The sequence below is a fragment of the Yoonia sp. GPGPB17 genome, assembly GCF_037892195.1.
Taxonomy (GTDB): domain Bacteria; phylum Pseudomonadota; class Alphaproteobacteria; order Rhodobacterales; family Rhodobacteraceae; genus Yoonia.
In genome coordinates this window covers 3,024,890-3,254,294 of the sequence record NZ_JATACI010000002.1, presented here as the reverse complement: position 1 = coordinate 3,254,294, position 229,405 = coordinate 3,024,890, and the positions used below count along the sequence as shown (strand labels likewise).

General features: G+C 56.8%; 204 protein-coding genes, 4 tRNA genes, 3 rRNA genes, 28 pseudogenes and 2 riboswitches (2 of these 241 cut by a window edge). Of the genes and pseudogenes, 104 read left to right on the top strand and 135 right to left on the bottom strand.

The genetic code is table 11. The features are described from left to right. The 5 genes from QTO30_RS17115 to rpe all read right to left on the bottom strand — a co-directional run. A protein-coding gene (locus tag QTO30_RS17115; protein ID WP_340425268.1) for an ATP-binding protein crosses the window boundary here: on the bottom strand, positions 1–884 show its 5' portion. It extends 43 nt beyond the left edge of the window; only the first 884 of its 927 coding nucleotides appear in the window; its start codon is at positions 882–884; its stop codon lies off the left edge, out of view. Then, complete coding sequence (locus QTO30_RS17110; protein WP_340425267.1) at positions 869–1,549, bottom strand: response regulator transcription factor; 681 nt, start codon at positions 1,547–1,549, stop codon at positions 869–871. Before QTO30_RS17110 ends, QTO30_RS17115 begins: the two co-directional genes overlap by 16 nt. After that, positions 1,546–2,313 carry a DUF4153 domain-containing protein gene (locus QTO30_RS17105; RefSeq protein WP_340425961.1) on the bottom strand — a complete coding sequence of 256 codons (768 nt, stop codon included), beginning with the start codon at positions 2,311–2,313 and terminating at the stop codon, positions 1,546–1,548. Before QTO30_RS17105 ends, QTO30_RS17110 begins: the two co-directional genes overlap by 4 nt. A gap of 8 nt (positions 2,314–2,321) precedes the next feature. Beyond that, positions 2,322–2,981: a hypothetical protein gene (locus tag QTO30_RS17100; protein ID WP_340425266.1), complete on the bottom strand. Its 660-nt coding sequence runs from the start codon at positions 2,979–2,981 to the stop codon at positions 2,322–2,324. An 89-nt stretch (positions 2,982–3,070) separates the two neighbouring features. Continuing rightward, positions 3,071–3,754: a ribulose-phosphate 3-epimerase gene (gene rpe / locus QTO30_RS17095; protein ID WP_340425265.1), complete on the bottom strand. Its 684-nt coding sequence runs from the start codon at positions 3,752–3,754 to the stop codon at positions 3,071–3,073. A gap of 214 nt (positions 3,755–3,968) precedes the next feature. On the opposite strand from rpe, the gene QTO30_RS17090 reads away from it, so the two are divergent. From QTO30_RS17090 to QTO30_RS17075, 4 genes and pseudogenes are all read left to right on the top strand, one after another. Further along, complete coding sequence (locus QTO30_RS17090) at positions 3,969–4,550, top strand: cupin domain-containing protein (RefSeq protein ID WP_340425264.1); 582 nt, start codon at positions 3,969–3,971, stop codon at positions 4,548–4,550. Positions 4,551–4,573: 23 nt separating this feature from the next. Continuing rightward, a complete protein-coding gene (locus QTO30_RS17085; protein ID WP_340425263.1) occupies positions 4,574–4,801 on the top strand; it encodes a helix-turn-helix transcriptional regulator in 228 nt (75 codons plus the stop codon). 75 nt (positions 4,802–4,876) lie between these two features. Further along, positions 4,877–5,873: pseudogene (gene deoC, locus QTO30_RS17080) on the top strand (deoxyribose-phosphate aldolase). A 3-nt stretch (positions 5,874–5,876) separates the two neighbouring features. Then, positions 5,877–8,195, top strand: coding sequence for an aldehyde dehydrogenase family protein (locus tag QTO30_RS17075; RefSeq protein WP_340425262.1), 2,319 nt, complete (start codon positions 5,877–5,879; stop codon positions 8,193–8,195). 15 nt (positions 8,196–8,210) lie between these two features. Here the strand turns inward: QTO30_RS17075 and QTO30_RS17070 are convergent, their stop codons facing one another. From QTO30_RS17070 to def (QTO30_RS17015), 12 genes are all read right to left on the bottom strand, one after another. Then, entirely contained in the window at positions 8,211–8,909 is a 699-nt protein-coding gene (locus tag QTO30_RS17070; protein WP_340425261.1) for a DUF1523 family protein, read from the bottom strand. 12 nt (positions 8,910–8,921) lie between these two features. Then, positions 8,922–9,197: a hypothetical protein gene (locus tag QTO30_RS17065; protein ID WP_340425260.1), complete on the bottom strand. Its 276-nt coding sequence runs from the start codon at positions 9,195–9,197 to the stop codon at positions 8,922–8,924. Then, on the bottom strand, positions 9,197–10,549 hold the full coding sequence (locus QTO30_RS17060) for a DUF6638 family protein (protein WP_340425259.1): 1,353 nt from the start codon (positions 10,547–10,549) through the stop codon (positions 9,197–9,199). The genes QTO30_RS17065 and QTO30_RS17060 overlap by 1 nt, the downstream gene beginning before the upstream one ends. A 1-nt stretch (position 10,550) precedes the next feature. Then, a complete protein-coding gene (locus tag QTO30_RS17055) occupies positions 10,551–10,853 on the bottom strand; it encodes a hypothetical protein (RefSeq protein WP_340425258.1) in 303 nt (100 codons plus the stop codon). 40 nt (positions 10,854–10,893) lie between these two features. Beyond that, complete coding sequence (locus QTO30_RS17050) at positions 10,894–12,840, bottom strand: AAA family ATPase (protein ID WP_340425257.1); 1,947 nt, start codon at positions 12,838–12,840, stop codon at positions 10,894–10,896. Positions 12,841–12,961: 121 nt separating this feature from the next. Next, complete coding sequence (locus QTO30_RS17045) at positions 12,962–14,083, bottom strand: hypothetical protein (RefSeq protein WP_340425256.1); 1,122 nt, start codon at positions 14,081–14,083, stop codon at positions 12,962–12,964. A 328-nt stretch (positions 14,084–14,411) separates the two neighbouring features. After that, positions 14,412–15,491 (bottom strand): hypothetical protein, encoded by a 1,080-nt coding sequence (locus tag QTO30_RS17040; RefSeq protein WP_340425255.1) that lies wholly within the window; start codon positions 15,489–15,491, stop codon positions 14,412–14,414. Between the two features lie 129 nt (positions 15,492–15,620). Continuing rightward, entirely contained in the window at positions 15,621–16,415 is a 795-nt protein-coding gene (locus QTO30_RS17035) for a L,D-transpeptidase (protein WP_340425254.1), read from the bottom strand. Between the two features lie 123 nt (positions 16,416–16,538). After that, positions 16,539–17,438, bottom strand: coding sequence for a methionyl-tRNA formyltransferase (gene fmt, locus QTO30_RS17030; RefSeq protein ID WP_340425253.1), 900 nt, complete (start codon positions 17,436–17,438; stop codon positions 16,539–16,541). A gap of 50 nt (positions 17,439–17,488) precedes the next feature. After that, positions 17,489–17,989 carry a peptide deformylase gene (gene def, locus QTO30_RS17025; protein ID WP_340425252.1) on the bottom strand — a complete coding sequence of 167 codons (501 nt, stop codon included), beginning with the start codon at positions 17,987–17,989 and terminating at the stop codon, positions 17,489–17,491. Continuing rightward, on the bottom strand, positions 17,986–18,447 hold the full coding sequence (gene def, locus QTO30_RS17020) for a peptide deformylase (protein WP_340425251.1): 462 nt from the start codon (positions 18,445–18,447) through the stop codon (positions 17,986–17,988). Before def (QTO30_RS17020) ends, def (QTO30_RS17025) begins: the two co-directional genes overlap by 4 nt. Positions 18,448–18,450: 3 nt before the next feature. Then, positions 18,451–18,972 carry a peptide deformylase gene (gene def / locus QTO30_RS17015; protein ID WP_340425250.1) on the bottom strand — a complete coding sequence of 174 codons (522 nt, stop codon included), beginning with the start codon at positions 18,970–18,972 and terminating at the stop codon, positions 18,451–18,453. 115 nt (positions 18,973–19,087) lie between these two features. Between def (QTO30_RS17015) and QTO30_RS17010 the strand changes: the two genes are divergently transcribed. The 3 genes from QTO30_RS17010 to QTO30_RS17000 are packed head-to-tail and all read left to right on the top strand — an operon-like array spanning position 19,088 to position 20,924. Then, entirely contained in the window at positions 19,088–19,495 is a 408-nt protein-coding gene (locus QTO30_RS17010) for a hypothetical protein (RefSeq protein WP_340425249.1), read from the top strand. Then, positions 19,492–19,698, top strand: coding sequence for a helix-turn-helix transcriptional regulator (locus QTO30_RS17005; protein WP_340425248.1), 207 nt, complete (start codon positions 19,492–19,494; stop codon positions 19,696–19,698). Before QTO30_RS17010 ends, QTO30_RS17005 begins: the two co-directional genes overlap by 4 nt. 56 nt (positions 19,699–19,754) lie before the next feature. Further along, on the top strand, positions 19,755–20,924 hold the full coding sequence (locus tag QTO30_RS17000) for a MalY/PatB family protein (RefSeq protein ID WP_340425247.1): 1,170 nt from the start codon (positions 19,755–19,757) through the stop codon (positions 20,922–20,924). Between the two features lie 11 nt (positions 20,925–20,935). Here QTO30_RS17000 and QTO30_RS16995 read toward each other — a convergent pair whose 3' ends face one another. The 8 genes and pseudogenes from QTO30_RS16995 to QTO30_RS16960 form a co-directional block, all read right to left on the bottom strand. Further along, positions 20,936–21,283, bottom strand: coding sequence for a hypothetical protein (locus QTO30_RS16995; RefSeq protein ID WP_340425246.1), 348 nt, complete (start codon positions 21,281–21,283; stop codon positions 20,936–20,938). Between the two features lie 89 nt (positions 21,284–21,372). Then, positions 21,373–22,140, bottom strand: a pseudogene (cobM, locus tag QTO30_RS16990) (precorrin-4 C(11)-methyltransferase). Between the two features lie 91 nt (positions 22,141–22,231). Beyond that, positions 22,232–24,040, bottom strand: a complete 1,809-nt coding sequence (cobJ, locus tag QTO30_RS16985; protein ID WP_340425245.1) for a precorrin-3B C(17)-methyltransferase — start codon at positions 24,038–24,040, stop codon at positions 22,232–22,234. Further along, complete coding sequence (cobI, locus tag QTO30_RS16980) at positions 24,031–24,732, bottom strand: precorrin-2 C(20)-methyltransferase (protein ID WP_340425244.1); 702 nt, start codon at positions 24,730–24,732, stop codon at positions 24,031–24,033. The genes cobJ and cobI overlap by 10 nt, the downstream gene beginning before the upstream one ends. Beyond that, a complete protein-coding gene (gene cbiE / locus QTO30_RS16975) occupies positions 24,729–25,931 on the bottom strand; it encodes a precorrin-6y C5,15-methyltransferase (decarboxylating) subunit CbiE (protein ID WP_340425243.1) in 1,203 nt (400 codons plus the stop codon). Before cbiE ends, cobI begins: the two co-directional genes overlap by 4 nt. Further along, a complete protein-coding gene (locus tag QTO30_RS16970; RefSeq protein WP_340425960.1) occupies positions 25,924–26,559 on the bottom strand; it encodes a precorrin-8X methylmutase in 636 nt (211 codons plus the stop codon). Before QTO30_RS16970 ends, cbiE begins: the two co-directional genes overlap by 8 nt. Before the next feature lie 65 nt (positions 26,560–26,624). Next, entirely contained in the window at positions 26,625–27,836 is a 1,212-nt protein-coding gene (locus tag QTO30_RS16965) for a sirohydrochlorin chelatase (RefSeq protein WP_340425241.1), read from the bottom strand. Then, positions 27,833–28,048 (bottom strand): DUF6732 family protein, encoded by a 216-nt coding sequence (locus tag QTO30_RS16960; RefSeq protein WP_340425240.1) that lies wholly within the window; start codon positions 28,046–28,048, stop codon positions 27,833–27,835. Before QTO30_RS16960 ends, QTO30_RS16965 begins: the two co-directional genes overlap by 4 nt. A gap of 314 nt (positions 28,049–28,362) precedes the next feature. On the opposite strand from QTO30_RS16960, the gene QTO30_RS16955 reads away from it, so the two are divergent. Beyond that, positions 28,363–29,340, top strand: coding sequence for a glutathione S-transferase family protein (locus QTO30_RS16955; RefSeq protein ID WP_340425239.1), 978 nt, complete (start codon positions 28,363–28,365; stop codon positions 29,338–29,340). On the opposite strand, the gene QTO30_RS16950 is transcribed toward QTO30_RS16955, so the two are convergent. After that, the gene (locus QTO30_RS16950; RefSeq protein WP_340425238.1) at positions 29,294–29,692 is read right to left on the bottom strand and encodes a response regulator; all 399 of its coding nucleotides are present in this window, start codon (positions 29,690–29,692) and stop codon (positions 29,294–29,296) included. The two genes, QTO30_RS16955 and QTO30_RS16950, sit on opposite strands and share 47 nt — an antisense overlap. 199 nt (positions 29,693–29,891) lie before the next feature. Here QTO30_RS16950 and QTO30_RS16945 point away from each other — a divergent pair, with 199 nt between their 5' ends. The 4 genes and pseudogenes from QTO30_RS16945 (at position 29,892) to QTO30_RS16930 (ending at position 33,361) form a co-directional block, all read left to right on the top strand. Continuing rightward, complete coding sequence (locus QTO30_RS16945; RefSeq protein ID WP_340425236.1) at positions 29,892–30,266, top strand: DUF1636 domain-containing protein; 375 nt, start codon at positions 29,892–29,894, stop codon at positions 30,264–30,266. Beyond that, on the top strand, positions 30,263–31,198 hold the full coding sequence (locus QTO30_RS16940) for a threonine-phosphate decarboxylase (protein ID WP_340425235.1): 936 nt from the start codon (positions 30,263–30,265) through the stop codon (positions 31,196–31,198). Before QTO30_RS16945 ends, QTO30_RS16940 begins: the two co-directional genes overlap by 4 nt. Further along, positions 31,195–32,103, top strand: a complete 909-nt coding sequence (gene cbiB / locus QTO30_RS16935) for an adenosylcobinamide-phosphate synthase CbiB (RefSeq protein WP_340425234.1) — start codon at positions 31,195–31,197, stop codon at positions 32,101–32,103. The genes QTO30_RS16940 and cbiB overlap by 4 nt, the downstream gene beginning before the upstream one ends. 90 nt (positions 32,104–32,193) lie before the next feature. Then, a pseudogene (locus tag QTO30_RS16930) lies at positions 32,194–33,361 on the top strand (lytic murein transglycosylase). Between the two features lie 28 nt (positions 33,362–33,389). Here QTO30_RS16930 and smc read toward each other — a convergent pair. Then, on the bottom strand, positions 33,390–36,845 hold the full coding sequence (gene smc, locus QTO30_RS16925) for a chromosome segregation protein SMC (RefSeq protein ID WP_340425233.1): 3,456 nt from the start codon (positions 36,843–36,845) through the stop codon (positions 33,390–33,392). A gap of 222 nt (positions 36,846–37,067) precedes the next feature. Beyond that, positions 37,068–37,287: riboswitch (cobalamin riboswitch) on the top strand. 35 nt (positions 37,288–37,322) lie between these two features. Here smc and QTO30_RS16920 point away from each other — a divergent pair. The 11 genes from QTO30_RS16920 to QTO30_RS16870 all read left to right on the top strand — a co-directional run bounded on the left by QTO30_RS16920 (position 37,323) and on the right by QTO30_RS16870 (position 47,555). Continuing rightward, positions 37,323–37,997 (top strand): energy-coupling factor ABC transporter permease, encoded by a 675-nt coding sequence (locus QTO30_RS16920; RefSeq protein WP_340425232.1) that lies wholly within the window; start codon positions 37,323–37,325, stop codon positions 37,995–37,997. Between the two features lie 153 nt (positions 37,998–38,150). After that, positions 38,151–39,212, top strand: coding sequence for a cobalamin biosynthesis protein CobW (gene cobW / locus QTO30_RS16915; RefSeq protein ID WP_340425231.1), 1,062 nt, complete (start codon positions 38,151–38,153; stop codon positions 39,210–39,212). Next, on the top strand, positions 39,209–39,661 hold the full coding sequence (locus QTO30_RS16910; RefSeq protein ID WP_340425229.1) for a GNAT family N-acetyltransferase: 453 nt from the start codon (positions 39,209–39,211) through the stop codon (positions 39,659–39,661). Before cobW ends, QTO30_RS16910 begins: the two co-directional genes overlap by 4 nt. Further along, a complete protein-coding gene (cobN, locus tag QTO30_RS16905) occupies positions 39,661–43,386 on the top strand; it encodes a cobaltochelatase subunit CobN (protein ID WP_340425228.1) in 3,726 nt (1,241 codons plus the stop codon). Before QTO30_RS16910 ends, cobN begins: the two co-directional genes overlap by 1 nt. 84 nt (positions 43,387–43,470) lie before the next feature. Continuing rightward, complete coding sequence (locus QTO30_RS16900; protein ID WP_340425227.1) at positions 43,471–44,685, top strand: TsoY family (seleno)protein; 1,215 nt, start codon at positions 43,471–43,473, stop codon at positions 44,683–44,685. A 110-nt stretch (positions 44,686–44,795) separates the two neighbouring features. After that, the gene (cobO, locus tag QTO30_RS16895) at positions 44,796–45,404 is read left to right on the top strand and encodes a cob(I)yrinic acid a,c-diamide adenosyltransferase (RefSeq protein ID WP_340425226.1); all 609 of its coding nucleotides are present in this window, start codon (positions 44,796–44,798) and stop codon (positions 45,402–45,404) included. Positions 45,405–45,508: 104 nt separating this feature from the next. Next, complete coding sequence (locus QTO30_RS16890) at positions 45,509–46,180, top strand: YrbL family protein (protein WP_340425224.1); 672 nt, start codon at positions 45,509–45,511, stop codon at positions 46,178–46,180. Between the two features lie 48 nt (positions 46,181–46,228). Continuing rightward, positions 46,229–46,573 carry a Lin0512 family protein gene (locus QTO30_RS16885; RefSeq protein ID WP_340425223.1) on the top strand — a complete coding sequence of 115 codons (345 nt, stop codon included), beginning with the start codon at positions 46,229–46,231 and terminating at the stop codon, positions 46,571–46,573. Next, positions 46,573–46,932, top strand: a complete 360-nt coding sequence (locus QTO30_RS16880; RefSeq protein WP_340425222.1) for a Lin0512 family protein — start codon at positions 46,573–46,575, stop codon at positions 46,930–46,932. Before QTO30_RS16885 ends, QTO30_RS16880 begins: the two co-directional genes overlap by 1 nt. Next, positions 46,933–47,289, top strand: coding sequence for a nitroreductase family protein (locus tag QTO30_RS16875; RefSeq protein ID WP_340425221.1), 357 nt, complete (start codon positions 46,933–46,935; stop codon positions 47,287–47,289). It begins immediately after the preceding gene. Continuing rightward, a complete protein-coding gene (locus QTO30_RS16870; RefSeq protein WP_340425959.1) occupies positions 47,223–47,555 on the top strand; it encodes a nitroreductase family protein in 333 nt (110 codons plus the stop codon). Before QTO30_RS16875 ends, QTO30_RS16870 begins: the two co-directional genes overlap by 67 nt. Here the strand turns inward: QTO30_RS16870 and QTO30_RS16865 are convergent. After that, on the bottom strand, positions 47,524–47,868 hold the full coding sequence (locus QTO30_RS16865) for an NUDIX hydrolase (RefSeq protein WP_340425220.1): 345 nt from the start codon (positions 47,866–47,868) through the stop codon (positions 47,524–47,526). The two genes, QTO30_RS16870 and QTO30_RS16865, sit on opposite strands and share 32 nt — an antisense overlap. A 117-nt stretch (positions 47,869–47,985) precedes the next feature. After that, positions 47,986–49,623 carry a thiamine pyrophosphate-binding protein gene (locus QTO30_RS16860; protein ID WP_340425219.1) on the bottom strand — a complete coding sequence of 546 codons (1,638 nt, stop codon included), beginning with the start codon at positions 49,621–49,623 and terminating at the stop codon, positions 47,986–47,988. 103 nt (positions 49,624–49,726) lie between these two features. On the opposite strand from QTO30_RS16860, the pseudogene QTO30_RS16855 reads away from it, so the two are divergent. The 3 genes and pseudogenes from QTO30_RS16855 (at position 49,727) to QTO30_RS16845 (ending at position 51,309) form a co-directional block, all read left to right on the top strand. Beyond that, positions 49,727–50,256 (top strand): annotated as a pseudogene (locus tag QTO30_RS16855) (NADPH-dependent FMN reductase). A 100-nt stretch (positions 50,257–50,356) separates the two neighbouring features. Continuing rightward, a complete protein-coding gene (locus tag QTO30_RS16850; protein WP_340425218.1) occupies positions 50,357–50,749 on the top strand; it encodes a hypothetical protein in 393 nt (130 codons plus the stop codon). After that, complete coding sequence (locus tag QTO30_RS16845) at positions 50,746–51,309, top strand: hypothetical protein (RefSeq protein WP_340425217.1); 564 nt, start codon at positions 50,746–50,748, stop codon at positions 51,307–51,309. Before QTO30_RS16850 ends, QTO30_RS16845 begins: the two co-directional genes overlap by 4 nt. Positions 51,310–51,413: 104 nt before the next feature. On the opposite strand, the gene QTO30_RS16840 is transcribed toward QTO30_RS16845, so the two are convergent. Beyond that, positions 51,414–52,988 carry a gamma-glutamyltransferase family protein gene (locus tag QTO30_RS16840; protein ID WP_340425216.1) on the bottom strand — a complete coding sequence of 525 codons (1,575 nt, stop codon included), beginning with the start codon at positions 52,986–52,988 and terminating at the stop codon, positions 51,414–51,416. Between the two features lie 127 nt (positions 52,989–53,115). Between QTO30_RS16840 and QTO30_RS16835 the strand changes: the two genes are divergently transcribed. The 10 genes from QTO30_RS16835 to QTO30_RS16790 all read left to right on the top strand — a co-directional run bounded on the left by QTO30_RS16835 (position 53,116) and on the right by QTO30_RS16790 (position 64,136). Next, positions 53,116–54,270 carry a thiolase family protein gene (locus QTO30_RS16835; protein WP_340425215.1) on the top strand — a complete coding sequence of 385 codons (1,155 nt, stop codon included), beginning with the start codon at positions 53,116–53,118 and terminating at the stop codon, positions 54,268–54,270. 12 nt (positions 54,271–54,282) lie between these two features. Beyond that, positions 54,283–55,338: an alcohol dehydrogenase family protein gene (locus QTO30_RS16830; RefSeq protein ID WP_340425214.1), complete on the top strand. Its 1,056-nt coding sequence runs from the start codon at positions 54,283–54,285 to the stop codon at positions 55,336–55,338. Positions 55,339–55,342: 4 nt separating this feature from the next. Next, positions 55,343–55,819, top strand: coding sequence for a GAF domain-containing protein (locus tag QTO30_RS16825; protein WP_340425213.1), 477 nt, complete (start codon positions 55,343–55,345; stop codon positions 55,817–55,819). A 79-nt stretch (positions 55,820–55,898) separates the two neighbouring features. After that, positions 55,899–56,465, top strand: a complete 567-nt coding sequence (locus tag QTO30_RS16820; protein ID WP_340425212.1) for a helix-turn-helix domain-containing protein — start codon at positions 55,899–55,901, stop codon at positions 56,463–56,465. Positions 56,466–56,474: 9 nt separating this feature from the next. Next, positions 56,475–56,855, top strand: a complete 381-nt coding sequence (locus tag QTO30_RS16815) for a GFA family protein (RefSeq protein WP_340425211.1) — start codon at positions 56,475–56,477, stop codon at positions 56,853–56,855. Positions 56,856–56,869: 14 nt separating this feature from the next. After that, complete coding sequence (locus QTO30_RS16810) at positions 56,870–59,323, top strand: GcvT family protein (RefSeq protein ID WP_340425210.1); 2,454 nt, start codon at positions 56,870–56,872, stop codon at positions 59,321–59,323. Then, entirely contained in the window at positions 59,323–59,778 is a 456-nt protein-coding gene (locus QTO30_RS16805; RefSeq protein ID WP_340425209.1) for a pyridoxamine 5'-phosphate oxidase family protein, read from the top strand. Before QTO30_RS16810 ends, QTO30_RS16805 begins: the two co-directional genes overlap by 1 nt. Continuing rightward, entirely contained in the window at positions 59,775–60,656 is an 882-nt protein-coding gene (locus QTO30_RS16800; protein WP_340425208.1) for a homocysteine S-methyltransferase family protein, read from the top strand. The genes QTO30_RS16805 and QTO30_RS16800 overlap by 4 nt, the downstream gene beginning before the upstream one ends. Continuing rightward, the gene (locus QTO30_RS16795) at positions 60,653–61,597 is read left to right on the top strand and encodes a GlxA family transcriptional regulator (RefSeq protein ID WP_340425207.1); all 945 of its coding nucleotides are present in this window, start codon (positions 60,653–60,655) and stop codon (positions 61,595–61,597) included. Before QTO30_RS16800 ends, QTO30_RS16795 begins: the two co-directional genes overlap by 4 nt. Positions 61,598–61,691: 94 nt before the next feature. Further along, on the top strand, positions 61,692–64,136 hold the full coding sequence (locus tag QTO30_RS16790; protein ID WP_340425206.1) for a GcvT family protein: 2,445 nt from the start codon (positions 61,692–61,694) through the stop codon (positions 64,134–64,136). A 223-nt stretch (positions 64,137–64,359) separates the two neighbouring features. Here QTO30_RS16790 and QTO30_RS16785 read toward each other — a convergent pair whose 3' ends face one another. The 11 genes and pseudogenes from QTO30_RS16785 to msrP form a co-directional block, all read right to left on the bottom strand. Continuing rightward, positions 64,360–64,917 carry a hypothetical protein gene (locus tag QTO30_RS16785; protein WP_340425205.1) on the bottom strand — a complete coding sequence of 186 codons (558 nt, stop codon included), beginning with the start codon at positions 64,915–64,917 and terminating at the stop codon, positions 64,360–64,362. Between the two features lie 127 nt (positions 64,918–65,044). Then, a complete protein-coding gene (locus QTO30_RS16780) occupies positions 65,045–66,244 on the bottom strand; it encodes an IS256 family transposase (protein ID WP_340425204.1) in 1,200 nt (399 codons plus the stop codon). Positions 66,245–66,317: 73 nt separating this feature from the next. Next, a complete protein-coding gene (locus QTO30_RS16775) occupies positions 66,318–67,136 on the bottom strand; it encodes a KAP family P-loop NTPase fold protein (RefSeq protein WP_340425203.1) in 819 nt (272 codons plus the stop codon). A 385-nt stretch (positions 67,137–67,521) separates the two neighbouring features. Then, positions 67,522–67,598, bottom strand: a tRNA-Met gene (locus QTO30_RS16770). A gap of 611 nt (positions 67,599–68,209) precedes the next feature. Next, positions 68,210–68,324 (bottom strand): 5S ribosomal RNA (gene rrf, locus QTO30_RS16765). A gap of 121 nt (positions 68,325–68,445) precedes the next feature. Next, positions 68,446–71,274, bottom strand: a 23S ribosomal RNA gene (locus tag QTO30_RS16760). Positions 71,275–71,602: 328 nt separating this feature from the next. Continuing rightward, a tRNA-Ile gene (locus QTO30_RS16755) sits at positions 71,603–71,679 on the bottom strand. 3 nt (positions 71,680–71,682) lie between these two features. After that, positions 71,683–71,758: transfer RNA gene (locus QTO30_RS16750), tRNA-Ala, on the bottom strand. A gap of 165 nt (positions 71,759–71,923) precedes the next feature. Then, positions 71,924–73,385, bottom strand: a 16S ribosomal RNA gene (locus QTO30_RS16745). The 16S, 23S and 5S rRNA genes sit together here with 2 tRNA genes alongside, the layout of an rRNA operon. A 789-nt stretch (positions 73,386–74,174) precedes the next feature. Continuing rightward, a complete protein-coding gene (gene msrQ / locus QTO30_RS16740) occupies positions 74,175–74,792 on the bottom strand; it encodes a protein-methionine-sulfoxide reductase heme-binding subunit MsrQ (protein ID WP_340425202.1) in 618 nt (205 codons plus the stop codon). Position 74,793: 1 nt separating this feature from the next. Further along, positions 74,794–75,692: pseudogene (gene msrP, locus QTO30_RS16735) on the bottom strand (protein-methionine-sulfoxide reductase catalytic subunit MsrP). 281 nt (positions 75,693–75,973) lie between these two features. Here msrP and QTO30_RS16730 point away from each other — a divergent pair. Beyond that, positions 75,974–76,447 (top strand): fasciclin domain-containing protein, encoded by a 474-nt coding sequence (locus QTO30_RS16730; protein WP_340425201.1) that lies wholly within the window; start codon positions 75,974–75,976, stop codon positions 76,445–76,447. A gap of 109 nt (positions 76,448–76,556) precedes the next feature. Here the strand turns inward: QTO30_RS16730 and QTO30_RS16725 are convergent, their stop codons facing one another. The 3 genes from QTO30_RS16725 to QTO30_RS16715 all read right to left on the bottom strand — a co-directional run bounded on the left by QTO30_RS16725 (position 76,557) and on the right by QTO30_RS16715 (position 80,523). Further along, positions 76,557–77,045 (bottom strand): GNAT family N-acetyltransferase, encoded by a 489-nt coding sequence (locus QTO30_RS16725; RefSeq protein ID WP_340425200.1) that lies wholly within the window; start codon positions 77,043–77,045, stop codon positions 76,557–76,559. A gap of 108 nt (positions 77,046–77,153) precedes the next feature. Further along, positions 77,154–79,769, bottom strand: coding sequence for an ATP-dependent chaperone ClpB (clpB, locus tag QTO30_RS16720; RefSeq protein ID WP_340425199.1), 2,616 nt, complete (start codon positions 79,767–79,769; stop codon positions 77,154–77,156). 301 nt (positions 79,770–80,070) lie between these two features. After that, a complete protein-coding gene (locus tag QTO30_RS16715) occupies positions 80,071–80,523 on the bottom strand; it encodes a hypothetical protein (RefSeq protein ID WP_340425198.1) in 453 nt (150 codons plus the stop codon). Between the two features lie 77 nt (positions 80,524–80,600). On the opposite strand from QTO30_RS16715, the gene pyrF reads away from it, so the two are divergent. Beyond that, positions 80,601–81,317, top strand: a complete 717-nt coding sequence (gene pyrF / locus QTO30_RS16710; protein ID WP_340425197.1) for an orotidine-5'-phosphate decarboxylase — start codon at positions 80,601–80,603, stop codon at positions 81,315–81,317. 33 nt (positions 81,318–81,350) lie between these two features. Here the strand turns inward: pyrF and QTO30_RS16705 are convergent, their stop codons facing one another. From QTO30_RS16705 to QTO30_RS16690, 4 genes and pseudogenes are all read right to left on the bottom strand, one after another. Further along, a complete protein-coding gene (locus tag QTO30_RS16705) occupies positions 81,351–81,626 on the bottom strand; it encodes an NfeD family protein (RefSeq protein ID WP_340425196.1) in 276 nt (91 codons plus the stop codon). Further along, positions 81,626–82,519 (bottom strand): SPFH domain-containing protein, encoded by an 894-nt coding sequence (locus QTO30_RS16700; protein ID WP_340425195.1) that lies wholly within the window; start codon positions 82,517–82,519, stop codon positions 81,626–81,628. Before QTO30_RS16700 ends, QTO30_RS16705 begins: the two co-directional genes overlap by 1 nt. Before the next feature lie 42 nt (positions 82,520–82,561). Beyond that, positions 82,562–83,805 (bottom strand): annotated as a pseudogene (locus QTO30_RS16695) (D-amino acid dehydrogenase). A 110-nt stretch (positions 83,806–83,915) separates the two neighbouring features. Next, a riboswitch (glycine riboswitch) is annotated at positions 83,916–84,003 on the bottom strand. A gap of 95 nt (positions 84,004–84,098) precedes the next feature. Continuing rightward, a complete protein-coding gene (locus QTO30_RS16690; RefSeq protein ID WP_340425194.1) occupies positions 84,099–84,536 on the bottom strand; it encodes an NUDIX hydrolase in 438 nt (145 codons plus the stop codon). A gap of 25 nt (positions 84,537–84,561) precedes the next feature. On the opposite strand from QTO30_RS16690, the gene QTO30_RS16685 reads away from it, so the two are divergent. Beyond that, positions 84,562–85,815 (top strand): DNA polymerase IV, encoded by a 1,254-nt coding sequence (locus QTO30_RS16685; protein WP_340425193.1) that lies wholly within the window; start codon positions 84,562–84,564, stop codon positions 85,813–85,815. Positions 85,816–86,030: 215 nt separating this feature from the next. After that, positions 86,031–87,554: an ABC-F family ATP-binding cassette domain-containing protein gene (locus QTO30_RS16680; protein WP_340425192.1), complete on the top strand. Its 1,524-nt coding sequence runs from the start codon at positions 86,031–86,033 to the stop codon at positions 87,552–87,554. Between the two features lie 20 nt (positions 87,555–87,574). On the opposite strand, the pseudogene QTO30_RS16675 reads toward QTO30_RS16680, so the two are convergent. Then, a pseudogene (locus tag QTO30_RS16675) lies at positions 87,575–88,140 on the bottom strand (carboxymuconolactone decarboxylase family protein). 100 nt (positions 88,141–88,240) lie between these two features. On the opposite strand from QTO30_RS16675, the gene QTO30_RS16670 reads away from it, so the two are divergent. Beyond that, positions 88,241–88,825: a TetR/AcrR family transcriptional regulator gene (locus tag QTO30_RS16670; RefSeq protein WP_340425191.1), complete on the top strand. Its 585-nt coding sequence runs from the start codon at positions 88,241–88,243 to the stop codon at positions 88,823–88,825. A 13-nt stretch (positions 88,826–88,838) separates the two neighbouring features. Here QTO30_RS16670 and QTO30_RS16665 read toward each other — a convergent pair. Beyond that, a pseudogene (locus QTO30_RS16665) lies at positions 88,839–89,701 on the bottom strand (N-formylglutamate amidohydrolase). 151 nt (positions 89,702–89,852) lie between these two features. Between QTO30_RS16665 and QTO30_RS16660 the strand changes: the two are divergent. The 6 genes from QTO30_RS16660 (at position 89,853) to QTO30_RS16635 (ending at position 93,693) form a co-directional block, all read left to right on the top strand. Continuing rightward, positions 89,853–89,927 (top strand) — tRNA-Val (locus QTO30_RS16660). A gap of 76 nt (positions 89,928–90,003) precedes the next feature. After that, positions 90,004–90,129 (top strand): type B 50S ribosomal protein L36, encoded by a 126-nt coding sequence (ykgO, locus tag QTO30_RS16655; RefSeq protein ID WP_008231708.1) that lies wholly within the window; start codon positions 90,004–90,006, stop codon positions 90,127–90,129. A gap of 126 nt (positions 90,130–90,255) precedes the next feature. Continuing rightward, positions 90,256–91,437, top strand: coding sequence for an oxidoreductase (locus QTO30_RS16650; RefSeq protein ID WP_340425189.1), 1,182 nt, complete (start codon positions 90,256–90,258; stop codon positions 91,435–91,437). Positions 91,438–91,558: 121 nt separating this feature from the next. Next, positions 91,559–92,530, top strand: a complete 972-nt coding sequence (locus QTO30_RS16645; protein WP_340425188.1) for a PPC domain-containing protein — start codon at positions 91,559–91,561, stop codon at positions 92,528–92,530. Between the two features lie 2 nt (positions 92,531–92,532). Then, complete coding sequence (locus QTO30_RS16640; protein ID WP_340425958.1) at positions 92,533–92,757, top strand: DVUA0089 family protein; 225 nt, start codon at positions 92,533–92,535, stop codon at positions 92,755–92,757. A gap of 156 nt (positions 92,758–92,913) precedes the next feature. Further along, entirely contained in the window at positions 92,914–93,693 is a 780-nt protein-coding gene (locus QTO30_RS16635; RefSeq protein WP_340425187.1) for a hypothetical protein, read from the top strand. Positions 93,694–93,737: 44 nt separating this feature from the next. Here QTO30_RS16635 and QTO30_RS16630 read toward each other — a convergent pair whose 3' ends face one another. From QTO30_RS16630 to QTO30_RS16610, 5 genes and pseudogenes are all read right to left on the bottom strand, one after another. Further along, complete coding sequence (locus tag QTO30_RS16630; RefSeq protein ID WP_340425186.1) at positions 93,738–95,207, bottom strand: peptidoglycan-binding domain-containing protein; 1,470 nt, start codon at positions 95,205–95,207, stop codon at positions 93,738–93,740. A gap of 126 nt (positions 95,208–95,333) precedes the next feature. Continuing rightward, a pseudogene (gene fdhF, locus QTO30_RS16625) lies at positions 95,334–98,103 on the bottom strand (formate dehydrogenase subunit alpha). 135 nt (positions 98,104–98,238) lie between these two features. Then, positions 98,239–98,982, bottom strand: coding sequence for a PA2778 family cysteine peptidase (locus tag QTO30_RS16620; RefSeq protein ID WP_340425185.1), 744 nt, complete (start codon positions 98,980–98,982; stop codon positions 98,239–98,241). A gap of 83 nt (positions 98,983–99,065) precedes the next feature. Continuing rightward, positions 99,066–99,467, bottom strand: coding sequence for a PA2779 family protein (locus QTO30_RS16615; RefSeq protein WP_340425184.1), 402 nt, complete (start codon positions 99,465–99,467; stop codon positions 99,066–99,068). Between the two features lie 129 nt (positions 99,468–99,596). Next, complete coding sequence (locus tag QTO30_RS16610; RefSeq protein WP_340425183.1) at positions 99,597–99,884, bottom strand: YggT family protein; 288 nt, start codon at positions 99,882–99,884, stop codon at positions 99,597–99,599. Between the two features lie 140 nt (positions 99,885–100,024). Here QTO30_RS16610 and QTO30_RS16605 point away from each other — a divergent pair, with 140 nt between their 5' ends. The 7 genes and pseudogenes from QTO30_RS16605 (at position 100,025) to QTO30_RS16575 (ending at position 106,298) form a co-directional block, all read left to right on the top strand. After that, the gene (locus QTO30_RS16605; RefSeq protein WP_340425182.1) at positions 100,025–100,567 is read left to right on the top strand and encodes an acyl-CoA thioesterase; all 543 of its coding nucleotides are present in this window, start codon (positions 100,025–100,027) and stop codon (positions 100,565–100,567) included. A 69-nt stretch (positions 100,568–100,636) separates the two neighbouring features. Then, positions 100,637–102,013, top strand: a complete 1,377-nt coding sequence (locus tag QTO30_RS16600; protein WP_340425181.1) for an MFS transporter — start codon at positions 100,637–100,639, stop codon at positions 102,011–102,013. Further along, positions 101,998–102,898: pseudogene (gene mepA, locus QTO30_RS16595) on the top strand (penicillin-insensitive murein endopeptidase). The gene QTO30_RS16600 and the pseudogene mepA overlap by 16 nt, the downstream one beginning before the upstream one ends. Before the next feature lie 87 nt (positions 102,899–102,985). Further along, positions 102,986–103,750, top strand: a complete 765-nt coding sequence (locus tag QTO30_RS16590; RefSeq protein ID WP_340425180.1) for an esterase-like activity of phytase family protein — start codon at positions 102,986–102,988, stop codon at positions 103,748–103,750. Between the two features lie 76 nt (positions 103,751–103,826). Continuing rightward, positions 103,827–104,467 (top strand): annotated as a pseudogene (locus tag QTO30_RS16585) (queuosine precursor transporter). Positions 104,468–104,768: 301 nt separating this feature from the next. Further along, a pseudogene (gene arfB / locus QTO30_RS16580) lies at positions 104,769–105,183 on the top strand (alternative ribosome rescue aminoacyl-tRNA hydrolase ArfB). 74 nt (positions 105,184–105,257) lie between these two features. Continuing rightward, positions 105,258–106,298, top strand: a complete 1,041-nt coding sequence (locus QTO30_RS16575; RefSeq protein WP_340425179.1) for a GGDEF domain-containing protein — start codon at positions 105,258–105,260, stop codon at positions 106,296–106,298. 120 nt (positions 106,299–106,418) lie between these two features. Here QTO30_RS16575 and pncB read toward each other — a convergent pair. Next, positions 106,419–107,710: pseudogene (gene pncB, locus QTO30_RS16570) on the bottom strand (nicotinate phosphoribosyltransferase). Positions 107,711–107,782: 72 nt separating this feature from the next. On the opposite strand from pncB, the gene QTO30_RS16565 reads away from it, so the two are divergent. Then, a complete protein-coding gene (locus tag QTO30_RS16565; RefSeq protein ID WP_340425178.1) occupies positions 107,783–108,250 on the top strand; it encodes a hypothetical protein in 468 nt (155 codons plus the stop codon). Positions 108,251–108,356: 106 nt separating this feature from the next. Then, the gene (locus QTO30_RS16560) at positions 108,357–109,214 is read left to right on the top strand and encodes a DMT family transporter (RefSeq protein WP_340425177.1); all 858 of its coding nucleotides are present in this window, start codon (positions 108,357–108,359) and stop codon (positions 109,212–109,214) included. Here the strand turns inward: QTO30_RS16560 and pncA are convergent. Further along, the gene (gene pncA, locus QTO30_RS16555; RefSeq protein ID WP_340425176.1) at positions 109,211–109,804 is read right to left on the bottom strand and encodes a bifunctional nicotinamidase/pyrazinamidase; all 594 of its coding nucleotides are present in this window, start codon (positions 109,802–109,804) and stop codon (positions 109,211–109,213) included. The two genes, QTO30_RS16560 and pncA, sit on opposite strands and share 4 nt — an antisense overlap. Positions 109,805–109,950: 146 nt before the next feature. Here pncA and QTO30_RS16550 point away from each other — a divergent pair, with 146 nt between their 5' ends. Genes QTO30_RS16550 through QTO30_RS16540 form a run of 3 tightly spaced genes read left to right on the top strand, consistent with a single transcriptional unit; the run spans position 109,951 to position 113,188 of the window. Further along, entirely contained in the window at positions 109,951–111,216 is a 1,266-nt protein-coding gene (locus QTO30_RS16550) for an Hsp70 family protein (protein ID WP_340425175.1), read from the top strand. Positions 111,217–111,222: 6 nt separating this feature from the next. Then, on the top strand, positions 111,223–112,128 hold the full coding sequence (gene trhO, locus QTO30_RS16545; protein ID WP_340425174.1) for an oxygen-dependent tRNA uridine(34) hydroxylase TrhO: 906 nt from the start codon (positions 111,223–111,225) through the stop codon (positions 112,126–112,128). Positions 112,129–112,138: 10 nt separating this feature from the next. Next, positions 112,139–113,188, top strand: coding sequence for an AbrB family transcriptional regulator (locus QTO30_RS16540; RefSeq protein ID WP_340425173.1), 1,050 nt, complete (start codon positions 112,139–112,141; stop codon positions 113,186–113,188). On the opposite strand, the gene gyrB is transcribed toward QTO30_RS16540, so the two are convergent. From gyrB to mutM, 10 genes and pseudogenes are all read right to left on the bottom strand, one after another. Continuing rightward, the gene (gene gyrB / locus QTO30_RS16535) at positions 113,185–115,599 is read right to left on the bottom strand and encodes a DNA topoisomerase (ATP-hydrolyzing) subunit B (protein WP_340425172.1); all 2,415 of its coding nucleotides are present in this window, start codon (positions 115,597–115,599) and stop codon (positions 113,185–113,187) included. The genes QTO30_RS16540 and gyrB overlap by 4 nt on opposite strands. A gap of 94 nt (positions 115,600–115,693) precedes the next feature. After that, a pseudogene (locus QTO30_RS16530) lies at positions 115,694–116,313 on the bottom strand (LysE family translocator). After that, complete coding sequence (locus QTO30_RS16525) at positions 116,310–116,738, bottom strand: VOC family protein (RefSeq protein ID WP_340425171.1); 429 nt, start codon at positions 116,736–116,738, stop codon at positions 116,310–116,312. The pseudogene QTO30_RS16530 and the gene QTO30_RS16525 overlap by 4 nt, the downstream one beginning before the upstream one ends. Further along, a complete protein-coding gene (gene recF / locus QTO30_RS16520; protein ID WP_340425170.1) occupies positions 116,735–117,835 on the bottom strand; it encodes a DNA replication/repair protein RecF in 1,101 nt (366 codons plus the stop codon). Before recF ends, QTO30_RS16525 begins: the two co-directional genes overlap by 4 nt. Then, a complete protein-coding gene (gene dnaN / locus QTO30_RS16515; RefSeq protein ID WP_340425168.1) occupies positions 117,832–118,950 on the bottom strand; it encodes a DNA polymerase III subunit beta in 1,119 nt (372 codons plus the stop codon). Before dnaN ends, recF begins: the two co-directional genes overlap by 4 nt. A gap of 137 nt (positions 118,951–119,087) precedes the next feature. Further along, positions 119,088–120,425 carry a chromosomal replication initiator protein DnaA gene (gene dnaA, locus QTO30_RS16510; RefSeq protein ID WP_340425957.1) on the bottom strand — a complete coding sequence of 446 codons (1,338 nt, stop codon included), beginning with the start codon at positions 120,423–120,425 and terminating at the stop codon, positions 119,088–119,090. 596 nt (positions 120,426–121,021) lie between these two features. After that, a complete protein-coding gene (rpsT, locus tag QTO30_RS16505; RefSeq protein WP_340425167.1) occupies positions 121,022–121,285 on the bottom strand; it encodes a 30S ribosomal protein S20 in 264 nt (87 codons plus the stop codon). A 190-nt stretch (positions 121,286–121,475) separates the two neighbouring features. Beyond that, on the bottom strand, positions 121,476–122,354 hold the full coding sequence (locus tag QTO30_RS16500; RefSeq protein WP_340425165.1) for a type IV pili methyl-accepting chemotaxis transducer N-terminal domain-containing protein: 879 nt from the start codon (positions 122,352–122,354) through the stop codon (positions 121,476–121,478). Between the two features lie 189 nt (positions 122,355–122,543). Beyond that, positions 122,544–123,320 (bottom strand): enoyl-CoA hydratase, encoded by a 777-nt coding sequence (locus tag QTO30_RS16495; protein WP_340425164.1) that lies wholly within the window; start codon positions 123,318–123,320, stop codon positions 122,544–122,546. Positions 123,321–123,383: 63 nt separating this feature from the next. After that, a complete protein-coding gene (mutM, locus tag QTO30_RS16490; RefSeq protein WP_340425163.1) occupies positions 123,384–124,235 on the bottom strand; it encodes a bifunctional DNA-formamidopyrimidine glycosylase/DNA-(apurinic or apyrimidinic site) lyase in 852 nt (283 codons plus the stop codon). Between the two features lie 133 nt (positions 124,236–124,368). On the opposite strand from mutM, the pseudogene ubiE reads away from it, so the two are divergent. Together ubiE and ubiB are read left to right on the top strand one after the other, a co-directional pair. Next, positions 124,369–125,122, top strand: a pseudogene (gene ubiE / locus QTO30_RS16485) (bifunctional demethylmenaquinone methyltransferase/2-methoxy-6-polyprenyl-1,4-benzoquinol methylase UbiE). 1 nt (position 125,123) lies between these two features. Next, positions 125,124–126,653 carry a 2-polyprenylphenol 6-hydroxylase gene (gene ubiB, locus QTO30_RS16480; RefSeq protein ID WP_340425162.1) on the top strand — a complete coding sequence of 510 codons (1,530 nt, stop codon included), beginning with the start codon at positions 125,124–125,126 and terminating at the stop codon, positions 126,651–126,653. Here the strand turns inward: ubiB and QTO30_RS16475 are convergent. The 4 genes from QTO30_RS16475 to QTO30_RS16460 are packed head-to-tail and all read right to left on the bottom strand — an operon-like array spanning position 126,650 to position 128,636. After that, complete coding sequence (locus tag QTO30_RS16475) at positions 126,650–126,874, bottom strand: hypothetical protein (RefSeq protein ID WP_340425161.1); 225 nt, start codon at positions 126,872–126,874, stop codon at positions 126,650–126,652. The two genes, ubiB and QTO30_RS16475, sit on opposite strands and share 4 nt — an antisense overlap. Next, positions 126,865–127,317, bottom strand: coding sequence for a flagellar hook capping FlgD N-terminal domain-containing protein (locus QTO30_RS16470; protein ID WP_340425160.1), 453 nt, complete (start codon positions 127,315–127,317; stop codon positions 126,865–126,867). Before QTO30_RS16470 ends, QTO30_RS16475 begins: the two co-directional genes overlap by 10 nt. A gap of 9 nt (positions 127,318–127,326) precedes the next feature. Next, the gene (locus QTO30_RS16465) at positions 127,327–128,190 is read right to left on the bottom strand and encodes a flagellar hook-length control protein FliK (protein WP_340425159.1); all 864 of its coding nucleotides are present in this window, start codon (positions 128,188–128,190) and stop codon (positions 127,327–127,329) included. A gap of 11 nt (positions 128,191–128,201) precedes the next feature. After that, positions 128,202–128,636 (bottom strand): hypothetical protein, encoded by a 435-nt coding sequence (locus QTO30_RS16460; RefSeq protein ID WP_340425158.1) that lies wholly within the window; start codon positions 128,634–128,636, stop codon positions 128,202–128,204. A 104-nt stretch (positions 128,637–128,740) separates the two neighbouring features. Here QTO30_RS16460 and QTO30_RS16455 point away from each other — a divergent pair, with 104 nt between their 5' ends. The 6 genes from QTO30_RS16455 (at position 128,741) to QTO30_RS16430 (ending at position 132,783) form a co-directional block, all read left to right on the top strand. Continuing rightward, entirely contained in the window at positions 128,741–129,034 is a 294-nt protein-coding gene (locus QTO30_RS16455) for a rod-binding protein (RefSeq protein WP_340425157.1), read from the top strand. Further along, positions 129,027–129,368 (top strand): flagellar protein FlgN, encoded by a 342-nt coding sequence (locus QTO30_RS16450; RefSeq protein ID WP_340425156.1) that lies wholly within the window; start codon positions 129,027–129,029, stop codon positions 129,366–129,368. The genes QTO30_RS16455 and QTO30_RS16450 overlap by 8 nt, the downstream gene beginning before the upstream one ends. Positions 129,369–129,569: 201 nt before the next feature. Continuing rightward, on the top strand, positions 129,570–131,108 hold the full coding sequence (locus tag QTO30_RS16445) for a flagellin (protein WP_340425155.1): 1,539 nt from the start codon (positions 129,570–129,572) through the stop codon (positions 131,106–131,108). Positions 131,109–131,201: 93 nt separating this feature from the next. Further along, positions 131,202–131,576, top strand: a complete 375-nt coding sequence (gene flaF, locus QTO30_RS16440; protein ID WP_340425154.1) for a flagellar biosynthesis regulator FlaF — start codon at positions 131,202–131,204, stop codon at positions 131,574–131,576. After that, positions 131,576–131,980 carry a flagellar biosynthesis repressor FlbT gene (gene flbT, locus QTO30_RS16435; RefSeq protein ID WP_340425153.1) on the top strand — a complete coding sequence of 135 codons (405 nt, stop codon included), beginning with the start codon at positions 131,576–131,578 and terminating at the stop codon, positions 131,978–131,980. The genes flaF and flbT overlap by 1 nt, the downstream gene beginning before the upstream one ends. After that, a complete protein-coding gene (locus QTO30_RS16430) occupies positions 131,977–132,783 on the top strand; it encodes a DUF1217 domain-containing protein (protein ID WP_340425152.1) in 807 nt (268 codons plus the stop codon). Before flbT ends, QTO30_RS16430 begins: the two co-directional genes overlap by 4 nt. Here the strand turns inward: QTO30_RS16430 and QTO30_RS16425 are convergent. After that, positions 132,780–134,122 (bottom strand): annotated as a pseudogene (locus tag QTO30_RS16425) (FliI/YscN family ATPase). The gene QTO30_RS16430 and the pseudogene QTO30_RS16425 overlap by 4 nt on opposite strands. 86 nt (positions 134,123–134,208) lie before the next feature. On the opposite strand from QTO30_RS16425, the gene QTO30_RS16420 reads away from it, so the two are divergent. From QTO30_RS16420 to QTO30_RS16375, 10 genes are read left to right on the top strand one after another with little or no spacing between them, the layout of a single operon-like run. Continuing rightward, positions 134,209–134,595, top strand: a complete 387-nt coding sequence (locus tag QTO30_RS16420) for a FlgB family protein (RefSeq protein ID WP_340425151.1) — start codon at positions 134,209–134,211, stop codon at positions 134,593–134,595. Between the two features lie 8 nt (positions 134,596–134,603). Beyond that, positions 134,604–134,996: a flagellar basal body rod protein FlgC gene (gene flgC, locus QTO30_RS16415; RefSeq protein ID WP_340425150.1), complete on the top strand. Its 393-nt coding sequence runs from the start codon at positions 134,604–134,606 to the stop codon at positions 134,994–134,996. Positions 134,997–135,008: 12 nt separating this feature from the next. After that, positions 135,009–135,290 carry a flagellar hook-basal body complex protein FliE gene (fliE, locus tag QTO30_RS16410; protein WP_340425149.1) on the top strand — a complete coding sequence of 94 codons (282 nt, stop codon included), beginning with the start codon at positions 135,009–135,011 and terminating at the stop codon, positions 135,288–135,290. After that, positions 135,290–135,559, top strand: coding sequence for a flagellar biosynthetic protein FliQ (locus QTO30_RS16405; protein ID WP_340425148.1), 270 nt, complete (start codon positions 135,290–135,292; stop codon positions 135,557–135,559). The genes fliE and QTO30_RS16405 overlap by 1 nt, the downstream gene beginning before the upstream one ends. Beyond that, positions 135,559–136,275: a flagellar hook-basal body complex protein gene (locus QTO30_RS16400; protein ID WP_340425147.1), complete on the top strand. Its 717-nt coding sequence runs from the start codon at positions 135,559–135,561 to the stop codon at positions 136,273–136,275. Before QTO30_RS16405 ends, QTO30_RS16400 begins: the two co-directional genes overlap by 1 nt. A gap of 12 nt (positions 136,276–136,287) precedes the next feature. Continuing rightward, on the top strand, positions 136,288–137,073 hold the full coding sequence (gene flgG / locus QTO30_RS16395) for a flagellar basal-body rod protein FlgG (protein ID WP_340425146.1): 786 nt from the start codon (positions 136,288–136,290) through the stop codon (positions 137,071–137,073). Next, entirely contained in the window at positions 137,070–137,312 is a 243-nt protein-coding gene (locus QTO30_RS16390) for an SAF domain-containing protein (protein ID WP_340425145.1), read from the top strand. The genes flgG and QTO30_RS16390 overlap by 4 nt, the downstream gene beginning before the upstream one ends. Continuing rightward, positions 137,287–137,487 carry a flagellar basal body P-ring formation chaperone FlgA gene (flgA, locus tag QTO30_RS16385; RefSeq protein ID WP_340425144.1) on the top strand — a complete coding sequence of 67 codons (201 nt, stop codon included), beginning with the start codon at positions 137,287–137,289 and terminating at the stop codon, positions 137,485–137,487. The genes QTO30_RS16390 and flgA overlap by 26 nt, the downstream gene beginning before the upstream one ends. After that, a complete protein-coding gene (gene flgH, locus QTO30_RS16380; RefSeq protein ID WP_340425143.1) occupies positions 137,474–138,208 on the top strand; it encodes a flagellar basal body L-ring protein FlgH in 735 nt (244 codons plus the stop codon). The genes flgA and flgH overlap by 14 nt, the downstream gene beginning before the upstream one ends. Positions 138,209–138,226: 18 nt before the next feature. Next, on the top strand, positions 138,227–138,730 hold the full coding sequence (locus QTO30_RS16375; RefSeq protein WP_340425142.1) for a flagellar basal body-associated protein FliL: 504 nt from the start codon (positions 138,227–138,229) through the stop codon (positions 138,728–138,730). On the opposite strand, the gene QTO30_RS22150 is transcribed toward QTO30_RS16375, so the two are convergent. From QTO30_RS22150 to QTO30_RS16330, 10 genes and pseudogenes are all read right to left on the bottom strand, one after another. After that, on the bottom strand, positions 138,718–139,086 hold the full coding sequence (locus tag QTO30_RS22150) for a hypothetical protein (RefSeq protein ID WP_445327161.1): 369 nt from the start codon (positions 139,084–139,086) through the stop codon (positions 138,718–138,720). The two genes, QTO30_RS16375 and QTO30_RS22150, sit on opposite strands and share 13 nt — an antisense overlap. Positions 139,087–139,100: 14 nt before the next feature. Beyond that, a pseudogene (locus QTO30_RS16370) lies at positions 139,101–140,182 on the bottom strand (EscU/YscU/HrcU family type III secretion system export apparatus switch protein). A gap of 30 nt (positions 140,183–140,212) precedes the next feature. Beyond that, positions 140,213–140,877, bottom strand: a pseudogene (locus QTO30_RS16365) (flagellar biosynthetic protein FliR). 83 nt (positions 140,878–140,960) lie between these two features. After that, positions 140,961–143,051 (bottom strand): flagellar biosynthesis protein FlhA, encoded by a 2,091-nt coding sequence (gene flhA / locus QTO30_RS16360; RefSeq protein ID WP_340425140.1) that lies wholly within the window; start codon positions 143,049–143,051, stop codon positions 140,961–140,963. Continuing rightward, entirely contained in the window at positions 143,048–143,176 is a 129-nt protein-coding gene (locus QTO30_RS16355; protein ID WP_340425139.1) for a hypothetical protein, read from the bottom strand. Before QTO30_RS16355 ends, flhA begins: the two co-directional genes overlap by 4 nt. An 81-nt stretch (positions 143,177–143,257) precedes the next feature. Further along, the gene (locus QTO30_RS16350) at positions 143,258–145,375 is read right to left on the bottom strand and encodes a hypothetical protein (protein ID WP_340425138.1); all 2,118 of its coding nucleotides are present in this window, start codon (positions 145,373–145,375) and stop codon (positions 143,258–143,260) included. After that, positions 145,372–146,241 (bottom strand): flagellar motor stator protein MotA, encoded by an 870-nt coding sequence (gene motA, locus QTO30_RS16345; RefSeq protein WP_340425137.1) that lies wholly within the window; start codon positions 146,239–146,241, stop codon positions 145,372–145,374. Before motA ends, QTO30_RS16350 begins: the two co-directional genes overlap by 4 nt. A 63-nt stretch (positions 146,242–146,304) precedes the next feature. Further along, positions 146,305–146,895: a MotE family protein gene (locus QTO30_RS16340; RefSeq protein ID WP_340425136.1), complete on the bottom strand. Its 591-nt coding sequence runs from the start codon at positions 146,893–146,895 to the stop codon at positions 146,305–146,307. Continuing rightward, entirely contained in the window at positions 146,895–147,248 is a 354-nt protein-coding gene (locus QTO30_RS16335) for a hypothetical protein (RefSeq protein WP_340425135.1), read from the bottom strand. Before QTO30_RS16335 ends, QTO30_RS16340 begins: the two co-directional genes overlap by 1 nt. A 14-nt stretch (positions 147,249–147,262) precedes the next feature. Beyond that, positions 147,263–147,757 (bottom strand): flagellar basal body-associated FliL family protein, encoded by a 495-nt coding sequence (locus QTO30_RS16330; protein ID WP_340425134.1) that lies wholly within the window; start codon positions 147,755–147,757, stop codon positions 147,263–147,265. A 121-nt stretch (positions 147,758–147,878) separates the two neighbouring features. On the opposite strand from QTO30_RS16330, the gene fliF reads away from it, so the two are divergent. From fliF to fliP, 3 genes are all read left to right on the top strand, one after another. Further along, the gene (gene fliF, locus QTO30_RS16325) at positions 147,879–149,459 is read left to right on the top strand and encodes a flagellar basal-body MS-ring/collar protein FliF (RefSeq protein ID WP_340425133.1); all 1,581 of its coding nucleotides are present in this window, start codon (positions 147,879–147,881) and stop codon (positions 149,457–149,459) included. Between the two features lie 552 nt (positions 149,460–150,011). Beyond that, the gene (locus QTO30_RS16320; RefSeq protein WP_340425956.1) at positions 150,012–150,296 is read left to right on the top strand and encodes a FliM/FliN family flagellar motor C-terminal domain-containing protein; all 285 of its coding nucleotides are present in this window, start codon (positions 150,012–150,014) and stop codon (positions 150,294–150,296) included. Continuing rightward, entirely contained in the window at positions 150,297–151,028 is a 732-nt protein-coding gene (gene fliP, locus QTO30_RS16315; protein WP_340425132.1) for a flagellar type III secretion system pore protein FliP, read from the top strand. Between the two features lie 81 nt (positions 151,029–151,109). Here fliP and QTO30_RS22145 read toward each other — a convergent pair. The 7 genes and pseudogenes from QTO30_RS22145 to QTO30_RS16285 form a co-directional block, all read right to left on the bottom strand. After that, positions 151,110–151,655 (bottom strand): annotated as a pseudogene (locus tag QTO30_RS22145) (IS630 family transposase); the annotation flags it as partial. 744 nt (positions 151,656–152,399) lie between these two features. Continuing rightward, positions 152,400–153,506: a flagellar basal body P-ring protein FlgI gene (locus tag QTO30_RS16310; RefSeq protein ID WP_340425131.1), complete on the bottom strand. Its 1,107-nt coding sequence runs from the start codon at positions 153,504–153,506 to the stop codon at positions 152,400–152,402. Continuing rightward, complete coding sequence (locus QTO30_RS16305) at positions 153,507–154,511, bottom strand: flagellin (RefSeq protein WP_340425130.1); 1,005 nt, start codon at positions 154,509–154,511, stop codon at positions 153,507–153,509. It abuts the gene before it with no gap. After that, a complete protein-coding gene (locus QTO30_RS16300) occupies positions 154,512–154,931 on the bottom strand; it encodes a flagellar basal body rod C-terminal domain-containing protein (RefSeq protein ID WP_340425129.1) in 420 nt (139 codons plus the stop codon). Beyond that, complete coding sequence (gene flgK / locus QTO30_RS16295) at positions 154,924–155,961, bottom strand: flagellar hook-associated protein FlgK (RefSeq protein ID WP_340425128.1); 1,038 nt, start codon at positions 155,959–155,961, stop codon at positions 154,924–154,926. The genes QTO30_RS16300 and flgK overlap by 8 nt, the downstream gene beginning before the upstream one ends. Before the next feature lie 21 nt (positions 155,962–155,982). Beyond that, a pseudogene (locus QTO30_RS16290) lies at positions 155,983–157,317 on the bottom strand (flagellar hook protein FlgE). Between the two features lie 101 nt (positions 157,318–157,418). Continuing rightward, positions 157,419–158,255: a flagellar motor protein MotB gene (locus QTO30_RS16285; RefSeq protein ID WP_340425127.1), complete on the bottom strand. Its 837-nt coding sequence runs from the start codon at positions 158,253–158,255 to the stop codon at positions 157,419–157,421. Between the two features lie 194 nt (positions 158,256–158,449). On the opposite strand from QTO30_RS16285, the gene chlG reads away from it, so the two are divergent. The 7 genes and pseudogenes from chlG to QTO30_RS16250 all read left to right on the top strand — a co-directional run bounded on the left by chlG (position 158,450) and on the right by QTO30_RS16250 (position 165,881). After that, entirely contained in the window at positions 158,450–159,364 is a 915-nt protein-coding gene (gene chlG / locus QTO30_RS16280) for a chlorophyll synthase ChlG (RefSeq protein WP_340425126.1), read from the top strand. 1 nt (position 159,365) lies between these two features. Further along, positions 159,366–160,646 (top strand): BCD family MFS transporter, encoded by a 1,281-nt coding sequence (locus QTO30_RS16275; RefSeq protein ID WP_340425125.1) that lies wholly within the window; start codon positions 159,366–159,368, stop codon positions 160,644–160,646. A 3-nt stretch (positions 160,647–160,649) separates the two neighbouring features. Beyond that, a pseudogene (locus tag QTO30_RS16270) lies at positions 160,650–161,832 on the top strand (geranylgeranyl diphosphate reductase). After that, entirely contained in the window at positions 161,829–162,362 is a 534-nt protein-coding gene (idi, locus tag QTO30_RS16265) for an isopentenyl-diphosphate Delta-isomerase (protein ID WP_340425124.1), read from the top strand. Before QTO30_RS16270 ends, idi begins: the two are co-directional and overlap by 4 nt. 59 nt (positions 162,363–162,421) lie before the next feature. Next, positions 162,422–162,951: pseudogene (locus tag QTO30_RS16260) on the top strand (gamma-glutamylcyclotransferase). Between the two features lie 155 nt (positions 162,952–163,106). After that, positions 163,107–164,192 carry a biopolymer transporter ExbB gene (locus tag QTO30_RS16255; protein WP_340425123.1) on the top strand — a complete coding sequence of 362 codons (1,086 nt, stop codon included), beginning with the start codon at positions 163,107–163,109 and terminating at the stop codon, positions 164,190–164,192. Positions 164,193–164,195: 3 nt separating this feature from the next. Further along, entirely contained in the window at positions 164,196–165,881 is a 1,686-nt protein-coding gene (locus tag QTO30_RS16250) for a peptidoglycan -binding protein (protein ID WP_340425122.1), read from the top strand. On the opposite strand, the gene QTO30_RS16245 is transcribed toward QTO30_RS16250, so the two are convergent. After that, positions 165,878–167,206: an ABC1 kinase family protein gene (locus QTO30_RS16245; RefSeq protein ID WP_340425120.1), complete on the bottom strand. Its 1,329-nt coding sequence runs from the start codon at positions 167,204–167,206 to the stop codon at positions 165,878–165,880. The genes QTO30_RS16250 and QTO30_RS16245 overlap by 4 nt on opposite strands. Before the next feature lie 284 nt (positions 167,207–167,490). Between QTO30_RS16245 and QTO30_RS16240 the strand changes: the two genes are divergently transcribed. After that, a complete protein-coding gene (locus QTO30_RS16240) occupies positions 167,491–167,736 on the top strand; it encodes a hypothetical protein (RefSeq protein ID WP_340425119.1) in 246 nt (81 codons plus the stop codon). A gap of 77 nt (positions 167,737–167,813) precedes the next feature. On the opposite strand, the pseudogene clpA reads toward QTO30_RS16240, so the two are convergent. Beyond that, positions 167,814–170,142: pseudogene (clpA, locus tag QTO30_RS16235) on the bottom strand (ATP-dependent Clp protease ATP-binding subunit ClpA). Between the two features lie 169 nt (positions 170,143–170,311). Further along, positions 170,312–171,085, bottom strand: coding sequence for a hydroxyacylglutathione hydrolase (gene gloB / locus QTO30_RS16230; RefSeq protein WP_340425118.1), 774 nt, complete (start codon positions 171,083–171,085; stop codon positions 170,312–170,314). Between the two features lie 63 nt (positions 171,086–171,148). Between gloB and QTO30_RS16225 the strand changes: the two genes are divergently transcribed. Next, on the top strand, positions 171,149–171,922 hold the full coding sequence (locus tag QTO30_RS16225; protein WP_340425117.1) for a class I SAM-dependent methyltransferase: 774 nt from the start codon (positions 171,149–171,151) through the stop codon (positions 171,920–171,922). Positions 171,923–171,930: 8 nt separating this feature from the next. Here the strand turns inward: QTO30_RS16225 and QTO30_RS16220 are convergent, their stop codons facing one another. Then, a complete protein-coding gene (locus QTO30_RS16220; RefSeq protein ID WP_340425116.1) occupies positions 171,931–172,485 on the bottom strand; it encodes a CAP domain-containing protein in 555 nt (184 codons plus the stop codon). Between the two features lie 268 nt (positions 172,486–172,753). On the opposite strand from QTO30_RS16220, the gene QTO30_RS16215 reads away from it, so the two are divergent. Both QTO30_RS16215 and QTO30_RS16210 read left to right on the top strand, forming a co-directional pair. Beyond that, on the top strand, positions 172,754–174,118 hold the full coding sequence (locus QTO30_RS16215) for a tetratricopeptide repeat protein (protein ID WP_340425115.1): 1,365 nt from the start codon (positions 172,754–172,756) through the stop codon (positions 174,116–174,118). Between the two features lie 49 nt (positions 174,119–174,167). Then, positions 174,168–175,280, top strand: a complete 1,113-nt coding sequence (locus tag QTO30_RS16210; protein ID WP_340425114.1) for a THUMP domain-containing class I SAM-dependent RNA methyltransferase — start codon at positions 174,168–174,170, stop codon at positions 175,278–175,280. On the opposite strand, the gene dxs is transcribed toward QTO30_RS16210, so the two are convergent. The 13 genes from dxs to QTO30_RS16145 all read right to left on the bottom strand — a co-directional run bounded on the left by dxs (position 175,277) and on the right by QTO30_RS16145 (position 187,344). Then, a complete protein-coding gene (dxs, locus tag QTO30_RS16205; RefSeq protein ID WP_340425113.1) occupies positions 175,277–177,199 on the bottom strand; it encodes a 1-deoxy-D-xylulose-5-phosphate synthase in 1,923 nt (640 codons plus the stop codon). The two genes, QTO30_RS16210 and dxs, sit on opposite strands and share 4 nt — an antisense overlap. Positions 177,200–177,377: 178 nt before the next feature. Continuing rightward, positions 177,378–177,614: an RC-LH1 core complex protein PufX gene (gene pufX / locus QTO30_RS16200; protein WP_340425112.1), complete on the bottom strand. Its 237-nt coding sequence runs from the start codon at positions 177,612–177,614 to the stop codon at positions 177,378–177,380. Between the two features lie 8 nt (positions 177,615–177,622). After that, on the bottom strand, positions 177,623–178,549 hold the full coding sequence (pufM, locus tag QTO30_RS16195; protein WP_340425111.1) for a photosynthetic reaction center subunit M: 927 nt from the start codon (positions 178,547–178,549) through the stop codon (positions 177,623–177,625). 13 nt (positions 178,550–178,562) lie between these two features. After that, a complete protein-coding gene (gene pufL, locus QTO30_RS16190; protein WP_340425110.1) occupies positions 178,563–179,393 on the bottom strand; it encodes a photosynthetic reaction center subunit L in 831 nt (276 codons plus the stop codon). Between the two features lie 129 nt (positions 179,394–179,522). After that, positions 179,523–179,675, bottom strand: coding sequence for a light-harvesting antenna LH1, alpha subunit (pufA, locus tag QTO30_RS16185; RefSeq protein ID WP_340425109.1), 153 nt, complete (start codon positions 179,673–179,675; stop codon positions 179,523–179,525). 14 nt (positions 179,676–179,689) lie between these two features. Beyond that, the gene (gene pufB, locus QTO30_RS16180; protein ID WP_340425108.1) at positions 179,690–179,845 is read right to left on the bottom strand and encodes a light-harvesting antenna LH1, beta subunit; all 156 of its coding nucleotides are present in this window, start codon (positions 179,843–179,845) and stop codon (positions 179,690–179,692) included. A gap of 147 nt (positions 179,846–179,992) precedes the next feature. Further along, positions 179,993–180,217 (bottom strand): cytochrome PufQ, encoded by a 225-nt coding sequence (gene pufQ, locus QTO30_RS16175; protein WP_340425107.1) that lies wholly within the window; start codon positions 180,215–180,217, stop codon positions 179,993–179,995. Then, entirely contained in the window at positions 180,214–181,674 is a 1,461-nt protein-coding gene (gene bchZ / locus QTO30_RS16170; RefSeq protein ID WP_340425106.1) for a chlorophyllide a reductase subunit Z, read from the bottom strand. Before bchZ ends, pufQ begins: the two co-directional genes overlap by 4 nt. Further along, on the bottom strand, positions 181,674–183,275 hold the full coding sequence (gene bchY / locus QTO30_RS16165; RefSeq protein WP_340425105.1) for a chlorophyllide a reductase subunit Y: 1,602 nt from the start codon (positions 183,273–183,275) through the stop codon (positions 181,674–181,676). The genes bchZ and bchY overlap by 1 nt, the downstream gene beginning before the upstream one ends. After that, the gene (locus QTO30_RS16160; RefSeq protein WP_340425104.1) at positions 183,265–184,269 is read right to left on the bottom strand and encodes a chlorophyllide a reductase iron protein subunit X; all 1,005 of its coding nucleotides are present in this window, start codon (positions 184,267–184,269) and stop codon (positions 183,265–183,267) included. Before QTO30_RS16160 ends, bchY begins: the two co-directional genes overlap by 11 nt. After that, positions 184,266–185,204: a chlorophyll synthesis pathway protein BchC gene (bchC, locus tag QTO30_RS16155; protein WP_340425103.1), complete on the bottom strand. Its 939-nt coding sequence runs from the start codon at positions 185,202–185,204 to the stop codon at positions 184,266–184,268. The genes QTO30_RS16160 and bchC overlap by 4 nt, the downstream gene beginning before the upstream one ends. A 110-nt stretch (positions 185,205–185,314) precedes the next feature. Continuing rightward, the gene (locus QTO30_RS16150) at positions 185,315–186,463 is read right to left on the bottom strand and encodes a methyltransferase (protein WP_340425102.1); all 1,149 of its coding nucleotides are present in this window, start codon (positions 186,461–186,463) and stop codon (positions 185,315–185,317) included. Next, entirely contained in the window at positions 186,463–187,344 is an 882-nt protein-coding gene (locus QTO30_RS16145) for a polyprenyl synthetase family protein (RefSeq protein ID WP_340425101.1), read from the bottom strand. The genes QTO30_RS16150 and QTO30_RS16145 overlap by 1 nt, the downstream gene beginning before the upstream one ends. 84 nt (positions 187,345–187,428) lie before the next feature. Between QTO30_RS16145 and crtD the strand changes: the two genes are divergently transcribed. Next, positions 187,429–188,982 (top strand): 1-hydroxycarotenoid 3,4-desaturase CrtD, encoded by a 1,554-nt coding sequence (gene crtD / locus QTO30_RS16140; protein WP_340425100.1) that lies wholly within the window; start codon positions 187,429–187,431, stop codon positions 188,980–188,982. Further along, positions 188,946–189,814 (top strand): annotated as a pseudogene (gene crtC, locus QTO30_RS16135) (carotenoid 1,2-hydratase). Before crtD ends, crtC begins: the two are co-directional and overlap by 37 nt. 9 nt (positions 189,815–189,823) lie before the next feature. Here crtC and QTO30_RS16130 read toward each other — a convergent pair. The 13 genes and pseudogenes from QTO30_RS16130 to QTO30_RS16065 form a co-directional block, all read right to left on the bottom strand. After that, a pseudogene (locus QTO30_RS16130) lies at positions 189,824–189,955 on the bottom strand (IS5/IS1182 family transposase); the annotation flags it as partial. Positions 189,956–190,009: 54 nt separating this feature from the next. Continuing rightward, the gene (locus tag QTO30_RS16125) at positions 190,010–191,032 is read right to left on the bottom strand and encodes a universal stress protein (RefSeq protein ID WP_340425098.1); all 1,023 of its coding nucleotides are present in this window, start codon (positions 191,030–191,032) and stop codon (positions 190,010–190,012) included. Next, positions 191,029–192,669 carry a cation:proton antiporter gene (locus tag QTO30_RS16120; RefSeq protein WP_340425097.1) on the bottom strand — a complete coding sequence of 547 codons (1,641 nt, stop codon included), beginning with the start codon at positions 192,667–192,669 and terminating at the stop codon, positions 191,029–191,031. The genes QTO30_RS16125 and QTO30_RS16120 overlap by 4 nt, the downstream gene beginning before the upstream one ends. A 447-nt stretch (positions 192,670–193,116) precedes the next feature. Next, a complete protein-coding gene (locus QTO30_RS16115) occupies positions 193,117–194,079 on the bottom strand; it encodes an ABC transporter ATP-binding protein (protein ID WP_340425096.1) in 963 nt (320 codons plus the stop codon). Then, positions 194,079–195,053 (bottom strand): ABC transporter ATP-binding protein, encoded by a 975-nt coding sequence (locus QTO30_RS16110; protein WP_340425095.1) that lies wholly within the window; start codon positions 195,051–195,053, stop codon positions 194,079–194,081. The genes QTO30_RS16115 and QTO30_RS16110 overlap by 1 nt, the downstream gene beginning before the upstream one ends. Next, positions 195,053–196,012, bottom strand: a complete 960-nt coding sequence (locus QTO30_RS16105; RefSeq protein ID WP_340425094.1) for an ABC transporter permease — start codon at positions 196,010–196,012, stop codon at positions 195,053–195,055. Before QTO30_RS16105 ends, QTO30_RS16110 begins: the two co-directional genes overlap by 1 nt. Next, positions 196,012–196,992 carry an ABC transporter permease gene (locus tag QTO30_RS16100; protein WP_340425093.1) on the bottom strand — a complete coding sequence of 327 codons (981 nt, stop codon included), beginning with the start codon at positions 196,990–196,992 and terminating at the stop codon, positions 196,012–196,014. The genes QTO30_RS16105 and QTO30_RS16100 overlap by 1 nt, the downstream gene beginning before the upstream one ends. Positions 196,993–197,066: 74 nt before the next feature. Further along, on the bottom strand, positions 197,067–198,647 hold the full coding sequence (locus tag QTO30_RS16095; protein WP_340425092.1) for an ABC transporter substrate-binding protein: 1,581 nt from the start codon (positions 198,645–198,647) through the stop codon (positions 197,067–197,069). A 147-nt stretch (positions 198,648–198,794) separates the two neighbouring features. Beyond that, positions 198,795–199,787 (bottom strand): N-acetylglucosamine-6-phosphate deacetylase, encoded by a 993-nt coding sequence (gene nagA, locus QTO30_RS16090; RefSeq protein ID WP_340425091.1) that lies wholly within the window; start codon positions 199,785–199,787, stop codon positions 198,795–198,797. Positions 199,788–199,808: 21 nt separating this feature from the next. Beyond that, positions 199,809–199,934 (bottom strand): hypothetical protein, encoded by a 126-nt coding sequence (locus QTO30_RS16085; protein ID WP_340425089.1) that lies wholly within the window; start codon positions 199,932–199,934, stop codon positions 199,809–199,811. After that, positions 199,931–200,963, bottom strand: a pseudogene (locus QTO30_RS16075) (SIS domain-containing protein). Before QTO30_RS16075 ends, QTO30_RS16085 begins: the two are co-directional and overlap by 4 nt. Before the next feature lie 8 nt (positions 200,964–200,971). Next, positions 200,972–201,729: pseudogene (locus QTO30_RS16070) on the bottom strand (GntR family transcriptional regulator). Beyond that, the gene (locus QTO30_RS16065) at positions 201,726–202,622 is read right to left on the bottom strand and encodes a BadF/BadG/BcrA/BcrD ATPase family protein (RefSeq protein ID WP_340425085.1); all 897 of its coding nucleotides are present in this window, start codon (positions 202,620–202,622) and stop codon (positions 201,726–201,728) included. The pseudogene QTO30_RS16070 and the gene QTO30_RS16065 overlap by 4 nt, the downstream one beginning before the upstream one ends. 155 nt (positions 202,623–202,777) lie before the next feature. Here QTO30_RS16065 and QTO30_RS16060 point away from each other — a divergent pair, with 155 nt between their 5' ends. From QTO30_RS16060 to QTO30_RS16035, 6 genes are all read left to right on the top strand, one after another. Continuing rightward, positions 202,778–203,683 (top strand): N-acetylmuramic acid 6-phosphate etherase, encoded by a 906-nt coding sequence (locus tag QTO30_RS16060; protein ID WP_340425083.1) that lies wholly within the window; start codon positions 202,778–202,780, stop codon positions 203,681–203,683. Between the two features lie 10 nt (positions 203,684–203,693). Next, positions 203,694–204,950, top strand: a complete 1,257-nt coding sequence (locus QTO30_RS16055; protein ID WP_340425082.1) for an ABC transporter substrate-binding protein — start codon at positions 203,694–203,696, stop codon at positions 204,948–204,950. Positions 204,951–205,082: 132 nt separating this feature from the next. Continuing rightward, complete coding sequence (locus tag QTO30_RS16050; protein WP_340425081.1) at positions 205,083–206,000, top strand: carbohydrate ABC transporter permease; 918 nt, start codon at positions 205,083–205,085, stop codon at positions 205,998–206,000. An 11-nt stretch (positions 206,001–206,011) separates the two neighbouring features. Further along, positions 206,012–206,851, top strand: coding sequence for a carbohydrate ABC transporter permease (locus tag QTO30_RS16045; protein ID WP_340425080.1), 840 nt, complete (start codon positions 206,012–206,014; stop codon positions 206,849–206,851). Continuing rightward, positions 206,848–207,873, top strand: coding sequence for a Gfo/Idh/MocA family protein (locus QTO30_RS16040; RefSeq protein WP_340425079.1), 1,026 nt, complete (start codon positions 206,848–206,850; stop codon positions 207,871–207,873). The genes QTO30_RS16045 and QTO30_RS16040 overlap by 4 nt, the downstream gene beginning before the upstream one ends. Then, complete coding sequence (locus QTO30_RS16035; protein WP_340425078.1) at positions 207,870–208,871, top strand: ABC transporter ATP-binding protein; 1,002 nt, start codon at positions 207,870–207,872, stop codon at positions 208,869–208,871. Before QTO30_RS16040 ends, QTO30_RS16035 begins: the two co-directional genes overlap by 4 nt. Here QTO30_RS16035 and QTO30_RS16030 read toward each other — a convergent pair. The 7 genes and pseudogenes from QTO30_RS16030 to QTO30_RS16000 form a co-directional block, all read right to left on the bottom strand. Continuing rightward, a complete protein-coding gene (locus QTO30_RS16030; protein ID WP_340425077.1) occupies positions 208,866–210,548 on the bottom strand; it encodes an ABC transporter ATP-binding protein in 1,683 nt (560 codons plus the stop codon). The genes QTO30_RS16035 and QTO30_RS16030 overlap by 6 nt on opposite strands. Further along, the gene (locus QTO30_RS16025) at positions 210,549–211,454 is read right to left on the bottom strand and encodes an ABC transporter permease (protein ID WP_340425075.1); all 906 of its coding nucleotides are present in this window, start codon (positions 211,452–211,454) and stop codon (positions 210,549–210,551) included. Next, a complete protein-coding gene (locus QTO30_RS16020) occupies positions 211,451–212,425 on the bottom strand; it encodes an ABC transporter permease (protein WP_340425074.1) in 975 nt (324 codons plus the stop codon). Before QTO30_RS16020 ends, QTO30_RS16025 begins: the two co-directional genes overlap by 4 nt. Positions 212,426–212,450: 25 nt before the next feature. After that, a complete protein-coding gene (locus tag QTO30_RS16015; protein WP_340425073.1) occupies positions 212,451–214,031 on the bottom strand; it encodes an ABC transporter substrate-binding protein in 1,581 nt (526 codons plus the stop codon). A 211-nt stretch (positions 214,032–214,242) separates the two neighbouring features. Beyond that, positions 214,243–215,321 (bottom strand): annotated as a pseudogene (locus tag QTO30_RS16010) (bifunctional transcriptional activator/DNA repair enzyme AdaA). Between the two features lie 123 nt (positions 215,322–215,444). Further along, complete coding sequence (locus QTO30_RS16005; protein ID WP_340425072.1) at positions 215,445–216,671, bottom strand: hypothetical protein; 1,227 nt, start codon at positions 216,669–216,671, stop codon at positions 215,445–215,447. A 183-nt stretch (positions 216,672–216,854) separates the two neighbouring features. Then, on the bottom strand, positions 216,855–217,079 hold the full coding sequence (locus tag QTO30_RS16000; protein WP_340425071.1) for a hypothetical protein: 225 nt from the start codon (positions 217,077–217,079) through the stop codon (positions 216,855–216,857). A 350-nt stretch (positions 217,080–217,429) separates the two neighbouring features. Here QTO30_RS16000 and QTO30_RS15995 point away from each other — a divergent pair, with 350 nt between their 5' ends. Both QTO30_RS15995 and QTO30_RS15990 read left to right on the top strand, forming a co-directional pair. Then, positions 217,430–217,939, top strand: coding sequence for a cold shock domain-containing protein (locus QTO30_RS15995; protein ID WP_340425070.1), 510 nt, complete (start codon positions 217,430–217,432; stop codon positions 217,937–217,939). Positions 217,940–217,996: 57 nt separating this feature from the next. Then, positions 217,997–218,230 (top strand): hypothetical protein, encoded by a 234-nt coding sequence (locus QTO30_RS15990; RefSeq protein WP_340425069.1) that lies wholly within the window; start codon positions 217,997–217,999, stop codon positions 218,228–218,230. Positions 218,231–218,238: 8 nt separating this feature from the next. Here QTO30_RS15990 and QTO30_RS15985 read toward each other — a convergent pair whose 3' ends face one another. Next, complete coding sequence (locus tag QTO30_RS15985) at positions 218,239–219,666, bottom strand: mannose-1-phosphate guanylyltransferase/mannose-6-phosphate isomerase (protein WP_340425068.1); 1,428 nt, start codon at positions 219,664–219,666, stop codon at positions 218,239–218,241. Between the two features lie 383 nt (positions 219,667–220,049). Between QTO30_RS15985 and QTO30_RS15980 the strand changes: the two genes are divergently transcribed. Together QTO30_RS15980 and QTO30_RS15975 are read left to right on the top strand one after the other, a co-directional pair. Continuing rightward, a complete protein-coding gene (locus tag QTO30_RS15980; RefSeq protein WP_340425066.1) occupies positions 220,050–220,616 on the top strand; it encodes a cytochrome b in 567 nt (188 codons plus the stop codon). Between the two features lie 59 nt (positions 220,617–220,675). After that, positions 220,676–221,185, top strand: coding sequence for a DUF1697 domain-containing protein (locus QTO30_RS15975; protein ID WP_340425065.1), 510 nt, complete (start codon positions 220,676–220,678; stop codon positions 221,183–221,185). Positions 221,186–221,208: 23 nt separating this feature from the next. Here the strand turns inward: QTO30_RS15975 and QTO30_RS15970 are convergent, their stop codons facing one another. The 6 genes from QTO30_RS15970 to QTO30_RS15945 are packed head-to-tail and all read right to left on the bottom strand — an operon-like array spanning position 221,209 to position 226,109. Further along, positions 221,209–222,036: an inositol monophosphatase family protein gene (locus QTO30_RS15970; protein ID WP_340425064.1), complete on the bottom strand. Its 828-nt coding sequence runs from the start codon at positions 222,034–222,036 to the stop codon at positions 221,209–221,211. Beyond that, positions 222,026–222,988: a zinc-dependent alcohol dehydrogenase gene (locus tag QTO30_RS15965; protein WP_340425063.1), complete on the bottom strand. Its 963-nt coding sequence runs from the start codon at positions 222,986–222,988 to the stop codon at positions 222,026–222,028. Before QTO30_RS15965 ends, QTO30_RS15970 begins: the two co-directional genes overlap by 11 nt. Then, complete coding sequence (ribA, locus tag QTO30_RS15960) at positions 222,985–224,094, bottom strand: GTP cyclohydrolase II (RefSeq protein ID WP_340425062.1); 1,110 nt, start codon at positions 224,092–224,094, stop codon at positions 222,985–222,987. The genes QTO30_RS15965 and ribA overlap by 4 nt, the downstream gene beginning before the upstream one ends. Positions 224,095–224,111: 17 nt before the next feature. Then, positions 224,112–224,897 (bottom strand): RibD family protein, encoded by a 786-nt coding sequence (locus tag QTO30_RS15955; protein WP_340425061.1) that lies wholly within the window; start codon positions 224,895–224,897, stop codon positions 224,112–224,114. A gap of 49 nt (positions 224,898–224,946) precedes the next feature. After that, entirely contained in the window at positions 224,947–225,711 is a 765-nt protein-coding gene (locus QTO30_RS15950) for a class I SAM-dependent methyltransferase (RefSeq protein ID WP_340425060.1), read from the bottom strand. 2 nt (positions 225,712–225,713) lie between these two features. Beyond that, positions 225,714–226,109, bottom strand: a complete 396-nt coding sequence (locus tag QTO30_RS15945; protein WP_340425059.1) for a 6-pyruvoyl trahydropterin synthase family protein — start codon at positions 226,107–226,109, stop codon at positions 225,714–225,716. Between the two features lie 88 nt (positions 226,110–226,197). Between QTO30_RS15945 and QTO30_RS15940 the strand changes: the two genes are divergently transcribed. Continuing rightward, positions 226,198–226,941 (top strand): endonuclease/exonuclease/phosphatase family protein, encoded by a 744-nt coding sequence (locus QTO30_RS15940; RefSeq protein ID WP_340425058.1) that lies wholly within the window; start codon positions 226,198–226,200, stop codon positions 226,939–226,941. Positions 226,942–226,943: 2 nt separating this feature from the next. Here QTO30_RS15940 and QTO30_RS15935 read toward each other — a convergent pair whose 3' ends face one another. Then, positions 226,944–228,443, bottom strand: coding sequence for a glucan biosynthesis protein (locus QTO30_RS15935; protein ID WP_340425057.1), 1,500 nt, complete (start codon positions 228,441–228,443; stop codon positions 226,944–226,946). After that, positions 228,440–229,405 carry the 3' portion of a glucans biosynthesis glucosyltransferase MdoH gene (gene mdoH, locus QTO30_RS15930; RefSeq protein ID WP_340425056.1) on the bottom strand. The gene runs 591 nt beyond the window's last position, so the window shows 966 of its 1,557 coding nt (coding positions 592–1,557); its start codon lies off the right edge, out of view; its stop codon occupies positions 228,440–228,442. Before mdoH ends, QTO30_RS15935 begins: the two co-directional genes overlap by 4 nt.

Here is a 229,405-nt window from a genome sequence, read left to right as displayed (position 1 = left end):
CTGATATCAGCACCTTGGGCCTGCAACATACGCCGGACAATCGCCAACCCCATACCCGTTCCGCCATCTTCACGACGCGTGGTGAAAAAGGGATCAAAAACCCTGTCTCTGTTACCGGCGCTGATGCTTACACCATTGTCCTCAACCAAGAGTCGCGCATTTTGAAGATCAAAACGCACCTCGTTGGCCCCATGTGCCATCGCGTTGCTGACAAGATGGGTGACGACTATCTCCATCACATCCTGCGGCAGTGGGATATCGCCGTCAGCGCCTAGCGCAACACCCTCCACATGCGCCAACACCTCTGACAAACGACAGGTACCCGCCGGAACAACCTCTTGCGCCCGCGCCAGCGCACGCTGCCCGTCCAGCAGCGCTTCCATACGGCGGGTGTTATCCGTGATCCCACGCAATAATTTCACGCGATCCGCATCACTCAGATCAGGGTTCTCGAGCAATTCTGCCGCCCCCTGAATGACGGTCAAGGGTGACTTCAACTCATGTGTCACATGATCTGCGTAAGATCGCAGAACGGTCTCACGCCCACGCAAAGCCGAAGTCATCTCAAGCACGGCCTGCCCCAGTTTTGAGAATTCAGGTGTGCCGAAATGTGTTGGCGCTTCCGTCGCACCTTCGCTTTCAGCGTATGCAGTGAGAGCATGCACAGGCCGAAGCACCAGCCGCCATAGCAGCGCACCGAGGATCACGGTCGCAACAAACGCCATCCAGCCGATCATCCAGGTCGTTTCCGCCCAGCCCAAAACCCCACCAGCCACCCGAAAGTAACCAATCCCCACAATCGGCAGAAAGAACACGGTTGCCAGCGTACCGCCAAGCACCAGCGCCAAAGGCGGACGCCATTTGCGGATTACGCGCCGCGGCACGCGCCCATCCTGATCCCCACACCATGCACGGTTTCAATCGCGTCGGCACATCCGGCCTTGTCCAGCTTACTGCGCAGGTTGCGCAGATGGCTGTCCATGGTCCTGTCACTGACATTGACGTTGGTACCGTAGATCGCATCCACGAGTTGTGGGCGCGACATCACGTGATCAGGGCGCGCGATCAAACGCTCCAACAAATCCATTTCGCGTGAGGTCAGCGGCACTGCCGCATCATGCACATGGCAAAGGTGGCGTGCCGGATCGACGCTGATCACACCGCGGCGCATGACAACCCGTGCTGCCACCTCGCCCTGGCTGCGTTTCAGGATAGCCCGCACGCGGGCCACCAATTCCCGCGGCGAAAACGGTTTGGACACATAGTCATCCGCCCCAAGTTCCAGCCCGACGACGCGGTCAATCTCATCCGCACGGGCCGTCAAAAACAGGATGGGCACCTCAGAGGTCTTGCGCAATGCCCGACAGACCTCCAACCCGTCCATCTCTGGCATCCCGATATCAAGGATGATCAGATCAGGGCGCAGGCTTTCGGCCTTTTCAAGCGCGGTGTGGCCGTCACCCGCCTCAGCGACCCCAAGCCCCGCTTGGGTCAGTGCGATCCGCACGACATCGCGGATTTGCGCGTCGTCATCTGCCACCAAAATCATTGTTCGATCTCCATTGCGGCCAAACTACGGTGCAAGCGCGTGTTTCGGTAGCCCCATTCGCGCCAATCATTCCGCTGGGACAGATAGGGGCGATAACTATAGCAAAGCGCCACGCCCGTTTTCGCTTCATGGGCATGGATGGCGGGGGCTGCGCCCTCGCTGAGTTGGCAAAGGTAATAGTCGTTATCACGGTCATCGGCGAGGTTATGGCGTGCGATATATCCGTCGATACTGACCAGATTGCAGATATAGATCGCCAGCAACCCAAGGCCAAAGGCCCGTTGCATAAACCATCCAACTGTCTGACGCCCAGCCAATTGCATGATCATCAGAACCAATCCCAACGCCACTAAGATCATCCAGACAAATGCGGCAAAGCGCAGTCGGGTCAGCCCATAAACGTCGATGTAAAGATCAAGACGCAGGATGGACGAGATAACCAATACAACGTTTTGCGCGATCCAGAGATAGAGCAACCGCCGCACAGCAGGTCCCGCGCCCAGATACGGCTGCGCCAGCAAGGCAAAAACACCGGCAAGCAATGCCGTGGCAAGCAGCGGATAGGCCCCGCGATGCGCGTATGCGGCATAGGTCATACCGTCTGGCAGCGCCACACCACCCCACAAATATCCAAGATCAAGCGTGGTCTGGATCAGGAAGATCAGGTTGAATGTGATCAGCGCACGACTAACGGACCTTTCGTTCAAGAAACCTGATCGCAAGCTCCGCATCCGGCGCGGTTTGCTGCGGCTCAAGGCGGGCATCATCGTTGTCAGCCGCAACAGCGGCCAGACCACAATGGCCAAGCCCCCCAGAAGAACACCCGTTCAATTCGCGGAAGAAAGCTGGGGTCTATGTCGGCAAAGACAAGCAGCCACTGGTCAACAAGCGGATTTGCCGCGGCGAACAATACAAGGAAAATGCCCCCAAATCCAACTGGCAGAGCCCAATCAAATAGAAGACCGCGAAAGCTGCCTTTTGACGGGACAGCAATGCGCATTGCAAGGGCATCACGGACTGTCTGGACCAAACCATAACCCGGGATGCGCGCAACGGCACGCCAAGGGATCGCGCCATCCCAACGGTCGCTTGTGATCATCACTCCAAAAACAAACAGCCCCAACAAGGCTATCATCACTGTGCCGAACTGGACCACTTCGGCCATTGGCAGCACGGCCAAGATAAGCACGGTGAAGGATTTTAAAGCACGATCAAGAACCAGCCGTCTTGCAACGGTCAGGGCGACCGCCCCACCCAACAACATCATCCAGACAGCGAGGCCCGCACCCGGCCGAAAACCCCAGATCAGGACATCCGCCAAGAGTATCGCGGCGACGAAGACCGGCCCAGCCCGCACGCCCTGCGGTGGATCAGCATCATCTAACCACCACGCATCTTTCGCAATCCGATGCGGCACACCTCGCACAACCATATCTGTCCCTTTCTGCTCTTTTCAGAAAGGTCTAGGGACGCCCCGTGCAAAGACACTTAGGCAAATGTGCAGGTTTTGTGCAGACGGGCTTACCCGGCAGCGGCAGCCCGAATGGCGCGGATGTTCTCGCCATAGGGCGCTGGATCACTCACAGACCCGCCACGGAACACCGCAGAGCCCGCGACAAGCACGTCAGCCCCCGCCGCCGCAACCAAAGGCGCGGTTGTTGGGTCAACACCGCCGTCAATCTCAATATGGATGGGACGGTCGCCGATCATCGCGCGCAATGCGCGCACCTTCTCGACCTGACTGTGAATGAACTTCTGGCCGCCAAAGCCGGGATTCACTGTCATTACACAGACCAGATCAACCAGATCGAGCAGCATCTCAACGGCAGCGGCAGGCGTACCCGGGTTCAGGGCCACACCGGCTTTCGCCCCCGCCCCACGGATCGCTTGCAACGTGCGGTGAATATGCGGTCCGGCCTCGACATGGGCGGTGATGATATCAGCGCCAGCATTGGCAAAGCCTTCGATGTATGGATCAACAGGCGCAATCATCAGGTGAACGTCCATCACGCCCTTGATGTGAGGGCGAATGGCTGCACAGGTTGCCGGACCGAAGGTGATATTGGGTACGAAATGCCCGTCCATGACATCAACATGCACCCAATCAGCACCCTGCGCTTCAATAGCCTCGCATTCCGCACCGAAGTTCGCGAAATCGGCGGATAGGATAGACGGGGCGATCTTGATGGAGCGGTCAAAAGCCATGAGACACCTCATTTGGTTCGTTTGATGAGGCCATAACTTGCGATGGGCGGATTGTCACGCCAATCTGTTGCGATTCGAAAGCGGCGGGATGAAAACTCGGTGCCGATCCGGCCTACCGTGACATGCGGCAAGAAATCGCCATGAAACACTGCCTAATCAAGGCTCCGCTAATTTTCGTGCTGCACCGCAGCAATGACTGTGTTATTTTGATTTTATGACACAGACACTCCACCACGCAGAAATTCTAACCGAAGGCACGCAAATCCGCCTGACTCGCGCGACGCTGGCGCCGACGCGGCCGCGCGCCTTGCACGATCACGACTTTTACGAGCTGTTCTGGGTGCAGAATGGACGTGTCCGGCATCACCTGCCTGAGAACACGGCAACCCTCAGCGAAGGTGACGTCGTCTTCCTGCGCCCTGGCCATTTGCATGCGCTTCAAGGTCGTGGGGAGCACGCGTTGGTCGTCTCACTCTGCATCCATCCGGACACGATAAAAGCCCTCGCCAAACGGCACCCCAGCGTGAAGGGACATCTGTTCTGGTCCAAAGGCAGCCCGGTGCAAACCCACCGCGATATCCGGCAGTTGGCCGCACTCAACCATGCTGCAGTCCAATTGGAAAACAGCGCCTGCGATACGCTGGCCGCCGAGGCCTTTCTACTGCCGCTTTGCGCCGAACTGACGGCAGAGGCATTTGCCGACGATACACCCCGTTGGCTGACCAATGCCTGCACCGCCGCCAAATCGCCTGAAGTCTTCCGCGACGGCTCTGCCGGGTTGGTCGCGATTGCTTAAAGGCGCACCCTCATGTCAGTCGTATGATGCGCAAGCATTTGGGGCAGACGCCCTCGGACTACGTCAACAACATCCGCATGCAGCACGCAGCACGCGCGCTGACCACCGACAGCGAAGCAATCAGCGAGATCGCTGCTAATTGTGGCATTCCCAACATGTCGCATTTTCACAAACTCTTTCGCGAAGCGCATGGGATCACCCCGCTGCAATATCGGCAAAAGTTCCAACGGCAGGTTGTCCAACCCACATAGTATTTGACCGGATGGTCAAAACTTGCCAAGAGTGCCGCAAAGTGCCACCCTCATCCGGCACCGCAGGAGGCCACCTTGCAGACGACGCAATCCCCAACTTTGACAGCCACACAGCTGCCGCAAGTCCATTTACCTCGCAACGAAGGCATGCCGCTGGACCTTGATTGGGTCATGGCGGTGCAGGCGAATACGTCGGCCATAGAACGGCGGGCAAAGACACTGCCGGGGCGGCGTAGTGTGAAGAAAGATTATCAGGCCGCATGGCTCTGCAAGGCAATCAGCTTGATGGACCTGACCACATTGTCCGGCGACGACAGCGAAGGCCGCGTGCGCCGTCTCTGCGCCAAAGCGCGGCAACCCGTTGCAAAACCCATCCTCGAAGCGCTTGGCATGGAAGGCCTGACCACCGGTGCCATCTGTGTCTATCACGACATGGTGCCTACGGCCGTTGACGCCCTACAAGGGACGAATATTCCGGTCGCCGCGGTCTCGACCGGCTTCCCGGCGGGTCTCTCCCCGTTTCACCTGCGCATCGCTGAAATCGGCGAAAGCGTCGCGGCGGGCGCTGCAGAGATCGACATCGTAATCAGCCGCCGCCATGTGCTGACTGGCAACTGGCAGGCGCTTTATGATGAAATGAAAGAAATGCGCGCCGCCTGTGGCGATGCTCATGTCAAAGCCATCCTCGCCACCGGCGAGCTCGGTACGCTGCGCAACGTGGCGCGTGCGTCATTAGTCTGCATGATGGCCGGGGCCGACTTCATCAAAACCTCAACCGGCAAAGAGCCTGTCAACGCCACGCTCCCTGTTACCCTCACCATGATCCGTGCGATCCGCGATTACGAGGACCGGACTGGCGTGAAAGTCGGCTACAAACCCGCTAAGCGGGATCAGCAAAGCCAAAGATGCCTTGGTCTATCTGAGCATGATCAAAGACGAACTTGGTGACCGCTGGCTACAACCTGACCTTTTCCGCTTTGGTGCTTCCAGCCTGCTGGGCGACATCGAGCGGCAACTCGAACATCACGTCACCGGGGCCTATTCGGCGTCGTGGCGGCACGCGATTGGATAACCCATGACCATTAAAGAAATCTTCGACACCATGGATTATGGCCCGGCCCCGGAAAGCAGCGCGGAGGCGCTGAAATGGCTGGCGGATCGGGGCGGCATCGCGGGCCATTACATCAATGGCAAATGGGGTCCGATCCGCGATGACTTCGCATCAAACAATCCTGCAACAGGAGAAAAACTCGCCGGGGTGACCAAAGGTACCGCCGAAGAAATCGACGCCGCCGTCACCGCCGCACGCAAAGCACAGCCCGCGTGGGCCAAATCAGGCCACAAACGCGCCCGCGTCCTCTATGCCATCGCGCGACTGATGCAAAAACACAGCCGCCTTCTGGCGGTGATGGAGACGCTGGATAACGGTAAACCGATCCGGGAAAGCCGAGATATCGACGTGCCCCTCGCCATTCGGCATTTCTATCACCATGCTGGCTTTGCTCAGCTGATGAAGGCCGAACTGCCCGAACGCGAGGCATTGGGCGTCTGCGGCCAGATCATCCCATGGAACTTCCCCCTGCTGATGCTAGCGTGGAAAATCGCCCCCGCCTTGGCAATGGGCAACACCGTTGTGCTGAAACCGGCGGAATACACCTCACTCACCGCGATGATCTTTGCCGAGATTTGCACCGAGGCGGGTGTGCCGCCAGGTGTCGTGAACATCGTTACGGGCGACGGTGAAACAGGTGCCGCGTTGGTAAATGCCGCCGTCGACAAGATCGCCTTTACCGGCTCCACCGAAGTGGGCCGCAAAATTCGCGAAGCCACTGCCGGGTCCGGCAAAGCTCTGTCTTTGGAGCTTGGCGGCAAATCCCCCTACATTGTCTTTGAAGATGCAGACCTTGATAGCGCCGTCGAAGGTTTGGTTGACGCTATCTGGTTCAACCAAGGCCAGGTTTGCTGCGCTGGATCACGCTTGTTGGTGCAAGAAGGTATCGCTGATCGGTTCTACACCAAACTCAAGGCGCGCATGGATGGGTTGCGGATCGGTGACCCGCTTGACAAATGCATCGATGTGGGTGCTATCGTAGACCCTGTCCAATTGGACCTGATCACCAAAATGGTAGGCGCGAACACCGAAGGCGAAACCTATCAGACCAGCGCACCAGAGGGCTGTTTTTATCCGCCAACGCTCATTACTGGCCTGTCGCCAGCATCGACGCTGATGCAGGAAGAGATCTTTGGTCCGGTTCTGGCCGCGACAACCTTCCGCACCCCGGTTGAGGCCGTCGAAATCGCCAACAACACCCGTTACGGGCTGGCGGCATCCGTCTGGTCGGAGAATATCAACCTCGCTCTTGATATCGCACCGAAACTTGCCGCTGGCATCGTTTGGGTCAATGGCACCAACATGATGGACGCCGCTGCCGGTTTTGGTGGCGTGCGCGAAAGCGGCTTTGGGCGCGAAGGCGGCTGGGAGGGGCTGGCGGGCTACACCAAACCCAAAGGCACGACCAAACCGCTGAAGAGAAGCGAAGCATTCACGACCGAGGACGGCCATCCTGCCGACCCACTGGACCGCACAGCGAAACTCTACATTGGTGGCAAACAAGCACGGCCCGACGGCGGGTATTCCAATCCGGTTTACAGTCCGCGAGGCAAACTACTGGGCCATGCATCAGTTGCCAACCGCAAAGACATCCGCAACGCGGTCGAGGCCTGCAATGCGGCTAAGGGCTGGTCAAAAACCACAGGCCACTTGCGCGCACAGATCCTCTACTACATCGCCGAAAACCTGTCAGCCCGCGCCGATGAATTCGCCACGCGCATCAACCAGTTGACCGGCGGGCGCAGCGGCACAGATGAGGTCGAAACCGCGATCCGTACGCTCTTTACCTATGCCGCTTGGGCCGACAAATACGATGGGCAGGCGCACGGCGTCCCCATCCGGGGCGTGGCACTGGCAATGAAAGAACCGGTCGGCAACATCGGCATTCTCTGCGACGATGTGGCCCCCCTTGCCGGGCTGATCAACGCCATGGCCCCCGCCATCGCCATGGGTAACCGCGTGATCCTGACGGCAAGCGAACCCTTCCCGTTGGCGGCGACCGATTTCTATCAAGTGCTCGAAACGTCCGATATACCCGCAGGCGTCGTAAACATCCTCACCGGCAGCCACGCAGAGCTTGCCCCGACGCTTGCCAAACATCTCGACATTGATGCAGTCTGGTCCTTCTCCAGCACAGACCTCAGCGCGGAGATCGAAAAAGGCAGTGCAGGCAATCTCAAACGCACATGGGTGAACAACGGTACCGCAATGATGCCATCAACAGCGGATTACCTCGCCGCGAGTACGGAAGTCAAAAATATCTGGATCCCATACGGCGAATAAGCCCCCATGAAACGATCAGTCGATAGGTCGGTTCTTGTTTTTGTCGCGCCATGTGCCGAGCCAGCGGGATAGGCGCCCTTTGCGCTCAGCAACGTCTGCCTGCACCTCATCAATCTGATGGCCTGCTGCATCCAACAGCGGATCAACAGAACGCTCCCGGAACTGCCGCCACATGGCGCGAATAAACAAGATCGCTGCCATCATGAAGATGAAGAAGAAGATGTTGAACCACGGAATGATCGTGACGTTTGGCCCTTCGACCGGGCGGATCGCAATCGCGTTGGGAAAGGCAGAGACATACTCATTGCGCCAGCCATAATGGGTCACAACCGCCCATTTCGGGGCTTCGGCTGTTGACACTAGGTCATCGGCCTCTGTTTGCAGATTTGCAGTGTCAAACTTGAAATAGAATGGCCATCCCCAACCGGTATCTTCATTACGGTACACCATCACTTCGGTAGTGTCGCGCGGGACAAAACCCAAAAGCCAAGTGCGCTTTTTGACGGTCTGAATGAACTGCACATCGCGATTGACCAGTGTCGCCGACTGATCATCAGGACGCGCCCAGAAGATGCGTGTCCAGTCATTCAGGTCCTGCCGTTCCTGATAGGTATTCACCACCCGGACAACATCATGCTGCGGCAGCGCGTAGTGCAGCAGACTGCCGACCACCAAAAAGACAAGAACACGAAAAGTGATTTTGATCCTACGCATATTGTCCGTCCTTCAGTTGGCGTTAATCATATAGACGATCGTCCCGAGTACGACAGTCGGGACCACATAGACCAGTCCAATGAGTTTCGGCCGGATCGAGCTATCATAGGTTTGCAACCCTTCGGATACAAAGGCATCGCGTGCGCCGGGCGCACCGCCGTCAGGGTGATTGGCATCAAATTCATCTTCCAGCCGTTCCTTGCGCACGGACCGCGAATAGATGGAAACCGAAAAATAGATGACGGTCAGCCCAATAAAGCCAAAGATCACAAGTTTGATAAAACCCATCAGCGTCTCCCTCTTGCGACCGCACCCCACGGTCCCACGCGCGATATCAGATCAGGCTGCCGGACCCGCGGCATCTCCGTCATCGGGGCCTCATGACCAAAGAGCGCCTCGCGCGTCCCAGCCTTATCGACTTGGTACTCCCGGTCAAGAAAATCAACGACATAAGCGCGCTTTTCATCCGGCCAGCCCGCATAGGTGCGGTAGAATACCTCTTTATGGCAGATGAAAAGTTGGCGGATATCCAGTGGGGTCAGCTCTGCCAACAGCATATTCACAAGGTCCGCATCGACATGCGCCTTGGCCCGCAATGTATAGAAATAGGCGGGGTGTTCTGACGTAATCGTCGGCCACGGACCATCCTCTTCGGCCCACCGCAATAGTGCTGCCAACCCCTGCCAAGCCTCTGGCAACCGGTCTGCATACTGGCGGCCCAACCGGCGCAGATCGCGACGCGTGGCACCTGCAAGGTCCTCTTGCATCTCTGCGGCGACGGAGGCCACGATGAAATCCATCTTCTGATGCAGGATGGCCGCAGAATCGACGCCGCGTGCCTCCATGATCGGTTCCACCAGGTCATTCAGCGTCAAAAACTTGGCAATCGCAGAACGGTCCTCAAAATCAAAAACGAAAGGGATCGGCAGGTCGTCAAAGCCTTCTTTCTTCTTGGCGACAATGGCCGCCGGATGCGCGACCCCGCGAAACAGATACATGCCGCCAAAATGATCCGTCCAAAAATTCTCTTGCCCAAAGGACATCTGCCGCAACGCAACCGGGTTGCGCACCACATCCCCCGTTCGCTTGGCCATCCCGATCATGTCAGCAATCAAGACATCATCGTACCAGCCGCCCGGCTCTGTCTTAAAGCGGTCGATCATTTCGCCCAGCTTGGCGGCTTCGGCGACCGTTCCGCTGGTCGTGTCCGCCTCGATCGCGATCTTGCGGATATCAAACAGTTTGGCCGGGGTATCCGCCAGAAAGACCGAATTCACCAATTCCCCCGCAACCGCGTCGCGGGCTGTCAGCGCGAACAACTCCGACCGGTTTTCTTCGATAAACTGCCGCAGGATACCACGCGAGGTCGAGAATTTTGCATTCAAAAGCGGGGCCGTCGCCTGTTCCGTCGTTAGCAGAATAAACTGCCGGTTGACGCCTTTGTGATTCAGATAGAGGGCATCTTCGAACTCATCACCAATCTCTGGTGAGTATCCGGAGATATCAATATGGAACACATCCAGTGATGTTTCGCGCCCCATAAGGTGCTTTAGCGCACGATTGTATCGCTCTACCAAAACAGGAGAATCCACCCGGATCAGGTTCCCGAACATAAGGCCCTTTTCGATCAATCGGTGCATTCTACCACGTCTCCCTCACCCATTTGCGCGGCAAGCCCGCCACGGACAGTATCATGATTGGCGCCCAGATCAGGGCCGCAATCAACCCCAGCCTACCAAAGAACAAGACGTTTGCGGTCAGGCCAGATTTCGCAATCTCAGCAGCATTCACCCCTTGCCAGAGGTACAGGCAAAAGAAGAACAGCGCAGACAAGACGAATAGCAGAATGGTCGATAGGAAGGCATTCAGCATCAGGGGCTTGACCCCTTCCGGCAACGTCCGGGCCAAGGTGCGCGGGACCACAAAGGCAAGAAACCCAAGCACAAGCGCCTAAGCAGAAACAATGCGTCTGAAAAGAGCGCGCTCACGAACCAGCCTTCCCCTCCAGATACCGTTTCTTGGCAATCTCCTGTCGGCCAAAGTCACGCACCATGTTCTCAATCGCCACCTCATCTGACTTATCCGCATAACGGAATTCACTGTCGGCGTAGCGGTTGATTTCCTGGATTACCATCTCAACTGTGATCGGTTGGCGCAGTTCCGAGATCATGCCCTTCTTCGTATCATAGTCCTTGAACAAGAACAGATCGGGTTCCTCCATCCACTCATCGGGCAGCTCGAAATCCATCGCCCGAACCTTCACCGCATCGGTAATGTTCTTGATTGCACGGCCGGTAAAGCGCGCATCCGCCTCCTGAATGCCCTTCAAATAGGTGCCCAGCTTCGCAATTGTGTCCAGATCACCAATCTGGCCGTGCACTCGCTCAAATACCCGTTGCAAGCCTTCTTCATGCGGGCGCGCATGGCTTTCGAAACTTGCGGCAACTGCCTTCTTGATCTCTTGGGCGCTGAACACCTCATGCGCACCCACGGGAATGTCGTGGTTCTTGCCCATCAAGAGGTACAGAATGTCGATGTAGTCTTCGCGCGTCTGCGGCCCATCCACAAGGAAGCGCGCACCAGCCCGCTGGCGCAGCGCATCGTCCACATTCTCAGGGTAGTTCGAGAACATCCCAAAGGTACAATTCCCGCGCACGACGGTGTTGGCCCCGGCAAAGCTTTCCATCAGCACAGCCGTAATCTCCAACTGGCCCGCCGATGATTGGCGGTCCCCCCGCTTACCAGCCAACTGGTCAATATCATCAATCGTGCCAAAGCCGATCACACCGGGATCAAGCACATTGTTGATAAACGCCTTCGCGTTCTGGCCCGACTTACCCTGATAGCTGTCAATGTTATCGGTGCTCAGATTCTGATAGCGGAACGGATAGCCCGCCGTCTGGCAATACTCATTCACCAGCCCGGCCATCATCTGAATCAGCGTCGTCTTACCCGTCCCCGGTGCACCATCCCCCATGAAGGTAAAGATAAACCCGCCCAATTCGGCAAAGGGGTTCAGCTTGCGGTCAAAGTCATAAGCCATCAGCATCTTGCTGAGCTTCATCGCCTGATACTTGGCAATGTGGTTGCCAACGACCTCATTCGGCTTCTTGAAGGTCATCGTGAGCGTCGAACCCTTGGCCTTGCGCGCAGGCGTAAAGCCCTGCACCACAAAGTCATCGGCCTCAACCCGCCAGGACGCGGCATTGAACGACGCCAAGCGCCCAGCAGTCGATGCACGTAACGTGACTTTTTCCATCAACTGTTCCGAATAGGCAAGCATCGTGGCAATCAACGTCGGCTCATCTTTGGCAAATTGACCCAGCTTCTGATCCAGCTCCCAAATCGCGCCATGCAGCGCCAACGGTGCATTGTCGGTCAAAACTTCATCGACACTACCCACATCCACGCTCTGTTCGCCTGCCTGCGTGGCCAACAAAAACGACGTGGCATTCGCAAAAGTGTAGAGCGCCACCAGCGACTCGGCCGTCAGATATTCGGTAAACTCAACCGAGCGATCCTGCGGCAAACGCCCCTCCAGATTGATACGCTTCAGTTCGGTCAGCGCAGTCTGATCCGAAAACTGATCGGCGACAGTCAAAGCAATCGACAATGCGCGCCGCAAAGCATGGGCAACGGATGCCTGGGCGGGCGATGTCAACGGATCATCATTATCCGTTTCCGCAATCCGGTCCAACAAGCGCACCCCACCAGAGGGCGCCGATGTACGCGATAACAGCCCTGGCGTGGTCGAGCGAAAACGACGGCGAGTGGCGGCCACATCCGGTGACTTCTCTGGTGCCTCAAGTGACAACCGTGCAGTCGCCAAACGCGGGCTGTGATCCAGACGCATCAGCATCTCAGCCGCAGGAATATAGTGTTTACGGATGTCTTCTTCCCGCAGTTCCATTTGGTCGCTTGACTGGCTCATGCCACTTCCTTCTTCTCATGTTCCCAAACACCTCCGCCGGAGGCATCTGTTCCCTCAAAAAACCCAACATCTGCCACAGGGTCTCTGGCAGCGCCGTCCGTAAGGTGGGTCTTGACCCACCCTACCTGTAACTCAACACCCGCCCGCTATCGCTGACCACGAATTTACGCACATCGCGAAAACCCGCGGGATTGCGCTCGGCCAAAGCCTGATAAGGGCGCTCGGGCATAATCAAAGACCGCTCCATCCGGCTCGCGCCGGTCTCGGCTCCCCCACCTTCGAAGGGATCAAGCGCAAAGATTTGCCGCTCCACCGATCCAAACCAACCCGATTTGATGTTCTCTACCCGCTCCGACACGAGTTCTTCTTCCGTCCACACCAAGGCCCAATCTTCGCCCGCCGGCGCATTCGCATCCCTCAAGACATCGCGCAATGGCCCCGCCTGACGGGTAAATGCGTTGCTATACATCGGGCCGATATGAAACCGGCGCATGCGGGTCGGATGCAGGTCCTTAAAATCCTCATCAAACCCCTTCGCAATGGTCAGAAGCTTCAGATGCGCCAGCGACTGTGCCATGAGATGCGCCTGTGCCTCAGGCCAGCGATGCTCATCCTTTGGCAACCCGGTGCGCCCGGTATCCTCCAACTCCATCAGGTAGATCGTGGGCAGGTTCACCTGGCTGTCGTAAACGGCCCAGTGCACCAAGAACCGGCGTCGGTCGCCTTCATTCCCCAACCACAAACACTGGGGATCATTGCGCGCCCAGAACTGATCCCCGCGCGACAGCTCTTCATAGTAAAGCCGCTGCGACAACGCATATTGCAGCTTCGTCGGTATCTCCTGATCGCTCAGAATAACCCGCACCATCTGGTCTTTCAGATCGCCCACACCCGGTTGGGACTCCAGATGCCGGTCCGCCTGCTGGGCATCATTCGCCATCTCCAGCAGCTCCTGATAGACAGGAAAGCCACTCTCGCGTCGGTCAAAGGTCAGCTTGCCGGAGTGCGTAAAGCGCCCCGCAAAATGGTACTTGTGCGCCAGCGCTGTGAAGGTCCAGTTGAGACCCACCAGATAACGCGCCATGACCTCGATCTCTTTGCGATCAAAGCGGCCCTCCGCCTCCATCGTGGCAGCAACCTTGGTCAGATAGCCCGTGATCCGCGCGAACTTATCAAAATACCGGCGGGTGACGCGAGTATCTTCCAGTTTCATGTGATCGGCTTGGAGGTTAGTTTCTGGCATTTCTAACTTCCCACGCGTGCCAGTACGCAAGCAGAGCAAATGACGCTCCGACTGGTACAAAAACGAGATACTTTGCCAATTCCCAGATAAACTGCGGCCAGCTTGCGGGCACCCACAATCTCGTACAGCTATCGCAATCTGTCACGAGACTTATCGCGATTTGCGGACCGCTAGACGTCAGCCGCGCGCCCGACATTACACCATCGCTATAGAGCTCGACCGTCAAACAAACAGTCAACAGAACGAAAACGAACGCTGCGTAAACACGCAATGCTTTACCCGACCGACGCGTTGGGTCCGGAACTAAAAATTGCGGCAGTTGCAAGCGTTACTCAGCCCCATACTGATTGCTGTCATGCTTCTTCACGATCTCCTGGAACCGGCGCACAAAGCGCTCGTCCGCCTTCGCTTTGGCCTCCAGCACCTCGCGGGCAAAGACCATATGATCTTCATGCGCTTCCAGCATGTCGGCCATCCGCGCGTTCGTGGCCGAGCCAATTGCGGCCATGGCAGACTGTGCTTCCTGGTCCGTCTTCACGCCAATCTCGTTGATCTGGTGGGCCACGTCCTGCTGTTGCGCTGTCTTCAACGACTTTGACAAAGCATCATACAGCACGACGCGCTGCTTGGTGTCCGTCTGCAATTTGTTGATCAGCACCATCTGCGTGGCCGCCTGGTTCTGCAAACTGTCGATCCAGGTCTTGCCCTTTTCAATGTAGCGCTCAAGCGTCTGGCTCTTGGCCAGCTGGACCTGTTCGTTCTGGACCATCTCGTTGTACTGGCCATTCAGGGCAGCTAATTCGGTTTCCAGCTTGGTGCGAGCCGCGGCGTCCTGTTCAACCGAAATCTTGTTCTCAAGCTCGATAATCTTCGGGTCCATCCCAAGGATATCGGCCCGCAAGGCTTCCAACTCACCCACGGTCGCTTCACGCTCTTCCAGCGTGCCACCAAGGTTCCTTTCTACGCTGACCTTTTGCTCGTTGAGCACCGTCAACTGACCTTCCAACAACTGCATGATCACATCGGACTTACTGATCAGATCCTGCAGCTTGTCATCAATCGATGCCGTGCGCATGCGTTCCTGCCGCATGCTGTCGGCCTTACCTTTGCTGAAGATGCCGATGAAGCTTTCCATCCCGGTCTTCGACCGCATTTCGTCAAAATCTTTGGAAAAGGCGGATGTGACGTCATCAAGACCCATGATCAATTCAGCAATATTGGCGTTCATCAGCTCGGTATGGGCATGCACGTCCTCAAGACTGGCGTTCTCGATATCGACAGAGATATCAGTGCCTTCTGCCATTTTTGTCCGTGCAATCTCAATCCGGCTGGTCAGCTCTGAAATCTTGCTTTGTGCCTCGGCCACCTGTGCCTGGCTGTCCTTAATCTGCGTCTCGAAATTCGCCATATACTATCCCTCATTTTTTCTTTGATAACAGATACGTAAGCACTGCTGTCGCAATTTTCAATAATCGGCGCGGCAGGACCGGCCATCTCAAGCGCAAGTCTGAACGCCAATCATCATAAAGAAAAGGGTTTATGCGTCGTCAAACTGTGGCGGGCGGTCATTTGCGATCGCTTCTTCACCCAGCAACTCTTCGGCAGAGATGATTTTGGGCGGCAGTTCAATGCCACGGTCAAAGTTCTCGGGATCAACACGCATGGACTCCTCGGGCGACCGGATCACCACCTTCATTGGCGCTTCAATCTGATTATACAGGTGGATCACATCCTGATTGAACATGCGGATGCAGCCCGCCGAGCCAGAATTCCCGATCGACTCCAAATCGTTGGTACCGTGAATGCGGTAGTGGGTATCGCGGCTCCCCCGGAACAGATAGAGTGCGCGCGCGCCCAAGGGGCTGCGCAAACCGCCGGGGATACCCGCACGGAACGGGCCATAAACCTCTGGCTCGGTGCGCAGCATGTTCTGCGTCGGCGTCCAACCGGGCCATTGGCGCATAAACTTCATCGTCGTCGTTCCACGGATCGACCGGCCCGCGCGCCCCACCCCAACAGGATAGCGCGTTGTCGTGCCATCCTCACGGACGTGGTACAGAAACTTGGCGTAAGGATCGACATCCAGCGTGTTGGGGTCTGCTTCGCCATTGTAGATCCCGGACCTACGGCGGTTTACGCCCTGCAGGTACTCAGACGGAATACCGGGCAGGATGTATCCCGCATCTTCGATGGGGCCATAGCCTTCGACAAACGAAACGGGCGCAGGCGGTTCAATCTCCGTGGCAGGCACACGCGGCGCGCAAGCGGCAGCGGTACTGGCCAGCGCCATGGCGGCAAAAGAACGGCGGCTTAGATTTGTGACAGACGGCATAAATGCACCCTAGAAATTCCGAATCCCCTCATAACACCGTGAACGGGCAGGACAAAATGGCCCCCAAGCGGGTTTTCGCAAATGTTGATCAAATCGTGACAATCGGGTCAATGCAACCGCGCGTTACCCGATCGACACCCCAAGTGTAAGCCCTTTAAGCACGTCATCCGCCGACATCGCCTTCTTGCCCGCGCGCTGCGCCCGCGTCACTTTGACGGCACCATCACCACAGGCAATGGTGAACCCTGACAAAACCTGCCCCGGCTGGCCCTGACCATCCACAACACGCGCGCCCAGTAGTTTGACACGCTCGCCAGCCACGTCACACCATGCGCCGGGAAAAGGTGACAGACCGCGGATTAGCTGGCTAACCTCCAGCGCTGGCGCAGACCAATCCACACGCGCCTCAGCCTTGTCGATCTTTGAAGCATAGGTCACGCCTTCCTCGGGCTGCGCCTCGGGCGTCAGATTTGGCAACGCCGCCAGCGCTGTCACAACCAGCGCAGCACCCATTTGCGAGAGCCTGTCATGCAGGCTGCCAGTGGTTTCTTCCGATCCAATTGCAGTAGCTTCGCGCAACAGAACCGGTCCGGTATCCAGACCAGCCTCCATCTGCATGATGCACACACCCGTCTCCGCATCGCCTGCCATAATCGCACGGTGAATAGGGGCCGCCCCGCGCCAACGCGGCAAAAGAGACGCATGAATGTTCAAGCATCCCGCCCTCGGTGCATCCAAAATCGCCTGCGGTAGGATCAGACCATAAGCGACCACAACCGCGACATCAGCCTCTAACGCTGCGAACGCGGCCTGCTCCGCGTCTCCCTTTAAAGACGCAGGATAGCGCACCTCCAACCCCAATGCCTCTGCGCGTAGCTGCACTGGCGATGGCCGATCCTTCTTACCACGTCCGGCGGGTCGCGGCGGCTGACAGTAAACGGCAGCGATCTCATGACCTGCGTCAACAAGGGCCTCAAGTACTGGCACCGGAAAATCAGGTGTCCCCATAAAGACTATTCGCATCGCCCAGACTTTCTATTTCCAACCAAATTTCCGCCGGAAGCATCCCAACATCAACTACGCCGCGCCTTGGCCGATTTCTTAATCAACATGTCCCGCTTCACACGTGTCAGATGGTCAAAGAACATCTTACCGGCAAGATGATCAATCTGATGCTGCACCGACGTTGCCCACAAGCCAACAAAGTCCTGCCGGTCCCACTGCCCATCCACATTCAGAAAACGCACGGTGACAGCCCGCGGGCGGGTCACTTTGGCCCAGACGCCTGGCAAATTGGGGGACCCTTCTTCATGCACGCGCGGCTCAACACTGCTGTGCAACACCGATGGGTTCGCCATGCGGATCGCCTGACCCCGCTCTTGCGAGGCATCAACAACAGCCAAAGCCATGCTAAGGCCCAACTGCGGCGCGGCCAGCCCAACACCCGGCATCCGGTCCATTGCCATGATCATCTCATCCCAGATCGCACGCACCTCATCGGTAATCGCATCAACTGGGGTCGCAGGGGTGCGCAATGCCGGATGCGGCCACATGACAAAGGGCCGGTGGGTCATTGCAGGGTTCCCGTCTGCGAAATCAAAAGGCCGTTCAGATGGTCAAGCTCGTGACAGATGCAAATAGCCTGAACGCCTTCAAAACGGCCCTCATGCTGATTGCCATCCAAATCCTGCCACGTCATCACAACCCAAGAGGGACGGCTGACCGCATAGCTTTTGTCGGGAATGGAAAGACACGCCTCTGTCCCAGTCAACTTTTCTTCCGAATGATTCAATATCTGCGGATTTATAAAGATCATCGGCGCAGGGTCTGCGTCTTTCCACTCCGTATCCACCACAAACACGCGGCGGCTAACGCCGACTTGCGGTGCCGCCAAGCCGCGACCCGGTGCGGCGTACATCGTTTCAAACATGTCGCGGATCAGTTTGGCGAGGCCCTCATCGAACCGTTCCACCACCGGAGCCATTTCCAATAAGACTGGGTCACCCTCAAAGCGGAGCGCAAGAACCGCCAAAGCTCAGCTCCGCGCCATTTCGCGTTTCAGTTTTTGCATCTTACGCGTGATCATCTGGCGCTTGAGCGGCTTCAGGTAGTCGATGAACAGCCTGCCATCCAAATGGTCAATCTCGTGCTGCACGCAGGTCGCCCACAGCCCGTCAAAGCGTTCGCGCCGGGCCCGACCATCAAGATCGGTCCACGTGACTTCCACCTCGGACGGGCGCTCCACTTCGGCGTATTGTTCGGGAATTGACAGGCAGCCTTCTTCATAGACGTTTTGTTCTTCCGATGTCCAAACCACTTCGGGATTAATCAATACCATCGGTTCGGGCGTCGCGTCATCTTCCTTGGCGCAATCCATGACCAGCATCCGGCTCATCACCGCGATCTGCGGCGCGGCCAGCCCGATGCCGGGCGCATCGTACATTGTCTCAAGCATATCATCGGCAAGACGACGCAGGTCGTCGTTTACAGACGCCACAGGCGTCGCCACTTTCTTGAGACGGGGATCAGGATGAATAAGAATATTTCGCAAAGCCATACCGGTGATTTAGGCCGCAAACAGACGAAATGCAAACTCAGCGAAAATGTAACCTTGACGTTACAAAACGCGATCACTATGTAACCCAAAGGTTACTTAAAAAGAAGGAGCAGTCATGTCTGCAAACCCGATCAGCCGCGCCCGCCTTTTTGGAAGTGTGGCCCTTGTCATCACAACGCTGGCCGCATTGACCGCTGCGTTTCTGTCCATCGGACCATCGGGTCTTGTCTGGGCCGGTATCATTGGCACCATCGCAATAGGCTACGCCGCCTTATCCTTCGTCCTCCAGCTTCGATATCCTGATGCAGCGGATGCCGCATGGGACGAACAGAATACAGTCGCACATCGCGACAGTTTGATCTTCGGGTTTTGGGCGGTGCTCTGGGTTTTCCTCGTATTTCTGGCACTCAGCCTCACAGGACGGATGGACCCGGCGATGGCATTTTACTGGCTGGGTCCCGTGCTGGGGGCGGTACCACCTGCGCATTATGTTGTCTCGGTGATACGCGGTCGCGCCGAATGACAACCAAACTGATTGTTCACCTGCGCGCGCACCGCGCGCAGGCCAAACTGACACAGGCCGAACTGGCCGATTTGGTCGGCGTCTCGCGCAAGACGATCAATACAATCGAGAATGGCGTCTTCACCCCGTCAACGACACTGGCATTGACACTTGCGGATGAGTTGGATTGCAGCGTGCATGATCTGTTTGAACTGCCAGAATAGCGCTTGCACTCCGCAGTCTCCCGCGTAGCTTGGCGCGGCGAAGACAGGAGCACGCCATGACATTCGACCACACCCCAGATCGCCGGAACACCCACTGCGTCAAATGGGACAGCATGGAGGCGCTGTATGGTGTCAGCCCCGATGACGGGATTTCAATGTGGGTCGCGGATATGGAATTCGCAGCCGCGCCCTGCATCCAGAAAGCCGTGCAGCGCATGGTCGATCACGGCGTCTACGGCTATTTCGGCGATGACAGCAAATACAAGGCAGCGATTCAGTGGTGGATGGAGACGCGCCATAACTGGGTGATTGATCCGGCATGGATTTTCACCACACATGGCCTGGTAAACGGCACCGCTATGTGCGTCGATGCCTTTACGAATCCCGGTGATGGCGTCGTACTTTTCACCCCGGTCTACCATGCCTTCGCCCGTGTCATTCACGCCTCCGACAGGCAGGTCGTTGAATGTGAATTGGTCAACAACAATGGCCGCTATGAAATGGATTTCACTGCATATGACGCGCAGATGACAGGCAATGAACGTATGCTCATCCTCTGTTCGCCCCATAACCCCGGCGGGCGCGTCTGGAGCAAGGCCGAATTGCAGGCCGTTGCCGCCTTTGCCAAACGCCATGAACTCATTCTTGTTTCAGATGAAATCCACCATGATCTGACTATGCCCGGCCAGACCCACATCCCAATGGCGCATATCGACGGCATCGCCGACCGGCTAGTGATGATGACGGCAACAACCAAGACCTTCAACATCGCAGGCAGCCACTCGGGCAATGTCATCATCGAAGACCCCGACCTGCGCGCGCGTTTTGCCAAACGCATGGCGGCGTTGGGACTTTCAGCCAACAGTTTCGGCCTATTCATGGCAACAGCCGCCTATTCGCCGGAAGGGGCCGCATGGGTGGATGCGTTGCGCGACTACCTTGACCAAAACCGCAAGGTTTTTGATACAGGTATCAACGCCATTCCGGGCCTCGCTTCGATGAACCTTGAAGCCACCTACCTTGCCTGGGTCGATTTCGCCAATACCGGGATGTCACGCGAAGAATTTACCGCACGCGTCCAGGACAAAGCCAAAATCGCTGCAAACCACGGGCCGACCTTCGGCAAAGGCGGCAACAGCTTCCTGCGGTTCAACCTTGCCGCGCCCAGGTCACAGATCGAAGATGCCGTCCGCCGCATGCAGCACGCCTTCGCAGACTTGCAATAGCAATATAAGGCTTAGCGGCTGATCAGCCCGGCTGGCACAAAGTCGGGCCGCACAAAATCCGCAGCAGGTGCGGTGGCGACTGGGGTGGCCCACTTAAACTCAAACACCCGCTCATCATCTTCATCAATCGAGGATACGACAAGGCAGGTATAAAGGTGCTTGGGCCCATCATAGATGTCGATGTGGCCACGCAGACGCTCTGACCCTTCAAGGTCCAGTGCGAAACCGCCATCCCAAAATCTGCGGATGCGATAAGTGTCATCACCATCATGGACCGACAAGCGATCCTTGCGCTTCAGCGCAGCTTTGCGTGCTTCTTCAATACCCTGACGTACCGCGTCAGGCAAAAACGTATACATACCAAGCCCCTCCAGACTGTGCAGAAGATGCCCTCAGAAAAGTAAAAATCAAATGACAAAATCCGCCGCGGTGCAGCAACGCCTTAGTTTTAAGCCTTCACACGTGGCCGCAACACATGCGGTTTCGCCGCATCATAAAGTGCAGAGTCGGGAAACCCGTGCAGATCGGCCAGGGCTTACCCCACAAGGATCAGTGCTGTGCGGGTGATCTTCGCGGCACGTACCTTTTCACGCACATCCTTCAGTGTACCCCGAATGATCATCTGATCCGGCCAACCAACGCGGTAAATCACTGCCACCGGACAATCTTCGCCATAGAATGGGGCCAGCTGCCGCTCAATCTCGCGTAGCGCCCGAATACCCAGATGGATCGCCAGGGTCGCCCCCGTCCGCGCAAAATTCTCAAGCGTCTCACCTTCCGGCATCCCTGTCGATTTCATCGACATGCGGGTCAGGATGATCGACTGCGCCACCTCCGGGACGGTTAATTCAGTCCCCAAAGCCGCCGCAGCAGCGGCATAGGCAGGCACGCCCGGCACGATCTGATAGTCGATTCCATCCGCCTTCAAGCGCCGGATCTGCTCGGCAATCGCACCATAAAGTGACGGATCGCCCGAATGCACGCGAGCCACATCCTGTCCTTGCGCATGCGCCTTCACAATCTCGCCGTGCGTATCATCCAGCGTCATCGGTGCGGTGTCCATGACCAAAGCACCCTCTGGCGCGCAAGCCACAACCTCGGCGGGCACAAGTGAGCCCGCGTAAAGACAAACCGGGCAGCCCCCAATGATCCGCGCGGCCTTCAAAGTCAGTAGTTCGGGGTCACCGGGCCCGGCACCAATAAAGTAAACGGTCATCGCTCGACCCTCATCTTTCTTCGTATATTCAAACCTTCGCCGAAGGCCATGGGAAGGCGGGTGGGGCGCATTTGGCGCCAGCCAAACAGCGTCATCCCGCCAAATCCCCATCAATCTTACGGGCATAGCCGCGCGGCGTATACATGCGCGGCCCTTCCCCAAGAGCGGCCAAACGTGAATGCGACGATCCGACCAGCACAACGGTCAACATATCAACCTCATCCACTTCCAGCTCATCCAACCTGCGATAGCGCACATGTTCCTCTGGACGCCCCAGAGAAGACGCCAGCATAACGGGCGTGTCAGCCGGACGGTGCTGTAACAGAATATCGCGCGCCTCTGCCAACAAAGTCCGCCGCCGCATCGATACCGGATTATAGAACGCGATCACAAAGTCGCCCTGTGCCGCTGCTTTCAACCGCTTCACGATATCTTCACGCGGCGTCAGCAAGTCTGATAAGGAAATCGCACAGAAATCATGCCCCAACGGCGCCCCGGCCCGTGCCGCTGCCCCTTGCAATGCACTCACCCCCGGCGAACACACAACCTCAACCCGGCGCGCCGCATCCGAAACACCCATCTGATCCGGGCCGCGGTCCAGTAACTCAAACACCAAAGCCGCCATCGCATAAATGCCCGCATCACCCGAGCAGACCAACGCCACGTTCTTGCCCTGCCCTGCCTGCTCCAACGCATAGCGGCAGCGCTCTTCCTCGCCACCCAGCGGAAAGTCAGATCGCGTCTTGCCCAAAGCCAAAGGCCCCAGCAAATCTATGTAGAGACCATAACCGACCAGCTCTTCTGCATCTGACACCAAGCGCGACACCTCCGGTGTACGCCAAGCCGCCTGCCCCGGCCCAATACCAACAACCGACAATCTGCCACGCGCGCGGCCACGTAAGGTCACGATCGGTTCAGGCGTTACAACCAGCGCGCAGGTCGCATTTGCGGTTTTACGCTTGGCGACCAAAAACTCACCCGCATCACCCGCCTGCACCAAGGCCGCCGCTTCGGACACCCCATGGGTGCCCACTTCGGCAAAGACCACATCCGACGGATTCTGCAACCGCGGCGTCTGTGCCTCCAACTCTTCTGCTTCAAACAAACGTAGCGGCACGCCTAAGTCTGCCGCCAAAGCAATGATCCCGGGCTCATCCGCCTTCAGCGAAATCGTATTCACCGAATGCACGGCTTCCGGCGCAACCCCCGCCTCATTCAAAACATCCGTGACCAAAGCTGCCAGTTCATCAGTCGGGCAGTTCCGCGCGCACCCAACACCTACGGTCAGCCGCTGCGGCGCAAACTGCAAATGGGCCGCACCCAGATCATCCTGCCGCGCCATCGTGCAGGACAAGCGAACGGCGTCGCCCTTCGGCAACGCGGCCAACCAGGGCGCATCGCCAACCACCTTTGCCCCACCACCAGCAAGTAACCCCGCCATTGCAGCCTTTGCATCAATACGATTGACCAGTTGCCATCCGCCAGGCGGCTCATCCAACGCCATACCCAACGCCACATCACCCGCTGTTGTAATCGCCGATACAGCACCCAATGCCTCGGATATCTGCGCCGACAGTTTGTTGGCTCCTCGGTGTCCGCCCAATAACGGCACAACGACGGCACCATCATCAGATATAGAAATGACCGGCGGCTCGGTTGTCTTATCAGCCAGCAACGGGGCCACAGCTCGGATCAGGATACCTGAGGCACAAACGCCCACAATCGGCACGCCTGCGGCGAACAAATCCCGCGCGTGGTCCAGCGCATTGGCAAAGAACGCATCAGCCCGATCAACCCGGCCCTCACGGCCATGTACCTGCGCGCCAAGGGTGGCCGCGACACGATGCGCGGTCGCCTCACCAGAGCGCGACAGCGCCAGAACAATAGGTTTCAAAGCCAAGGATCGGCCCCTTTCGTCAACAAGATCATCGAGAAATACGGCGCTTTCTCGGGCGCGTCTGCCAAAGGCTGCACGATTTCTTCAGGCAGGGTTGCGCGTTCGACATAGACAGCGTCTGCGGTTAACCCAAGGTCATCGATAACGCCACGGATCTTGGTCAGATGCCGCCCAACTTTCATGATCGCAACGCTCTCTGCACCGGCGATCCGCGCACGCAGTTCATCTTCGGGCAACGGCCCCGGCAGCACCGTTAAGCGCTCATTACGCGCCGCCAGCGGCATGCCTGCACCCGCAGCGCAGGCGGTCACAGATGTCACGCCGGGCACAACTTCGACCTGATAGTCCGCCGAAAGCCGCGCAAAAAGATACATGAAAGAGCCGTAAAAGAACGGATCACCCTCGCACAAACAGATGACATCATGTCCCGCGTCCAACGCCGCCGCGATCTCTGCCGCACCCTTATCATAGGCGTCTTGCGCGGGCGCGCGTTCGACCGACATAGGCACATCCATCACGATCTCTTGCACCCCCGGCGCAATCAGCTCAGCCGCAATAGAACGCGCAAAGCTGGCTGCACCCGCCAGCGTCGGATAGGCCACAACCGAGGCGCCCTCAACCAGCCGTGCCGCGCGCAGCGTGATCAGATCGGGTGCGCCGGGCCCTAAACCAACACCGTAGAGTATCCCTGTCATCGCTTTACAAGGCTCCACTGTGTGACCGGCATCAGCGGACGCCAGCCTGTCAGACGGCCAACGGGTTCCGCGCGATGGACTGACAGTTTCACCAGATCGCCGCCATGCGCCTTGTGCAGGGCGATCAGTTCCGCCTCGCTTTCCAGTGTGACGGCATTTGCCACCAAACGGCCCAACGGGCGCAACGCATCCCATGCCGCATCAAATGTCTCGCGGCTCAACCCGCCGCCGATGAAAATCGCATCCGGCGCCTCTAACCCATCCAGCGCGTCTGGCACCACACCTTCGACCAAGGCCAGCTTTGGCACGCCCAATGCCAATGCATTGGCGGCTGCCATCGCGCGCCTGTCTGCGCGCGGCTCGATCCCTACGGCTCGGGCATAGCGGGCCGCGCGCATCCATTCGATCGCAACCGAACCGCAACCACAGCCGATGTCCCATAGCAGCGCACCGCGCATCGGCATCAGTTTGGCGACCGTCGCTGCGCGGACCTCTTGCTTGGTCATTGTGCCATCAGATTGGAACAGATCGTCCGCCAACCCCGGCACGCGCGGCAGGAGCGCTGCATCGGGGGCCGCGACACAATGCACGGCGAGCGTATTGAATGCAGGCACCGTGTGATCCCAGCTTTCTGCCAGCCCATCAAAACGCGCCTCATCCTTGCCGCCCATCGCGGCCAGCACGGTCATTTTGGATTGTCCAAAGCCACGTTCCGTCAAAAACGCTGCGATCTGGGCAGGGGTTTCGGCACCCGTGGTCAGGACCAACAACTGCGCATCCGGTTGGATGAAAGCGATCATTTGCTGCACCGGGCGGCCATGCACGGTCAGCGTCTCAACATCGGGTAGCGACCAGCCCATACGGGCGGCTGCCAGTTGAAAAGCCGAAAGCTGGGGATGATAGATGATCTCGCCGGGGTCGATTGCGCGGCCGATCCGGGCACCTACGGAAAACCACAGCGGGTCGCCGGTTGCCAATATGACCACGCGTTTGCCCCGCAGGCCCTCGATTGTCGAAATCAGCGCATCAAAGGGGCTTGGCCATGCCATACGCTTGGCCGTCAGGTTTTCAGTCAGCGTGTGATGTCTGTCGCCGCCGATAATAATCTCGGCGGCTTCAACAACGGCACGTGTTGCGGGCACCAACCCATCCATGCCGTCTTCACCGATCCCGACGATATGGAGCCACGGATCAGCCATCTTCCGGCAACCCCGCCGCCAAAGCATTCACAGCGGCCGATGCCATAGCCGATCCGCCACGCCGTCCGCGCAGTGCAACATAGTCACAGCCACGCGGATTGGCGGCCAGTTCGGCTTTGCTTTCCGCAGCGCCGACGAAGCCGACCGGAAAGCCCAGAATCACAGCCGGTTTTGGCCAACCTGCGTCCAACAGCTCAAGCAAATGAAACAACGCGGTCGGTGCGTTGCCGATGGCCACCACCGCGCCTGCGATGTGATGCTGCCAAAGCTCTACCGCTGCGGCTGAGCGTGTGTTGCCGATCTCTTGCGCGCGCGTCGGAACCGAAGATTCGTTCAGCGTGACAATCACTTCGTTCCCTGCCGGAAGGTAGCGGCGGATGATCCCGGCGCCGACCATTTCACAATCGCAAAGAATTGGTGCACCGGACATGAGCGCCACATGCCCCGCTTCTGCGGCCTCTTCCGAGAACGCTAGCCGATCTGCAACCTCGACCATGCCGCAGGCATGGATAAGCCGGGTAATCACAGGCTGCATCGCGGGTGCGAACCGTTCAAGCCGTGCCTCGGCACGCACGGTCGCAAAGCTTTGCGCATAGATCGCTGATGGGTCTGTTTCGTAGGGGCGCACAGGCAAGCCTTTGTCTGAGGTGGCAACCGCCAAAGCCAACGGCGGACGTTTTAGGGTCAAGATGATTAGCTTACTTTAGCCTTACGCGCGCTTTCCGGTCCATGCGGGTGTTTGGCATGGGGGTACGGGGCATGGTGATGGTCGTGATCATGATGATGGTGATCATGGCCATGGTGGTGATGATCGTGGTGATGGTGGTGGTGGTCTGTAGCCTCCAAACGGCACATACCGGTGCAGAATGTATCGCAAAGCTTGCAGTCTGCCACGTTGGACCCCGGCGCATTCGCGCCCTGCCCTTCAACATGATGGTGGTGGCTTTCCTGAACCGCACCCACCTCGCCTTCAAAACCCAGCACAGCGGTGCGGTACTTGCACAGTACACAAGTTGGGGGCGGGACCGCACCAAAGGCGGGATGCGCACGGTCTTCTGCACTAATATGATGATGCGTGCCTTCTTCCAGCGCCAGCACCTGACTGCGATAGCCACAGATACCGCAATTTGGTGGGGGCGTATCACTAACCTGTTCCATAATCCGCTCGGCAAAGGTTTCCAGCACCTTCGGGTGGTCGCCCAGATAGCCCGCTTTGATGAATTGGATATCAGTATGCTCCGCCGCGACTTGATCGGTGAAACCGTAAATCCGGTCGATCAGGATGCCCGAGAACAGGAAGTACGGGAAGACGATGACGCGTTTGTATGGCAGGCGCGCGACGTGTTGCAGGCAGGGTTCGACCAGCGGAAATGTGACCCCGGAATAGCCGACTTCGCACCAGCCAAAGCCCATACCTTCCTGAAGCATGCGCGCGATTTTTGCCACGTTGCCGTTGGCATCGGGGTCAGAGGCGCCTCGGCCAATGACCACTAGGCAGGTCTCGGTCAGTGGTATCTCGCCATGTGTCACATTCGCCTGATCCACCGCATCTTGAATGCGGCCTGCAGCGGCAGCGATCATCTTGGGATCAACGCCCAGTTCACGACCGTACTGGATGGTCATATCGTGTTTTGCCGCATAGGTGTTCAAAACCGTCGGAATATCATTCTTGGCGTGCATCGCCGCAAAAAGCATGCCGGGTACGGCCAAAATCCGCTCGCACCCTGCCTCGCGCAGTTTGTCCAAACCGTCACGAATGACAGGGTTCGCAAACTCAAGATAACCATAGTCTGTCATCCAGTCATCTGGCAGATAGGCTGGCAGCTTGTCTGCCAGAGTTGCAAATTCATCGACGGCGGATTGGCTGCGCGACCCGTGACCGCAGATCATGACACCAGTTTTCATGCGCTTTCCTCTTCCAAGGTGTCTTCCACCTCCGCTTCGGGCTCTTTATTTTTCTTGCCCTTCACGGCACCCCAAATAGCGGCAAGTCCGGCCAGACCAATTGCAATACCTGCCGCCCAGTGATCATGACCGGCAGCTTCGGCCCAGTGGCCGGGATGTGCCATCGCCGATGATCCAGCACAGATAAGCAGAATTGTCAGTAACCCCCGCATGGGTGTCCTCCTTCATGATCGCACTACCAGAGAGCCCGTTTGCCGGGTTTTGACGACGAGATGCACCGTCCCCGTTTTGGGTCAACCGTGCAGTCTCCAACCTCTCTGGCCATTGCATTGGCTTCGTCGCGCCAACATATAATCGGACGCACGAGGCAGAGCAAACGCTTAAGCGACGTAAATGCACCAAGGGGCGGCAACGGAAGGTCAAACGATCATGTGCACTGGTGCACCGCAGTTGCGCCTTTACGCTGGTTGGTTCACGCATGCAAAAGCGCTAGGTCTTCAACCTGAGTAATTGAAGGACAATTCAGATGGGCCAGTTGGTTGACGGCGTATGGCATGACGTTTGGTATGAGACCAAAAAAACGGGCGGGGCATTCGTCCGCAAAGACGCGCAGTTTCGGAACTGGATCACCTCGGATGGGTCCGCAGGCCCCTCGGGGACAGGCGGTTTCAAGGCCGAAAGCGGGCGCTATCACCTTTATGTCTCTTATGCCTGCCCATGGGCGCATCGCACGCTGGTCTTTCGGCAACTCAAAGAGCTGACCGATCACATCGCCATATCTGCGGTGCACCCTGATATGCTGTCCGATGGCTGGACCTTCGAGACAGATGAACATGGGGCGACGGGCGACACGCTTTTCGGACTGTCCTTTGCCCGCGAAGTCTACATCAAGGCGCTGCCGGATATGAACGGCCGCGTCACTGTGCCAATCCTCTGGGATAAGAAACAAGGCAAGATTGTCTCAAACGAAAGCTCTGAGATTATCCGCATGTTCAACACGGCCTTCAACGAGATCACCGGAAACACCGATGACTATTGGCCAAAAGAACTGCGCGAGGAGATCGCCCCCGTGAACGACCGCATCTACGACACCCTCAATAATGGTGTCTACAAATCAGGGTTCGCGACTTCACAAGAAGCTTATGACAAGGCCGTACACCCACTTTTCGAGACACTGGACTGGCTGGAAGAGCGGCTAAGCACAAAACGTTACCTGATGGGCGACCGATTGACCGAGGCGGACTGGCGACTTTGGACCACTTTGGTGCGCTTTGACCCGGTCTATCACCTGCATTTCAAATGCAACCGCAAGCGGATCGCCGACTATCCGAATCTTTCAGGCTATATGCGCGAACTCTATCAGATGCCCGGCATCGCGGAGACGGTGAACATGGCCCATATCGTGCGCCACTATCACTTCAGCCACGAAACCATTAACCCGCACCGGATTATCCCGATCAACCCGGAACTAGACTATGATGCCCCGCACGGCCGGGGCGGCTGATCCCATAGTGATGCACAATCGCGGCCAGGTCTTTGGGCGGCGTCGCGGTTCGGATCAAGGCACGGGCGTTGGCGGCATGGCTGAAAATCGACCCATCTGAGAAAAAGCTCGTGTCAGTGACAAAAACGACATTGGCATCCGGTTGGCGGAACCGCGCAAGGTCTGCAACAGCAAAGGCGCTGCCTTCGGCCATGACAAGGTCCAATACGATCACATCAAACGAAATGTCTTCAATAACATCCAACGCAGATGCTGCGTTGTTGACTAACGTCACATCAACCTCAAGACGGCTCAAGTGACGTCGCCAACGGTTACCCAATTCAGAATCCCTATGGACTATCAGTGCGCGCATTTTTTCCCCCGAAATCTCGCGCTGCCAACGGCGTTGCGAAACAGAATCTTGACCAAGTATGAACAACGGAGCGCCCAAATCGTTAACGAATAGTTAACGCGCGCCCGCGCTTGCTCTAAAGAACAGGATATCGCCGATGGACTTGTACTTGAGGCAAAAATCCGCTTGAAAAGCGCGTGTAGAAGCGAGGCATATTCCCATGACAACCTGGATCACGATTTGCGACACCTGCAAACAGGAAGGGTGGGATTCTGGCGATATGTCTCAAACCGATGGCGAGGCGCTTGCCAGCTTGATCGAGGCTGCCGCAACGGGGCTGAACGAGGTCAAAACCCGGCGGGTGTCTTGCCTGATGGGCTGCAAGAAGGCCTGCAATGTCGCGATTCAGGGCGCAGGCAAGCTGAACTACACCTTGGGCGAATTTGAACCCACGACCGAGGCGGCAAGTGGTATCGTCGCCTATGCGATGGCCCATGCCGGATCTGACACCGGGCAAGTGCCGTACCGTGAATGGCCGCAGGCCGTGAAAGGGCACTTTGTGACCCGTCATCCGCCACTGCCAAAAGACGAATGAGCAAAAAGCGCGATCACGGCGGGGGCCTTGATGCCGCGATTGCCGCATATGGCGGAACACGCACGGATTGGTTGGATCTTTCGACGGGTATCAACCCCGTGCCATACCCTATGCCGCAACTGCCCTCGGACGCGTGGACGGCGCTGCCAGATGAGGCGGCTTTCGCGCGACTTTATGCTCTGGCACGCGGTTTCTGGAATGTCCCGGACGAGGCGCACATCATTGGCGCAACCGGCGCTTCGGCGATCATCGCTGCCCTGCCCCGTGTGATCCCGCAAGGTGAGGTCTGTATTCCGGGTCCGACCTACAACGAACACGGGGCGGCCTTTGCTGCGTCAGGATGGCGCTTGGGTCATGACCCAAGCCACGCGTTGGTCGCGGTGCATCCCAACAACCCCGATGGCCACATCTGGAAAGTCAGTGACTTCAACACTGCCTACACCGTAATCGACGAAAGCTTTTGTGATGTCATGCCCGCGCAATCGCTGGTGCACCTGGCATCACGGCCCGGCACCATCATATTGAAAAGTTTCGGGAAATTCTGGGGGTTGGCTGGTCTGCGTCTCGGCTTTGCCGTTGGCGATCCAGCCATCATCGCCAAACTGACCGATTTGCTGGGCCCATGGCAGATCTCTGGTCCGGCCCTATCTATCGGGGCCGAGGCATTGTCTGATCCCGCATGGGCGGATGACACGCGTACCCGGTTGGTCGCGGATGCGGGGCGGCTTGATCAGCTGATGACCCAAAGAGGGGCTAAGTTGATCGGAGGCACCAGCTTGTTTCGCCTCTACAAGGTGAAAGACGCGCAGTTGACCCAAGACCAACTGGCCCAGCATCATGTCTGGTCCCGCACCTTTCCTTATGCGCATGATTGGCTGCGGCTTGGGCTGCCCGCACCAAACCGCTGGGCACAACTGGAAGCCGCGTTGTGACACTCGTCTTTGGCATGCTGTTGGATGCGCTACTGGGCGAGCCAAGATGGCTTTGGTCACGTTTCGTGCACCCGGCAGTCCTCATGGGTCGCCTGATTGGATGGTGCGATCAAAGCTTCAACAAAGGCGCAAGCAAGAGACTGATGGGTGCCATTACCATCGCCGGACTATGCATCATGGCTGGCATCTTTGGATGGATCATTGAACTTGCGCCGGGTTATGTTCTTGACGTGATCGTCGTTGCAATCTTGCTGGCGCAAAAATCACTTGTCGAACACGTGCAGGCCGTTGCTGATGCCCTGCGCCTGTCTCTGGGCGATGGGCGACGCTGCGTCGCCATGATTGTAGGGCGTGATACGAAGGATATGGACCAAGCGGCGGTCGCACGCTCTGCGACTGAAAGTGCTGCTGAAAACCTCTCTGATGGCGTGATCGCCCCGATCTTCTGGTTTGCGCTCGCTGGCTTGCCGGGGCTGCTGATCTACAAGATCACGAACACCGCCGACAGCATGATTGGCTACCGTACGCCAAAGCACGCAGAGTTCGGGTGGGCCTCTGCAAAACTAGATGACCTGCTCAATCTTATCCCGGCAAGGCTGAGCGCACTGATGATTTGGGCCGTTACATCCCGCTCGCAACCAAAGGCAATCTTTGACGACGCCCCGCTCCACCGCTCACCCAACGCCGGTTGGCCAGAAGCTGCGATGGCGCACGGCCTTGATATCGCACTCAGCGGACCACGCAGCTACGACGGCGAGATGCGGGACTATCCCTTCGTGAACAGCGCGGGAGAACGTTCTCTCACTCCGGATCATATTGATCAGACGGTTGCGGTCTTGTGGAAAACCTGGGCGCTCGCTTTTGGGCTGGCCCTTACCGTGGCAATCATAAGCCGCTTGACCTGATCGGTGGCTTCCCCCGCCTTGCGCGAACCATACTTGCGCTGCCCTCTGTCCCTGCTACGGTCCGGCCAATACCAGATACCGGAGACCGATATGCGCACCGCAGCACTCGCCTTGATCCTTTCTGCCAGCATGGCCACCGCCCAAACCTGCGGCGGACCTGTCAACGCCTTCATAGATGGTGTGAAAGCGGAAGCGCGGGCTGAAGGTATTCCCGCACAAACGGTCGACGCCTTCTTTCAAGGCGCACGGATCGAGCAATCGGTCATCAATGCAGACCGAGCGCAGGGTGTGTTTCAACGCGATTTCATCAGTTTTTCGCGCGCATTGATCAGCCAGAACCGTATCGACAACGGGCGCATTTATGGCCAGCGGTTTGACAGCACCTTCGATACTATCGAAGCCCGCTTTGGCATCCCGCGCGGTGTACTCTTGGCTTTTTGGGCATTCGAGACCGACTACGGCCAAGTGCAAGGTAGCTTCAACACCCGCAACGCCCTGCTGACTCTTGCCCATGACTGTCGGAGGCCCGAGCTGTTCCGCCCACAACTGATCGCCGCGATTGAGCTTTACCGACGCGGCGGCATGAACCCTGCCACGACAACGGGCGCATGGGCTAAGCGAAATCGGGCAGCTGCAAAAACTGCCGCGCGAGATTGTGCGCCAAGGCATGGACGGTGATGGTGATGGGGTTGTTGACCTAAAGGGGTCATCACCGGATGCGCTGATGACCGGGGCAAATGTGTTGTCGTCATTGGGATGGCGGGCCAATGAGCCTTGGTTGCAGGAAATCGTCGTGCCCGCCGATCTTGATTGGTCGCGAACCGGTCTGAACCATAAGTCCAGCGTGCGGGACTGGGCGGCCCGCGGTGTGCGGGCGCGCGAAGGCAGCTTGGGACCGTCGAACTTGCAAGCCTCCATTCTGCTGCCCATGGGCCGCGATGGACCGGCCTTCCTCGCTTATCCGAACTTTGAAGTTTACTTCGATTGGAACAAGAGCTTCGTCTATGTCACGACGGCTGCCTATTTCGCAACGCGCCTGAGCGGTGCAACCGTCTATGATGCGGGCAATCCAACCGCTGCACTCAGCGGTGCTCAGATGCAGCAATTGCAACAGAAACTGACGCAACGCGGGCATGATGTGGGCGGTATTGATGGGATACTGGGCGCAATGACACGCGCGGCGGTTCAGGCAGAACAGGTACGCTTAGGACTGCCAGCAGATGCGTGGCCAACGATAGACCTGCTCAATCGGCTTTGACCATACTTGGGTACGGCAGATTGACACCCTAGGCCACCATGGCGGCGGCCCGCTTCAGATCGACTGAGACCAGTTGTGACACACCTTGCTCACCCATGGTTACACCAAACAGACGATCCATCCGGCTCATTGTCACCGCATGGTGCGTAATGATCAGGAACCGGGTTTCGGTGCGGCGGGTCATTTCGTCCAACAGATCACAGAAACGCGTGACGTTGGCGTCGTCGAGTGGCGCGTCAACCTCATCAAGCACACAGATTGGGGCAGGATTCGCAAGGAAGACTGCAAAAATCAGGGCTAGTGCCGTCAACGTCTGTTCACCACCTGACAGCAGAGACAATGTGCTAAGTTTCTTGCCGGGCGGCTGACACATGATCTCAAGACCAGCTTCCAGCGGATCATCGGATTCGACCAGAACAAGTTTCGCCTCGCCGCCCCCAAAGAGGTGTGTAAACAGAAGGCCAAAGTTCTCGTTCACTTGCTCAAAGGCCGTCAGCAGCCGCTCGCGCCCCTCTTTGTTCAGGCTCGCGATACCTGAACGCAGCGCTGCAATCGCCGCTTCTAGGTCAGCCTTCTCGGTCACAAGCGCATCGTGCTCGATCTGCACGTCTTTGGCATCTTCCTCGGCCCGCAGGTTCACCGCGCCCAGACTGTCGCGCTGACGTTTGAAGGCGTTGACCTGACCTTCGATCACTTCGGATGCAGGCATCTGATCGACGTCCGTCTCGAGCGTCTCTAGCAGCTTCTCAGGTGTCACTTCCTGCGCTTCCATGATCCGTTCGGCCGCATAAGCAACGGTCTCTTTTGCAGCGTCCGAGCGCGCCTCGGACCGCGCCCGCGCTTCGCGTGCTTCCGATGCCTGGCGCTCTGCTTCGCGCTCCTGATGGCCCGCCTCGCGCAACACGTTATCTGCCTCAGCCAGCTTATCCGCAGATGCCTTACGCCGCGCTTCAGCCTCATCAATTGCATCAGCAAGTTCAGCACGCTTGGCCGCGATTTCTTCGGGTGCGGCGGTCGCCTCGGCCAAGGCCGTCTCAGATTCGGTCTTCCGCTCAGCCAGTTCGGCCGTCCGCTTGTTGGCGGTCTCCAACCGGTGCTTCCAGCCACTGACTTCCTTGGTGATTTCCTGACTGCGCTTCAGTCGCGCTTCGCCTTCACGGCGCACTTCGTCATGGGCCGAACGGCGGGACATCATCGTGATCCGCGCCGCCTCAACAGTCATTTTCACGTCTTCCACCGACGCGCGCGCTGTATCCAGATCACCCAGTTCTTCCGCGGCCTTCTCTGCGGCGGCCAAAGCGCGGCGGGCGGTCAGCGCTTCTTCTTCATGCCGCTTCATGGCCAGCCCAAGGCTTTCCAGCTTGCCTTGCGACAGGTTCCGATCCGCCTCGGCCCGGCTTGCCGCACGATTGGCATCTGCGACGGCACGATCCGCATCACGACGTGCTTGGCGGGCCGCGTGGTCGGCCTCCGTCTGCTCTTTCAACATCCCCGTAAGGGTCTCATGCGCCTGCGCCGCGCCGATAGCAGTAGCCGACGCTTCTTCCAGATCGCGCTTCAATTCTGTCAGGCGATTCAACTGTTGCAAACGCAATGCAGCCGCCGAGGGTGCATCCTCTGCCCCAGCGCGGAACCCGTCCCAGCGCCATAAGTCACCTTCGACCGACACCAGCCGTTGTCCGGGCTTCAGGTCAGCCTGCAACCGCGGACCATCGGCGGCCTCAACCAATCCAACTTGGCTCATGCGGCGCGCCAACACCTCGGGCACAGTCACATAGTTGGTCAGTGCTATGACGCCCTCTGGCAATGTTTGCGCAGACCCATAGCTGGGCAGCAAAGCCCAGCCCGATTTGGCATCATCAACAATCGCGGGGGCACGCAGATCGTCAGCCAACGCCGCGCCCAGCGCTTTCTCGTATCCACCTTGGACACGCAGCAGATCAAGCACTTGACCGCCTTCTGCTGTGTCGCGTTCAACCAGTTTGGCCAAGGCTGCCACCTCAGCGCGCAAAGCATTCGCTTCGCCTTCGGCCTCAGAGCGCAGTGCCCGCGCATCGCTTTCGCGTGCCTGCGTATCGGCCCGCGCGCTTTCCGCCGCGACCAAGGCTTTGTCCGCGGCCTCGGCAGCGGCGACCGCCGCTTTCTCGGCCGCCCCAGCAGCGGTAAAATCAGCCTCGGCCTTTGTCAGCGCCGCTTCAGCTTCGGCCATTGCTGCCTTTGCACGCTCTGCCTCATCTTCGCTCTTGGCCAAAGTCGTGCGGTTGTCATCCAACAAACGTTGGGCCGACTGGTGCCGGGCCGCCAACCGCGCCACATCCTCGGTCAGTTGCGCCAGATCAGCCTCGCGTTGTTGCAACACACCCGCTGCCTCGCGCGCAGCAACCTGCGCCTCTTCCAGGCGGGTCTCGTGCCCTTCACCCGCTTTGCCAATCTCGCGCGCTTCCCATTCAAGCCGCTCAATCGTCTCGCCCGCGTCCTTGTTCAGCCCGCTTTCACGTTCCATGTCATGGGTGAGTTGTTCGATACGCCCGCGCAGCGTCTCGATCATATCAAGCGCGCGCTGTTCCTGATCTTTCAGCGTGTCACGCTGGACCTGCAAGCGCTGTAAAACGGCGGCGGCAATCGCCTCGTCCTCACGTAAAGGTGGTAGAGCTTCCTCTGCGACTGCACGGCCTTTGGCGGCTTCACGCGCCGCCTTCTCAGCCTGCGCCGCTGTCGTCGTTCGCTCACGCAACTGATCCGCCGCAGCCAGCAATGCCTCATCCGCCTCTTTCCAGCGACGGAACAGCAACATGCCCTCGGCGCGGCGCAGCTTGTCTCCAATCTCGCGATAGCGCGCGGCCTGCTTGGCCTGCCGTGCCAACTGGCCCAACTGTGCAGCCAATTGCTCAATCACGTCATCGACGCGGGTCAGGTTCGTCTCAGCACCCTTCAGCTTCAACTCTGCCTCGTGGCGGCGCTGATAAAGACCCGAGATACCCGCCGCTTCTTCGAGAATGCGTCGACGTGCCTTGGGTTTTGCATTGATCAGTTCAGAAATCTGGCCCTGCCGCACCAACGCTGGTGAATGCGCGCCGGTCGAGGCGTCCGCGAACAACATCTGCACATCCCGAGCGCGCACATCCTTTGCGCCAACCTTGTAGGCAGAACCCGCATCACGCGTGATCCGGCGAATGATCTCAAGATTATCGTCATCGTTGAAGGCCGCAGGCGCGAGACGCTCACCATTGTCGATGACGAGGGACACTTCTGCAAAGTTACGCGCGGGCCGCGTCGCCGCCCCGGCAAAAATCACATCCTCCATCCCACCGCCACGCATTGCCTTGGGGCGGTTTTCACCCATGACCCAGCGCAGCGCCTCAAGCAGGTTTGACTTGCCACAGCCATTCGGCCCCACAACACCTGTCAGACCATCCGCGATGATCAGGTCGGTGGGGTCGACAAAGCTTTTAAAGCCATTCAGTCGCAGTTTGCTAAAGCGCAACGTTTTTGCCCGTATGATTCCTCAAGGTGGCAAAGCATCGCCCTCTGTTGCACCGCGAGTCAACGCTTTGAACCCTGCATGTGCCATGTTCCGCCAGGTTATCCACAAGATATTGCGATTTTCGGCCCATTTCCATGGGGACGAAAAGGTTGATTGCCCCAGACGCGACGTCAAACCATCTACAAACGTCGGTTTTCAACTTGACCTGACCTGCCGGATAGACGCACGGTTTACCGGCATGGTTCCCCGTACGACGCCCAGCGTCAGGGGATCAAATGGGAATGTGGAAAGGCCGATCCGAACCGGAGGTCTGATGCCACAGCCGCCCCCGCGACTGTATGCGGAGAGCGCTTTGCGACAACGCCACTGGGGTCCGCCCTGGGAAGGCCGCAAAGCGCCGTGACCCGCAAGCCAGGAGACCAGCCATGCGTATCGTGAAACCAGCCGTCGGGGATGACGGCCAAGGAAGGAAATATCATGCATATCGAACCCGGTATCGTCACCGGGGCGAAACTCGCCCTGTCTTACGCCACAGCCGCAGGCGCGGCCGCCTATTCCGCCAAACTGATCTGGGAGTCGCTGCGTGACCGTGGCATCCTGTCGCTGTCCATTCGGGCCGCAATTGCAACCGTTGCCGTCTTTGTCTTCTTTGAATTGCTGCCGCATGTGGCCGTCGGCGTGTCAGAGGTACACTTTATCCTTGGCACAACACTCTTGTTGATTCTGGGCACAGCACCAGCGGCCATTGGCCTTGCTTTGGGGCTTCTGATCCAAGGCGCGTTCTTTGCCCCAACCGACTTGCCACAATACGCGATGAACGTGACCACCCTGCTGGTGCCACTTTTCGGACTGCATCTGCTATCCAAACACGTCATTACCAAAGGCACAGCCTATGTCGATCTGTCCTTCAAGCAGTGCTTGGCCATGTCCGCCACCTATCAGGGCGGCATCGTGGTATGGGTTGCATTCTGGGCTTTCTACGGCAGCGGGTTTGGGGCGGAAAACGTGTCTGCGGTTCTGTCGTTTGGGGCAGCCTACATGCTGATCCTATTGATCGAACCACTCGCCGATCTGGCCGTGCTTGCTGCCGCCAAAGGCATGCGCAAACTGGAAGGCAGCGCATTGGTAACGCCGCGCCTGTATTCAATCTGACGAAGAAGAGGGTCCTCTGCCTGTCGAACGACTGGTGGAGGACACCTTTCCACATTTCCCATGCATGCTCCCAGCTTGAAAAGAAAGCAGCCATTGCATAGGGCTTCAAACAAACAGGGTCGTATCCGGCCCATTCAGAGATGGATTTCACTTATGCCTGCCAAAATCCCTGCTACCGTTGTCACCGGCTTTCTGGGTGCCGGAAAAACAACACTCATCCGCCACATGCTGCAAAACGCCGAAGGCAAGAAAATCGCCCTGATCATCAACGAATTTGGTGACCTTGGGGTGGATGGTGACATCCTCAAAGGCTGCGGAGATGAGGTGTGCACCGAAGACGATATTGTTGAGTTATCCAACGGCTGCATCTGCTGCACCGTCGCTGATGATTTCATCCCGACGATGGAAGCCTTGCTGGCCCGCGAAGACAAACCCGATCACATCGTGATCGAAACCTCCGGCCTCGCTCTGCCACAGCCCTTGGTACGTGCGTTCAACTGGCCCGGCATTTCAACCAAAGTAACAGTGGACGGCGTTGTGACCGTGGTGGATGGCCGCGCCGTGCATGACGGCCAGTTTGCGCATAATGTGGAAGCGGTCGATGCCCAGCGCGCGCAGGATGAAAATCTTGACCACGAAACGCCACTATCCGAGCTGTTCGAAGATCAGGTTGCCTGCGCCGATATGATCGTGGTGAATAAAACCGACCTTCTTGCCGCCTCGGAAGCCGAAACGCTGACAACCAAGTTGAAGTCTGAATCCCGCGATGGCGTGCAAGTCGTCAAAGCGTCTATGGGTGCCCTGCCCGTCGATGTACTGCTGGGCCAAGGCATCGGCGCAGAGGATGATCTGGCTGCGCGCCACGAGATCCACCATCATCACCACGATGATGAAGACGATCACCACCATGATCACGCGCATGAACACGGCCATGACGAGTTCGAAAGCTTCATTGTCAGTCGTGGCGAAATTGCCGACGCCAACGCCTTTGCCGAACAGGTCGCCGATGTCATCCGCGCTCACAACATCCTGCGCCTCAAAGGCTTTGTCGCCATTACCGGAAAACCCATGCGTCTGACACTTCAGGCCGTCGGCCCCCGTGTGGATACCTACTTTGATCAACCCTTCGGGGATGCCCCGCGCGAAACCCGCTTGGTGGTCATCGGCGAAGCGGGCCTTGACCATGCTGCCATCGCGGCTGCACTGCAAGCATGATCATCGTCGAACGGACAGACCCGCATCATCCACAGGCAACTGCTTTGCTCAAACAAAGCCATACCCTGATGCGGAGCCTGTTCCCGCCAGAGGACAATTTCTATCTTGATATAAACGATCTGGTCGCGCCCAATATCCATTTCTACACCGCGCGCGAGGGCGACGATGTTCTGGGCACCGGTGCGCTGATGGTTAAACCCGGCTACGGCGAAGTGAAGTCGATGTTCGTGTCTGAGGCCGCACGCGGCAAAGGTGTCGCAGCGGCCCTGCTACGCCAAATCGAAGATACCGCCATTGAGGAAGGCGTCCCAATGCTCAAGCTCGAAACCGGCAATGTGCTGCACGCCGCCCATCGGCTCTATGAACGGCATGGATTCACCACATGCGATGTTTTCGGCGATTATGTCACGACCAAAAGTTCGATCTTCATGGAAAAGCAACTCAGCTGATGCACCTGCTAGCAGCCACCCCCGGTGCCATTTCTGATGGCACCGAACCAGTCGACCTGGGCCAGACGCCAGCCGATATCGTGATAATCTCTGCGGCAGATACCGAACTGGCCGCCCTATCAGACGCCCGCGCCGAAATGGCCGACCCGCCAACATTGCGGCTTGCGAACATGATTCACCTGACCCATCCCATGTCAGTCGATCTGCATCTGGACGATTGCGCCACCAAATCCCGACTGGTCATCGCACGTATCCTCGGGGGCGCTGGGTACTGGAAATATGGGCTCACCCAATACGCCGCCCGCTTACGCGAAGCCGGCATCCCTTTTGCCGCCCTGCCTGGTGATGACAAACCGGACCCTGAGTTGCGCGAACTGTCGACAGTCAGCAGTGAAGACTATAACACACTGTGGTCCTATCTCGTCGAAGGCGGCCCCGGGAACAGCACCAATCTGCTCGCCTACGCAAAGGCCTTGCTGGACCGCGCTGACAAACCACCTGCACCAGCCCCACTCTTGCGCGCCTTAAGCGTCTATTGGCCGGGCGCTGGCATCGCAGACCTGACCGCGGCGCGATCGGGCTGGACCGATGGCGCGCCCATCGTACCCATCATCTTCTACCGTGCATTGGTGCAAGGCGGCGGGCTCAATCCCATCAACCGGCTCACCCGCAGCCTGCTGCGCGCCGGTCTGAACCCGCTGCCTATCTTCGTGGCCAGCCTCAAAGATCCCGTCAGCACAGCCTCCCTGCACCAACTTTTTGCTGACGCGCCGCCCGACGTCATCCTCAACTGCACAGCTTTCGCCGTGGGCAGCCCGCATGATGGAGATGATAGTCCGCAAAACCCGCTGCTCAGCAACAATGCCCCGATCTTCCAGGTTATCCTGTCAGGCGCGGCCGAGACATCATGGGCCGAAGGTCTACACGGGCTTACCGCCCGCGACATCGCGATGAACGTGGCCTTGCCCGAAGTCGACGGACGTATCCTGTCGCGCGCGGTGAGCTTCAAAGGTGAAGCCTTCTTTGACGACGCCACCGAATGCCCCATCGCCACATATCAAGCAAGGGGCGACCGGATCGACTTTGTCACGCAACTGACCAAAAACTGGGCCAACCTGCGGCGCACCCCATCCGAGATCAAGAAAACAGCCCTCATCTTGGCCAATTACCCCAACAAGGACGGGCGGCTCGCCAACGGGGTCGGGCTCGACACACCTGCGGCGACGGTCCATGTCCTGAACCTGCTCAAAGCCGAGGGGCATGACGTCACCCCACCCGTAGACAGCGCTGCTCTGATGGCGCAAATCATGGCGGGCCCGACCAACTGGCTGACAGACCGGGCCGACAAAGAAGGCGGGGAGTTCCTGCCACTGGAAACCTACAACCGCTATTTTGATGCCCTGCCCTGGGATATCAAAGAACAGATCACCGCGCGCTGGGGGCCAGCCGAACAAGACCCCTTCTTACGTTCCCAAATACCTCCGCCGGAGGCTCCAGCAGATGCTTCACAAACGGGTTTCGCCCTCAGCATCCACCGTTTCGGCAACGCCGTTGTCGGCCTGCAACCGGCGCGCGGCTATAACATTGACCCGACCGACACTTACCACTCGCCTGATCTGGTCCCACCACATAACTATCTGGCCTTCTATTTCTGGCTGCGCCACCATTGGGGGGCAGACGCCATCGTGCACATGGGCAAGCATGGCAACCTCGAATGGCTGCCCGGCAAGGCAGTGGCCCTGTCGGAAACCTGCTGGCCTGAGGCCGTCTTTGGCCCCACCCCACATATCTACCCCTTTATCGTCAACGATCCCGGCGAAGGGACCCAAGCCAAACGGCGCACATCAGCGGTAATCATCGACCACCTCACACCACCGCTGACGCGCGCCGAAAGCTATGGCCCACTACGCGATCTCGAAGCGCTGGTGGATGAATACTATGAAGCCGCAGGCGTGGACCCCCGCCGGATCGACCATCTGCGTAAAGAGATTCTGTCACTTTCAGACGTCACTGGCCTCGCCAAAGACGCAGGCTTCACCGGCGACCAAGATGGCGACTTGGGCAAACTTGATGCCTATCTGTGCGAACTCAAAGAGGCGCAGATCCGCGACGGGCTGCACATTCTCGGGCAGTCGCCAACGGGGCAACAAGAACGCGACCTTGCAATCGCTTTGGTACGTGTGCCGCGCGGCGATGGCAGGTCGGGGAACACTTCTTTCATCCGCGCTCTGGCACAGGATTGCGATGTTTCGATTGACCCGTTGGATTGTGATCTCGGCGCGCCTTATCAGGGCGCACGGCACAAATTCTTGCAAAGCATGGGTACAGAGACCTGGCGGACGAACGGCGATACGGTCGAACGGCTTGAAAAACTATCGCAGATCGCACTCGGCTGGAAAGAGCACCCAAAGCACTTCAAGGCAACCAAACCCGTTCTGGAAAGCCTGCACGCAGAGGTGATCCCGACCATCCGCGCTTGTGGGGAAAATGAAGGAACGGCGCTCCTTACCGCCCTATCGGGCAACTTCGTCCCCCCTGGCCCCTCTGGCGCGCCCACACGCGGGCGCATGGATGTGCTCCCGACCGGGCGCAACTTCTACTCCGTAGATAACCGTGCCGTGCCCACCCCAACCGCATGGGCGCTAGGGTGGAAGTCCGCCAACCTGCTGATCGAGAAACATCTGCAGGATCATGGCGACTGGCCACGCAGCATGCTGGTGACCGCTTGGGGCACCGCCAATATGCGGACTGGCGGCGACGACATTGCGCAAGCCTTGGCGCTCATGGGTGTCAAACCAACTTGGGATAGCGCAAATCGGCGTGTCACGGGATTTGATATCCTGCCGCAGTCTGTTTTGGGTCGGCCGCGTGTCGATGTCACTTTGCGCATCTCCGGCTTCTTCCGTGATGCTTTCCCGCAACTCATCGCATTGGTCGACAGCGCCGCCCTTGCTGTGCAGGGGATGGATGAGCCCGCCGACCTGAACCCGGCGGCTGCAAGGGCCAAAAGGGGCGAAGATCAAACCCGCGTCTTCGGCTCCAAACCCGGCGCTTACGGCGCAGGCCTGCAAGCGCTGATTGACGAACGGATCTGGGCCGACACATCCGACTTCGCAGAAGCCTATCTTGAATGGGGCTGCTATGCATACGGCAAAGGCGCTGAGGGCCGCAAGGCCCGAAAAGCCTTTGAGACGCGACTTTCGCAAGCCGAAGCCGTTGTACAGAACCAGGACAACCGCGAACACGACATCCTCGACAGCGACGATTACTATCAGTTCGAAGGCGGCGCCGCTGCCGCCATCAGCACCCTACAAGGGCAAGACCGACCGATCTATCACAACGACCACTCGCGCCCCGAGCGGCCAATCATCCGCACATTGGACGACGAAATCGGACGGGTGGTGCGATCCCGCGTCGTGAACCCGAAATGGATCGACGGGGTCAAACGCCACGGCTATAAAGGCGCGTTCGAAATCGCTGCTACCGTCGATTACCTCTTTGCCTTTGCGGCGACCACTGGGGCGGTGCGCAACCACCACTTTGATCTGGTGGAAGAAGCCTTCATCAAAGACGAAGACACGCGCGCATTCATCGCAGACGCAAATGCGCCAGCCCTGAAAGAAATTGCCCAGCGCCTGCAAGAAGCGATCGACCGCAATCTCTGGCAACCCAAATCAAACTCAGCCCGCGCGCGTATTGCTGGGTTGCTTGATCTAGCGCTCTAAAACATTCCATATTTGACATATGTCAAAGAAGTGGCTTGCGATCCAATATATTCCAATTTCGTAATATATTAAATGGAGGCCATTATGGCTCATACCCAAACGCGTCCGGCAGACGCATATTCACCGCTCTACTTTCTGGCCTCACTGGGGGCCGCTGGGCTGGCTGTTACCTTCTTCATGTACCTGATGTTCTGGGTGCCTCATCCCGGGCAACCTGTACCGGTCTTTGAAGACATCGTACTGGCATGGACATCGCACGGCATCGTGATGAAAGCAGCACTTGTCGTGGCTGTCACAGGGATTGCAGGGTTTGCCGCCCTGAATATCAAATCACTGATCTGGAACCTAGCGGCACTTGCGGCATACAAAAGGACTGAGAATTACCGCAACCTCCGTCAGACCAATGGTGAAACCCAACTGCTTGCCTTGCCCCTTGCTTTGGCCATGACAGTCAATGTGAGCTTTATTCTGGGCCTGGTCTTCGTCCCCGGACTTTGGTCAGTTGTTGAATATCTGTTCCCCCTCGCAATGATCGCCTTTGTTGCGATCGGTGCCTTGGCCCTGCGCCAGATCGGGCATTTCCTGGGTCGCGTTCTGGCCGAAGGCGGTGTGTTTGACGTAACGGCGAACAATTCATTTGCACAGCTGCTGCCCGCCTTTGCCCTCGCAATGGTCGCCGTGGGATTGTCCGCTCCGGCCGCCATGAGTACACAGCCTGTCATCGTCGGGACCAGCCTCGTGCTGTCAACGCTGATTGGCACGGTGGCCGCGCTTTATGCCGGAGTAGCTGCTGTCACCGCTTTTGGGTCCATGCTGCAACATGGCACCGCTAAGGAAAGCGGCCCCACGCTGATGGTGGTTGTTCCTTTGCTGACCGTGCTTGGCATCATGCTGCTGCGCCAAAACCACGGGTTGCACAGCTCGTTTGATGTGCATGCCGCCAACGCTGAAACACTGATGCTGTTGACCAAAATTCTGGCGGTACAATTTGCCTTTGGCCTATTGGGGCTGGTGGTCTTGCGGCGGCAGGGCTATGCGGCCGCCTTTCTGCGCGGTGATGGCAATTCACCCGGCGCCTATGCGTTGGTCTGCCCCGGTGTTGCGCTATCCGTCATGCTGCACTTCTGGATCAACAAAGGGCTGGTCGCGAGCGGGCTGATCATCAAATTCGACCTTGCCTATTGGGCCTTTACAGGCTTTGCACTTGCATTTCAGGTGGCCATGGTTCTGCTGGTCCTTCATTTGAACCGGCGCCACTTCGGACGGGCAAGCACAAGTCGGAACCTTTCCGCAGCATGAATGAATGCGCCGGGCCGGGCCTCTGCCCGGGCGCACATAAGGCAATCACCCCGTTGCACTCTGTTGCGGTTGGCGGCACATTGTCGGCACCGGCAAGGGGGATGCAGCAGATGACCGAAGACACTGATCGCCACGCGATGAAAATGGCCAAGAAAAAGGCCGCCCGCGATAAGATCATGGCCACCAAAACTGACAAAAAAGGCCTGGTCATCGTCCATACCGGCAAAGGCAAAGGTAAATCATCCGCTTACTTCGGCATGATTTTTCGCTGTATCGCCCATGACATGAAATGCGCCGTCGTCCAGTTCATCAAGGGCGGTATGTCCACTGGCGAACGCGATCTGATCCTGTCCAAATTCAGCGATACATGCGCCTTCCACACCATGGGGGAAGGTTTCACCTGGGAAACACAGGACAAATCCCGCGATACGGAAATGGCGCAGGCAGCCTGGGCGAAAGCCAAGGAACTGATCTTGGATGAAGCCAACCACATGGTCCTACTGGACGAAATCAACATCGCAATCCGCTATGATTACGTCAGCGCCGCAGAGGTTGTGACCTTTCTGCGCGATCATAAACCTGAAATGACTCATGTGGTGCTTACGGGACGCAATGCTCATGAAGACTTGATTGAGCTGGCCGATCTTGTGACTGAAATGGAACTGGTGAAGCACCCCTTCCGGTCCGGGATCAAGGCGCAAATCGGCGTTGAGTATTGAGCAAAATCCCGCAAACGTGATCAGAGATGGCGGCATATGCGTTTGAATTGAAGAGGCACAGTGTCTATGTCACAAAACTGTGACCATTGTGCTAACACTTCAATATGACAACCACGCTCTTTCTTCCTCCGTCGAACCTGGTCGCTAGCGGCGTGCAGCGGGCTGTCTATCTGCATCCCGCAGATTCGACGAAACTGGTTAAAGTTCTCAAACCGGCAGAACAGCAAGCGCGTCGCCGCAATTTCAACGGTGTCATGGACCGCTGGTTCCCAGCAACACGGCTTCGCCAGATCCGCAAAGAGTATATGGAATACCTGCGCATCATGTTGAACCACCCAGAGCCCGACTTTCACTTGCCAGTGTCACATATGTTCGGCTTTGTATCGACGAATGTCGGCTTGGGGTGCCTGACCGAACGGGTGATGTCACCCGATGGCGGCCTTGGGGAAACGCTGGGGCAGAAAGTCAAGAATGGTACCCTGACCGACGAGGACATCGATCTACTGAATGATGCGATTGCAGAACTATTTGCCCATGGTATTCGCGCCAGTGACCTCAATCCAAACAACCTTGTTTTCGGGCAACGTGATAGCGGCACAGGGCCCGGCCCAAAGGAATGTGTTCTGGTCGATGGTTTTGGCGATATTCATGCGATCCCGGTCCGTTCAATGGCCGCCTGGTCAAACCGCATCGGGCTTAACGACAGTTGCACCAGGCTGGCGCGCAACACCGGGTTGCATTGGGATGCCAAGCAACAACAATTCTCGCGCTCATGACATCCTTGCGTTAGGGTCAAAAAATGATCCCGAGGGAAGAACAATCTGATGCCCAAACACCGCGTCCTGACAGAATTTGGCATGGGCACCAGCCTGCGCCGCCAAGACTATACCCAGGCAGCCCGCCGCGGTTTGCAAGATGCCCTGTGGCATAACTCGATCAATATGGCCGAGCTTTTCGGTTTCCCCAAAGAAGCGATGTTGATTGATGTGCAGGTCGGCGTGCAGGAACCCGATCAGGTTGATACAGAAAGCCTGCTGGATATTTTTCCCTACGGCCAACCGACAATCACCGTCCACCTTGGCGGCCTTGATATCCCACGTCCGGATGGCAAACCCACGGTGATTGCAAACGTAGCGATTAACGTGTCGTTTGAAATGGAGCGTGCGTAATGGAACAACGTGTGATCATCGAAATGGGCATGGGTAACGATCTGCACGGGATGGATTATCAAAAGGCGGCAAAGCGCGCGATTGAAGACGCCATACGTCATTCCACGTTGCCAATCTTTCAAAGCATCGGCATGCCCCATACGGAGATGCGCGTACAGGTGACCGTTGGTGTACAAGAGCCCGACAAGATCGACACCGAGGCACTCAAGCCCGGCTTGCCCCGTGGCCGCGCCGACGTCGGCGTTGTGAAAGGCGGGTTGAATATCCCCAATCCAGAGACTGGCGATACGGCTGTTGTGGCCACCGCCGCCGTTGAGGCCTTCTTGCCGTCCCAAGCTGGCAAGTGGATACAGACCTGAATGGAACTGACACAAGACCATCGCGACGCACTGCAAGATATCCTGCTTTGGCGACGTGATGTGCGGCACTTCCTCCCTGATCCGATACCTCAGGCCGTGTTGGATCGTTTGCGCAAAGCGATGGATTTCGCGCCCTCTGTCGGCAACGCCCGCCCGTGGCGCGTGCTGCATGTCAAGTCGGCTGAGCGACGCAATGCCGTTATCGCGAATTTCGAGGCCGCAAACGCAAAGGCAGCAGAGCGCTATCAGGGTGACCAGCGCACCGCCTACAACGACCTAAAACTCGCTTACTGCGCGAGGCGCCCGTTCACCTTGCGATATTTACCGAAACGGAACCCGAAGCCGGACACGGCTTAGGCCGCCAAACCATGCCCGAGATGCTTAGCTACTCTACAGTCGCCGCAATCCATACGCTTTGGTTGGCGGCGCGGGCAGAGAACCTCGGCGTAGGCTGGGTGTCGATCCTTGATCCAGAGGCGGTTGCGGGCTGTCTGGATGTTGCAGAAAATTGGCAGCTGACGGGGTACCTCTGTTTGGGCAAAGCGGCTTCGAATGATGACACACCGCTGCTTCACCGAAACGCTTGGCAGACTAATGCTGAGACTGTCTGGCAGGATATCTGAGCAGCCCATCCAATCCCTGCGGGAAAAGCGGGATTGAACGCCGGGCGAGATCCTCCAGATCAAACCAGCGCGCAACACATGTGGCACCGTTGTCTTCTTTGAAATGCACAACGTTAGTGTCTGCAAATGCACCATCCGGAAAGGTGACATCGGCTGCAAAAACGATTTCATGCCCCTTTTCGCCGTGGTGCTCATAGAGGTTTTCGATCACGAGCGGCGAACCGGTCACCTCAATGGTTAGACCCAGCTCTTCGTTGAACTCACGTGCGAGTGCGTCACGCCACGTTTCGCCAAACTCAACACCGCCGCCCAATGGGCGGACCCTTTAAGGGCGCCCTCGTCGTCATTGACTTCGGTTGCCAAAAGGTGCCCCTCGCGCCAGTGCAGGCCGATGGCGATCACGCGAATGAAAGTCTTGGCCGCCAAACAGTCACGACCGGAGGTCACTGAGCGTCAATGACGTCGCGAGCGCCTCTTCATCAACCTGACATTCGATAACGGCAACCGCCCCAGCGGCCTGCGCCCGGGCGAAAGCCGCGGGAAAATCTTCTGATTTGGTGACCAGTTCGCCGTGCCCGCCGTAAGCGCGAGCAAAAGCCGCAAAATCGGGGTTCACCAATGCGGTTCCCGATACCCGCCCCGGATAGGTTTTTTCCTGATGCATCCGGATGGTGCCATAGCGCCCGTTGTTCATCACGATAACAATGGGTTTTGCGCCGTGTTGAACTGCCGTTGACATCTCATTGCAGGTCATCTGAAAACATCCATCCCCAGCCAGACACACGACGGTACGGTCACGGTGCGCGACAGAGGCTGAGATGGCGGCGGGAAACCCATACCCCATGGACCCAGAGGTCGGCGCGAGCTGTGTGCCGTATTGCTTGTAAATAAAATACCGATGCAACCACGCCGCATAGTTGCCCGCGCCGTTCGTCACAATCGCATCGTCTGGCAGGTTGTCAGACAACCACTTGATCACGTCTTCCTGCTTCAGCGCACCGGGGCTTTCCTGCGGCTTCAGCCAGTTTTCATAGTCGGCACGCGCCGCAGCGGTCCAACTGACCCAATCACCGGCATGTTCAGCGTTTGCCAAGGCGCGCAGCACCGCCGGGGCTGTCGCGTTGATCGCGATATCGGGCGCATACACCCGCCCTAACTCGTCGGCATCCGCATGCGCATGTACGATCCGTTTTCCGGTATCAGCCGGGTCAACCAGCGTATAGCCTTGTGTTTCAATATCCCCAAAGCGCGTGCCCAGAAGGATCAACGTATCTGCATCACGCACCCGTTGCGCCAGCTTTGGGTTGATGCCCACATTCAGATCACCGACAAAACTTGCATGGTGATTGCTCATGTAATCCTGGCGACGGAACCCGACGGCAACCGGCACCTGCTGGCTTTCGGCAAAGGCCTGAAGATCAGCCTGCGCTTGCGCTGACCAATGCGGACCACCAACAACAACCAATGGACGTTCCGACTGTGCGAGTTCATGCAGAATTGTTTGCGCGGTCGTCTCTGGCAGGGGCTGCGCGATCGTCTCTGGTAGGGTGATATCTGGCACATCCGCGCTGCCACTAAGCATGTTTTCCGGCAAGGCCAGCACCACGGGGCCGGGACGCCCGGACATAGCAACACGAAAGGCGCGACCGATGTATTCGGGCAAACGTTCGGTATCGTTCACCTGCGCGACCCATTTGGCCAAGCCGCCAAAGACCGCCTTGTAGTCGACCTCTTGAAACGTCTCACGATCCGTATGCCGATTGTCGATCTGGCCGACAAACAAGACCATCGGCGTGCTGTCTTGCATTGCGATGTGGATACCGGCGGACGCATTGGTCGCCCCCGGCCCGCGTGTGACAAAGCAGACACCGGGTTTGCCGGTCATCTTGCCATAGGCCTCGGCCATCATCGCGGCACCACCTTCCTGGCGGCAGACGATATTGGGAATCCCACTGTCATACAGGCCGTCAAGGGCCGCGAGAAAGCTTTCACCCGGCACCGAGAAGACACGCTCCACGCCCAGCTTAACCAACTGATCGCTCAGTATTTTACCACCATGCCGGATCATCGACGCCTCCCTGCGCTTTTGTGACAGATCATGTGCGAAAGCTGTGGGTTGCGCAATCAGGCAATCGGGTTAGCTTTGGTTTAAACCAGAAAAAGGAACGCTCATGACGAAACTTCTTGGCATCTCAGGATCGTTGCGCAAAGCATCAACCAATACCCTTCTTGTCCGCAACGCCGCCCGCATTTTCGACGCAGATGAGTTTACACTCGCCGACATTGATCTACCGCTTTACAACGGCGATATCGAAGAAGCCGAAGGCATCCCCGCCAAAGTGCAAACTCTGTCTGATCAGATCGCGGATGCGGATGCAGTGATCATCTCGACCCCCGAATACAACAAGGCCATCTCGGGATCGCTCAAGAATGCGTTGGATTGGGTCAGTCGTACAAAAGGCGGGCCGTGGAACGGCAAACCCGTTGCGATCATGTCAGCCGCCGCAGGACGCGCAGGCGGCGAACGGACACAGTTTTCGCTGCGTCTTGCGATGATGGCGTTTCGGCCGGACATACTGCAGGACCAGAGGTCTTATTGGCCAATTCCAGCAACGAATTTGACGAAGACGGCAAACTGACCGGCGAAATCTATATCAAGATGCTGACCGAACTGATGGACGCCTTAAAAGCTCGAATCTGATGTACAGATTGCTACACATACTTTGGATAGGCGTTGCTGCTGGCAAAAGCGGTGGGGCGGCCCTAAACTCTGCCTGACAGGCGATAGATTGGAGATTTCAATGGCACGTGGTGCAGGCGGCAGTGACGGCGGAACCGGCACATTCCTGATCGGGCTGATCATGATGGTCGGCGGCGGATATCTGCTGCTGAACGGGATCGTCGTGCGACCGAACTTTGGTTTCGGAAGCCGGGTTTTCGGGATCGGCGGCGTACCAATCACCTCGGGCATGATCCTGATCCCATTCATGTTTGGCGTGGGGATGATTTTCTACAATGCGAAGAACTGGATCGGCTGGGGGATCGCGGGAGCGTCCTTGGTCGCGCTGATCTTTGGGGTGATCGCGAATATGACATTGCAACTGGCGCGGATGAGCGCGTTTGATCTGATTGTGATATTGGTGCTGCTGGTTGGTGGGATTGGATTGTTTTTGCGGTCGCTCAGGGCGTCATGACAAATTCTCCAGAAAAGAACTCGCTAGCTATCTGGAAATGGATCAAAGATCATAGCGCTCCCCTTTCGACCATGGGCACACTATTTGCCGCAATCTTTGCGGCGTTTGCATCTCTTTCTGCAAGCAACTCTGCCTCGATTGCCAAAGAGCAATTGATCAATGCAGATCGCGCCGAGTTTCGTGCATCAGTATCACAGCGCGCGTCAATTTGTTCGGAGAGTGCCGCTCAATACAACGAGCTAGCATTTGCTTACGGACCAGTTAATCTCAATGTTCTTCGTAGTGAGTACGGGTTGAATGAAGAACTTGCCAAAACTGCGGGCATTCCCTTTTCTGTATTCTCCGAACAGCCGGATCAACCGAACCAACTTCTTTCATCCTTTGCCCAAAAATCGCGCGCTGTTTCACGGGCGCTGCAGCTATGTCTGATCCATCACTCCGAAAAAGGTGCTTTGGCCCAATGCGTTGATGCAATCAATCAGGAAACGTCATACTGGATTTATACTGACGAGGCGCCGGGCCAGATTGATCCATCGACACCCGACAACCTTATTTGTTGATGCCACACCAACCACTACAATATGTAGGTCCTTCACATAGCCAGGGCACTATGATGTGTGCTCATTTGCGCAGTGAAGAAATACCTGAATGGCCGCAAATCCCATCAATACCCAATCGCACACCCATCTTTTCGCGGATCGCTCCCGCCCTCCAGCACCCCGTCTTCATGCAGCAGGATCGCCTGCGACCCTCCAATCGCCGTCTCAGGCCGCACGACGTTGTGCCCCAATGCGCTCAGTTCGGCTTTGACCGTGTCGCTGTAGCCGTCCTCGACCCGCAGCTCGTCGCCTTCGGCAAAGCAACGCGGCGCGTCCATGGCCGCCTGAGGTGACAATCCGAAATCAGTAATGTTCGTCACGAACCTTGCATGTCCGGTAGACTGATACTGCCCGCCCATCACGCCGAAGGGCATATGCACCTTGCCGTCTTTCTTCAGTATCGCGGGGATGATCGTATGCATTGGGCGTTTACCGGGGCCAACCTCGTTGGGGTGCCCTTGTTCCAGCGTGAAGCCAGCCCCGCGGTTCTGGAACAGCACGCCGAATTTGTCCGATGCGATGCCGGACCCGAAGGAATGGAAAACCGAGTATATTAACGAGACACACATGCGATCCTTGTCGACGACCGTGATGTAGATGGTGTCCTTATGCACGGCCTCGGCCCCGGGCAACCCTGCGGGCATCGCCTTGCCGGGGTCGATCAGCGCGGCGAGCTTGGCGGCCGTTTCGGGCGACGTCATGTAGTCCAGCCGTGTCATGTAGTCAGGGTCTGACAGGAAGCGGTTGCGGGCGTCGTAGGCGAGCTTGGTGGCCTCGGCCTCGATATGCGCACGCTCCGATCCCCACGGGTCCATGCCCGCGATGTCGAACTGTTTGAGCATGTTCAGCAGCAGGATCGCAGTTGCCCCCTGCCCGTTGGGCGGATGCTCGTACAAGTCGAGCCCGCCATAGTCGCCCATGATCGGGTCGGTGTAGTCGCAAGCGGTATTCGCAAAGTCATCCAGCGTGTGCGTGCCGCCCAGCGCGTTCAGGCTGGCGACCATGTCTTCAGCGATCTCGCCTTCGTAAAAACCCTCGCGCCCGTCCATGGCGATGCGCCGCAGGACTTTTGCCTGTTCGGGCGCACGGAAGATTTGCCCCGGTTTTGGGGAGGCGTTGTTCATCAGATAAAGATCGCGGGCATGGCCCGAAAGGTTGTCGACCGCTTGCGCCCAATCCGAAGCGACGCGTTCGGCCACGGGAACTCCGGCTTCAGCGTAGTGGATCGCGGGGGCCAGGACGGCTTTCAGCCCTAGTTTACCCCAGTCTTTTGACAACTGGCAGAAGGCATCAACCGCGCCCGGCACGCTCACCGCATCCGCCGAATAGGGTCCGATCACATCACCTTTTGAGCGTAGCTTTTCGGCATCAATCCCTGCAGGCGCGCGCCCTGATCCGTTCAGCGCCACAACCCGATCTTCGCCGGGGGGCGTCATCAGCACAAAGCAATCGCCGCCAATCCCAGTCATTTGCGGTTCACACAACCCAAGCAGCACGGCCCCGGCGATGGCGCCGTCCATGGCGTTCCCGCCAGCTTCCATCATTTGCACGGCGACTTTTGCGGCTAATGGGTGCGACGTGGCGCACATACCGTTGGTTGCATAAACCGCAGAGCGACCGGGGTTGTGGAAGTTACGCATGGGAGATGTCCTTTCTGGTCTTGTCGCTCAACCTAGACCGATCACGCCCGGGCGCAACGCCATTGTTCGGGGCTTTTCCTTTGCGCGACACAAGCGTAACTTTGAAACGAGCAAGGGAGGCCAGATCATGCGCGACGTCTACATTACCGGAGCGGCCCGTACCCCGATGGGGGGGTTTCAGGGTATTTTCTCAAGTGTTGATGCACCCAGCCTGGGCGGGGCGGCGATCAAGGCAGCCCTCGAAGGGGCGGCGGTCGAGACCGTTGATGAGGTCTTGATGGGCTGCGTTTTGCCCGCGGGCCAAGGGCAAGCGCCGGCACGGCAGGCCGGGTTTCTGGCGGGGCTGGATGAGAGCGTGCCAGCAACGACCCTAAACAAGATGTGTGGGTCCGGCATGAAGACCACCATGATGGCGTTTGACCAGATCGGCCTGGGTGGCGCGGATAAAATGATCGCGGGCGGGATGGAGAGCATGACAAATGCCCCTTACCTGATGCCAAAGATGCGCGGCGGCGCACGGATTGGTCATCAATCCGTGCAGGACAGTATGTTCTTGGACGGGCTAGAGGATGCCTATGAAAAAGGGCGTCTGATGGGCACTTTTGCCGAGGATTGCGCCGAGAAATTTCAGTTCACCCGTGAAGCGCAAGATCAATATGCGATCGCGTCTCTGTCCAATGCATTGGACGCAGAACGATCAGGCGCCTTTGACAATGAAATCACGCCCGTCACCGTCCATGCCCGGACAGGGGAAGAGGTGATCACGCGTGATGAACAACCCGGCAAGGCCCGACCTGAGAAGATTCCGACGTTGCGACCCGCATTCCGACCGGACGGCACCGTGACGGCCGCGAATGCATCAAGCATTTCGGATGGAGCCGCCGCCTTGGTTTTGTCAGCCGAAGACAACGGTGCTCGGGCACGTATCTTGGGCCATGCCAGCCACGCACAGGCGCCGGGGTGGTTTACCACGGCACCGGTTCCCGCCGCACAAAAGCTGCTGGCCAGGATCGGCTGGTCCGTCGACGACGTGGACCTGTGGGAAGTGAATGAGGCTTTTGCCGTTGTTCCCATGGCTTTCATGCACGAAATGGGCATTGCCCGCGACAAGGTGAATGTGAATGGTGGCGCCTGCGCGTTGGGGCACCCGATTGGGGCCTCGGGCACACGCATCATCGTCACCTTGTTGAATGCACTGGAGACACGCGGTCTAAAGCGCGGCGTTGCTGCGATCTGCATCGGTGGCGGCGAAGGTACCGCCATCGCGATTGAACGTGTGTAAGGGCTCCAAATCATGACAAATGAAACCATGCGCGGTGTCGCGCTGACGGGTCACGGCGGACCGGAGTGCTTGGTCTGGCGCGAGGACTTGCCGCGTCCTGAACCGATGGCAGGCGAGGTATTGATCCGCGTCGCCGCTGCTGGCGTGAACAATACCGATATCAATACACGCGTTGGCTGGTACTCCAAGGGTGACAACGACGCCGATGATGCCAGCTGGGCGGGTGAGCCACTGCGCTTTCCCCGTATTCAGGGCATCGATGCCTGCGGCCATATCGTAGCTGTCGGCGACGGCGTGGACGCTGCGCGGGTTGGTGAACGGGTGCTGGTAGAGCCATGCTTGATTGAAGCCAAGGGGCGTATGTTGGAACAGGCATGGTTCTTTGGGTCGGAATGTGATGGAGCATTCGCTGAATACTGCACCGTCGCCGCACGTCATGCCTATGCAGTCGATAGCAGCCTGACAGACGTTGAACTTGCGTCATTCCCCTGTTCATACTCGACCGCTGAAAACATGCTGACACGCACTAACGTACGCGCCGGTGAAACCGTGCTGATCACGGGCGCATCGGGCGGTGTCGGGTCCGCTGCGGTGCAGTTGGCGAAAGCACGCGGCGCGCATGTTGCCGTTGTGACAAGCGCTAACAAAGCCCAATCCTTGCGTGACCTTGGTGCGGAAGTGATCGTGGATCGGGATGCCGATTATGTGCAAACGTTAGGTGAATCAAGCGTCGATATGGTCGTTGATCTTGTGGCCGGTGACAAGTGGCCGGGGTTGTTGGACCTGCTGCGCCCAAAGGGCCGCTATGCTGTTGCAGGCGCTGTGGGCGGACCAATGGTCGCGCTGGATGTGCGCACGCTCTACCTTAAGGATCTGAGCTTTCATGGCTGTACGGTTTTGGAGCCAGAGGTGTTTAGCAATTTGGTCAAACGTATTGAGACAGGTGCGATCAAGCCGCTGGTTGCTGAGGAGTTCCCGCTGAAAGAGATCAATGCCGCGCAAGCCGCCTTTGCGGATAAAAGCTACACCGGAAAGATCGTTCTTTCGATCGCCAATACAGGAAACTGATGCGATGCGCGTGAACTACCAAGACCTGCACCAGACGATTGCCGCACTGACGGAAGCCGAAGATGACACGGTCGCCCTGATGGCAACCGTTGCCTGTGAGGTACATCACAGCGATGACCGCTTTGACTGGACCGGGTTTTACCGCGTCACCGCGCCTGGCCTGTTGAAGATCGGGCCTTACCAGGGCGGGCACGGCTGTTTGGTGATCCCCTTTGATCGGGGGGTTTGTGGCGCGGCGGCACGCACGGGTGAGGTGCAGCTTGTACCCGATGTCGATGCCTTTCCTGGCCATATCGCCTGCGCCAGCAGCACCAGATCGGAACTGGTTTTGCCAGTATTCAACAATGCGGATACGTTAATTGGCGTCTTTGATATTGATAGCGATCAGCCCGATATCTTCACCCAAACGGATGCAACAGAGCTGCGCACGATCCTAAAAATGGTCTTTGAGAGCGAGAGCTTTGGTGTCAGTATTCGCTGACTGAACCTAAAATGATACGTTTGCTAAGCAGTGAGTTTGGGCGATATGAGAATGCTTGATCAGTTTTCACGGTGCAGTTATGCGTGACGATCGCATTACCGTATCCTCACTAGGTGCCGATATTCGCTCATTGCGCAAAGCGCGCAAAATGACGCTTGTCGATCTTTCCGATGCGTTGGGCCGATCTGTCGGCTGGCTCAGCCAGGTTGAGCGTGAGATGTCGTACCCTGCGATTGCCGACCTCAACAAGATGGCTGCCATTCTGGATGTATCCGTGTCCAGCTTTCTGCAGATGGGTGCCTTGCCCGACGAGGAGGGGCTGGTTGTTCGCGCGCATACCCGCAGGCCGATTGGCAGTCGCACACCCGGTCTGACCGAAGCCTTGCTTTCCCCTGATCTGACCGATGACTTTGAGGTCATCCATTCGACCTTTGCGCCGCATTCCCATCTGCCAGAGCCATTGACCCGCCCCACGCAAGAGGTGTGCTATATCGTTAGTGGTCAATTCGAGATCGCGCTGAATGGCAAACACTTCACTCTGGAGGCAGGCGATAGTTTCCGCCTGCGCGGTCAGCAATTTCAGTGGTGGAACCGCCAAAACAAACCATGCGAGATCATCTGGGTGATCTCGCCCCCGATCTACTAGAGGCCCGTGGTGTTACGCGGACATTGCGAATGCGGGGCCGTTGCCTTTGAGATAGCCAAGGCACGCGACACCATCAGCTTTTGCCATTGCAGCCAATGCAGGCGAACCAGCGGACACTACTGGGCCTCGACCCGCGCTGACATTGCAGATGTAACCTTTACGCACGATGATGGGCTGACTTGGTTTCAGTCGTCTGAGGCCGCCCGCCGGGGCTTTTGCAAAATCTGCGGATCGAGCCTGTTTTATCAACCGATTGGCGCAAATCACCTAGGCATTGCCGCAGGTTGCCTTGACCTGCCGACTGCGATGCGTCCCGGTAAACATATCTTCACCGCCGATGCCGGCGATTACTACACCATCCCGGATGATGCGCCGCACATCCCCGACTAGAGAAAGCGAATGATATGGCTGATTTCCCAACAACTGCGCGTGTTGTCATTATTGGTGGCGGTGTTGTGGGGGTATCGACCCTCTACCATCTGGCCAAAATGGGCTGGACCGATTGCGTTCTGCTGGAAAAGAACGAACTGACCGCAGGATCGACTTGGCACGCGGCGGGCAACTGTCCGAACTTTGCACCCAACTGGGCCGTGATGAACATGCAGCGCTATTCACTGGATATGTATCGGTCGTTGGCGGATGAGGTCGATTATCCGATGAACTATCACGTGACCGGCGCCCTGCGTCTGGGCCACACCAAAGAGCGCCGTCAGGAATTTGAACGCGTCGCAGGTCAGGCCAAGGGCATGGGGCTGCCGCTGGAAATGATCGGTGTAGATGAAGTCAAGAACTACAACCCCTTCGTTGAGACGCATGATTTGTCCGGCGTGTTGTGGGACCCGTTGGATGGGGACATTGACCCCGCACAGTTGACGCAGGCGCTGGCCAAAGGGGCCCGCGATCTGGGTGCCAAGATCGAGCGTTTCTGCCCGGCAACCGGTGTCACGCAGAAAGACAGTGGCGACTGGATCGTGCATACGGACAAGGGCGACATCACCTGCGAAAAGGTCGTGAACGCCGCCGGTTACTATGCCGCCCGCGTGGGTGAGTGGTTCAAGCCATACGGTGGCCGCGATGTGCCGCTAACGGTCATGTCCCACCAGTATTTCCTGACCGAGGAAATTGATGAGATCAAAGCCTGGACAAAGGAAAACGGCAAAAAGACCCCGATGATCCGCGACGTGGATTCGTCTTACTACCTGCGTCAGGACAAGAACGGCCTGAACCTCGGCCCCTATGAGCGGAATTGTAAGGCCCATTGGGTCACACCCGATGATCCGATGCCGCATGACTTTAGCTTCCAGCTCTACCCCGACGATCTGGATCGTTTGGAATGGTACATTGAGGATGCGATGGAACGTGTCCCCGTTCTGGGCACTGGCGGTGTTGGCCGGAACATCAACGGCCCGATCCCTTATGCACCTGATGGCCTGCCGATGGTTGGCCCCATGCCCGGCGTGAAGAACGCGTTTGAGGCGCATTCCTTCACCTTCGGCATCGTTCAGGGCGGTGGTGCTGGTAAGGTCATGGCCGAATGGCTGGTTGAGGGTGAAACCGAGATGGATATGTGGTCCGTCGATCCGCGCCGCTACACCGACTACGCAGATGCAGACTACAGCCTGCAAAAGGCGCTAGAAACATACGGCCACGAGTACGGCATGCACTTCCCGCACAAGATGTGGCCCGCGGGCCGTGACAAGAAACTGTCGCCTGTGGATGCAAAGGTCCGTGCGTTGGGCGGCCAGATGGGTGCCTACAACGGCTGGGAACGCGCCAATTGGTTTGCCAAGGATGGCGATGATACCTCGACCGAAGCGACTGAGACCTGGGAACGCGAAGGCCCTTGGAAGGTCCGTGTTAAAGAAGAATGCGAAGCGGTCCGCGATGGCGTGGGCGTTCTCGACCTGCCCGGCTTTTCGCGCTTCAACCTGACCGGTGAAGGCGCGGCTGAGTTCCTGCGTGGCATGATTGCGGGCGCGCTGCCCAAGATCGGGCGTATGAACCTTGCCTACTTCCCCGACAGCCAAGGCCGTATCCTGACTGAGATGTCATTGATCCGCCACGACGAGGATCACTTCACGCTGATCACCGCAGCCTCGGCCCAATGGCATGACTATGACATTCTGGACAAGTATCTGCCCGCAGGTCTGACACTGACAGACATCACCAGAGAGTTCTCAACGCTGATCGTGACGGGACCAAAGGCGCGTGACTTGTTCACTGCTATGGGTACAGACGCCGATCTGGCATCAGGTTGGTTGACCCATCAATCCGCGACCGTCGCAGGTGTCTCCTGCAAACTGGCCCGCGTCAGTTTTGCCGGTGAATTGGGCTGGGAGATCCATGCACGTATGGACAAGATGCCCGCGCTTTACGACGCCGTACTGGCCGCCGGTGCGACACCGTTTGGCATGTTTGCCCTGAATGCGCTGCGCATCGAAAAAGGCTACCGCGCATGGAAGGGTGATTTATCCACCGACTACACCTTGCTTGAAGGCGGGATGGAACGCTTTATCAAGTTCGACAAGCCGCAGGATTTCCCCGGCAAGGCCGCTTTGCTGAGTGAAAAGCAGCGGGGCCGCAAGCAGGGGTTCGCGACGCTCACCATCGACAACCCCGGCCCGGCGGATGCGCCTTATATGTCGCCGATCTGGGTGGGCGACGAGAAAGTGGGCGAAACCACCTCGGGCGACTGGGGGTTCCGCGTCAATAAATCCATTGCGCTCGGCATGCTGCGGACCGACATAAACACCCCCGGCAGCAAGGTTGAAGTTGAAATCTACGGACAGCGCTACACCGCGACCGTGCAGGACGATCAGCCACTGTGGGATCCCAAGAACGAGCGGATCCGCGCCTGATGCTGACCGCACCGATGAAAGACCTGATCGCCACGTTCCCGCTGGGGTTCGTGGCGACAGTGACTTCAGACGGTGCACCGGCGGTTTCGCCCAAAGGTACGTTTCTGGTTCTGGGTGACACCACAATTGCCTATGCTGATATCCGCTCGCCTGGCACGCGCCGCAACCTGACGGGAAACCCGGCTGTTGAGGTGAATTTCATTGATCCCTTCAAGCGCAAAGCCGTACGGGTTGGTGGCAATGCCGTCATTCATCCCAAAAAGACAGACTGGTTTACCGAAAGACACCCCAGATGGCAGGACGTCTTTGGCGACGTTGCACAGCGCATCTCTGCCTTGGTTGAGATCAATATCAATAGCGCATCCGAGATATGGACACCGCCCTATGATGATGGCGTGACCGAAGCCGAAATGATAGCGACGTATAAAGCAAGATTCGGAGCGCTTTATACGTGAGTGACATTATTCTTCTTGACGGTGGAATGGGCCAGGAACTGGTTCATCGCGCTGGCGATCGTCCGACACCACTGTGGTCCACCCAAGTGATGATCGATCATCCCGGTCTGGTGGCCAAGGTTCATGCTAGCTATGCCGCAGCAGGCGCGACGGTACATACGACGAATACCTATGCGATTCTACATGACCGGCTGGAAGGCACCGGCATGGAGGATCAGTTCGAAGCGCTTTATGCGGCGGCGATGAATGAGGCCGCAAATGCAGGAGTAAGGGCTGGCGCAATTGGCCCGCTTGGCGCATCTTATCGGCCCGACGTGTTCCCACCGCATGAGATCGCGGTCGAAACCTACACAGAAGTGGCCAACCTGCTTGCACCCCATGTCGACGTGATCCTTTGCGAAACCGTCGCATCCGTCGCCCATGCAAGCGCAATCCTTGAGGCCGCTGCGACCACCGGGAAACCCGTTTGGCTGGCACTGACGGTGGATGACACAGATGGTACCAAATTACGATCCGGCGAACCTATCACAGATGTGTTAGCGGTTGCGGACGCTGCCAGCGCTGTTCTGGCGAACTGTTCTTCACCCGAGGCGATCAGCGACGCGATCGCAGTATTGGCCGCAGGAACGACGAAACCTTTTGGCGGCTACGCCAACGGCTTTACCAAAATCAGTGATGCGTTTCTGGGCGATAAGCCAACGGTCGATGCGCTGACCGCACGCACGGATCTGGGCCCCGATGCCTACGCCCGTTTTGCGATGAAATGGATCGCACAAGGTGCGACGATTGTAGGCGGTTGCTGCGAAGTCGGGCCCGCGCATATTGCCAAGCTGGCGGATGAGATCAAAGCCGCCGGACATACCATTGTGGCGCCATGAGCGCGCCTTGCATCTTTGATATCTATGTCGCTGAAGGCTTCGTCCTGACAGAGTTTGCAGGCGTCGTTGAAGTCATCAGGCTTGCCAATCGGATCAACGCAAGCCGACTTTTTGAGTGGAACATTCGTTCAGCGAAGGGCGGCCCGATCACGGCCAGCAGCGCGGTCACGGTTGAAACCACTCCGCTCCCCCTGCGCCCCGATGCGGATTATCTGTTTGTGTTGGGCAACACCGACCCCGCCTGCCCCGCCCTGTCACTGGGAAAGGCACTGGCCAATTATACCAGCAGGCAGGCACGCGTGGTGCTGTTGTCAGAGGCGGCGGCGCGCTACATCTCGGAAACACAGGGCGATCCCGGCAGCCATACAACCCATTGGGAGAACCGCACGGTTCTGATGGAGCGGCTGGGTCTTTTTGACACCAAAGCCACCCTTGCGGTCGAAAGCGGATCGATCATCACCTGCGCGGGGATGGGATCAACCTTTGACATCGCCCTCTCTATCGCCAGCCAGCATGCGTCATCCACCACAATGACGACGGTCGCGGATATCCTGCTGCATGAACGGGTCCGGCATTTCAACACGCTCCAGCCGTTTTCTGGCAAAGTGGTGACAACCACCGGTGACACCGCCCTTGATGCCTGTCTAGCATTGATGCAGGACAACATGGAATTTCCGCTGCCCATCAGTGAGATAGCGGCGCGCAGTAACCTTTCAAAACGATCGCTTGAACGAAAATTCAATCGACTGATGAAGACAACACCGAACGGGTACTACAGGGGTTTGCGCCTGAACAAAGCCAACAACCTGTTGCTGAACACAGACATGCGGATCAATGAAATCGGGCTGGCCTGCGGCTTTCCCAGTGGGTTCGCCACGATCTACCGCGAGGCTTTTGGCATGACCCCAAATGCCGCCCGCAAGAAAGGCCGGATGGAATAGTGTTTTTGCGTCAGAAGTGACGCTTTTGCGAAGGTTGTTAGTCCGCCAAACTGGCACAAAACAGACAGATTTCCAGCCTACAGGATTCCTCATCATGCCTACCCTCCCTGCCCACGCGCGCGTTGTCATTATTGGTGGCGGTGTCATTGGTTGTTCTGTGGCCTATCACCTGGCCAAACTGGGCTGGAAAGATGTGGTTTTGCTGGAACGTATGCAGCTGACATCTGGCACAACTTGGCATGCGGCAGGTTTGATTGCGCAACTGCGTGCAACGGCGAACATGACGAAGCTCGCGAAATACAGCCAAGAGCTGTATGGTAGTCTGGAAACAGAGACTGGTGTCGCGACAGGGTTCAAACGCTGTGGCTCTATCACCGTCGCGCTGACCGAAGAGCGCAAAGAAGAGATTTTCCGTCAGGCGGGCATGGCCCGCGCCTTTGGTGTCGATGTGGAAGAGATTTCACCGGAAGAGGTTAAGGCACGCTATGAACATCTGAACATCGATGGTGTGACGGCTGGCGTCTATCTGCCCAAGGACGGTCAGGGCGACCCGGCCAACATCGCACTGGCTCTGGCCAAGGGAGCACGGATGAACGGCGCGGTCGTGGCGGAACGCACAAAGGTGACAAAGATCAACAAAGCAGGCCGCCGCGTTCAGTCTGTGGAGTGGCAGCAAGGTGGTGAACACGGCACAATGACCTGCGATATGATCGTGAATTGTGCCGGGATGTGGGGCAATGAGGTTGGCCGCATGGCAGGCGTGAACGTGCCACTACACGCCTGTGAACACTTCTACATCGTGACCGAGGCGATTGAGGGCCTGACCCAGATGCCCGTGCTGCGCGTGCCGGATGAATGTGCCTACTACAAAGAAGACGCGGGCAAGATGCTGTTGGGTGCGTTTGAGCCGAATGCCAAACCCTGGGCCATGAACGGTATTCCTGACGATTTCGAATTTGACCAGCTTCCCGAAGACTTTGACCATTTTGAACCCATTCTGGAGGCAGCCGTCGAACGTCTGCCGATGCTGGCAGAGGCGGGTATTCATACGTTCTTCAACGGCCCTGAAAGCTTTACGCCGGATGATGCGTACCATCTTGGCCTTGCGCCTGAGATGGACAATGTGTGGGTTGCAGCTGGTTTTAACTCCATTGGGATTCAGTCTGCCGGTGGCGCGGGTATGGCGTTGTCACAATGGATGGATACAGGCGAGAAACCGTTCGATCTCGGCGACGTTGACATCAGCCGGATGCAGCCCTTTCAGGGCAACAAAACCTATCTGTTTGAACGGTCCAAGGAAACGCTGGGTCTGCTTTATGCAGACCACTTCCCGTTCCGCCAGAAGGCCACGGCGCGCGGTATCCGCCGCACACCGTTCCACCAACATATGCTCGACAATGGTGGTGTGTTGGGTGAACTCGCAGGTTGGGAACGGGCCAATTGGTTCGCGAAGCCAACGCAAGTGCCAGAATACGACTATTCGTGGAAACGTCAGAACTTCTTTGACAACGTTTGCGAAGAAGTCGCCGCGATCCGTCAGAACGTCGGCATGTATGATATGTCGTCCTTCGGCAAAATCCGGGTCGAGGGCCACGATGCAATGGCCTTTATGAACTATGTGGGCGGCGGTGATTACGATGTGCCTGTAGGCAAGATCGTCTACACGCAGTTCCTGAACAATGCGGGCGGCATTGAGGCGGATGTCACTGTCACGCGCATTTCTGAACTGTGCTATCTGGTGGTGACCCCTGCCGCGACACGTCTGGCCGATCAAACCTGGATGCAGCGCCATGTGGGCGACTTCAACGTCGTGATCACCGATGTCACCGCTGGCGAAGGTGTCTTGGCTGTCATGGGGCCGAATAGCCGGACATTGCTGGAAGCGGTTTCGCCCGCTGACTTCACCAATGACGTAAACCCCTTTGGCACCGCGCAAGAGGTCGAGATCGGCATGGGCCTCGCCCGTGTTCACCGCGTCACATACGTGGGTGAGCTGGGATGGGAGGTCTACATGTCCTCTGACATGGCGGGCCACGTGTTCGAGACACTGCACGAGGCCGGTCAGGACATGGGGTTAAAGCTCTGTGGCATGCATATGATGGATGCCGCACGGATGGAAAAAGGCTTCCGCCACTTTGGCCATGACATCACGTCTGAGGATCACGTGCTCGAAGCTGGACTTGGCTTTGCGGTCAAGCGCGACAAGCCAAACTTCATCGGGCGTGATGCGGTGTTGCGCAAACGCGATGAAGGGCTGGAACGACGTCTGGTGCAGTTCAAGCTGACAGACCCCGAACCACTGCTTTACCACAACGAACCCGTTGTGCGTGATGGTCAAGTTGTGGGCTATCTGTCGTCTGGCGGCTACGGTCACCACCTTGGGGCCGCGATCGGTATGGGCTATGTCCCATGCAAAGGTGAGACCGCGGCTGAGATGCTGGAAAGCAGCTTTGAGATTGATGTCATGGGCACGCGGGTGAAGGCCGAGGCGCAGCTCAAGCCGTTCTATGACCCCATGAGCGAACGGGTGAAGGTCTGACTTCGGGAAGCGCTAGGTGGCTTGGACCTGAAGTGATCGTGAGCCAGGGACCCGAAGCGTAGCCTTGGCCGCAAAGTCGGACGTTTGCCCAGATTTCGCTGATCGTCCCGAATGCCGCTTCATCCAATTTATCAAGATAATCCCGCGCGGCATCTGAGCTGAAGATTCTGCCGCTTGCACAGCTGGACGGTAGTTCTAAATCATTAGGGCACTTTCCTTAGGTCTACTGCGCCTTGAATAGCTCTAGCCAATCTCTCTTGACTTTTCTAGGGATGGATTGTGGATCATCGGGGCCGCCGCTCCATCGAGAAAACAAACCGCCAACGAACTTCTTCATGCCATCCTCATCGTCTGGAAAATTTCCACCCTTGGCCAAGTAAAGCCACGAGTAGAATTGAGACATGGTATAGTGGTCGAACTCCGCATTGTACTCGTCATCAATACGATATGTTCGACGCTGAACTGTTGCATCAAAGTAGTCCTCTAAGTCGTCTTCGGTAAACGACAACGAGAGAAAGCGATCGTGTAGATCTGGCCGGATCACCTTCGAAACGAGCAAGGTGATCAAGACATCTATCCAGCCTTGGAGATAGCTCCCGTTCTGAAGAATATCGCCGCTGAGTAGCGTGACCGCGCTCAAAATTTTCCCGACATCCCTTATCGAGACTGAATTGTTTCGGGATACGATTTTTAAGTGTGGCTTTAGTGCATTGGCGATGTGGTCAGGTACACCCATTTCTTCAATTTGGTGTTCGAGGTAAACTACAACCGTGTTTTTCATATCGTGTTGCCGTCCAATTTCTGAAGGCAGAGCTAGTGTAACATTGATGAACTTTCTTAGGTATGCAGATGCGTCAAGGTCACGTCCGTCAAGGTGGTGTAATTTGCCTGGTGGCCTGAGCGCATGATCAGGCGGCTTTGATGCTGAGAATTGGGTCTGTCTCCTCGTTGTCGATCTGGGCGAATGCCTCGACCATCATGTAGCGGCTTGCGGTCTGCCATTCGTCGTTCTGCTCAAATAGCACTGCGCCGATGAGGCGGGTGATGGATGCCTCGTTTGGAAAGATACCGACGACATCCGCGCGCCGTTTCACCTCTTTGTTCAGGCGCTCAATGGGATTGGTCGAGTGCAGCTTCGTGCGATGTTGGCGCGGGAAGGCCATGTAGGCCAGCACGTCGTGTTCGCTGCTGTCCATCAACTCTGCCAACTTTGGCCACCGAGGCCGGAGCTGATCGGCCACCTTGCGCCAGGTCTCTCCAGCGGATGCTCGGTCGGGCTGGTCGAAGGCTTGCCTGATCGCGGCGGCGACAACGGTGTGCTGGCCGCGTGACACATGCGCCAGGGCGTTACGCATCCAGTGAACCCGGCAGCGTTGCCACGTCGCCTCGAAGACGCGCTCGATGGCGGCGCGTAAGCCACTGTGGGCATCGCTGATCACCAGTTTGGTCCCATCAAGCCCACGGGCCTTGAGGCCGCGCAGGAAGTCCATCCAGAACGTTTCTGCCTCTGAGGGGCCAAGACCTAGGCCGATGATCTCCCGGCGGCCATCGGTGTTTGCTGCAACGGCGATTATGGCGGCAACGCTGACGATCCGCCCGCCCTGGCGCACCTTCAGGTATGTGGCGTCGAGCCAGACATAGGGCCATTCCCCGTTGAGCGGGCGGGTCAGGAACTCATTCACCCTCTCGTCAATGTCTTTGCAAAGCTTGGACACGGTGCTCTTGGAGATGCCGCTCAGGCCCATGGCTTGGGCTAATTCATCGACGCGGCGGGTGGACACACCGCCAATCCAAGCCTCCTGGATCACAGCCACCAGGGCTTTCTCGGATGTCTTTCGGGGTTCCAAGAAGCCGGGAAAGTAGCTGCCTTGGCGGAGCTTCGGGACCTTGAGGTTCAAAGTGCCCAAACGGGTATCGAGAGCGCGCTCTCGATACCCGTTCCGCCACGTGGCGCGGTCATTGCTACGTTCGTGCTTGCCTGCACCGATCAGGCCTTCGACATCGGCCTCCATGATGAGCTGAAGAACGGCCTCGGCAACGCTGCGAAGAAAGTCGCCGCCGTCCTGCTTGGCCAGAAGCTCTGATAAGTCCATGTTGGTTTTGGTCATCGGGGTCTCCGTGTGGTCCGTGGTTGAAGTCGCGAAACTCCGCCCGACCATACACCTCGGTGGCCACCTGGGTTTACACCGTTGACGGCATAGAAATTACACCACGTGCTCGGACACTAACTGCGTCAATGTCGCTGCCGTATCTGGCCTTCACGCTGTTTTCTAGCGCCTTCAGATTGACCCCCAAAACGAAGGCAATACCCGGAATTGCAAAGAAGTGTTTTATCACCTCCAACACCTCCAAGGCATAGTCCGGCCGACATCGATCTAACTCATCCACTACGATGACCAACCGCGCACCTACAGACGTCGGTTCATCTTCCTCTTTCTTCTGAATGGCTACCAATTCTTTCAGTGCTGAACGAAACTCTTCTATTGCCGCACGGCGTCCGCTTTCTTGCGACCAATAGTTTTCTAACGCATCAGATGCCTCAGTGCTCAAGGCATTTACCGCGGCATCTCCAACGGGTGCTAACGCTTCAGTCGCACCAAAGGTTGCCATCGCTACTCCGATCCGTGCCAACGGCTTTGCAAACTTAAAGGCCGCGGCCTTGATCCGCCGCACGGTGCCCTCGTCGGCTTGTGGGAAACGTTCGCTGAGGGTCGCTACAAGGCTGGGTAGCGGGTCGCTTAAGTAGTCATTTGCAAAGGCATCAAAATAGACGGTCGTTGCTGTGCCCGCGTTGTCAAGAATATGTGCGCCAACCCAACGTTTAAGAAAGTAAGTCTTTCCAGTGCCCCAACCGCCGTTCAGCGCGACTACCATTGGGTCCTCGACGCGTTCTACGAGCTCAGAAAGTGATTTTCCAACTTTCGCTCGTTGCAAGACATCGCATTCTTCAAATCCCTCTTCATACAATGCCACTTGTGGTTCCGGAGGAAAAATCTTCATAAAACCATGTTCCGGATTTCTTTTTCTATCGGGAGGTTAGTAGTCTCAAAAGTGATGTTCCAAAAGCGAATTCATCGGACAAATTCTTCAGCCGTAGCGAAAATCAGCTCTGGGGTAACGGCACGCAGCGCATCAACTCGTCGGTTCGGGCAGCTCTGGACCGAAACCACAACAATTCACACTCTTGGTGGCGCGTAGCGCCACTGTAAGTGTAAATGGCAAATACTAGAAGAACCTACTGAGGGGGCAATTTGCACCGCTTACGCTGGACGCGTGGCTATGCGCGGGACGCCCTAAACGTAGCACCACTGTAGCACCGCACCTTGTGATCCAATCACAAAAAGCGCCCAAGGGGCGCTAATGCGTTGCTTGATATGCCTTATTTTGGTTGCGGGAGTAGGATTTGAACCTACGACCTTCAGGTTATGAGCCTGACGAGCTACCGGGCTGCTCCATCCCGCGACAAGGACGCAAGGCGCTCGCCTTGCGTCGTGTGGTAGTACTGCAGCGCTGTGTGAAGCACAAGGGGGCTTCTGCCGAATTCGCACTGATTTCTTTAACTTTTATTTCATGTCTACACGCAGTCGGGCAGGGAAGGTCCATGGGTAGCTGGACGCGACATTCCCGGTCAACGGCACAAGAGACGTCGACACGGTGGTTACAGGCGTGGAAGACGTTTTGTATTTTCTGATCACTTGCGAGGTCACCCAAGTTTTGAGAGTTCATGATGCCTGTATCCTTTTTTCGGCATCATAAACCGGCGAGCGGTAGCTGATCAGGGGCTATTTAGGGGGTCAGATGCAACGCTTACAGCCGGTCCTACACGGATGGGCTGTTCAAAGAGGCGGCGACAGGGCCTTCGGTCGGTGTCAGGTTATTGGCGCAGCTAAAGCAGTCAACAATGCAGCGGCAAGTACGAAGGGTAGTTTAGTTATTTTGAGGTCCATTGAAGCTACTTAAAGTTGTAGCACATAGACATCACAAACCTGTTACCGATAAGGGGCAACCTGCTGATCAAATAATTTAATTTTGGGGCATGCATCGTTAGAGAGATAACGTGTACTTCTTATTAGGTTTGGCAATGACTTACTCTCCCACGCCTTAAGACGCAGTACCATCAGCGCTGCGGCACTTAACTGCCGAGTTCGGGATGGGATCGGGTGTTTTGCTCGCGCTATGATCACCAAACCAAAAAAGAAGTACAAAACATCAGCTGGTTCACGCTGTGAACCGCGTTGTTCCTTGATCATCGTATACTGATGATTGTGTGTGTATGAACTCTGATTTGCCAGTCTTACTATTACTGGATCAAATCAAGCCTATCGAGCAATTAGTACCAGTCAACTGAACGCCTTACAGCGCTTACATCTCTGGCCTATCGACGAGGTGGTCTACCTCGGCTCTCAGGGATATCTTGTTTTGAAGGGGGCTTCCCGCTTAGATGCCTTCAGCGGTTATCCTGTCCGATCATAGCTACTCTGCACTGCCGTTGGCACGACAACAGATCCACCAGTGGATCGTTCACCCCGGTCCTCTCGTACTAGGGGCAACTCTTCTCAAATATCCTACACCCACGGAAGATAGGGACCGAACTGTCTCACGACGTTCTAAACCCAGCTCACGTACCTCTTTAAACGGCGAACAGCCGTACCCTTGGGACCTGCTCCAGCCCCAGGATGAGATGAGCCGACATCGAGGTGCCAAACGGTGCCGTCGATATGGACTCTTGGGCACCATCAGCCTGTTATCCCCAGCGTACCTTTTATCCGTTGAGCGATGGCCCTTCCACTCGGGACCACCGGATCACTATGGCCGTCTTTCGACTCTGCTCGACTTGTCAGTCTCGCAGTCAGGCTGGCTTCTGCCATTGCACTCAACGAGCGATTTCCGACCGCTCTGAGCCAACCTTCGCGCGCCTCCGTTACAATTTGGGAGGCGACCGCCCCAGTCAAACTACCCACCACGCAGGGTCCCGGACCCGGATAACGGGCCGCGGTTAGACATCAAGCAGAATAAGGGTGGTATCTCAAGGGAAGCTCCACCGAAACTAGCGTTCCGGTTTCAAAGCCTACCACCTATCCTGCACATACTGTGCCTGATGCCAATGCGAAGCTATAGTAAAGGTGCATGGGGTCTTTCCGTCTAACCGCGGGTATCCTGCATCTTGACAGGAAATTCAATTTCGCTGAGTCCACATTTGAGACAGCGGGGAAGTCGTTACGCCATTCGTGCAGGTCGGAACTTACCCGACAAGGAATTTCGCTACCTTAGGACCGTTATAGTTACGGCCGCCGTTTACCTGGGCTTCAATTCGGAGCTTGCACTCCTCCTTTTAACCTTCAGGCACCGGGCAGGCGTCAGACCCTATACGTCGTCTTGCGACTTCGCAGAGCCCTGTGTTTTTAGTAAACAGTCGCCACCCCTGGTTTGTGCCCCCGCCCACCAGTTGCCTAATGAACGGGCCTCCTTCTCGCGAACTTACGGAGGTATTTTGCCGAGTTCCTTAAATGTGGTTCTCTCAAGCGCCTTGGTATTCTCTACCAGTCCACCTGTGTTGGTTTAGGGTACGATCTCATGGAGGGCTATTTCCAGGAACCTCTCAGCGGCCCGCCCAATCCGATAAGGGCGAACAACAGTCGAGATCCGTCACATCCTCCTGGCCCAGGAATATTAACCTGGTTCCCATCGACTACGCCTTTCGGCCTCGCCTTAGGGGTCGGCTTACCCTGCTCAGATTAGCTTTAAGCAGGAACCCTTGGACTTTCGGCGAGGGTCTCTCACTCCCTTTGTCGCTACTCATGTCATCATTCTCACTAGTGATCTCTCCACCGGATCCCTCACAGGTTAAGCTTCACAGAAAATTCCTTGCGTCCAATACCGCCGAGGCGGTTAAGGACGCATGGAATTATGTCACACTACGCTCTGCTACCATGCACTACGTGCATCCTAGACTTCGGCTCATGGCTTGAGCCCCGTTACATCTTCGCCGCAGGACAACTTATTTAGACCAGTGAGCTGTTACGCTATCTTTAAAGGATGGCTGCTTCTAAGCCAACCTCCTGGTTGTTTTGGTCGTCCCACCTGCTTTCCCACTTAGCCATGAATTAGGGGCCTTAGTCGTAGGTCAGGGTTGTTTCCCTCTCCACAACGGACGTTAGCACCCGCTGTGTGTCTGCCGGATATTACTCCTCGGTATTCGGAGTTTGATTAGGATCAGTAAGGCTGTGGGCCCCCATTACCCATTCAGTGCTCTACCCCCGAGGGTATTCGTCCGACGCTCTACCTAAATAGATTTCGCAGAGAACCAGCTATCTCCGAGTTTGATTGGCCTTTCACCCCTAGGCACACCTCATCCCGACCTTTTTCAACAGGTGTGGGTTCGGACCTCCAGTAAGTGTTACCTTACCTTCATCCTGGACATGCCTAGATCACTCGGTTTCGGGTCTAATGCATCTAACTCAGTCGCCCTATTAAGACTCGCTTTCGCTGCGCCTACACCTAACGGCTTAAGCTTGCTAGATACACTAAGTCGATGACCCATTATACAAAAGGTACGCTGTCAGACCTCAAGGGTCCTCCAACTGATTGTAGGCGTTCGGTTTCAGGTACTGTTTCACTCCCCTCGTCGGGGTGCTTTTCACCTTTCCCTCACGGTACTGGTTCGCTATCGGTCAGTAAGGAGTACTTAGCCTTCGAAGGTGGTCCTCCGATGTTCAGACAGAATTTCACGTGTTCCGCCCTACTTAATACGTCCAATCATGCTTCATATACGGGGCTGTCACCCACTATGGCTGTGCTTTCCAACACATTCTATTCACACTCATGGCTCGGCTGGTCCCCGTTCGCTCGCCGCTACTAGGGGAGTATCTATTGATTTCCTTTCCTCCGGGTACTTAGATGTTTCAGTTCCCCGGGTTTGCTTTTATAACCCTATGTATTCAGGTTATAAATACCTGTTTTACCTCATTATTAGCTGCTCCGAAAAGCAATAATAACAAAGTATCAGGTGGGTTGCCCCATTCAGAGATCCATGGATCAAAGCTTATTCTCAGCTCCCCATGGCTTATCGCAGAGTATCACGTCTTTCATCGCCTCTTACTGCCAAGGCATCCACCAAACGCCCTTTTCGCGCTTGATTTGATCCAGAAATAGTCAGACTACTTCTGTGGGCCCTCCCTTTTGTATCTTTCAAAAGGGCCCTTAATCAAAATGCATACATTGCAGTGCTTGCCGCTGGTTCGCAACAAACACTGTTCGAACAAGATTACTCTTGCTCCGGTTAGTGTACTTGACTTGGAACAAAATAGATTTGCTGCAGATGCAGCTGGTTATCCTTACTTGGACAACCATCTATTCTGATGTTTTGTATCTCTCTAAACGATGTCAAATGATCCGAAGATCAAGTCGTCCGATTGGACGGCAAAGCAGCGAACTGCTTAACGGTCAAATCGTATGTTTGATGTTGATGGTGGGTCGAGGAGGACTTGAACCTCCGACCTCACGCTTATCAGGCGTGCGCTCTAACCACCTGAGCTACCGACCCATCTGGTGGAGCGTATCGGGATCGAACCGATGACCCCCTGCTTGCAAAGCAGGTGCTCTCCCAGCTGAGCTAACGCCCCATTAGGTGCGTCCCACTCTGGGTGGAACTTAAACTGAAGAGATATGAGGACGGCCTGGCTCTAGGTCACTTCCAAGGAAGAAGTGCCTGAATATGTCGGCTTTGATTGCCGACTGCTAAGTGTTCCACGAAGATTGCGAACAATCTTGGCTAGGAACATCCTTAGAAAGGAGGTGATCCAGCCGCAGGTTCCCCTACGGCTACCTTGTTACGACTTCACCCCAGTCGCTGATCCTACCGTGGCCGCCTGCCTCCCGAAGGTTAGCGCAGCGTCGTCGGGTAGAACCAACTCCCATGGTGTGACGGGCGGTGTGTACAAGGCCCGGGAACGTATTCACCGCGTCATGCTGTTACGCGATTACTAGCGATTCCGACTTCATGGGGTCGAGTTGCAGACCCCAATCCGAACTGAGACATCTTTTGGAGATTAACTCACTGTAGATGCCATTGTAGCACGTGTGTAGCCCAACCCGTAAGGGCCATGAGGACTTGACGTCATCCACACCTTCCTCCCGCTTATCACGGGCAGTTTCCCTAGAGTGCCCAGCCGAACTGCTGGCAACTAAGGATGTGGGTTGCGCTCGTTGCCGGACTTAACCGAACATCTCACGACACGAGCTGACGACAGCCATGCAGCACCTGTCACTAGGTCACCGAAGTGAAAACCAGATCTCTCTGGCGGTCCTAGGATGTCAAGGGTTGGTAAGGTTCTGCGCGTTGCTTCGAATTAAACCACATGCTCCACCGCTTGTGCGGGCCCCCGTCAATTCCTTTGAGTTTTAATCTTGCGACCGTACTCCCCAGGCGGAATGCTTAATCCGTTAGGTGTGACACCGAAGGGCAAGCCCCCCGACGTCTGGCATTCATCGTTTACGGTGTGGACTACCAGGGTATCTAATCCTGTTTGCTCCCCACACTTTCGTACCTCAGCGTCAGTATCGAGCCAGTGAGCCGCCTTCGCCACTGGTGTTCCTCCAAATATCTACGAATTTCACCTCTACACTTGGAATTCCACTCACCTCTCTCGAACTCTAGACTGATAGTTTACAGGGCAGTTCCGGGGTTGAGCCCCGGGATTTCACCCCATACTTTCCAATCCGCCTACGTACGCTTTACGCCCAGTAATTCCGAACAACGCTAACCCCCTCCGTATTACCGCGGCTGCTGGCACGGAGTTAGCCGGGGTTTCTTTACCAGGTACTGTCATTATCATCCCTGGCGAAAGAGCTTTACGACCCTAAGGCCTTCGTCACTCACGCGGCATGGCTAGATCAGGCTTTCGCCCATTGTCTAAGATTCCCCACTGCTGCCTCCCGTAGGAGTCTGGGCCGTGTCTCAGTCCCAGTGTTGCTGATCATCCTCTCAAACCAGCTACTGATCGTCGACTTGGTAGGCCGTTACCCCACCAACTATCTAATCAGACGCGGGCTAATCCATCACCGATAAATCTTTCCCCCGAAGGGCGTATACGGTATTACTCTCAGTTTCCCGAGGCTATTCCGTAGTGAAGGGTATATTCCCACGCGTTACTAACCCGTCCGCCGCTCACTCCGAAGAGTGCGCTCGACTTGCATGTGTTAGGCCTGCCGCCAGCGTTCGTTCTGAGCCAGGATCAAACTCTCAAGTTGAAAGCATCTTACGATGCTGTCCTTGACGTTCGAACCTCTGCACATCACCACTTGGCCTTACTGAAAACCAAATGGCGTTTCTCTGTTTGTTGTGCTTCAGTAACCAAAGTTACCAGAAGCCGCCAAACAGTGAAGCTGACACTCTATAATCGGCCGAAGCCTAAGAGCGTTGATATACAGACGTCTGATCCATCGAACTGAACCAAACCGCCCACATATCTCTTCAGATATATCAATTTCAAACAGCGTAGAGACAAAAAGGAACCAGATGCGCCCTAACTTCTTTGGCGCGCCTCGCCTGTATTATCTCTGTTTTTCGTCTTGCGTCTCGTTGCCGTTTGTCTGCGTTTCCGCTTCCGTGTGGCCCGTCTGGCGCCCCGTTGGTGCTTGTTAGCGCCGCCGGTGAGGGGGTTCTACGGTTAGTGGCTGGTGCCCGCAACCCCTTTTTTCGAGAAATTTGCATTTTTTATGACAAACATGATTTTCCCTGTGTTTTTAGGGGGTTGGTGCAATTTACATGCGTGAACCGGGGGTCTCATCGCAATTTTCTTAGGCAGAATGGAAACAGAACATACCAGATTTGGGGTTATCCACAGAGTCACCCACAAGACTCTCCGAGTCTCGCACGGACTCAGACCCCAAAATCACGCTGAATCGCGCCGATTCACACTTTGTTAAGCGATTCACTGTCCAGTGGGGGCAGTGATTCATTGTGATTCACCTCCTCAATACGCAAAGACCCGGCAGTTTTGCTGCCGGGTCAGTGAATCAATTGAGCTGGTTCGGGCGTTACGCGATCTGTCGTTTGCGTTGGAACGTCACATAGCGAGTCGCGACCAACCCCACGATCACCACAAGGTAGATGATCGGCTCCAGTTGGAACCCTTTCACCAACCAAAGATAGTGTATCGCCCCAAGGATTGCGGCTGGATACGTCAGCTTGTGCATCTTACGCCAGGCGGCCGCCCCCATCTTGCGCACCGACAGATTGTTCGATGTTAGCGCCAATGGGATCAGCATAAGGAATGACACCATACCAACGGTCACATAGGGCCGCTTCACGACCTCTTCCCAAACGCGGCTGATGCTTTGTACGTCAAGGATCGCAAAGACAAGGAAATGCGCGAGAACGAAGAAGAAGGACGTCACGCCAATCGCCCGGCGGAACTTGATCAAGTTTACACCCGTCCAGTTCCGCAGTGGGGTGACCATCAGTCCTGCGACCATGAGGATCAGCGCGATCTCACCATAGGCCCGCTCAAGCACATTTATCGGTTCAACGAGATACGGGCCTATCTGGTTCAGCGCGCGCCAGAACTCCCAAACGGCATAAACAGCACTTACTATATATATAGTCCACGCTGGAAGACGGCGAAGCGCGCCGTTGATAGATTGCGCAACGGCCATTCTAGATATCCACGCTTAGATCTTGGCCCGCATAAAGCGGCGCAACTTCAGGATAGCCATTGAACATCAGCGTATCCTGACGGGCCGCAAAAAGACCGCCACCAATACGACGCTCGGAGGCTTGGCTCCATCGCGGGTGATCCACGTTTGGGTTCACGTTACTATAGAAGCCATACTCACGCGGGTTAGCCTTGTTCCAGCTTGTGGGCGGCTCCTGATCAGTCAGCGTGATACGGACAATCGACTTGATCGATTTGAAACCGTACTTCCATGGCACAACCAAACGGATCGGTGCTCCATTCTGGTTCGCAATTGGTTGATCATAGATACCCGTCGCCATGATGGTTAGCGGATGCATCGCTTCATCAAGGCGCAAACCCTCAACATAAGGGAAGTCCAACACGCGGCGCTGCACACCGATCATGTTCTCTGGCTGCACGACAGTTTCAAAGGCCACGTATTTTGCGCCTGATTGCACGCCCACCTTGTTCAGAATGTCCGCCAGCTCAATCCCGTTCCACGGAATGACCATCGACCACGCCTCGACGCAGCGGAAGCGGTAAATGCGATCCTCGACCGACAGTCCCGCAAGCAAGTCACCCAGCGCATAGTCACCCGGGTTGTTCACCATACCATCGACCTTGATCGACCATGGCGAGGTTTGCAGCTTGTGGGCGTTCGCAGCCGGGTCGCCCTTGCCTGTGCCAAACTCATAGAAGTTGTTGTAGCTGGTGATTTCTTCCAACGTGTTTGGTTCCAGATTGCCTTGGGCGGCGGCCCCCCCGCCAGACCAATCGCGCCAAGACCAATCGTGCCTGCTAGGATCTGGCGACGATTGAGGTAAGCGGACTTTGGGGTAACATCATCCTTAGTCAGGGTGTTCGTCCAGCGATATGCCATGTGGCTCTCCGTTCATTTCGATTCTTGGAATCATATAGGCGAGAACGATTGAAAGATGTCTCACGTTGCCGCCAGAACACTGAAATGTTCCAGAAATAAGGCCGGTCAATCACGAAACCTCACGCATCTGTGACTGGAAACCTAAAAACGGCGTGGCTTAGGCGGTTGTTGACTTTCGTCAAGCGGGTTTGGCGGGAATCCCCGGTGATCTGACTTCGCAGTGCCCCGTAGAAATCTCGATGCACAAGAAACGCATCTTATGCAAAATGGGAGACTACCACATGCTACGCAGAACTTTTATCGCCGTGACCGCCGCCGCAACAGTTGCAACATCCGCTTTCGCCATGTCCGAGAAGGATATTGTGGACACCGCCGTTGAAGCAGGCACATTCACAACATTGGTCGCAGCTGTCGAAGCCGCTGGTCTTGCAGACACATTGAAAGGTGACGGTCCGTTCACAGTGTTCGCACCAACGGACGAAGCCTTCGCAGCACTGCCAGAAGGCACAGTTGAAGGTTTGCTGGAAGACCCAGAGGCGCTGGCCGCGATCCTGACTTACCACGTTGTCCCCGGTAAAGTGATGTCTACTGATCTGAGCAACGAAATGATGGCCACAACGGTGAACGGTGCCGACGTGACAATCATGACCGAAGGTGGCGTGATGGTCGATGGTGCCAACGTTGTCGCAGCTGACATCGAAGCCTCAAACGGCGTCATCCATGTGATTGACTCTGTGATCCTGCCCGCAAGCTAAGCGCTGCGTCTGGTTTGATCGAAGAGCCCCGGCCGTTTGGTCGGGGCTTTTGCGTATGAATGAAGTATTTGCAAGCGGCTGGTTTGGAAAACCAGTTTGAAAAGAAGGTTCAACGCTGAGCCAACATGGGCAGTATCAGGCCCCAACGGGTTTGCTGAATTGACCCTGCGGGTTCAAAGCCCAGTTTCTTGTAAACCGTGATAGCCCGGGCATTCTTTGGATGTGGATCGGTGGCGATCACAGGTGCCCCTTCATTGAAAAGGGCTTGCATCCTGATACGGATAAATGCTGAACCATGGCCCACACCAACCATTTCCGGGTCCCCAATATACTGATCAATACCCCGCGCGCCCTTTGGAAGATGGGCAAAATGGTGGTCGCCCCATCCGTGAACTGTGTAATCTTGGATGAACGCAAAAGGTCGATCAGCAAGCGATACAATCCAGCGCGCGACACGCGGATTAACTAGATCTGCCGCATCATAGGGCTGATCTGTATCCCACCATTCGCGGACATGCCGGGCCGATTGCCAACCTGCAAGCAAGTCGAGATCATCCAGCTTCGCTTTTCGGAAATTGTACTGATCGGCAGCTATCATTTGAACAGGTTAGCAGATTGCCGGGCAATAGGATTGAATTAACACCAGTCCCGGACCGAAACGTGTTGCGATAAATGAAAAAGGGCGCCTGAAGGCGCCCTTATCCGTTTAGTGGACGACCGCATCCTCGGGCGGTTGCCTGTTGCTCGATGATACCCGGTCACCAACCAGCAATCCATCCACACCCGCGCTGACATTGATCGTATCACCATCCATGACGTCACCGGCAAGGATCATCTCGGCCAGCTGATCTTGCAGCGCCCGCTGAATCACCCGCTTAAGCGGGCGCGCACCGAACACCGGATCATAACCTTCATCCGCCAACCATTTCAGCGCAGCATCGTCCAGATCAAGCGAGATGTTCCGCCCTGCCAGCCGCTTCTCAAGCAGCCCAAGCTGGATCGTCACGATCCCGGCCATATCTTCACGCGCCAGACGGTCAAAGATGACGGTTTCGTCCAGACGGTTCAGGAACTCTGGCCGGAAATGCGCACGTACCGCATCCATCACATCGCGCTTGGCTTCGCTGGCGTCGGCACCATCAGGCAATTGGCTCAACGACTGCGCACCAAGGTTGGACGTCAGGATGATCAGCGTTTGCTTGAAATCGACTGTGCGGCCCTGACCATCGGTCAACACGCCATCATCAAGAACCTGCAACAACACATTAAACACATCCGGGTGGGCCTTTTCGACTTCATCAAACAGGACCACCTGATAGGGCCTGCGCCTGACTGCTTCGGTCAGCACACCACCCTCGTCGTAGCCGACATAACCCGGAGGCGCACCGATCAGACGGGCAACCGCGTGTTTCTCCATGAACTCGGACATATCGATGCGCACCATCGCGCTATCGTCATCAAAGAGGTACTCGGCCACGGCCTTTGTCAGCTCGGTCTTACCGACACCAGTTGGCCCGAGGAAGAGGAATGACCCAAGTGGCCGGTTCTCATCATTCAGACCCGCACGGGCACGGCGCACGGCATTGGCGACAGATCGCACGGCCGTTTTCTGACCGATGACGCGCTTACCGAGTTCTTCCTCCATGCGCAGCAGCTTGTCGCGTTCACCTTCGAGCATCTTAGAGGTCGGGATACCCGTCCACCGCTCAACGACTTCGGCGATCTGTTCAGGGCGCACGGCTTCTTCGACCATTAGGTCGTCATCGCCTTCTTCGACTTGGGCGACCAGACGCTCCAACTCTGGGATCACGCCGTAAGACAGCTCACCCGCTTTCGCGAGGTTGCCCTCACGCTTCGCGATATCCAGTTCGGCGCGAGCGCGGTCCAGCTTTTCCTTCACGTCGCGCGTGCTTTCCAGCTTGTCACGCTCGTTTTGCCATTTTGCCGTCATCTCAGACGCGCGATCCTGCAGATCGGCCAGCTCTTTCTCCAGCTTCTCCAGACGATCCTTAGAGGCTTTGTCGTCTTCCTTCTTGAGCGCCTCAGATTCGATCTGAAGCTGCAAGATCTGACGATCCAGCGCATCAAGTTCTTCTGGTTTGCTGTCGACTTCCATACGCAGTCGGCTTGCGGCCTCATCCATCAGGTCGATGGCCTTGTCGGGCAGGAAGCGGTCGGTGATGTAGCGGTGCGAGAGGGTCGCCGCAGAAACAAGCGCACTGTCAGAGATACGCACACCGTGGTGGAGTTCGTATTTCTCTTTAATACCGCGCAGGATACTGACTGTGTCCGTGACCGTTGGTTCCTCAACCATCAAAGGCTGGAACCGGCGGGCCAAGGCCGCGTCTTTTTCAACGTACTTGCGGTATTCATCCAACGTCGTCGCACCCACGCAGTGCAGCTCACCCCGCGCAAGGGCAGGTTTGATCAGGTTGGCCGCATCCATGGCGCCATCCGATTTACCGGCACCCACAAGCGTATGCATTTCGTCGATGAAAAGGATGATTTCGCCAGCAGCGGCTTCGATCTCTTTCAGCACCGCTTTCAGGCGTTCCTCAAACTCACCGCGATACTTCGCGCCTGCAATCAGAGCACCCATATCGAGCGCCATCAGTTTCTTGTTGCGCAAGCTTTCGGGCACGTCGCCGTCGATGATGCGCAGTGCAAGCCCCTCGGCAATCGCGGTCTTACCAACGCCGGGTTCACCAATGAGCACCGGGTTGTTCTTGGTCCGGCGCGACAGGACCTGCATCGCGCGGCGAATTTCTTCATCGCGGCCAATGATCGGGTCAATTTTGCCTTGCTCAGCGGCCTCGGTCAGGTCACGGGCATATTTTGCCAGCGCTTCAAAGCTGTCCTCAGCCGTCGCGCTGTCGGCGGTGCGGCCCTTGCGGATATCATTAATGGCCGCGTTCAGGGCCTGGGCCGTGACGTTGCCTGCATCCAACGCATCTTTCGCCTTGGATTTCACCAAGGCCAATGCCGTCAGCAAACGCTCAACAGGTACAAAGCTGTCGCCCGCTTTCTTGGCGACCTTTTCGGCCTCGTCCACAACCTTGGCGGTGACGTTATCAAGATACACCTGTGCACCCTCGCCGGACACCTGTGGGATCTTGGCAAGGCTGGCATCAACGGCGGCTAATACAGCTTGGGGGTTCCCGCCCGCACGGGTGATCAGGTTGGAGGCCAACCCTTCTTCATCATCCATCAGTGCTTTGAGCAGATGTTCGGGCGCAAGCCTTTGGTGGTTCTCGCGCATTGCGATCGTCTGGGCAGCCTGTACGAAGCCGCGCGACCGCTCGGTGAACTTTTCTAAGTTCATGGGTCTCTCCTATGTTAAGCGCCCGTATTTTTGGATGCCCGACTACGCGGCACATCCCTGTTTGGGCCTCATGGATTAGATGGGGATTGGGCTGCTCACCCGCAAGTCGATCAATGCACTTTTTGGTAACGGGGAGATCGGTAAATTTATTCCCCGCGCTTTCACACGGATAATCGCGCACAAAAACCACATAGCGAGACAATCTGCAACGAAGGCAGAAGACCACTCACGCGACCCCCACCTTGGTCGTTAATGGTGATGGCGACCAAGGCGCAATGACGTAGTCCCGGGAGAGGCTGCGTCATTGCTCTTTTGCAAGGTTGCGCGCCCGTGCGCGGACCGAGGCAGCAGGATCGTTAGCAGCCGCCGCCAGCAAGGTGTCGGAATCAGAACCGCCCAATCTGACATATGCATCCAAGGCCCAGGCCCGCAGCATCGGCTTTTCATGCTTAAGGTATGGGATCACCGCCTCGGGCGGCAGATCAACGGCGCAATGCTGGATAGACTGCAACAGATGAAGCGCGATTTCCCAATGTGGGTCAGCGCCCAGAATGTCGGCCGGAAACGCAATATCTGCCCCCGCTTCATAGGCGGCCTTGAGCACCCAACTGGCGGCGCGCGCAGTTTTGGTGTCGTCTGCATAGCAAGCGGCAATCACATCTGCATAATCGGACGGCATCAAGGCATCAGCAACGGCGCGCAAATCTGCAACGCGCTTGCCGTCCCAGTCCTCAAACCTCTCCATCATATCCATGACCGCATCATACCGTGATTGCGCCTTGGCAGGCTAGCCGATAGACCCGGCGCAATCATGCAAAAGGAGCCAGCCCCATGTCCGATGACCGTTTGATCGTAGCAATGGACGTGCCCAATGTCCTAGACGGGCTGGAACTGACCAAGACGCTGGGCGACAGCGTGAGCTTCTACAAGATTGGTTTGGGGATGCTCACCGGCGGTGGTTTGGCTTTGGCAAACGAGCTGAAGCAGGAGCATGGCAAGCGTATCTTCCTGGACATGAAGTTCTTTGATATCGGCGCGACGGTTGAGGCCGCAGTGCGGGGCGTAGCGCAATTCAATCTGGATTTCCTGACCGTGCATGGTGACCCCCACGTTGTGCGCGCCGCGCGCGCAGGGGCTGGCGGGTCAGATATGAAGATTCTGGCTGTAACGATCCTCACATCATTGGACCGCGACGATCTCGATGCATCTTGCATAAAGTCAGGCGATGTAGCCGATCTGGTACAGGAACGCGCTGGCATTGCCCTATCCAATGGGGCCGATGGCGTGATCGCATCCCCGCAAGAAGCGGCCTTGATCCGCGCCTTGCCCGAAGCCGAAGGCAAGCTGATCGTCACCCCCGGCGTGCGCCCGGCGGGTGCGGCTCTCGGTGATCAAAAGCGGGTCATGACACCCGCACAAGCGATTGCGAATGGTGCGGATCATGTGGTTGTCGGAAGGCCCATCTGGCAGGCCGAAAATCCAAGGGCGGCGGCACAGAGCATTTTGGCCGAACTGGCGTCTCCCCAAGCAAAAACCCCCAACCGCTAAGGTCGGGGGTTTGCGTTTCAAATAGATGCGGACTTAGTTGTCGTTCACGTCAGTATCCCAGATTTTGACCTGACCGGTCTTCAATCCGAAATATCTCCGCATCGCCAGATAGGATATCAGCGACAGCACCGCAAAGATAACAAGTGTCAGTGCCAATCCTGTGCCTGAGACCCCGAACAGGATCAGTAATCCCATCATCGCGGCCCCGAGAGCGAACCCCAGAAAGATATAGCCGGGGATCAACACTTCGAGTGTTGCGAGGACAAGCGCCCCTGACATCCAAACCCACCATTCTGTCCAAAGTGGCATTATCCACGTCCTTTCAACATTGCGAAGGCATTTGAGAAAGCATCGACCGCATTGGCAGGCAAGACAACTGTCTGACTACCGTTGCCATCACCGAGCTTCTGCAAAGCCTCGACCTGCTTGAGCGCGACCTGATACTGCGCCGCTTCCAAACCATTTTCGGCAATCGCCACAGCAACCACCTGTGTCGCATAGGCTTCCGCATCCGCCAGAATACGACGCGCTTTCGCGTCCTGCTCGGCGGCATAGAGTTCGGCATCCGACTGCAGCTCGACCGCACGCTTTTGACCTTCAGCTTCGGTCACCTGCGCACGGCGTGCACGTTCGGCGTTCAGCTGTTGCAGCATCGCTTCGCGCGTCGCCTGATCAAGGTTGACGTCCAAGATCTCGGCACGCGTGACTTCGATCCCCCAATCATCAACCTGTTCAGCCACTTGCGAACGCACAGCATCAATCAGGTTTGAACGGTTTGCCTGCACTTGGTCCAACTCCATGCGGCCAATCTCGGAACGCACGATACCAGCAACTGTGGTCGAAATCGCACCATCGACGTCACGAATGCGATAGACCGTCTTCTCCGGCTCAATAATCCGGTAAAACACCGATGTCTCAACCTGCACCAGCACGTTGTCAGATGTAATCGCGTCTTGGTTCATTGAGGGCAACTGGCGCTCAAGGATCGAAACCTTGTGCCGCACGCGGTCCAGAAATGGCACAATAAAGTTGATCCCCGGCCCAAGGACCGAGCGGAGCCGACCAAGCCGTTCCACCACGTATTTCTCTGACTGCGGCACGATGCGAACACCGGCCATAATGCAGACGATAATGAACACCGCCAGCATGAGCCAAAGTATGTTTTGTCCAAAGAACTCAGCGAAAATATCTTCAATTGGCATACATCTGTCCCTCTATTGTTATGAAGGACAGATAGGTATGGTTCAGGCCGATTTCAATGTATGCTGTTGTATACTGTTACTTTTAAACCGTGCTGTGACTGTCGCGCCGATGGTATCTGCGGTGGCAGGGCTAAGCGTCCACCCAAGGTGGCCGTGGCCTGTATTATAGAACACACGATCGCTTTTCCCCGGCCCGACGCGCGGCATCATATTGGGCATCATCGGACGCAATCCGGCCCAAGGCACACAGCTTTCTGTGGATACGTCCGGGAAATGCTCTTCACACCATTTAATCAGTGGGCGGACACGACGTTCTAAGATGTCGCGATTCTCGCCGTTAAACTCAGCCGTGCCAGCGATTCGGAAGCGATTCTTGCCCAAACGCGACGATACGATCTTGGCCTTATCGTCCAACAACGACGTTGTCGGCGCTGCGGCCTGAGAAACCTCATCATTAAGGTTCACTGTGATCGAATAACCTTTGACCGGGTACACGTTCACGCGGTCACCCAACATCTGCGCGAACTTGCGGCTACCGACACCCGCAGACACGACAACCGCGTCATACCGGTCCTCTTGGCCGCATTCGACATGCACACCATCCGCACGCACATGCAGATCCGTAACAGGCGCGCCAAGTTTGAAAACAACACCCTGCTTCTTCAGCCAATCCGCCAGCCCGATAGTGAATTTGTGAATGTCGCCCGTGCTGTCGCTTTCAGTCCAGAAACCACCAATGATATCGCCACGAAGAGTGGGTTCTTTCGCCATCACTTCGTCGACGGTCAGCTCATGCCGTTCCAACCCGCCTTCCGCCAGCAGGCCATTAACCATCCGCGCATGCTTGAGGTCTTTCTCGGTCTTGTAAAAATGTAGGATGCTTAAGCAGGGCTGAAGTCAAAATCGACACCTGATTTATCCGCCATCTCGGCCAGCCCTGCGCGCGCAGCAACAGCCATTGCAGCCGTCTTCGTGGTATTAGACTTGTAACGAGGAATGTTGGCCAGAAACTCTGTCATCCAGCTGACCTTGTGCCAACCTGGGCGCGGGTTCACGAACAGGGGCGCATCACCCTCAAGCATCCATTTGATACCTTTCAGGACGGTGGACCATTGGTTCCAGACTTCCGCGTTTGACGCGCTCAACTGGCCTCCATTGGCAAAGCTGGTTTCCATCCCGGCGTAACGTTGACGGTCATAAACCGTGACGTCAAAACCGCGGATCATCAATGAATATGCAGTGGTTACGCCAGTGATTCCGGCGCCGAGAACAGCAATCGAAGGCATGGTAAATCCCCTTACCAAATGCCCCCACCGTCTGTTGTACCTGAGAGATTCGCCCTGATGCTTAAGCTTGCTCCTTCGGCGGACCACTCAAGGTCTCTCTTCGGTGTGTTGCACCCCAACCGGTCCTTTTGCCTGAGAGTGACCGGGGCGGTTGCTCCTTCGGCGCCAGACTGAACCGAACTCTCCCGGTCAGCGTGTTTCCTATTGGAAACCTCATAGACAGATTGCTGCACAAAGCAACAAGAATCTGCAGCCTGTTTCAGCGGCTCTCAAAAGCGTCTAGACCGTGTGATTTAAGTTGCGAACCCACCCGTCTCAGCTATCCAGCGCTGCAAGCGCGCGCAATAGGAGGGAACGCGATTAGGCAAATTCATAAAGGTGTCCAGATCGTAAAGTGCCCAGCGCTGCCCTTCATCGCCAAATATGATGTCTTCGACGGCGAATGGCGGCAACCAAGCGACAAAGAACGCGACCCATTTGCCCGGATCGTAGTTCGCAGGGAATGCGCTTTCCCAGAGCACCGCTGAGGGCGGCAGGACCAGCCCCAGCTCTTCCCGGGTCTCGCGTGCGACGGTCTCAAACGGGGTTTCACCGCCATCACGGCCTCCTCCGGGCAAGTCCCAAAGGTTGGGATAGGTGATATGATCGAAATCATCGCGCAGGATACTGATGATCTGGTTACCCAAAAACAGGGCAACCTTCGCCCCATCATGCGGCCCCGTTGTGTCCATATCCTGCGCCTCGTACACTGTGGGTATGCCCGCCCTTTGCCGTGATTGCCTGACCACATTCGACAGCGAAACCCGCTGTCTGAAATGCCGCAGCCCAAGGGTGACGCGGCACCCGGAGTTGTTTGACCTTACCATTGCCCACATGGATTGCGATGCCTTCTATGCATCTGTCGAAAAGCGCGACAATCCGGAACTGGCCGACAAGCCCGTGATCATAGGCGGCGGGCGGCGTGGCGTCGTCTCGACCGCCTGTTACGTGGCGCGGATCAAAGGCGTGAAATCCGCCATGCCGATGTTCAAGGCGCTGAAACTCTGCCCCGAGGCGGTGGTCGTGCGACCGAATTTCGATGCTTATGTCGCAGCCTCCAAGGCCATTCGCGAGATGATGGATGAGCTGACACCTGTCGTTGAGCCGCTGTCGCTGGACGAGGCTTTCATGGACCTGACAGGGACCGAACGCCTGCATCACGCGCCACCCGCTGTGATGCTGGCACGGTTGATCAAGCGCATGAAGGACGAGTTGGGGTTGACGGGCTCGATCGGCCTGAGCCACAATAAATTCCTCGCCAAGGTCGCCTCTGACCTCGACAAACCGCGGGGGTTTTCAATCATCGGGAAAGCGGAAACGACTGCCTTTCTGCGCCCCAAATCCGTGCGGCTGATCTGGGGGATCGGCCCTGCTGCGCAAAACAGCCTCAACAACGCTGGCATCCGCACATTCGATGATCTGCTGCGCTGGGATCGGCGTGACTTGCATGACCGGTTCGGCGGCATGGGCGAGCGGCTGTATAGCCTTGCGCGGGGTGAGGATGGACGGCGGATTTCATCGCATAGCCCCGTAAAGACGCTGTCGAACGAGACGACGTTTAATGAAGACACCGGTGACGTCGAAATCCTTGATGGCCACCTCTGGCGGATGGCTGAGAAGGTGAGCGCACGGGCAAAGGCCAAAGACAAGGCAGGGCGCGTTGTTACACTCAAGCTCAAGACATCCGATTTCAAGCTAATCTCAAAGCGGCAGAGCCTGCATCATCCCACCCAGATCGCCGATACGGTCTATCGCACAGCGCGTGGTCTGTTCGATCAGGTCAGCAGTCGTGGGCCATTCCGCTTGTTGGGCGTCGGGCTTTCGGAGATCAGTTCGGATGCGGACGCAGACCGCGAAGGGGATTTGCTGGATCCCGGCGCGCAAAAACGGGCTGAGGCAGAAAGAGCAGCCGATAAGATCCGCGAGAGGTTTGGAAAAGATGCGATTATCAAGGGGCGGGCCTTGCGCTGAATCGCAAGGTGGGTCTTGACCCATCTTACATACTCCACTTACGTTCTAGCAAAGGTCACGCAAACAACAGGAGGACAGTGCTGAACATGCGTATCATCCGTCGACTTCAGCATGGTCCCCGTCCCGCCCTGTAAATCCGTTTGCAGGGCTGATCAGTCCACGATCTGCCCAGACGCCGCACGCGCGGCACCTTTCCTACGTGACTGAGACTTCTTATGACCATCATCAACATCAATGCCCTTGGCGTAACCTTGGGCGACCCACTTTTCACTGACCTCAACCTAACCATCTCAAAGGGCGACCGTATCGGGCTGGTCGCCGCCAACGGGCGCGGCAAATCCACACTGATGGGCTGTATTGCCAGCACATTCGCGCATACCACCGGCGACATAACCCGCGCGCGCGGTCTGCGTGTCGGATATGTCGAGCAATACATCCCGGACGACGCCCAGAGTGAAACACTCTACAACATGGTGCTTGCCGCTCTTCCGCAGGAACAAGCCGACTATGAAAGCTGGCGTGTGGATGTCGTGCTGGATGACCTTAAGGTACCATATGAGTTGCAGCACAAACCACTGACCGAACTCAGCGGCGGCTGGCAGCGCACGGCCTTGCTCGCAGCGGCTTGGATCACAGAACCCGACATCCTGTTGCTTGATGAGCCGACCAACCACCTTGATCTGCATCGCATCGGCCTGCTTCAAGACTGGCTCAGCGCCCTGCCCCGCGACACGCCCGTTGTCATCACCAGCCACGACCGCGCCTTTCTTGATGCCACAACCAATCGCACTCTTTTCCTGCGTGCCGAGCGCAGTCGGGTTTTTCAACTGCCCTTCACCAAAGCACGCGACGCTTTGGCCGAAGCAGACGCCGCCGATGAACGCCGCTTTGCAAATGACCTCAACAAGGCGCAACAACTGCGCAAACAGGCGGCAAAGCTGAAGAACATCGGGATCAATTCAGGCTCTGATCTGCTGGTGAATAAGACCAAACAACTGAGCGAACGGGCTGCCAAGATCGAAGCCGCCGCCAAGCCAGCGCATCATGAACGCGGCGCGGGCGATATCAAACTTACGAACAGCGGCACCCATGCCAAGGCCCTGATTGCGCTGGATGATGCGGAGGTGAGCACGCCCGATGGCCGCCTGCTCTACAAGACCGGGAAGAAGTGGATTGCACACGGGGACCGCGTTGTGCTGTTGGGAACCAATGGCACGGGTAAGACGCAGCTGGTTCAGTTGATCCATCGTGCAGTTACGGGCGAGACGGCGGGGATCAAAGTGGCCGCAACACTGGCGGTGGGTTATTCCGATCAGCATCTCAGCCAGTTGGCTGATGCAGATACGCCTATGGCGGCGGTCGCCGGGCAATTCGATGTGGGCGATCAACGCGCCCGCGGGTTGCTAGCTGGCGCTGGGGTGAGCATTCAGATGCAGGACACCAAGATTGGGGCGCTATCAGGTGGGCAAAAGGCGCGTTTGGCGATGTTGATTCTGCGCCTTAGGCAGCCGAACTTCTACCTTTTGGATGAACCGACGAACCACCTTGATATTGAGGGGCAGGAAGCTTTGGAGGATGAGTTGATTCACCATGGTGCGACCTGCCTGTTGGTCAGCCACGATCGCAGTTTCCTGCGCAATGTCGGCAATCGTTTTTGGCAGATTGAGCGCAAGCGGTTGGTCGAAGTGGATGACCCAGAATCGTTTCTTGCACAGGAGATGACGCCCCACCCCAGATAGGATGGGACGCCGGGGTAGGATTACACCGCCAACGGTGTATCGCCACGTTTCCAAAGTAGGGGTGGAATACTGCATCCACGGGCGTCTGCGCCACATGGTTGATGTAGTTGGACATGGTCTTTTGGGCCAAACCCAGGATCACGTCGAGCACCGCGCGGTGGCTATAACCAGCCGCAAAGAAGGTATCCATCTGCTCTTGGGTGGCATTGCCGCGGGCACGGACCATCTGCACAGTAAAGGTGCGCAATGCGTCCAGTTTTGCAGATGGGAGCGGCGTTTCGTTGCGCAACGCGTCGCTGATATCGTCAGACACCTTCATCATCTTCGCAATGCCGGTGTGGGCTGGCACACAATAGTGACACTCATGCTCGACATTGATGGATTGCCAGACAACCGTCAGTTCGTCGGCGTCAAAGTCTGTCTCAGTGAACAGCTTGTGCAGCACTTGATAGCCCTCATAAGCCTGCGGGCTTTCGGCAAGCACCTTATGCAGGCCGGGCAAACGGCCAAAGGCCTTCTGAGAGTTTTCCAACAGCGGTTTTGACGCTTCCGGAGCTGTTTCAAGATTGTGCGATGGGAATGACATAGGTTTTATCCTTCAGGTTTTGCGACATCCCCATTTTTAGGGTTTCTTGAGTGATCACTCAAGTATATAATTGAGCAATCACTCAAATAATGGTGAACCCATGCCACGTAGGCCCAACTATGACCGCGACGACCTGATTGAACGCGCTCGCGATCTGTTTTGGCAGTATGGGTGGGCGGGCACGTCGCTGAAAGATCTCGAAGCCGCGCTGCAAATGAAACCCGGCAGCTTTTACGCAGCCTTCGGATCAAAAGATGCGCTCTTTGAACTGGCCTTGGATAAATATACCAGCGACGGGTCGGCGCGACTGGGTGCCTTGACCGAAAAGCTGGGGCCCTTACAGGCGTTGCAGCAGTTCCCTGCCCACGTCATTGCGAATGACGCAGCACCGGCAAAGGCCTGCATGCTGTCAAAGACATATCTGGAACTGCAGGCGCGCGGTCATTCACTGGCGGCAAAGGCCGACAAGAACCTCACACAGATGGAGGCGCAATTTGCTGGCCTTTTTGCGCAGGCACAGGCACAAGGTGACATTGCCCCAAGGCATGATCCACAAAAACTGGCCCGGAAGTATCAGTCCGATCTATTGGGGCTTAGGGTGACGGCAGAGCGGAACGAAGCGGATGCAATTGCTATCGCCGCAGACATCGCTGAGGGATTGACCCGGCTTTCCGAAATGGCTTGAAGCTGATCTTGTTCTATTCAGCGGCAACCTTTTGGTCGGCTTGCCGACCGATGTCTGCAATCTCTGCGATCACACCACCCAACAGGGATTTGAAGCTATCGAAGTGTGCGCTGGGTTCCAGCGTGCGTTCATTCATATAGAGCGCACGGTCAATTTCGATCTGAACAGCGTGCTGCTGGCGTGATGGCCGCCCATAGTGCTGTGTAATAAACGCGCCTGCGAAAGGCATGTTACGCGCAACACGCAAGCGGCGCTGGCGAGGGCAGCTTCGATTTGTTCAATGATTGACCCAGCAGCGGTCGATCCGAAACGGTCGCCCAAGACCACATCAGGACGCGCGCTGCCCGGGGGGCCCACGTTTTCAAGGGCCTCGTGGGGCATCGAATGGCAATCAATCAGGATCGCTTCGCCAAATGCATTGCTGCTTTCATCCAGCAACGTTTGTAATTGATCATGGTAGGGACGCCAGAAGTTCGCGATCCGCTGATGTGCCTCAGCCAGTGTCAACTTGCCGCGATAGATCTGGCGGCCATTGGCCACGACCCGCGGAATGACCCCAAGGCCGCTGGCAATGCGCGGATTATGGGCCGTGCGCCGCACCCCTTCGATCAGCGCGGAATCAAGCTCGTCCGCACCTCGGTTCAAATCAACATAGGCCCGTGGCGCATTGGCCGTCAGCAAGGGCGCGCCACAGGAGGGCGCTGTTTCAAACAGCTGATCAACAAAGGCATCTTCGGACGAACGGATCTCGCTTGCATTCAGAACAGCGCGCCGCAAAAAGGCCTCGGGATAATCACGTCCGCTGTGTGGCGACGCAAATACAACACTTGTGGTGCGGGCTTTGGGCCGGGCCAGGCTGAAAGCGGTTTTAAGCATGTTTTCCGTCCCTTCTGTGCTTTAGATAGCGTGTTTTGGGAAAATACCAAAAGTCCTTGATCCCTTCTACGACTCCTTTTATAGACCGCACGACTGACGCGGTTCGCCCGCGTCCTATTTCGTTATGGGACGCAGGTATCGTAGAGGACACGGACGATTAGCTCAGCGGTAGAGCACTTCGTTGACATCGAAGGGGTCACTGGTTCAATCCCAGTATCGTCCACCATGAATTCAACGGGTCTTATGGCCTGAAACGCAACCCAAGGCGCAAATCGCGCGCCGCGACAGATAGGACACGACCCATGAAGGTACGTAACTCCCTCCGCTCGCTCAAGCAGCGCCACCGCGATTGCCGCATCGTGCGCCGTAAGGGCCGCGTCTATGTGATCAACAAGACGCAACGCCGGTTCAAGGCCCGCCAGGGCTAAACCAGCGACAACAGGTTTGTCGAAAGGGTCGCGCCAAAGGTGCGGCCCTTTTTCGTTTTATGGGTGCATTGCAATGCGTAAGGTTCATCGTGATCCGCTATACCTTATGGCAAAGGAGCACCTGATATGTCCGCAGATCCGATTTTTGCATCGCTGACTCTGCCTTGCGGCGTGTCGATCAAAAACCGCCTCGCTAAATCGGCAATGTCGGATTCACTTGGCGACGGCCGGGGCGACCCAACGGACGAACAAATCCAGCTCTATGGTCGTTGGGCTGCGGGTGGCGTCGCTCTTAGTATCGTTGGTGAGGTTCAAGGCAACCCGCATGCTGCAGAGAAACCCGGCAACCTGGTCCTTGATGCGCAATCGGACACCGCGAGATTGCGCGCACTGACCCAAAGCGGATCACAAAACGGTGCCTTACTTTTCGCACAGCTTGGTCATGCGGGTGCAATGACCCATCCTCCGATCGGCACACCCAAGGGGCCAAGCGCATTGTCATTGCCCGGGCTGACATGCGCCGCGCTGACTTTGGAAGAGATCGCGGCCCTGCCCGCGCAGTTCGCTCGGACAGCGCATATGGCAAAACAGGTTGGATTTGGCGGTGTTCAAATCCATGCCGCTCATGGATTTCTGCTCAGCCAGTTCCTATCGCCACTCTTTAACAAACGCACCGACACCTATGGCGGCAGCCTGCCAAATCGCGCATGTCTGTTGCTGGAGGTCTTGGAGGCCGTGCGCAACGCCGTTGGGCCCCGCTTTCCTGTCATCATCAAGCTGAACGCGACTGATCAGTTGGACGGCGGCTTTACCGAAACAGAAGCGCTCGACGTTGTGGCCATGCTCGATCAGACAGCCATTGATATGATCGACATTAGTGGTGGCACCTATTTCCCGGGTGCCAAGTCCGCTTCAGATAGCGGCGGCAAGGGGCCATATTTTGAAGTCTTCTGTAAGGGCGCACGCGCAAAGACCAAAAAACCACTGATGCTGACAGGTGGCATCAAAACACTGGAACAAGCTACCAGCATCCTGACAGAAGGCACGGCAGACGTCATCGGCTTGGCACGGGCATTCATTCTGGACCCCGATTTGCCTCAGAGGTGGTACAACAACGGGTCAGCCGTTTCCTTTCCTCGATTTACAGAGCCGCCAGAGGGCGGGGTCACGGCATGGTACACACAGCAAATGGCCCGCATCGGACGGGATCAACCCATTGATCAGTGTGCTGATCTTGACACCGCTATAGCCGACTACAACGCGCGTGATGCCGCACGCATTCCTTTGTGGAACGCGCGTTTCGGTTAACCCCGGAAATACGGAAAGGTCGGGTTTTTCCGACTTTCGCCGATCAGCCCTAGCCATTCTTGTCACAGTCACGCTACCCTGCTCCCAATAGATCATGTGCAACGACAAAGGACTGTGCCCCATGACCCGCTTCACCCTTAAGACAACCGCTTTTGCGACACTGATGCTAGGCGCTGCCGCCCCCGCCTTGGCTCAGGACATCTGTGGCGGCTCTGGCAACAACGGTCAGTGGATTGGCGGCGATGAGGTCAGCTCTGACATCACGACCGCTGATGTCTACCGCGAACAGATGGCGCTGGTTCTTGGTGGGAATGAATACGTGTCACTGTTCACCCTCAGCGCACCCACAGATGTCAGGATCGAGGCGGCAGGGCGCGGTTCCGGTGACCCCATTATTGATCTGCTCGACAGTGCGGGCGGCATCATCCTGTCCGACGACGACTCGGGCGGCAATGCGGCATCCCGGGCCGAAACCACGTTGGAGGCTGGCACCTACTGCATGTCGATGCGCAGTTATGATGGCGGCCCCATGACCGCATTCGTCCGCATCGGACGGCAGGAGCAGGAACCTCTAACAGACGGTATTGATACCGGTGGCAGCAGCGGCCCCGCAGGCAGCTGTGAGAGTGCGGCACCTTTTGGTGCGCTCGGCAACAGCGTTTCAGCTTCTGTCGATGATACCCCCTACTGGAGCTTTACGCTTGAGGATCAGACCCCCATCACCATTGTCGCAGAAAACGAATCTGCCGATCCAGTCATCACACTTTATGGACCGGGTGAGGTCTATATCGACGAAAACGACGATTATGATGGGCTGAACTCACGTCTCGATTTCACTGATGGGCTGGCTGCGGGCACCTATTGCCTTGCGGTGACCTCTCTGAATGATGACAGCCTCCCCATCACGGTCAGTATCAGCGAATATGATGCCGAAGAGGCCCTGCGCAGTCTTTATGCCCGTGGCGAAGCGGCCCCACCGCTTGATGGCAGCGTGCCAGTTACCGATTTGGGTACACTCACATCACGTATCCGCCAGGACGTTCAGTCGACCGAAGATGTGACATGGTACAGCATTGAACTTGACGATGCTTAAGCCTGCTGGTTGTCGAGGCAATTGCCAATGGCAACAGTGACCCATGGCTTGTCGTCTATGATGATCTGGGCCGTCAGGTTGGACAAAACGACGACTATGGCGACGGGCTGGACAGCCTGATCGCGGTACGCCTGCAAGCCGGTACATACATCATCGGCGTGCGCCAATATGATGGTGGGCAAGGATTTATTCGCCTCCTGGCCGAACGCTATGTCCGCGCGCAATAAGTAACGCTGTCGGGTGCCCCGATTGTGGGCACCCGATCCATCAGCACCATTTTTTATGGCTTCTTGCATCAACAGACGACCCGAAGCACAAACCACCCACTGCAAAATAGAACCAACCTCATCATCGCGACCGGCACACTGTGTCTGATAGCAATCATGTGCTTTGCGATTGCGCAGCAACCGTTCAACTGGTGGGTATTTCCCTTCATCACACTCTTCGGCATCATTTTTGCCGGTGTGCTGAGTTTCTGCCTGTCAGGCTATCGCGAGGAAAAATTCCGCGTCAAAGCCATGGGCACCCATCCTGATCAACCTTGGATGTGGGATGCGCGGTGGCAGACGGACATTATCCCATCACGCAGCAAGACAAGCCTTTGGGGCACTTTGGCCTTCTTTGTCATACTTGCAATGTTTGGCTTGATGGGTGTGGCACAAATCATCGACAAGCTGCCCAGCGGTAATTTTTGGACGCTCCTAGGGGTCATACCGGTTGTGGCTGCAATCTACTTTGGGCGTCAGACACACCGCGCATGGAAAACACTTCGCTTTGAAAGAGGTATCTCACTCATTCTGGACAGCCGTCCGGCCTGGACGGGTTCCGCATTGTCGGCTCGGTTGGTTTGCACCGACCGACGTCACGCGGATCATGTGCAAGTACATCTCGAGCACATCACGGTCATCAGAGAAGAAGAAACAGATGGCGTGAATTTCAAAACGGTGGTGGATCGCAAATGCGCTTACCAAGCGGACGTTCGCGTCGATGATACTGGGCATTTCATTGCAAATCTACGTGTTGATATTCCTTCTGGCAGTCCGGAAACTGCATGGATCGAAGACGCCGAACCCAACCGCTGGTGGGATCTGATCGTAACGCTTGGTGTCGCAGGCGAAGACATCCACTTACGCTACGAAGTGCCAGTCGCCACACCGCCATAACGTCGGGCGGCGCGCCTGATAACGGCCCGGCACTTCAATACCCGCTATCGCCCGAACGTATCCGCCAAAAGCCGGGCAAGCGTGGCCTGATCCAGATAGCCGGTCGCGGTCAGATTGCCCTGTCGCTGATACCGGCCAATCGCGCGGCGCGTATCGCTGTCAAACCGTCCATCTACGCGACCCGGATTAAACCCCAGTTTCTGCAGGCGGTCTTCAATTAAACGCCTTAGGACCGGATTGATATTCAACGCCTGCTCGCGCGCGCGGGCTTCTTCATTGTCTGCTTCTTGCGTCTCAGCAAGATTACTGAGCGCCTCATTGGCAAAGATACCTTCGGGATACCGATCAAGGTAGGCGCGATAGCCAGCCCGGGTCCCACGTGCCCCGGTTTCTTCCCAATAGTCGCGGTCCAGTGCCAGCGCCTCTTCACGCGCCCGTTCTTCTTCGGCTTCAATTTCAGCCGCGCGGCGGCCTGCCTGAGCGTCAATGCGATTGATCTGCTCGGTTGTCAGAAAAGAGGTCTGTGCAAAGCCGTTGTTCTGCTGCCAGTTACGGATTGCTCCACGTGATCCGGGGCCAAAGATACCATCAACCCCACGGGTACTGAAATCAAGCAATGTCAGGTTGCGCTGGATCGTCCGGCGTTCATTGCGCGTCAGATTCAACCCGTCTTCTTCAATTTCAGCAAGCCTGACCGGATCACGCTCGATCTGGTCCAACCTGCGCCGCGCCTCGGTCACATAAGGGCTGCCCGGGTTATCAAAGATAAAGTCCCGGTACGCGTCCGCCGTGTCCCTGTCTTGAGCAAGCGTCCAAGCCCGCAGGCTGGGATCAATGGTCGGTAATCGCGGGGCAACCTCGGAGTCCTCAGACTGCATGACAAGGCTCTGTGGCACATAACCCGTCGCGTTCAGGCGGCGACTGTTGCGGACGAACGCCATCACGTCGCCTCCCGGTTCAGTCACCGCATCCAAAACCACGCCATCGGTCATGTTAGGCTCACCATAAAGCACGGTGACACCCTGCGGCACATTAAGCGCGCCGACACCTTCACGCAGATAGGAGCCAATCGTGGCATCCGCATTCTGATCATACCCCAGAATCAAAATTGCCTGTCCCGGCGCTTGCGCCAGCACATTCATGACCGTCTCGATGGAAACCGCATTGTCCAATCCAAAGGGGGACGGGCGGTTGGTATCCTCTGCCAGAAACCAACTGCGCGATCCATCCGTGACAAACCGCCCCGCCAATCCGACAATCAGGCGCTCTGCGTCGGTTGCCTCGGCCGCAAAACGGTTCAGCAAGCGGTCCATGTCATCCGCCGACCCGTTGGACAATGTGCTGACGGCATAGCCCGCATCGCGCAGAGCATCCGCCGGATTCAACACATCCAAGCCGTTGCTGACCCGCCGTAACTCTTCATACCGCGACACGCCCATCAAAAGGGCCGCATCATCTGCGAAGGCTGGCAATGCAAGGCCCGTTAAGGCAGCGATGAGGGTCAGTTTGCGCATGGCGCGTCTCCTTTGGTTATTCTTGCGCGCCGTCATGAAAACGACGTCGCGCACCAAAGACGCTAGGCCAGCGGGCCGCTGCTATTCAATAGCGCGGCATAAACCGGCGGATGATGCGCGGGTTTCCTATTCCGCCGCAACGGGGTTGACCGCCTTTTCGACTTTCACCGCCGAGAACTTAAACTCAGGGATTTTGCCGTAGGGATCGACCGCCGGATTGGTCAGGATATTCGCTGCCGCTTCGACATAGGCAAAGGGGACGAAGACCATGTCCGGGGCCACAGCCCGATCCTCGCGCGCCATAATGACGATGCTGCCACGCCGGGTAGAGAGCTTGACCAAACCACCCGGCTCGACCCCCAGCTTGCGCAGGGTTGAGGGGTGCAGTGAACAGTTTGCTTCTGGCTCGACCGCGTCCAGCACTTTGGACCTGCGGGTCATGGAACCCGTGTGCCAGTGCTCCAACTGCCGCCCGGTGGTCAGGATCATCGGGTAGTCCGCATCTGGCGTTTCATCAGGTGCGATCACGCTTGCGGGTGTAAACTTGGCGCGTCCATTTTCGCGCGGGAAGCCATCCCCGAAGACGATAGGCTGGCCGGGGTCTTCGGGCGAGAGTGACGGGTAGGTCACCGCATTCTGGTCCTCCAGACGATCCCAGGTGATGTTGCTGAGCGATTTCATCGACAGGGCCATCTCGCCAAAGACTTCGCTTGGATGCGTGTAAGCCCAATTCAGGCCCAGCCGTTTGGCCAGTTCTGTCGTGATCCACCAATCTTCCTTCGCATTGCCCGGTGGTGGCACCGCTGGACGGCCCATCTGGACCTGACGGTTGGTATTCGTCACCGTGCCGGATTTCTCGGCAAAGGCTGAAGCAGGCAGGATCACATCGGCGAAGTTGGCCGTTTCTGTGATGAAAATATCCTGCACCACAAGATGCTTGAGCTTTGCCAGCGCATCACGCGCATGTTCGACATCAGGGTCTGACATCGCGGGATTTTCGCCCAGAATGTACATCCCTTGGATGTCGCCCGCATGCACAGCGTCGAGGATTTCAGTGACTGTCAGGCCCTTGTTAGGGTCAATCGAGCCTTCTTCCCAAATCTCTTGGAACGCAGATCGCACCCCATCATCGCCTACAGGCTGGTAGTCTGGCAGGAACATCGGGATCAGACCGGCATCAGAGGCACCCTGCACGTTGTTCTGCCCCCGCAGCGGGTGCAGGCCAGCGCCCGGGCGACCCACTTGCCCCGTCATCAGCGCGAGGCTGATCAAGCAGCGCGAGTTATCGGTGCCGTGAATGTGCTGGCTGACGCCCATACCCCAGAAAATCATCGCGGCCTTGGCACCCGCGAAGGTGCGCGCTACATCGCGGAGGGTCTCTGCCGGGATGCCGCAGATGCCTTCCATCTTCTCAGGGGCGAAGTCCGCAAGATGCGCTTTCTCGGCTTCCCAATTCTCGGTGTAGGCTTCGATATACTGCTGGTCGTAGAGGTTTTCCTCGACAATCGTATGCATGATTGCATTGAGCATTGACACATCCGCGCCAGGACGGAATTGCAGCATATGCGATGCAAAGCGGCGCAGTCCCACGCCGCGCGGGTCCATCACGATCAGCTTGCCACCGCGTTTTGTGAATTGCTTGAAATAGGTCGCGGCGACGGGATGGTTCTCGACGGGGTTGGCGCCGATAACAATGGCGACATCAGCGTTTTCGATCTCGTTAAAGGTCGCGGTCACGGCACCCGAGCCCACGTTCTCCATCAGCGCTGCGACGGATGAGGCGTGGCATAGTCGCGTGCAGTGGTCGACGTTGTTATGGCCAAAGCCTTGGCGGATTAGCTTTTGGAACAGATAGGCTTCTTCATTCGTGCATTTGGCCGAACCAAAGCCTGCAACGCCCGTGCCGCCAATCTCTTTCATGCCGTTCGCTGCCACGTCCAGCGCCTCGTCCCATGTCGCTTCGCGGAAGTGGGTTTGCCAGTTGGCCGGGTCCACGTTCAGACCCTTTGCCGGGGCATCATCGCGCCGGATCAGTGGCTTGGTTAGCCGGTGATCATGGTGAATGTAGTCAAAGCCAAAGCGTCCTTTCACACAAAGCCGCCCCTCGTTTGCGGGGCCGTTGATCCCTTCGACAAATTTGACCTTATTGTCCTTGATCTTGAGCGACACCTGACAGCCGACGCCGCAGAACGGGCAGACGCTTTCGACCTCTTTGTCGTAGTCCTTGCTGTCACCCATCTGGTTTTCGTCGGTGACTGTCGCGGGCAGCAAAGCCCCCGTCGGACACGCCTGCACACATTCACCACAAGCCACGCAAGAAGATGCGCCCATAGGATCGTCCATGTCGAACACCGGATAGGCCGTGCCACCACGGCTTAGCCATGCCAATAACGTCGTTCACCTGCACTTCACGGCAAGCACGTACGCAAAGGCCGCATTGAATACAGGCATCAAGGTTGACGGACATCGCGACGTGGCTGTCGTCGAGCAGCGGGATATGATCGGGTTCTTTCTGCGGAAAGCGGCTTTCGCTCACGTCTTGCGTCACTGCCATGTCCCACAAATGCGAGGATTTGTCATGGGCAACTTCTTGCGCTGGCTGGTCCGCGACCAACAGTTCCATCACCATCTTGCGCGCTTGCTTTTCGCGGGGCTGGTCGGTGGTCACGATCATACCTTCGGAGGGTTCCCGGATGCAGCTGGCAGCCAATGTGCGCTCGCCCTCAATCGCAACCATACATGCGCGGCAATTACCATCGGAACGATAGCCGGGTGCAGGCTTGTGGCACAGATGCGGGATCACAAGGCCGCGTCCATTGGCGACTTCCCAAATCGTCTCACCGGGGGCGGCGGTCACAGACTGACCATCAAGCGTAAAGGTAATGCGGTCTGACATAGGGATTCTCCGGGGTGCGTTGCTGATAATACAGCACTTGCGCCGATTTGCCGAAAGGCCGTGGGCGACCGCCAGCGATGCATTTGCGCCATGCCGAATTTCCGATGGGTGACAGACGTTTCGGTTGGGTGGCACCTAGCCCGCTATTTCGCTTTCCACAAAGGTCAGATTGACGCGCACCTCTGGAATAGTTGGATCAAGCGACCGGGCCCTTCGAAGCGCACTTCGCGCGCCGCGCAGGTCGCCCATGGCATAGCGCGCATTGCCCAGACCAAACTGCCAGAGCCAGTTCTCAGGCCACCGCGCGGCACCCGTTTCATACAGAGTTGCCGCCGCTTGATATTGCTGAACCCGTTCCAATGCGGCTGCGGCAGACAATATAACTGTTTCGGACGTACTGACCGGTAACTGATCAGGTGGCAGAACGACCAGCCCCCAATAGTCACCCCGCCGCCATGTGCGTTCAAAGACGGCGAAGGCCATCACCATTTGATCCAACTGGCCAGAGTTGAGATAAATCTCGTCTTTCTCAAAATCATAGCCGGTCACGACGCCGTAGTGCCAAACCGGCAGAACCCCGAGGCCAAGGTTCTGAAAAACGATAACGGGATGCCCTGCTGTAACTTCGGACAACAACTGATCAAAGTCGTTGATCTCAACGGCAAGCTGCCCAAGTCTGCGGCTGCTGCCAATCATGTCCGCCAGATAGGTGCCACCTGCGCCGGGGCTGAAAGCCAGTGCTGCGACATCCTCTTGTGTGATATCGGACCCAGCCCATTGCATCACCATGGCGATGGACGTCGGGCCGCAATAGAAGGCCTCTTGCTGGATCAGTGGCACGCCGGGCACGCTGGCCCGTGTGGGTGCCTCGAAGGTCAACTGTTGGTCTGGGTCAAACTGTTGTGCACATGCTGCCAGCCAGCACAGAGCCAGCAGGCAGGCAAACCGTCGCAGAAACGGCCCTAGCGCACGCACCGTGTAAAGTTAAAGAACCGCGTAAAGCAGAGCAGGTCTGTGACCAGCAGGATCACGAAGATCGTAAAAATCGTACCGACGATGTCTGCACCCGCGCTGTCGTTTTCCATCTGCGTCAGCATCGTTGCTATCTCGGCATCGGACAAAGCCGCCAAACGCGCCTCGGCCTCGGCCGGATCAATCCCGAGTGCTACGATTTCGGCCTGCACATCATCACGCTGGATTTCATCCATCAGCGCATTGCGGTTTGCCAAGGCGGTGTATTTGTTGATCGCCTGATCGGTGCCAAGCATCTCGGCCTGCGCCATTGTCACTGCTTGTGTGGCCAGAACCAGTTGTGCTGACAGCGCGATGGCGATGCCCTTTTTGCTGATGTTTAGAAAGCTCATATCGCCTATTCCCATTCTACGGCGGGATTGGCGCCCGCCGCGTTTCCCAATTTGGCGCTAGCTTTCAGCAATTTCGGGCGCGACGCAACCATTTGGATGGAATTCACCCCGCGATGGGCAAGTTCCCGTCTACGCGAAGGCCATCATGTTGTTGTAAAGGAAGATCCGCAAAATCTCGATCCCTACCAGAACAACGATAGGTGTCAGGTCAATGCCGCCTAAATCCGGCATGTAACGCCGGATACGGCTGTAGATCGGATCAAGGATGCGTTCCAGCCCGTACCAGACCTGCCCGACAAACTCTTGCCGGATGTTGAGCACCTCAAACCGGATCAGCCAACTCATGATGAAGTGCGCGATCACGAAGAAACGGAGCACACCGAGAACCAAAAGGATGGCTTGGATAATTGTTAGCATAGAAAGAATGCCCTTCGTTTTGTTTGCCAAGACCTAAGCGCTCATGCGCACGCCGACAAGTCCAAGGTTGCCGCGAGGTCAAAGTTGACGTTTACGTCAACCAAGCTCATCACTTTCATCAAAGCAAAAGGACATCGCCCATGTATCCTATGGTACGTTTGGTTAAAGAAGTTGTGAAAGCCCGTCGCATGCCGCCGCTTCACGTATTGGGCACGCATGTGTCGCATCATCGGTGCTGGCCGCAGGACATCGACTATTTCTTCGAGATGAATAACGGGCGCATCCTGACAATCCTTGATCTGGGGCGCACCGGGCTTGCCCAACGGGTCGGTCTGCTGCGGGCGTTGCGCGAAAACGGTTGGGGATTGACCATTGCGGGGTCTTCGGTTCGGTATCGCAAGCGGATCAGGCCTTTCGTCAAGTTCCGCACTGTCAGCAAAGCTGTGGGTTGGAGCCACCGGTTCTTCTACCTCGAACAGACAATCTGGATCGGTGAAGAATGTGCGGTACAGGCCCTCTATCGCTCGGCTGTGACGGATAGAAATGGCATTGTCGATCCGGGGCGCGTCTTTGCGGCGGTTGGTATGGATCAACCTTCACCGGACAAGCCTGCATGGGTGCAGGCATGGATTGATGCCGACAATACCCGCCCATGGCCGCCAGAGGATGACGGCACGGCCTAAGAAAGATTTCTTGCCAGCTGCAACTATATCTGTGTCTTATCCCTGTAAGGGAAGAGCAGGAACAAGTATATGGCAGTCGCTAAGAAACGCATCTGGGGATGGATGGCCTTTGATTGGGCATCGCAACCCTTCTACACACTTGGCCTGACTTTCATTTTCGGACCTTACTTCGCCGTCGTGGCGACAGAGTATTTCCTCGGCACCGGGATGACCGATGCCGCCGCAGATGCGCGCGCGCAATCTGTTTGGTCTGCCGGGCAAACCGTTGCCGGTCTTCTGATCGCGTTCAGTGCACCGTTTTTGGGAGCATTTGCGGATAACTCGGGCCGCAAGATGCCGTGGATTGCGTTCTTCTCGATTGTTTATGTGATCGCGACATTCATGCTGTGGGGGCTAAAACCCGACGGATCTGCGCTCATCTTGATGCTGATCATATTCTACGTGGGCTTCTTTGCCGCGGAAAGCGCGCTGAACTTCGTAAACGCGATCCTGCCATCACTGGGCAATGATGAAGAGGTCGGGCGCATCTCCGGCTCTGGCGCGGCATTTGGCTATTGGGGTGGAGTCATATCGCTGTTCGTCATGCTGCTTCTACTGGCCGAAAACGATCAGGGCGTGACCCTTCTGGGCAACCCGCCACTCTTTGGGCTTGATCCCGAAATGCGAGAGGGGACCCGCTCAGTCGGGCCATTCATCGCGATATGGTACATCATCTTCATCATTCCGTTCTTCATGTTTGTCCGCGACGACCCCAAAGCCGAGAAGAAATCAACCAGACTGAGCGCTGTTTGGCGCGAATTGATCGAAACATTGCGTGACGTGCTGCACCGCAAGAGCCTGTTGAATTTCCTTATTGGCTCCATGTTCTATCGCGATGCGCTGAACGCGCTTTATGCATTTGGGGGCGTCTATGCAGCACTGGTGCTGGATTGGCAGACCATCCAGATCGGGGTCTTTGGAATCATTGCAGCCATTGCAGCTGCGATCACAACGTGGTTGTCGGGATTGGCGGATTCGCGGTTTGGGCCGAAACCAGTGATCCGCATCGCGGTGTGGGTCCTTATCTTGGTCTCGGTGGTTATTGTCAGCATGTCGCGCGAGGCGATCTTTGGCATCCCCTTCGCCGAAGGATCCAGCGTTCCTGACATCATCTTCTACATCTGCGGTATGTGCATCGGCGGTGCTGGCGGTGCGGTTTATGCATCGTCCCGCTCAATGATGGTCCGTCACACACACCCTGACCGCCCGGCCGAGGCTTTCGGCTTGTTTGCGCTGACCGGTAAGGCGACAGCATTTCTTGCCCCCGCACTGATTACTTTGTTCACCGTCATGACCGGTAACAATCAATTAGGGTTCCTGCCTGTAATCTTCCTTTTCCTGATCGGGCTTTTGTTGTTACGATGGGTCAATAAAGACGGAGATCGCGCAGAATGGTCCGCCTCATAATCGCAGCAGTGTTGGTCGCCGGATTGGCGGCATGTCAGACAGAAGAACCATCGTTGGCCTCTCAGGCCAGCGGAAACCCAAATGATACACGCATCGCCAAGACGCTCTTTGGGGCGGCGCCCACGGGGTCTGCTCAGGCACCGCAACCCATCGGGGGCTATTCGCGTGGATGCCAGGCCGCGGTCAGCAATTGGCGGAAACCGGACCGACATGGCAGGCGATGCGCTTGTCGCGTAACCGCAACTGGGCGCAGCCTGTCACGATTGACTATATTCAGGACCTCAGCCGCTTCGCTGCAACTCAACCGGGTTGGGAAGGGCTCTATGTGGGTGATATGAGCCAGCCACGCGGCGGGCCGATGCTGACAGGCCATGTCAGCCACCAGTCGGGGCTGGACGTTGATATCTGGATGTTGCCGCCAGACCGGCTGAATCTGACAGCGGAGGAACGCGAGAACCTTTCATCGATCTCAATGCGTCGTCAGGCCGGGGCCTTTACCAACAGCCGTTGGACCCCCCAGCATGAGGCGATTTTCAAGGCCGCCGCCTCTGATCCGCGCACGGCACGCATCTTTGTTTTTCCGGGCGCAAAGGTTGCGATGTGCAACTCTGCCACGGGTGATCGCAGTTGGCTAAACAAGATACGCCCTTGGTGGGGACATCACTATCATTTCCACGTGCGGCTGAATTGTCCTGCTGGCGCTACCAACTGCACCAATCAAACGCCCCCACCCCCGGTGATGGCTGCGATGATGCGCAGGCCTGGGTAGACCGTATCCTGAACCCACCACCACCAGACCCCGATGCACCAGCGCCGACACCGCGCGCTGAGCTGACCATGGCCAATCTGCCCGGCCAGTGTGACGCCGTCCTGAACGCTCAGTAGTTGCTGCGCCTTGTCTGCCTTTATGCTCTTCTCAGGGCCCTTCCCGTCTATGCGGAAGCCACATATCTGGGCAGCTATGAGTGGACCATGGCAGACCCTGCCTTTGGCGGATTTTCAGGGATCGAGGTTTCTGACGACGGTGCGCGCTTTGTCGCGTTGAGCGACCGCGGCGCAATGGTACGTGGGACGCTCCAACGCCAGAACAACACTATCGTAGCCGTCGAAGCTGGACCAATCCAACGCCTGCGCGGGGCATTCGGCATCCCACTGAATCGCGCAAACAGCGATAGCGAAGGGCTGGCAATTGGGCCTGATGGACTGGCCTACATTTCGTTTGAATGGACGCACGGGTTGCGCTCATTTGCCCAAGACGGTGGACCGGCTTCTAACCTGATCACGACCACAGCCTTTGACGGGATGCAAGACAATGCCTCTTTGGAAGCGCTCGCCATCGGCCCCGATGGTGCGCTCTACACCATGCCGGAACGATCTGGACGTGTGACCATCCCATTCCCGGTTTTCCGTCTTCTTAACGGTCACTGGGACCAGCCCTTCACCATTCCACGGCGCGGACCCTACCTTTTGTCGGGCGCCGATATCGGGCCGGACGGCTTGTTGTATGTGCTGGAGCGGGACTTCGTCGGAATCGGCTTTCGCAACCGCGTGCGGCGCTTTGCACTGGACGGCAGCGGAGAGAAATTGATCCTGGAAACCGGATTGCGCACGCATGACAATCTTGAGGGCATCAGCATTTGGCGGGACGCCGACGGCCTGCGGATGACACTCATTTCCGACGACAACTTTCGCAGCTTTCAACGGACAGAGATCGTTGAATACCGATTGACGGACTAATCAGGCGGCGTTAAGTCGCCTTGTCCCCGACGTCCGGGGGCCAAGTGCCGCACCCTTGTCAAAACGGATTAATCAAATGACACGCATCCTTCCCGGCGTTATCGCCATGGCCACCATTGTTGTGGCGTCCAATATTCTTGTGCAATTCCTCATCCTTGATGGGCTACTGACCTGGGGGCGTTCACCTATCCGCTCGCGTTCCTTGTTACTGACGTGATGAACCGGGTCTATGGGCCAAGTGCGGCGCGGAAGGTTGTATTCTCTGGTCTCGTCGTGGGCATTATCTGCTCACTGATCGGTAGCCAGATCATGTTGCAAGGCGATGGGTTCGAATACCCCGCAGTGGCATTGCGGATCGCGATTGGATCGGCAACCGCATTCCTGATTGCACAACTGCTCGATATCGCTGTGTTCCAACGCCTGAACGCTGGCTCATGGTGGAAGGCACCTTTGGGTAGCACATTGGTTGGTTCAACAGTCGATACAGCGATTTTCTTTTCCATTGCATTTGCCGCCGTTTTCAACGGGTTCAGCGCCTCGGCCGCAGAAGAAGTGATGTGGGCGCAAGACACCGCACCGCTGTTGCTGACGGGCCCCCACGCGCCGCTTTGGGTCACATTGGCCATCGCAGACTGGGGCGTCAAACTGACCATCGCGCTGCTCGCTTTGGTGCCATTTCGCATCATTGTTACGCGTCTCCTTCTGCGCAGCGCATAAACACGAGATCAGGTATCTTTTTACTTGAAATATACCAAATCTGTGCGAATCTCTTTTCAGGCGAAACATTTGAAAGGAGGTGATCCAGTGCATCATGAGGTATTGGAGAAGTGTGTCGGGACAACTTGGGAGGATCGCAGCTAGGGCAGCCCTTGGCTGAGGAATACCCAAGGTGGAGATCCTAACCGACCCACCTCCGTAATTCAGGAAAGGGCCATCCCGTCGCCGGGGTGGCCCTTTTTCTTTCAGGAAACCATCGTATGTTTCGCGTACAGAACCTGTACACACACTTAGGCAGCACATGCGAATCAATGATCAGATCGAAATTGCAGATTGGGAGCTGACGGAAAGTTTTGCGCGGTCGTCGGGTCCGGGTGGTCAGAACGTGAACAAAGTGTCGACAGCTGTCGAACTACGGTTCGAAGCGGAACGCTCACCGAACCTGCTTAGCCCCCGTAAAAGCAAGGCTGAAACGACTGGCAGGGCGGCGTTGGACTCAGGACGGCGCGCTTGTCCTGTTTGTGCAGGACACACGCAGCCAAGCCCGCAATCGGGAAATCGCCCGTCAACGGTTGGCTGACCTGATCATGCGCGCTTGCGAAAAACCAAAACGCCGGATTGCAACCAAGCCGACCTACGGGTCCGTCAAACGCCGATTAGCCAACAAAAAAGCCCGTGGCGAGGTCAAGGCGTTACGCGGCAAGATCGGCGATTAAACCATTGCCGCGCTCACGAGTTATTAAGACATTTCGTTAATATTAACAGGCAGTCGTTCTTTGGATACTGCCGCATGCTTCAGCTTCAAGTTTTGGTTCCGCCGATTGTCGCACTGATGGGCCTGGCCTTTCTGTTTAACGTCATCTTGCGGCATTTTCATGAATCACGGTATGAGCAGATCGCCTTTGGCTTGCTTTTTGGGGTGACAATTGGCGCCGGTATGATCAACCCGCTGACACTTGGCGAAGGCGTCATCTTTGATACGCGCACCGTGCTGGTCGGCGCAGCCGTCGCATTTGTTGGTCCTGTCGCCGGGTTGATTGCAATGACGATAGGCATCATCTGCCGTGTTGTAATCGGTGGCGCCGGTACAGGGGCAGGTGTTGTTGGTTTACTTTTGGCGTTTGGGCTGGCGCACCTTGCCGCCACCGTTCTGAGGAACCGCATCCGAAAACCAATCCTAAAGGACTTCCTGATGGGCTTGGCCATAACACCGGCGGCAGTTGGGGTTTTTGTACTGCCGTACGAAATGGCCATTGCAATTCTGATATCCATATTTCCAACGCTTCTGTTGGTGGATATTATTGGCATGATAGCCATTGGTTTTGTGTTTCGTCGCGAGGTCAACCACCTTCAGTTGAACAGGAAGTTAGTCGATGACGCCAATAGAGATTCATTGACAAATCTGCTGAACCGGCGCGGCATGGACGCCAAAATCAGTGCGACCACATTTGATGCGCGCGCAGGTCACGCCATGTTTTACATGGATATTGATAACTTCAAACACATCAACGACACTTATGGGCACGGTACCGGTGATGCAACTTTGGCTATTCTTGCCGCCCGCATCAAAGAGAGCATTCGTGATGAGGCTGTCTTTACCCGGCACGGCGGAGATGAGTTTTCAATCTACATGCCACGATTGGAAGCGGCGGATGTGCAATCCGTTGCGGAACGGATTGGCGACTGCATATCAAGCCAAGCTTTTGTATTCGAAAGCAATACTTTTGATGTCTCGATCAGTATTGGCGCGTTTTGGACCAAAAACGATCATTCGATCCAAAGGATGATTGATCAGGCAGATGCACAGTTGCTTCTGGCCAAACAGGCTTAAGCAAGAACCGCGCGCAAGTTGCTTATGACAAAGAACAGCAAACCGCTTCGGTCGCTTAACGGATGCTACGCTGACCTGAGTATTTTGCGTTAGGTCCCACTGATGAAGCCGCAAAGGGGGCTATACGACAACCTCAATTGCATCCTGCGCACCCACGCCGAAAACTTGTTTGTACCGCGCGACCTCTTCTTGCGGCCCCATCGCCTTATTGGGGTTGTCGCTTAGCTTGACTGTGGGACGCCCGTTCGCCGAGACAGCTTTGCAAACCAGCGAGAAGGGCGCAAGCGCGTCTTCGGCCACAAGGCCCTTAAAGTCATTTGTCAGCATTGTACCCCACCCAAAACCGACACGGCAGCGCCCGACAAACTGCTCGTGCAGCGCCAGGATTTTGTCGGCATCAAGCCCGTCGGAAAAGATCACCAGTTTTTCACGCGGATCTTCGCCACGCGACTTCCACCAGTTGATGGCCGTTTCGGCCCCAACCGCCGGATCCCCGCTATCGACACGAATACCGGTCCAGCCTGCCAACCAATCGGGCGCGCCTTCCAGAAACCCTTTCGTACCGTATGTATCGGGCAGGATGATACGCAGGTTGCCTTCATGTTCTTCATGCCAATCGGCAAGCACGTCATAGGGAGACCGCCGCAATGCTTCGTCCGTTTCGGCAAGCGCGGCATATACCATCGGCAGCTCGTGGGCGTTGGTGCCGATCGCCTCGATCTCGCGCATCATGGCGATCCGGCAGTTTGAGGTGCCGGTAAAGCTTGCTCCCAACCCCTCCATCATCGCCTGCACACACCAGTCCTGCCACAGGTAGGAATGTCTGCGTCGGGTGCCGAAATCAGCCACACGGAGATCGGGGACTGACTTAAGCTGATCGACCTTTTCCCACAACTTGGTCATGGCGCGGGCATAAAGCACCTGCAGTTCAAACTTGCGCATATCCCTCAGTACGGCACGGCTGCGCAGTTCCATAATTACGGCAAGCGCCGGAATCTCCCATAGCATGACTTCTGGCCAAGTACCCTCAAACGTCAGCTCATATTGGCCATCCTTTTTTCAAGGTGATAGGGCGGCAATTGCAGGTTCTCAAACCACTCCATGAAGGCGGGTGTGAACATCTGACGCTTGCCATAAAACGTGTTGCCGCGCAGCCATGTGCTTTCACCCCGGGTCAGCCGCAAGGATCGGATATGGTCCAACTGTTCGCGCAACTCGCCTTCATCCACCAGTTCGGCCAGCCTGATGGATTTGGTGCGGTTGATCAGGGAAAATGTGACCTGCGTATCTGGATGATTGCGGAACACAGATTGGCACATCAGGAGCTTGTAAAAGTCCGTATCAATCAGCGACCGCACGATGGGGTCGATCTTCCATTTGTGGTTCCAGACCCGCGTCGCAATATCGACCATATTCAGTTCCCCCTGTCGGCGCTTACGTGTTAGATCAAGAGGACGCGGATGTGGCAAGGGGGCCCTCAAGACATGGCATTGCGTTACGATTTCGACATGGTGGCAGTGACGCCCGAAGGTCTGCCCGATCAATTCGGCGATCTGGCGCTGACAGGCATTACAGCGGAAAAGGTCGCGATGTTCCGTGACCCCGATACGGTCGCCGCGCTAAAGTCTGCCGACACCGCGGTGCGCACCTATTTCATGGACAGCGGGTTTGCTTTGGCGCAGTTTGACAGCGGCGCACCTGCCGGGCATTTCGCGATGCGGGATGAAGATGCGCGTATCGCGGTGATTGACCGACTGACAAGCAACCTGGAAACGCATGACCTGGCGAACGCCGCATGGGGCGGATTTGATTTTGATGCCTTCATGGACGCATTGGCCACAGCCGAACCCGTTGAGGATGCTTTGTTGGCACCCCAAAAAAGCGGCCCGCTTTGGATCAGGAACTTGCGATTGCACGCGTCGCGTCCCAGAAAAAGAAGGGCCGCCGGATGATGGCGCTGGGCGGGCTGATGCTTGGGCTGATCTTGCTGTTGTATGTCGCCAGCCAGACGCTATAGCGATCCCGGCAGACCCAATCCCCGCAAAAGGCAACCCCGCTATGGCGCCCTCACCCTATTCCGCCCGCTTGGTTGGCACAGTCGTGCTCGCGATGACGTTGATTGTGGGTGGTGATGCAGCAGCGACGCTACTAACTGGCGCCGGATTTCCGCAAACCTTCGTGGCCTGGACGCGGTTTGCTTTGGCCGCAGCATTGCTGGCACCGCTATGCGGGTTGATGCGCACCGATCTGGCTCTGTTCAAAGACTGGCGCCTATACTTGCGTGCTAGCCTGATTGTGGCCGGTATCGTCAGCATTTTGACCGCCTTAAAAACCGAGTCGATGGCAAATGCCTTTGCTGGGTTTTTTGTCGGGCCGGTTGTGTCCTACTTTCTGTCTGCCGCCTTGTTGCGCGAACGGATCACCCCGTTGCGCACCGTCCTGCTGTTGATCAGCTTTGCCGGTGTCCTGTTGGTTGTGCGCCCCGGTTTTGGCATGACAGCGGGCATGGGTTTTGCCATTCTGGCGGGGTGTTTTCACGGCGCGTATCTTGTCGCAACACGGTGGTTGGCGGGTGAGTTTCGGCCACGGTTCCTGATGTTTTCGCAACTGTTGATTGGGGCGATCTTATTGTCACCCTTCGCATTATCGACGACCCCAGAGATTACTTTGCCGCTCTTTGGCCTGATCACAATCTCTGCCTTGGGGTCTGCGGCGGGGAACCTGTTGTTGGTGTTGGTCAATCGCACCACGCCAGCTGGGGTGGTGGCCCCGCTGATTTACAGCCAGCTGTTGGCGGCGATGGCGATTGGTTGGGCGGTGTTCGGGGAATGGCCGGATGGGCTGAGCCTGATTGGCCTGGTGATCATCATGGTCGCGGGTGCATCGTCAGTCTGGTTCGCAGGCCGAGGGCGCTAACCCAGTACAACGCCTGCGTCAGTCATCTGAGCCTTGGCGGCATCAAGCGACCCATCAAAATCAATCGCGCGACACAGCGCCAAATCGACCGTCACATTGAACCCAAGTTTGGCCGCATCAACCGCTGAGTAATTCACGCAAAAATCCGTCGCCAAGCCGACCAAGATCAGCGTGTCGATCCCACGGGTGCGGAGGTATCCTTCCAATCCGGTTGGCGTGGTTTTGTCGTTCTCAAAGAACGCCGAATAGCTGTCGATCGCCGGGTTGTAGCCTTTGCGGATGATCAGATCGGCCCGGTCAGTTTGCAGATCAGCATGGAAAGCCGCGCCAGGGGTTCCCTGAATACAATGATCTGGCCAAAGCACCTGCGGGCCATAGGGCATGTCTGTCATGCTCATCGGTGCGGCATCGTGGGATGAGGCAAAGGAGGAATGCCCTGCCGGATGCCAATCCTGCGTCAGGATGACCGCATCAAAATCGGCCATCTTGGCGTTGATGCCTGCGACAATCTCATCCCCGCCTGCAACGGCCAGCGCACCACCAGGGCAGAAATCATTCTGGACGTCGATCACAAGTAAGGCATGGGTCATGGCGTGCTCCGCTATTGTCGAGCGCAAAATAGCGCGTTCCGTGCAGGTCCGCGACCGCTTTGTGTATGCGTCGGTAAAACAGCCCTTGTCACTTGTGCCCGGATTTCATATCAGCCGCGTCTTTCACATTTGAACTGGAGGCCAAGATGGCGATTTTGGGTATCGACTTTGGGACCTCCAATACCGCAGCCGGGGTGATGGCGGCGGGTCGTCCGCATTTGATCACGGTGGAGCCGGGGCGCAAGACACTGCCGACATCGGTGTTCTTTGACTACGACCGCAAGGTGACGACCTATGGATCGGTGGCAAATGCAGCGCTGATTGATGGGCGCGAAGGGCGGTTCATGCGTGCCCTCAAATCTGTTTTGGGCACACCACTGATGCGCGAGAAGCGTCAGATTGCATATGAACGGCTGACCTTGATTGAAGTGGTGGCGCGGTTCCTGCGGATGATCCGGGAACGCGCCGAAGCTGAAACCGGGCAAACCTTTAATGTTGCCCTGTCTGGTCGTCCAGTCCGGTTTCATTCAACGGATGCGGCACGCAATGCGCAGGCCGAGGTTGATCTGCGAGAGGCTTATATGGTTGCCGGGTACAAGGATGTATCCTTCATGTTTGAACCTGAGGCAGCGGCGCTGGCCAGTGGTCCGCTTGCCAAAGGTGAATTGGGCCTGATCGTCGATATTGGCGGCGGGACATCTGACTTTTCCGTCTTCTCCCGCGAGGGGGATGCGACCCGCATCATCGCCAGTCATGGTGTGCGTGTAGGCGGCACGGATTTTGACCGCGCGATTAGTGTTGCCAAGGTGATGCCGCTGTTGGGACGCGGCGCGGAGGTCCGCAACGCGATAGGCGAAGGCCGTCATGTCGCGCCAAATGCGATCTTCAATGATCTTGCGACCTGGCAGAAGATTCCGTTTGTCTACACCGCCGACAACCGCCGGATGGCCGCCGACTTTGCAAAGCTTGGGATTGATCCGACGCTGTTTCGCAGGTTGAAAACAGTGTTGGAAATGGAGCTGGGACATGACATCGCCTTTGCGGTCGAGGCGGGAAAGATCCGGCTCAATCAGCCAGACTTGCTGGAAGCGGGGGTTGATTTGCGGGTGATTGAAGCCGGACTTTGGACCCGGCTGACCCAAGCCGCGATGGACGATGTACTGGCCACGCACGCCGCCCAGATCAAAGCCTGCGCAGGGGAGACGCTTGAGATGGCGGCTGTATCACCCAACAAAATCAGCAAGATCGTCTTCGTTGGTGGTTCAAGCCTTTTGAAGGCGGTCGAAGACGTCATGGTGGCGATATTCCCACATGCGACGCTCGAACGTGCCGAGGCGTTTACGGCTGTTGCTGACGGGCTTGCCATTGCTGCATCCCGCGACTTGCCCCTTAGAGCGGACAGGCGTATCTGAGGCCCCATGTATACCGTTGCTGCACTCTACCACTTTACCCGATTTGACGATCCTGCTGCCTTGCGGGCCCCATTGTTGGATTTGTGCAAGTCGTGTGGGATCATGGGAACGCTTCTTTTGGCCAAAGAAGGGGTAAACGGCACCATCGCCGGTGACCGCGCCGGAATTGATGCTGTGTTGGCACATTTGCGCGCGCTGCCCGGCTGTGCCGATCTGGAGTGGAAGGCAAGCACCGCGACCGTCGCGCCGTTTCACCGCATGAAAGTACGGTTAAAAAAGGAAATTGTGACCATGGGCCAACCGGATGTCGATCCGGTGGCACGCGTAGGCAACTATGTTGACCCTGCCGATTGGAATGATCTGATCAGCGCGCCGGATGTTGCCGTGATTGATACGCGCAACGATTATGAGGTCGCGATTGGTACATTTGAGGGTGCAGTTGACCCCGAAACCAAAAGCTTTGGTGAATTCCCCGCATGGTGGGAAAAGAACAAGCATCGGTTTCACAATAAACGCGTTGCGATGTTCTGCACCGGCGGAATCAGATGCGAGAAATCAACCAACTACCTGATGGGGCAAGGGGTTGAGGATGTGTATCACCTGAAGGGTGGCATTCTGAAGTACCTCGAAGAAGTCCCGCAGGAAGACAGCAAATGGGACGGCGAATGTTTCGTCTTTGATGCGCGGGTCAGCGTCGGACACGGACTGGAAGAGGGCCCGCATATCCTATGCCATGCCTGTCGACGCCCGATTGTGCCTGAAGACCGCAAACACCCGGCGTTTGAGCAAGGCGTGTCCTGTCATCAGTGCATTGATGAAACGTCGCACGCTGACAAAGCCCGTTTCCGTGAACGCCAGAAACAGATGCGACTCGCCAAAGAGCGCGGCACACATCACATCGGCGGCCTCTAGGCGCGATGGGATGAGCGAACCCAAACCACTCATGCCGCAATTCACGGCGCTCACGATTGGTTTGGCTGGCGGGCTGGTCGCTTATTTCGTCGGCTTACCCTTACCGTGGATGTTGGGGCCGATGATTGCCAATACCTTTGCGGCCATGATGCGTGCGCCTATTGCCGGGCCAGATCAGCTGCGGCCCTTTGTAATTCCGATTATTGGTGTGATGTTGGGTTCGGGTGTCACAGCCGAGATTTTTGGTTTGCTGGGCACTTGGCTGCTGACACTATTGTTGCTTCCCCTGTTTCTGGCCTGTGCAGCGGGTATTTCCTATGCCGTCTACCGCCGTATCGGCAAATATGATCCTGTCACCTCGTTTTACTCAGCCATGCCCGGTGGATTAAATGAAATGCTGATCCTTGGGGGTGAGGCTGGCGGAGACGAGCGCCGCATTGCCTTGGCCCATGCCGCGCGGGTACTTATCATCATCGTTTTTGTGGCTTTGTTCTTTGGACTGATATTGGGTGTGTCGAGCGGTGGACGCGGTGCAATTCAGTGGATTGGGATCTATGAGATAACGGCGCTGGACTACGTGATTTTGGGCAGTTGTGCTTTGGCTGGTACGCTCTTGGGTAAATGGCTTGGTCTGCTTACCGCCCCTGTCTTTGGCCCAATGATCCTGAGCGGGATCGCACATATCTTCGGTTGGGTCACCGTGGCACCGCCCACGCTTTTTGTGGTGGCGGCCCAGATCACAATCGGCACGGTCATTGGAACCCGGTTTATCGGGGCGACGCTGGCCGAAGTCAGGAAAGACATTGGGCTATCGGCGGTCGCCTCGTTCCTGATGCTGGTTGCAGCCGTTGGGTTTGCCGAGCTCATCGTCGTGATCAGCGGCATCCCACTCGCGCAGGCGTTTCTAGCCTTTTCACCGGGCGGCCTGACCGAGATGTCGCTGCTCACGCTCGCCATGGAGCAAGATGTCACTTACGTGTCGATCATGCACATCATTCGCATCACGCTGGTGATCGCGCTGGCACCTTTTGTGTTCAAATGGGTGCGTCGAAAACCCTAGAAATCCAGGTTCTCGACATTGAGCGCATTATTCTGGATAAACTCACGCCGTGGTTCCACCACATCGCCCATCAGCTTGGTAAAGAGGTCATCCGCTTCGGCGACGTCTTCGACCTTCACCTGCAGCAGCGTCCGCGCGTCCGGGTCCAGCGTGGTTTCCCATAGCTGATCGGGGTTCATTTCACCCAGCCCTTTGTAGCGCTGCAATGACAAGCCCTTTTCGCCCTCTTCGAGGATCGCTTTCAGCAGATCAAGCGGGCCGTGGATGACCTGACTGCGATCCTTGCGTACCAAAGTGGCAGGCAGGTTGTAGACCTCTTGCAGGCTTTGCGTGAACGTCCCTGTCCGTCGCGCTTCGCCGCCGCGCAGCATGGGGCCATCCAAGGTCCGCACTTCTTCCACACCGCGCAGAATACGGGCCAGACGGATGCCTTTGTCTTGGGTGATCCGGCCTTGCCAGCCGCGCTCCCATTCCAGCGCGATCAGGTCGAGCCGCTGCGCCACGCGGTCAGCCGTGCCTTGCAGATCACTGTCGACAACGCCGGGTACAAACGCCCCAGCAATGGCCGCCTGTTCCAGAATGTGACGCGGGTAATGCGTTGGGAAAGCTTCCAGTACGCGTTTTAGCTGGCGGGCTTCATCTACCACACGACGCAGGTCAGCTCCGGCGATCTCTTCACCGTTGCCTTGACGCAGCATCGCACCGTCAATGCCTTGTTCGATCAGGTATTCGTCCATCGCAGGCTGGTCTTTGAGGTAGACCTCAGACTTGCCGCGCGCGACTTTATAAAGCGGCGGTTGCGCGATGTAGAGGTAACCACCCTCGATCAGTTCGGGCATCTGGCGGAAGAAGAACGTTAGTAGCAGCGTTCGGATGTGCGCCCCGTCAACATCCGCGTCGGTCATGATGATGACCTTGTGATAGCGCAGCTTGTCGATATCGAATTCATCGCGGCCAATGCCGGTGCCTAGCGCCATGACGAGGTTGCCGATTTCCTGACTGGACAGCATCCGATCAAAACGCGCGCGTTCAACGTTCAGGATTTTCCCTTTCAGCGGCAGGATTGCCTGCGTGCCACGGTCACGGCCGGTTTGGGCCGATCCACCGGCAGAGTCACCCTCGACAAGGAAGACTTCGGTCTTTGATGGGTCCTTCTCGGAGCAATCTTTCAATTTGGACGCGTTGAAGTTTACGTCCATTGCAGACTTGCGGCGAATTTCGCGAGCCTTACGCGCAGCCTCACGCGCAGCAGCGGCCTCGACGATCTTAGAGATGATCATCTTGGCTTCGTTTGGGTTTTCCTCGAACCATTCGTTCAGCTTTTCGCCCATCAGGTTTTCAACGGCTGGTCGGACTTCGGAACTGACAAGTTTGTCTTTCGTCTGGCTGGAAAACTTCGGATCAGGCACTTTGACAGACAGAACACAGGTCAGCCCCTCGCGGGCATCATCCCCGGTGAGCGAGACTTTCTCTTTCTTCGAAATCCCCGTTTCAGTCGCATACTTTGCAATTGCACGGGTCAAAGCGCCCCGGAAACCAGCAAGGTGGGTGCCGCCATCGCGCTGCGGAATGTTATTGGTGAACGGCAGCACCATTTCGTTGTAGCTGTCGTTCCACCACATCGCGACTTCGACGCCGATATCATCACGTTCACCGGCCACGTAGATCGGCGCTTCCATCAATGGCGTTTTTGAACGGTCTAGGTATTTGACGAATTCCTTGACGCCACCTTCATAATAAAGGTCTGCCTTGAGCGGCTCGGCCAGGCGTAAGTCTTCCAAAATGATGCGCACGCCAGAGTTCAGGAATGCCAACTCGCGCAGGCGCTTTTCCAGCGTGTTGAATTCATAATCGCGGTTGCTGAAGGTATCGGTCGACGCAAGAAACGTCACCTCTGTCCCTTTGCGCCCATTGGCATCGCCTTCCACGCGCAGGTGTTCCGTCGTGAAACCACCCTCAAAGCGGGCGTAGTGCTCTTTGTCGTCGCGCCAGATGCGCAGTTCAAGGTAGTCGGACAACGCGTTCACCACAGACACACCTACGCCGTGCAGACCGCCAGACACTTTGTAGGAGTTACTGTCGAACTTACCGCCCGCGTGCAGTTGGGTCATGATGACTTCAGCCGCCGAAACACCCTCTTCCTCGTGGATACCCACCGGAATACCGCGCCCGTTGTCGCCCACGGTGACGGACCCATCGGCGTTGATTTTTACGTAAACATGGTCCGCGTGACCGGCCAAAGCCTCATCAATGCCGTTGTCGACGACTTCGTAAACCATATGGTGCAAACCAGAGCCGTCATCAGTATCACCGATGTACATGCCGGGGCGCTTGCGCACCGCCTCTAAGCCTTTGAGAACTTTGATGGAATCTGCGCCGTAGTCTTCTTGGTTTTGGTTGTCGTCGGCCATGCGGGTAATCCTGTATTCTTATCCCCAAAATATATGCGTTATGGGACAGTTTGTCACGCAAATGACACAAGATTTTGTGGTTTTACGCTGACCCTTAAGTCAACCCAATGACGACACCGACACCGATCAAAAGAACCCCCGCGATGATGTTCATCCGGCGCAACGCACTGGGCGATTTCAGCACCCCCTGACCCTGTCGACCGAGGCGGCCAGAACCAGATTTCCAACTAAAGGGACCACAAAGCTCAGCGTGCAGATCGCGACCATATCGACGGCAGTTACCACACTGAGATCAAAGAAACCGGGCAGGACGCCCATGTAGAATAGCACCGCCTTGGGATTGCCGATGATCACTGCGACGCCTGCGATAAACCCGGCCCACATACCCGGACGGGTCAACCGGCTGTTGGTATCAAGCGTGTGGCCCGCGTTACGGATCAGCGCCGCCCCCATCAACATGAAAACGAGGACCGCCACGTATTTGAGTACATCCATGAAACCAGCAAATTCAGACACCAGCCACGCGACACCAAGCACAGCAACGACCGGCCAAAGGATATCGCCAATGGCCACCCCGATGGCGAGCGGCCATGCCGCTTGAAACCCGCCAGAAAGCGACCTTGCCAGCAAAGCGACCCAAACCGGTCCGGGCGTCATGAAAAGAATGATCAGCGCGCCTGCATAAAGCAGAAGGTCGTAGGCTGAGATTGTCATCGGGTTGGAAGGGTGAGACTGCCGTCTTCACTAAGTTCCCAAAACGGGTTTTGCGCGACTTCCCAAACGTGCCCGTCTGGGTCGGCATAGTAGCCGGAGTATCCGCCCCAGAACACCTTTTCCGGCGTTTTGAGCGCCGTTGCACCAGCTTTCAGCGCCAAGGCATAGGCCGCATCAACCTCTGCGTCGGTTGTGAAGTTCTGCGCCAGCGTTATGGCGCCGGTGCCCAGCTTTGCATCTGGTCGCCCTTGGTCTTTGGCAAGAGGGCCCAAGCCAAAGAACCCGAGCACCATGCCGTTGATCTGATAAAAAACCACCTCTCCCTCATCGCTTGTCGGCGTCCAACCCAGCGCGCCGTAGAACGCCTTGGACCGTTCCAGATCGGCCACGCCAAGGGTGATCAGCGTCACGCGTTGTGGGGTCATGGTGTATCCTTTCGGCTAACGGTGGATTGCCCATCCGTTTCAGTGACTTCCGTATATTGGGCGCGCGCGCCCAGCTCTTCGAACAGCTCAGCACCCGTGCCCGTCATGAGGGCTTGCGCGCCGAGGCCGCATATCTCGTCATAGAGCGCGGCGCGGCGGGTCGCGTCAAGATGGGCCGCAACCTCATCCAGCAACAGGATGGGCGGGGCGCCGAAATCGCTCGCAAGGGCGCGACCGTTGGCAAGGATCAGACTGATGAGGAGCGCTTTTTGTTCGCCGGTCGAGCAGTCCTTCGCCGGTACACCCTTATCGGCAAAGACAGCGTCAAGGTCGGCGCGATGCGGGCCGATTAGGGTACGCCCCGCGGCCATATCGCGATTGCGGTTGTCGGCAAGGGCGGTTTGCAGGTCATCGGGGATAGGTTCGGCAGAGGTGAGCGCCAAACTGGCCGTTGGGAAGGCTGTGGTCGCGGCCTCTTGCGCTGCGGTCAGTTCTGCAATGGCTCGCTGCCTGTTCCTTTGAATAGCGGCCCCCGCTGCGGCCATCTGGCCTTCGATCGCGGTGTACCAATGGGGGTCGCGAACCATGTCTTTCAGTAGCCTGTTACGTTCGCGCATGGCCTTTTCATAGGTCAGGACAGCCTCTGCGTGGGTCGGTTCAAAGCTTAGCGTCGCCCGATCGAGAAAACGACGGCGACCGTCTGCCCCTTCGATCCAAAGCCGGTCCATCGACGGGACCAGCCAAAGGATGCGCGCGATGCGCCCCAAGGCGGTTTGCGGTGCGGATTTGCCATCAATGCGGAGCTGACGTGGATTGCCCGCTTCGGCCCATGTTTCGATCTCGTGGGTTTGGTGGAGAGATTGCAGGACGCCGGTGATCTTCCAGCCCAGCGCCTCAGGTCTGCGGGTCAGATCGTCGGCACCAGCCCGACGTAAGCCACGACCGGGAGATAGCAGCGAGACGGCTTCGAGGATGTTGGTTTTGCCCGCGCCATTGCGGCCAAAAATCGCCAACGGACGCGCATCCAATTCAAGAGAAACACGCTTGTGCGAGCGGAAGTGCGAAAGCGTTAGCGCTGTCAGCGCCAGTGTGGTCACACGCGCATCGGCATGACGACATAGACCGCTGAGGTGTCATTGCCTTCGCGCATCAATGTTGGATCACCGGCGGAGTTGAACATGAAGACGGCGTTCTCACGGTCCACCTGACTTGCGATTTCAAGCAAGTATTTCGCGTTAAAACCGATCTCCAACCGCTCGTCACCATAGGCGACGGCAAGCTCTTCCTCCGCAGCGCCACTATCAGGCGCGTTGACCGAGAGCACCAAGCGGTCCTCATCCAGCGCCAGTTTTACGGCGCGCGAACGTTCAGACGAAACCGTCGCCACACGATCAACCGCCTTGGCAAATTCGCTCGCATCCACTTCCAGCTTGCGTGTGTTCCCTTGCGGAATGACGCGAGTGTAGTCAGGGAAGGTGCCATCGATGACCTTGGAGGTCAGGGTAATATCCGGTGTCGCAAAGCGGACTTTGGTTTCAGAAACGGAAACGGCAATCTGCATATCATCGTCATCCAGCAGTTTGCGCAACTCACCCACCGTTTTACGGGGGACGATCACGCCTGCCATGTCGGTGGCCCCATCGGGCAGATCGGCGTCGATACGGGCCAAGCGGTGGCCATCGGTGGCGACGCAACGCAGCACTTTGCCACCGTCGCTGTCAGACACATGCATGTAGACGCCATTCAGGTAATATCTCGTTTCTTCTGTGGAAATAGCGAATTTCGACTTGTCGAAAAGGCGGCGCAGCACCGGCGCAGGGGCCGAGAAGTTAGCCGCATATTCAGAAGATGCCATCACTGGGAAATCTTCTTTCGGCAGTGTCGCGAGCGAGAAATTCGACCGCCCGGCTTCGATGGTCAATCGCCCAGATGCACCGTCTTCGGTCAACGTCACCAAAGCGCCATCAGGCAGTTTGCGCACAATCTCGTTCAGCGTCACGGCGGCTACTGTCGTGGCCCCTGCCCGCTCGACCTTTGCTGGCGCGCGGTCAACCACTTCGATGTCCAGATCTGTTGCCCGGAATTGCACACTGTCACCTTCGGCTTCGATCAGAACATTGGCCAATATCGGGATTGTATTGCGCCGCTCGACCACGGATTGGGCCTGGGCAACCGCTTTCAAAAGTACCGCGCGTTCAATGCTGAATTTCATGTCCCAATCTCCGCATATCTTGATACCGGGCGCTGCCGGGACGCGAAATGTATCCTATTTCGCGCTACTCTCAAGCGTTTTGTTGGACTGTTTACGATGGGTTTGTCCGCGTCAAGCGTTGGCCCCGTTTTGCCGGATTATTCCTGCAAAGCGCGGCGCAAGAGTTCCAGATCATCGGCGATCTGGCTGTCCAGCGCTTTGAGTTCTTCGATCCGCTTCACCCCATGCATGACGGTGGTGTGGTCGCGGCCTCCAAAACGACGCCCAATCTCTGGCAAGGACCGGCTGGTCATCTGCTTGGCCAGATACATGGCAATCTGGCGGGGGCGGGCGTAATTGCGCACACGTTTGGGGCCGATCATATCGGACAGACGGATGTTGTAATGCTCGGAAACCTTGCGCTGGATTTCCTCGACGGTGACTTTGCGGTCCGAGGCTTTGAGGACATCCGACAGGCAGTCTTGGGTCAGTTCCAGCGTAATTTCGCGGCCTACGAGCGATGCAAAGGCGAAAAGGCGGGTCAACGCACCTTCAAGGACACGGACATTGGTTGAGATGCGGTGGGCGAGGAATTCCAGCACACCATCTGCTATCTGAAGCTCAGGATATTGCGCTGAATAGACATCAACCTTGGACTGCAAAATGCCAAGGCGCAGCTCATAATCGGTCGGGTGCAGATCGACGACAAGGCCACATTGCAGCCGCGACTTGATCCGCTCTTCCAGGTCCTTGATTTCGCCCGGCGCCCGGTCGGCAGAGATGATGATCTGCTTCTGGCCGTCGACGAGGGCGTTGAATGTGTGAAAGAACTCTTCCTGCGTGCTGTCCTTGCCACCGATGAACTGCACATCATCGACCATCAGAACGTCGACGGAACGGAAGAGCTGTTTGAAATCCATCATCTTGCGTTCGCGCAGGGCGGTGATGAAACGATACATGAACTGTTCGGCGGACAGATAGAGTACGTTCAACTCGGGCGAGCGTTCTTTCAACTCATGCGCGATGGCATGCATAAGGTGCGTTTTACCAAGGCCTACGCCACCATAGAGAAACAGTGGATTAAACGTCACAGGGCCGCCTTCAGCTACGCGGCGGGCGGCCGCATGGGCCAGTTCGTTCGGTTTGCCAACGATGAACGTGTCAAAGGTAAATCGGTTGTCGAGCGGTGCACCGGACCCGGTTTCTGCCTCAGTTACTTTTTTGGCCGCCTCGGGCTTGGTGGCTGGGCGAGCCTGGCTGGGCACACGGAACTGCAGGCGCTGAACGTCTTCGCCAGCCTTGTTCATGTGATAAATAATCTGATCGCCAAAGTTCTGGGATACATAGTTGCCGATAAAGTTGGTTGGCACGTCAAAGATCGCCACGCCCTCGGACAATTGTGTGAATTCGAGTGGTTCAATCCAGCTCGAGTAGCTGTTTGTACCCAAAGCGCTTTTCAGCGCGCTCAACACCTTTGCCCAGATATCGTTCGTCATCTTGTCCCTTTGCCCCAATACACTGTCGTCTACAAACCAAGGCGTCCCAGAAACGCCTACGCCACACCAACCGGTACAAAAGGACAGTACGCTCAGGTGCCCTACCTGAACGGATTGCCTTCCACCCAAAACCATAAACCGCCGCGCCAGACGTGCATCCATCAGATGCTTGCCAGCGCCAAACGGCAGCAAAAGAGCCACAAACCGCATCCAACCCCAAGGAGCAGACCTTGGGTGTGGCGCAGACACAACTTTGGCTCAGTCCCGCGGCTTTTACCGCTTTTCTATGCCACCATTGCATGAGGTTTGCAGCTTTGCCGGTCGGCTACAGATCACACCAAAAGGTGGATTCCTTGACCGTGTTAGCGCAAACCCCCTCATGTCCCCCGGAACGATGTGAATCGCATCGGCAACGTAGCAAGGGCTTTGGGGCCGCTTCAACATAACATCGTACTTGACTCAGCGATTGGCGGAAAAGAATCTACCGGCCCTTTGAAATGTCTCGATTTCTGCGCAGACAGATCACACCGGGACAAAAAAAGCGCACCCTGATTGGGTGCGCTTGAATTCTTGGTTTTCCGCCGAAAGTGACAGAATCAGCCGATTGCTTTGACCCGTGAAGACAGACGCGACATTTTCCGGGCCGCTGTATTCTTGTGCATGACGCCCTTGGTGACACCGCGCATCAGCTCTGGCTGTGCAGCTTTCAGTGCGTCTGCCGCTGCTTTCTGATCGCCTGATGCTATCGCCTCTTCCACCGCGCGCAAATATGTACGGATGCGCGAGCGACGCATCTTGTTCACTGCAAAGCGTGCTTCATTCTGACGGGCGCGTTTTTTCGCCTGAGGGGAGTTAGCCATGTGTTCGTGTCCTAAGCTGGGCCTGATAGGGCCAAATTGAATATGGTTAGCGCATTAAGCCCAAGCCCCGGGTTTTCGAACCGGATGATCTGGCCAAAGCGGGCCTCACACGCATGTCTGGGGCGGCATTTAAGCGAGAGTCCCTTTTGGTTCAACCCCCAAAAGGCCCAACACGAAGGCAATCATCGCCCTAATACGCCACTTTTGAGTTGTCCTGATAGAGATAGACCAAATCAAGCAACAGCACCCTTTCGTCGATCAGGTTATAGTAAAGGTCAAAGCGTTGCTGCTCTGAAATCTCTTCGCCTGCCGCCACCAATGCCAATAGCTGGCGATTCAAGTCCCAGATTTGTCCTATCTCGGCCAGCGTGTTGACCAAGCCAGGTGTTTCGGGCGGCAGAATGCCCATGGCAGCATACCCATCTGAAAGCGCCTTCAAGCTGCCCTCATAATCCTGCATTTCCTGCTTGAGATTGGCCGCAATTACGGGATCCAGGTCACTGGACCAAAGCTGACATGCCTTCAATGCCATACCCTGATTGAGTGCAGTCATACGGCCCGCGAGGTTGATCGACATCACGTCGCGCGACAGGATTTCAGCCGAGTTTGAGTATTGCGCATCAAGGGTGGTCAACAGCGCATAGCTTGTATCAAATAGGTCCTCTGCGGCTGCAACGATCTGGTTCGCATCTTGTTGCTGAGAAGGGTCTGAAAGCAGACGGCGACTTGCCGCATGAATTGGCGCCCAATCGCTACGAAGCTGTTCGATCTCTGTAATTGTCTTGCGACGGGTCTCTGGTGCTATGACACCCCAGAAAATATCACCGTTTAGCAGCGCATCCAGTAACTCGGTTGTCTGGTCAACGCCAGTGGACAACAGGTCTCTTGCATCCTCGGCGTTGACATCTTGATAAAGATGGCACGCCGCAGCAGGTATTTCTTGGGTCAAAGAACGCAGCACTCCGGCGACGGCCAAACGGTTTGCCACACCCGTATCCTGAATGATTGATGGGGTATCACCTGCTGTGGTGGTTGTGCCAAAGGGGGTTTCGGCATGCAAACCGCCCATTTGCATGCTCAGGATACCCGTCAGAAGACCGGTGCAAAAAAAGGAAGATACTCTCATAATCTGGTGCCACTCTTGTGTCGGCCGCCACCCGCCGCCTACCTAGTACAAATGTTGGCATCCTGCGTATGACATGGATCAAGTAGCGGTGGTTTTTTGATTTCACCGCCAGGGGCGCCGGGCAAAAAGCACCTATCTATCCCGAAACTGCGCTTCGCGCTTCTCGGTAAATGCCGCCATGCCTTCACTTTGATCTTCGGTCGCAAAGAGCGAATGGAACAAGCGCCGCTCATAGTTCAGGCCCTCGGCCAAAGTGGTTTCATACGCGCGATCAACGGCATCTTTGGCGGCGATGGTTGCGATCAAAGACTTTTCGCTGATCTTTTCAGCAGCCGCCTTTGCCTCGGCCAACAGTTTCTTGGTTGGCACGACGCGGCTGACCAACCCGCTGGCTTCCGCCTCTGCCGCATCCATGAAGCGACCAGTCAGATGCATATCCATCGATTTTGCCTTGCCCACAAAGCGCGTCAGACGTTGAGTGCCACCAAGCCCTGCGATCACACCAAGGTTGATCTCTGGCTGCCCAAATTTGGCGTTATCGGCCGCAATAATGAAGTCACACATCATTGCCAACTCGCAACCACCGCCCAGCGCATAGCCTGCAACAGCTGCGATGATGGGTTTGCGGGTCCGGTTGAACCGATCCGTCTCGTTCTCGAAAAACCGCTGAGTGTACATCTCAACGAACGATTTGTTGGCCATCTCGGAAATGTCGGCGCCTGCGGCGAAGGCTTTCTCGGACCCGGTGACAATGATACAGCGTACTTTGTCGCTGGCGTCTGCGTCTTCCAGCGCGGTGCAGAGTTCGCCCAGCAGTTTGCTGTTCAGCGCATTCATTGCATCTGGTCGGTTAAGTGTGATCGTTGCGACATAGTCGCTGATGTCGACGATAATTGTTTCAAAGGCCATGCTGCCGTCCCTGTTGCCGCTGGTCAGACCCCAAGGGTTAGCAAAGCGTGGCTGCGGATCAAGCTATCTTTGGCATTGCGGACAAAAGAAAGATGAGCGTCCGGATTGCACGATTCGGGTGATTGTCCTGTCGCATCCGGGGGTTACACAAGGTTCGCCTTCGCGGTCGTAGACCTGAAAAACATGCTGAAAATAGCCCAATTCGCCGTCAGACTGACGATAATCGCGCAAAGAGGATCCGCCAGCAGCGATCGCCTCGGACAAAACGTCGCGAATAAGCGGCACAAGAGTTGCAACACGTGCGGCACTGATCCGCCCCGCCTTACGCGCAGGGTGAATGCCTGCACGGAATAGCACCTCGCAAACGTAGATATTGCCAAGGCCCGACACGATGCGCTGATCCAAAAGCGCCGATTTGATCGGCGTATTGCGCCCTTTCAACCGTTCGATCAGATAGCCTTCGTTAAACGCATTGCCCAACGGTTCTGGGCCCAGATCGCGGATCAGCCAGTGATCATCCTGTGCGGCGGTCTCCATCAGATCCATCGCACCAAAGCGCCGCGCGTCGTTGAAAGTAATGCGCACGCCATTATCCATCTGGAAAACCACATGGTCATGCTTCGCGGGCACTGGATGAGGATGATGGAAATCGCCGACCCTATGGCCAGATATCAACATACGGCCCGACATGCCCAAATGAATCAGCAGCGTCTCCGCACTATCCATATCAACGAGGATGTATTTTGAGCGGCGGCGCAAACCAAGCACCCGCTTACCAGTCAACCGCTCGGCCATTCGGTCCGGGAAGGGCCACCGCAGATCCGGGCGGTTCACGTCAGCCTTTGCGATGACGTGGCCTTCCATCACCGGCGCGATACCGGCTTTGACAGTCTCAACTTCAGGTAACTCAGGCATTGTCCCCTGTCACTATCTGCAATCGGACCCGCCGCCTAGAGACAATCCCACGTTCCGTGGCACATTGACAGTTTGTCTATCTGGCCTCTTGGGTATAACCCCTAGCGGGACAGTATTCAGGCGAAAGCATGACATGACCGATAAGTCCGATCCGACGACCCACTTCGGGTTTGAAACCGTCCGCGAAGATGAAAAAGCGGGCCGCGTGCAAGGCGTGTTTTCATCGGTCGCCAGCAAGTATGACATTATGAATGATGTGATGTCCGGCGGTGTGCACCGAATCTGGAAGGACGCGATGATGGATTGGTTGGCCCCGCGCCCCGGCCAGCGATTGCTGGATGTGGCAGGTGGGACAGGCGACATCTCATTCCGGTTTCTGAAACGTGCGGGGCATGGCCATGCTACTGTTCTGGATCTGACCGAGCCGATGCTGGTTGAGGGCCGCAAACGCGCCGAGGCCGCGCGTATGTCCGACAGCCTGGACTGGGTTGTCGGCGATGCCATGGCGCTACCGTTCGAGGCCAACAGTTTTGACGTCTACACAATCAGCTTTGGCATTCGCAATGTGACACGCCCACAAGACGCATTAAACGAAGCCTACCGTGTCTTGAAACCGGGCGGTCGTTTGATGGTGCTGGAATTCAGTCAACTGCCAAACCCGATGATGCAGGCCGCTTATGACGCCTATTCCTTCAACGTGATCCCGCGCATGGGGCAGATCATTGCTTTACGACCGAGACAGCTATCAATATTTGGTCGAATCGATCCGCAAATTTCCTGATCAGGATACGTTCCTTGGGATGGTCCGCGATGCAGGGTTCGGAAATGCCAAGTACCGCAATCTGACTATGGGTGTGGCCGCACTCCATTCAGGGTGGAAGCTCTAACATGCGCGGCCCGCACAATATTATCCGCCTGATCCGCACAGGCGCGACTTTGGAACGCACGGGTGCGATGAAGGTTGTGCTGGATGCGTTTGATGCAGGGCCGCTGCTGCGCATCGTTTTCCGCACACTCGTCTGGCCGTTCCAGTGGCTTGGGTACAAAGGCGATGTGACAATGCCGCCTGCGGTGCGCGCACTGACTGCCTTGGGCCCCGCCTATATCAAGTTTGGTCAGGTGCTTTCGACCCGTCCAGACGTGGTAGGGGATGAACTGGCCGTGCAACTGCGGGTGTTGCAGGACAAGCTGCCCCCGTTTTCAATGGCGGAGGCCAAGAAGACGATCCAGTCTGAACTCGGCAGTTCCTTTGATCAGCTGTTTTCGTCGTTTTCTGAACCGGTCGCCGCGGCATCGCTGGCTCAGGTCCACAAGGCGCATCTGGCCGAAAGCGGCGAAGCGGTCGCCGTAAAAATCCTGCGTCCCGGGATCGAACGGGCATTTCGCACCGATATTGATGCGTTCTACTTTGCTGCACGCACAATCGAAGTCCTGTCGCCCGCGTCGCGCCGTCTGCGCCCAATGGATGTGATCACGCATTTCGAAGGCGTCGTGATGGGTGAGCTGGATTTGCGGTTGGAAAGCTCGGCTGCGGCCGAATTTGCTGCCAATACCGAATCTGATGCCGGTTTTCAGGTGCCTAAAGTGCGCTGGCACCTGTCAAGCCGCCGCGTCATGACGATGGATTGGGCCGAAGGCACCAATATTGGCATCAATGACGCGCTGGACGCTGCCGGACACGACCGCGTTGAATTGGCGACCCGGGTCTTGCAGCTTTTCCTGAACCATGCGCTGCGCGACGGTTACTTCCACGGTGATATGCATCAGGGCAACCTCAAGGTCGCTGCGAACGGAGACGTCATCGCCTATGACTTCGGGATCATGGGACGAATTGATGAGTATACCCGCCGCGTTTATGCCGAAATTTTATTTGGCTTCATCCGCAAGGACTATCAGCGTGTGGCCGAAGTGCATTTTGAGGCAGGCTATGTGCCCGCTGACCAAGACGTTGACGAATTCGCGCGCGCGCTGCGCGCCGTAGGCGAGCCGATTTTTGGCATGGACGCCAGCCGCATTTCGATGGCCCGTTTGCTAAGCTACTTGTTCGAAGTCACTGAACGGTTCGGTATGGAAACCCGGACAGAGCTGATTTTGCTACAACGCACGATGGTAGTGGTTGAGGGCGTCGCGCGGTCGCTGGACCCGCATATGAACATCTGGCAGGCCGCAAAACCGGTTGTTGAAGATTACATCAAGCAAAGCATCGGACCCAAAGCGCTCCTGCGTGACCTTCAGAAAACTGCCATGATCCTTGCACGATTTGGTCCGCAGCTGCCGCGACTGGCCGAGGATGCACTGATCCGCCTGAACAACCCGCCGCCGCCGCCAAAACCGCAACGGCGCATTGCGCGCTTGTCATGGATGGCCCTGGGCGGTGCGTTAGTGGGTGCGGCCGTATGGATCAGTACGTTCTTTTAACCGTTCCCATCGCGCAAGGCCGTGACCCAATCACTTGCAACATTCACACCGCCATCAAGCACCAGAATTGTCCTGCCATAGTCCAGCCGCACCTCATTCACAGTGCTATAGGTCTCAACCGGGATTTGGGCGACAACCTCGTCATTGGATTTTGCAACGACCTCGAATTGATAGACCCCAGCGGCAAAAGGTGTGCCGTCAGGACCAGTGCCTAAGCCCATTCCAGAGTCTCTGCACCCGGCGCAATCTCGCTGCGCTGCACTTCATCGCCAGCCTCATTGCGCACCACAAGCTCGGCCGAGTCTGCGGCGACATTCTGTATCGGCAGCAATGTAAGAGGTTGGCCATCAAAGTACGCAGGCGCGCCTGATCGCACCTCCTTGCCAACAAGCGCGGCCATATCAACCAGGCCGCCCGTACTCATCTGGACGACCATCGATGTCAGCAGATCATTTGTCAAAACGGCCTGTTCAACCCCAGAGAACGTCGCCAGTTGCGTGGCATAATCGGTTGAATCGACAGGGTTGAGCGGGTCTTGATACTGCATTTGTGCCGTCAACATCCTCAAAAATACCTCAAAGTCAGAGCTGATTTGTGCCGATGCCCCGGATGCAGCAGATGCTTGCGCCGTCGCAGCCTGTTGAAAGGGTTGTGTGATTTCCATATCCGCTCCTTAAATGCGTATGTCCAGGCCAGCAGTAGGAGGTCCCGGTGGTATGTTAGCGATCTCAGACACCTCCTCCTGAACGTTGCGGCCAGTGGTCTCTTCCATCAGCGGTTCTTCAGGCCGGGCCTGCCCCTGCTGCTCGCCGAATGAGAACGAAATTGAGGTATAGCCCAATTGACGGAACTCTTGCGCCAGAAGATCCATATGACGGCGCAGCAAGTCCTGCGTTTCAGGCCGTTCGGCCGTGACGTTCAGGACGATTGCTCCATCCGCTGCTGACAGGCTGAGCCTGACGCGTCCCAATTCCTCGGGGTTCAGGGCGATCTCTGTAGTTTTGCCGGGCGTACTGGTCACGGCAAGAGCAACCTGCGCAGCAACGTGACGCGCCGCATCCGGCGTGACCACAGCAGCTGGCGAGGTTTGCATGGTCGCCACCCCCGCCTGTCGCTCAAGCGGTGCGGAGGTAATCGTGACCTCGCTCAGGCTGGCCTTGACCACCTTTTCAGCAGTGTCGCGCGAAGGCTGGGCTGCCGCTTGCGCCAGTGCGACCGCCGGAGGTTGCGCTGGCGCAAGGGACGATGCCGCAGGTTTCGTAGCGAGAGGCGGTGCCGGCGTACTGGCCGGGTCTTCGCGTCGCGTTTTCGGTGTTGGACCCTGTGGTGTGGCAATCACGGCGGTGGAGTGAGCCTCCTTGCCGGGCAGGGTTGAATTGGTCTTTTCCCCTGGCAGTGTCGCGGGCGGCTGTGATACATTGACATCCGCCTTGGGCGCCCCTTGCACTGACGCCATATCTGGCTTTGAGCTACCTGCTGGCGGGGTCTGCGGCAATTTCCCTTCCATAACTGACTGGGCGATCGTGGGGCGTTGCACCTTGCCTTCCGTCACTGCCAAATCAGGCCCATCACCCTTTGTCGTTCCCGCCGTCTTTGCATTCGGAACGCTATCCGCGTCGGTAGGAGCAGTTGTACGCACCAAAGGGTCCGCTTGCTTTGCATCAGTCGGAACGTTTGTCGCGTCCGCACCCCGCTTTGGCAGCTTTGGGGAATCTGCAAGGGCGCTGCTGCAACTTTCGTATCTGCTTGGGTTGTTTTCTGATCAACCGTTGCTGCGGCGAACTCGACAAGCTCTGCATCCGTTTCAAGCGCACGGCCATCTGTGGCCCCTTTTGAGGTCAGTGGTTGATCTTCCGCCGGAAGATCTGCATCCGTCATCAGTTCACCAAAAGTCGTTGCCTCTGCGCTATCTGCCGCAGGGTCTGTTTTAGGAACGGTTTTTCCGGCACCTGCGGCCGGTTCTGCAAGGATCTGAGGAATCATCGGTTCTCCGATTGGCTTTGTCTGCGCCCCTGTTTGACCGAAAAAACTTACTGAATGTTTAGGACTATCGGTCAATCTGACTCGATCACGAACCGGAGAATCCGATGACCACAATCCCTGACCTGCCGCCACCCCGCCCGGCCACTGCGCTGCCCGACTATATACAGACAGATACGAAACTGCGTGATGCCGCACAGAAAATGGAGGCTACTTTTCTGGCAGAGATGTTGAAATCTGCAGGTGTTGGTGCACCGCGCGAATCCTTCGGCGGCGGCGCGGGTGAGGAACATTTCTCTTCATTCCTACGCGATGCGCAGGCCGAAGAAATGGTTAGGACCGGCGGCATCGGCCTAGCCGAGGCGCTTTTTGAAGCCATGAAGGTGCGTAGCCTTGCTTGAACCAGTCATTGCCAAGCTTCATCAGGTCCTTGATCAGGAAAAACAGGCGCTGATAGCAGCGGATTTTGACCCCTTGGCCGATCTTTTGCAGCAAAAGGAGCAGCTGCTTACGTATCTGACGCAGTCTGACACAGAGAAAGATCTGCTGCGCCCGATCCGAAAGAAAATGGACGAAAATCAATCACTGCTGGCAGCGGCAATCAAAGGTGTCGCTGCTGCTGGTGAGCGGTTGCAAGCCCTTAACAACGTTCAGAAGGGTCTGAGCGTTTATGACCCTTCGGGTCGGGTCGAGCTCGTTCGCAAACACCGAAACAACCTGGAAAAGAAGGCATAAATTCACTCAAATTCTCTGTATTTGATTTGCCTCAATTAACACGTTGTTCAGGCTGGATTGGTTTACGTACCAGCACCGCCATAACGGCACATCGACACAAGGTGATCGATGGTTTCGTCAGAAAGACGCTTCAAACCGCAGCAAATCTGCGGGTTTTCCTACCAACCCGGTGCAAAGCGCCATACATAAGGGCCATAAAACATGTCCAGTATTCTGACTAACAACAGCGCGATGGTTGCGCTGCAAACCCTAAAATCCATCAACAATGACCTGTCCAAAACCCAGTCGATGATCTCGACAGGTAAAGAAGTTGCATCGGCCAAGGACAACTCGGCTGTCTGGGCGATTTCGAAAGTAATGGAATCCGACGTCAAGGGCTTCAAGGCGATCTCTGAAAGCCTTTCTTTGGGTGAATCATCCGTCGCAGTGGCCCGAAACGGTGCCGAAACGGTGACCGACCTCTTGAACGACATGAAAGAGAAGATCGTCGCGGCGCAGGGCGAAAACGTCGACCGAACAAAACTGCAGGCTGATGTCGAAGCGATCGCTGACCAGATTGCTTCGGTCGTGGGTGCGGCACAGTTTAACGGCCTGAATATGCTGACCGGCACCGACAGCGTTAACATCCTCTCCTCACTTGATCGCTCGAGCGATGGCACAGTGACCTCGGCCAACATTTCGGTCGGTCGCCAGGATCTGAGCACTGATGCGGGTGTCTTTGGCACCGGTGCACCGCTTGGGGCCAATGTCACAACGACTTTGGGTGGTAACCTTGCTGCTGATGGTACGGGTGACGCGTTCTCGAACGGTGCAAACGTTCTGGAAGCCACTGTTGCCGGTACGATTGTCGCGGGTCAAACCTACAACTTCCAGATTGCTGGCGAAACGGTTAGCTTCACCACTACAACGACAAATACTGATGATCTGGCAGACGGGCTGACAGCAGCAATCAACGCCGCAGGCATCGAGGATATCAGCGCTACGGTTAACGCATCCGTTATTAGCATTAACTCGACGTCGAAGTTTGGTGATGTGGAGGTCAACACAAGCGGCAACGGTGCTGCAACCTTTGCCCTGGAAGCAAATGGCGTGACAGCAACGGCCGCGACGACCAATACGCAGACGATCAATGCACGCGCATCCGAGCTGGAATTCTCAACCACTGCAGGTGTTGCCGAAGGTGACGGCTATCGCGCGACGATCGGTGGCGTGAGCTATGACTATATTGCCGGTCCGGGTGAAACGTTTGAGGATGTTGCACGCGGTCTGAAAACTGTCATCGATGGTGCTGGTATTGAGAATATCTCTACAAACGTGCGACAGGATGAAACATCCGGAGCGTGGGTTTTACAGATCGACAATGATGGTGCCGCACAAACACTGACCGATGATGGTGCCGCCGGTGGTACTGCGACGGGCGGTCTTGTCGGCCTTGATAAGCTGGATGTGACAACCGATGAGGGTACTGAAGCAGCTTTGGCCAACATCGAAACCTACATCAACACCACCATCGATGCTGCAGCTGATTTTGGTTCCAGCCAAGGTCGGATTGAAACGCAGTCCGACTTCATCTCAAAACTGACAGATCTGTTGAAATCCGGTATCGGCGCGCTGGTTGATGCCGACCTCGAAGAAACCTCAGCCCGTTTGCAGGCGCTGCAGGTGCAACAGCAGCTGGGCGTTCAGTCCCTGTCGATTGCCAACCAGGCACCGCAGACAATCTTGTCGCTGTTCCGATAAAAATAAGCGGTGGCGCCAAGGGTTTGGTGCCACCCTTTTCAAGGTCGCGATAAAATCGGGCCTCGTTCTACATTGCGCCGGAAAGGATTACGCGTGAACGTAACTGAACAAGCAAGGCAAGCCTATGCCCCGACCCAATTTGCTGTCCGCACCACCCGATCGGTCGAAGCACAACTGATTACGCAGATCACATCGCGTCTCCAGCGGCTCAGCAAGATGCCAACCCCTGATTTTCCAAAACTGGTAGCCGCGATCCACGATAACCGCCGAATGTGGACGACAATGGCAGTCGACGTCGCAGACAAGGGCAACGCCCTACCCAAGGAACTGCGTGCCCAGATTTTTTACTTGGCTGAGTTCACAGATCATCACAGCCAGCAAGTTATTCGCGGCAAAGCCACCCCAACTGCGCTGATTGATATCAATATGGCTGTGCTTAAGGGTCTTAACGGACAGGATGCCTCCTGATGTCTGGCCTTGTCCTCAAACTGAACCCCAGAGAGCGCGTGCTGGTCAACGGCGCCGTTATCGAGAATGGCGATCGCCGCAGTCGCTTATCGATCCTGACACCCAATGCAAACATCCTGCGCCTGCGCGACGCGATCCGCCCGGACGAGGTGAACACCCCAGTTCGACGTGTCTGCTATATTGCACAGTTGGTCCTGTCTGGTGATGTCGCTGAAGATGACGCCAAACACCAAATTCTGCGCGGCATCGAACAACTGAGCCAGGCACTGCGTGACGATGACAGCCGCACACATCTTGATTGTGCAACAGACGCAGTGACGCGACGCGACTTTTATCGCACCCTCAAAGCATTGCGTAACCTGCTACCGCGGGAGGCCCGCTTGCTTGGGACGGCTTCGCAATGACGTTTGAACCGGTTCTCCCTTTTCAGGGCTATATTGGTTGGCGCTTTCTCGAACGCACAGCCGAAGCCCAGCAAACCGCTTTTTCGCAAAGCGCACCTGTTCAGCGGGCCACAGACTACTTTCGCGAGAATATCGGCGACATCCGTACCGCCAGTGATCTGGTCAATGACCGACAGCTTTTGTCGGTCGCACTTGGTGCTTTTGGTCTGGATGACGACATCAACAATCGTGCATTCATCCAAAAGGTTCTGGAGGATGGGACATTAGCACAAGATGCGCTTGCCAATCGTCTGGCGGACAATCGCTATGCCGATTTCAGCCGCGCCTTCGGATTTGGCGACAGCCCGGTACCGCGAACAGTGCTTAGCACCCTGCCAACAGAAATCATTAACCGCTATGAAACCCAGCAGTTCGCCCGTGCTGTTGGCGAGCAAAACAACGACCTGCGCCTCGCACTTAACGTGAACGCAGGCATATCAGACATAATTGCTCGCAATTCGACCAATGATGGCAGATGGTTCTCGATCATGGGCAATGCACCACTGCGCGAGGTGTTTCAAACGGCCCTTGGCTTGCCAAGCAGTCTTGCAGGCATCGACATCGACAAGCAGCGAGAGGTCTTTCAGGAGCGAGCCCAGGCCGTTTTCGGGACCGATGACATTGCAGAGATCGCAACGCCGGAACAAGAAGAGAAACTCATCCGTCTGTTCACGATCAGATCAGAGGCTGGCAATCTGGCTGCCACCTCTTCCTCAGCGGCAGCCCTTACGCTCTTGCAGTCAACACCCCGTCTCTTCCCCTAAAAGCCAGCTCCATCTTGCCGCATTGGCGAAGATGCGATTGCCTGCCGCAGTTTCGCAAAATGTGCCATTGTGCCACGCGTGTCCTTGATTGTCAGAAAGTCCTCAAGCGCAGGGTGTGCGGCGATCGCGGCATCCAGCGTTGGGTCCGACCCCGCCACATAGAGACCTGCCTGTACCATCATTTCCGACCGGGAATATGTTCCCAAAAGACTGCGTGCTTTGGAGATGATTTCATTTTCTTTTTCGTTGGCTGCGTCCGGCAAGGCACGTGACACCGACCGCACCACGTCGACCGCCGGAAATCGCCCTCGTTCAGCGATTTCGCGATCCAGCACGATATGACCGTCCAATACGCCGCGCAGCATGTCCGCAACCGGCTCGTCCATGTCAGAGCCCGCGACCAGAACCGAAAAGACGGCAGTGATATCGCCTGAACCGCTTACCCCGGCCCGGCGCGTTCGCATAAACGCGCGATCGCGGGCCCAGTTGATGCAGGGTAACCGCGCAGGTTCGCGCTTTCGCCGCTGGCCACCGCAAGTTCGCGATGGGCCTCACAAAAACGGGTAACCGAATCGATCAAAAGCAGGACATGCAGCCCGGCATCACGAAATGATTCCGCCACAGCCATGGCCGACAATGCGCAACGGCGGCGGACCTGCGGCCCGGTGTCAGAGGTCGCCGCAACAACGACAGCCCTAGACATGCCTTCAGGACCCAATACATCCTGCACGAAATGTCCTACTTCGCGGCCCCGTTCGCCGACCAAAGCAATAACGATAACATCGGCTTGCACCCCGCGCGCCAAATCGGCGAGCAAAGTTGATTTGCCAACCCCGGACCCCGCAAAAAGCCCCACGCGCTGACCGTGCACTAAGGGCAACAAGGTGTTGAACACGGCCAAACCTGTCTCCAGTCGCGTACCCAACCCCCGCCTTTCATGCGAGGATGGCGGCTGCGCATTCAGGTCGCCTTCTTGTGTGCCTGGTAAGATAGGTTTGCCATCCAACGGTCTGCCATCAGGGTCAATCACCCGTCCGATCCAACCCGCATGTGGTGCAAAACAGGGCGCCCGTTTGAACGCTACGGGATCATTGATTGACACTCCATCCGTTGCGCCATCAATCAGCAAGTAAGCGCCAGCCTGATCGAGTTTTACCACCTCTGCCAAGCGTTCGCCCATCGCCGTATGCAAGGTAGCCCGATCACCCACCCGCGTCTCACCCTGAATACAGGTCGCATGGATCGTCCCGGCTGACACCCCAATCACATGCCCCGCGGTGTGAATATACGTCAGTTCATCCACCGCACGGCGCATCTGCTCAAGAAGGTTTTCTTGCATTCACGGGATCCATTTAAATGCCACACACTTCTTTTTAAGGAATCACCCTTAATCCTTCGTTGAGAGCAACCGAGGGAGAATCCCCGATGTATAATTCTTTGGATTTATTCCAAACGGCTGGCGCAATGGCGCGACACGCCGGTGCCAGACAAGCGGTGGTCGCGCGCAACATTGCAAATGCAGACACGCCAGGCTTTCAGGCCCAGGCGATCGCGCCATTCAGAGATGTCTACCATGAAAGCAGCGCGATAAACATGCGCGCCACACGCCCTGGCCATATCAGCGGCGGCGATACCCCGCTACAAACTCAACTACAGCAATCACCGGTGGGAAACCCGTCCCCAAATGGCAATACGGTCTCGCTTGAGGACGAAATGCTGCACAGCGTCGAAGTGGCCCGCGAACATAGCCGCGCGCTTACGGTCTACCGGCATGCAATGACGGTGCTGCGGACCAGCCTTGGCAGGGGTTAGGGGGCACCATGACTGACTTTAGCGACGCCATTTCAGTGGCAACCAGCGGGATGAAAGCACAAGCTAGCAGGCTGCGCCATGTCTCGGAAAACATAGCCAATACAGATACACCGGGGTACCGGCGCAAGGCGATCACCTTTGAAGAAATGGTGACACAAGGCCGGACAACCGGGGCAGTGGAAACGGGCCAGTTACGGCTGGATCAGACCGAACTCAAGCGTATCTACGATCCCTCTCACCCGTTGGCCGATGATACTGGCCACTACGACGGATCCAACGTCAACCTGTTGATCGAGATCGCGGACGCCCGCGAAGCGCAGCGCAGTTATGAAGCCAACCTCAAAATGTTTGATCAGGTGCGGCAGATGTCGTCCGCGCTCATGGATCTACTACGCAAATAAGGACCACAAACCATGGATATCAGTGCACTTGTCGCCCAGAGTTACACCGCCAGCAAGGCAGCCACCGCACCCGAAGCAGACGGCGGCGGCAACGCATTCAGAGCAGCTGCCGACAGTTTTGCTGCGACGCTGCAAACCAGCGAAAACACAGCAATGCAAGCAATGACAAGCGGGGCTGACCCGCACGCATTGGTAGAGGCATTGGCCCAGACAGAGCTTGCCGTGCAGACAGCGGTCACTGTCCGGGACCGGGTGGTCGAGGCGTATCAAGAAATTCTACGGATGCCCGTCTGATGACCGAAGCAGTGTTCTATGACACTTTGCGACAGGGACTTTGGGTCGCCTTTGTGATCTCAATCCCGATTTTGTCGGTGGCGCTGGCATCCGGCCTGCTGGTGGGCCTGTTTCAGGCACTGACATCGATTCAGGAAATGACGTTGACCTTTGTGCCAAAACTGGCGGCGATCATCGCCGTGTTCTGGATCACGATGGCCTTTATGTCAGAGAAACTGGTCGCCTTGTTTCAGGGCGTATTGGTTCCCATCATTGCCGGAGGGGCCTGATGGACAACGCATCCTATACCGCCCTGACCCGGCAGTCAGGTTTGTTGAGCGAAATGCAAACCTTGGCAAACAACATTGCCAATGCCTCAACCACTGGCTTTCGGGCGGAAGGCGTTTTATTCGCCGAACACGTCAAGGCAGTAGGGCCGGACGCACCTTCGCTGTCGATGGCCACGGCGAATGTACGCAATACGGTGATGACTCAAGGCGCGCTGGCACAAACCGGCGGCACCTTTGATCTGGCAATTGAAGGCGACGGGTTTTTCTTGATTGACACACCAGGTGGCCCACGGCTGACCCGCGCGGGCGCCTTTGGCCCCAATGAGAATGGTGATCTCGTGACGGCTGATGGGCACACTGTACTGGACGCCGGCGGGGCGCCGGTTTTTGTACCCCAAGGGTTGGGCCAGATCGGGATCGGACCCGATGGCACAATCAGCGCAGGTGGACAACCAATTGGCCAAGTTGGTCTGGTTGTGCCCACCGACCCACTACAAATGGTCCGCGAAGGCGGCGTGATGTTTGACGCCCGTGGTGGTTTTGAAGCGGCACCCGACGGGCGCATGCTGCAAGGGTTTTTGGAAGGATCAAATGTGAACCCGATCCTGCAAATCGGCCGCATGATCGAGGTGCAGCGCGCCTATGAACTGGGTCAAAGTTTTTTAGACAAAGAGGATGAGCGCATTCGCAGTGTCATCCAAGCTATCCGCACATAAAGGAGACGACACATGCGCGCACTCAAGATCGCGGCGGCCGGGATGACCGCCCAACAAATGCGGGTCGAGGTGATTTCCAACAACCTCGCGAATATGAACACGACCGGATACAATGCCCGGCGCGCAGAATTTGCTGACCTACACTATCAACAGATGGTGCGACCCGGCACGATCAATGCCTCAGATGGTACGGTTTTGCCGACGGGGATTCAGCTAGGATTGGGCGTCCGGCCCAGTGCCGTTTCAGTGATGCTGAGCCAAGGGTCACTGGGGGCTACCGGCGGCGATCTGGACCTCGCGATTGAGGGGGATGGCTATCTTGAGGTGACACTGCCATCGGGAGCGTCGGCCTATACCCGTGATGGGGCGCTCAAGCTGACAGGCGATGGTCTGATTGTGACATCAGATGGCTATCCTGTTGTGCCTGACCTGACAATCCCACGCGATACGCGATCACTATCGATCAATGCCGAAGGCGAGGTTTACGGCTATTTCATTGATCAAATCGAACCGCAACTTCTGGGGCAATTCAGCTTGGCTGGATTCACAAACCCCAAGGGGTTGGAGGCGATTGGATCAAACCTGTTTTTGGAAACACCGGCCTCTGGCCCATCCGTCGTCAGCACACCGGGGGAGGACGGATTAGGCGTTTTGCGGCAAGGCTATCTTGAAGACAGCTCGGTCGATCCGGTTCGCGAAGTGACCGACCTGATCGAGGCGCAGCGCGGGTATGAATTGAACTCCAAGGTGATTACTGCCGCAGACCAGATGCTAAGCGCGATGGTGCAGCTGCGATGATGCGTTTGCTGCTTGCCCTCCTGCTGGCTGTATCTCCGGCGGCCGCTGAGACAGTTGTCGCAGCCCGAACGATACGGGCACAATCGGTGATTACGGTCGATGATGTCATCATAGAAGGTGAGGCAACAGCAGCAGCAATCGAAGCTGCACGGAATATCATCGGCATGGAGGCACGCGTCGCCCTATTTGCCGGGCGCCCTATTCGACCCGGCGATGTTGCCCGGCCTTACAGTAGTTGAACGCAACCAGATCGTTCCGCTGCTTTTTGAAAAGAATGGGCTGATCATTTCCACCGATGGGCGTGCGCTAGGCCGGGCCGGGCCGGGCGATACGATCCGTGTGATGAACATCGGATCACGTACCACCGTTTCTGCAACAATCGGCAATGATGGTGTGGCCTATGTACAAAGGTAAACTAATTGCAGCAGTGTTCTTAATGCTCATCTCGGGGTGCGGGGTGCGCGAAATTGGCTCGCCTCCGCGCTTTTCACCGCCAGCCCAAAACACGGAGCGGGCAGCGATGCTAAACCCTAGTATGCCAACACCAATTGCGGCCAGCGCGCTGGGGCCGTCATCCCATGCTTCGCTCTGGACCGGCGCACGCGGATCGTTGCTGGGTGATCGTCGCGCGATGCAGCGCGGCGACATCATGACCGTCGTTATCGAAATTGATGACCGCGCGGAAATCTCGAATTCCAGCGACAGATCACGGTCGGCATCGCAGCAGGCGGGCGTCCCGCAGTTGTTTGGCATTCCGCAGCGCATCGACAATGCCTTGCCCGATGGTGCATCATCGGCCGCACTTGTGGACCTCAATTCGCAAAGCTCCGCATCAGGCGACGGTTCGGTACGGCGCAACGAACGGCTGACACTGCGGGTGGCCGTAACGATCACGGATGTGCTGCCCAATGGGGTGTTGGCCATCGTTGGCCAACAGGAAGTGCGGGTTAACTTTGAGCTGCGCGAGTTGATCGTCACCGGCTACGTCCGGCCAGAGGATATTACACGTCAAAACGAAATCACCTATGACAAGATCGCCTCGGCGCGGATTTCATATGGTGGGCGCGGCCAGATCACGAACATGCAACAACCGCGGCTTGGTCACCAAGTTCTTGAATCTGTTTTTCCATTTTAGACGAAAGCAGGCCCTGTGATGAAAGCTCTTTTACTCCCTGTAATACTGTTGCTTGCTTACACAGGTGCCGGGGTTGGTGCCGGTCTGTTTTTGATGCCTGAACCGGCAGAGGAGGTGGCCGAAGACATACATAATTGCCCGCCACCTGATACCGCATTGGATGCAACGGTCGTGGCGGCCCCAATCGAAGTCGCGCCAGAGCGTGAATACGCTAAACTGAACAACCAGTTTATCATCCCTGTCATCGAGGATGAACGGGTGTCAGCCCTTGTTGTCATGTCGCTCAACCTCGAGGTCACAGTAGGCAGCCGTACGGCCATTTTTGCGGCAGAGCCAAAACTGCGTGATCGCTTTCTTCAGGTCATGTTCGATCATGCAAACAATGGTGGCTTCTCAGGGAACTTTACCACTGGTACAAAAATGCGCGCGCTTCGCAATGAACTGTTGCGGGTCGCACAAGACGTCAGCGGCAGCCGGGTAACCGACGTTCTGGTGATTGATCTGGTACGTCAGGATTCGTAATGCGCCCGGCGCGCAATGGTCATCTGCTCCGATTGCTGAAACACTTTATGAACCTGCCGTGCCGCCTGATCCCGACCAAAAGACCGACGTAGCATGGCGGTCAGCTCCACTTTTTCAGCAAGCGTTCTGGCCAAGTCCGCCGTGATTGTCGTGTGTCGCTGGTCAATCCAAAGCTGCCAGTTCAGGTCTGCACCTGCCACAGATGCAGCATCGCCACCGTTCTGTGGCGCGCTCAGGCGCTGTCTGCGCTTTTGGGCCAGGTCTTGAAGCGTTTGCCGCAGCTCTGTTTCTTTCCGCAGAACAACGGCAAGCCTGGCTTGGTCTGCCTGTAGGCGCAGATGGGTCAGTTGCTGCAAGCGCTGGATCCTTTTCATCGTCGCATCGCTTTCTTGCGGATCTCTTCTGCAAAGCGAATCGCTGCTGCCACCGCACGGTAATGATGTTGTGATATCTCCTGCCCCAAGGCCACTTCAGCATGAAGCGCGCGCGGGTTGGCGGGTCAGAATGGAGAGGCACCGCGCTCTCGGCTGCGATCTCGCGGATGCGCGCGGCAACCTCATCAACCCCTTTGGCAACACAAGTGGGCGCCATGGCCTGCGACCGGTCCCATTTCAGCGCAATTGCATAATGTGTGGGGTTCACGATGACCACATCCGCCGTCGGTACATCAAGTAACATCTTGTTCGTCGCAATGTCATGCCCGCGCTGCCGCCGTTGTTGTTTGATAAATGGGTCACCCTCAGCTTGTTTCAGCTCATCCATCATTTCCTTGCGGCTCATCCGGTTTTTACGGATGTGTTCGGCGCGTTGCCACAGGAAATCAATGCTGCCCAGGACCAATGCAACCAGCAAGACAATGCCCATCAACGCCAACAGCATGCGGCCCAATTCGGCGATGATCAACCGCGGGGGCAATTGCATACTGCCAATGATCCGCTCAATCTGGCCGACCAGAAAGACCCCCAAAATCACGCAATAGATCGTCAGCTTGGTGCTGCTTTTGGCAAATTCAAACAAGCCTTGCCGTCCAAACTTGTTCTTCACGCCAGATATCGGCGACACCCGGTTAAGCTTGGGGACAAGTTTACTGCCGGTGAACAAGAACCCGCGTTGCAGTATCACACTGACGATTGCAAGCGCGCCCGGAATGATGAACCATGGCGCGACGCCCCAGACAACCGAACGCAAGATCCCTCCGTGCAGCGCAGTGCCACCCCCGCCAAAAGCAAGTGAAGACAGGTCATTGGATTGCTCCAAAAGGACCGACAACGCCGCTGAAAGATCTAACAGGGCGACTGGGCCGATTGTTAACATCACCAACAGCATGCCCGCATAAGCAGCGGCTGTGGTCAGATCGGCAGATCGTGCGATCTCGCCTTTTTTGCGCGCATCATCCAGCTTTTTCTGGCTTGGCTCATATTGTTTATCGCTGTCTTCTTCCTGTTCGCTCATGGCCAGGCACCAAAGGGCATCGCCATGAAATCAGAAAAGGCGGCCAACCAGATCGCCAGCATGATCGGTGCCGTCAGAAAGAACAGCAAAAGGCCACCGGCCGTTAGCGCTAAGCGCACCAACAAAAGACACCATCAGTTGCGGCATCGCCCTGTTAATGACCCCCAACACCACATTGTAAATCAGAGAGGCAATCAGAAAAGGCGCTGCAAGCATGAAACCAAACCAGAACGTTCGTCCAACTTCTGCGACCCCAACTTCAGCCACCAGCCCGCGCTGCAACCCCGCACCGAAAGGGACCAATGTGTAAGTATGGATCATATAGCTGGCCGCCTGAATATGCAGGCCCGCCAATGCCGCAAGCGCGGTCCCTGAAACGACAAGCATATGGCCAATCGCCGCAGCTGCGGATCGACGACCGCTGTCCCGCCAAAGATCTGTGACAGGGATGTGGACTGCGCCGCGATCGAACCTGCAATTTGCAACACAAGGATGAAGAACCGCAAGAAGATGCCAAAGAACAACCCTGTCAACGCCTCCATCGCGAGAATGCCGAAACCGGTTAAAAGGGACGTCGGCACCGTTTCGATATCGGGCGCGACGGCAGGAGCGACAATCACAGTGAACATGACCGCAAGTACCAAACGCACGCGCGTGGGAACCGGCTGATCACCAAAGGCGGGCAAGACGGCCATCACGGCGCCGATCCGCGTGAAGACAGCAAAAAGCGTCCAAAGCGCGGACTGGGAATAGGGAAGCAGTTCCATCACCAGATCCATCAGGCGGGGACCAATCCAACCAGCGCGGGGCGGGCATCAATCCCGATTTCTTCAAATGAAAGGACCGGGTTCATGATGCCCTTGGCTGCCATTACAGTTCGCAAAAAACGGCGGCGGCGCGTAGATGTGACCACTGCAGCATAAGCGCCAGTGTTGGCGGCCTGACCCAGTTTGTCGGCAATGCCATCAGCAAGCTGATTGAAACTATCGGGTGGCAAGGCGACATCACCGCCTCCGCGGTCGGTCCGAATCTCATAGGTGGCAAAAGTGTCTTCCCATTCCGGGGCAAGTTGAATCAGCGGAATCGTGCCATCTGCTCGGCGCATCTTGGCAACCAATTGAAACCCCAAACGTTGGCGCACGTGCTCGGTGATCGCATCTGCACTTTGATACAGCTGACGGCCCTCGGCCACGGCCTCGATAATAAGTGAAAGGTTACGGATCGACACCCGTTCCTCCAGCAATAGACGCAGGACCGACAAAAGGACGTCAACCGGCACTTTGTCAGGCACCAGTTCATCCAGCATCCGCCGGTTTGCATCGGCACGGTCCTGATCGCTCAATCGGGTCATTTCATCAAGTCGCCTGCGCAGAGCTTTGAATGTCAGAAGACGGGCAAAGTTGCGCTTCACGATTTCAAGCAAATGCGTGGCCAATACTTCGGTAAGCTGCACGGTCGTAAGGCCTGCAATCGCCGCCTGCTCCTGATCAGTGGGCGCAATCCATCGGGCTGGCGCGCCATAAACCGGTTCGTTCACCAACTCACCAGCGAGGTCATCAGCATCGTTTTCGTTCATCAGTGCCAAAATCAGATCCGGCTGCAGCCGGTCACGCACTTGTTCGACCCCCTGCACATGCACGACATAGTAGCCAGGCGGCAAGGCAGGGTTATCTGTCAGTCTGATTTCTGGCAGCATCACACCATAATCTGTCGCGACATGATTGCGCATATTCGCAATCCGCGCGTCAAGCCCGGTCCCTGGATCAAGCACCATATCGACTAAATCTGGCGCGAATTCTACGTGGATATCATCCAGATCGAGCATATCGCCCATTGCATTTTGCGGTGACGTAATCTCCGTTGTTGTTTCGGATTCCGGTGGCGGCTCATCCGGAACGCGCGCGGCGCGCGCCATAACAACAGCACAACCACCCAGTGCCACGGCGCCTACAATGAACGGCAGGAACGGCAGGCCCGGCACCAGCGCCAAGAGCCCCATCAAGATGGCAACTGTGGCTAGTGCCGATGGGTGCCGACCCAATTGGGCAACCAATGCGATATCCGTCGCACCTGTCGCACCACCCCGCGCCAGAAGTAATGCAGACGCCACCGATATAACAACAGCAGGTATTTGCGAAACTAATCCATCACCTACGGTCAAAATAGCATATGTTTCGAATGCATGGCCGATCGGCATATCATGCACCATGATCCCGATCAAAAGCCCCATGATCAGGTTCAACGCTGTAATCAACAGCCCTGCAATCGCATCCCCTTTGACGAACTTCGAAGCGCCATCAAGCGAGCCGAAGAACGTCGTTTCGGCCTGTTCACGTTCACGCCTTTCCTTCGCTTCCTGATGGTCGATTGCGCCCGCCGCAACGTCGCTGTCAATGGCCAACTGCTTGCCGGGCATCGCATCCAATGCAAACCGTGCGCCGACTTCTGCCATGCGGGTCGCGCCTTTATTGATCACGACAAAGTTGACGATCAGCAGAACACAAAAGATGACCAGACCTAGGATGACACTGCCACCCATAACAAACATTGCAAATCCTTCGATCACTTCGCCTGCCGCGCTGGTGCCAGTATGCCCTTCGCCAATAATCAGTTTTGTGGATGACACGTTCAGCGAAAGACGCAAGACCAATGAAGCCAGCAGGACGGTCGGAAAGGCCGAAAAATCTAATGGCCGGTCAATGAAAAGTGTTACGGTGAACATCAGGATCGCGAGAGCAAATGACGCTGCCAACCCGATGTCGAGAACCCATGCAGGCATCGGCAAAATCATCATCACGATGACAGCCATCAATGCCACGGCCAGCAGAATGGTCGGTTGAAAGATGCCGCGTAACGAGAAACCAGTCATCTTAGCGCACCACCAGGAAGTGTAGCGGACATGGCACAGCCCAAGGCCAGCACGAATAGGATGGCAAAGCCGCGCGCGCGGTTCATGTATTTGTTCACATCATCATGCTTTTGCATGTCTGGCATTCTGCCTGTCCCGGTTTGGCCTTATACAGGCCCCTAGATTTCTGTCGTATTTTGAATTGCTTTAGAAAAAGTAAGCGCCGCTCAAAAATCGGCTGGGGCCGGGACAGTTTGTAGCAATGCACGGATCGTTTCGCGTGATTGTTCCGCACTTTCAACCAACGCCCGACTGGTCCGCAATGTCGGATTGCCCGCCAAAAGAACATCGGATGGTGGTGGCGAATTTGCCGTAGCAACTTCGGCCTCTGTGTTCAAATCAGGATCAAGCACAGGCCGTTGTTCCAACACTTGACGCATGGCTTGCTCACGCAAGCTCTCTTGCTGCAATCCCAGCAATCCGGCAGTGTCATTTGTCATCACAACCAACGCTTGAGCCGGAAATCTCAACGCAATCAGGCGCGCGCCCACGGCGTTCTGTGTCTCGGTATCATCCTGCGCCATATCCTCGGGCCAGACAAATTCCAGAAAAGCAGCATCTGTCTGCCTTTGTGCAGCCTTCTGAAAGAGACGTGCTCGATATGTGGCCCAATCATCGGGTGACACGTCGCCCACACGCGTTTGCAACAGGTCCCTTGCATCCTCAAATCGATCAACCGAAAGATAAGCGTCAAATTGCGCATCCGCGAGCTGTTCGGTTGTGGGCGCGTCAGCAAGCTCGAAGCGCAGGGCATCCGCCAACAAGAAATCCGCGTCCGAGAATGCGACCCCGCTTGCAGTTCCCTCTTTGAAAAAACGCGTCATAGCCTCCGGATTCGTACGCCGATCATTTCGTGCAAGATCTGTCACCTTTTCAACGGCTTCACTCTCTTCACCCAGCGCGTCAAACAAAGCGGCGTCTGCCAGCGCCAATGCCACATCTTCCCCTGTGGCGGCCGATTGTCGGCCAAGGACTTGCATCGCTTCATCCTCCGCCCCAAGGGATATAAGCGTCTCGGCTAGTCGCGCTGCAATCGGCTCTTGTACATAGGTTGGCAGGGCCCGATACGCCGTGATCACCGCCGTGCGGTCAACCTGTGCGTCCACCGGTGCCTGCGGCTGCGCCAACAGAGCCCAAAGTGCCACTTGAGATGAACAACTAACCTGGCCAGCAAACAGGTCTTGCGCGACGGGCTCCCCGTCTATGATGCGCGCAATAGCCCTCAAATGTATGCGATCGCGCGATTGTGTGCCTTCCAAATCAAGCACTTGTCGCGCCTCGTGACCAAAGCCAAAATAGACATAGAGCTGGGCCAGCTTGCGCACGGCACCTTCCTCTAGCTGGTCAGTTGGCGTCACCAATGCAGCACGCGCCTTGCGCAGCTGTACATGCGGTGGACTATCATCTCCCCATGAAGCCACGTCAAAATCACTATCGGGCAAACAAATCTGACCGATCTGCGTTTGCGGTTTCGGCGCCGTACCGGTCACGGCCCGTGTATCGATACTTGTTCGTGCATTCAGACCAGGAAGCGGTGCATTGTCAGCAAGGGCCATTCCATTGTCCGATGCAGCGCGTGCCGCGTCGCCCTTGCTGGATGGCAGATCTTCTTGCAAAAGGCCATCCGACAACCCTCGCCCAAGGCTTTCGCCCAGCGCCTGAGCAATCATTTGCAAGGCGGCATCGTTATCTGGCACCGGCTCTTGTTCGAGCGCGCCGTCAAACTCTTGTACAGGCTCGGCAGCCGACTCCGTAGCGGATTGCTCTGCAACATCGGGTGGGCTTTCGCCACCGTAGCGAGGTGTAATCAAAGGCAACACCGGATTGCGTGAGATCTCGAACGATCTTTCTGTGGCTTGCGGCATCTCTATGTCCGGTTTTTCCGGCGCACTTTGAGGCAAGGTAAGTTCGAAAGGTGAAATGCGTGGGGCGGGGCCGTCGCGAATGTCGATCACCAGATAGTCGGATTGATAGATCGTCGCCCGGGCATGGCACATGCAATCGACGCTCAGGCGCAGCTCCCCTCTTTCGGGGGATTGCGACACAGCCGTGATGCGGTCACGCGGGATCAGTTCAAAGAACTGATCCAAGATATATCCATCTTGTGTTGGCAAGCGCAGCACATATCCGTCCGGCGCCCGCCCCAACTGCCAATCAATGCCGCGCGGAACGCCGATCACGACCCTTGTAAATGTCGCATGCTCACCCGTTTGTATGCGCAGCGGATTAGCTTGCACCAGAGCGGGAAAGACAGTGAGGATGCAAAGTAAAAGAACGTACTTCATGCGGCATCCTGCTTGGTGGCTTTCAGCGCATCTTCCATATCCGCAAAACTGGGACGATAGTGGCCGGGCATATTCTGTCGGCCGACTTCAACGCAGATGTTAGGTGCATGCGCATAAAGATTGGCAACCAGAACCTCGCGAATGAGTTGATGAAAATGCGCATCCTCTTCAACAACGGCCTTCACTTTGACGGAGAAAGGCCCAACGAAACCATAGGCCAGAAACACCCCGAGAAATGTCCCAACAAGGGCACCGCCAATCAACTTGCCCAAAACCTCCGGTGGTTGGTCAATCGATGCCATTGTCTTGATCACGCCCAGTACCGCCGCAACAATACCCAAGGCAGGCAAGCCATCAGCGACGGTTTGCAATGCATGTGTCGAGTGCATTTTGTGATGCAAGGTCGCTTCGATCCGTTTCTCTAAAATCTCTTCAACCTGATGCGGATCGTCATAGTTCATTGAGGCTGACCGCAGCGTGTCGCAGATCAATGCAATTGCTTCACCGTCATCAAGGATTTTCGGGTACTTGCCAAAAATCGTCGACGTGTCAGGTGCCTCAATATGGCTTTCAAGCGCGACCGGGTTGGTCTTTGCAACACGCAGCAGTTCAAACAACATGCATAAAAGATCGCGATAGTCCTCGGCCTTCCACTTGGGGCCTTTCACAACCTTGCCCAGATCTTTCACCGTATGCTTGATGGCAGAGCCATCATTGCTGATTACAAAGGCCCCAATTGCCGCCCCGCAGATCATGAGCATTTCAAACGGCAGTGACTTCAGGATGATCCCCATTTTGCCGCCTGCAAGCAGGTAACCGCCAAAGACGGTTACAAACACCACGACAATACCAATCAGACCGATCATGTGGCGAGCTTCCTTACAGTGTCGTTGTCCTAGGGTTTGCGAATCTTTTGTAAGGTGAATGGATTAAGGATTTATCAGCGGCGGATCGGTTGGCACATTCGCGTTGCGGCCAGCAAGGACGACGCTGAAAGAGTAGGCTATTTCGGGGTCCAGCTCTGTCATGATTGATGCTGCCGCATCCGGGCGCATCAACCCCAGAAACCCAGCAGCGAACTGTGGGGGCATTTGCGCAAACAGATCTGCCGCCTCTTTTGGTTTCATGTTTTCATAGACAGTTGTCAGCTGCGCCAGATCCGTCTCGGCCGCTGTATCTGCACGGGCGATCGTCGCGCTCAACGCGGTTTCGGCCTGTAAAAGTGCTGCCAGTTTTTCTTCAATTTGCTCTTCAGCGCTGCGCAAAGCCTGCATTCTGTTTTGCATCTGTACCTCCCGTTCGGTGAGTCTTTGTTCGCGCGCTTGAAGGGCCGCCAGCAGGGTCTGTGTTTCACTGGTCACAACCGGGTTGGCGGGCGGTTCCGGAACATCTTCAGAGGACTCATTGGCCATTGCCGGTGCGACTTCGATTGCGAAGCGCAAAACGGCCGACGCGATCAATAAGCTAGTAATCACATGCAGCGCGCCAAACCCACGTTTTTTGTTGGTTTTTTTGGGCATTACTTGGCTTCGACATCGGCGCTGCGCCGCACAAAGAAAGGGCTTGCTGCAACGCTTGGTGCAACTGGTTCTGGCACGTCATGCATCGATGCCATCGACAGTTCGAGCTTTTTATGTGCGACCTCGGCACGCGCGCTTACTGCGTCCAACTGCGTGACAGATTCTTTGGCAGAAGCCTGCGCCTTTGTCAGAATTTCGGTCAACTCGTCCACCTGAACCGACAAGACCGCAACCGCGCCCCCAACCCCTTTTTCCAGATCCGTAAAGCGCCGCAAGCGCCGGGACAACACATAGCAATAGAGCGCTGCACCCAACGCGCCTGCAGCCAAAAGAATATCTGCGATCATTGACATAAAAAGGCGCCTTTCTAGCTCAGTACGAATTCCATGATCAGAACATCCTCGACACGTCCGGGACCTGTAACAACTTGAATACGCCGCAACATCTGGGCACGCAGGCGCGGCAGGGTCGCGGGATCTTCGAGCGAGGCTATGTCGACAGCGCGCAGATATCCGTTGAGCACATCAACAATGCGCGGTCTGATCGCCTCGACCTCGGCAGCATAAGAAGGCGGCACCTCAAGCTGGGCTGCAAAACGTAGATGGTCACGGCCACCCTGCCCTGGCAATGAAATCACAAGTGGATCAATAGCCACAAAAGTAACGTCCAGTTCCTTGTCCGTTGATAGCGCTTCGTCCTTTGTTTCTGCAGCCTCAGTCACATCCGACCCACTCAGAAACCCGGATTGCACAGCAAAAAAGCCCCCACCCCCGCCGACAATGGCAAGAACCAAGCCTAGCAAAAAAGGTAGCTTGGATGTTCTGCGCGGCGCGGCGTCTTCAACGTCAGCATCTGCGGTCATGAGGGCTCTCCGATGGATTCCGTTTTTTAGTAAATAAACCAAAAAGCCCTAACCGATTGTTAAGCCTCATGGGTCAAACAGAGAACATCAGGCAGAACGCCTATCGGATGGAGAACCCAACTTGGAAAACTTTGGCAAGACCTGGGCGGCGCTAAGCATGCAACGGCGGATTGCAGTGGCTGTCGTGACGGGCGTTGTGTTTGTGGCCATCCTCCTGATGGCGCGCGGGGCCGGAACGAAGGATATGTCGCTCCTTTTTGGTGGGCTCGAAGCGCGGGCAGCGGGCGACGTGGTGACAGCCTTGGATCAACAGGGCGTCGCCTATGAAGTGCGGGGCAACGCAATCTACGTACCAACAGCGCAGCGCGATGGGTTGCGCATGGCTCTTGCGGGCCAAGGCCTGCTTACGACGGGTCGTCAGGGGTATGAGTTACTTGATTCGCTGTCGGGTTTCAGCACCACCGCGCAGATGTTTGACGCCGCTTATTGGCGCGCCAAGGAGGGGGAGCTTGCACGCACCATTGTCGCCAGCCCGCATATTCGTGCCGCCAGAGTGCATATCTCGACCCCATCACAACGCCCCTTCCAACCCGAACAGACGCAAACCGCTGCAGTCACGGTCACAACAACCAGTGCGGCGCTTTCAAGCCAACATCTCAAGGCGTTGCAGTTTCTGATCGGTGCCGCAGTACCGGGGCTGTCACCCGCTGATGTCGCTGTCATTGATGACGAGGGCGGGCTGCTGTCCGAAAATGACGCGGCCAGCACCAGTATGAACGGAGACAATCATGCCGAAAGCCTGCGACAGCGGGCCGAACGTCTGTTGGCGGCGCGCGTCGGCATGGGCAACGCCGTGGTCGAAGTCTCGATTGATCAAGTTACTGAAACCGAAATGATCACCGAACGGCGGGTCGACCCAGACAGCCGCATTGCGATCAGCACGGACGTGACAGAAAGCTCTGGCAACTCGACCGACAGTCGGGGGGGCGACATCACCGTCGCGTCCAACCTGCCCGAGGGTGATGCCGGTACCGGAAACGGTAGTAGCAGCAATGAAAATAGTGAAAGCCGAACGCTGACAAACTACGAAGTATCGCAGACCGAACGACAATTGACCAAAGCGCCTGGTGCAATCAAGCGGCTGACAGTTGCCGTATTGGTGAATGATCTGGTCGAAACCGCAGTTGATGGCACCACAACAACAACACCAAGAACAGAAATCGAACTGGCCGCACTCGAAGAACTGGTGGCATCTGCCGTTGGACTGGATCCTGATCGTGGCGATGTGCTGACACTGCGATCTATGCCATTTGAGCCATTTGAACCCATCGGCACCGCTGTCACAGGACCTACCGCAACGCTTCCACTCGACATGATGCAACTGATCCAGATTGGCGTTTTAGCTGCTGTTGCATTAATTTTGGGGCTCTTCGTCGTGCGCCCTATCCTGACGTCTGGCAATGGTGGAAGCGCAACGCTCAGTATTGAAGAACACGCCGACCCTGTTGATGTCAGCCCGCCCATGGCGATGGCTATGGACGACAATGCACTTGGCGATTTCATGGACACGGACCTTCTGGGCATGGACGGCGGAGATGACCCTGTCGCCCGTCTGAAACGCATCATCGCTGACCGCGAACCCGAGACGATTCAGGTCCTGCAAAACTGGATTGAAGAACCAGCAGCAAAGGCGAACTCCTAAGTGATGACAAATGTCAAACTCGAGTCCTTTGAAAGTGACCCCGAACTGGCTGAAAAGGCGGACGCAGGGTTTGCGCAAGGTTTTGTCGAAGGCCATGCAGCGGGCCTTGCCGAGGCACAAGCCACGCAAACCACACTGGCGCATGAGTTTGTCCAAAGTGTCGCAGATCTCGAGTTCAAATACGAGGAAGCGCGCAGTGAAATCACGCATGCCATGGGCCCTCTCTTTTCGGCATTGGCCAATAAGGTCTTTCCACAATGCATCGCGGACGGATTTGCGGAACAAATCGTCGCGCTTTTGCTAAATGCCGCTGCTGAACATGGGGGGGGCGGTTCGCATTGCGTGTCCACCCTCAGCACAGCGATGCAGTCACCGCAGCCCTGGCAACAGCGGCCATCGACGCCCATGTGGTCAATGACCCGACCTTGCAACCGCATGCCGCCTGGATCCAACACGAAGCAGGCGCTCTTCAGGTCGATTGCGACCAATTACTCAACGATATCAAGGCAATCCTTTCATCTGTCGACGTCATTCAACCAAGGAGCGAAACGCATGGACAACCCCATTGAACAGACGGACAAGGAACACCCCCTTCACAACATCCCTATCGAGGTTTCAGTAACAGTTGGTAAGGCCCGGCCTTTGGTGCGGGATCTGCTGCAACTGTCCGAGAATGCGGTCTTGCCACTTGACAGCAAGATCGAAGATCCCGTCGAGATATACATCGGTGATCGGCTGATTGCACGCGGCGAACTGCAGGAGGCCGATGGCGCTGAACAGGGGCAGTTGGCGGTGCGTTTGACCGAGGTCGCGCACGACAAGGGCGATCTGTCCTGAATGCGCCGCGCGCTGATCACAACTGCGATCCTGATTGTGGCGCTCTCAGGACCTGCCATGGCGCAAGACGTCTCGGTCACCTTTGGCGACGATGGATCATTGGCGACACGGTCAATTCAACTGCTGGTTCTGATTACAGTTCTCAGTCTCGTACCAGGCATCGCTATTATGGTGACGTGTTTTCCGTTCATCATTACGGTCTTTGCCATCCTGCGACAGGCGATTGGACTGCAGCAGTCGCCACCAAACATGCTGATCGTGAGCCTTGCACTGTTCCTGACCTATTTTGTCATGGAACCTGTCTTCCGCGATGCGTGGTCCAATGGAATTGATCCGCTCATTCAAGGCCAAATCGTACTGGAGGAAGGTTTCGCCCGCACCATGGCACCATTGCAGGACTTCATGTTGACCCGCATCGATCCAGACACCTTTGTTGCCCTGGCAGACCTGCGGCCGGACATTGCTGGCGATGGGCTAGCAACCGATGCACCGCTTTCAATCATTGTCCCGTCGTTCTTGCTCAGCGAGATGGAGCGCGCCTTTCAGGTTGGTTTCCTGATATTCATGCCATTTCTGATCATTGATCTGGTTGTTGCTGCCGTTCTGATGTCGATGGGTATGATGATGGTTCCACCTGCAATTGTCTCTCTGCCATTCAAACTGGCTTTCTTTGTTGTCGCAGACGGTTGGACTCTGATCGCAACCAGTTTGGTCCAAGGCTACGGCGTTTAAAGCATTTTGAGATTGGTTTGAGACATATCCGGCAGCTTTGAAGTAGTTCCAGCACTCTTGAGGTGAGTATAAGTCACAGACTTGGCCGATGGCTTGGAAGACAGAAGTGATGGAGCGGGCACCGGTCCTTCGAAGATGCGCCTTGAGTTTGGAGAATGCCTGTTCAATTGGGTTCAGATCAGGCGAGTACGGCGGCAGATAAAGGAACCAACAGCCGTGTGCCTTGACGGCTGCTGCAGCCTCTTTGTTTCGGTGGGTGGCGAGGTTATCGAGGCTGACCGCTGTGCCGGGGGAGATCTCGGGGATCAGCACTTCCTGGATATATGCTGCAAAAGCGGGCCCATCCATTGCCCCCTTTATGACCCACGGCGCGATCAACGCATCCTGGGTCAGCCCGGCGATCAGGGTCTGCGTGCTCCAACCGCCAAAGGGCGCATCCATGGTCAGCCGAGTTCCCTGAGGTGCCCAACCGCGTAGCCGGGTGAGATTGGTCTTCACCGCTGTTTCATCCAAAAACACAACGCGGTCCGGCATTTGGGCGATGGTCGGCGAACGATGTAATATCCAGTCATTGCGCTGCCGCCTCACCTGCGCACGTTGCCGTTCGGTGGCCACCAACGACTTTTTTTGTGCGTGAAGCCGAGCCGCTTGAGAAGGGCCGCAATTGCAGAGTGATGAACCCTGACGCCCTCTGCCTCAGCCAAGGCGTCACGCAATTCAAAGAGTGTGATGTCTTGATCCTGCTCTAACACTTCAAGCAAAAAGACAACATGCGCGGCAAGCTTGCCAGTTCCTGAGGGACGACCCATCGGCGCGACTGTTGCAACTCCGGTGCGCCGAATTTGCCCAGCTCATCGCCCGCCTGTGGCCGCCGACACCTGCAATCGACGCGATGCCTCTCGCCCGCTCAACCCCTCGCGCAGCAATCGTGCAAACCGATCTCGAAGTTCCTTTGGCAATGGTGCTGGCATGATGTGATCCTCCCAATCAGGGTGAATCACAAATCAGGCGTCAACGGAATCCTTCCGACTCAAACTTTTATCGAAACGCTTTAAACATGCGCGACTTACAAGGCGTAGCTCAACCGGTTTTAGGACCAAGCGGTCATGGTTGCCACTATTGGTCCATCATCAATGCTGCATATCTCAACTATTGCCTCTCGTTGTTTCTTGGTGTGGAACTCACAGCTGAGCCTAAGCGAAAGGAAGCGGCAACGGTCCAAAGGCCATAATACAACTCAGAGCTTCCGCGCTGCGCTGAGAGGCAACCCCTCAATAACACCTAGACGGCCCGCCTTGGGCAGAAGGACGAGGATTTGTAGCCAATTCACTGTAGCGACAAGCGCCCGATCATGCATGCTCGCACGAATGGTCAACGAACGATGAATTCAGCATGCAGGGCGCCACTTGCTTTGATGCTCTTGAGGATGTCGATCATATCGCGTGGCGCAACACCAAGTGCATTCAATCCGGCGACAACCTCACTCAATGACGTACCGCCATTCACTTCGGCAAGTCCGATACCTGGCTCTTCGATGATGTCAACATCAGTTCTAGGTACAACCACTGTTTCGCCATCGGCAAACGGGTTGGGCTGGGCCACAAGTGGCGCTTCCTGAATCCGCAAGGTCAGGTTGCCTTGGCTTACGGCAACCCGGCTGATCCGCACATCTTCACCCATCACAATGGTACCGGAGCGTTGATCAACCACGACACGGGCGCGCCGTTCCGGTTGCACCATGATATTCTCCACACGCACCAGCGCATGCGCTGGCGAGCGCATTCTCGTTGCGTTAATGTTCAACTCAACGGTGCCCGCATCCAGCATCAATGCAACAGTGCCAGAAAACTCGGCATTTATTGCCCTTTCAATCCGGTCAGCGGTCGTAAAATCAGGTGTACGCAGGGCCATGCGCACCGTATGCAGACCCGAGAAATCGAAACTGATTTCCCTTTCAATTGTCGCGCCGGACGGGATGACACCTGCCGTTGGAACACCTTGAATGACAGCAGCGCCGTCGCCCGCAGCAGATGCACCGCCCGCAATAATCGTTCCTTGCGCTACTGCATAGATGTCACCGTCGGCCGCTTTCATCGGGGTCATGATCAACGTCCCACCAAGCAGGCTATCGGCGTCACCGATCGCCGATACGGTCACATCCAACGCGCTGCCTGCCCGGGCAAATGGAGGCAATTCACCGGTAACCAAAACAGCAGCGACATTGTTTGGGCGAAACTGCTCTCCAGTAACGTTCACGCCCAGTCGTTCAAGCACATTACCCAGAATATCCTCGGTAAAGGGTGAGTTACGCAAACCATCGCCAGTACCATTCAAGCCAACAACCAGGCCATAGCCCACAAGATCGTTTGATCTGACGCCATCAAACTCAACCAGATCCTTGATCCGCACAGGGTTTGCGGCCGCCATCGTGGGTAACAAAAGCACCATGAGCAGATAAATGGCGTGAGCAAATCTCATCTAAATATACCTCAGCAGGCTGAGCTGGGATAGCCGTGCCGTTAAACTGAAGAACGTCTCCAACTGTGTTTGTTGCGCCTGAAGGCGCGATGCCGTCTCAAACGGGTCGGCCAATGAAAGATCATTCGTAATTTGCCGCAACGTGGTCTGCTGTGCGCTGGATTCTGTTTGCGCTCGGACCACACTGTCTTCGGCAAAACCGATGCGCGCTTGGACGGCAACCAAGCCGCTAGCAGATCCATAAAGCTGAGACGCCGCGGTCGTTAGCAACTCAACCTTTGCCTCGCGGTTCAACCCGGGCAGCGTGTCGGCCAGCGCCGCAAGTGCAGCACCCTGCAAAACCTGCCGGACTGCAGGATCATCCGCACGTGCATCAATGGTGACAGATTTTTCCTCAGTCACCCGTCGCTCCATCGGGTCACCAGTATCACCTTGATAACCGTTGACCGCGAACCCGCCAGCCGGATCGTTAAACCATGTATCGACCGTCGAAATAATTGTCGCTGGATCAAGGCTTCCACCAATCGCGGTTTGCAAATCAGCCAACATGGTCTCTGCAGCGGCCAATGGTGTGGTGTTAACGCCGTTCCCACTCATCAAAGCACGGTCAGCAACCTTGGTATTCAGTGCTATCACCATTTCTTGGAAGCTACTTTGCGAAGCGCGCGCTGCCTCATCAACTTGTGCCGAAGTGCTGCTCTCATTTACCAACAGCAAGCTTTCGGTGGTTGCAGCGCGCGTATTGTCGACCTTGCCGAGAATGATCTGAATATTGCCGAGGGTTTGTTCTGTCTCTGAGGCGACCTGAAGATAGCCATCCAATTGCGTCAGACTATATTGCACGCCAGAAAAACGGGCTGTCTCACCATTCAGGTTTTTGGTGAGGTCCGCGACCTTTCCGGAGCTCAGGCTTTCCGCCAGTTCAAAAAGCTCTGATTTTATCGTATTTCCATCGCGCAATGACGTGAATTGCCGCGCCATGTCACCTATTGAGGCTACGGTCATCTATATCTCCATCAGTCTTTGCATCATGAAGTCAACGGTTTGAATCACCCTTGCGTTGGCGGCATAGGCTTGTTCAATCTGCAGTAGTTTTTGCAGCTCCACATCTGTATCGACGCCATCCGCTAATTCGGCCTCACGTAGCGTTTCCCATCTGGCGGTCGTGAAGCTAAGTTGCTCCTGAACCATCAACCGCGTCGTCCCAATATCGGACACATAGGATGCAATGCGTCCGGACGCGGATGCCAGCGTCGCGCCAGGCACATCCGCGCGCGGGGCTTCAAGCGCTGCGATCCAACGATTGAGTTGGGTTGCATCACCCACCGGGCCAGCCACGGCAGTGTTCAATCCATCGCGTAGCAATGCGGGGTCACCGCCTTGAGACACGATAAGATCAGGGTTCACAGCAATGCGGCTAAGCAAGGCCAGGCAGATCCAGCAGATCCAATGGATTGCCCTGATCAGTCAAAAGCCCGATATCACCGGGCGTCAAAGATGGATCATTTGCACTGTCCTGAAAGCGCGCAATCAAGTCAGCTGCAATACCGTCCAATGCAGCTTGGGCCTCCACCAGAGTTTGGTCGCGCAACGCAAAGGCGGCACCGAGCGAGCCACCTTCAAGTCGTCCAACGCCAGTCCCGGCGTCCAAGACCTTGCCGTCCATTGTGATTGCACCCAAGGCGCTGCTTGCCAAAGTCATATCCGCTGTGATGGTCGGCGTGCGCTGGAAACCAAACTCCCGTGGTCTGGAATCCAATAGCGGCGTTCCACTGGTTGTCATCAGTCCAATACTGCCGTTGTCGCGGGCAACTTCGCGCACCGGTACAATGCCAGATATCTGATCAACTGCACGCTGCCTGGCATCCAGTAACGCGGACGGATCATCGCCCGAACCGCTGATCCGCACGATATCCTTGTTCAGGGCGTCAACCTGCTGAAGGGCTGCATTCAGCACGTCAATATCACGCGCGATGGCGATATCCGCATCCTGCCGCAAGGATTGAATACTGTTGCTGTTCGCATTCAAAGTGCTCGCGACCCCTTCAAGACGTGACACAACTGAAGCAAGTCGGAATTCTGATGCGGGATCACTACCTGCTGCTATCAAAGCGCGCTCAAACTCGGCAAGCCGCGCACCAAGGCCAGCGGCATCATCCGGCCCCCCGATGGCTTGTTCCAATCGACCGACAAGATCAGCGCTGCGTTCCTGCCCGCCAAGCGCGGCATCCGCTAGCCGACGATCCGCCAGCAAGCCTGCATCGACAAAGCGGTTGATGCCATCAACGCGTACGCCGCCGCCGCGGTCGCCGACCTGTACAGACGACAGCTCAACACCGCGGCGACCGTAGCCATCCGTCAACGCATTCGACAGGTTTGACGAAACAACTTCCGCCATCCGCGACGTCGCGGTCAGGCCGGAAACAGCATTGTTAAGAGCGCTGGTCATGCTCATGTCAAGATACTCCGGTCAGGATCAGCGTTTGATGTTTGTGGTCTCTTGCAGCATCTCATCTACGGTCTGGATCACCTTCGCGTTCGACGAATAGGCCCGCTGTGTTTGGATCAGTTCTGTTAGTTCCCCCGCAACATCCGTGGCAGACTCTTCACGTGCAAAGCCCACGATATCCCCGGTTGGCCCATCCCCGGCATCCCACAAAAAGAACGACCCACTATCCGGGGTCACCCGGTAGCTTTGTTGATCAAGCGTTTCGAGCCCATTGACGTTTGGCACATCAACCAGTGGAATTTGATAGAGGACCCGGTTGATCCCAATATCGAAGGACGCGCGCACAAATCCATTCTGGTCCACTTCAATCGAGGTCAGACTGCCCACCGGTGTGCCATTTTTCGAGATTGAGACAGGGGCAAATGCATCGGATAGCTGCGTCAATCCAATAGAACTGCCCAATTCGCCAATATTGATCTCCATCGGTCCGCCATCCACATTTATGTTGAGCGCGCCGGTGATAGGATCATATGCGCCACCAATCGGTGACACGGGATCTGCAAATGCGACATTCGCCAAAGTGCCACCACCACCGCGTGTCGCGTCGAATGTGAGGATATACTCGCCCACAACGTCAGGAATGCCATCCGCGTCAACATCGGATTCGCTGTCTCGGATTTCCATTGTCCATTCATTGGATGCACCGTTTCCAGGGACAGTCGGCGTAAAGGTAAAGTTGAGATTTGAGGACGCGCCGAGGTTGTCAAAGTATTCGACCGACAGTGTTTCCGTATCGCCAGTGGATCCTTCGCGTGTCGATGTGGCGGGCAAGTTGACCGACAAATCCACTCGCGTCGTCGCCTCACCCGCGAATTGGTTCGCATTGATCTGGACCGGCACCAGACCGTCGATCAATCTCGTGGATAGTTAGGGATTGTGCCATCAGCTGCAGCTGGCACACCCAACAGCACCAATCCACCCGGTGAACGCAGATACCCCTGCGCATCGGGGCGGAACGACCCGGTTGTAGTTAGAAATAAGGGGTTATCCCCGTTATCAACCGCAACGGATGTTTCTGATGTCACCGGCAGCATACCGCGCCCGCGCACCGCCAAGTCCGTGGGGTTAGAGGTCGACACCAACGCACCGCGTTCATCAATCAGACGCGCCGTCGTGGTGCGCACACCATGCGGCAGAATACGTGCCCCGTCCACTTTCAATCACCATAGACTGAAAATCAGTAATCGCCCGCTTATAGCCATAAGTCGAAGAATTCGAGATATTGTCAGAGATCGTCGCAAGCCGCGACGCATTCGCGGCCAAACCCGCAACACTCGCATTCAAAGAAGAGGAAATCGTCATAAAAGTGAGCCTTTCTGCATCAGAGATGACACTGGATTTCTCAGGACCCTAAGCCCTCGGCCTTAACGCGTCCCTAATGTCTAAAATTCGAAGCATCCCAATCACTGGTCAGATCGCAGCAAAATGACCTCGATCCGGTTGTTGCGTGGCGCAGTTGCATCCCGCACTACGGGCTCGCGATCACCGGCACCGGTTTGCCGCTTGATCCGCATTGGATCCAGCCCCCCACTTTGCAGCATCAGGCGCATTTGGGCGGCGCGACCTGTGGACAGTTCCCACACCGGGTTGTCGACCTGAAGCAGTGATTTCGCACTCAGATGCCCTTCGATCGCGACCTCATTGGTCACAGCTGCAAACAAGCGCGCCATAATCGCCGCAATCTCAGCCGTCACCGGGTTGGGTACGCTTGTCTCATCGACAAAAAGCGTCACTTCGGGCAAATCATAAATCTCGATCACAAGGCCTTCGTCGGTCAGCCGTGTGATAATGTGGCGCAACGCCTGATCCGACAGCATGCTTTCGCCACCTTGCCCCATTAAAACTGCCTCAATGTCGCGCAACGCAGCGACCTGAGCGGCGGCAGCGGTAGCGGCCTGCACCTCTTCTTCACTCTGCACCGGGTTCTGGCCCAGCGTGGGTTGGCTGATGCCCGTGCCGCTTTGAGCCAATGTCTCTTCGGTGAAGATGTTGTTGCCACCAAAGGCACCAGAACCACCGCCGGACACCCGGTTGATCGGAATCGTCGGCGAGAAGTAATCTGCAATCCCTTTGCGCTGCTGTTCGGTGGTCGCATTCAGCAACCACATTAACATGAAGAAGGCCATCATCGCGGTGACAAAGTCAGCATAAGCCACTTTCCAAGCGCCACCATGGTGGCCGCCACCAGCGATGATTTTCTTACGTTTGATAATCGTTGGTGCGTTTGATCCCGCGCTCATCCCACTTCCTCATATCTTCACCCGAGATCTGGCTTAAGGCAGGGAAAGTGAAGGCAGGCTTAACGGAACAATTCGATGAAAATGGCTCGCTTGGCGGGGTTGGACGGATCGTATCGACAGGGGTGACAAGATAGCACGGTGTCAATGTACCTTTACACTTGCCCAATGCCCATATGTCATTTTAAAATGACACTATGAGTGTCACGTCAGATTTACAAATCGGTCCTGAGGTGCGCCGCTGGCCAGAGCCGCGCGCGATGCTGCGGCTGATCAAACCGGTGACATGGTTTCCACCGATGTGGGCCTATCTGTGCGGGGTCGTATCTTCGGGCGCAAGCCCTTCTGATCATTGGCTTTTGGTCAGCCTAGGCATTGTTCTTGCCGGGCCAATCGTCTGTGGCATGTCTCAGGCAGCCAACGACTGGTGCGACCGGCACGTCGACGCGATTAACGAGCCTGACCGCCCGATTCCATCAGGGCGGATTCCGGGGCGATGGGGCCTCTATATCGCGTTCGCGATGACGGTGCTGGGTCTGATTGTCGGCTATCAGTTGGGTCCTTGGGGCTTTGGTGCGACAATTCTTGCCGTTGCTGCCGCATGGGCATACTCAGCCGAACCGATCCGTGCCAAGAAGTCCGGTTGGTGGGGGCCAGGTCTGTGTGGCCTCGCCTATGAAACGCTGCCTTGGGTCACAGGTGCCGCGGTCGTAGCAGCAGGGGCGCCCAGCCCACAGGTGATCCTGATCGCGGTCCTGTATGGGCTCGGCGCGCATGGGATCATGACGCTGAACGACTTCAAGGCCATCGAAGGGGATCGGGCCACTGGCCTTAGGTCCCTGCCCGCCACTATGGGACCTGATCGTGCCGCACGCATCGCCTGCTGGATCATGGCTGCGCCGCAAGCCATCGTGATTGGTTTGCTGGTTTACTGGGACAAACCCCTATACGCGCTGAGCGTCCTGGCAATGTTGGCGGTCCAGTTGGGCGCGATGCGCGTTCTGCTGCGCGACCCGGAAGGCAAAACGCCTTGGTATCAGGGCATGGGCATTCTTTTCTACATCAGCGGCATGATGATTGCCGCCGTCGCATTGCGCGGGATTGGGGGATGAGATGACACTTTCATGGTTCCAGATTTTCCGGCTTGGGTTTGTGCAAATGGCGCTGGGTGCGATTGTCGTGCTGACAACATCGACACTGAACCGTCTGATGGTCGTGGAGCTTTCACTGCTTACGATCCTGCCCGGTCTTCTGGTTGGGCTGCACTACGGCATCCAACTGACGCGCCCGCATTGGGGGTTCTACTCAGATACGGGTGGACATAGAACGCGCTGGATCATCGGCGGGATGGTGGCACTAGCCTTGGGCGCATTCACAGCAGCCTGCGGCGTGCTGGCGTTTGAGCAATCCTTTGCAGTGGGCCTTACAGTCTCGGTCATCGCCTATACACTGATCGGATTGGGCGTTGGGGCGTCTGGCACATCCTTGCTGGCGCTTTTGGCCACAACGACGGCGCCACACCGGCGCGCGGCGGCTGCGACAATCACTTGGCTGATGATGATTTTCGGTATTGCCATGACCGCTGGGATCGTTGGGCAGTTCATCGACCCGTACACCCCTGCGCTATTGCTCAAGATCGTCGGCATCGTCGTCTCAATCGCAACTTTGGTAACCTGCGTTGCCGTCTGGCGGATTGAGCGCAACCTGATCGCTGTGCGCGAACCGGACCCGACGCCATTCATGGACGGTTTGAAGGAAGTCTGGTCAGAGCGCAAAGCCCGCAACTTCACAATCTTCGTTTTCCTGTCGATGACGGCCTATTTCATGCAGGAGCTGATCCTTGAGCCTTATGCCGGTCTTGTCTTTGACTTCACACCGGGACAATCAACATCGCTGTCGGGGGCACAAAACGGAGGCGTCTTTATTGGCATGCTGGCCATTGGCATCTTGGCAACCGGCTTCAAGATTGGTGCACTGCGTAATTGGGTCATGACCGGTTGCGTCGGCTCTGCCTGTGCGCTGATCCTGATCACCTTTCTTGGCCCTATCGGCCCAAGCGCGCCCTTAGTCCCCGCAGTGGTCCTGCTTGGCTTCTTCAACGGGATGTTTGCCGTTGCCGCTATTGGGTCGATGATGGCGCTGGCTGCCGAAGGCGCCGCGCGCCGCGAAGGCACACGCATGGGGCTTTGGGGTGCTGCACAAGCTATCGCCGCGGGGTTCGGCGGGTTGATCGGCGCGGGCATGGTTGACCTGTTGCGCCTCAGCATGACCGACACCCAAGCCTTCGGATCGGTTTTTATTGCCGAAGCCGCCCTCTTTATTGCCGCCACCGCCATGGCTGCCAAAATCATGGATCGCAAAATGCCATCCGCCACACTCGTTCCGGGAGAATGATCAATGCAATATGATGTTGTTGTCGTGGGCGCAGGCCCATCCGGGGCCACCGCCGCAGAAGACCTCGCACGGTCTGGTCACAAAGTTGCATTCATTGATCGCGACGGGCGGATCAAACCTTGTGGCGGCGCAGTGCCGCCCCGCCTGATCGAAGACTTTTTCATCCCAGATGAACAGATCGTTGCCAAGGTGAACACCGCCCGCATGATCTCACCCACCGGACGACAGGTCGATATCCCGATCGAGAATGGTTTTGTCGGCATGGTCGATCGCGAACACTTCGACGAATTCCTGCGCAAGCGGGCGAAAGATGCGGGCGCGCACCGCTACACCGGCACCTTCACCAAGATTGAACGTGACGCTGAGGGCGTCCATGTCGTCTACCGCGACAAGATCAGCGGGAATGAGATGAAGCTGGATGCAAAACTGGTCATCGGCGCGGATGGCGCGCGTTCCAATGTGGCGCGGGCGGAGGTCAAAGACGGGGACAAAATCCCCTATGTGATCGCCTATCACGAGATTATCGAAGCGCCGGAACCGACGCCAAGCTACGATCCGGCCCGCTGCGATGTGGTCTATGACGGGAAGATTTCACCTGACTTTTACGGCTGGGTCTTCCCACATGGCGGCCAAGCCAGCGTTGGCATGGGGTCAATGGTGAAATCGGTCGATGTGAAACAAGCCACCGCTGACCTGCGCGCAGCCTCTGGTTTGACGGAGTGCAAGACCATCCGCAAAGAGGGGGCACCCATTCCATTGAAGCCGTTGGACCGCTGGGACAACGGCAAGGATGTTGTGCTGGCAGGCGACGCGGCTAAGCGTCGTTGCACCCTCATCCGGCGAAGGCATCTACTACGCCATGGTTGGCGGACGTGTCGCGGCCACCGCGGCAGCGGCCACTTTGGCATCAGGGCGCTTAAAAGATTTGCAACTGGCCCGAAAACTCTTCATGCGCGAGCACAAGCAGGTGTTCCGGGTGTTGGGCGCAATGCAAAACGCCTATTACCGCAGCGACGAGCGGCGTGAACGGTTTGTCTCTCTGTGTCATGATGTCGACGTGCAAAAACTGACGTTTGAGGCTTATATGAATAAGAAACTGGTAAAGGCGCGGCCCATGGCACACCTGAAAATCGGCATTAAGAACCTCGCGCATCTGACACGCCTAGTCTCACCGTTGCGCACATGACGATTATGATCCCGGCCTGGGAAAACGGCATATTAAAACCGGTCGAGAAGCTGGATGCGCATTTGCGTGGCCTGAAACACAAGGCGATCAGTGTCTTTGTGATGAACCGCGGACGGGTGCTAATCCAGCAGCGGGCCATGGGCAAATATCATACGCCGGGGCTTTGGGCGAACACCTGTTGTACGCACCCGGCTTGGGACGAAGATGATACGGATTGCGCCATACGCCGCCTGGACGAAGAGCTTGGGATCAAAGGCCTGTACCCATCGCATCGTGACGAGATTGAGTATCGCGCTGACGTCGGCGGCGGGCTCATCGAGCATGAGGTCGTACAAGTTTATGTTGCTGATGCGCCCAATGATTTGAAAGTCGTTCCCAACCCTGACGAAGTCATGGATACCCGCTGGGTCGATTTCTACGATCTCTCGGCCGATGTGGCGCGGCACCCCGCGCAATATACGCCTTGGCTGCGGATTTACCTGCAGGACCACACCGCCGCAATCTTCGGCGACCTGATGCGCGCCGTCTAACCCCTTTTCGTTCTGGTCGATCCGGTGTTTATGTGCTGCACGGCAATTGGATTGGCAGCATGGCATTTTGGGTTTTCGGATACGGTTCACTCTTGTGGAACCCGGGGTTCACTCCGGTGCGGCAGGTAAAGGCGCGGCTGCACGACTATCACCGCAGCTTTTGCATGCTCTCGATCCATCACCGCGGATCGGAGGAAGACCCCGGTCTTGTCCTCGCCCTCGACACAAAGTCGGGCGGGCAATGTACTGGCGTTGCTTTTCAGGTCGCGGATGAGGAGGCGGACAAGGTTCATGAAGAACTACGCGAACGCGAGTTGATCTCATCTGCATACTACGAAGATACCGTGGAGCTGGTCAGTGATGAGGGTGACAAGATCCACGCGCTCGCCTACATCATTAACCGCGATCATGTGCAATACTGCCACTTTGACCTCGAAAAACAGGCGCAGATCATTGCGCAGGCGGTGGGGGGCGCGGGCCAAATACCGAATATCTTTTCAACACCGCCGCCCATCTGACCGAACTCGGCATCAAAGACGCTGACATGGAGTGGCTGGTCACTCGCGTGCGTGCTTTGACAGCAACATAAGCAACCCCTGATTTTGTTTGGGTTGGCGCAAATTCACCCATATGGTGTTATGCGAGCAAAGCAGTCACACAATATGAGGACTCCCTCCTTTGTCGGATAAACGGGCCCCCAAAACACAGCCCCAGTTTTCACAGCCCATCAGGCAGCTTCTTTTCATGCTGACAGTTCTTGGGCTGGTCGGATCGGGCTTTTATCTTGGGCTGGAACAGATCACCGCGATCTATCAATCAAACGTCTACCTCAACGGCGTGATCCTTGGGGTCTTCGTTCTGGGCGTATTGTCTTGCTTCAACCAGGTTTTTCTCCTGATGAACTCTGTGCGCTGGATCGAACGGTTCGCGCAAGATGCAGGGGGGCATTCCTATAGCGCGGCACCCTCGCTGCTGGCCCCACTGGCCACGCTCTTACGGTCGCGTGGTGCGCGCACACAGGTATCATCCAGTTCTGGCCGGTCGATTCTTGATTCCGTGGCACAGCGGATCGACGAAGACCGTGAGATTACGCGCTACATCGGTAACGTATTGATTTTCCTTGGTCTTCTGGGGACTTTCTATGGCTTGGCAACCACTGTTCCCGCACTGGTCGAAACCATACGGTCGCTCAATCCCGGAGAAGGCGAAAGCGGTGCAGATATCTTTGCGCGCCTGCAATCAGGTCTGGAAGCGCAGCTAGGCGGGATGGGAACCGCATTTTCAAGCTCTCTCATGGGCTTGGCGGGATCACTGATTGTCGGCCTTTTGGAGCTCTTTGCAGGTCACGGCCAGAACCGTTTCTATCGCGAACTTGAGGAATGGCTCTCGACCATCACACGCGTCGGCATTGACGGCGAAGAAGGCACTGGCGGGGCTGATCTCAGCGCCATGGGGCCATTCGTTGAGCAGCTGGGCGAGTTGATGGACACAATTCAAATGATGATGGGGCAAACGGACGCGGACCGCGAAGACAACGACAGACGCTTCGCATCACTGGCCACCGCCATTGAAAAACTGGCACAAGCCTCAGCCACGAATTCAAACACCGAAGTCTTGGAGCGCGTCGCCCTCGGCCAAGAGGCACTGATCCAGAAGATGGACGAAAACGGTATGGATGGTATCGACGCCGAAAGCCGTATGCGCCTGCGGTCCATCGACGTGCAACTCTTGCGTATTCTGGAAGAAATGTCCGCAGGCCGTCAGGAAAGCGTCGGTGACCTGCGCAGTGAAATCGCAAACCTGACGAACGCGATAAAAGGCAGAGGCTGATCAATGGCGCTAAGCCGCAGATCATCAAACCGCTTCCAGAATGCGATTTGGCCGGGCTTTGTGGACGCAATGACCGGGTTGTTGCTGGTTCTCATGTTCGTACTGACGATCTTTATGGTCATCCAGTTCGTTCTGCGCCAACAAATTACAGGTCAGGAAACAGAGCTTGATGTGCTCAGCAACGAAGTCGCGGCCCTGACAGCAACGCTCGGGTTGGAACGTAGCACGAACGCCGCACTGACCTCTGATCTGGAGGACGCAAATGCCGAAGCCACGCGTCAGGCGGGCCGTATCGCAGCGCTTATCGCGGAACGCGAGGCACAAGACCAAGCGCTCGCGCAAGCCCAAAGCGAGATCACGCAGTTCGAGGCGCAGGTCGCTGGTTTGCTAAGCGAGCGTAGTGATGCGCTGGCCAGCATTGCAGGCTTGGAAGCCGAACAAGAGCGCCTGCTGACAGAGCAAGAGGCACTTAACCTCGCATTGGCGCAAGCCCGCACAGAGATTGATGAAGGCACAGAGGCAGCCCGGCTTGCGGCCGCAAGACGTGAGGCGCTGGAGGCCTTGGTCGCTGATCTCGAAACCGAAAATGATACGCAAACCACGCGCATTACAGCGCTGGAGGCAGACCAGATCACCAGTGCCGCCGCCGCTGAGGCACTGCGCGAGCGGCTCGCCAGTGCTGACACCGAACTGACCGCGATGACACTCAATCTAGAACGCCAGCGGCAAGAGGCCGAGAATACACTGACACTTCTGGCCGCCGCCCGTGCAGCACAGGCAGAGCTAGACGCCCGACGCGGGACGCTGGAGGATGAGAACGAAACGCTCGCCAATGAACTGGCGCAATTGCAAAGCAATCTGGGCGATCAATCAACCGAGGCCGACCGACAAGCCGCCTTGCTGGCCATCGCAAATGACGAACTGGCTGCTCAAGAAGCGCTGTCCGCTGAAAGCCAACGACAGGTCGCCTTGCTAAACGAACAAATCACCGAGCTGCGGACCCAAGTGGGCAATCTTCAGTCCTTACTGAACCTCGCAGAAGAGGCTGACCGCGAGGCGCAAGTGCAAATCGAAACGCTGGGCGCCCAGTTGAACACTGCCCTTGCCCGCGTTGTATCCGAAGAACGCCAACGCCGCGCGCTGGAAGAGGCCGAGCGGATCAGGCTAGAAACCGAAGCGGCCCGCCTGGAGGAAGAGGCGGAACGCCTTGCCGCCGAGGCCGAGAATCTCGCGCGGTTCAAATCCACCTTCTTTGGCGAGCTCCGCGAGATCTTGGAAGGTCAGGATCGCATCCGCATCGAAGGCGACCGTTTTATCTTTAACTCGGAGGTGCTGTTCGAACCCGGCAGTGCAAATCTGGCAGAAGTAGGCGAGATCGAGATCGCCAATATTGCTGACATCCTACGCAGCATTGCCGCCGACATTCCCGCCGGAATTGATTGGGTCATCCGCGTTGATGGTCACACAGACAACATTCCCGTCGGTACCAACAGCCGCTTTGCCGACAACTGGGAACTCAGTCAAGCCCGGGCCTTGTCGGTTGTAAGGTTCATGTCCGAAGACCTTGGGATCGACCCGCGCAGACTGGCGGCGAACGGCTTTGGTGAGTTCCAGCCGATTAACCCGTTGGATACGCCAGAAGCGCGTGCCCAGAACCGCCGGATCGAGTTGAAATTGACCGAGCGTTAAACGCCTGCATACCGTTTGAGGTAACCCCGCAAATCGACCTGCGCCCCAAGCTGACTGGCCAGCAGAAACATGCCCCCGAACTTGCGCTGCAACAGCAGCACATCAATCGGCAGCGGGGGCGGGACAAACCCATCTTCGGCCAGCGCCATGCCAGCGTTCTGCATGGCGCGCGGCAACGCCTTGTCGGTGAAGTCAAATGGGCCATCTTCGCGCAGACCTGCGAATGCCAATTCCATCATATCCATGATTGAGGCACGATGGTGTTGGGTCGTGTCAGCGGCGACAAACCCGATCTCTTCGGCGACGGCCCCCATTGCGGACCGGTCCTCAGCCAAACCAGCAGCCAAGAGCCGCCGGTACTGGTCGACAACGTTTGGATCAAGCGCGCGAGTCGCCCCAAAATCCAGCAAGATGATCTGACCCGTCGCAGGATCATAACGGTAATTGGCAAAGTTCGGGTCGGTCTGCATCAGCCCATCATCGAACAATTCGCGCAACGTCAGACCGATCAAAGCATCCGCGATCCGGTCCCGTTCTGGTTTGGGTTGATCAAAGGCCCCTTCTATCGGCTCGCCCTCGATAAATGACATCGCAAGGATCTCACCTGTGCTCCAATCGGGATGATGGACAGGTACGGTGAACGCTGGCGCATCTGCTAATAGTTGGCCGAAACGGGTCAGGTTCTGGCCCTCATGTTCATAGTCAGTCTCCAGATGCAGCTGCTTGCGCGCCTCTTCCAGATAAGGAGCCAGTTCAAAACCCTTGGGCAGCAGGCCCGACATCCGCAAGAGCGCCCCCACGTTCGCCACATCGCTATCAATGCTTTGGGCCACACCGGGATATTGCACCTTGATCGCCAGATCAGTGCCATCCTTCAACCGCGCGCGATGCACCTGACCGATGGAGGCGGCCGCTATCGGACGCACATCAAACTTGGCAAACTGGCCCAACCAGCCATCTGGCCAATTGGCGTTCAGCACTTTCTTCAACTGCGCAGGCGGCATGATATGGGCATCATCGCGCAAGCGCGCCATGATCTGCGCCAGTTCAGGCGGCAGAAACTCGCCCGTATCCATCGACATCAACTGCCCGATCTTCATCGCCGCGCCGCGCATCTGCGCCAGTTTCTCGGTCACGCGCGTGATGTTTTGCGGCGTCATCAGCAGATCACGCATCGCGGGGCGTTGGCCCTTGGCCAACTGACTAAGGCCACTGATGGCCATGTTGCCTGCCACACCAGCGGTCATCGCACCCAAACGCGTGAAACGCGACATACGCCCAGACGGCACGGCAAGCGCGCGATGAAAATCAGGTTCTTTGGTCATTGATGTGTTTCCTGCAGGCGGCTGAAATCAGCGGCACGCTTGCGCCATGCGCGGCGGCCGCCCTGAAGGCAAACGTGATCGGGCAACACCATCTGAATGATATGCTGATATGAGCGCAAAATATCCAAGCTGCTAGCCATGCAAGAGCAACTAGCGGCATCAACAAAAATAGCAACTGCTGACAGTTTCGACAGGTCATTCGGTTTACTTCGCACCTGCGGCAATCCGCCCTCTGCGCGGCAGCATCTCGCAACCTATCTCTGACAAAACAAAAGGAATGCTGCATGTCTTTGATTGACCACGTACCATCACAATCGCTGATCCATACCGCCAAAGAAACCATGGCCGAATGGCGCGGTTACTTTTTCCCTATGAGCATGGAAGCCAAAATTGTCTGGGGCATCCTTGCCTTAGTTGCCATTTGGGGGCTGGCCATTTTCTCATTCGGCGTACCTGCCTTGGTCTTTCCAATGGCGTTAATCGTACCGGGCATCGTGCTCGGCCTGGTGCTACTGACCTGGGGTATGTAGACCCAAACCGTCAATAGAATGAAAAAAGCCCGCCGCTCTTGTCGAGCAACGGGCTTTTGCACGTATCCGCGATTTACTTAGTCGGCTGTCAAAAGTGGTGGTTTGTTCCCACCTCCAGCAATACGCCCTTGCGCCGGGGCCTCGTAGCGCAGGTCCAACGCGCCTTTCTTGACCCCGACTTTGACGATCCCGCCTTTGACAAGCTTGCCAAAGAGCAGCTCCTCGGCCAACGGCTTTTTGATGTGTTCCTGAATGACGCGACCCAGCGGGCGCGCACCCATTTTTTCATCATAGCCTTTGTCGGCCAGCCATTCAGCTGCGGCAGGCGTCAGTTCAATGTGCACGTTGCGATCGATCAGCTGTGCTTCAAGCTGCAGCACGAACTTTTCAACCACCTGCATGATCACTGGCTTCGGCAGCGCGCCAAAGCTGATCACCGCATCCAGACGATTGCGGAATTCCGGCGTGAACGTCCGCTCTATCGCTGCGGTATCTTCGCCCTCGCGGGTTTCACGGCCAAAGCCCAGCGCATTCTTCGACATTTCAGCGGCACCCGCGTTGGATGTCATGATGATGATCACGTTACGGAAATCGGTTGTTCGCCCGTTGTGGTCCGTCAGCTTGCCGTGGTCCATCACCTGCAACAAGATATTGTAGACGTCGGGATGCGCCTTCTCCATCTCGTCCAGCAAAAGCACACAATGCGGGTTCTGATCGACACCGTCGGTCAGCATGCCACCCTGGTCGAACCCAACATAGCCAGGAGGAGCACCAATCAAGCGGCTCACCGCATGCTTTTCCATATACTCGGACATGTCAAAGCGCATCAGTTCCACACCCAGCGTATCAGCCAGTTGCTTGGCCACTTCGGTTTTACCCACACCGGTTGGCCCTGCGAACAGGTAGTTCCCAATCGGTTTCTCAGGTTCACGCAGACCTGCCCGCGCCAGTTTGATGGCCGAGGACAGCGCTTCAATCGCCGCATCCTGCCCAAAGACAACACGTTTCAATGACTTCTCAAGGTCCTTCAGAACCTCGGCGTCATCCTTCGACACGTTCTTCGGCGGAATGCGTGCAATCTTTGCGACGACATTCTCGATCTCTTTGGCACCAATCGTCTTGCGGCGCTTGGATTCCGTGACCAGATGCTGCGCTGCACCCGCCTCATCAATCACGTCAATTGCTTTGTCGGGCAGCTTGCGGTCGTTGATATAACGCGCGGACAGTTCCACGGCTGTTTTGATCGCGTCAGCGGTGTATTTGATGCTGTGATGCTCTTCGAAATACGGTTTCAACCCCTGCAAAATCTTGATCGCGTCAGGGACCGAAGGCTCGGTTACATCAATTTTCTGGAACCGGCGTGACAGCGCGCGGTCCTTTTCAAAGTGCTGGCGGAATTCCTTGTACGTGGTCGATCCCATGCAGCGCAGCTTGCCACCCTGCAATGCAGGTTTCAGCAGGTTGGAGGCATCCATCGCACCACCAGAGGTCGCGCTAAGCACCAATCACAGTATGAATTTCGTCGATGAACAGCACCGCATCAGCGTGATCTTCCATCTCGGTCATCACCGCCTTCAGGCGTTCCTCAAAGTCACCGCGATAGCGTGTGCCAGCGAGCAACGCACCCATATCAAGTGAGTAGATCGTGGCTTTCGACAGCACTTCTGGCGTCTCACCATTCACAATCTTGAAGGCAAGACCTTCGGCGATAGCCGTTTTACCCACACCCGGATCGCCGACGAGTAACGGGTTATTTTTGCGGCGGCGGCAAAGCACCTGAATGCAGCGTTCGACTTCATGCGCGCGGCCGATCAGGGGATCAACATCGCCTTTGGTCGCCTTGGCATTCAGATCGACGCAGTATTTCGCCAGCGCGCTTTCTTTCTCCTCGCCACCGTCACCAGATGCAATCGTCTCGCCCTCTTCAGTCGAGCCGGTCACAGGGCGCGCCTCACCGAACGCGGGGTCCTTCGCCACGCCGTGGGCGATGAAGTTCACCGCATCATAACGCGTCATGTCCTGCTCTTGCAGGAAGTAGGCCGCGTTGCTTTCACGTTCGGCAAAGATCGCAACCAGCACATTGGCACCGGTCACTTCACTGCGGCCAGAAGATTGCACGTGGATCGCGGCACGCTGGATCACCCGCTGGAACGCAGCGGTCGGCACAGCCTCGGACCCTTCAACATCTGTGATCAGCGTGGAAAGATCATCTTCGATAAAGCCTTCCAGATCTTTGCGCAGATCATCAAGATTCACAGAACACGCCCGCATTACGCGGGCTGCGTCGGGTTCATCAATCAATGCCAGCAACAGGTGCTCCAGCGTGGCAAGCTCATGTTTGCGTTCATTGGCCAGCGCAAGCGCGCCATGAATGGACTGCTCGAGTGTTGTCGAAAATGATGGCACGTCTTGTGCTCCTTCATATCGGGGGCTGGCGTGACCCAACCGTGGCCTGTTACCCTTAAGGTTTGGTTTTATTTCCCAACCTTCAAGGACTTTTTTCGCATTTGGCATCACAAAACGCGTGATGCTGGGTTTTTGACCTGCTTTTGACTATGCTCTCACATAATCGTGGTTAAAACTTGTCTTTTTGTGCCCGCACAAAGGTGAACACATCCACAGCGGATACATCGCCCATCCCAAGGGTAGCTTTGAATGCTGGAACATCGGCGCGCAAAAACGGGTTTGTACGCCTCTCTTCGCTCAATGTGGACGGGACCGTTGGCTGTCCTGCGGCGCGCGCCGCTTCGATCCGCGTGATACGAGAGATAAGATCAGGATTGTCCGGGTCAAGGGATGCAGCAAAACGGGCGTTCGCTGCGGTATATTCATGACCAGAGCAGATCAGCGTGTCATCGGGCAGCGCGCGCAGCTTTTGCATGCTATCCCACATCTGCGCAGGGGTTCCCTCAAACAATCGTCCACACCCCAATGCCATCAGACTATCAGCGGTGAAGGCCAGCGCGGCGCCCGGCATATGTAAGGCGATATGACCAATCGTGTGGCCGGACACATCCAGAATATGTGTTTGCTGTCCGCACACGGTGATCTGATCCCCCTCGGCGACTTCAACATCCAGCTTGGGCAGACGATGAGCATCTGCCTTTGCGCCAATCACACGTGCCGTGCCACGCAGGTGATCAACGGCCCCAATATGATCAGGATGATGATGGGTGATTGTAATATCATCCAATGTCCAGCCGCGTGCCGTTAGTTCGGCTTGAATGGGTGCAGCTTCGGGTGCATCCACCAATGCGGTCTCGCCCGTGTCGTCATTGTGGATCAAAAATGCGTAGTTATCTGCCAGACAAGGCACCACAACCAGTTCCACTGCTGATGTCTTTGTCATGGCAATGCGCCTCTCTGTTGTTATGTTGTTCCCATAGCTTTGCCCAAGGAGCCGCAAACCGCAATGCACCTCGACGTCTTGGATTTGCGAAACTTCTACTACCGCAGCGCTTTGGGGCGCGCGGCGCAAAAGGTGATCCGTGATGAATTGTGCACTATCTGGCCCGAGGCAAAAGGGCAGATGGTCGTTGGCTTTGGGTTTGCGCTGCCGCTTTTGCGGCCCTTCCTGAAAGACGCACGCCGGGTGATCGGTCTGATGCCAGGCCCACAAGGTGTGATGCCTTGGCCTGCGGATGGCAGGAACGTCAGCGTCCTTTGCGAAGATACGCTTTGGCCAATTGAAACCGGCCATGTCGACAAACTGGTGATGCTGCACGGCCTTGAAACCACCGAACAACCTTCGATGTTGCTGGATGAAGCGTGGCGGGTTTTGGGTCCCGGAGGCCGGGCGGTGTTTATTGTGCCGAATCGTGCAGGTATGTGGTCGCGGTCTGATGCGACGCCCTTTGGCTATGGCCGCCCCTATTCCCTCAGCCAGCTCGACGCACAACTGCGACGCCATCAATTCGTCACCGAACGCACGATGTCAGCGCTGTATCAGCCGCCGTCAGCGCGCAAGATCTGGCGCAAGTCAGCAGGTTTTCTGGAAAAAGTCGGTCACAACCTGCCCGTCATCGCCGCTGGCGGTGTTCTGATTGTCGAGGTAAGCAAGCAGATGGTGGCACCCACGCGTCCAGGACTAACTGAGGCGGTCAAAAAACCGCTGAAAGCGCTGGAGGGGATCGCAAAACCGACCCCCAAACCCGAGGCAGCACCGTCACGTGTGCGTGTCGGTTAGACGCGTATTTACTGCTCTGCGGCAAGGACCAAAACCCAGTAGGGCCCTCGATTGCTGTTCGCTTTGGCAAGCGCAAAATCCTCAAAGCGTGGATTGACGTTATTCGCTTGATGGCCAGGTGAATTCACCCAAGCGTTCAAGACGGAACTCTCGCTTTGCTGACCTCGTGCGATATTCTCGCCCCAAGTGCGCCAGTTATATCCGGCATCGGTAATGCGGTCCCCTCCTGACGAGCCATCACTGCCAGTGTGAGAGAAGAAGTTATTTGCGGCCATGTCATCCGCATGGCGGCGCGCGGCCGCTCCCAAACGCGAGTCGTAGCTCACCGATCCGGCACCATTTCTGGCCCGTACGCCATTCAGCATACCGGCAAATGTACTGCTTGGCGTGTCTGAGACCGCAACTTGGGGTATGTTCGTCGTCGGCGCTGCGGGCGCAGCTGAAGAAACGCCGGGGCCGGACATACTACCAGCGGAGGAAACGCTTGGGTTTGAGGAACTACCGCCTCCACCACCGCAAGCGGTGACAAAGCAAAGCGCTGCTATGGAAACGACTATCTTCATGCGACTTCTCCCGAGTTCTGTCGGACATTGCTAGGGGTTTGCGCCTTCAGCGCTCAATCCAAGAACGCAAACCACTGTCAGATCAGCAAAAAATTGCCCGCATTGCAGATGAGTTGGGAGAAAACCGCCGAATACCTGAAACACAAACCGAGAATCTGGTTGATCGTTGCCGAAATCGAAATAACGGAGCTGTTGCGCATTTTCCTCGGCCTGCGGTTCCCATAGAAAGGCTGCTACGTCCCAATGATAGCGCGAGGCGCACAGTAAAATGCGATTGAACCTAATCTGGCCTCTTCTGTTTGCGGCGACGACGGTGCACGCCCAACCATCCCTCAACGATCTGCAAAAACGGGCTGAAGCCGCACTGGTAGCCGATCGGCCTGCCGATACGATACGCCTTGCGGGCGATATGCTGGACGCCCAACCAGATAGTTTTGCTGCATTCTATCTCATGGCCTTGGCTCAGGCAGATTCGAACGATCTGCAAGCAGCCGCCCAAACCGGTAGGCGCGCCTATCAGGTGGCAAAAACAGAAGAAAATCGTTTTTTGGCCGCGCGTTTCGTCGGCGGTGTCCGCTTTCAAGCAGGCCAATACACCAGATCCGAGCTTTGGCTACGCCGTGCGGCAAACCACACACAGACGGAAGCTGAGCTGGCGTCAGTTGCCAACGCTTTTGCCACGGCCAATCAGGCGAACCCGCTATCGCTGCGGTTCTCAGGCTATGTTGCACCCACTGACAATATTAATGATGGCTCCGACGACGGCGTTCTGAGGCTGGAAGGAATCGATACAACCTTTGTACTGCCCGAGGATCGCCGCTCACTGTCGGGCGTGGCCTTCGCCGCGAGCACTGAATTGCGCTATCGCATCGCGCAAAGCCCAAACCAATCGACAACGCTGGTCGGTACTATTTCTGGCGAAACCTATATCTTGTCATCCGAAGCCGAAGACCTGCTCGCCAGCTCTCCAAACCCGGATGTGCGTGCCGTCGACGGCAGTGATTTTGCAACGGTAACTGCATCCGTCGGCGTGGTCCGGCAACAGAACAATATCAGCCCGTTGGGCCCCGTTCGTGCCGGACTGGCTTTGGGGACATATTGGGAAGGCGGCGAACGGTTGGTGGATTTCGGTGACCTGACGCTTGAGCAAATTGTCCCCATTGATCCCAACAGCACGTTCCGCCTCAGAGCACTGGTGCGTGAACAGATTGCGCGTAAGCCCACCCTGCTCGATTCCACGCTGTATGACGTCGTGGGTAGTTATGAACGGACACGAGGCAATCAGGATCAGCTACAGCTCAATTTTGGAACACGTCGCGTCTCCGCAGGACCCGAAAATTCATATGATGAATATGAAGTGGGGGTCGGATACGGCCTGGCGCAGCCGGTTTTTGGCGTGCAACTTTATACATCGCTGCAGCTCGGCTACCGTAATTACGAAGAATTCGTCACAACCCTCGACGGGCGCGAGGATCAGTTTATATCCGCGGATGCCACAGCCACCTTTCAGGATGTCAGCTATTTCGGGTTCTCGCCCAGCATCACGGTCTCTTCATCGCGAACGGTTTCAACCGCGGAAGAGAACACAACATCAGCCGTTCAAGTCCTCTTTGGCGTGACATCGAACTTCTAGAATCCTTCGCCGTTTGCATCTTGGTTGCAAAGCCCAGTATGCACCTGCCATGACAACACCCTTTGAAATCTTCATGGTCGCAACGCCGGGGCTAGAAAAAGCACTACTGGCCGAGGCGCTCGAGAACGGCTTTGTAGACGCCAAAGTCACGCCCGGCGGCATCACAACCACGGGCACATGGCAAGACGTCTGGCGCGCCAATCTTGTGATGCGTGGGGCGACGCGTGTATTGGCGCGTGTTGGCAGCTTCATGGCGTTTCATCTGGCACAGCTGGACAAACGCGCACGCAGGTTCCCTTGGGGCGATGTTTTACGCCCCGATGTGCCTGTGCGGGTCGAGGTCAGCACCTCGAAAAAATCCAAGATTTACCATGCCGGTGCGGCGGCTCAGCGGATTGAGACCGCGCTGAGAGAAAGCCACAGTATGACGGTCAGCCCGGATGCTCCTGTCGCCATCAAAGTGCGGATCGACGACAATCGGGTCACGATCAGCGTCGATACATCTGGTGAAAGCCTGCACAAACGCGGCCACAAAGAGGCCGTCGGGAAAGCCCCCATGCGCGAAACGCTGGCCGCCTTGATGCTGCGCGAATGCGGATATGACGGGTCCGAACCCGTGCTGGACCCGATGTGCGGATCAGGGACGTTTTTAATCGAAGCGGCCGAGATCGCAATGGGGCTACACCCTGGCCGCACCCGCGACTTTGCCTTTCAACAACTCGCCACCTTTGATCAAAGCAAATGGGATGCCATGCGTAAGGTGGATCACATCCACCGACCAGCGCAAAATTTCTACGGCAGCGACCGGGACGCAGGTGCGATCCGCATGGCGACGGCCAACGCCGAACGGGCGGGCGTCGCAGATCACACAACCTTCCAAAACCTCTCTGCCGCCGACATCAAACGCCCTGAGGGCCCACCGGGCCTGATCATCTGCAATCCGCCCTACGGCGGACGGATCGGCAGCCAGAAGATGCTCTACGGGGTCTATGCCGGGCTGGGCGAGGGGATCAGACGCGAGTTCTCTGGCTGGCGGGTTGGGATCGTGACCAGCGACACTGGGCTGGCGAAGGCAACAAAGTTACCATTCAAACCCAAGGGCCCGGCAATTCCACATGGCGGTCTAAAGGTGTGGCTGTTTCGAACAGATCAACTTATCTAGACCGCGGCGTCTACCCGCTTCACTTCAATCCCGGCCGCCTGCATCGCTGTTGCTGCAATATCCACCGCTGTCAGCCCTGCATCCGCGTACATCGCATCAGGCGATGCGTGATCAATATACCGGTCCGGCAGCGTCATCGTCCGCACTTGGCAGCGCCCGTCCAGTAGCCCGTCATTGGCCAGATCATGCAGCACCATCGCGCCAAAACCGCCGCGTGCGCCTTGCTCGACTGTGATCAGTGCTTTGTGATTGCACAGCAATTGCCGGATCAGCGCACGGTCCCGTGGTTTGGCAAAACGGGCATCCGCAATCGTGGTTGAGACCCCCTGCGCGGCCAGCTTCTCCGACGCTTCTTGGCACTCCGCAAGATGCGCCCCAAAGGATAGAATCGCGACGTCAGACCCTTCCTGCACGACACGGCCTTTGCCGATCTCAATCAGGTTACCCCGTTCGGGCAGCTCAATCCCCACGCCCTCGCCGCGCGGATAGCGGAAGGCAATCGGCCCGTCGTCATAGGCGGCCGCCGTCCTTACCATATGCATCAGCTCCAGCTCATCCCCGGCAGCCATCACCACCATATTTGGCAAGGCCGACATATAACCGATATCGAACGCGCCCGCATGGGTTGGCCCATCGGCCCCAACAAGCCCCGCGCGGTCAATCGCAAAGCGGACCGGCAGGTTCTGTAGCGCCACATCATGCACAACCTGATCATAGCCGCGTTGCAGGAAGGTTGAGTAGATCGCGCAGAAGGGTTTCAGCCCACTCGCCGCCATCCCGGCAGAAAAGGTCACACCATGTTGTTCGGCGATGCCCACGTCAAACACACGGTCCTTGAACCGCGCGCCCATGATATCGACGCCAGTGCCAGAGGGCATCGCGGCAGTCACCGCGACAATGCTCGGGTCCATCTGCGCCTCGGTCGTCAAGGCGGAACCAAAGACCTTGGTATAACTGGGCGCATTCGGCTTGGATTTGGCCTGCGCACCGGTCGTCACATCGAACTTCGATACACCGTGCCCGCAATCGGCACTGTCCTCGGCAGGGGCGTAGCCCTTACCTTTGGTTGTGCACACATGGATCAGCACCGGACCTGTTGCGCGGGTCCGTGCCGCCCGGAGGACGGGCAAGAGCTGGGTCATGTCATGGCCATCAATCGGGCCGACGTAGGAAAACCCAAGTTCCTCAAACAGCGTACCGGACCCGCCCGTCTGCATGCCCGTCACCAGATTGCGCGCGCGGCGCGCATGGTCCCGCAACGGGCCGGGCAATGCGGCCTCAAACCCTTCGGCCATCTTGTGCAACTCACCCATTGGTGAAGCATAGAGGCCGGAAAGGTACTTCGACATCGCACCCACAGGGGGGGCAATCGACATTTCATTGTCGTTAAGGATCACAAAAAGTCGGCGGCCCTCGGCACCCGCGTTGTTCATCGCCTCATAGGCCATGCCAGCGCTGATCGACCCATCGCCGATAACGGCAATTGCATCGCCGGTTGGCATCCCCATATCCCGTCCGACAGTAAACCCAAGAGCTGCCGAAATAGAGGTGCTGGAATGCGCGGCCCCAAAGGGATCGTAGTCGCTTTCGGCGCGTTTGGTGAAACCGGATAGCCCGCCTTCCTGGCGCAATGTCCTGATCCGGTCGCGGCGGCCTGTGAGAACCTTATGCGGATAACACTGGTGGCCCACGTCAAAGATAAGCTTGTCGCGCGGCGTGTCGAACACCGCATGGATTGCCACGGTCAGTTCTACCACCCCTAAAGACGACCCCAAATGCCCGCCCGTCTCAGACACAGCCGAAATCACCTCGGCCCGCACATCGTCTGCAAGATTGGCGAGGGCTGTGTCATTCATACGCCGCAGATCGGTAGGGCTTGTAACACTGTCAAGAAAGGGCGTTTTGGGATGATTGGTCATTTCAGCACCTTTGTGATAATAAAAAGCGTCGCAAATGGGAGAAACCCAATTGCGACGCTAGTCTCCTGTAGCCAACAGGAAGGGAACTGGGATTTTCATCCCAATATCGGGCCAGCCAGGAAGGGTCGCCCGATGGCATAGAAACAGGCGGTGCGTCGCGCGCCGCCTGTCTCAATCTTCAGACGTGAACGGCCTCTTCGACCTCGATCATCAGGGATGACCGGTTGATCGGATCAGGCGTGCCACGGCTCTCTTCAGGCAGGATGCGCCCAATAAAGGCCATCGCTGCAATCACGAACCAGAGTGCAAGGACAAAGATCGCGGCATAGCCCGCCCCCTTGAGCATCAAGAGTGTGATATCAGCGGTCAGCCTGCTCTTTTCGCTCATTTCGAGGATGTTGTCGTTTTTCATCATCTCTCTCCTTAGTTCAGCGGCGCATAGCCATGCTGCTGCGCCCAAACGTACCAGTTATCAACAACCGTACCGGTCAACAGAATCCCGATGCCACCGGTCAGCGTTGTCAAAACGGCGAACCACCACGCCCAGCGGTGGATACCTTCCATGGTGGCGTTAAAGCCCATGGTCCAGCGCCAAAAGAGGGCCGCACGCTCGGTCGCGGTGCCACGGTCAACGATCTGTTCAATTTCGCGCTCACCGCCAAAGCGGCTGACCGCCAGAATCGTCGCACCATGCATCGCAAACAGCAGGGCAGACCCATAAAGGAACGCGATGCTCAGAGCGTGGAACGGATTGTAGAACAGGTTGCCATATGTGATGGAAAACAGGTTGGTCCAGTCGAGGTGTGAGAAGACGCCATAGGGCACCATCTCGGACCAGTCGCCCATCAGGATCGGACGGAACAGACCCAAGCACAGGAACAACCAGATCGCAGAGGCGAAGGCCCATGCCACGTGCTTGCCCATGCCCAGCGCTTCCGCGCGCAGGTATGTCCGAACCCACCAAGTCATCACAGAGATGAGCAGAAAGAATGACGCGATCATGAAGTACCCGCCGTCATTCATCGGTGGCATGCTTAGACCATAGCCCGGCGAGGGCGGATCAAGCGACAGCCAGAACAGATCCCGCAGGAAGATCGCCGCGTTGTAATCGGCCTGAGCCCAAAAGGACATGCCCACCATGACAAACCAGATGAGACCTGTCGCCAGCGAGATAACGCCAAAGGAACCAAGGTAGATCGGGCCCAGCTGCGCGTTGCCAAACCAACCTGCGAGTTTCGAAAAGCGGGCGTTTTGGCTGCGGTCAATCCCGCTGCCGTCAAACCCGGCCACGCCCATTTCAGGCGGTCCTTGGACCTGAACCTGGGTGAAGATGTTTTGATATTCAGCCATTGTTCATATCCTCCTACAGATCGACCCACCAAGGGAGCTCATAGTACCAGTCCCACCAAATGATCCATTCTTCGAACCAGACGGTGCCGGAAATCACGATGCAGATCGCCGACCAGAAACCAGCGTTGAGCGCCAGGAACAGGCCGAGGCGGTGAATACCCAATGGCCCGATGGAATAGCCGATCAGATCACGAAAATAGGTGTCTTCGTGGTCTGGCGACTTGATTTCCTGACCCTTTGGCGGGTTCACGGCCGACAACACCAGTGATCCGTGAAGCGCAAGCGCAAGACAGGTGGTGAAGAAGAACGTAATCGCGATCATATGGACCGGGTTGTAGTGAAAATTGCCGTAGGTGTAGCCCACGTTATTCACCCAATCGAGGTGACTGAAGATACCGTATGGGAACGCATGGCCCCAGGCACCCAGCAATACCGGGCGGATCACCACCAGCGTCACATAGGCAAAGATCGCCACGCCAAAGGCAAATGGCACATGATAGCCAATGCCGAGTTTGCGGCAAATCTCAACCTCGCGCATCGCCCAGCTGACAAAGGCACCGATGGCACAGATCGTGATGATCTGCCAAAGCCCGCCATCCATCAGCGGCGCAGCACCCAGGCCGTACTCAAGCGGCGGCGGGTTAATCGAAATCAACCACGGGTTCCACGTGGGGCCTTGGCTGGCCCCGTAAAAGATCAATATCGTCCCAAGGACGGCGAAAAAGAACGTCGTGACCCCGAAGAAGCCAACATAAAATGGCCCCACCCAAAAGTCGAACAGATCACCGCCTACCAATGTCCCGCCACGAACCCGGTATTTCCTTTCGAAGCTGAGCTGTGCCATCTTCCTATCTCCATTCTAGACAGGCCCTGCATCCGCGTTCCGGTGCGCCCTGTCATCGTCAATGTCGGTGTTTGCTACGGGCGGACGGTTGCCCGCCCGCAGCTTTTTCTTTGCGGCAAAAGCCGGTCCTTACATGCCGAAGGCGAGTTGGAACCAGTTTGTGCTTTCATTGCTCAGCAGGACGAGGTGAATCATCGCTGCGAGAAGGAACAGGAATACGCCCTGCGCCACGAATACGCGGCGAGGGTCGAATACCAGCCAGATCTTGTAGAACTGTGCCATGTGCTATTCCTCTCCTACCAGCTGAACCAAGGAAGCTTGATGTACGTCAGAATATGAGCAACCACGGCCACAGCTGCGAAGAGTGTGAACCCGCTCATATAGACTGCGTGCAGCTCCTGGGCCTGCTCGTCAGTGAGACCTGTGAAAGACAGGTCAGATTTGTCAGCCATGTTTTGTCTCCAAAAATGTATACTGACGCCGCGCACCCCCCGCGGCCGGGTTACGACAGAAGCTCTTCCTCTGCCCCAATCCACCATCCCGGGGGGGAATGATGAACGTCGGATGCCCGTTGCCGGGCAAATGTCGTGCCGTCGGCTTCATGCGCTGAAGATTTGCGGCGTGATGATGCGCGCCTGTGTCCAGGCCTTGGCGAATGGGCCTTTCGCAGGCAGTTCCATCCGGCGTGCCGCTGACAACACCCATGTCAGGATGCAAAGCGGCAGCGTGGCCAGAAAGATCAGCCCGAAATAGGCGTAGTATTCGCGTTTCGGCGGCGCTGACCGGGCCCTTGTCATCGGTGCATCTGTTGTAAAATCAGTCATTTGCGTCCTCCGTTAGAAGTTTCGAGTGTTTCGACGGTCTCTAAGACAACCCGGTCGTTGCCGGCATCGAGTGCTGCACGCTCGGCTGCGTCACGCAGCGTTTTGGCGGCAGAAATACGTGTCAGGATCGGGTGGTTCGCCACGATCTCATCCAGCTTGGCTTGCGCATCGGGGTCCCAAGGGAAGTCACGGCGTAGCGGTGTCAGGGTAGCATCGGTTTCATCCATCTCGCTGCCCAAAGGCAGGATATGGAATAGCGCATCAAACAGGCCATTGCAGACCTCTTGCAACAAATAGGTCGCCCCTGCGTAGCCCATAAACGGCGTGCCGGTGGCACGACGAATGGCAGCACCGGGGAAGCTAGCGGGGATGAACACTGGCGACGGGCCATGCCCCGCCTTCATCTCAGCCATATACATTTTCTCGTTGATGGACCCGAGTACGATCAAGGGCCGCTTGGCGCGCATCAAGCTGCGCACTTCGTCGTTGTTGGTCTTCTTGCCGCGACACCGGGCCACAGCAAAGGCACAAGGAAAGCCCAGATCACCCTCAAGATAGTGACGAACACCACGCGCGTATGTCTCGTTGGCAACAATGGCGAATTCCGCCGTTGCAAAGAAATCCTGTGTGACCGACCGCCACAAATCCCAGACGGGCTTGATGGTCGAATGCTTCTCTTGCTCGATGAACGGTTCGGGGTCGAGACCTGTCAACTCACCCAGCTTGCGTAGGAATTTCGTGGTTGAATCAATACCAAATGGCGCTTGCAGATAGGGCTTGCCCAGCACCTCACAAAGGCCGCGGCCAAACTCACGATACATCGTGACGTTCACATCAGCATTCACCAGATTGCGCATCTCGGCCACATGGGCACCCAACGGCATAACCATATTGATCTCTGCACCGATGCCTTCGACAAGGCGCCGTATCTCGGCCAGATCAGAGGGCATATTGAAGGCGCCATACATCGGCCCAAGGATATTCACGCGCGGCTTTGCATCTTCTTCACGCTTCTTTTCTGGCGGCATCCGGCCTTTGGTCATGCCGAACTCTGTGAAGATCCACGTCATCGCGCGATCCGCGCACTCCCATTGATCCTCATCAATGGTGCGGGGCAGGAAGCGCTGGATATTGGTGCCTTGCGGGGTCACACCGCCGCCAATCATCTCGGCAATAGAACCCGTGACCACAACAGCAGGCAAAGCAGGATCAAGCGTTTCCCAAGCCCGCTTCATTGCCTCTTCGGTGCCCTCGCCCATCTCGCTTTCAGCCAGACCTGTCACGACAATCGGCAGCTCATGCGGCGGCAAACCATCGGTGTAATGCAACACAGAGGTCACAGGCAGGTTTTCACACCCAACAGGGCCATCAATCACAACCTGCAAACCCTTTACGGCGCAGAAGGCATAAACCGCCCCCCAGTACCCGCCCGCGCGATCATGATCGGTGACGAGCATCAGATCATCTCCTGCGCTTTGGCTGCGCGCGCCATTTTGTCGAGTTTCTTCTGGTGCTGTGCACGGAAATCCGGACGCACATTTGGTGTGCCTTCCCAGACGCCGGCGGTGTCTTCATTGCCCACGCCCTCAAAGAACGCGCGCATCGTGTCCATTTTCTCTTTGCCCGCAATCGCGGCATTCACGACCTGCGCGAGCGAGCCTGCACCCGCTGGCCCCATGAGTGGCCGTGCTGAGATAAGATTGGTGAAGTAGAGTGATGGGATGCCATGTTCTTTGGCGTGTTGCACAACGGGTGTCGTGCCAATCGCCAAGTCTGGCTTGATGGCGTCAACGGCGGCCAGATCATCCTCCAACGATGCACGATAGACGACCTTCACGCCCTTCGCGGCGAGCCATGCGGCATCCGGGCGCGACCATTCGGTTTTAGGACAAGCAGTGCCGACATAAGGCACGTCGGCGCCGCTTTCGATCAGCAGCCGTGCGACCAGAAGCTCAGAACCCTCATAGCCCGATAGCGTTACGGTGCCATTGATCTGCGCGCCAGCAAGGGCGCCCTTGATCGCTGGCAAAAACGCATTCTGCGCCGCTGCAATCTGGTCAGGTTTCACATCGTACGCGTCACCGATCGCGGCCAGCCAATCAGCCGTACCGTCATGGCCAACCGGGGCAGAGCCGACGATCTTGCGGCCAGCGCCTTGGAATTCACGGATTGCCGAGGTGTAGAACGGATGGATCGCCGCCGCGACACCGCAATCGAGCGCGGCATAAAGCTCGCGCCACTCACGCGTCGGCACAACCGGACCCGTAGCCAAGCCCATCGGAGCCAGCATCGCACCGATCATCATCGGATCGGCCGGGAACATCTCGCCTAGCAGCGCGACAGTCGGGCGGTCAGATTTGCCACCCACAGGTGCTTGGACCGGACCGGCGGCAATCTCTTCCCGGGCATAGGCGAGCATTGCACCTGCCAAGACGTCCTTCGCCTCAGCATGGGTGGGAATGCCAAATCCAGGCACATCAATGCCCACGATCCTTACACCGTTGATCTCTTTTGGCAGCAACCGCAGCGGTACGCCGGAGGCGGTCGGCACACAAAGGTTCGTCACCACAATCGCGTCATAGCGATCAGGGTCTGCCATATCATGCACGCTCTCGCGAATATCCTCGAACAGTTTACCGGTCACCAAGGTTTCGGAATTGAACGGCACATAGCCAACAGACCGGCGGGCACCATAGAAATGCGATACAAACGTGAGGCCGTACACACAACACGCCGATCCGGACAGAACCGTGGCCACACGTTTCATCCGAAGGCCTACACGCAAAGACCCGAACGCAGGGCACATACTCTGCGGTTGATCATGAGGTCCTTGCGGATAGTCCTTCGCGTATTGGTCCAGAATCTCGGACTTACCAGCGGCCCGCGCCGCAGCCTCCATCGACCCAGCACTCGCCGTGCAACCGCCTTCCAAAGCAGTCGCTTGCATGCCAGCCTCCAACTGAGAGGCTTCTTCACGCGCAACACCCTCGATGATCTGAACTTGTCCAGCCTCATCATAGCCAACTTCGTAGCCTTGGGTGTCCGCCTCATGCGTCATCGTAGATGACCTCCAGGCTTTCCTTTGGCTTCGCGTTCTTGCCGCGCATGTCAACGTCGGTCGCGGGGATTAGTTGATAGTCCGCACCGGTATCCTTGGCATCAAAGAGGCCCAGCAAACCGTCCTGATCCAGCGGTGTCGGGCGCACTGGTGGAGCCGCACCCACAGCCTCAGCAAGGCCCTCAAACATCGGGCCCCACTGGCTCTGGTTTGTGCCGACAATCTGATAGTTCGCCGATTTCTTACGCAAGTCATCATCCTGCGGAATGGCCGCGAGGACCGGAATGTTCACCGCCTCAGCGAAGGCCTGCGCCTCGCCGGTGCCATCGTCTTTGTTGATCACCAGACCGGCGACACCAACATTGCCGCCCAGCTTGCGGAAGTACTCGACCGCCGAACAGACGTTGTTGGCCACGTAAAGAGATTGCAAATCGTTCGAGCCAACCAGAATGACCTTTTGCGCCATATCGCGTGCGATCGGCAGACCGAAGCCACCACAGACAACGTCGCCCAGGAAATCGAGCAACACATAGTCAAAGTCCCAATCGTGGAACCCCAGCTTCTCGAGCAACTCGAAACCGTGGATGATCCCACGACCACCGCACCCGCGGCCCACCTCGGGGCCCCCGAGTTCCATCGCAAAGACGCCGCCGCGCTTGAAGCAGACATCACCAATTGCGACCTCTTCGCCCGAGAGCTTCTTCTTCGCTGATGTCTCGATAATTGTCGGGCAGGCCTTGCCGCCGAAGAGCAGGCTTGTGGTGTCAGACTTCGGATCGCAGCCAATCAACAGCACCCGCTTGCCCATCTCGGCCATCATATGGCTAAGGTTCGCCAGCGTGAATGACTTGCCAATGCCGCCTTTGCCATAGATCGCAATGATCTGGGTCTTGGATGTCGGTTCACCCTGCGGCACTTCGAGGCTGGGGTCTTCGTGGGCCTCATCGCGCAGACGCTGATCAAAATCCTTCAGGTTTGGAATCTCGTCTTTCATGCGGTTCCCCAGTTCAAAATCATCTTCAGGCAGGACGGATCGGTAAAGGCGGTTTCGTACGCCCCACTTGCCATCTCTGCGGGTTGCTGGTGGGTGATCAGATCTGCCAGTTCCAGAACGCCCGACTCAACCAGCGCTTTTGTGGCCGTCATGTCATCGGGTGCCCACTCCGCGCTGATGCGGAACCGGGCCTCTTTCATAAACGCTGGCGGAAAGGCGAATTGCAGTGGTGCTGAGTAGAAACCCGCCAGCACGATCTCGCCGCCCTTGGCGATGCGGCCAATCCAGTCATTGAGCAGATCACCGCGACCAGAGGCGTCATAGATCGATTTGTAGTCGCGGCGCGGGTCCAACTCTGGCGTCGTCACCGCGTATCCCGCAGCACCCGCCATACGAATGGGGTCAACCTCCCAAACGGTTGGCGCGGGTGCGCCCGAGGCGATCGTCAATCGCGCCAAAAGGCGCCCCAGCACACCATGGCCGATGATCAGATCAGGAACAGCCTTGTTGGGGCCAGCCATCGCATGGCGCGCTGTCGCGGCCAACGCGAGCAAAGCGCCAGCCGCACCAAGGCCGGGATCAATCCGGGTGACACGCGACGCTTTGGTGGCAAGCGTCTCCGCTGCAGCCCCAAACAACCCATGCGCACCGTCATAGCAGCTGGCACCCGGCACAAAGACATGTTCACCAACACGAAAACCGCTGTCAGCGCCAGCCTCAACCACTTCGCCAGCGGCCTCGTATCCGGGGATCAAAGGATAGCCCATACCGGGGAAAGGAGGCATCTCACCCGTCCAGAAAAGCTTCTCGGTGCCGGTGGAAATGCCGGAATGCTTGACCGCAACGACAACATCGTCAGCCGCAGGAGGTACGATTCCCACCTGATCAATCGCCAAATCACCTGGCGCCGATAGGATAACGGCCTTTGTTTCCAACGTTTTTCTCCCTCGCGAGGCAGATGAAGAAGGCATCACCCGCGACACTCTGTCTCGTCATAGTTTAGCCTTACATGCCGTAGTGTCAATTATTTTAGACATTTAAAGTGTCAACTTTCCCTTACACCTTCCACGATGGACGTGATGAAAGGGCGCGCTGCCTTCGGCGTGATAATTTCCGAAAACCCGGCCTGCGCCAGCAGTGCCGCGATCTGGGCCTGAGAGCGTGCGCGGCCCGTGCGCATCGCCATGCAGTAAAGCGCGAAGTAAGCGTCGCCTGCACGCTGCGGGGTGTCTCCACCGGTCATCGGCTCTGAAACTAGGATGCGCCCGCCAACGGGTAGCGCGTCATAGGCGGATCTTAGAAGGGCGATGACCGTTTCATCCGCGTGGTCGTAAAGGACGCGGATCAGGCTGATGACATCGGCGCCTTGCGGCAGCCTATCATCCCGAAAAGATCCGGAAACGATATCGACACGGTCTGACAGACCAGCGTCAGCGAAGCGCTTTGCAGCGGAAGGAACGACAGCAGGCAGATCAAAGAGTGTCATCCGTAGGTCAGGATGCGCCAGCCCAACTGCCGTCAAAAATGCCCCTGTCCCACCGCCAACATCCAAGATGCGACGGCAACCAGACAATTGCACGGTCGCCAGAGTGTCTTCGGCGACAAGCACCTGACTGTCTGCCATCAACTGCGAATAGGTCGCCACTGTAGCCGAGTCCTGCGCACCCTGCGCGCCAAACACGTAAGGCCAGAATTCGGCCAACTCTGTTTCCACCTCGCCTCTGAAAAATGCGACTGGGTCTGCCAGATCAAGGTACAGAACATTATGATGTTCAATCATGCCAGCCAACCCCGGCACCCCGGCCAATGCCGCACCTCGCGTCGTCAATGCGTAGCGCCCGGAGCGGCGGCGTTTGATCAGACCAATTGATGTCGTCGCCGCCAGTAGAACGGGCATGCGATCTTGTGGGATATCGACCTCTGCCGCTAAGGCTTCTGGTGTCATCTCCTGCGTGAGCAAAAGTTCGGGCAGCCTTAACTTGACGAAAGCCTGCAAGACCTGACTGTAGCAAAACCCGGCAACCAGATCGAACATCGCCCCACCCTCGGAGCGCACAAACCGGCGAGTCAAAGGAAATCTGGCCGCCCATTTCTGAAAGCCGCGCGACGCAATGAGCCGGGTGATACGACGAGATGTCCGTGCCGCCCCGCGTGGCAACGCAGGTTTTGGCAGGGTGATGTCGAGGTCTTTCATTACTCGCCAGGAACGGTGGGCCTGCCGCGCGCACCCGCAGGCACCAGTTTGTCGGCATAGGCCCGCACCATTTGCGCCAGGGCTGCCTCGCCCGGACAAGCGGGGATAGATGAGATGGCGCCACCCAGAATGTCATCAAAACGTTGAATTGCACCCTTTACGCCATATGCGGCAACCGCATTCGGACGACCATGCAGATCATCCTGACCCGCAGGCTTGCCCAAAGTCACCTCGTCGCAAAGCGCATCGCGCAGATCGTCGGCCACCTGGAACGCCTCGCCAATGCGTGCGCCAAGCTCTTCCCACGGTTCTGCCTCCTGACCAGCCGCAACGGCCCCCATCTGGGTGGCGGCAACAAACAGCGCGCCCGTCTTGGCTTGGTGATAGGCGGACAGATCAATCTCGTCCTCGCTTTCCCACCCCTGCCCGGCGCAAATCCCAAAGGGCATGCCGGTGCGCGTGCCCAAAATATCGACAAGGCGCAGGGCACGGTCGGGCGTATCCGCAGCCGCACGCGCCAAGATCTGAAAACCCATGATGATCAGGCTGTCGCCGGTCAGCACGGCAAGCGGCTCTGAATAGGCGCAGTGCAGCGCTGGTTTGCCCCGGCGCATGTCGGCGTCGTCGAAGCAGGGCAAGTCATCGTGCACAAGGCTGGCGCAATGGATCACCTCAAGTGCGACGGCGGCTGCATTTGTCAGCGCAGGGCGGTCATCACCGCACGCCATGGCCACCGATGTCAGGATCGTCGGCCTGATCCGCGCACCGCCTGGGGTAACGGCATACTCCAAGGCCGCCGCCAGCTTCGGTGGGGCAAAGCCGCCCTGACCTGCGGCTATGGCCGCTGTCATGGCTGCGTCAATACGCTCTGAGATTCTCATACGCATCTCCTTTGCAATCTATAGTGTCTATTTTAGTTTACATATGTCAATGTAAATCAATCGTAACGAGAGACTCGGGGTTTGATGAAAGCTGAGAAGCCCAGAATTGTTGTGGTTGGCGCCGGGATCGGCGCGCTCGCGGCTGCGTTGCGACTCAGTCATCAAGGTTGCGATGTGACCGTGCTGGACATGCACGCCGCCCCCGGTGGCAAGATGCGCACGGTTGCGTCGGCGGCAGGGCCGGTAGATGCCGGGCCAACTGTCCTGACGATGCGTCCTGTGTTCGAAGCGCTTTTCGCTGACGTCGGCGAAGTGCTGGAAGATCATCTGACGCTTCAGCCTTTGACCACGCTGGCCCGACACTTCTGGGATGATGGCACCACGCTTGATCTGGATGCGGATCAGAGCAAGAGCCTTGCCAATGTAACGGCAACATTTGGCGCGAAAGCAAGACGAGAGTTCGCAGCCTTCTCCGCTCGCACCAAACGGTTGTTTGAAGCGTTCGACGGCCCCATGATGCGCACCGCCGAACCGAACCAAATGCAAGTCACAAAAACGGTCCTGGCCCAGCCCCGCCTGATCCCGGATATGGCCCCGCATAAGACCCTCGCGGGTCTGCTGAAGCAGTCGTTCAGCGACCCCCGCCTCGCGCAGCTTTTTGGGCGTTACGCCACATATGTCGGCGGATCACCCTATGCATCACCCGCCATTCTGTCGTTGATCTGGCGGGCCGAGGCACAGGGCGTCTGGTCAGTTTCCGGCGGCATGCACCAATTGGCACAGACAATCGCAGAACTTGCGAAGACACGCGGCGCGGCGTTCCACTACAACACCGCCGCGACCCGCATCACCCGACAAAACGGGCGGATCAACGGTGTGCAAACAGAACTAGGTCACTTCCCGGCAGATGTGGTGCTGTTCAATGGCGACCCGCGCGCATTGGTCACTGGGCTGCTTGGGGAAAGTGTGAAAACAGCTGTGCGTCCGCAACATACCCAGCCGCGCAGCCTGTCGGCCTTCGTGCACGCCTTTGCGGCCAAGCCCATTGGCGTTGATCTGGCTCACCATAACGTCTTTTTTGGCCAAGACCCAAAGGCAGAGTTCAGTGCTCTGGCGAAGGGCAAGATGCCAACCGATGCAACACTTTACCTCTGCGCCCAAGACCATGGGCATGCTGCCGTAGATGATCTGCAACGGTTCGAGATCATCATGAATGGCCCGCCTGTCCCCCGCGACCCTGAGAAGGAAAAACACCCATGTCAGACACAGATTTTCACGCGGTTCCGCGACTTCGGCCTAAGCTTCAGCCCAACACCGGGGCCGGACGCGTTGACCACACCACAGGGGTTCGACGCGCTGTTTCCGGCGAGCCTCGGTTCCCTGTACGGGCGGAGCCCGCATGGGTTGATGGCAGCCTTCAAACGCCCATCAGCGCGGACCAAGCTGCCGGGGCTGTACCTGTGCGGCGGCGGGGCGCATCCGGGGGCGGGGGTGCCGATGGCGACGCTCTCAGGCCAGCACGCGGCCGCGGCGATCATGACGGACCATGCTTCCACCTTGATGTCCCGCCCAACGGCTATGCGTGGTGGTACGTCGATGGGATCAGCGACTGCGGGACCAAAGCAGTCTCAGTCATAGGGTTTATCGGATCGGTGTTTTCGCCGTGGTACGCATGGTCTGGACGCAAAGACCCGGCCAACCATTGCTGCATCAACGTGGCAACCTATGGGCCCGGCGGGCGGTTCACGATGACAGATCGGGGGCGTGCTGCGCTGCACACAACGCCCGATACATTTCAGGTTGGGCCGTCGTCGATGCATTGGACCGGGAAAGAACTGGTCATTGATATCAATGAGATCAGCAGCCCACCACTGATCAGTCGGGTGCGTGGGCAGATCACCATCACACCCCATGCGATGACGTCGGTCGAGCTGCCGCTAACACCGGATGGCGCTCATGTCTGGCGACCTTTTGCGCCATCGTCCGGCATCAAGGTCGAACTTGAGGCAAAGGGCTGGCAGTGGTCTGGGCATGGCTATTTCGACAGCAATTTCGGCACGCGGTCATTGGAAGAAGATTTTAGTTTCTGGACGTGGGGCCGTTACCCCACCAAGGCAGGCGCGACCTGCATCTACGATGCCGTGCGGCGCGATGGCACGACGCTTGATACGGCGATTGCGTTTGATGGTAAGGGGGTGCGCAGATTGTCGATGCACCGCCGCGAACCCGTTTCAAACGATCACTGTGGCAGGTCATGCGTGAAACGCGTGCTGATCCGGGGGTTATGCCGAAACAGGTGCTGAACATGCTGGATGCACCATTCTATTCACGATCAGCCGTCCAAACGCAGATTAACGGTGAGGTGGTGACAGGTGTACATGAGGCGCTTGACCTCAACCGCTTCCGATCGCCACTCATCAAACCAATGCTGGCCGTCCGGGTGCCACGGCGAAAGGGGTGGACCGTCTAGGATCAGGACTCATAGCCAATAGATAACGGGTGCTGCGAGAGCGATGGCCGACAGAAAGACCCCTGGACATCTGTCGTATCGCTTTGCCACCCGCCGCCAGTCCTTCAGCCTGCAGGATATGATCTCGATCCGGCTACATCGGTCCCGACTCAAGAGCGCGGCAAGCGGGCAAATTGGCCGCGATATGAACTTGATTTATGGCGACGACGGCGACGATACTGTCGCCTTTCCAAAATCAGGGTCCAAAGGGCTGACAAATCCCTCGGGTTTGACGGCAAGAACCGGGCATTCAAGGGTGTTGATAATGTTCTCGGCCGTATTGCCGATGAACACACCACTCAAACCGGTTCTTGCAACCGTCCCCATAACCACGACATCCGCACCAAGCGCCTGACTTTGTTGCGCGATCACGGTTTCGGGGGCGCCACGGATGAGGTGTGGGGTCAGCATGGGATAATCTCTGCCGGATTGATCCGCCCCGACCGTATCAATCAAGCGACGCATGGCCACCTGGCGCTCTTTGAGAATTTCGTTGACGTAGCCATCTGCCGTGATGCGTGCACCCCTGTCAGATGAAAACGCCCAGACCAACCCCTCGCCAGCGGTATCCCAGCCATGCAGGACAGTCACCTGTGCCCCGGTTGGCGCAGCGACAAGACACGCCGTTTCAATCACTCGTCGATTGAGCGACATGAGCGTTTCCGGTTCAGCTGCATCGGCCAGATCAACATCCACGGCGGCAATCACGCGTTTAGCCAAACGTGCAGCACCATCTGGTTGCATCCAGACCGGGCATGGGCATTTGCGCAAAAGATGCTGGTCAGTGCTTGCAAACAGCAAACGATGAATGCCTGAAAGGGGCTCGGCCCGCTTGACCACGAAGTCGCAACCGGCGTCTAATACGTGTTTGATGATCTCGATAAAGGCTTTGCCAACCCTGATTTGCGGCGCAATCTGTTGATCTGGCAAATGTCTGGCAAGGCGTTCTACCATCCGCTCTGTCTTCTCGGCACAAAGTCTTTGCAGGAGTTGATCAGGGTCCTGCTCTGACAGCCGCGCGATCACGCCAAGATCAGGCGGCGGCTCTACACAGCCAAAAACCGCAAGCTCTGCGTCATAGCGCTTGGCAAGGGCCGCCGCAGTCAACAGCGCCGTCTGCCCATCACTTTCATCCATGACCGCAAGGATACGTCGCGGTCGGACAGGTGGTTGCATCATGTCAGCAACTCTTTCTGCCCATCGGGATCAATGAGGGCGCGATCTGGCGGTTGGGTATCCTCTGTGATCATCCGCGCCGCAGCAAAAGCCGCATCCCGATAGGGCATGAGCACAAGATCAGCCCGGCCCGCCGCGAGCGCTGTTGCGGCAGCATCGTGATGCGCAGCCACAGCTACCTTGCCGCGAAAGCCCAGATCGCGCGCACCGGTCAGAAGCCCGCTGCGTGGATCATTATGGGTCAACCCGGTATCGTGTTCCGGCACGGCGAGCACCAGCCAGCACGCTTTCTGCAACGGCAAATGCGCCAGAAACTCGGGGTCGGTCGCATCACCAAAAACGACGTCATAACCCTGCGCACGGGCGTAGCGCACCGCCTCCGGGTCAAAATCGACGCCAAGAATACGCATATTGCGGTCTTCCAGGGCAGCAGCAATGCCCAGCCCATAACGACCAAGGCCAAAAAGGATCACATCATGTGGCTGTTTGGCGTCAGTATCAGCATCCGGCTCAGCCTGGGTTGCCCGCCGTTCAAATATCCCCAGCAACGGCTCGAACAATGAATAGAGCTGATGCGAAAAAGTGATCATATAGGTCGACGCAGCAATCGTCACGAGCCCGACAAGCGTCACAAGACCAAGCGCTTCGTCGTTGACATGGCCGATCGTCACACCCATCGCCATGAAGATCAAAGAGAACTCGCTGATCTGCGCGACGGTCAATCCGGCCAGAAAACCGGTCCGCTTACGATAGCCCATCACCCCCATAATCGCGAGCACGATCAAAGGGTTCCCGATCAGCACAAAGAGTGACAGGACAATGGTAAGCCCAACACTCGCCCCAAGAACAGACAGGTCAAGTGATGCGCCCAATGCGATAAAGAAGAACAAAAGCAGGAAATCACGCAAAGATGCCAGACGCGCGGCAATCGCCTCGCGAAACGGAGTAGAGGCAAGTGAGACACCCGCCAGCAGGCCACCCAGTTCCTTCCCAAACCCAAGATAGTGACCCACAGCCGCCAAAAGTGCCGCCCAGCCAATCGCAAACGACACCAAAAGCTCGGGCGCGCGCGACAACCGTTCGACCAAAGGGTTTGCGATGTAGCGGATAAAGAACACCACAAAGGCCAGCATGGCCAAACCATACCCCAACACCCGCAGCACATCTGTCAACGCGCCATCGCCACCAGATGCGGCACCCACGCCAATCGCTGAGAGTGCGATCATGGCAATGACCACGACGACATCCTGGACGATCAGGAATCCCAGCGCGATCCGCCCATGCAACGCGTCAATCTCGCGTTTGTCGGACAGAAGCTTCACGATAATGATTGTGGATGAAAATGTCAGAGCAATGGCAACGTAGATCGCTGTGCGTGCATCCAAACCAAGGGCCAGCCCGATAAGAAAGCCGAAAACGGTGGTAAAGAGCACCTGACCCAATCCGGTGACAAGTGCGACCGGCCCCAGCGTGCGCACAAGATTGAAATCCAGTTTCAACCCGACAAGGAAAAGCAAGACGGCAATACCAAGCTCTGCCAACAAGTCGATCTGCGCATCTGATCGCGCAATACCAAGTACGGAAGGACCAGCCAGAATGCCGACAGCGATAAAGCTGACAATAAGCGGCTGGCGCAGCATCAGCCCAACAAAACCAGCGCTACCGCTAGCACCAATAGTGCCGCGATCTCGTAGAAAAGGTAGCCTTCAATTGCTGCCGTCATGCTTTGCCTCGTTTGCCTTACTGGCTGGAAAATGGTGCTCGCCCGACGGCTTCGCGCTTCAATGCTTAAAGGCAACGCCTTTGCAGTCGGCTACCGCTCAACAACGTCGCATTGACGGCTGATAGCCGTTGTTGAATGACTTTTAGTCCCGCGAGATTTAATCCGATTGATTCTTGTCAATCATCGCGCGGTTAAGTGGCGCAGAGTGGCAAACGCTGTCTCGGCCCGGGTTTTCGGAAAAGCGGCGTAAACGGTTTTATAGCTGACGGAAAAGGCTAGGTGCTTTGCATCTTGTTACTGGACGTCGACCAAATCCTATTGCTATGGCTGCATATCAGCGGTCTGGCCCATACGCCGCTAGCTGCTAATCTGCGAGGTGGCACGCAACGCGTGTTTCACCTATTTGACGCAGCGTTGGCCGCTCTTGCCTGCAAATGTCAGTGGCGATGGGACAGCGCGGATGAAACGCGCAGCCTGCTGGCGGATTGATCGGGTCGGGGATTTCGCCCTCTGGCAGGTCGGCCTCGCGCCCAAAACCATCCATTTTTGGCGCGGCCTCAAGCAGCATTTTTGTGTAGGGGTGCTTTGTGTTGCTGAACAGGTTTTCCGGGCTCGCCTCTTCCACCAACCGGCCCAGATAAAGCACACCAATGACGTCGGACATGTGCTGCACAACCGTCAGGTCATGACTGATCAGCACATAAGTCAGACCAAAATTGTCTTTCAGGTCGCTCATCAGATTGAGAACCTGCGCTTGTACAGAAACATCAAGCGCCGAGGTCGGTTCATCACAGATGATCAGCTTGGGCTCGGACGACAGCGCACGTGCAATACAAATCCGCTGCCGCTGTCCGCCAGAAAACTCATGCGGAAACTTCCCCGCATCCAAGGCAGACAGTCCAACCTGCTCCAACAGTTTTTCCGCCAAACCGGTTGCATCGCCACCACGCGCCACGACAGGTTCGACAATGATATCGCGCACCCGCCAACGTGGATTGAGAGACGCGAACGGATCTTGAAAGATCATCTGAATATCAGAGCGCACCGCATCAACCTTGGCCGCGTCAGTCTCTGTCGCGAGGTTCACACCTTCAATCTCGACCGTGCCATCAGAGGGTGTCAGCAACCCCACCAACATCCGGCCAATGGTGGATTTGCCAGATCCGCTTTCGCCGACCAGCCCATAAGTGCTGCGCTCGGCAACATCGAAATCAACGTCTGATACGGCTGTCAGGAATGCTTTGTTGCGCCGCTCAATCACCCGGTTCAGCCAGGGTTTAGACACGTCAAAGACACGCGTCAGGTTCTTCACAGAAATCAGCGCCATTAAGATACCTTCTCGGCCAGCAGCGGGAACCAGCAAGCAGCATGGCTTTCCGATATTTGCGGGGCGGTGGCCGCGCGACATTTATCTTGCGCATAGGTGCAACGTGGATGAAACGGGCAGCCATCAGGCACCTTGTCCAGTCGCGGCATGGCACCCTCGATCTGATGCAACCGCGCCTTGCCTGCCGAAGCCAGCGGCGTGGATGCCATCAGCCCGGCGGTGTAGGGGTGTTGCGGTTGGGTCAGCACATCACGCACGCGGCCCAGTTCGGCCAAACGCCCGGCATACATCACGGCGACGCGGTCAGCAGCCTCGGCAATCACGCCCATATCATGGGTGATCAACATGACGGCTGTACCGCGATCCCGGCAAAGCCGCTTAAGCAGTGCGATGATCTGCGCTTGCACAGAGACATCCAGCGCCGTTGTCGGTTCGTCCGCAATGATCAGCGACGGTTCTGCACAGAGCGCAAGTGCGATCACCACACGCTGGCGCATCCCGCCACTGAATTCATGCGGGTAACTGTCGATTCTTTCGGCAGCACCCGGAATGCCGACTTCTTCCAAGGCTGCAACCGCGCGCTTGTCTGCTTCTGCCCGACCGATGGGCAGATGGGTCAGCATGGTTTCGGTCAATTGGTCACCGATGGATAGCAGGGGGTTCAGGGACGTCAGCGGGTCTTGAAACACCATCCCAATTTCCTTGCCCCGCAGACGGCGCATCGCCTCACCTTTCAGCGCGTCGATCCGTGCGCCGTTCAGCCAGATTTCGCCCTTCGCAATGTGCGCAGGTGGGTTGAGCAGACCGATGACAGCGTTGCCCGCCATTGACTTGCCCGCGCCACTTTCGCCCACAACACCCAGAATTTCGCCTGCGCGAATATCATAGCTGACACCATCAACAGGTTTCACAACGCCGGTGCGGGTGGGGATTTCAACAGACAGATTGCGGATCGATAAAACTGGTCCAGACATTAACGTAACCTTGGGTTCAATGCGTCGCGCAACCAATCGCCCAGCAGGTTTACACTCAACGCCAGCGTCAACAGGGTCAGCGCCGGGAATAGCAAAATCCACCATTCGCCCGAAAACAGAAAGCCCTGGCCGATCCGGATCAAGGTCCCCAGACTTGGCTGTGTCGGCGGTGCGCCAACACCGAGAAAGCTCAGCGTCGCTTCGGCGATGATCGCCAGCGCCAGAGAGATCGTGGCAATGACCAATACGGGCGACAACACGTTGGGCAGGATATGCCGCAACATGATCGCATAGGGTTTGCGCCCGATAAGGCGCGCCGCCTCGACATATTCTTTGCGCTTTTCGACTAGTGTTGCCCCCCGCACCACGCGTGCGAATTGCACCCAATCGCTGAGCCCGATTGCGATAATCAGCACCCAGATTGCCATCTGATCGCGGTACTCAATGGGCGTAAACCCCTTGGCTATGCCAAAGATCAACATAGCCACAAGGATTGATGGAAAGGTCAGTTGTACATCCGCCGTCCGCATGATGATCGTCTCGGTCCAGCCCCCCACATAGCCCGAGATCAGCCCCAGTGTGATGCCCAGTACCATGGCAAACAGGACCGCCGCCACGCCCACAAATAAGGACACGCGCATGCCGTAAAGGATGGTTGAAAATACATCACGCCCCTGATCGTCGGTGCCCAACAGAAAGCTCTCTCCGGTGAAGGCGTTTGGTGTCATCGGCGCCGTGAACCCGTTCATCAGGTTCAGTGAGGCGGGGTTAAACGGATTTGTTGGTGCGATGAAAGGGGCGAATACGGCAGACAAGACCAGAACCGTGACCACTATGGTCGAAACCACCGCGACGGGCGACCGCCGGAACGTGTAGTAGATATCGCTGTCCAGAAAAACCCGCAGGCGGGATTTCTGCACAGGCTTGACGGGTGTGGTTTGGTCCGAAAGATCAGTCATCAGTGGCCCCCGGCCCGATCAACCCGCAAGCGCGGATCAATAAAGAAATAAAGCATATCTACGATCAGGTTGATCGCGACGAACATCACAGAGATCAGCATCAGATACGCCGCCATCACAGGGATATCGACGAACTGGATCGCGTTGATGAACAGCAGGCCAACACCCGGCCATTGGAACACAGTCTCGGTGATGATCGCAAAGGCGATGATGGCGCCAAGCTGTAGACCGATCACCGTAATCACCGGCACCATGGTATTCTTTAACGCATGGCGGAAGTTGATTGCACGGTCTTTCAATCCGCGCGCGCGGGCAAAGCGGATATAATCCTGTCGCAGCACTTCGAGCATTTCTGAGCGCACAAGTCGCATGATCAGCGTCATCTGATAAAGCCCAAGTGTGATGGCGGGCAGGATCAGCGCCTTTAGCCCGCTTTCAGTCAGAAAACCTGTTGTCCAGCCACCCAGATCGACGGTTTCACCACGCCCGAAACTGGGTAGCCAATTCAGCTCGACCGAGAAGATGTAGATCAACAGGATTCCGATCAGAAATGTCGGCAAAGACACCCCGATCAGGGATGCGGACATGATGAAATTGGCGATGAAACCGTCGCGTCGGATCGCCGTAAAAACACCAAAAGCGATACCAAATATGATGGCCAAAACAGCCGACACGGTCGCCAGTTCAAGGGTAGCTGGCGCGCGTTCCATCAAAATCTCGGCCACGGGGCGCCCCTGGCGATAGCTGACGCCGAAGTTGCCCTGCACAGCCCCTTCAAGAAACCGGTAGTACTGGACCGCAAAAGACTGGTTCAGGCCAAGCTGATCACGCAAGCGCTCGATATCCTCAACCGTGCGTTCCTGACCCAACATGTTTTCAATTGGATCGCCCACGAAACGAAACATCGAAAATGCAACAAGCCCAACAATAAGTAAGACGAGCGCAGACTGTGCAACGCGGCGAATGGTATAGGCCAGCATGGTATGATTGTCCTAAAGGCCCCGATATGGGGAAGTGTGACGCGCCAGTTTCACCGGCGCGTCACCAATTGCGATCAGTTCATCGTGAAGTACTTGATCTTGGGCTGATCTTCCGGATCAACCTCGATACCGACGCGATCTGACATACCCCAGTTCAGCACCTGGTGATGAATTGGAATATAAAGCTGTTCGTCCTGAACGACACGCCAAATGCTTGCGATGTCTTCATTGCGCGCCTCCAGATCGGTATTGGACGCCAGTGATTCAATCATCGCGTCCAACTCGTCATTGTCGAAGCCGGTGCCATTCCATGTGCCAATGTCACTTTCGCGGCCATGCACAAGGAAGTTGAAGATATATTCGCTGTCATAGGTCGGCACACCCCAGCCCAGCATATAGAAATCGGTTTTGCTATCTGTGATCAAGGGGAAGTGCTGCGCCTTGGGTTTTGCATCAAGGTTCACCGTGATCCCAATTTGCCCCATCATACCTACGGCGGCCTGACAGATGCCTTCGTCATTCACGTAGCGGTCATTGGGACAATCAAGCCGGATGGAGAATCCGTCAGCATAGCCAGCTTCGGCCAACAACGCTTTCGCTCCGTCGATGTCGGTGGATGATTCCGCGTCCATCTCGGCTGTCCAGCCGTTGACGAATGGTGGCGCGATCATGCCAGCGGGTTCACTCTGGCCACGCATAACGACCTGCCGGATGGCGTCACGATTGATGGCCATCGACATCGCCCGACGGACGCGGACATCAGCCAGCGGGTTGGCCCCATCCACGTTGTCGGCTTCGATATCATCCGCGCCCTGGTTCATCCCAAAGAAGATTACGCGGTTCTGCGGGGCTTGCTTGACCACCAGACCATCGGCAGCATTCACACGCTCCAGATCCTGCACAGGCATATCCTGCAAAAAATCAACCTCGCCTGACAGCATTGCGGCCACACGGGTCGCAGCGTTCTGGATGGGGGTGTAGACAATCTCGGTCACTTCCATGGGGAACTGGTCAATGCCCCAGTAATTCTCGTTGCGGACCATGACCGTTTTGACATCAGGTTCACGGCTTTGCAGGACATAAGGACCGGTACCATTGGTATTGGTCGTGGCAAATGTGATCTCGCCGCCTTCAAAATCCTGCACCGCGACGGTGTCGTTTGCTTCGGTCCAATCCTTGTCCATGATGAACAGATTGGTCAGGTTGGATGGCAGGATGGGGTTCGGCCCATCTGTCACAATCTCGACGGTCAGATCATCAACCGCACGCACCTCGGTGATTGATCCGATCAGTTCTTTCATATCGGAATTGGGCTGTTTGGCGCGCTCAAAGCTGAAAACAACGTCTTCGGCGGTGAAGGCCGCGCCATCATGGAAGGTGACACCTTCACGCAGGTTAAAGACCCAGACATTTGGATCATCAGTTGATGGTGCCCAGTCTGTGGCCAAAGCTGCTTCAAATGCACCTGTCACGTCGCGGATGATCAACGGCTCATACATTTGATGGCGGATAGTGTGAGTCGGTCCCTCGTTTTGGGCGTGTGGATCAAGTGTGAGCGCGTCGCCGGAACGTGCCCAACGCAGCGTTTCCGCACTAAGCGGCGCAGCTGTGGCCATCAATACGGCGACGAGTGTTAATGCTGATGTCGGTTTCATATGATTTTCCCTGTTTTGCATCCTTCGACTCACGAAGGTTGGCGCAATTGTCCCTAATTGCTGGCGAATGGCAAGAAGCCACCGTCGTGATTGTTATCTCTCAACAGAGAGGGCTATGCGATTGCTGCATGACATCCAAGACCTGCCTCATTCGCAAAGCCGTCTGACCGCAGACAGATCGTCAGCCAAATGATTCACAAAAACTGCGGGATCAAACAGCGGACGTGCATTGTTAAACCCCTTCAACAGTGACAATGGTGTCCCGGTAGCCCGGCGAATTGCCTGCGACACCGGATCCCCAACCGCGTTCACCAGCGTCGATACGGCCTGTGTCATCTCAAGGTCGGCACCAGCCAATGTACCGTTCTCCAACGTCAGGCGCCGGTCCTTTCTGACCACTTTGCGGCCATTCAGCATAAACCCGTTAATCTGAGAGCCAGCGGAGGCCATCGCATCGGTGACAAGCATGATCCTTGCGTCATTTGCCGCAGCCGCCAAGGCGATCCGCATCGTCGCGGGGTGCACATGCAATCCATCGGCAATCAGCCCGGCGTGGATATCATCACGTGCAAGGGTGGCACCAACCAGTCCCGGTTCACGGTTACCCAGCTGGCTCATCGCATTGAAAAGATGCGTTACACAGCGTGCGCCCGCATCAAATGCCGCCATACAGGCCTCAAAATCTGCGTCTGAATGTCCAAGCGAAACAATCACCCCGGCATCAGACATGGCGCGAACTTGCGCATGGGTCGTATTTTCTGGTGCAACGGTCATCATGACATTTGGCAGCCGGTCAGCAGCACGCAACACAATGGCCAGATCATCCGCGCCCATTGGGCGGATCAGGCTGGGGTCATGGGCACCCTTTCGCGCAACAGACAAATGTGGCCCTTCAAGATGGATGCCCACGATACCCGCCACCCTTTCGGTGATGGCTTGTTCAACGGCAGCGATCGCGGCTTTAGTGCGATCGGGTGTATCAGTGATCAGGGTTGGCAGAATGGCCGCAGACCCGATCGCGGCGTGCGCCTGCGCAATGGTACGCAATGCATCCACGGATTGATCATCATTGAACATCACGCCGCCGCCGCCGTTGACCTGCAAATCGACATAGCCCGGCGCGATGATCCCACCTGACAACGTCTTAACCGGGCAATCCGCTTACAGGTTCCGACGAGCCGCCGTGCCACGCGACCCATCAGCATGCATCACCAAGGCGTCGTCATCAACAAAGTCAACGCCGTCGTGAATACGCGCTCCGACAAAAGCCTTTGCGATGCTACTCATACCGTTTCAGTCACTTTTTTCAGGTGACGTGGTGCATCCGGGTTGATCCCGCGCGCCTCTGCAACACGCTCGACCATGGAATAGAAGCTGGCAATCAAGCTGATGGGATCTGTGAGCGGGTGACCAGTGCGGATCGTATCCAACGTTCTTGCCTGGCTAAGCTTGTCGCTTGTCGCAAAGACTGTTGCACCTTTCGCTGCAATTTTTTCTGCGACGCTGGCCAGCGCCATTTCGGCCTCATCCTGTGCAGCAAGGCCAATGACAGGGAACCCGCTGTCGACGATAGAGACAGGTCCATGCAGAACCTCAGCAGATGAATAAGACTCGGCATGGATTTGACAGGTTTCTTTGAACTTCAATGCGGCTTCGTTCGCAATGGCATAGGCTGGCCCGCGCCCCAGGCAAAAGATCGAGTTGCGCCCCCCAAGGCCGCGCGCACCTCTGGCCAATCAAGCTGTACGGCTTTCTCCAGTTGCGCCTAAGCAGATCGGCTATGGCTTTTCGCAGCGCATCATCGTCTGCACATTCTGCCAGAAACCAGATGCCTGCAATGGCAGAGTTCACGAACGTCTTGGTCGCCGCAACACTGATCTCCCGACCGGCATGCAGGTTGAGTGTATGATCAGCCACCTGCGCCAATGGGCTGTCAGGGTGGTTTGTCATCGCGATAGACAATGCACCACCCGCACGGGCCATCCGGGCCATTTCAACGATATCGGGGCTCTTTCCAGACTGCGACACAGACAGGCACACACTGCCCGCAAGCCTTAGGTTGCGCCCATAGATCGAAGCGATAGAAGGCCCAATTGACGCCAACGGCGTGGCTAGCAGAAGCTCTGATGCATATTTCAGATAGGTTGCGGCATGATCAGAAGACCCGCGCGCCACACTGACCATAAATTGTGGGTCGCGCGCACGTACCGCATCGGCGGCGCGACTGATTGCGTCACCTCCGTTTGCAAGCAGGCGTTCAGCGGCAACAGGAATTTCCAGCACCTCGGCACGCATTTGGGTTTGGGCGGCTGCCATGTTTTTGCCTACTCTTTCGCTAGGCGCAGTTCGGCCACAAAGTTGTAGGCGTCTCCGCGGTAGATGGATTGGGTAAATTCAACGACGCGGCCGTCAGCCAGATAGGATGTGCGTTCGATCCGTAAACCGGCTGTGCCCACGGGTACCTCCAGCAGGTAAGCGTCGCTTTCCCCCAAGTTGATCGCCGATATCTTTTGCAGCGCACGATGGGGCCGCAGCCCTGATTGCTCCAATACAGCATAAAGCGATGTGACGACGTCCAGCGGATTTGGCAACATTTCAGTCGAGAGCGACGCGCGCTCAATCGCCATGGGTTTGTTGTCAGCGGTTCTGAGACGTGCAATCCGCGACACGGATGCGTCAGGTGTCAGCGCGAGCGCGAGTACTTCGTCAGGTGACGGCATAAAGACCCCACGTTCAAGCCAAACACTGGTCGAGGTCATGCCCCGGCGCGCCATATCCTCGCTAAAGGATGTCAGTCGCGACAGAGATTGTTCGAATTGGGGGTATCGGAGGCAATAAACGATCCCGATCCTTGTTTCTGAACGATGATGCCATCTTCTGCGAGCGCCTGAATTGCCTTGCGGACGGTGACACGCGACATATCCGTGATCGAGGCAATTTCCCGTTCGGGCGGCAATAGACTGCCAGATTTCAACACACCCTGATCCACACCATCAGTCAACCGTTTGCGCAACTGCATGTAACGTGGGCCACCATCTGATTGCAGCCACTTATCAGGCGCCAGAAAATCTACGATGCTCATATCTGGACCTCAACACGCTTCCCGAGGTTGGCAAGGGCAAAATCAAAGGCACCATCCAGCGCATCGCCCCGACGTTCACGCAGGTCTGCGGTGGCGACTGCGGGCAAGTATTCCGCATAATGCGGCCCCACGCCACCGGCCAGACAAAGCGCATTCCCTGCTTTGAATTGCAGTGCGGTCAAACATTGCCATAGATGATCGGCACCCGATTGCATGATTTTTCTTCCCACGGGATCACCCGCGCGCGCGCTTTCGACAACATCAGGCGCAAGAAGCCCATAGTCGCCGGGCATCGCGGACATGCTGAACGCAACAATCTCATTGGGGTCATTCTGGAATTTCGCGAGCAAATCGCGGGTCAGGTCACTGTGCTCCGCCAGCTTATCATGGCAAAGCAGCACTTGGCGCAGGCACTTCTGCCCCAGCCATGATCCGGACGCCTGGTCACCAACGTAAAAGCCCCATCCACCGACGCTGCGATAGATGCCGCCAGTAGAAGCCGCCGCAATCGTCCCCGTTCCGACAGACAGCAGGAAACCGTCCTGCCCACCAAGCGCACCGTGCAACGCTGTTGGCCTGTCGTCCGTTACTGTCGTGTGGCGGTAAGGCAACGCGGAAGCCACTCTCCTGGCATCCCGCGCCGTCATCACCCCGGCAAGGCCAAGATGCGCGGCGGCTCCCTTCAGTCGCTCCAAGGGAATGCCACCACTTGTGGCCGCAGCCTCAACGGTCGCGATCACATTGCGTATTGCAGGCTCTGGATCAGTGGCCACATTCGCTCGGCCACCCTCCGCGCGGGCAACCACCCCATCCGTCACCGTCCCAATGGCCACGCGACACCCGGTGCCGCCGCCATCAACGCCGATAATCAGAGTATGTGATGAATCAGACATATAGCACCTTTACAATACCTATCTTATGAAAGCCATACCTATAATTGCAAAAACATGGTATATTGGCCTTATATTCTAAGATATTAGGGATAGAAATAGAAAATAATAGACAAAAGGTATTATAAAGGTATTATATAGCGAACGGGAGGATTCGAATGTCGTTGCCAACGACTGAAACAGTATTTGCGGGATCTCACATTGATGCGCGGCCGACGCTTGAGGCGGCCGCATTCCTGCTGGATGGGCAGTCAGCCGCGATTGATGCGGTCAGGTATGCAACGCCAACGCTATCGCAAGGGGCTCAGCAGATGGCCTCTGCAATCCGTGCGGGTAAAAGCCTGCACTATGCTGCCGCAGGCAGCTCTGGCCTGATGGCGCTTGCCGATGCAAGTGAGTTGCGCGGGACCTTCGGCATCCCGACAGAAAAGATCCGCATACATATGGCAGGCGGCGTCCCCGTCGATGGCCATATGCCCGGCGATACGGAAGACGACGGAACCGCCGCCGGACAAATCGCCAACGAAATCTCGAACGGTGATGTTGTTATTGTGCTGACCGCCAGTGGCACCACGCCCTATGCGCTTGCAGTGGCCCACGCCGCACAGCACCGGGGTGCCACCATCATTGGCATCGCAAACAACCCCGGCACACCGCTGCTGGAACTTGCGGACACGCCGGTTTGCATTCCGACACCACCTGAGGTCGTTGCGGGCTCAACACGGTTAGGAGCCGGAACGGCACAGAAGGCCGCGCTGAACCTGATGTCCACGCTGATGGGTGTCGTATTGGGCCATGTTTATCGCGGCGAGATGGTCAATGTGATCGCCGACAATGCCAAACTTGTGCAACGGGCCATTGGCATGGTGTCACGCATCACCGGCGTTTCAGCGGACATGGCCGAGGCCGCCATTGCCCAGACAGGTGGACGCGTCAAACCCGCCATTCTCGTTGCTTCGGGCTGCTCACCGAAACAAGCATTGACACTGCTCGAACAGCACAGCGGCCAGCTCGGCCCTTGCCTATCATCACTTTCAACGAACCGGACAACTACGTCTAACTAGGGAGAAGACCATGAGAAAATCAACATTGATCGGGGCCATGATGGCCACGTCAGTCCTTGCGGGGGCAGCAGCCGCCCAAGAGGTCACACTAACCATCGAAAGCTGGCGCAACGATGACCTTGCCATCTGGCAAGACAAGATCATCCCGGCATTCGAAGCCGAGCACCCCGGCATCAAGCTGAACTTTACCCCATCTGCCCCTGCTGAATACAACGCCGTACTGAATTCCAAGCTGGATGCTGGTTCCGCTGGCGATATCATCACCTGCCGCCCCTTTGATGCGTCCCTGGCGTTGTATGACGCGGGACATCTGGCCGATATCAGCGACCTTGAAGGCATGGCGAACTTCTCGCCCGTCGCAAAATCCGGCTGGAGCACGGATGATGCTGCTGTGCAGTTCTGTGTTCCGATGGCGTCGGTTATTCACGGCTTTATCTACAACAAGGATGCATTTGCCGAACTGGGCATCGACGTCCCCACCACCGAAAATGAGTTCTTTGCCGCACTCGACACCATCAAAGAAGACGGCAGCTACATCCCAATGGCGATGGGCACCAACGACCAGTGGGAAGCCGCGACCATGGGTTACAACAACATTGGTCCAAACTACTGGAAGGGTGAAGAAGGCCGTCTGGCCCTGATCGCCGGAGAGCAGTCACTGACCGACGAAGAATGGGTCGCACCGTATCGCCAGCTTGCCCGCTGGGGCGCTTATCTGGGTGATGGTTTTGAGGCGCAAACCTATCCTGACAGCCAGAACATCTTCACGCTGGGTCGTGCCGCAATCTATCCAACCGGATCTTGGGAAATCTCCGGCTTCAACAATCTGGTCGATTTTGAAATGGGTGCCTTCTACCCGCCGGTCCAGAATGCTGGCGATACCTGCTATATCTCCGATCACACAGATATCGGCATCGGTATGAACGCGGCAACTGACAATCCCGAGGCAGCGATGACCTTCCTCAACTGGGTTGGCTCATCCGAATTCGCGACTATCTTTGCAAATGCTCTGCCCGGGTTCTTCCCGCTGTCAGACGCTCCCGTCACGCTGGAAGATCCACTGGCACAGGAGTTCATTTCCTGGCGCGGCGAATGCGAAAGCTCGATCCGGTCAACTTACCAGATCCTGTCGCGCGGCACGCCAAACCTTGAAAACGACACGTGGAACGCGTCTGTGGCCGTGATCAAGGGCGAAGAAAGCCCCGAAGATGCTGGCGCGCGCCTGCAGGCGGGGCTGGCAAGCTGGTACGCACCACAGCAAAACTAAATACACTCACCTCCCCGGTCCTGTGCGGTGTTTATGGCCGCGCAGGACAAATCACGCACACGCCCGGCCTGTTTGCAAGGCGCCTGTCAGGCGCTTTCCACATGGATCGCATCAGATCGAAGGATCAACCAAATGGCAGAGAAACCCCGTTTCCGATGGCACATCGTTGTGTTTCTGGCCCCTGCGGTCCTGGTCTACACGGCCGTGATGATCTACCCGCTTTTCAACACACTTCGCCTGTCACTGTATACAGAAGTCGATCAGTCACGGACTTTTGTCGGCTTACAGAACTTCAGAACCCTGTTCGGCGATGCGGTCTGGTCCACGCAGTTCTGGAACGCTCTGGCGAACAACTTTTGGTTCTTTATCATCCACATGCTGGTGCAAAACCCCATCGGGATCGCGCTTGCGGCTATCCTGAGCCACCCGAAACTGCGTTTTACGAGCTTTTATCGCTCTGCCATTTTTATCCCGACTATCCTGTCATTTGTGATCGTTGGCTTTGCATGGAAACTGATCCTGTCGCCAATCTGGGGCATCGCACCCGGCATGTTAGACGCCATTGGCCTAAAATCGCTCTATGCACCTTGGCTTGGCAAAGAAGAATATGCGCTGACAACATTGTCGCTGGTATCGGTCTGGCAGTTCGTCGGCATCCCGATGATGCTGATCTATGCAGCACTTCTGTCGATCCCCGATGAAATCCTCGAAGCCGCAGAGGTGGAAGGCATCACAGGGCTTTCGGCGTTCTGGAAAATCAAGCTTCCATTGATCCTGCCATCCATTGGGATCATTTCGATCCTGACATTCGTGGCAAACTTCAACGCCTTTGACCTGATTTACGCCGCTCAAGGCGCGCTGGCAGGGCCGGATTTCTCAACCGACATCCTGGGCACGTTCATGTACCGGACGTTCTTTGGCTTCCAGCTTCAACTGGGAGACCCGCATATGGGATCAACCATCGCCTCGGCCATGTTCGCCATCATCCTTGTCGGTGTCTGTCTGTATCTCTTTGGCATTCATTCGCGCATGCGCCGCTACCAGTTCTGACGGAGGGTGATATGAACGTCGCACGTCAAAACCGCCTCAACACATTCGCCGCCCATGGTGCGTTGATCCTCTACACGCTCATCGCGCTGTTCCCGGTCTTTGTGATCGTGATCAACAGCTTCAAGGACCGCAGGTCAATCTTTCGCGAACCCTTGGCCCTGCCAAACACCGAGAGCTTTTCGTTGATCGGCTATGAAACGGTGCTGAAGCAAGGTGACTTCTTCCTCTATTTCCAGAACTCCATGATTGTCACCGTGGGATCGTTGTTCTTCATTCTGCTCTTTGGCGCGATGGCTGCCTTTGCGCTGGCTGAATATCGGTTCAAGGGCAACACGCTGATGGGGCTTTACCTTGCGCTGGGCATCATGATCCCTATTCGGATTGGTACAGTCGCCATTCTGGAAATGATGGTCCAAACCGGCCTTGTGAACACACTTTGGGCCTTGATCCTGGTCTATACGGCACAAGGTCTGCCTTTGGCGGTGTTCATCCTGTCCGAATTCATGCGTCAGGTCAGCGATGACCTTAAGAATGCAGGACGCATTGATGGGCTGTCCGAGTATCGCATCTTCTTTAGCCTTGTCTTGCCGCTGGTCCGTCCAGCCATGGCAACAGTCGCTGTATTCAATATGATCCCGATCTGGAACGATCTGTGGTTCCCGCTGATCCTTGCGCCCGCAGAAGAAGTAAAGACGCTAACATTGGGCAGTCAGGTCTTTATTGGGCAGTTCGTCACTGACTGGAATGCGGTTCTTTCGGCGCTGTCGCTCGCGATCCTTCCGGTCATGGCGCTTTATGTCATCTTCTCGCGTCAGTTGATCCGCGGTATCACGTCCGGTGCTGTTAAATGAGGGTTGTTGTTACGGGCCTTGGCAACATGGGGCGCAGTCATGCGATGGCCTATCACGCCCATCCCCGGGCCGAGGTCGTCGGGCTGGTAAACCGCTCGGACATTGATCTGCCTGCGGCGTTGCATGGATATCCACGCCTGAACACATTCGCCGAAGGGCTTGCCTGCAAACCCGATCTGGTCTGCATCGCAACCTATTCCGACAGCCATGCCGAATATGCAATTGCCGCGATGGAAGCCGGGGCGGATGTATTCGTTGAAAAACCGCTGGCAACGACAGTCGCGGATGCGCGCGCCGTCGTCGCAGCGGCCCAACGTTTGGGGCGCAAACTGGTGATTGGCTATATCCTGCGCCATCACCCAAGCTGGCAGCGCCTGATTTCCGAGGCGCGGGGTCTTGGCGGGCCATATGTGTTCCGTATGAACCTGAACCAGCAGTCAGATGGTGACACATGGAAGACGCATCTGGCCTTGATGGAAACAACGTCCCCGATTGTTGATTGCGGCGTGCACTATGTCGACGTCATGTGCCAGATCACAGACGCCAAACCCATCCGGGTCAGCGGCATGGGCCTGCGTCTGTCAGACGACGTTGCGCCTGACATGTACAACTATGGCCAGCTTCAGGTCTGGTTCGAAGACGGTTCTGTCGGCTGGTACGAAGCAGGCTGGGGCCCGATGATGTCAGAGACAGCGTTTTTCGTGAAAGACGTGGTGTCCCCCAATGGGGCAGTCTCGATAACTGATGGCAACAAGGGTGCTTCCGATGATGTTGATGGCCACACCAAGGTCGGCGGTATCCTTGTTCACCGTCCATCAGGCGATCACCTGATCGAAATGAAGGAAGAACCCGGGCACCAGGCGCTTTGCGACGCAGAGGCCCGCTACATGATCGACGCGATCAAAACTGATATCGACCTGACCCGACACATGGAAGACGCCGTTCAATCGCTCGCTATATGTCTGGCTGCCGACGAAAGCATCAGGTCCGGCCACCCCATCGCCCTAGGAGATCCCCAATGACTGCTTTGACCCTGACCAATGTGTGCAAATCATTTGGGAATGTAGAAGTTCTGACAGACATCAACCTAACGGTGGAGGATGGTGAATTTGTTGTCTTCGTCGGCCCATCGGGCTGTGGCAAATCCACCCTATTGCGAGTGATCGCCGGGCTAGAGGATGCGACCAGCGGCACCGTCGACATTGGTGGCAACGTCGTCAACAACACGCCACCCGCCAAACGCGGCATTGCTATGGTGTTCCAATCCTATGCTCTTTACCCGCATCTGAGCGTCCGGGACAACATGGCCCTTGGCCTCAAGCAGGAAAAGCAGCCCAAGTCAGTGATTGATGAGCGGGTGGGCAAAGCCGTACAGATGCTTGATCTGGATGCCTATGTTGACCGTCGCCCGTCCGATCTGTCAGGTGGGCAGCGCCAACGGGTGGCCATCGGGCGCGCTATTGTGCGTGAACCCAAGCTGTTCCTCTTTGACGAACCACTCTCAAACCTTGACGCCGCCTTGCGGATGAACACCCGCATCGAAATCGCTGAACTGCACCGCACGCTGAGTGCCTCGATGATCTATGTTACGCATGATCAGACAGAGGCCATGACCCTGGCAGACAAAATCGTCGTCCTGCGCGATGGGCGCGTCGAACAGGTTGGCAGCCCGATGGAGCTGTACAATAACCCGGCCAACAAGTTCGTCGCTGGCTTTCTGGGTTCACCGGCAATGAATTTCCTGCAGAAAGCGCCGGTCGATATGCCACAGGGTGGGACACTTGGCATCCGTCCAGAGCATTTGCGACTGCAGGCGGGCGGCCGCATCAAGGGCACCGTCACCCATGTAGAGCGTCTGGGTGGCGACACCAACCTGCTTGTCTCTACCACTGAGGAAGAAGCGATCACGGTCCGCCTGTTTGGTCAGGATAGCACCAACGTCGGGGAGGTGGTCGAACTCGACTTTGATCGCAATGCAGCATTCGGATTTGATGCAGACGACCAGCGCGTGCCTTTATGACGCCCGCTGCATCACCGGTGTAAGCGCCAATAGTGATTTTGTGTAATCCGCCTGCGGTTGCTCATACACCTGCTCTGTTTTGCCAACCTCTTCTATCTTGCCATTGCGCAAGACGGCGGTGTCATCAGCCATCTGTCTGACCACCGCAAGGTTGTGGCTGATGAACAGAATAGTCAGTCCGAACTTAGCTTGCAGGTCTTTCAACAGGTTCAGGATTTCAGCCTGAATTGATACATCTAGCGCCGATGTCGGCTCATCACAGATTAGGAACCGGGGTCGCGCCAGCAGCGCGCGTGCCACCGCAATGCGCTGGCGTTGTCCACCCGAAAACTGATGCGGGTATTTGTCGATAGCGTCCGGCTGCATGCCTACAAGCGCAAGCATTGATGCGGCCAGTTTTGCGCGTTCCTCTGCCTCCTTCACAAAGCCATAAAACCAAAGCGGTTCCATCAGGATTGCGCCAATACGGTGCCGGGAATTCAAGCTGGAGTACGGGTCCTGAAAAACCATCTGTACCAATTGCCGTGACGGATGATGCCGGTCGCGTGCTTTACCACCTGGCAGCATGTCGCCGCCCAGCATCATGGTGCCTTTGCTGGGCTTCACCAACCCTGTGATTGCCTTGGCGAGTGTTGACTTGCCGGACCCGCTTTCACCCACCAACCCCATGATCGACCCTGGTCGCACCTCAAGCGAGACATCGTCAAGGGCGACATAAGGGGCAGGCTTGCGCAAAAGCGATGTGCGCGGCCCGGCAAACCGGACGCTGAGGTTCTGCAATGTCAGGCCAGTGGGGGCACTTTGCACGCCTGCAAGCAACCAATCCTCTGCTTTTTGACCCAATGATTGTTCAAGATCGGCACCTTCTTCTTGCGGTACGCGAAAGCGATCAATCCGGTGGTCCAAAGGCGGAACCGCATCCATCAACGCACGGGTGTAAGGGTGCCGTGGGGCGCCCAGTACCTGCGCGGTGTCACCCGTTTCCATCACCCGTCCCTTGCGCATCACTGTCACCCGATCCGCAACCTGCGCGATGACGCCGATATCATGGGTGATCAGCATGAAGGCAATTTTACGGTCCTGAGCCAGGCGTTGGATCAGTTTGAGCACTTGCGACTGCACAGCGACATCTAGGGCGGTCGTCGGCTCGTCTGCAATGATCAGCTCAGGGTCAGTACATATCGCCAAAGCAATGACAACACGCTGACGCATACCGCCGGAAAACTGGTGTGGATAGGCCTTGATACGTTCAGTGGCGTTCTTGATCCCGATCTCTTCGAGCAGATCAACAGCGCGTTGGCGCGCGACAGAGGTGCTAACATCAGCATGCGCCTGAATGGTTTCGATCAGTTGATCTTCGATCGTCATCAAAGGGTTCAAGCTGGTCTGAGGGTCTTGAAAGATCATCGAAATGCGGTCACCGCGCACCGCATGTGCCTGCTCTGGCGTCAGTTTGCGCAGATCGGTATCGCCCAAGGTGAGCGTACCGTTTGCGATGTAGCCCGGCGACTGCAACAGCCCGATCACGGCAGCACCAACCGTCGATTTCCCCGCACCACTTTCGCCGACCAGCCCATGTATCTCGCCCGGTTTGATGATCATATCCACATCGGCAATCGCCGTGAAATCGCCAAAGCGCGATGGGAACTTGACGGCAAGGTCTGTGATCGTCAGCATCTATCGCAGCCTCGGGTTAAAGACATCGCGCAGGAAATCGCCAAGGATGTTGATCGACACCACGAGCGCGATCAAAAACAACGTTGGTATCCACAAAATCCACCATTCGCCCGACAGCAGGAACTGCATGCCAATGCGTATCAGCGTGCCCAAGCTGGGACTATCAGTAAGCAGACCGATGCCAAGGAAAGACAGCGTCGCCTCTAGCAAAATTGCGGACGCCAGATCGACCGTCATGATCACCAAAAGTGGCCCCAGAATGTTGGGCAGGATATGTACAAACATCACCCGCGACGGGCGCTGCCCCATCATGATGGCCGCCTGCACGTATTCCTTATTCATCTGCACAAAGGTCGACGCACGCGCCGTCCGTGCGAAATTCACCCAAAGTGACAGGGCGATGGCAAGCGTCAAAACCGCGACCCGCAAATCTTGTTGCACGGCTGCTGGCAAGATACCCCTCGCAATGCCGTCGATCAAAAGCGCGGTCAGAATAGCTGGCAGCGCCAGTTGCACATCCGCAATCCGCATGACGATGGCGTCAAACCGTCCACCATAATACCCCGCTGCAAGCCCTAGCCCCACACCGAGAACCGCTGCGATGGTCAGTGCTGAAAGCCCGATAACCAACGACAACCGCGCACCATAAAGGATCGACGAAATCATGTCCCTGCCCTGATCATCGGTGCCCAGCAGGTATTTCGGGTTCGCGCCCTCTTCCCAAACTGGGGGCAACAACCCGTCAAATAAGCTGAAAGAGGACAGGTCGTAAGGGTTTACCAGCGCCAGCCATGGCGCAAAAATCGCCCCCAGAATGATCAAAGTTGCGACAATTGCAGCAATAATCGCAGCCGGGGAATGCAAGAACAGCCACAGGCCCTCGTATCGTTTGATGAAAGCAATCATTGCACGTCCCTCACCCGCAGGCGCGGATCAATGGCAACGTAGAGCAGGTCGACAATCAGGTTCACCAGCACAAAGAAGAACGCGATCACCACGAGGTAGACACCCATCACCGGGATATCGACAAAGCGGATGGATTCCAGAAACAGCAGGCCCATGCCCGGCCATTGAAAGACGCTCTCGGTGACGATGGAAAAGGCAATCACGCCGCCAAACTGCAGGCCGATGATCGTGATCACAGGCACCATCGTATTGGCCAGGGCGTGTTTGTAGTGCAGCTTTTGCATCGGCACGCCCCGCGCCATGGCGAAGCGGATATAGTCGGTGCGCATGACCTCCATCATCTCGGCCCGGACAAGACGCATGGTCAGTGTCAACTGATAGACACCCAGCGTGATGGCAGGCAACAAAAGTGCGCGCCAGCCTTCAACCGTGAAAAGTGAACTCTCCCAACCGCCGATTTGCACGGTACCACCGCGCCCGAAGGTGGGCAGCCAACCCAACTGTACCCCGAAGATGAATATCAGCATGATACCGATGACGAAGGTGGGGATAGAAACGCCAACAAGCGTTGTCATCAGAATGGCTTGGGTCGTGATCCCGCGCGGTCGCAACGCCGTGTAAACACCCGCAGGAATACCCACAAAAAGCGAGATCAAAAGCGCCACGATTCCCAGCTCAAGCGTGGCTGGAATGCGGTCCGCTATCATTTCCGCGACCGGTTGGCGGGTGCGATAAGAGAACCCGAAGTCACCTTGCAGCATGTCTGCCGTAAAGCGACTGAACTGCAGGATGAAAGGATCGTTCAACCCCAGTTCATCGCGCAACCGTTCCTGATCTGCGACCGAGGTTTCAACGCCTGTCATTTGGGTGATCGGATCACCCACAAACCGGAATAGCGAAAACGCCAAAAAGGCGACGGCCAGCATCACAAAGACGGACTGCACGAGCCGTTTAAGAATGAAATAGACCATCGCCTTTTTGCTTATCTACAGGTGATCAGTTCACAGTCACCCAGCGCAGCATAAAGAAGTTATCGGCCCGTTGTGTCAGGTCAATATTCTCCTTTGCCGCCCAGATCAGCGGCTGCGTGTAAAGCGGAATATAGGCGACCTCTTCCTGGGTGATTGCGATAACCTCATCAATCATGGACTGGCGCGCGACCGGGTCAATCTCTTGCTGAATTTGTGGCAACAATTCATCAACGCGAGCGTTGGAATAGTTACCGAAGTTCCAAGACCCCAGCTTCTTTTCATCATCTTGTGAATGCATCAGGAAGCGGATTGGATGCTCCATGTCGAACGTGCCGGGCGACCAACCCAGAAGGTACATATCAAAGTCATCTTCGCGCAACTGTGGCCAGTAGTCGCGAACCGGGCCGGTAGACAGTTCTGCGTTAAGGCCAACGGCTGCAAACATAGAGGCCGCTGCACGGCAAAGGGCCTCATCATTGATGTAGCGGTCGTTCGGGCACTTCAGACCAAAAGAGAACCCATCGGGGTATCCTGCCTCGGCCAATAGTGTGCGTGCGCGCTCGGGATCGAATTCGGGACGATCCTGATTGGCCTCGGAGAACCCAGAGATACCAGCAGGCACCAATTGGCTGGCCGGTTCGATCTTGCCCCGGAACAACACCCGGTCGATTGATGCGATATCAATTGCATGGGCCGCAGCCAGACGCACACGCGGATCAGTGAAGGGGTTTGCATCAGTCACATCAGACGAATAAAGCAGTGCATCGTGTTCATGGCCAAAGCCAAACATGATTACGCGGGTTTCTTCGCCTTCCAGCACCTTGAACCCATCCCGGCCCTCAACTTGTTCGACATCCTGCAAAGGAATGGGCTGGATAAAGTCAATCTCACCGGACAACAGTGCGGCCAAACCGGTCGCCGAATTCCCGATGGGTGTAAACACCGCCTCGGTCACGTTGTGCTGCGCATCATCCCACCAGTTCTCATGTGGCACTAACGTCGTACGCACACCCGGATCACGGCTTGCCACAGTAAATGGACCAGTGCCATTAACGTTCATGGTTGCAAAATTCTCTGCATCGCGCGCGGGCAATGCGGCTTCGTTGCTTTCCGCCCAGTCCTTATCAAGGATCATAAAGTTCGCGATGGAATCCGGAAACAGCGGGTTTGGTGCCGTGGTCACAAAATCAATTGTAAATTCATCAACGACACGCACCTCGGATACCGGCGCAAACCATGACCGTACGTCGGCGGCCTCATTCGACGCACGTTGATATGAAAACATCACATCTTCAGCGGTAAAGGCCGATCCATCCTGAAAGGTCACGCCTTCGCGCAGTGTGAAACGCCAGCCATTTTCGCCTTCCAAAGGCTCCCATGATGTCGCCAGCGATGGCTCGATCGACATATCCTGCCCGCGACGCACCAGGCCTTCGTAAACGTTATTGAGAAATGACAGCACAGGGGCAGAGTTCACCGCATGCGGATCCATGGTTTGCGGATCAGTCGTCGAGGCCCAGCGCAGTGTTTCAGCAGAGGCCCCCATTGCGCAAAGGCTAAGTGCCCCGCCCACCAAGGCGGCATGGCGCAGATTACGGTGTGTCATGATATGTCCCTTCGAGGCATTTATACGTGCTCAAGACTGGGTCAAATTGTCGCGAGGTCAAGTGATTTCGAAGCCTGCAATGCACCACATCGCGCAATTTTTAGTGATACTGCACTCACCAAAACGACTCGTCTCAACACCAAACTCTTCTCACATCATCAACCCTGCAAAGCGGCCTCGACTTCATCGGGCGAGAGCGCGTCTGTCAGGCTCATGATGGGGAGCCTTCTTTTGCTAGGATCTTATAGTGCCGTTCAATCTCGATCAGCCTTTGTTTGCGCCAAAGACCACCACCATAGCCCGTCAGCGCCCCATCGGCACCAATGACCCGGTGGCATGGTACAACACAATGGCGATCTGATTGGCGCCGTTTGCACGCGCCACAGCACGGGTTGCCGCAGGTCGGCCGATCCGGGCAGCGATGTCAGAATAACTCCGCGTGACACCCGCTGGAATCTGACGCAGCTCGTCCCAGACCGACTGCGTGAAAGGTGAACCATGATAGGCAATCGGTGTCGCAAAATCTGCCGAAGTACCAGCAAAGAACGCAGCAAGCTCGGCTTTGATCTGCTGATTTGGGTCCGTTTGCCCGATACCAATCCTGCCTTTCGTCATACGGTCAAGCTTTGCCAATTCGGCCTTAAGCGCCTTGCGTTCAACAAATTCAAGCAGATGAAGATGTGACGCACTACAGACAGAGATCATGTCACCCAATGGCGTTGTGACCCAATCTGCAAACAGTATTGGGTCACTATCCAAAGCGCCCGGAGCACGCCCCAGCAGCCGAGCAAATGACGCCCGAAAGGCGCTGGATGAGCTGAAACCAGCGTCGATCTGCGCTTCGATCAATTTGCCGCCTTCGGCGATAGTCGTAAATCCCTCACGCAGCCGCCGTTGCCTTGCCAATTCAAGAAACGTCATACCGAATTGCCGCTTAAAACTGCGGCGGATCGTTGAGAGGTCAAAGCCCATGCGCGCAATATCAGCTTCGGTCCAGCGGTATTCGGGACGTTCATCCAAGGCTGCAAGCAATGCAGCAATCGCTGGATCAGCGGACGCGATCGGCGCCAGAGGATGGCACCGTTTACAAGGACGAAACCCAGCTTCGATACAAGCACCGACCGAGGCATAGAATGTGCAGTTTTCCGGTTTGGGCTTGCGGGCCGGACAGGTCAAGCGACAAAAGACGCCCGTCGTCGCAACGCCGACATAGGCCTGCCCGTCGTAGTCCGCGTTGCGGTCAAGAAGCGCCTGATACAGCGTCGCGTGGTCTGGAAGATCAAATAACATTCAGCCAGCATAACGCGCACAGGCTAAGATACCGCCTGAAATCGGGCGTCTATTTCAAATACATCAGTCTGATCGTGGGTGCTGTCGCATGCTTCTTACTAGCGTTTGCTGTTGATCAGACTCTCAGGGCAAACGGGGCAACGTCTCCACTAGCCCATTGTAGGCGCGCAGTAACTGCTCTGATTCATCGCTTTCACTGCATAGCCGCGGCATGGTGATGTCGGCAAAATGTGCCACAGAAATCGCGGGCCAACTTAATTGCTGCCGCTGTATGACCTGCGCTGCCTCCTCTGGCCTACCCATTTTGTTCAAAAGCATCGCATGACCAACAAACGAGTAAGGTGTATCAAATATCAGCGAAGCCTGCTCTTTGGCATCTAGTGCACCGGCATCGTCACCCCCATTGATCTTGAGCCATGCAATCCAGTTCAGCGTGATCCAACGAATGGGATTATTGGGTGACAAGGTGTTGTCAAATTTGACAGCACCTTCGATGACCGACGCCGGAGGCGCCACACAGGTGTAGGGTATCACATCCGACAAAAACCGGGCCAGATCATGACCAGGATCAAGATCAAGGACCCGGCGCATGGCAACATGACTGTCACGGATGCGCCCGGCGTGCCAATGAGCCTGCGCGATGTTGAACATGACGGATGGATGAAACGGCTCTAACCGTGTCGCCAGATCAATGTGGTTCAACACAGCATCATGAACAGCCGGTACGTCGTAACGGGGATAAAAATTCGCCAGTTGCGCAAGTTTTTCGGCCATCACCGAATGTGCAGTGCCAAGATCGGGGTCGCGTTCTAGCGCAAGCTGCATCAGTGCGACTTTGTGCTCTTCCCACTCGAGTGAGTTCGCAGCCGTCGGATTGGGCACCCATGTTGCCATCAGAAATAGCTGCTGAGCTGTGAGGTTTTCGGGATCGCGACCTTCCAAAAACTCTCTGGCTGCACCCAGAAGCCTTAGGTTTAATTCACCTCCCATATCATCAGACACCCGTTGGGCGATGTCTTCCATATTCGAAACATGGATCGATTTTGTCCAGATCACGCGGTCGTCCGGTACATTCAACAGCTCAATACCAACCCGCTTGGCAAAGCGGTTCAGGTCGCTGACCAGACCGCGCAACGCAAAGTCAGCCTCCGCATAGTCATCTGTCGTTTGCGACAGAATGGCGATGGATGGATTACGCACGAGGCTTTCGCGCAGGGCCGCCTCGACCTGTGCGGTCGACGCCTGCTCTCCCTCAAAGCCGTCCAAGGCCAATCTGACCCCAGTGGCTGTGGCGGGCGTTTGCCGCTCGGGTTGCGGCAGCAATAAGAACACAACGGCCAACACCGCCACTGTCAGCCCCGCCGATAGGACCGCAACCGCAAGCAGGGCTTTGTTGGCAGGACGTGCACTGATTTTCGCGACCTTGACCGCACGTTCGCTGATCTTCGGGCGGTAGCTGCCTTTCGGGATTTCGACGGAAAGGGTGCATTGGGCCGCATCGCTGCGCTCAAAACTGATCAGCGCAGTGCGCAGCTAACCCATTTCCACCCGCACACTGCTGTCGATGCTTGGGTCATAGTCATCAGGTTTGTTTAGCGCATCAATCCCGATAGCATAAGCTTTGAGGCTTTCGCCTACACCGCCCAGTTCGGCGCGGATCAGATACTCAAGCAGATGCAGGCGGCGTTCGCTTTTGCCCAGCACTTCTGATGCGGCGACGCATCGGAGGTACTCTGCAATCTGTTCTTCACAATCCATCCGCTTAAACTCGTATAGCTGTCTTCAGATGCGAGATGTCACTCCTACGAAGGCGGCAACCACATAACCGGGTTAGAACAACTTATCGGATAGTGTAGCCGTTATGGTTGCTTTCGCAATGATTTGCTCTGGCACTGATCAACGCACATCAAACCATGGGCACCGGCGACATTATTTCCCTTTCATTCAATCAGTTAAGCAGGTTTGTAACCTGTGACTCACCCCCTCGTTGCCTGACGCGCGGGGAAAGGGCGGCCTATCTCTCCACCACGCACAGTGACTATCCGCGACCCTGAACCGATGCCTCGGGTCGTGATTTCAAACATTTTTGTTAACTAGGAGACATCCACATGAACGACCTCGCCATACTTCAAGTCAGCCCAACAGAACCCCGAAAGGGAACGGTCAAATGGTTCGATGCAAACCGCGGCTTCGGCTTTGTTGTCATCGACGGGTTTGAAGCCGACTTTCTTTTGCACCAGAATATTCTGCACAGTTTTGGTCGCACAAGCATTGCCGAAGGGTCTACCGTAGAATTCGCTTATCAAGGCACGAAAAACGGCTTCAAGATTGTCGAGATCTTCGCCATCGCCCCGCCACCCGCAGGCATGATCCAAGACCCTCAGGCACAACCCGACATCATTTTTGAAGAACGCGTACCTGCGCGGGTCAAATGGTTTGATCCCAGCAAAGGATATGGGTTCGTGAACGCCTTTGGCAGCGCGGAAGATATCTTTGTGGGCATCGCAATCCTGCGCAAATCAATGCTCGGGGATCTGCAATCCGGTGATGCCGTGTGCATTCAGATCGCGGAAACCGAGGGGCGCAAAAGTGTATTTTCCGTCCACGACTGGTGCTGAACCCACCGCCGCATTCATATGAAAGAATTGACCCAAAGACTATAGGACAGCTGTAAGATGACCTATTTTACTCCAACGATCCAACGCTTGGGCGACACCTGCAATCTGATGATCTGGCTATTTCGCCATCACAATCAGACTGCAGGCACTCTGCCCCGGAAGCACCGCATTTTCAGCAAACGCCAACGCGACCACCTATTTCTGGTCATACGCGCGCAATGGTATGGCTTTGACCGCAATGAAACGATTTATCTGCTGAAGTTGTTCGATGAAAGAAATGGCGCAGAGTAAACAGCGTTCTATGCGCGACCGTATTTATCCTCAAACCGCACGATATCGTCTTCGCCCAGATAGCTGCCTGACTGAACCTCGATTAGCTCCAACGGGATTTTGCCGGGATTTTCCAGCGCGTGGACCTCGCCCAGCGGAATATACGTCGATTGGTTCTCGGATAGCACCAGTGTTTCGTCGCCACGAGTCACTTTCGCGCAACCGCGCACCACGATCCAATGCTCGGCGCGGTGATGATGTTTTTGCAGCGATAGCTTGGCGCCAGGGTTCACCGTGATCCGCTTGACCTGATAGCGCTCGCCCACATCGACACTGTCATACATCCCCCACGGGCGGTAAACGACGCGGTGATGGTCCAACTCCGGCCTACCGTCTGCGGTCATGCGGGCAATCAAATCCGTGATCTCTGATACCCGGTCCTTGGGTGCGACGAAAACGGCGTCTTTGGTTTCCACTACGACCATGTTCTGTAAACCGACCGCTGTCACAAGGCGGCTGCCCGCGTTGATATAGTTGCCTGAACCATGCAAGCTCAGCACGTCGCCGATTTCGCAATTGCCGTCCGCGTCCCGTTCTGACGCGGCCCAAAGCGCCGCCCAGGATCCGATGTCGCTCCATCCAGGGTCAATGGGGATTACGACGGCATCGTTTGTGCGCTCCATCACAGCGTAGTCAATCGATACATCCGGGCAGGCCAAAAACGCTTCGGTGTCAAAGCGCAGGAAATCCAGATCACCCACCTTGCCCGCAAAAGCAGCACGACACGCAGTCAGAACATCGGGGCGATGGGCCTCCAACGCGGCCAGATAGCGACTGGCCCGAAATAGGAATATCCCGCTGTTCCATAAGTACCCGCCTGCCTTGAGATATAGTTCTGCCGTGTCTGCATCCGGCTTCTCAACAAAGGCGTCCACACTCAGCGCTGGCCCTCGCCCGACCTTGTCGCCGGTGCGGATGTAGCCGTAGCCGGTTTCTGCATATGAAGGGCTGATCCCAAAAGTCACCAGTTGCCCCGCCTGCGCATGCGGCGTGGCGGTGCGGACGGCATCAGCAAAGACGTCAGGAGCACGCATCTTGTGATCGGCAGGCATAACCAGCATAACCGGATCATTCCCGTCAGCCTGCGCCTGGAAGGCAGCCAGTGCAATCGCAGGGGCGGTATTGCGCCCGGCAGGTTCCAGCAAGATCAGCGTGCCGTCCTTACCGACCTGACGCATTTGCTCGGCCGCCAGAAACCGCGTCTCTTCATTGCAGATCACCAATGGATCGGCACAGTCTAACCCCGCAATACGGGCCACCGTTGCCTGCAACAGGGTCGTTTCACCATCAAGGCTGAGGTACTGTTTGGCATAGTGTTTGCGCGACAGAGGCCACAGGCGCGTGCCAGAGCCACCGGCCAAGATCACGGGCAGAATGTCATCTGATGAGTGGGGCATGATCTGCTCTCCTGATTGGTGAACCCGCATGATTGCTTACCATCGCTGGCAGAGTAGCGACAAGAGGTGCGCCCTATCGCCAACGCTTGTGGGATTATGTTTTGGAAGCTCTGCCAACACGGGGCCAATCGTCATGTGCATCTCCAGTTCAGCGCGGCACGGTTCGAACGCCTTCAAACAGAAGTACGCGCATGGTGACCAGTTTATTCCAGAACTCAGTCAAAGAGGCGGCAGTGTCCCGTGTTGCAAAACAGCGTTTTGCTTGGGTGCAGACTTTGTGCTTCTTGCCCCGTTTTCCATTGCACGGGGCCACAGGCCATAGATTTCAGCTTAGTGTTCCCCTAGGCTTCCAACAAAATAGAACTGTTTGAATTGGACCGAAGATGCCTTTGCAAAATACCAGCGACAGCTATGGCGCTTTTACCAAACTTTTTCACTGGATCATTGTTGTGCTCTTTGCCTGGCAGTACGTCAGCGGCAACATCATGACGGGCATGGAGCGTGGTGATACCGTTGCCGGGTTGGGCCAGAACGACTATTATAACTGGCATAAGTCCATTGGTCTGGTTGCGCTTGCAATCGCCGTGTTCCGCCTGCTCAACCGCTATATTGGGCGGCTACCAGGCTGGGCCCCAACCCTTTCTGGGGGTGAGAAGAAGGTCATTCACCGCCTTGAACAGGTGCTTTATCTGGCAATGTTCGTCATGCCTGTCACTGGATATATTTACGTGATGGCTGGCGGGTTTGGTGTGTTGCTTTTTGGTGAATACAAACTGCCGGACCCCATTGGCAAGTCCGAAACGCTCGCGTTTTATGGCAAATGGATCCATATCTACGCGGGATATGTGTTGGCAGCAGCAGTGGCAGGACACCTGTTTATCGTGCTGCGGCATCAGCTGTTTATGAAAGACGGCTTACTCTTCCGGATGCTGCCTGCGCGACGCAAGTAAACCGTCGCATCTCTGCGCTGATGATTGTCGGCAATGAGGGTGGCTCATAGAGTGAACATATGCAAACGATCATAGCCCTACTACGAGCGGTGAACGTTGGGGGAACAGGAAAACTCCCGATGGCAGAACTGCGTGCAATGGCTCAGGCCACTGGCTTTGCAAACGTGCGCACATACATCCAGTCTGGAAATATGGTGTTTTCGTCGGCCGATGATTTGCCTGCCGTCAGACAGGCGCTTGAATCGCGACTGGCGGATTATGCCGGTAAACCGGTCGGTGTTATCCTGCGCACGGGCCATCAGATGCGCGAAGTGCTGGCGCAAAACCCGTTCACAGACGCCGAACCAAGCAAAGTGAGCGTTCTGTTTCTCAACGCGCCTCCGCTAGGCGATACAATGGTTGCGATGAAAGGGCAGGCCGACGAACAAATCGCACTTGGGCAGCGAGAGATCTTTATACACTACCCCTCAGGTATGGGGCGGTCAAAACTGCAGTTGCCCGCCATGGCCGAAGGCACCATGCGCAACATCAATACGGTCACAAAACTTGCAAGAATGGCGGCGGAGTAGCGGCTACCCGCGCCTTCGGACACCTAGACGTGTTTCAGGTTCAAGGCCGCCTCTACTACGTCATGCAAAGCCCCGTTACTGGCCAGAAACGACCCCGACGTTAGCACCGGACGATCCGCCCACAAGGGGCTAAACTGGCCGCCTGCTTCCTCCACGATCAACATGCCAGCCGCGACATCCCATGGCCCCAGATTGCGTTCCCAATAGGCGTCAAACCGACCCGCTGCGACATAGGCCAGATCAAGCGCCGCCGCACCCCAGCGCCGCAGCCCTGCTGTTTGCGGCATCAGCCGCTCCAAGTCTTCCAGGCTATGCGGCAGGTAGGTCGTCCGTCCACCCGCCGGGATGCCCGAAGCGACGAGGGCTGCGCTCATCTGTACCGCCTTACTCACGGTGATCGCCCGCCCGTTCAGGTAAGCCCCTGCCCCTTTTTCCGCACAAAACATCTCGCCCTTCACGGGATCATAGATGAGTCCTGCCAATGGATCGTTCCCCCGAAACAGAGCAATGGATACAGCCCAATGCGGCAACCCTTTGAGAAAATTCGTGGTGCCATCCAGCGGATCGACGATCCAGCGCAACCCATCTTCTTGACTGATCCGCTCTGCCGTTTCCTCACCCAGCCAGCCGTATCTTGGATGGCGCCGCATCAAGTGATCAAAGATCACATTTTCCGCCCGCACATCTGCCTCGCTGACGAAGTCACCCGCAGTCTTTTCGGTAACCGTAAGCCCCTTCAATTGCTCTGATGCCGCCATCAGGTCATGCCCCGCCAAAAGCGCCCCCTCAGCCATGGCGCAAAGCGTCTTTGACGCGGTTGCGGGCAAATGCCGCCGGGCATTATCCTTCATAGCGCACCCGGTGACACAATGTGGACGGATCGCGCAGGACCCGACCATACACGCCTGGCAAGTCTCCAAATGCCGTTTCTCCCGATATCAGCGCATCCAGCACCGGGTCATTCAACAACGCCAGCGCTTTCGCCAATCTGCGGCTATAATCCCAGCGCGGAGCCTGCCGCGCAGGCACGCGGCCGACTTGTGAGCTGACAATCTGTAACCGTCGCTGATGAAACCGACCACCGAGCGGGATTTCGACGCTTTGCGCGCCATACCAACTCGCCTCAATAACGCGAGCCTCGGTTCCTGCTAATGCAATCGCCAATGACAGACCAACGGGATTGGCCGATGCGTGGACCACCACATCAGCCTCTGCCGGGGCGTCATCAGGGGTCGCGAAGTCGCAGCCGAGAGTGTCGGCCAGTGCCGCGCGGCTTGGCGCTATGTCTACCAAGGTCACTTCGGCCCCCGGCACTTGCGCTGCAAGGTAGCCCACCAAAGCACCAACAACGCCCGCACCGATCACGACAACACGGTCGCCCACGCTGATCCCGGCATCCCAAGTGATATTCACCGCCGTTTCCATGTTTGCCGCCAGTATCGCGCGGGCGGCAGGCACGTTGTTTGGCACTGGCAAAGCCATCGCGGCGGGTACCGCAAAACTGGTCTGATGCGGAAAGAGGCTGAACACGACCTCGCCCCGACGGTCACCGTTTTGCACCTTGCCCACGGCGGCATAGCCATACTTCACGGGAAAGGTGAAATCCCCCTCCTGAAACGGGGCGCGCATGTTGTCATGCTCTGACACCGGCACCTGACCGTTAAAGATAAGGCGCTCTGTCCCGCGGCTGATCCCAGTGAACTGCGTCTTTATGTCCAACTGACCCTCACCGACATGATACACCGTGTCGCAAAGCGCCGCCTCTTGTGCAGCAGTGATCCATAACGCAGCCGCGACCGTCATAGGCTATGACCCGATTTCAAAGCCTTCACAGACAGATAGTCGTGGTTGTGCTGGTTACGCCCAACGCGCAGCGGCAGCCGCTCAACCACGGTGATGTCGCTGTTTTGAAAGGTCTGCACCTTCGCTGGATTGTTCGTCAAAAGCCGGATTGCGGAAAAGCCCAGCGTGCGCAGCATCACTGCGGCCACACGGAAATCACGCTCATCGTCGTCATAGCCCAGACGGTGGTTCGCCTCGACCGTATCAAGACCCTGCGACTGTAAATCATAGACCCGCATCTTATTGGCCAGCCCGATGCCGCGCCCTTCCTGATTGAGGTACAGCAACACACCGGCCCCTTCCTGCCCCATCCGGGCCATCGCCGCGCGCAACTGAGGCCCACAATCGCATTTTAGGCTGCCCAGCACGTCTCCGGTGAAACACGCTGAATGGACGCGTGAGAGAACGGGCTGCTCCCGATCAGGTGTGCCAATCTCGATTGCATAGTGCTCTTTCGTTCCATCAGGATCGCGGAAGATATGCAGGCGGCCCAAGTCATGGGCCTCTAACGGCAGCGCCGCAGCAGAGACCTGCGCCAGCACAGGCGGCATCAGCAGAGCCTCCAACGCTTCATCCGCGATGAGCGACGCCAAGGACAGATCATCCAGACGGGCATCTGCCGCCACGTTGAACATCGCGACCGCTGGCAAGAGTTCGGCCATTTTGACCAGCTTGATCGACAGGCGGTGCAAAGGCGTCTGTACTGTGCGGATCATATGCAAAGGCCCCGCAAGGCGGCGGCCCGCATCAAACTGCGTATCGGACAGGTCTTTAAACCACTCCAGACCCGCAGCTGCGGGTGGTTGCAGACGCACCACCGGATCGCTGAGATCCATTGCAGCAGGCAGAATCGCCTGCGCCCTTTGTGGCGTCAGGATCAGTTCCGGCACTCCAAACCGCTGGCAAAGTGCATCAAACCGTGCCCGAGACAGTGTCTCGACAGCGACAACCACAGCACGGTCCCCCTGATGCGTCAGCAAGCAGGGCAGACCCATTGCAAGATCGCCGCGCGCCCGCGCAAGACGCTCGGGCAGGGTTGGCAAAAGGCAGTCAGAGGTCATGTACATAGTGGTCTCAATTTTGGTCAGCGGCCGGAGCCTACGGTTTTCAGCATGGCATTCGCGCAGCGTGCAGCGACAATAGGCAGCGCATCAGCAGGGTTGAGCGCACAATCAAACAAAACATCGCTGCCAAGGTTATAGACATCCGTTTCCGGGCGGCGGGCCTGCGCCAGTGTGCCAATTGGCGCAGTTGTCAGGCTTTGCGGGCCAGAGCCGATCAGCAAAGGCGCGATCGCCATATGCAGACGATTTAAAAGGCCAGCTTCCAGGAACTGGGTAATTGTGATCCCACCACCTTCGATCAGAATGCTTTTGAAGCCGCGCTCCTGCAGGGCGCTCAGAATGTCCTCTGGTGCGATCCATGATGCGCGAGGCAGGGTAATCGCTTCAACACCAGCAGGGCGTTCCTTGGCCACCGCCTGGATGACAATGCGGCGAGCAGAAGTATCGGTCAGCAAACGCGCATCGTTGGGCAAGCGCCCATCGGGGTCAATCACGACACGCGCCGGGCTAGCGCCATCGGCCAGACGCACGGTGAGTTGGGGGTCATCGTGCAACGCGGTTTTGACCCCGATCACTACTGCATCGGCCAAAGCGCGCAGCCGGTGCAGATGCGCCAGCCCATCCTTGCCGGACACATCCTGCGCATCACCTGTTTCAGTTGCGATACGCCCGTCCAGCGACTGACCGATTTGTGCAAACACCTGACAGGTCGCCGTGGGACGGGCCAAGGCACCATAGAGCGCTAACGCCTGCGCCTCGCCCCAGGTCCAATTGCCACAACACAGACAGGCCGCACCTGTTCTCACGTCAAGAATCCTTTCCCATACTCTACCGGTTACGTCCACGTGCTGCATTTTATTCCCCCATGTCCCGCGGTACGGCGAAAATATCGGTATGCCCGATGTATCCAACCGTCTCCGCCACAGTCGCGCAGCGGTCTGCGGTCCACGCCTGCGCCTGCGCATACCCTGCCTCTGCGGCCGCCATACCGATCCCGTTTAGCAATTCATCATGCAACTGCGCTGCCGACCCGTTCAATTGCCAAGGACTGTCGCCAAAATGCACCTCAAAGCCTTGGTCGGCGAAAACCTCCGCCGCTACCTCGCTCGCTGTTGGCCCCAAAGCCGGACCAATCCCCTTGTCAGTGCGCTGATGGGCATTGAATGCCTTGGTCACATCGGAGTCCGCCTCATGCCGGGGCAGCCAGCGCATCACACCGTTGTAATTCAGCGCAGCGTAGAGTGGGATGCCCGCGTCTTGCAACCGCCCGGCCAGGGCTTTCACCCACTCCAACGGCATCAGATCAAGCAAAGCCGAGGCTGTCACCATCCCAACGCCCTCGAGCGGCAACTCTTCAATATCGCGCAGATCAAACACGACCTGCTCTGCCCCCGGATGCCGTGCCTGCGCAATATCCAACAGCGCCGCGTCCCCATCAATAAAGCGCCACCTGCAACCTGTATCGCCAAATGCCCGCGCTGTTGATCCCGTCCCACTGCCCAGATCAACCACGACGGTGCCCGGCCCTGCGCAGGCCACAGCCCTTGCCAACAGGTCCGCATCGCGTGACGCATGATCCAACGGTTCGCGCAAAGCCAGCCAGTCAGGTGAAAAGCCCATCGCTAGATATCCGCCTCGTACCAGCCGCGCGCGACATGGCTTTCTTCCAGCGAAACTTTGATCCGGCACACCCGGCCGCCGTCGCCCAGACCCGTGGTTTTGGCCGTGTCACGCAGCTGCTGCCAAATGTAGTGGCACAAAAACTCGGTTGTTGTGATCTTGCCCTTGAACGCAGGCACCTCATCAAGGTTCGCATACTTCAGCGGCTTCAAAGCCCCGGCCAAAGCCTCCAGCGCCAGCCCCATATCCACAACCAAGCCGTTGTCATCCAGATCCTTGGTATAGAATGCCGCGTCCACGACGAATGTCGCCCCATGCATACCTTGCGCCGGGCCAAACACCGGCGATGGCAAGGAATGGGCGATCATGACGTGATCACGTACTTCAACTGCAAACATTTATTTCCCCAATCGTATCGCTATTTTGGAAGTTAAGACTATCGTTTCTCTGACCACGCGTCAGCACACCACTCACAAAGGCCAGATATTGCCAGATAGAAATCAAGATCTTACCTGCCTGAGCTGGAATATTCACCGCTGTCGGGGGAATGACGGGCGCGTCGATCCCAACCGCACGTTGGCCACGCTGCAAGATGAGACGCCCTTGGACGATCTTGACGCACTGATCCTTCAGGAGGCCGATGAAGAGGTTCCACCACATGCGGGTCTTCTGGATATCGCGGCGGTCGAGGCTGCGAGCGGACTGCGCTATCTGCACACCGATCCGGCACATCGTTGGTCCGCGGGCAGCCACGGATTTCTGGGTACGATCATCTTCATAAGCCCCAAGATCACCGTCGAGGGGATCACCCTGCTTGATCTGCCAGGACGTTGCCATCGTGGAGCGGTCATTGCAGACCTTACGGTTGATGAAACTCAGTTTCGTCTGATCGGCATGCATCTGTCGCTGATGCAAACGCTGCGGTGGGCGCAACTGCGCACGATCTGCCAATTCATGTTCCGCAAGCCGCGCCGCCCTGCGATCCTGATAGGCGATCTGAACGAATGGCGACCCTGGGGTGGCCTCGCCCTGTCGAAACGCTTTCTGGGCGTCGAGTTGCGCGGCCCGACCAAGCCGACCTTTCCCATCAAACGTCCCCTGCTGCCGCTCGACCGCGTGCTGACGACGGCCCCGGCGCACATCAACGAAACACAAGTGCTTGATGGTCCCGGTATCCGCATGACGTCCGATCACCGGCCCTTGCTGGCGCATATAAATCTGGGCAACTAGCATCAGACACCCCCATCGCGCGCCCGCGTCCAGCGGTGCAGCCACACCGGGCTAAGCGGCGTTTCATCCGCCGCACGCAGGCTAAGGCGGATTTCAGCGACATCCCGGTCACCCGGCGTGAACAAGAATGTCACGCGAGTGCCACTGTCATCAGGCAAAGGAAACGCACTGATCCCCAGCACCTTGGCCCCGTCGGTGGTCGAAATCACCGGCAAGGCACCATCCACGACAGTGGCGACGTCCACCACAAATCGGCGATGTCCGGGCCTGTCATGCTCGCGTCCGCTGCGACCCTGCACAAATGGAGCCAGCGAACCTATGTTAGGTGCGTTCAACGCCCACGTCAGCTTGTACGCATAGCGGTATTCCTGCCCTGCCCGTAAAGGTGCCGCGGGCCGCCAGAACGCCACGATATTATCCAGAAATTCGGTCTGTGTCGGCAATTCCACCAACATCACAGCACCCGGGCCCCACCGCTCTAGTGGTTCTACCGTGGCCGAGGGGCGGTCATGATAGCGCGCTTCGGTATCCTGATAATTCTCATAGGCACGCGGCGTTTGGTATAGACCAAACCGTTCCGGACTGTCGTCCACAAAAACAGAGGTTTCCACATTGCGCGGATTCGCGATGGGCCGCCAAATCCGCTCGCCCGCGCCATTGGTGATGGCAAGCACATCGCTGTCATGCACATGTGGGCGGAAATCATCGGACACCGAGGCCAGCATCGGCCCCTTCAGATACATCGAGGTCAGCGGCGCAATCCCGATATCGCCGATATCCACGCGGGGAAACAACGTCGTGGTGATCTCCATCCCGGTATCCACACCGGGACGCAGCACCATATCCAGATGGGCGGTCAGCGACGGGCTGTCGATCACGCCTTCTATGCGAACGGTCTCATCCTGCGCCGGATGCAAACGCAGGTGAATAAACCGCGGGAACTCTTCTGGCCCATCTCCGCCGGTACCAAGTGCGACTGTACGGGCTGACAACCCGTAAACCATAGCCTTGCCAATCGCACGGAAATAGCTGGCACCCTGCATGACAAGCACTTCATCCATGCGGTCCGGTGCATTCAACGGATAGCGCACGCGCATGCCGGAAAAGCCTGCACCGGGACTGGTCAGCGGTATCTCGTCGAAGTACCGCGTATCAAAATCGAACAACCCGGGGCTAAACGCTATCTCTTGCAGACCCTCGGATGTGATCTTATCCACCTTGATCGGATCAGGGAAATAAAGGCCCGGCGGCAGCAAATCGACAGCGAACCGGCTGCCGTGCGGCAGCATTGCCGCCTTTCCCGCTTGGGGACGAATGCCGCGATAGGCATTGTAATCCAGCCCCGCAAAAGGCGGTGTAAGCGGAGTGGTGTTGGGGGTGTAAGGTTGGCTTTGCAGGGCCTTGGCGACATTTCGCAAACTGCCGACAGTCTCTCCCACCGCAGGCAAAGCGCCCGCGACCACGAAAGCCGCCGTACTCATCAACAATTCACGGCGTTTCATGCGGGTTTCCCGTTCAGCAACAGCATCAGCAGCGGTGCAATGAGCAGCGGCGCAATCACCGGTGCCAGCCAAAGCGCATTTGTGTTCGGGCTGGAAAGCGCAAGCGCCAGAGCCACAAGACCCACCGCCACCTCTGACCATCCCGCAGGCAATATCACGAGCGGTTTGCGACCAGATTTCCAACCGCAGTCTTGTCCTATCAATATGGACCCAACGGATGTTGCGTGGCGCAGCGAAATCAAAGGGCCCACCAATGTGGACAACGCCAGCTCGGACAGCCAAGCGCGCAGGATCACCCGCCGCCGCCAGATTGTGCGGGCGCGCGGCAACAAATCAACCAAAGCGCAAAGCTTGGGCATCAGAAGCACCACAGCGACCAAAGCAATCGACGCATAGTTGCTGACCGATATCGCCCCGAGGCTAAGCAGCAACAAAAGCAATAACCAAATCGGCGCGGACAGATAGCTGAACGCCCCGGTTACCAGATGCATGCGGCTGACAGGATGCAGGCCGGGGCTGGCCAACAGCCGCAGATGCTGCAAATTGCCCTGACACCAGCGGCGGTCGCGGCGGAAGAATTCCTGCAGGCTTTGTGGCGCATCCTCGGCGCTGCCGCGCATATCGGGCGCCAATTCAATGTCCCAACCAGCGCGACGCATCCATGCGGCTTCGACAAAGTCATGGCTCAGCAGATCACCCCCAAAGGGGGCACGGCCTGACAAACGCGGCAAGCGTGCGGCAGACCGAAATGCCGCCACGCGCATGATCGCGTTATGGCCCCAATAGTTGCCAGCCTTGCCCGACCAGGCGGCAAATCCACGGCCAAAGGCACGCCCCAGCAAACGTGACGAAATCCGCTGATGGCGACCAAAGCGCGTACGGCCCGGGATCAGCGCAATCGCAGCCTGCAACAGCCCCGTACCGGGCCGGGTTTCCAACTGCCAGGTCAACTGTTTGATGCT

What these genes read in the sequence shown, in the direction of transcription:
- QTO30_RS16690 (WP_340425194.1), bottom strand. Translation starts at nt 84,536, where the DNA reads ATGGACACAACGGGGCCGCATGATGGGGCGAAGGTTGCCCTGTTTTTG.
- QTO30_RS16145 (WP_340425101.1), bottom strand. Translation starts at nt 187,344, where the DNA reads ATGAGAATCTCAGAGCGTATTGACGCAGCCATGACAGCGGCCATAGCC.
- QTO30_RS16220 (WP_340425116.1), bottom strand. Translation starts at nt 172,485, where the DNA reads ATGAAGATAGTCGTTTCCATAGCAGCGCTTTGCTTTGTCACCGCTTGC.
- dnaN (WP_340425168.1), bottom strand. Translation starts at nt 118,950, where the DNA reads ATGAAATTCAGCATTGAACGCGCGGTACTTTTGAAAGCGGTTGCCCAG.
- QTO30_RS17090 (WP_340425264.1), top strand. Translation starts at nt 3,969, where the DNA reads ATGACACAGACACTCCACCACGCAGAAATTCTAACCGAAGGCACGCAA.
- QTO30_RS16035 (WP_340425078.1), top strand. Translation starts at nt 207,870, where the DNA reads ATGACTGCTTTGACCCTGACCAATGTGTGCAAATCATTTGGGAATGTA.
- QTO30_RS16605 (WP_340425182.1), top strand. Translation starts at nt 100,025, where the DNA reads ATGTATCCTATGGTACGTTTGGTTAAAGAAGTTGTGAAAGCCCGTCGC.
- QTO30_RS16250 (WP_340425122.1), top strand. Translation starts at nt 164,196, where the DNA reads ATGGCGCTAAGCCGCAGATCATCAAACCGCTTCCAGAATGCGATTTGG.
- pufA (WP_340425109.1), bottom strand. Translation starts at nt 179,675, where the DNA reads ATGGCACAGTTCTACAAGATCTGGCTGGTATTCGACCCTCGCCGCGTA.
- idi (WP_340425124.1), top strand. Translation starts at nt 161,829, where the DNA reads ATGACGATTATGATCCCGGCCTGGGAAAACGGCATATTAAAACCGGTC.
- pyrF (WP_340425197.1), top strand. Translation starts at nt 80,601, where the DNA reads ATGTCCGATGACCGTTTGATCGTAGCAATGGACGTGCCCAATGTCCTA.
- QTO30_RS16590 (WP_340425180.1), top strand. Translation starts at nt 102,986, where the DNA reads ATGGCAGACCCTGCCTTTGGCGGATTTTCAGGGATCGAGGTTTCTGAC.
- QTO30_RS16020 (WP_340425074.1), bottom strand. Translation starts at nt 212,425, where the DNA reads ATGGTCTATTTCATTCTTAAACGGCTCGTGCAGTCCGTCTTTGTGATG.
- QTO30_RS17075 (WP_340425262.1), top strand. Translation starts at nt 5,877, where the DNA reads ATGACCATTAAAGAAATCTTCGACACCATGGATTATGGCCCGGCCCCG.
- QTO30_RS16320 (WP_340425956.1), top strand. Translation starts at nt 150,012, where the DNA reads ATGGACAACCCCATTGAACAGACGGACAAGGAACACCCCCTTCACAAC.
- dxs (WP_340425113.1), bottom strand. Translation starts at nt 177,199, where the DNA reads ATGACCAATCATCCCAAAACGCCCTTTCTTGACAGTGTTACAAGCCCT.
- QTO30_RS15945 (WP_340425059.1), bottom strand. Translation starts at nt 226,109, where the DNA reads ATGTTTGCAGTTGAAGTACGTGATCACGTCATGATCGCCCATTCCTTG.
- QTO30_RS16900 (WP_340425227.1), top strand. Translation starts at nt 43,471, where the DNA reads ATGGCTCATACCCAAACGCGTCCGGCAGACGCATATTCACCGCTCTAC.
- flgH (WP_340425143.1), top strand. Translation starts at nt 137,474, where the DNA reads ATGTACAAAGGTAAACTAATTGCAGCAGTGTTCTTAATGCTCATCTCG.
- QTO30_RS16840 (WP_340425216.1), bottom strand. Translation starts at nt 52,988, where the DNA reads ATGCGTAACTTCCACAACCCCGGTCGCTCTGCGGTTTATGCAACCAAC.
- QTO30_RS16340 (WP_340425136.1), bottom strand. Translation starts at nt 146,895, where the DNA reads ATGCCCAAAAAAACCAACAAAAAACGTGGGTTTGGCGCGCTGCATGTG.
- QTO30_RS16885 (WP_340425223.1), top strand. Translation starts at nt 46,229, where the DNA reads ATGCCCAAACACCGCGTCCTGACAGAATTTGGCATGGGCACCAGCCTG.
- QTO30_RS17065 (WP_340425260.1), bottom strand. Translation starts at nt 9,197, where the DNA reads ATGGGTTTTATCAAACTTGTGATCTTTGGCTTTATTGGGCTGACCGTC.
- QTO30_RS17070 (WP_340425261.1), bottom strand. Translation starts at nt 8,909, where the DNA reads ATGCGTAGGATCAAAATCACTTTTCGTGTTCTTGTCTTTTTGGTGGTC.
- QTO30_RS16105 (WP_340425094.1), bottom strand. Translation starts at nt 196,012, where the DNA reads ATGACTGATCTTTCGGACCAAACCACACCCGTCAAGCCTGTGCAGAAA.
- QTO30_RS16795 (WP_340425207.1), top strand. Translation starts at nt 60,653, where the DNA reads ATGAGCGCGCCTTGCATCTTTGATATCTATGTCGCTGAAGGCTTCGTC.
- QTO30_RS16225 (WP_340425117.1), top strand. Translation starts at nt 171,149, where the DNA reads ATGCACCTCGACGTCTTGGATTTGCGAAACTTCTACTACCGCAGCGCT.
- dnaA (WP_340425957.1), bottom strand. Translation starts at nt 120,425, where the DNA reads ATGACGAACGATATCTGGGCAAAGGTGTTGAGCGCGCTGAAAAGCGCT.
- QTO30_RS16100 (WP_340425093.1), bottom strand. Translation starts at nt 196,992, where the DNA reads ATGCTGGCCTATACCATTCGCCGCGTTGCACAGTCTGCGCTCGTCTTA.
- QTO30_RS16060 (WP_340425083.1), top strand. Translation starts at nt 202,778, where the DNA reads ATGTCGTTGCCAACGACTGAAACAGTATTTGCGGGATCTCACATTGAT.
- QTO30_RS16820 (WP_340425212.1), top strand. Translation starts at nt 55,899, where the DNA reads ATGCGTGACGATCGCATTACCGTATCCTCACTAGGTGCCGATATTCGC.
- QTO30_RS17100 (WP_340425266.1), bottom strand. Translation starts at nt 2,981, where the DNA reads ATGGTTGTGCGAGGTGTGCCGCATCGGATTGCGAAAGATGCGTGGTGG.
- mutM (WP_340425163.1), bottom strand. Translation starts at nt 124,235, where the DNA reads ATGCCTGAGTTACCTGAAGTTGAGACTGTCAAAGCCGGTATCGCGCCG.
- QTO30_RS16945 (WP_340425236.1), top strand. Translation starts at nt 29,892, where the DNA reads ATGACAACCTGGATCACGATTTGCGACACCTGCAAACAGGAAGGGTGG.
- flgA (WP_340425144.1), top strand. Translation starts at nt 137,287, where the DNA reads ATGTTGCCCGGCCTTACAGTAGTTGAACGCAACCAGATCGTTCCGCTG.
- QTO30_RS15935 (WP_340425057.1), bottom strand. Translation starts at nt 228,443, where the DNA reads ATGAAACGCCGTGAATTGTTGATGAGTACGGCGGCTTTCGTGGTCGCG.
- QTO30_RS16705 (WP_340425196.1), bottom strand. Translation starts at nt 81,626, where the DNA reads ATGCCACTTTGGACAGAATGGTGGGTTTGGATGTCAGGGGCGCTTGTC.
- QTO30_RS16850 (WP_340425218.1), top strand. Translation starts at nt 50,357, where the DNA reads ATGGCACGTGGTGCAGGCGGCAGTGACGGCGGAACCGGCACATTCCTG.
- ubiB (WP_340425162.1), top strand. Translation starts at nt 125,124, where the DNA reads ATGCGCGGCCCGCACAATATTATCCGCCTGATCCGCACAGGCGCGACT.
- QTO30_RS16350 (WP_340425138.1), bottom strand. Translation starts at nt 145,375, where the DNA reads ATGAAGTACGTTCTTTTACTTTGCATCCTCACTGTCTTTCCCGCTCTG.
- QTO30_RS17035 (WP_340425254.1), bottom strand. Translation starts at nt 16,415, where the DNA reads ATGCCGTCTGTCACAAATCTAAGCCGCCGTTCTTTTGCCGCCATGGCG.
- rpe (WP_340425265.1), bottom strand. Translation starts at nt 3,754, where the DNA reads ATGGCTTTTGACCGCTCCATCAAGATCGCCCCGTCTATCCTATCCGCC.
- QTO30_RS16650 (WP_340425189.1), top strand. Translation starts at nt 90,256, where the DNA reads ATGTCCGCAGATCCGATTTTTGCATCGCTGACTCTGCCTTGCGGCGTG.
- QTO30_RS15985 (WP_340425068.1), bottom strand. Translation starts at nt 219,666, where the DNA reads ATGCCCCACTCATCAGATGACATTCTGCCCGTGATCTTGGCCGGTGGC.
- QTO30_RS16955 (WP_340425239.1), top strand. Translation starts at nt 28,363, where the DNA reads ATGGGCCAGTTGGTTGACGGCGTATGGCATGACGTTTGGTATGAGACC.
- pufL (WP_340425110.1), bottom strand. Translation starts at nt 179,393, where the DNA reads ATGGCACAGCTCAGCTTCGAAAGGAAATACCGGGTTCGTGGCGGGACA.
- QTO30_RS17005 (WP_340425248.1), top strand. Translation starts at nt 19,492, where the DNA reads ATGACAACCAAACTGATTGTTCACCTGCGCGCGCACCGCGCGCAGGCC.
- QTO30_RS16255 (WP_340425123.1), top strand. Translation starts at nt 163,107, where the DNA reads ATGCTGACAGTTCTTGGGCTGGTCGGATCGGGCTTTTATCTTGGGCTG.
- QTO30_RS16565 (WP_340425178.1), top strand. Translation starts at nt 107,783, where the DNA reads ATGGCATTGCGTTACGATTTCGACATGGTGGCAGTGACGCCCGAAGGT.
- QTO30_RS16830 (WP_340425214.1), top strand. Translation starts at nt 54,283, where the DNA reads ATGACAAATGAAACCATGCGCGGTGTCGCGCTGACGGGTCACGGCGGA.
- motA (WP_340425137.1), bottom strand. Translation starts at nt 146,241, where the DNA reads ATGATCGGTCTGATTGGTATTGTCGTGGTGTTTGTAACCGTCTTTGGC.
- QTO30_RS16150 (WP_340425102.1), bottom strand. Translation starts at nt 186,463, where the DNA reads ATGAAAGACCTCGACATCACCCTGCCAAAACCTGCGTTGCCACGCGGG.
- QTO30_RS16960 (WP_340425240.1), bottom strand. Translation starts at nt 28,048, where the DNA reads ATGCGGGGGTTACTGACAATTCTGCTTATCTGTGCTGGATCATCGGCG.
- fliP (WP_340425132.1), top strand. Translation starts at nt 150,297, where the DNA reads ATGCGCCGCGCGCTGATCACAACTGCGATCCTGATTGTGGCGCTCTCA.
- cbiE (WP_340425243.1), bottom strand. Translation starts at nt 25,931, where the DNA reads ATGGCTGATCCGTGGCTCCATATCGTCGGGATCGGTGAAGACGGCATG.
- QTO30_RS16095 (WP_340425092.1), bottom strand. Translation starts at nt 198,647, where the DNA reads ATGAAACCGACATCAGCATTAACACTCGTCGCCGTATTGATGGCCACA.
- QTO30_RS16835 (WP_340425215.1), top strand. Translation starts at nt 53,116, where the DNA reads ATGCGCGACGTCTACATTACCGGAGCGGCCCGTACCCCGATGGGGGGG.
- QTO30_RS16615 (WP_340425184.1), bottom strand. Translation starts at nt 99,467, where the DNA reads ATGAGCTTTCTAAACATCAGCAAAAAGGGCATCGCCATCGCGCTGTCA.
- QTO30_RS16825 (WP_340425213.1), top strand. Translation starts at nt 55,343, where the DNA reads ATGCGCGTGAACTACCAAGACCTGCACCAGACGATTGCCGCACTGACG.
- QTO30_RS16575 (WP_340425179.1), top strand. Translation starts at nt 105,258, where the DNA reads ATGCTTCAGCTTCAAGTTTTGGTTCCGCCGATTGTCGCACTGATGGGC.
- QTO30_RS16890 (WP_340425224.1), top strand. Translation starts at nt 45,509, where the DNA reads ATGACAACCACGCTCTTTCTTCCTCCGTCGAACCTGGTCGCTAGCGGC.
- QTO30_RS16500 (WP_340425165.1), bottom strand. Translation starts at nt 122,354, where the DNA reads ATGGGCGGTTTGCATGCCGAAACCCCCTTTGGCACAACCACCACAGCA.
- QTO30_RS16910 (WP_340425229.1), top strand. Translation starts at nt 39,209, where the DNA reads ATGATCATCGTCGAACGGACAGACCCGCATCATCCACAGGCAACTGCT.
- QTO30_RS16775 (WP_340425203.1), bottom strand. Translation starts at nt 67,136, where the DNA reads ATGAAGATTTTTCCTCCGGAACCACAAGTGGCATTGTATGAAGAGGGA.
- QTO30_RS15965 (WP_340425063.1), bottom strand. Translation starts at nt 222,988, where the DNA reads ATGACGGTCGCGGCTGCGTTATGGATCACTGCTGCACAAGAGGCGGCG.
- def (WP_340425252.1), bottom strand. Translation starts at nt 17,989, where the DNA reads ATGACCCACCGGCCCTTTGTCATGTGGCCGCATCCGGCATTGCGCACC.
- QTO30_RS16455 (WP_340425157.1), top strand. Translation starts at nt 128,741, where the DNA reads ATGACCACAATCCCTGACCTGCCGCCACCCCGCCCGGCCACTGCGCTG.
- chlG (WP_340425126.1), top strand. Translation starts at nt 158,450, where the DNA reads ATGAGTGTCACGTCAGATTTACAAATCGGTCCTGAGGTGCGCCGCTGG.
- def (WP_340425250.1), bottom strand. Translation starts at nt 18,972, where the DNA reads ATGGCTTTGCGAAATATTCTTATTCATCCTGATCCCCGTCTCAAGAAA.
- ykgO (WP_008231708.1), top strand. Translation starts at nt 90,004, where the DNA reads ATGAAGGTACGTAACTCCCTCCGCTCGCTCAAGCAGCGCCACCGCGAT.
- QTO30_RS16725 (WP_340425200.1), bottom strand. Translation starts at nt 77,045, where the DNA reads ATGATAGCTGCCGATCAGTACAATTTCCGAAAAGCGAAGCTGGATGAT.
- cobI (WP_340425244.1), bottom strand. Translation starts at nt 24,732, where the DNA reads ATGACAGGGATACTCTACGGTGTTGGTTTAGGGCCCGGCGCACCCGAT.
- QTO30_RS16245 (WP_340425120.1), bottom strand. Translation starts at nt 167,206, where the DNA reads ATGACCAAAGAACCTGATTTTCATCGCGCGCTTGCCGTGCCGTCTGGG.
- QTO30_RS16285 (WP_340425127.1), bottom strand. Translation starts at nt 158,255, where the DNA reads ATGAGCGCGGGATCAAACGCACCAACGATTATCAAACGTAAGAAAATC.
- gloB (WP_340425118.1), bottom strand. Translation starts at nt 171,085, where the DNA reads ATGACAAAGACATCAGCAGTGGAACTGGTTGTGGTGCCTTGTCTGGCA.
- QTO30_RS17045 (WP_340425256.1), bottom strand. Translation starts at nt 14,083, where the DNA reads ATGCCAGAAACTAACCTCCAAGCCGATCACATGAAACTGGAAGATACT.
- QTO30_RS16460 (WP_340425158.1), bottom strand. Translation starts at nt 128,636, where the DNA reads ATGATTCCTCAGATCCTTGCAGAACCGGCCGCAGGTGCCGGAAAAACC.
- QTO30_RS16115 (WP_340425096.1), bottom strand. Translation starts at nt 194,079, where the DNA reads ATGGCGCTGATTTCTGTGAAGAACCTGACGCGTGTCTTTGACGTGTCT.
- bchZ (WP_340425106.1), bottom strand. Translation starts at nt 181,674, where the DNA reads ATGCTCGTCACCGATCATGATCGCGCGGGCGGGTACTGGGGGGCGGTT.
- QTO30_RS16600 (WP_340425181.1), top strand. Translation starts at nt 100,637, where the DNA reads ATGGCAGTCGCTAAGAAACGCATCTGGGGATGGATGGCCTTTGATTGG.
- QTO30_RS16965 (WP_340425241.1), bottom strand. Translation starts at nt 27,836, where the DNA reads ATGAAAACTGGTGTCATGATCTGCGGTCACGGGTCGCGCAGCCAATCC.
- QTO30_RS16685 (WP_340425193.1), top strand. Translation starts at nt 84,562, where the DNA reads ATGCCCGCCCTTTGCCGTGATTGCCTGACCACATTCGACAGCGAAACC.
- QTO30_RS16920 (WP_340425232.1), top strand. Translation starts at nt 37,323, where the DNA reads ATGCATATCGAACCCGGTATCGTCACCGGGGCGAAACTCGCCCTGTCT.
- QTO30_RS17110 (WP_340425267.1), bottom strand. Translation starts at nt 1,549, where the DNA reads ATGATTTTGGTGGCAGATGACGACGCGCAAATCCGCGATGTCGTGCGG.
- pufQ (WP_340425107.1), bottom strand. Translation starts at nt 180,217, where the DNA reads ATGACTGATTTTACAACAGATGCACCGATGACAAGGGCCCGGTCAGCG.
- QTO30_RS16790 (WP_340425206.1), top strand. Translation starts at nt 61,692, where the DNA reads ATGCCTACCCTCCCTGCCCACGCGCGCGTTGTCATTATTGGTGGCGGT.
- QTO30_RS17010 (WP_340425249.1), top strand. Translation starts at nt 19,088, where the DNA reads ATGTCTGCAAACCCGATCAGCCGCGCCCGCCTTTTTGGAAGTGTGGCC.
- QTO30_RS16240 (WP_340425119.1), top strand. Translation starts at nt 167,491, where the DNA reads ATGTCTTTGATTGACCACGTACCATCACAATCGCTGATCCATACCGCC.
- gyrB (WP_340425172.1), bottom strand. Translation starts at nt 115,599, where the DNA reads ATGGCCGACGACAACCAAAACCAAGAAGACTACGGCGCAGATTCCATC.
- ribA (WP_340425062.1), bottom strand. Translation starts at nt 224,094, where the DNA reads ATGTACATGACCTCTGACTGCCTTTTGCCAACCCTGCCCGAGCGTCTT.
- cobO (WP_340425226.1), top strand. Translation starts at nt 44,796, where the DNA reads ATGACCGAAGACACTGATCGCCACGCGATGAAAATGGCCAAGAAAAAG.
- pufX (WP_340425112.1), bottom strand. Translation starts at nt 177,614, where the DNA reads ATGATGAAAAACGACAACATCCTCGAAATGAGCGAAAAGAGCAGGCTG.
- fliE (WP_340425149.1), top strand. Translation starts at nt 135,009, where the DNA reads ATGGATATCAGTGCACTTGTCGCCCAGAGTTACACCGCCAGCAAGGCA.
- QTO30_RS17050 (WP_340425257.1), bottom strand. Translation starts at nt 12,840, where the DNA reads ATGAGCCAGTCAAGCGACCAAATGGAACTGCGGGAAGAAGACATCCGT.
- QTO30_RS17000 (WP_340425247.1), top strand. Translation starts at nt 19,755, where the DNA reads ATGACATTCGACCACACCCCAGATCGCCGGAACACCCACTGCGTCAAA.
- QTO30_RS16215 (WP_340425115.1), top strand. Translation starts at nt 172,754, where the DNA reads ATGCGATTGAACCTAATCTGGCCTCTTCTGTTTGCGGCGACGACGGTG.
- QTO30_RS15990 (WP_340425069.1), top strand. Translation starts at nt 217,997, where the DNA reads ATGACCTATTTTACTCCAACGATCCAACGCTTGGGCGACACCTGCAAT.
- rpsT (WP_340425167.1), bottom strand. Translation starts at nt 121,285, where the DNA reads ATGGCTAACTCCCCTCAGGCGAAAAAACGCGCCCGTCAGAATGAAGCA.
- QTO30_RS16000 (WP_340425071.1), bottom strand. Translation starts at nt 217,079, where the DNA reads ATGGATTGTGAAGAACAGATTGCAGAGTACCTCCGATGCGTCGCCGCA.
- QTO30_RS17060 (WP_340425259.1), bottom strand. Translation starts at nt 10,549, where the DNA reads ATGCACCGATTGATCGAAAAGGGCCTTATGTTCGGGAACCTGATCCGG.
- pufB (WP_340425108.1), bottom strand. Translation starts at nt 179,845, where the DNA reads ATGGCTGACAAATCTGACCTGTCTTTCACAGGTCTCACTGACGAGCAG.
- QTO30_RS16335 (WP_340425135.1), bottom strand. Translation starts at nt 147,248, where the DNA reads ATGTCAATGATCGCAGATATTCTTTTGGCTGCAGGCGCGTTGGGTGCA.
- QTO30_RS16680 (WP_340425192.1), top strand. Translation starts at nt 86,031, where the DNA reads ATGACCATCATCAACATCAATGCCCTTGGCGTAACCTTGGGCGACCCA.
- QTO30_RS16400 (WP_340425147.1), top strand. Translation starts at nt 135,559, where the DNA reads ATGGACAACGCATCCTATACCGCCCTGACCCGGCAGTCAGGTTTGTTG.
- QTO30_RS16050 (WP_340425081.1), top strand. Translation starts at nt 205,083, where the DNA reads ATGGCAGAGAAACCCCGTTTCCGATGGCACATCGTTGTGTTTCTGGCC.
- QTO30_RS16700 (WP_340425195.1), bottom strand. Translation starts at nt 82,519, where the DNA reads ATGCCAATTGAAGATATTTTCGCTGAGTTCTTTGGACAAAACATACTT.
- QTO30_RS17105 (WP_340425961.1), bottom strand. Translation starts at nt 2,313, where the DNA reads ATGCCCGCCTTGAGCCGCAGCAAACCGCGCCGGATGCGGAGCTTGCGA.
- QTO30_RS16875 (WP_340425221.1), top strand. Translation starts at nt 46,933, where the DNA reads ATGGAACTGACACAAGACCATCGCGACGCACTGCAAGATATCCTGCTT.
- QTO30_RS16120 (WP_340425097.1), bottom strand. Translation starts at nt 192,669, where the DNA reads ATGCTGCGCCAGCCGCTTATTGTCAGCTTTATCGCTGTCGGCATTCTG.
- QTO30_RS16065 (WP_340425085.1), bottom strand. Translation starts at nt 202,622, where the DNA reads ATGTCTGATTCATCACATACTCTGATTATCGGCGTTGATGGCGGCGGC.
- QTO30_RS16015 (WP_340425073.1), bottom strand. Translation starts at nt 214,031, where the DNA reads ATGACACACCGTAATCTGCGCCATGCCGCCTTGGTGGGCGGGGCACTT.
- msrQ (WP_340425202.1), bottom strand. Translation starts at nt 74,792, where the DNA reads ATGGCCGTTGCGCAATCTATCAACGGCGCGCTTCGCCGTCTTCCAGCG.
- QTO30_RS17085 (WP_340425263.1), top strand. Translation starts at nt 4,574, where the DNA reads ATGATGCGCAAGCATTTGGGGCAGACGCCCTCGGACTACGTCAACAAC.
- QTO30_RS16210 (WP_340425114.1), top strand. Translation starts at nt 174,168, where the DNA reads ATGACAACACCCTTTGAAATCTTCATGGTCGCAACGCCGGGGCTAGAA.
- QTO30_RS16495 (WP_340425164.1), bottom strand. Translation starts at nt 123,320, where the DNA reads ATGGCCTTTGAAACAATTATCGTCGACATCAGCGACTATGTCGCAACG.
- QTO30_RS16055 (WP_340425082.1), top strand. Translation starts at nt 203,694, where the DNA reads ATGAGAAAATCAACATTGATCGGGGCCATGATGGCCACGTCAGTCCTT.
- cobN (WP_340425228.1), top strand. Translation starts at nt 39,661, where the DNA reads ATGCACCTGCTAGCAGCCACCCCCGGTGCCATTTCTGATGGCACCGAA.
- QTO30_RS15950 (WP_340425060.1), bottom strand. Translation starts at nt 225,711, where the DNA reads ATGGGCTTTTCACCTGACTGGCTGGCTTTGCGCGAACCGTTGGATCAT.
- QTO30_RS16610 (WP_340425183.1), bottom strand. Translation starts at nt 99,884, where the DNA reads ATGCTAACAATTATCCAAGCCATCCTTTTGGTTCTCGGTGTGCTCCGT.
- QTO30_RS16845 (WP_340425217.1), top strand. Translation starts at nt 50,746, where the DNA reads ATGACAAATTCTCCAGAAAAGAACTCGCTAGCTATCTGGAAATGGATC.
- fmt (WP_340425253.1), bottom strand. Translation starts at nt 17,438, where the DNA reads ATGCGAATAGTCTTTATGGGGACACCTGATTTTCCGGTGCCAGTACTT.
- flbT (WP_340425153.1), top strand. Translation starts at nt 131,576, where the DNA reads ATGTCTGGCCTTGTCCTCAAACTGAACCCCAGAGAGCGCGTGCTGGTC.
- QTO30_RS16025 (WP_340425075.1), bottom strand. Translation starts at nt 211,454, where the DNA reads ATGATTGCTTTCATCAAACGATACGAGGGCCTGTGGCTGTTCTTGCAT.
- QTO30_RS16405 (WP_340425148.1), top strand. Translation starts at nt 135,290, where the DNA reads ATGACCGAAGCAGTGTTCTATGACACTTTGCGACAGGGACTTTGGGTC.
- flgG (WP_340425146.1), top strand. Translation starts at nt 136,288, where the DNA reads ATGCGCGCACTCAAGATCGCGGCGGCCGGGATGACCGCCCAACAAATG.
- QTO30_RS16730 (WP_340425201.1), top strand. Translation starts at nt 75,974, where the DNA reads ATGCTACGCAGAACTTTTATCGCCGTGACCGCCGCCGCAACAGTTGCA.
- QTO30_RS16880 (WP_340425222.1), top strand. Translation starts at nt 46,573, where the DNA reads ATGGAACAACGTGTGATCATCGAAATGGGCATGGGTAACGATCTGCAC.
- QTO30_RS16785 (WP_340425205.1), bottom strand. Translation starts at nt 64,917, where the DNA reads ATGAAAAACACGGTTGTAGTTTACCTCGAACACCAAATTGAAGAAATG.
- flgC (WP_340425150.1), top strand. Translation starts at nt 134,604, where the DNA reads ATGACTGACTTTAGCGACGCCATTTCAGTGGCAACCAGCGGGATGAAA.
- QTO30_RS15970 (WP_340425064.1), bottom strand. Translation starts at nt 222,036, where the DNA reads ATGAAGGATAATGCCCGGCGGCATTTGCCCGCAACCGCGTCAAAGACG.
- QTO30_RS16860 (WP_340425219.1), bottom strand. Translation starts at nt 49,623, where the DNA reads ATGATCCGGCATGGTGGTAAAATACTGAGCGATCAGTTGGTTAAGCTG.
- QTO30_RS15975 (WP_340425065.1), top strand. Translation starts at nt 220,676, where the DNA reads ATGCAAACGATCATAGCCCTACTACGAGCGGTGAACGTTGGGGGAACA.
- QTO30_RS16310 (WP_340425131.1), bottom strand. Translation starts at nt 153,506, where the DNA reads ATGAGATTTGCTCACGCCATTTATCTGCTCATGGTGCTTTTGTTACCC.
- QTO30_RS16560 (WP_340425177.1), top strand. Translation starts at nt 108,357, where the DNA reads ATGGCGCCCTCACCCTATTCCGCCCGCTTGGTTGGCACAGTCGTGCTC.
- QTO30_RS16995 (WP_340425246.1), bottom strand. Translation starts at nt 21,283, where the DNA reads ATGTATACGTTTTTGCCTGACGCGGTACGTCAGGGTATTGAAGAAGCA.
- flhA (WP_340425140.1), bottom strand. Translation starts at nt 143,051, where the DNA reads ATGACTGGTTTCTCGTTACGCGGCATCTTTCAACCGACCATTCTGCTG.
- QTO30_RS16540 (WP_340425173.1), top strand. Translation starts at nt 112,139, where the DNA reads ATGAGCGAACCCAAACCACTCATGCCGCAATTCACGGCGCTCACGATT.
- QTO30_RS16275 (WP_340425125.1), top strand. Translation starts at nt 159,366, where the DNA reads ATGACACTTTCATGGTTCCAGATTTTCCGGCTTGGGTTTGTGCAAATG.
- QTO30_RS16430 (WP_340425152.1), top strand. Translation starts at nt 131,977, where the DNA reads ATGACGTTTGAACCGGTTCTCCCTTTTCAGGGCTATATTGGTTGGCGC.
- QTO30_RS16045 (WP_340425080.1), top strand. Translation starts at nt 206,012, where the DNA reads ATGAACGTCGCACGTCAAAACCGCCTCAACACATTCGCCGCCCATGGT.
- QTO30_RS16085 (WP_340425089.1), bottom strand. Translation starts at nt 199,934, where the DNA reads ATGAGTAGCATCGCAAAGGCTTTTGTCGGAGCGCGTATTCACGACGGC.
- QTO30_RS16390 (WP_340425145.1), top strand. Translation starts at nt 137,070, where the DNA reads ATGATGCGTTTGCTGCTTGCCCTCCTGCTGGCTGTATCTCCGGCGGCC.
- QTO30_RS16805 (WP_340425209.1), top strand. Translation starts at nt 59,323, where the DNA reads ATGCTGACCGCACCGATGAAAGACCTGATCGCCACGTTCCCGCTGGGG.
- QTO30_RS16125 (WP_340425098.1), bottom strand. Translation starts at nt 191,032, where the DNA reads ATGATGCAACCACCTGTCCGACCGCGACGTATCCTTGCGGTCATGGAT.
- QTO30_RS16525 (WP_340425171.1), bottom strand. Translation starts at nt 116,738, where the DNA reads ATGACCCCACAACGCGTGACGCTGATCACCCTTGGCGTGGCCGATCTG.
- QTO30_RS16110 (WP_340425095.1), bottom strand. Translation starts at nt 195,053, where the DNA reads ATGTCTGGACCAGTTTTATCGATCCGCAATCTGTCTGTTGAAATCCCC.
- QTO30_RS16160 (WP_340425104.1), bottom strand. Translation starts at nt 184,269, where the DNA reads ATGAAAGACGAGATTCCAAACCTGAAGGATTTTGATCAGCGTCTGCGC.
- trhO (WP_340425174.1), top strand. Translation starts at nt 111,223, where the DNA reads ATGTATACCGTTGCTGCACTCTACCACTTTACCCGATTTGACGATCCT.
- crtD (WP_340425100.1), top strand. Translation starts at nt 187,429, where the DNA reads ATGAAAGCTGAGAAGCCCAGAATTGTTGTGGTTGGCGCCGGGATCGGC.
- pufM (WP_340425111.1), bottom strand. Translation starts at nt 178,549, where the DNA reads ATGGCTGAATATCAAAACATCTTCACCCAGGTTCAGGTCCAAGGACCG.
- QTO30_RS16810 (WP_340425210.1), top strand. Translation starts at nt 56,870, where the DNA reads ATGGCTGATTTCCCAACAACTGCGCGTGTTGTCATTATTGGTGGCGGT.
- clpB (WP_340425199.1), bottom strand. Translation starts at nt 79,769, where the DNA reads ATGAACTTAGAAAAGTTCACCGAGCGGTCGCGCGGCTTCGTACAGGCT.
- QTO30_RS16670 (WP_340425191.1), top strand. Translation starts at nt 88,241, where the DNA reads ATGCCACGTAGGCCCAACTATGACCGCGACGACCTGATTGAACGCGCT.
- cobW (WP_340425231.1), top strand. Translation starts at nt 38,151, where the DNA reads ATGCCTGCCAAAATCCCTGCTACCGTTGTCACCGGCTTTCTGGGTGCC.
- QTO30_RS15980 (WP_340425066.1), top strand. Translation starts at nt 220,050, where the DNA reads ATGCCTTTGCAAAATACCAGCGACAGCTATGGCGCTTTTACCAAACTT.
- QTO30_RS16355 (WP_340425139.1), bottom strand. Translation starts at nt 143,176, where the DNA reads ATGCCAGACATGCAAAAGCATGATGATGTGAACAAATACATGAACCGC.
- QTO30_RS16950 (WP_340425238.1), bottom strand. Translation starts at nt 29,692, where the DNA reads ATGCGCGCACTGATAGTCCATAGGGATTCTGAATTGGGTAACCGTTGG.
- QTO30_RS16645 (WP_340425188.1), top strand. Translation starts at nt 91,559, where the DNA reads ATGACCCGCTTCACCCTTAAGACAACCGCTTTTGCGACACTGATGCTA.
- QTO30_RS16420 (WP_340425151.1), top strand. Translation starts at nt 134,209, where the DNA reads ATGTATAATTCTTTGGATTTATTCCAAACGGCTGGCGCAATGGCGCGA.
- QTO30_RS16635 (WP_340425187.1), top strand. Translation starts at nt 92,914, where the DNA reads ATGTGCTTTGCGATTGCGCAGCAACCGTTCAACTGGTGGGTATTTCCC.
- pncA (WP_340425176.1), bottom strand. Translation starts at nt 109,804, where the DNA reads ATGACCCATGCCTTACTTGTGATCGACGTCCAGAATGATTTCTGCCCT.
- bchY (WP_340425105.1), bottom strand. Translation starts at nt 183,275, where the DNA reads ATGACGCATGAGGCGGACACCCAAGGCTACGAAGTTGGCTATGATGAG.
- QTO30_RS16470 (WP_340425160.1), bottom strand. Translation starts at nt 127,317, where the DNA reads ATGGAAATCACACAACCCTTTCAACAGGCTGCGACGGCGCAAGCATCT.
- QTO30_RS16475 (WP_340425161.1), bottom strand. Translation starts at nt 126,874, where the DNA reads ATGGGCTTAGGCACTGGTCCTGACGGCACACCTTTTGCCGCTGGGGTC.
- QTO30_RS16330 (WP_340425134.1), bottom strand. Translation starts at nt 147,757, where the DNA reads ATGACCGCAGATGCTGACGTTGAAGACGCCGCGCCGCGCAGAACATCC.
- QTO30_RS17040 (WP_340425255.1), bottom strand. Translation starts at nt 15,491, where the DNA reads ATGGCGAATTTCGAGACGCAGATTAAGGACAGCCAGGCACAGGTGGCC.
- QTO30_RS16445 (WP_340425155.1), top strand. Translation starts at nt 129,570, where the DNA reads ATGTCCAGTATTCTGACTAACAACAGCGCGATGGTTGCGCTGCAAACC.
- QTO30_RS16305 (WP_340425130.1), bottom strand. Translation starts at nt 154,511, where the DNA reads ATGACCGTAGCCTCAATAGGTGACATGGCGCGGCAATTCACGTCATTG.
- QTO30_RS16630 (WP_340425186.1), bottom strand. Translation starts at nt 95,207, where the DNA reads ATGCGCAAACTGACCCTCATCGCTGCCTTAACGGGCCTTGCATTGCCA.
- flgK (WP_340425128.1), bottom strand. Translation starts at nt 155,961, where the DNA reads ATGAGCATGACCAGCGCTCTTAACAATGCTGTTTCCGGCCTGACCGCG.
- QTO30_RS16040 (WP_340425079.1), top strand. Translation starts at nt 206,848, where the DNA reads ATGAGGGTTGTTGTTACGGGCCTTGGCAACATGGGGCGCAGTCATGCG.
- QTO30_RS15995 (WP_340425070.1), top strand. Translation starts at nt 217,430, where the DNA reads ATGAACGACCTCGCCATACTTCAAGTCAGCCCAACAGAACCCCGAAAG.
- QTO30_RS16375 (WP_340425142.1), top strand. Translation starts at nt 138,227, where the DNA reads ATGAAAGCTCTTTTACTCCCTGTAATACTGTTGCTTGCTTACACAGGT.
- QTO30_RS16715 (WP_340425198.1), bottom strand. Translation starts at nt 80,523, where the DNA reads ATGGATATGATGGAGAGGTTTGAGGACTGGGACGGCAAGCGCGTTGCA.
- QTO30_RS16780 (WP_340425204.1), bottom strand. Translation starts at nt 66,244, where the DNA reads ATGACCAAAACCAACATGGACTTATCAGAGCTTCTGGCCAAGCAGGAC.
- QTO30_RS16940 (WP_340425235.1), top strand. Translation starts at nt 30,263, where the DNA reads ATGAGCAAAAAGCGCGATCACGGCGGGGGCCTTGATGCCGCGATTGCC.
- QTO30_RS16550 (WP_340425175.1), top strand. Translation starts at nt 109,951, where the DNA reads ATGGCGATTTTGGGTATCGACTTTGGGACCTCCAATACCGCAGCCGGG.
- QTO30_RS16030 (WP_340425077.1), bottom strand. Translation starts at nt 210,548, where the DNA reads ATGCTGACGATCACAGACCTTGCCGTCAAGTTCCCATCGCGCTTTGGC.